General features: G+C 67.8%; 203 protein-coding genes, 7 tRNA genes, 4 rRNA genes and 1 CRISPR repeat array (2 of these 215 cut by a window edge). Of the genes, 139 read left to right on the top strand and 75 right to left on the bottom strand.

The features are described 5' to 3' along the window. From cas3f to cas6f, 5 genes are all read left to right on the top strand, one after another. On the top strand, positions 1–2807 hold the 3' portion of the coding sequence (gene cas3f, locus ACXAFN_RS10550; RefSeq protein ID WP_474988523.1) for a type I-F CRISPR-associated helicase Cas3f. The gene continues 535 nt to the left of window position 1, outside the view; only the last 2807 of its 3342 coding nucleotides appear in the window; its start codon lies off the left edge, out of view; the stop codon is at positions 2805–2807. A 418-nt stretch (positions 2808–3225) separates the two neighbouring features. Continuing rightward, positions 3226–4572 carry a type I-F CRISPR-associated protein Csy1 gene (gene csy1 / locus ACXAFN_RS10545; RefSeq protein ID WP_474988521.1) on the top strand — a complete coding sequence of 449 codons (1347 nt, stop codon included), beginning with the start codon at positions 3226–3228 and terminating at the stop codon, positions 4570–4572. Next, positions 4569–5546, top strand: a complete 978-nt coding sequence (gene csy2, locus ACXAFN_RS10540) for a type I-F CRISPR-associated protein Csy2 (RefSeq protein WP_474988520.1) — start codon at positions 4569–4571, stop codon at positions 5544–5546. Before csy1 ends, csy2 begins: the two co-directional genes overlap by 4 nt. 15 nt (positions 5547–5561) lie before the next feature. Next, on the top strand, positions 5562–6599 hold the full coding sequence (csy3, locus tag ACXAFN_RS10535; RefSeq protein ID WP_474988519.1) for a type I-F CRISPR-associated protein Csy3: 1038 nt from the start codon (positions 5562–5564) through the stop codon (positions 6597–6599). A gap of 3 nt (positions 6600–6602) precedes the next feature. Then, positions 6603–7172 carry a type I-F CRISPR-associated endoribonuclease Cas6/Csy4 gene (gene cas6f, locus ACXAFN_RS10530; RefSeq protein WP_474988517.1) on the top strand — a complete coding sequence of 190 codons (570 nt, stop codon included), beginning with the start codon at positions 6603–6605 and terminating at the stop codon, positions 7170–7172. A gap of 129 nt (positions 7173–7301) precedes the next feature. Then, positions 7302–10090: direct repeats of the CRISPR family, unit length 28 nt; unit sequence GTTGGCTGCCGCCCAGGTAGCTCAGAAA. A gap of 101 nt (positions 10091–10191) precedes the next feature. Here cas6f and ACXAFN_RS10525 read toward each other — a convergent pair. Then, positions 10192–11118, bottom strand: coding sequence for a glycerophosphodiester phosphodiesterase (locus tag ACXAFN_RS10525; protein ID WP_474988516.1), 927 nt, complete (start codon positions 11116–11118; stop codon positions 10192–10194). 148 nt (positions 11119–11266) lie between these two features. On the opposite strand from ACXAFN_RS10525, the gene ACXAFN_RS10520 reads away from it, so the two are divergent. Then, positions 11267–11857, top strand: a complete 591-nt coding sequence (locus tag ACXAFN_RS10520; protein ID WP_474988515.1) for a DUF4202 domain-containing protein — start codon at positions 11267–11269, stop codon at positions 11855–11857. A gap of 57 nt (positions 11858–11914) precedes the next feature. On the opposite strand, the gene ACXAFN_RS10515 is transcribed toward ACXAFN_RS10520, so the two are convergent. Beyond that, on the bottom strand, positions 11915–13456 hold the full coding sequence (locus tag ACXAFN_RS10515; RefSeq protein WP_474988513.1) for an alkaline phosphatase D family protein: 1542 nt from the start codon (positions 13454–13456) through the stop codon (positions 11915–11917). 191 nt (positions 13457–13647) lie between these two features. On the opposite strand from ACXAFN_RS10515, the gene ACXAFN_RS10510 reads away from it, so the two are divergent. Next, the gene (locus tag ACXAFN_RS10510) at positions 13648–13899 is read left to right on the top strand and encodes a hypothetical protein (protein WP_474988512.1); all 252 of its coding nucleotides are present in this window, start codon (positions 13648–13650) and stop codon (positions 13897–13899) included. 288 nt (positions 13900–14187) lie between these two features. Here ACXAFN_RS10510 and ACXAFN_RS10505 read toward each other — a convergent pair whose 3' ends face one another. The 3 genes from ACXAFN_RS10505 to ACXAFN_RS10495 all read right to left on the bottom strand — a co-directional run bounded on the left by ACXAFN_RS10505 (position 14188) and on the right by ACXAFN_RS10495 (position 17429). Continuing rightward, entirely contained in the window at positions 14188–15243 is a 1056-nt protein-coding gene (locus ACXAFN_RS10505; RefSeq protein ID WP_474988510.1) for a C45 family autoproteolytic acyltransferase/hydolase, read from the bottom strand. A 77-nt stretch (positions 15244–15320) separates the two neighbouring features. Beyond that, positions 15321–16577, bottom strand: a complete 1257-nt coding sequence (locus ACXAFN_RS10500; RefSeq protein ID WP_474988508.1) for a dicarboxylate/amino acid:cation symporter — start codon at positions 16575–16577, stop codon at positions 15321–15323. Between the two features lie 111 nt (positions 16578–16688). Continuing rightward, the gene (locus tag ACXAFN_RS10495) at positions 16689–17429 is read right to left on the bottom strand and encodes a dienelactone hydrolase family protein (RefSeq protein WP_474988507.1); all 741 of its coding nucleotides are present in this window, start codon (positions 17427–17429) and stop codon (positions 16689–16691) included. 240 nt (positions 17430–17669) lie between these two features. On the opposite strand from ACXAFN_RS10495, the gene ACXAFN_RS10490 reads away from it, so the two are divergent. Then, on the top strand, positions 17670–18884 hold the full coding sequence (locus ACXAFN_RS10490) for an ABC transporter substrate-binding protein (protein WP_474988505.1): 1215 nt from the start codon (positions 17670–17672) through the stop codon (positions 18882–18884). Positions 18885–19180: 296 nt separating this feature from the next. Here the strand turns inward: ACXAFN_RS10490 and ACXAFN_RS10485 are convergent, their stop codons facing one another. From ACXAFN_RS10485 to typA, 7 genes are all read right to left on the bottom strand, one after another. Next, entirely contained in the window at positions 19181–20482 is a 1302-nt protein-coding gene (locus tag ACXAFN_RS10485) for a branched-chain amino acid ABC transporter permease (RefSeq protein WP_474988503.1), read from the bottom strand. Beyond that, a complete protein-coding gene (locus tag ACXAFN_RS10480; RefSeq protein WP_474988501.1) occupies positions 20482–21486 on the bottom strand; it encodes a branched-chain amino acid ABC transporter permease in 1005 nt (334 codons plus the stop codon). Before ACXAFN_RS10480 ends, ACXAFN_RS10485 begins: the two co-directional genes overlap by 1 nt. 31 nt (positions 21487–21517) lie before the next feature. Beyond that, on the bottom strand, positions 21518–22222 hold the full coding sequence (locus ACXAFN_RS10475; protein ID WP_474988499.1) for an ABC transporter ATP-binding protein: 705 nt from the start codon (positions 22220–22222) through the stop codon (positions 21518–21520). A gap of 90 nt (positions 22223–22312) precedes the next feature. Next, positions 22313–23083, bottom strand: a complete 771-nt coding sequence (locus tag ACXAFN_RS10470) for an ABC transporter ATP-binding protein (RefSeq protein WP_474988498.1) — start codon at positions 23081–23083, stop codon at positions 22313–22315. Positions 23084–23159: 76 nt separating this feature from the next. Continuing rightward, entirely contained in the window at positions 23160–24602 is a 1443-nt protein-coding gene (locus ACXAFN_RS10465) for a sodium-dependent transporter (protein ID WP_474988496.1), read from the bottom strand. A gap of 186 nt (positions 24603–24788) precedes the next feature. Then, on the bottom strand, positions 24789–25118 hold the full coding sequence (locus ACXAFN_RS10460; protein WP_474988494.1) for a hypothetical protein: 330 nt from the start codon (positions 25116–25118) through the stop codon (positions 24789–24791). A gap of 149 nt (positions 25119–25267) precedes the next feature. Beyond that, positions 25268–27094: a translational GTPase TypA gene (gene typA / locus ACXAFN_RS10455; RefSeq protein ID WP_474988493.1), complete on the bottom strand. Its 1827-nt coding sequence runs from the start codon at positions 27092–27094 to the stop codon at positions 25268–25270. A 493-nt stretch (positions 27095–27587) separates the two neighbouring features. On the opposite strand from typA, the gene glnA reads away from it, so the two are divergent. Continuing rightward, positions 27588–28994 carry a glutamate--ammonia ligase gene (gene glnA, locus ACXAFN_RS10450; RefSeq protein WP_474988492.1) on the top strand — a complete coding sequence of 469 codons (1407 nt, stop codon included), beginning with the start codon at positions 27588–27590 and terminating at the stop codon, positions 28992–28994. Positions 28995–29221: 227 nt separating this feature from the next. Here the strand turns inward: glnA and ACXAFN_RS10445 are convergent, their stop codons facing one another. Further along, on the bottom strand, positions 29222–29938 hold the full coding sequence (locus tag ACXAFN_RS10445) for a ZIP family metal transporter (protein WP_474988490.1): 717 nt from the start codon (positions 29936–29938) through the stop codon (positions 29222–29224). Between the two features lie 208 nt (positions 29939–30146). Between ACXAFN_RS10445 and ACXAFN_RS10440 the strand changes: the two genes are divergently transcribed. The 3 genes from ACXAFN_RS10440 to ntrC all read left to right on the top strand — a co-directional run bounded on the left by ACXAFN_RS10440 (position 30147) and on the right by ntrC (position 33631). Further along, complete coding sequence (locus ACXAFN_RS10440; RefSeq protein ID WP_474988488.1) at positions 30147–30713, top strand: DUF4124 domain-containing protein; 567 nt, start codon at positions 30147–30149, stop codon at positions 30711–30713. A gap of 472 nt (positions 30714–31185) precedes the next feature. Then, positions 31186–32232 carry a nitrogen regulation protein NR(II) gene (gene glnL / locus ACXAFN_RS10435; protein ID WP_474988487.1) on the top strand — a complete coding sequence of 349 codons (1047 nt, stop codon included), beginning with the start codon at positions 31186–31188 and terminating at the stop codon, positions 32230–32232. After that, positions 32225–33631 (top strand): nitrogen regulation protein NR(I), encoded by a 1407-nt coding sequence (gene ntrC / locus ACXAFN_RS10430; protein ID WP_474988485.1) that lies wholly within the window; start codon positions 32225–32227, stop codon positions 33629–33631. Before glnL ends, ntrC begins: the two co-directional genes overlap by 8 nt. 295 nt (positions 33632–33926) lie before the next feature. Here the strand turns inward: ntrC and ACXAFN_RS10425 are convergent, their stop codons facing one another. Next, complete coding sequence (locus tag ACXAFN_RS10425) at positions 33927–35744, bottom strand: aminopeptidase P family protein (protein WP_474988483.1); 1818 nt, start codon at positions 35742–35744, stop codon at positions 33927–33929. A 2-nt stretch (positions 35745–35746) separates the two neighbouring features. Further along, entirely contained in the window at positions 35747–37333 is a 1587-nt protein-coding gene (locus ACXAFN_RS10420; RefSeq protein ID WP_474988481.1) for a peptide MFS transporter, read from the bottom strand. A 336-nt stretch (positions 37334–37669) separates the two neighbouring features. Between ACXAFN_RS10420 and ACXAFN_RS10415 the strand changes: the two genes are divergently transcribed. The 6 genes from ACXAFN_RS10415 to ACXAFN_RS10390 all read left to right on the top strand — a co-directional run bounded on the left by ACXAFN_RS10415 (position 37670) and on the right by ACXAFN_RS10390 (position 44254). Then, on the top strand, positions 37670–38629 hold the full coding sequence (locus ACXAFN_RS10415) for a hydroxymethylglutaryl-CoA lyase (protein ID WP_474988480.1): 960 nt from the start codon (positions 37670–37672) through the stop codon (positions 38627–38629). A 2-nt stretch (positions 38630–38631) separates the two neighbouring features. Then, entirely contained in the window at positions 38632–39837 is a 1206-nt protein-coding gene (locus ACXAFN_RS10410) for a CaiB/BaiF CoA transferase family protein (protein WP_474988478.1), read from the top strand. A 43-nt stretch (positions 39838–39880) separates the two neighbouring features. Further along, a complete protein-coding gene (locus tag ACXAFN_RS10405; RefSeq protein ID WP_474988476.1) occupies positions 39881–40879 on the top strand; it encodes a Bug family tripartite tricarboxylate transporter substrate binding protein in 999 nt (332 codons plus the stop codon). Continuing rightward, the gene (locus ACXAFN_RS10400) at positions 40876–41340 is read left to right on the top strand and encodes a tripartite tricarboxylate transporter TctB family protein (RefSeq protein ID WP_474988474.1); all 465 of its coding nucleotides are present in this window, start codon (positions 40876–40878) and stop codon (positions 41338–41340) included. The genes ACXAFN_RS10405 and ACXAFN_RS10400 overlap by 4 nt, the downstream gene beginning before the upstream one ends. A gap of 9 nt (positions 41341–41349) precedes the next feature. Beyond that, a complete protein-coding gene (locus tag ACXAFN_RS10395; RefSeq protein WP_474988473.1) occupies positions 41350–42846 on the top strand; it encodes a tripartite tricarboxylate transporter permease in 1497 nt (498 codons plus the stop codon). Between the two features lie 70 nt (positions 42847–42916). Continuing rightward, positions 42917–44254: a deoxyguanosinetriphosphate triphosphohydrolase gene (locus ACXAFN_RS10390; RefSeq protein ID WP_474988471.1), complete on the top strand. Its 1338-nt coding sequence runs from the start codon at positions 42917–42919 to the stop codon at positions 44252–44254. 26 nt (positions 44255–44280) lie between these two features. Here ACXAFN_RS10390 and ACXAFN_RS10385 read toward each other — a convergent pair whose 3' ends face one another. After that, entirely contained in the window at positions 44281–45090 is an 810-nt protein-coding gene (locus tag ACXAFN_RS10385) for an ATP-grasp domain-containing protein (RefSeq protein WP_474988470.1), read from the bottom strand. Between the two features lie 4 nt (positions 45091–45094). Here ACXAFN_RS10385 and ACXAFN_RS10380 point away from each other — a divergent pair, with 4 nt between their 5' ends. Next, the gene (locus ACXAFN_RS10380; RefSeq protein WP_474988468.1) at positions 45095–45922 is read left to right on the top strand and encodes a T2 family ribonuclease; all 828 of its coding nucleotides are present in this window, start codon (positions 45095–45097) and stop codon (positions 45920–45922) included. Between the two features lie 170 nt (positions 45923–46092). Here ACXAFN_RS10380 and ACXAFN_RS10375 read toward each other — a convergent pair whose 3' ends face one another. After that, entirely contained in the window at positions 46093–46971 is an 879-nt protein-coding gene (locus tag ACXAFN_RS10375; protein ID WP_474988466.1) for a nuclease-related domain-containing protein, read from the bottom strand. Between the two features lie 162 nt (positions 46972–47133). Here ACXAFN_RS10375 and ACXAFN_RS10370 point away from each other — a divergent pair, with 162 nt between their 5' ends. Further along, positions 47134–47985 carry an NAD-dependent protein deacetylase gene (locus tag ACXAFN_RS10370; RefSeq protein ID WP_474988464.1) on the top strand — a complete coding sequence of 284 codons (852 nt, stop codon included), beginning with the start codon at positions 47134–47136 and terminating at the stop codon, positions 47983–47985. Between the two features lie 265 nt (positions 47986–48250). Here the strand turns inward: ACXAFN_RS10370 and ACXAFN_RS10365 are convergent, their stop codons facing one another. Further along, positions 48251–48625: a translation initiation factor Sui1 gene (locus tag ACXAFN_RS10365; protein ID WP_474988463.1), complete on the bottom strand. Its 375-nt coding sequence runs from the start codon at positions 48623–48625 to the stop codon at positions 48251–48253. A 49-nt stretch (positions 48626–48674) separates the two neighbouring features. Further along, positions 48675–49565, bottom strand: a complete 891-nt coding sequence (locus ACXAFN_RS10360) for a helix-turn-helix transcriptional regulator (RefSeq protein WP_474988461.1) — start codon at positions 49563–49565, stop codon at positions 48675–48677. 69 nt (positions 49566–49634) lie between these two features. Between ACXAFN_RS10360 and ACXAFN_RS10355 the strand changes: the two genes are divergently transcribed. Then, positions 49635–51047, top strand: a complete 1413-nt coding sequence (locus tag ACXAFN_RS10355; protein WP_474988459.1) for an aminotransferase — start codon at positions 49635–49637, stop codon at positions 51045–51047. 121 nt (positions 51048–51168) lie between these two features. Further along, complete coding sequence (locus ACXAFN_RS10350) at positions 51169–52572, top strand: APC family permease (RefSeq protein ID WP_474988457.1); 1404 nt, start codon at positions 51169–51171, stop codon at positions 52570–52572. Positions 52573–52648: 76 nt separating this feature from the next. On the opposite strand, the gene ACXAFN_RS10345 is transcribed toward ACXAFN_RS10350, so the two are convergent. From ACXAFN_RS10345 to ACXAFN_RS10320, 6 genes are all read right to left on the bottom strand, one after another. After that, positions 52649–53332 carry an HAD family hydrolase gene (locus tag ACXAFN_RS10345; protein ID WP_474988456.1) on the bottom strand — a complete coding sequence of 228 codons (684 nt, stop codon included), beginning with the start codon at positions 53330–53332 and terminating at the stop codon, positions 52649–52651. A gap of 26 nt (positions 53333–53358) precedes the next feature. Continuing rightward, positions 53359–54339 (bottom strand): 2-hydroxyacid dehydrogenase, encoded by a 981-nt coding sequence (locus ACXAFN_RS10340; protein ID WP_474988454.1) that lies wholly within the window; start codon positions 54337–54339, stop codon positions 53359–53361. Positions 54340–54349: 10 nt separating this feature from the next. Next, complete coding sequence (locus ACXAFN_RS10335) at positions 54350–55333, bottom strand: sugar kinase (RefSeq protein ID WP_474988452.1); 984 nt, start codon at positions 55331–55333, stop codon at positions 54350–54352. 84 nt (positions 55334–55417) lie between these two features. Further along, positions 55418–56437: a LacI family DNA-binding transcriptional regulator gene (locus ACXAFN_RS10330; RefSeq protein ID WP_474988450.1), complete on the bottom strand. Its 1020-nt coding sequence runs from the start codon at positions 56435–56437 to the stop codon at positions 55418–55420. Positions 56438–56564: 127 nt separating this feature from the next. Then, positions 56565–57251, bottom strand: coding sequence for an HAD-IA family hydrolase (locus ACXAFN_RS10325; protein ID WP_474988448.1), 687 nt, complete (start codon positions 57249–57251; stop codon positions 56565–56567). 149 nt (positions 57252–57400) lie between these two features. Next, complete coding sequence (locus ACXAFN_RS10320; RefSeq protein WP_474988447.1) at positions 57401–58432, bottom strand: sodium:calcium antiporter; 1032 nt, start codon at positions 58430–58432, stop codon at positions 57401–57403. Positions 58433–58593: 161 nt separating this feature from the next. Between ACXAFN_RS10320 and ACXAFN_RS10315 the strand changes: the two genes are divergently transcribed. Then, complete coding sequence (locus ACXAFN_RS10315; protein WP_474988446.1) at positions 58594–58872, top strand: DUF4235 domain-containing protein; 279 nt, start codon at positions 58594–58596, stop codon at positions 58870–58872. Positions 58873–58884: 12 nt separating this feature from the next. Here ACXAFN_RS10315 and ACXAFN_RS10310 read toward each other — a convergent pair whose 3' ends face one another. Both ACXAFN_RS10310 and ACXAFN_RS10305 read right to left on the bottom strand, forming a co-directional pair. Beyond that, positions 58885–59901: an asparaginase gene (locus tag ACXAFN_RS10310; protein ID WP_474988444.1), complete on the bottom strand. Its 1017-nt coding sequence runs from the start codon at positions 59899–59901 to the stop codon at positions 58885–58887. Positions 59902–59954: 53 nt separating this feature from the next. After that, positions 59955–61427: an alanine/glycine:cation symporter family protein gene (locus ACXAFN_RS10305; protein ID WP_474988443.1), complete on the bottom strand. Its 1473-nt coding sequence runs from the start codon at positions 61425–61427 to the stop codon at positions 59955–59957. 147 nt (positions 61428–61574) lie between these two features. Between ACXAFN_RS10305 and ACXAFN_RS10300 the strand changes: the two genes are divergently transcribed. Continuing rightward, the gene (locus ACXAFN_RS10300) at positions 61575–62390 is read left to right on the top strand and encodes a helix-turn-helix transcriptional regulator (protein ID WP_474988441.1); all 816 of its coding nucleotides are present in this window, start codon (positions 61575–61577) and stop codon (positions 62388–62390) included. 184 nt (positions 62391–62574) lie between these two features. Here the strand turns inward: ACXAFN_RS10300 and fba are convergent, their stop codons facing one another. From fba to ACXAFN_RS10285, 3 genes are all read right to left on the bottom strand, one after another. Further along, on the bottom strand, positions 62575–63639 hold the full coding sequence (gene fba / locus ACXAFN_RS10295; RefSeq protein ID WP_474988440.1) for a class II fructose-bisphosphate aldolase: 1065 nt from the start codon (positions 63637–63639) through the stop codon (positions 62575–62577). Between the two features lie 74 nt (positions 63640–63713). Then, positions 63714–64877 (bottom strand): phosphoglycerate kinase, encoded by a 1164-nt coding sequence (locus ACXAFN_RS10290; protein WP_474988439.1) that lies wholly within the window; start codon positions 64875–64877, stop codon positions 63714–63716. A gap of 37 nt (positions 64878–64914) precedes the next feature. Then, positions 64915–65949, bottom strand: coding sequence for a type I glyceraldehyde-3-phosphate dehydrogenase (locus ACXAFN_RS10285; RefSeq protein WP_474988437.1), 1035 nt, complete (start codon positions 65947–65949; stop codon positions 64915–64917). Between the two features lie 179 nt (positions 65950–66128). On the opposite strand from ACXAFN_RS10285, the gene ACXAFN_RS10280 reads away from it, so the two are divergent. The 3 genes from ACXAFN_RS10280 to ACXAFN_RS10270 all read left to right on the top strand — a co-directional run bounded on the left by ACXAFN_RS10280 (position 66129) and on the right by ACXAFN_RS10270 (position 68284). Beyond that, a complete protein-coding gene (locus ACXAFN_RS10280; protein WP_474988435.1) occupies positions 66129–66596 on the top strand; it encodes an Hsp20/alpha crystallin family protein in 468 nt (155 codons plus the stop codon). Between the two features lie 35 nt (positions 66597–66631). Further along, positions 66632–67015, top strand: coding sequence for an Hsp20/alpha crystallin family protein (locus ACXAFN_RS10275; protein ID WP_474988433.1), 384 nt, complete (start codon positions 66632–66634; stop codon positions 67013–67015). A gap of 216 nt (positions 67016–67231) precedes the next feature. Next, positions 67232–68284, top strand: a complete 1053-nt coding sequence (locus ACXAFN_RS10270) for a class I fructose-bisphosphate aldolase (protein WP_474988431.1) — start codon at positions 67232–67234, stop codon at positions 68282–68284. Between the two features lie 295 nt (positions 68285–68579). Here the strand turns inward: ACXAFN_RS10270 and tkt are convergent, their stop codons facing one another. Continuing rightward, positions 68580–70586 (bottom strand): transketolase, encoded by a 2007-nt coding sequence (gene tkt / locus ACXAFN_RS10265; RefSeq protein ID WP_474988429.1) that lies wholly within the window; start codon positions 70584–70586, stop codon positions 68580–68582. Positions 70587–70942: 356 nt separating this feature from the next. Here tkt and metK point away from each other — a divergent pair, with 356 nt between their 5' ends. The 5 genes from metK (at position 70943) to ACXAFN_RS10240 (ending at position 77655) form a co-directional block, all read left to right on the top strand. Further along, a complete protein-coding gene (gene metK, locus ACXAFN_RS10260; RefSeq protein ID WP_474988428.1) occupies positions 70943–72163 on the top strand; it encodes a methionine adenosyltransferase in 1221 nt (406 codons plus the stop codon). Between the two features lie 131 nt (positions 72164–72294). Next, a complete protein-coding gene (ligB, locus tag ACXAFN_RS10255; RefSeq protein ID WP_474988426.1) occupies positions 72295–74001 on the top strand; it encodes an NAD-dependent DNA ligase LigB in 1707 nt (568 codons plus the stop codon). Positions 74002–74067: 66 nt separating this feature from the next. Then, a complete protein-coding gene (gene ahcY, locus ACXAFN_RS10250; protein ID WP_474988425.1) occupies positions 74068–75474 on the top strand; it encodes an adenosylhomocysteinase in 1407 nt (468 codons plus the stop codon). Positions 75475–75519: 45 nt separating this feature from the next. Next, a complete protein-coding gene (locus ACXAFN_RS10245) occupies positions 75520–76713 on the top strand; it encodes a GGDEF domain-containing protein (protein ID WP_474988423.1) in 1194 nt (397 codons plus the stop codon). A 105-nt stretch (positions 76714–76818) separates the two neighbouring features. Continuing rightward, positions 76819–77655, top strand: coding sequence for a UDP-2,3-diacylglucosamine diphosphatase (locus ACXAFN_RS10240; RefSeq protein WP_474988422.1), 837 nt, complete (start codon positions 76819–76821; stop codon positions 77653–77655). Between the two features lie 18 nt (positions 77656–77673). On the opposite strand, the gene ACXAFN_RS10235 is transcribed toward ACXAFN_RS10240, so the two are convergent. The 3 genes from ACXAFN_RS10235 to ACXAFN_RS10225 all read right to left on the bottom strand — a co-directional run bounded on the left by ACXAFN_RS10235 (position 77674) and on the right by ACXAFN_RS10225 (position 79158). After that, positions 77674–78138 (bottom strand): hypothetical protein, encoded by a 465-nt coding sequence (locus ACXAFN_RS10235; RefSeq protein WP_474988420.1) that lies wholly within the window; start codon positions 78136–78138, stop codon positions 77674–77676. Positions 78139–78159: 21 nt separating this feature from the next. Next, complete coding sequence (locus tag ACXAFN_RS10230) at positions 78160–78528, bottom strand: DUF6152 family protein (protein ID WP_474988418.1); 369 nt, start codon at positions 78526–78528, stop codon at positions 78160–78162. An 87-nt stretch (positions 78529–78615) separates the two neighbouring features. Continuing rightward, complete coding sequence (locus ACXAFN_RS10225; protein ID WP_474988417.1) at positions 78616–79158, bottom strand: TetR/AcrR family transcriptional regulator; 543 nt, start codon at positions 79156–79158, stop codon at positions 78616–78618. A 148-nt stretch (positions 79159–79306) separates the two neighbouring features. Between ACXAFN_RS10225 and ACXAFN_RS10220 the strand changes: the two genes are divergently transcribed. Beyond that, on the top strand, positions 79307–79966 hold the full coding sequence (locus tag ACXAFN_RS10220) for a glutathione S-transferase family protein (protein WP_474988416.1): 660 nt from the start codon (positions 79307–79309) through the stop codon (positions 79964–79966). On the opposite strand, the gene ACXAFN_RS10215 is transcribed toward ACXAFN_RS10220, so the two are convergent. Beyond that, complete coding sequence (locus ACXAFN_RS10215; protein ID WP_474988414.1) at positions 79963–80895, bottom strand: AEC family transporter; 933 nt, start codon at positions 80893–80895, stop codon at positions 79963–79965. The genes ACXAFN_RS10220 and ACXAFN_RS10215 overlap by 4 nt on opposite strands. A 238-nt stretch (positions 80896–81133) precedes the next feature. On the opposite strand from ACXAFN_RS10215, the gene metF reads away from it, so the two are divergent. After that, a complete protein-coding gene (gene metF, locus ACXAFN_RS10210; protein WP_474988412.1) occupies positions 81134–81976 on the top strand; it encodes a methylenetetrahydrofolate reductase [NAD(P)H] in 843 nt (280 codons plus the stop codon). Positions 81977–82045: 69 nt separating this feature from the next. Here metF and ACXAFN_RS10205 read toward each other — a convergent pair whose 3' ends face one another. From ACXAFN_RS10205 to prlC, 4 genes are all read right to left on the bottom strand, one after another. Then, positions 82046–84226, bottom strand: a complete 2181-nt coding sequence (locus ACXAFN_RS10205) for a TRAP transporter permease (RefSeq protein ID WP_474988410.1) — start codon at positions 84224–84226, stop codon at positions 82046–82048. Positions 84227–84311: 85 nt separating this feature from the next. After that, complete coding sequence (locus ACXAFN_RS10200) at positions 84312–85289, bottom strand: TAXI family TRAP transporter solute-binding subunit (protein WP_474988408.1); 978 nt, start codon at positions 85287–85289, stop codon at positions 84312–84314. 240 nt (positions 85290–85529) lie between these two features. Then, a complete protein-coding gene (locus ACXAFN_RS10195) occupies positions 85530–85772 on the bottom strand; it encodes a YheV family putative zinc ribbon protein (RefSeq protein WP_474988406.1) in 243 nt (80 codons plus the stop codon). A 55-nt stretch (positions 85773–85827) separates the two neighbouring features. Next, positions 85828–87876 (bottom strand): oligopeptidase A, encoded by a 2049-nt coding sequence (gene prlC / locus ACXAFN_RS10190; protein ID WP_474988404.1) that lies wholly within the window; start codon positions 87874–87876, stop codon positions 85828–85830. Positions 87877–87985: 109 nt separating this feature from the next. Here prlC and ACXAFN_RS10185 point away from each other — a divergent pair, with 109 nt between their 5' ends. The 3 genes from ACXAFN_RS10185 to ACXAFN_RS10175 all read left to right on the top strand — a co-directional run bounded on the left by ACXAFN_RS10185 (position 87986) and on the right by ACXAFN_RS10175 (position 90950). Then, positions 87986–89326 (top strand): sodium-dependent transporter, encoded by a 1341-nt coding sequence (locus ACXAFN_RS10185; protein WP_474988403.1) that lies wholly within the window; start codon positions 87986–87988, stop codon positions 89324–89326. 16 nt (positions 89327–89342) lie between these two features. Further along, complete coding sequence (locus ACXAFN_RS10180) at positions 89343–89888, top strand: gamma carbonic anhydrase family protein (RefSeq protein WP_474988401.1); 546 nt, start codon at positions 89343–89345, stop codon at positions 89886–89888. Between the two features lie 390 nt (positions 89889–90278). Then, the gene (locus ACXAFN_RS10175) at positions 90279–90950 is read left to right on the top strand and encodes a metal-dependent hydrolase (RefSeq protein WP_474988400.1); all 672 of its coding nucleotides are present in this window, start codon (positions 90279–90281) and stop codon (positions 90948–90950) included. On the opposite strand, the gene ACXAFN_RS10170 is transcribed toward ACXAFN_RS10175, so the two are convergent. Genes ACXAFN_RS10170 through ACXAFN_RS10160 form a run of 3 tightly spaced genes read right to left on the bottom strand, consistent with a single transcriptional unit; the run spans position 90926 to position 94993 of the window. Then, positions 90926–92308, bottom strand: a complete 1383-nt coding sequence (locus ACXAFN_RS10170) for a sigma-54-dependent transcriptional regulator (protein ID WP_474988398.1) — start codon at positions 92306–92308, stop codon at positions 90926–90928. The two genes, ACXAFN_RS10175 and ACXAFN_RS10170, sit on opposite strands and share 25 nt — an antisense overlap. Then, positions 92301–94214, bottom strand: a complete 1914-nt coding sequence (locus tag ACXAFN_RS10165) for a sensor histidine kinase (RefSeq protein WP_474988396.1) — start codon at positions 94212–94214, stop codon at positions 92301–92303. The genes ACXAFN_RS10170 and ACXAFN_RS10165 overlap by 8 nt, the downstream gene beginning before the upstream one ends. After that, positions 94214–94993: an FCD domain-containing protein gene (locus ACXAFN_RS10160; RefSeq protein ID WP_474988395.1), complete on the bottom strand. Its 780-nt coding sequence runs from the start codon at positions 94991–94993 to the stop codon at positions 94214–94216. Before ACXAFN_RS10160 ends, ACXAFN_RS10165 begins: the two co-directional genes overlap by 1 nt. A gap of 323 nt (positions 94994–95316) precedes the next feature. Between ACXAFN_RS10160 and lldD the strand changes: the two genes are divergently transcribed. The 54 genes from lldD to rplQ all read left to right on the top strand — a co-directional run bounded on the left by lldD (position 95317) and on the right by rplQ (position 137957). Further along, on the top strand, positions 95317–96489 hold the full coding sequence (gene lldD, locus ACXAFN_RS10155) for an FMN-dependent L-lactate dehydrogenase LldD (RefSeq protein ID WP_474988394.1): 1173 nt from the start codon (positions 95317–95319) through the stop codon (positions 96487–96489). 93 nt (positions 96490–96582) lie between these two features. Further along, entirely contained in the window at positions 96583–98313 is a 1731-nt protein-coding gene (locus ACXAFN_RS10150) for a hypothetical protein (RefSeq protein ID WP_474988393.1), read from the top strand. Positions 98314–98872: 559 nt separating this feature from the next. After that, positions 98873–100410: ribosomal RNA gene (locus ACXAFN_RS10145) — 16S ribosomal RNA — on the top strand. A gap of 95 nt (positions 100411–100505) precedes the next feature. After that, positions 100506–100582, top strand: a tRNA-Ile gene (locus ACXAFN_RS10140). A 195-nt stretch (positions 100583–100777) separates the two neighbouring features. Further along, positions 100778–100853, top strand: a tRNA-Ala gene (locus ACXAFN_RS10135). 207 nt (positions 100854–101060) lie between these two features. Continuing rightward, a 23S ribosomal RNA gene (locus ACXAFN_RS10130) occupies positions 101061–103947 on the top strand. Between the two features lie 89 nt (positions 103948–104036). Continuing rightward, positions 104037–104151 (top strand): 5S ribosomal RNA (gene rrf / locus ACXAFN_RS10125). The 16S, 23S and 5S rRNA genes sit together here with 2 tRNA genes alongside, the layout of an rRNA operon. Positions 104152–104568: 417 nt before the next feature. After that, positions 104569–104802, top strand: a complete 234-nt coding sequence (locus tag ACXAFN_RS10120) for a hypothetical protein (protein ID WP_474988391.1) — start codon at positions 104569–104571, stop codon at positions 104800–104802. Between the two features lie 183 nt (positions 104803–104985). Next, positions 104986–105969: a biotin--[acetyl-CoA-carboxylase] ligase gene (locus ACXAFN_RS10115; protein WP_474988390.1), complete on the top strand. Its 984-nt coding sequence runs from the start codon at positions 104986–104988 to the stop codon at positions 105967–105969. After that, entirely contained in the window at positions 105966–106805 is an 840-nt protein-coding gene (locus ACXAFN_RS10110; protein WP_474988388.1) for a type III pantothenate kinase, read from the top strand. The genes ACXAFN_RS10115 and ACXAFN_RS10110 overlap by 4 nt, the downstream gene beginning before the upstream one ends. A gap of 116 nt (positions 106806–106921) precedes the next feature. Further along, positions 106922–107005 (top strand) — tRNA-Tyr (locus ACXAFN_RS10105). Between the two features lie 48 nt (positions 107006–107053). After that, positions 107054–107127: transfer RNA gene (locus tag ACXAFN_RS10100), tRNA-Gly, on the top strand. A 13-nt stretch (positions 107128–107140) separates the two neighbouring features. Then, positions 107141–107215 (top strand) — tRNA-Thr (locus tag ACXAFN_RS10095). 146 nt (positions 107216–107361) lie between these two features. Further along, positions 107362–107437: transfer RNA gene (locus ACXAFN_RS10090), tRNA-Trp, on the top strand. 73 nt (positions 107438–107510) lie between these two features. Then, positions 107511–107879, top strand: coding sequence for a preprotein translocase subunit SecE (gene secE / locus ACXAFN_RS10085; RefSeq protein WP_474988386.1), 369 nt, complete (start codon positions 107511–107513; stop codon positions 107877–107879). 8 nt (positions 107880–107887) lie between these two features. Next, entirely contained in the window at positions 107888–108421 is a 534-nt protein-coding gene (gene nusG / locus ACXAFN_RS10080) for a transcription termination/antitermination protein NusG (protein ID WP_474988385.1), read from the top strand. Positions 108422–108513: 92 nt separating this feature from the next. Next, complete coding sequence (gene rplK, locus ACXAFN_RS10075) at positions 108514–108945, top strand: 50S ribosomal protein L11 (protein WP_019020553.1); 432 nt, start codon at positions 108514–108516, stop codon at positions 108943–108945. A 2-nt stretch (positions 108946–108947) separates the two neighbouring features. Beyond that, positions 108948–109640, top strand: a complete 693-nt coding sequence (rplA, locus tag ACXAFN_RS10070) for a 50S ribosomal protein L1 (protein WP_474988383.1) — start codon at positions 108948–108950, stop codon at positions 109638–109640. A gap of 271 nt (positions 109641–109911) precedes the next feature. Further along, positions 109912–110415: a 50S ribosomal protein L10 gene (gene rplJ, locus ACXAFN_RS10065; RefSeq protein WP_474988382.1), complete on the top strand. Its 504-nt coding sequence runs from the start codon at positions 109912–109914 to the stop codon at positions 110413–110415. 89 nt (positions 110416–110504) lie between these two features. Further along, positions 110505–110876 (top strand): 50S ribosomal protein L7/L12, encoded by a 372-nt coding sequence (rplL, locus tag ACXAFN_RS10060; RefSeq protein ID WP_474988380.1) that lies wholly within the window; start codon positions 110505–110507, stop codon positions 110874–110876. Positions 110877–111109: 233 nt separating this feature from the next. Beyond that, positions 111110–115189, top strand: coding sequence for a DNA-directed RNA polymerase subunit beta (gene rpoB, locus ACXAFN_RS10055; protein ID WP_474988378.1), 4080 nt, complete (start codon positions 111110–111112; stop codon positions 115187–115189). Between the two features lie 86 nt (positions 115190–115275). Beyond that, entirely contained in the window at positions 115276–119493 is a 4218-nt protein-coding gene (gene rpoC / locus ACXAFN_RS10050; RefSeq protein WP_474988377.1) for a DNA-directed RNA polymerase subunit beta', read from the top strand. 177 nt (positions 119494–119670) lie between these two features. Then, positions 119671–120045, top strand: coding sequence for a 30S ribosomal protein S12 (rpsL, locus tag ACXAFN_RS10045; protein WP_016856424.1), 375 nt, complete (start codon positions 119671–119673; stop codon positions 120043–120045). 127 nt (positions 120046–120172) lie between these two features. After that, positions 120173–120643, top strand: a complete 471-nt coding sequence (rpsG, locus tag ACXAFN_RS10040; RefSeq protein WP_474988375.1) for a 30S ribosomal protein S7 — start codon at positions 120173–120175, stop codon at positions 120641–120643. Between the two features lie 30 nt (positions 120644–120673). Further along, positions 120674–122794: an elongation factor G gene (gene fusA, locus ACXAFN_RS10035; protein WP_474988373.1), complete on the top strand. Its 2121-nt coding sequence runs from the start codon at positions 120674–120676 to the stop codon at positions 122792–122794. A gap of 29 nt (positions 122795–122823) precedes the next feature. Beyond that, positions 122824–124017 (top strand): elongation factor Tu, encoded by a 1194-nt coding sequence (gene tuf, locus ACXAFN_RS10030; RefSeq protein ID WP_474988371.1) that lies wholly within the window; start codon positions 122824–122826, stop codon positions 124015–124017. A gap of 163 nt (positions 124018–124180) precedes the next feature. Then, positions 124181–124492: a 30S ribosomal protein S10 gene (gene rpsJ, locus ACXAFN_RS10025; protein ID WP_010626466.1), complete on the top strand. Its 312-nt coding sequence runs from the start codon at positions 124181–124183 to the stop codon at positions 124490–124492. Positions 124493–124643: 151 nt separating this feature from the next. Further along, on the top strand, positions 124644–125282 hold the full coding sequence (rplC, locus tag ACXAFN_RS10020) for a 50S ribosomal protein L3 (protein WP_474988370.1): 639 nt from the start codon (positions 124644–124646) through the stop codon (positions 125280–125282). 14 nt (positions 125283–125296) lie between these two features. Continuing rightward, positions 125297–125902, top strand: a complete 606-nt coding sequence (gene rplD / locus ACXAFN_RS10015; RefSeq protein WP_394594578.1) for a 50S ribosomal protein L4 — start codon at positions 125297–125299, stop codon at positions 125900–125902. Next, positions 125899–126195, top strand: coding sequence for a 50S ribosomal protein L23 (gene rplW, locus ACXAFN_RS10010; protein ID WP_474988369.1), 297 nt, complete (start codon positions 125899–125901; stop codon positions 126193–126195). The genes rplD and rplW overlap by 4 nt, the downstream gene beginning before the upstream one ends. 17 nt (positions 126196–126212) lie before the next feature. Next, positions 126213–127043: a 50S ribosomal protein L2 gene (gene rplB / locus ACXAFN_RS10005; protein ID WP_474988368.1), complete on the top strand. Its 831-nt coding sequence runs from the start codon at positions 126213–126215 to the stop codon at positions 127041–127043. A gap of 33 nt (positions 127044–127076) precedes the next feature. Beyond that, positions 127077–127352, top strand: coding sequence for a 30S ribosomal protein S19 (gene rpsS, locus ACXAFN_RS10000; RefSeq protein WP_072824351.1), 276 nt, complete (start codon positions 127077–127079; stop codon positions 127350–127352). An 18-nt stretch (positions 127353–127370) separates the two neighbouring features. After that, a complete protein-coding gene (gene rplV, locus ACXAFN_RS09995; protein ID WP_290312033.1) occupies positions 127371–127703 on the top strand; it encodes a 50S ribosomal protein L22 in 333 nt (110 codons plus the stop codon). An 11-nt stretch (positions 127704–127714) separates the two neighbouring features. Beyond that, positions 127715–128413, top strand: coding sequence for a 30S ribosomal protein S3 (gene rpsC, locus ACXAFN_RS09990; RefSeq protein ID WP_183389495.1), 699 nt, complete (start codon positions 127715–127717; stop codon positions 128411–128413). Positions 128414–128428: 15 nt separating this feature from the next. Next, positions 128429–128842, top strand: coding sequence for a 50S ribosomal protein L16 (gene rplP / locus ACXAFN_RS09985; protein WP_035596358.1), 414 nt, complete (start codon positions 128429–128431; stop codon positions 128840–128842). After that, a complete protein-coding gene (gene rpmC / locus ACXAFN_RS09980; RefSeq protein ID WP_013331000.1) occupies positions 128842–129033 on the top strand; it encodes a 50S ribosomal protein L29 in 192 nt (63 codons plus the stop codon). The genes rplP and rpmC overlap by 1 nt, the downstream gene beginning before the upstream one ends. A gap of 1 nt (position 129034) precedes the next feature. Next, positions 129035–129295 (top strand): 30S ribosomal protein S17, encoded by a 261-nt coding sequence (gene rpsQ / locus ACXAFN_RS09975; RefSeq protein ID WP_474988366.1) that lies wholly within the window; start codon positions 129035–129037, stop codon positions 129293–129295. 52 nt (positions 129296–129347) lie between these two features. Then, complete coding sequence (gene rplN, locus ACXAFN_RS09970) at positions 129348–129719, top strand: 50S ribosomal protein L14 (RefSeq protein WP_163577741.1); 372 nt, start codon at positions 129348–129350, stop codon at positions 129717–129719. A gap of 14 nt (positions 129720–129733) precedes the next feature. After that, the gene (gene rplX, locus ACXAFN_RS09965; protein ID WP_035596367.1) at positions 129734–130051 is read left to right on the top strand and encodes a 50S ribosomal protein L24; all 318 of its coding nucleotides are present in this window, start codon (positions 129734–129736) and stop codon (positions 130049–130051) included. 18 nt (positions 130052–130069) lie between these two features. Next, positions 130070–130609 (top strand): 50S ribosomal protein L5, encoded by a 540-nt coding sequence (gene rplE / locus ACXAFN_RS09960; protein ID WP_474988364.1) that lies wholly within the window; start codon positions 130070–130072, stop codon positions 130607–130609. Positions 130610–130619: 10 nt separating this feature from the next. Then, on the top strand, positions 130620–130925 hold the full coding sequence (rpsN, locus tag ACXAFN_RS09955) for a 30S ribosomal protein S14 (protein ID WP_183389492.1): 306 nt from the start codon (positions 130620–130622) through the stop codon (positions 130923–130925). Positions 130926–130957: 32 nt separating this feature from the next. Then, positions 130958–131350: a 30S ribosomal protein S8 gene (gene rpsH, locus ACXAFN_RS09950; protein ID WP_474988362.1), complete on the top strand. Its 393-nt coding sequence runs from the start codon at positions 130958–130960 to the stop codon at positions 131348–131350. 9 nt (positions 131351–131359) lie between these two features. Beyond that, the gene (gene rplF / locus ACXAFN_RS09945) at positions 131360–131890 is read left to right on the top strand and encodes a 50S ribosomal protein L6 (RefSeq protein WP_474988360.1); all 531 of its coding nucleotides are present in this window, start codon (positions 131360–131362) and stop codon (positions 131888–131890) included. A gap of 9 nt (positions 131891–131899) precedes the next feature. Further along, the gene (gene rplR / locus ACXAFN_RS09940; protein ID WP_097790609.1) at positions 131900–132250 is read left to right on the top strand and encodes a 50S ribosomal protein L18; all 351 of its coding nucleotides are present in this window, start codon (positions 131900–131902) and stop codon (positions 132248–132250) included. A gap of 11 nt (positions 132251–132261) precedes the next feature. Continuing rightward, positions 132262–132762 (top strand): 30S ribosomal protein S5, encoded by a 501-nt coding sequence (gene rpsE, locus ACXAFN_RS09935; protein ID WP_126485230.1) that lies wholly within the window; start codon positions 132262–132264, stop codon positions 132760–132762. A 5-nt stretch (positions 132763–132767) separates the two neighbouring features. Further along, a complete protein-coding gene (gene rpmD, locus ACXAFN_RS09930; protein ID WP_045990844.1) occupies positions 132768–132950 on the top strand; it encodes a 50S ribosomal protein L30 in 183 nt (60 codons plus the stop codon). Between the two features lie 3 nt (positions 132951–132953). Next, a complete protein-coding gene (gene rplO, locus ACXAFN_RS09925) occupies positions 132954–133388 on the top strand; it encodes a 50S ribosomal protein L15 (protein ID WP_183389488.1) in 435 nt (144 codons plus the stop codon). After that, positions 133389–134720 carry a preprotein translocase subunit SecY gene (secY, locus tag ACXAFN_RS09920; RefSeq protein ID WP_474988358.1) on the top strand — a complete coding sequence of 444 codons (1332 nt, stop codon included), beginning with the start codon at positions 133389–133391 and terminating at the stop codon, positions 134718–134720. A 77-nt stretch (positions 134721–134797) separates the two neighbouring features. After that, entirely contained in the window at positions 134798–134911 is a 114-nt protein-coding gene (rpmJ, locus tag ACXAFN_RS09915) for a 50S ribosomal protein L36 (RefSeq protein WP_009099023.1), read from the top strand. 125 nt (positions 134912–135036) lie between these two features. Next, positions 135037–135393 carry a 30S ribosomal protein S13 gene (gene rpsM, locus ACXAFN_RS09910; protein ID WP_183389486.1) on the top strand — a complete coding sequence of 119 codons (357 nt, stop codon included), beginning with the start codon at positions 135037–135039 and terminating at the stop codon, positions 135391–135393. Positions 135394–135431: 38 nt separating this feature from the next. Continuing rightward, positions 135432–135818, top strand: a complete 387-nt coding sequence (gene rpsK / locus ACXAFN_RS09905) for a 30S ribosomal protein S11 (RefSeq protein WP_013331014.1) — start codon at positions 135432–135434, stop codon at positions 135816–135818. A gap of 12 nt (positions 135819–135830) precedes the next feature. Next, on the top strand, positions 135831–136451 hold the full coding sequence (gene rpsD, locus ACXAFN_RS09900; protein WP_183389485.1) for a 30S ribosomal protein S4: 621 nt from the start codon (positions 135831–135833) through the stop codon (positions 136449–136451). Between the two features lie 84 nt (positions 136452–136535). Continuing rightward, the gene (locus ACXAFN_RS09895) at positions 136536–137534 is read left to right on the top strand and encodes a DNA-directed RNA polymerase subunit alpha (protein ID WP_474988356.1); all 999 of its coding nucleotides are present in this window, start codon (positions 136536–136538) and stop codon (positions 137532–137534) included. 39 nt (positions 137535–137573) lie between these two features. Continuing rightward, the gene (rplQ, locus tag ACXAFN_RS09890) at positions 137574–137957 is read left to right on the top strand and encodes a 50S ribosomal protein L17 (protein ID WP_474988355.1); all 384 of its coding nucleotides are present in this window, start codon (positions 137574–137576) and stop codon (positions 137955–137957) included. A 232-nt stretch (positions 137958–138189) separates the two neighbouring features. Here the strand turns inward: rplQ and uvrA are convergent, their stop codons facing one another. Further along, positions 138190–141063: an excinuclease ABC subunit UvrA gene (uvrA, locus tag ACXAFN_RS09885; RefSeq protein ID WP_474988353.1), complete on the bottom strand. Its 2874-nt coding sequence runs from the start codon at positions 141061–141063 to the stop codon at positions 138190–138192. Between the two features lie 159 nt (positions 141064–141222). Here uvrA and ACXAFN_RS09880 point away from each other — a divergent pair, with 159 nt between their 5' ends. The 4 genes from ACXAFN_RS09880 to ACXAFN_RS09865 all read left to right on the top strand — a co-directional run bounded on the left by ACXAFN_RS09880 (position 141223) and on the right by ACXAFN_RS09865 (position 145234). Next, positions 141223–142596 carry an MFS transporter gene (locus ACXAFN_RS09880; protein WP_474988351.1) on the top strand — a complete coding sequence of 458 codons (1374 nt, stop codon included), beginning with the start codon at positions 141223–141225 and terminating at the stop codon, positions 142594–142596. Between the two features lie 305 nt (positions 142597–142901). After that, positions 142902–143546 carry a single-stranded DNA-binding protein gene (gene ssb, locus ACXAFN_RS09875; protein WP_474988350.1) on the top strand — a complete coding sequence of 215 codons (645 nt, stop codon included), beginning with the start codon at positions 142902–142904 and terminating at the stop codon, positions 143544–143546. 33 nt (positions 143547–143579) lie between these two features. Then, positions 143580–144473, top strand: a complete 894-nt coding sequence (locus ACXAFN_RS09870) for a sugar nucleotide-binding protein (RefSeq protein WP_474988349.1) — start codon at positions 143580–143582, stop codon at positions 144471–144473. Further along, positions 144470–145234 (top strand): lysophospholipid acyltransferase family protein, encoded by a 765-nt coding sequence (locus ACXAFN_RS09865; protein ID WP_474988347.1) that lies wholly within the window; start codon positions 144470–144472, stop codon positions 145232–145234. The genes ACXAFN_RS09870 and ACXAFN_RS09865 overlap by 4 nt, the downstream gene beginning before the upstream one ends. Before the next feature lie 192 nt (positions 145235–145426). On the opposite strand, the gene fabB is transcribed toward ACXAFN_RS09865, so the two are convergent. Together fabB and fabA are read right to left on the bottom strand one after the other, a co-directional pair. Beyond that, positions 145427–146641 (bottom strand): beta-ketoacyl-ACP synthase I, encoded by a 1215-nt coding sequence (gene fabB / locus ACXAFN_RS09860; protein WP_474988345.1) that lies wholly within the window; start codon positions 146639–146641, stop codon positions 145427–145429. A 13-nt stretch (positions 146642–146654) separates the two neighbouring features. After that, positions 146655–147170: a 3-hydroxyacyl-[acyl-carrier-protein] dehydratase FabA gene (gene fabA, locus ACXAFN_RS09855; protein WP_474988343.1), complete on the bottom strand. Its 516-nt coding sequence runs from the start codon at positions 147168–147170 to the stop codon at positions 146655–146657. Between the two features lie 234 nt (positions 147171–147404). Here fabA and ACXAFN_RS09850 point away from each other — a divergent pair, with 234 nt between their 5' ends. Further along, positions 147405–149282, top strand: a complete 1878-nt coding sequence (locus tag ACXAFN_RS09850; RefSeq protein ID WP_474988342.1) for a putative bifunctional diguanylate cyclase/phosphodiesterase — start codon at positions 147405–147407, stop codon at positions 149280–149282. Here the strand turns inward: ACXAFN_RS09850 and ACXAFN_RS09845 are convergent. The 9 genes from ACXAFN_RS09845 to ACXAFN_RS09805 all read right to left on the bottom strand — a co-directional run bounded on the left by ACXAFN_RS09845 (position 149223) and on the right by ACXAFN_RS09805 (position 157299). Then, positions 149223–149738, bottom strand: a complete 516-nt coding sequence (locus ACXAFN_RS09845; protein ID WP_474988341.1) for a DUF2878 domain-containing protein — start codon at positions 149736–149738, stop codon at positions 149223–149225. The two genes, ACXAFN_RS09850 and ACXAFN_RS09845, sit on opposite strands and share 60 nt — an antisense overlap. Next, positions 149735–151003, bottom strand: coding sequence for a class I SAM-dependent methyltransferase (locus ACXAFN_RS09840; RefSeq protein ID WP_474988339.1), 1269 nt, complete (start codon positions 151001–151003; stop codon positions 149735–149737). The genes ACXAFN_RS09845 and ACXAFN_RS09840 overlap by 4 nt, the downstream gene beginning before the upstream one ends. Beyond that, positions 151000–151764, bottom strand: coding sequence for a DUF1365 domain-containing protein (locus ACXAFN_RS09835; RefSeq protein ID WP_474988337.1), 765 nt, complete (start codon positions 151762–151764; stop codon positions 151000–151002). The genes ACXAFN_RS09840 and ACXAFN_RS09835 overlap by 4 nt, the downstream gene beginning before the upstream one ends. Then, positions 151761–153095 (bottom strand): NAD(P)/FAD-dependent oxidoreductase, encoded by a 1335-nt coding sequence (locus ACXAFN_RS09830; protein WP_474988335.1) that lies wholly within the window; start codon positions 153093–153095, stop codon positions 151761–151763. The genes ACXAFN_RS09835 and ACXAFN_RS09830 overlap by 4 nt, the downstream gene beginning before the upstream one ends. After that, positions 153092–153883, bottom strand: a complete 792-nt coding sequence (locus ACXAFN_RS09825) for an SDR family NAD(P)-dependent oxidoreductase (RefSeq protein WP_474988334.1) — start codon at positions 153881–153883, stop codon at positions 153092–153094. The genes ACXAFN_RS09830 and ACXAFN_RS09825 overlap by 4 nt, the downstream gene beginning before the upstream one ends. 53 nt (positions 153884–153936) lie before the next feature. Further along, positions 153937–154431: a nuclear transport factor 2 family protein gene (locus ACXAFN_RS09820; protein ID WP_474988333.1), complete on the bottom strand. Its 495-nt coding sequence runs from the start codon at positions 154429–154431 to the stop codon at positions 153937–153939. 63 nt (positions 154432–154494) lie between these two features. After that, on the bottom strand, positions 154495–155913 hold the full coding sequence (gene phrB / locus ACXAFN_RS09815; RefSeq protein ID WP_474988332.1) for a deoxyribodipyrimidine photo-lyase: 1419 nt from the start codon (positions 155911–155913) through the stop codon (positions 154495–154497). Positions 155914–155925: 12 nt separating this feature from the next. Beyond that, positions 155926–156837, bottom strand: coding sequence for a MerR family transcriptional regulator (locus ACXAFN_RS09810; protein WP_474988331.1), 912 nt, complete (start codon positions 156835–156837; stop codon positions 155926–155928). 87 nt (positions 156838–156924) lie between these two features. Continuing rightward, positions 156925–157299 carry a sirohydrochlorin chelatase gene (locus ACXAFN_RS09805; RefSeq protein WP_474988329.1) on the bottom strand — a complete coding sequence of 125 codons (375 nt, stop codon included), beginning with the start codon at positions 157297–157299 and terminating at the stop codon, positions 156925–156927. A 126-nt stretch (positions 157300–157425) separates the two neighbouring features. On the opposite strand from ACXAFN_RS09805, the gene ACXAFN_RS09800 reads away from it, so the two are divergent. Continuing rightward, on the top strand, positions 157426–158331 hold the full coding sequence (locus ACXAFN_RS09800; RefSeq protein WP_474988328.1) for a TIGR01777 family oxidoreductase: 906 nt from the start codon (positions 157426–157428) through the stop codon (positions 158329–158331). 371 nt (positions 158332–158702) lie between these two features. Here ACXAFN_RS09800 and rapA read toward each other — a convergent pair whose 3' ends face one another. Together rapA and ACXAFN_RS09790 are read right to left on the bottom strand one after the other, a co-directional pair. Beyond that, a complete protein-coding gene (rapA, locus tag ACXAFN_RS09795; protein WP_474988327.1) occupies positions 158703–161642 on the bottom strand; it encodes an RNA polymerase-associated protein RapA in 2940 nt (979 codons plus the stop codon). Between the two features lie 141 nt (positions 161643–161783). Further along, positions 161784–162584 carry a TlpA family protein disulfide reductase gene (locus ACXAFN_RS09790; protein ID WP_474988325.1) on the bottom strand — a complete coding sequence of 267 codons (801 nt, stop codon included), beginning with the start codon at positions 162582–162584 and terminating at the stop codon, positions 161784–161786. A gap of 132 nt (positions 162585–162716) precedes the next feature. Here ACXAFN_RS09790 and ACXAFN_RS09785 point away from each other — a divergent pair, with 132 nt between their 5' ends. The 14 genes from ACXAFN_RS09785 (at position 162717) to phnP (ending at position 173868) form a co-directional block, all read left to right on the top strand. Further along, positions 162717–162950, top strand: coding sequence for a hypothetical protein (locus tag ACXAFN_RS09785; protein WP_474988324.1), 234 nt, complete (start codon positions 162717–162719; stop codon positions 162948–162950). Positions 162951–163204: 254 nt separating this feature from the next. Next, the gene (gene phnC / locus ACXAFN_RS09780; protein ID WP_474988322.1) at positions 163205–164032 is read left to right on the top strand and encodes a phosphonate ABC transporter ATP-binding protein; all 828 of its coding nucleotides are present in this window, start codon (positions 163205–163207) and stop codon (positions 164030–164032) included. A 35-nt stretch (positions 164033–164067) separates the two neighbouring features. Beyond that, positions 164068–165087 carry a phosphonate ABC transporter substrate-binding protein gene (gene phnD, locus ACXAFN_RS09775; protein ID WP_474988321.1) on the top strand — a complete coding sequence of 340 codons (1020 nt, stop codon included), beginning with the start codon at positions 164068–164070 and terminating at the stop codon, positions 165085–165087. Between the two features lie 57 nt (positions 165088–165144). Further along, positions 165145–165936: a phosphonate ABC transporter, permease protein PhnE gene (phnE, locus tag ACXAFN_RS09770; protein WP_474988320.1), complete on the top strand. Its 792-nt coding sequence runs from the start codon at positions 165145–165147 to the stop codon at positions 165934–165936. Between the two features lie 43 nt (positions 165937–165979). Continuing rightward, positions 165980–166741: a phosphonate metabolism transcriptional regulator PhnF gene (gene phnF / locus ACXAFN_RS09765; protein WP_474988319.1), complete on the top strand. Its 762-nt coding sequence runs from the start codon at positions 165980–165982 to the stop codon at positions 166739–166741. Continuing rightward, positions 166738–167205 carry a phosphonate C-P lyase system protein PhnG gene (gene phnG, locus ACXAFN_RS09760; protein ID WP_474988317.1) on the top strand — a complete coding sequence of 156 codons (468 nt, stop codon included), beginning with the start codon at positions 166738–166740 and terminating at the stop codon, positions 167203–167205. The genes phnF and phnG overlap by 4 nt, the downstream gene beginning before the upstream one ends. Positions 167206–167237: 32 nt before the next feature. Then, the gene (gene phnH / locus ACXAFN_RS09755; protein WP_474988316.1) at positions 167238–167864 is read left to right on the top strand and encodes a phosphonate C-P lyase system protein PhnH; all 627 of its coding nucleotides are present in this window, start codon (positions 167238–167240) and stop codon (positions 167862–167864) included. Then, the gene (locus ACXAFN_RS09750; protein ID WP_474988314.1) at positions 167849–168988 is read left to right on the top strand and encodes a carbon-phosphorus lyase complex subunit; all 1140 of its coding nucleotides are present in this window, start codon (positions 167849–167851) and stop codon (positions 168986–168988) included. Before phnH ends, ACXAFN_RS09750 begins: the two co-directional genes overlap by 16 nt. Then, entirely contained in the window at positions 168985–169818 is an 834-nt protein-coding gene (locus tag ACXAFN_RS09745) for an alpha-D-ribose 1-methylphosphonate 5-phosphate C-P-lyase PhnJ (RefSeq protein ID WP_474988313.1), read from the top strand. The genes ACXAFN_RS09750 and ACXAFN_RS09745 overlap by 4 nt, the downstream gene beginning before the upstream one ends. Continuing rightward, positions 169815–170633 (top strand): phosphonate C-P lyase system protein PhnK, encoded by an 819-nt coding sequence (gene phnK / locus ACXAFN_RS09740; protein ID WP_474988311.1) that lies wholly within the window; start codon positions 169815–169817, stop codon positions 170631–170633. The genes ACXAFN_RS09745 and phnK overlap by 4 nt, the downstream gene beginning before the upstream one ends. A gap of 10 nt (positions 170634–170643) precedes the next feature. Continuing rightward, positions 170644–171384: a phosphonate C-P lyase system protein PhnL gene (phnL, locus tag ACXAFN_RS09735; RefSeq protein WP_474988309.1), complete on the top strand. Its 741-nt coding sequence runs from the start codon at positions 170644–170646 to the stop codon at positions 171382–171384. Beyond that, a complete protein-coding gene (locus ACXAFN_RS09730) occupies positions 171384–172532 on the top strand; it encodes an alpha-D-ribose 1-methylphosphonate 5-triphosphate diphosphatase (protein WP_474988307.1) in 1149 nt (382 codons plus the stop codon). The genes phnL and ACXAFN_RS09730 overlap by 1 nt, the downstream gene beginning before the upstream one ends. Next, positions 172532–173074 carry a ribose 1,5-bisphosphokinase gene (gene phnN / locus ACXAFN_RS09725; RefSeq protein ID WP_474988306.1) on the top strand — a complete coding sequence of 181 codons (543 nt, stop codon included), beginning with the start codon at positions 172532–172534 and terminating at the stop codon, positions 173072–173074. Before ACXAFN_RS09730 ends, phnN begins: the two co-directional genes overlap by 1 nt. Then, positions 173071–173868: a phosphonate metabolism protein PhnP gene (gene phnP, locus ACXAFN_RS09720; RefSeq protein WP_474988304.1), complete on the top strand. Its 798-nt coding sequence runs from the start codon at positions 173071–173073 to the stop codon at positions 173866–173868. Before phnN ends, phnP begins: the two co-directional genes overlap by 4 nt. A 50-nt stretch (positions 173869–173918) precedes the next feature. Here phnP and ACXAFN_RS09715 read toward each other — a convergent pair whose 3' ends face one another. The 6 genes from ACXAFN_RS09715 to ACXAFN_RS09690 form a co-directional block, all read right to left on the bottom strand. Beyond that, the gene (locus ACXAFN_RS09715; RefSeq protein WP_474988303.1) at positions 173919–174314 is read right to left on the bottom strand and encodes a RidA family protein; all 396 of its coding nucleotides are present in this window, start codon (positions 174312–174314) and stop codon (positions 173919–173921) included. Between the two features lie 15 nt (positions 174315–174329). Then, complete coding sequence (locus tag ACXAFN_RS09710; RefSeq protein WP_474988301.1) at positions 174330–175097, bottom strand: DUF3726 domain-containing protein; 768 nt, start codon at positions 175095–175097, stop codon at positions 174330–174332. Further along, entirely contained in the window at positions 175094–176845 is a 1752-nt protein-coding gene (locus ACXAFN_RS09705; RefSeq protein WP_474988300.1) for a hypothetical protein, read from the bottom strand. Before ACXAFN_RS09705 ends, ACXAFN_RS09710 begins: the two co-directional genes overlap by 4 nt. Beyond that, positions 176838–178427, bottom strand: coding sequence for a BCCT family transporter (locus ACXAFN_RS09700; RefSeq protein ID WP_474988299.1), 1590 nt, complete (start codon positions 178425–178427; stop codon positions 176838–176840). The genes ACXAFN_RS09705 and ACXAFN_RS09700 overlap by 8 nt, the downstream gene beginning before the upstream one ends. A 64-nt stretch (positions 178428–178491) precedes the next feature. Continuing rightward, positions 178492–179499, bottom strand: coding sequence for a dipeptidase (locus ACXAFN_RS09695; protein WP_474988297.1), 1008 nt, complete (start codon positions 179497–179499; stop codon positions 178492–178494). 16 nt (positions 179500–179515) lie between these two features. Continuing rightward, positions 179516–180955 (bottom strand): aldehyde dehydrogenase family protein, encoded by a 1440-nt coding sequence (locus ACXAFN_RS09690; protein ID WP_474988295.1) that lies wholly within the window; start codon positions 180953–180955, stop codon positions 179516–179518. 114 nt (positions 180956–181069) lie between these two features. Between ACXAFN_RS09690 and ACXAFN_RS09685 the strand changes: the two genes are divergently transcribed. Continuing rightward, positions 181070–181957 (top strand): LysR family transcriptional regulator, encoded by an 888-nt coding sequence (locus ACXAFN_RS09685; protein WP_474988293.1) that lies wholly within the window; start codon positions 181070–181072, stop codon positions 181955–181957. Between the two features lie 11 nt (positions 181958–181968). On the opposite strand, the gene ACXAFN_RS09680 is transcribed toward ACXAFN_RS09685, so the two are convergent. From ACXAFN_RS09680 to speB, 5 genes are all read right to left on the bottom strand, one after another. Next, complete coding sequence (locus ACXAFN_RS09680) at positions 181969–183162, bottom strand: GAK system CofD-like protein (RefSeq protein WP_474988292.1); 1194 nt, start codon at positions 183160–183162, stop codon at positions 181969–181971. A 262-nt stretch (positions 183163–183424) separates the two neighbouring features. Then, positions 183425–184873, bottom strand: a complete 1449-nt coding sequence (locus ACXAFN_RS09675) for an aldehyde dehydrogenase family protein (RefSeq protein ID WP_474988291.1) — start codon at positions 184871–184873, stop codon at positions 183425–183427. Positions 184874–184894: 21 nt separating this feature from the next. Continuing rightward, positions 184895–186514 carry a 5-guanidino-2-oxopentanoate decarboxylase gene (locus ACXAFN_RS09670; protein ID WP_474988289.1) on the bottom strand — a complete coding sequence of 540 codons (1620 nt, stop codon included), beginning with the start codon at positions 186512–186514 and terminating at the stop codon, positions 184895–184897. A 49-nt stretch (positions 186515–186563) separates the two neighbouring features. Next, the gene (locus tag ACXAFN_RS09665; protein WP_474988287.1) at positions 186564–187943 is read right to left on the bottom strand and encodes a YjiH family protein; all 1380 of its coding nucleotides are present in this window, start codon (positions 187941–187943) and stop codon (positions 186564–186566) included. A 63-nt stretch (positions 187944–188006) separates the two neighbouring features. Further along, complete coding sequence (gene speB, locus ACXAFN_RS09660; protein WP_474988285.1) at positions 188007–188957, bottom strand: agmatinase; 951 nt, start codon at positions 188955–188957, stop codon at positions 188007–188009. 175 nt (positions 188958–189132) lie between these two features. Between speB and ACXAFN_RS09655 the strand changes: the two genes are divergently transcribed. After that, positions 189133–190581, top strand: a complete 1449-nt coding sequence (locus tag ACXAFN_RS09655) for a sigma-54 interaction domain-containing protein (RefSeq protein ID WP_474988283.1) — start codon at positions 189133–189135, stop codon at positions 190579–190581. An 8-nt stretch (positions 190582–190589) separates the two neighbouring features. On the opposite strand, the gene ACXAFN_RS09650 is transcribed toward ACXAFN_RS09655, so the two are convergent. The 3 genes from ACXAFN_RS09650 to ispB all read right to left on the bottom strand — a co-directional run bounded on the left by ACXAFN_RS09650 (position 190590) and on the right by ispB (position 192823). Further along, entirely contained in the window at positions 190590–191480 is an 891-nt protein-coding gene (locus ACXAFN_RS09650) for a mechanosensitive ion channel family protein (RefSeq protein ID WP_474988281.1), read from the bottom strand. Between the two features lie 181 nt (positions 191481–191661). Beyond that, a tRNA-Pro gene (locus tag ACXAFN_RS09645) sits at positions 191662–191738 on the bottom strand. Between the two features lie 77 nt (positions 191739–191815). Further along, entirely contained in the window at positions 191816–192823 is a 1008-nt protein-coding gene (gene ispB / locus ACXAFN_RS09640; protein WP_474988279.1) for an octaprenyl diphosphate synthase, read from the bottom strand. A 302-nt stretch (positions 192824–193125) separates the two neighbouring features. Between ispB and rplU the strand changes: the two genes are divergently transcribed. From rplU to ACXAFN_RS09560, 16 genes are all read left to right on the top strand, one after another. After that, positions 193126–193437, top strand: a complete 312-nt coding sequence (gene rplU / locus ACXAFN_RS09635; protein ID WP_474988277.1) for a 50S ribosomal protein L21 — start codon at positions 193126–193128, stop codon at positions 193435–193437. Positions 193438–193471: 34 nt separating this feature from the next. Continuing rightward, entirely contained in the window at positions 193472–193729 is a 258-nt protein-coding gene (rpmA, locus tag ACXAFN_RS09630) for a 50S ribosomal protein L27 (protein WP_309653457.1), read from the top strand. Between the two features lie 85 nt (positions 193730–193814). Next, positions 193815–195002 carry an Obg family GTPase CgtA gene (cgtA, locus tag ACXAFN_RS09625; RefSeq protein ID WP_474988275.1) on the top strand — a complete coding sequence of 396 codons (1188 nt, stop codon included), beginning with the start codon at positions 193815–193817 and terminating at the stop codon, positions 195000–195002. 160 nt (positions 195003–195162) lie between these two features. Further along, positions 195163–196302, top strand: coding sequence for a glutamate 5-kinase (proB, locus tag ACXAFN_RS09620; protein ID WP_474988273.1), 1140 nt, complete (start codon positions 195163–195165; stop codon positions 196300–196302). Between the two features lie 220 nt (positions 196303–196522). After that, a complete protein-coding gene (rpsT, locus tag ACXAFN_RS09615; RefSeq protein WP_035592830.1) occupies positions 196523–196789 on the top strand; it encodes a 30S ribosomal protein S20 in 267 nt (88 codons plus the stop codon). Between the two features lie 119 nt (positions 196790–196908). Continuing rightward, positions 196909–198495, top strand: a complete 1587-nt coding sequence (gene murJ / locus ACXAFN_RS09610) for a murein biosynthesis integral membrane protein MurJ (RefSeq protein WP_474988271.1) — start codon at positions 196909–196911, stop codon at positions 198493–198495. 97 nt (positions 198496–198592) lie between these two features. Beyond that, positions 198593–199615, top strand: coding sequence for a bifunctional riboflavin kinase/FAD synthetase (ribF, locus tag ACXAFN_RS09605; RefSeq protein WP_474988269.1), 1023 nt, complete (start codon positions 198593–198595; stop codon positions 199613–199615). Between the two features lie 10 nt (positions 199616–199625). Further along, complete coding sequence (gene ileS, locus ACXAFN_RS09600; RefSeq protein ID WP_474988267.1) at positions 199626–202460, top strand: isoleucine--tRNA ligase; 2835 nt, start codon at positions 199626–199628, stop codon at positions 202458–202460. A gap of 10 nt (positions 202461–202470) precedes the next feature. Beyond that, entirely contained in the window at positions 202471–202995 is a 525-nt protein-coding gene (gene lspA, locus ACXAFN_RS09595) for a signal peptidase II (RefSeq protein WP_474988266.1), read from the top strand. Positions 202996–203061: 66 nt separating this feature from the next. Beyond that, positions 203062–203517, top strand: coding sequence for an FKBP-type peptidyl-prolyl cis-trans isomerase (gene fkpB, locus ACXAFN_RS09590; RefSeq protein ID WP_474988264.1), 456 nt, complete (start codon positions 203062–203064; stop codon positions 203515–203517). A gap of 106 nt (positions 203518–203623) precedes the next feature. Further along, positions 203624–204577: a 4-hydroxy-3-methylbut-2-enyl diphosphate reductase gene (ispH, locus tag ACXAFN_RS09585; protein WP_474988262.1), complete on the top strand. Its 954-nt coding sequence runs from the start codon at positions 203624–203626 to the stop codon at positions 204575–204577. A 188-nt stretch (positions 204578–204765) separates the two neighbouring features. Beyond that, positions 204766–205179: a type IV pilin protein gene (locus tag ACXAFN_RS09580; RefSeq protein WP_474988260.1), complete on the top strand. Its 414-nt coding sequence runs from the start codon at positions 204766–204768 to the stop codon at positions 205177–205179. A 3-nt stretch (positions 205180–205182) separates the two neighbouring features. Continuing rightward, positions 205183–205629: a GspH/FimT family pseudopilin gene (locus tag ACXAFN_RS09575; protein WP_474988259.1), complete on the top strand. Its 447-nt coding sequence runs from the start codon at positions 205183–205185 to the stop codon at positions 205627–205629. Beyond that, entirely contained in the window at positions 205626–206066 is a 441-nt protein-coding gene (gene pilV / locus ACXAFN_RS09570; RefSeq protein WP_474988257.1) for a type IV pilus modification protein PilV, read from the top strand. The genes ACXAFN_RS09575 and pilV overlap by 4 nt, the downstream gene beginning before the upstream one ends. Continuing rightward, on the top strand, positions 206056–206799 hold the full coding sequence (locus ACXAFN_RS09565) for a PilW family protein (protein ID WP_474988256.1): 744 nt from the start codon (positions 206056–206058) through the stop codon (positions 206797–206799). The genes pilV and ACXAFN_RS09565 overlap by 11 nt, the downstream gene beginning before the upstream one ends. Positions 206800–206807: 8 nt before the next feature. Then, the gene (locus ACXAFN_RS09560) at positions 206808–207902 is read left to right on the top strand and encodes a pilus assembly PilX family protein (protein ID WP_474988254.1); all 1095 of its coding nucleotides are present in this window, start codon (positions 206808–206810) and stop codon (positions 207900–207902) included. A gap of 73 nt (positions 207903–207975) precedes the next feature. Here ACXAFN_RS09560 and ACXAFN_RS09555 read toward each other — a convergent pair whose 3' ends face one another. Next, the gene (locus ACXAFN_RS09555; RefSeq protein ID WP_474988253.1) at positions 207976–208488 is read right to left on the bottom strand and encodes a GspH/FimT family pseudopilin; all 513 of its coding nucleotides are present in this window, start codon (positions 208486–208488) and stop codon (positions 207976–207978) included. Between the two features lie 147 nt (positions 208489–208635). Here ACXAFN_RS09555 and thiO point away from each other — a divergent pair, with 147 nt between their 5' ends. Further along, a complete protein-coding gene (gene thiO, locus ACXAFN_RS09550; protein WP_474988251.1) occupies positions 208636–209736 on the top strand; it encodes a glycine oxidase ThiO in 1101 nt (366 codons plus the stop codon). Between the two features lie 150 nt (positions 209737–209886). Here the strand turns inward: thiO and ACXAFN_RS09545 are convergent, their stop codons facing one another. Beyond that, positions 209887–210144 carry a PP0621 family protein gene (locus ACXAFN_RS09545; protein ID WP_474988250.1) on the bottom strand — a complete coding sequence of 86 codons (258 nt, stop codon included), beginning with the start codon at positions 210142–210144 and terminating at the stop codon, positions 209887–209889. Between the two features lie 99 nt (positions 210145–210243). Between ACXAFN_RS09545 and ACXAFN_RS09540 the strand changes: the two genes are divergently transcribed. After that, positions 210244–211875 (top strand): NAD+ synthase, encoded by a 1632-nt coding sequence (locus tag ACXAFN_RS09540; RefSeq protein ID WP_474988248.1) that lies wholly within the window; start codon positions 210244–210246, stop codon positions 211873–211875. A 116-nt stretch (positions 211876–211991) separates the two neighbouring features. Here the strand turns inward: ACXAFN_RS09540 and ACXAFN_RS09535 are convergent, their stop codons facing one another. Next, positions 211992–212801, bottom strand: coding sequence for an outer membrane protein assembly factor BamD (locus tag ACXAFN_RS09535; RefSeq protein WP_474988246.1), 810 nt, complete (start codon positions 212799–212801; stop codon positions 211992–211994). Positions 212802–212961: 160 nt separating this feature from the next. Between ACXAFN_RS09535 and rluD the strand changes: the two genes are divergently transcribed. The 3 genes from rluD (at position 212962) to clpB (ending at position 217511) form a co-directional block, all read left to right on the top strand. Then, on the top strand, positions 212962–213921 hold the full coding sequence (gene rluD / locus ACXAFN_RS09530) for a 23S rRNA pseudouridine(1911/1915/1917) synthase RluD (RefSeq protein ID WP_474988245.1): 960 nt from the start codon (positions 212962–212964) through the stop codon (positions 213919–213921). 10 nt (positions 213922–213931) lie between these two features. Continuing rightward, complete coding sequence (gene pgeF, locus ACXAFN_RS09525) at positions 213932–214687, top strand: peptidoglycan editing factor PgeF (RefSeq protein ID WP_474988244.1); 756 nt, start codon at positions 213932–213934, stop codon at positions 214685–214687. Between the two features lie 241 nt (positions 214688–214928). After that, the gene (gene clpB, locus ACXAFN_RS09520; RefSeq protein WP_474988242.1) at positions 214929–217511 is read left to right on the top strand and encodes an ATP-dependent chaperone ClpB; all 2583 of its coding nucleotides are present in this window, start codon (positions 214929–214931) and stop codon (positions 217509–217511) included. Between the two features lie 86 nt (positions 217512–217597). Here the strand turns inward: clpB and ACXAFN_RS09515 are convergent, their stop codons facing one another. Then, positions 217598–219031: a sugar porter family MFS transporter gene (locus ACXAFN_RS09515; protein WP_474988240.1), complete on the bottom strand. Its 1434-nt coding sequence runs from the start codon at positions 219029–219031 to the stop codon at positions 217598–217600. A 599-nt stretch (positions 219032–219630) separates the two neighbouring features. On the opposite strand from ACXAFN_RS09515, the gene ACXAFN_RS09510 reads away from it, so the two are divergent. Beyond that, positions 219631–221355 (top strand): acetolactate synthase 3 large subunit, encoded by a 1725-nt coding sequence (locus ACXAFN_RS09510; protein WP_474988238.1) that lies wholly within the window; start codon positions 219631–219633, stop codon positions 221353–221355. After that, the gene (ilvN, locus tag ACXAFN_RS09505) at positions 221355–221846 is read left to right on the top strand and encodes an acetolactate synthase small subunit (protein ID WP_474988236.1); all 492 of its coding nucleotides are present in this window, start codon (positions 221355–221357) and stop codon (positions 221844–221846) included. The genes ACXAFN_RS09510 and ilvN overlap by 1 nt, the downstream gene beginning before the upstream one ends. A gap of 94 nt (positions 221847–221940) precedes the next feature. Here the strand turns inward: ilvN and ilvY are convergent, their stop codons facing one another. After that, complete coding sequence (gene ilvY / locus ACXAFN_RS09500; protein WP_474988234.1) at positions 221941–222831, bottom strand: HTH-type transcriptional activator IlvY; 891 nt, start codon at positions 222829–222831, stop codon at positions 221941–221943. Between the two features lie 189 nt (positions 222832–223020). Between ilvY and ilvC the strand changes: the two genes are divergently transcribed. From ilvC to ACXAFN_RS09485, 3 genes are all read left to right on the top strand, one after another. Further along, entirely contained in the window at positions 223021–224037 is a 1017-nt protein-coding gene (gene ilvC, locus ACXAFN_RS09495) for a ketol-acid reductoisomerase (RefSeq protein WP_474988233.1), read from the top strand. A 130-nt stretch (positions 224038–224167) separates the two neighbouring features. Beyond that, on the top strand, positions 224168–225004 hold the full coding sequence (gene pssA / locus ACXAFN_RS09490) for a CDP-diacylglycerol--serine O-phosphatidyltransferase (RefSeq protein WP_474988231.1): 837 nt from the start codon (positions 224168–224170) through the stop codon (positions 225002–225004). 667 nt (positions 225005–225671) lie between these two features. After that, a 16S ribosomal RNA gene (locus ACXAFN_RS09485) occupies positions 225672–225686 on the top strand (it continues 1523 nt past the right edge of the window).

Here is a 225686-nt window from a genome sequence, read left to right as displayed (position 1 = left end):
ACGATGCACGTTGGTTGGGCTACCTCAAGAGCGATGGAGTGGCTGACGTCGCCGACGGGGAGAAAACACCTTTTATCCAACTGCCGCCGCTTGCCGCTGCGATTGGCTGGCTGGTCCTGAGTCATCATCGTCTGCCGGCATTGCCGGCCTATGACGATAACGGCCGACAAAAATGGGTCGGGGCTCGCGCCAGCATGAACGCCGCTAACCTGCCGGCGCTTCCCGAGTCCATCACGGCGGCCTGGAACGAATGCGTCGAATTGGCCGAGACACAAGACGTCGGACCGTACTGGGAATTCCCGCATGGCTTGCCTGTCACGACGGACACATGGCGGCAGCGCAGTCGGCGGCTGGCGCGGCAACTAAAAGAAATTAGGGTATCGACGCCGCCGCTGGAATCTCCCTACGTCATGCACCTGGCGCGTTTGGCATTGATGCTGGCGGATCACCACTATTCGAGCCTGACCGGCACAGGGCGGCTCCCCGGTGCCTGGTCGACCGTGCTATATGCCAATACCACCGTGCTGAATGGCAAGCGTCAGCTATGCCAGCCCCTGGAAGAGCACCTGCTGGGCGTAACCCGGGCGGCGGGTGAAATCGTCCATCGTTTGCCGGACATGGCTAGCGCCCTGCCGCGTATTGCGCGGCACAAGGGCTTTCGTCAGCGTAGCCGCGACCCTCGCTTTCGCTGGCAGGACAAGGCATTCGATCTGGCGGCAGGCCTGCGTGACAAGGCCCGTGAGCTGGGCTTCTTTGGCATCAACATGGCGTCGACCGGCTGTGGCAAGACCATCGCCAATGGCCGCATCATGTACGCCTTGAGCGATCCCGAAGAAGGTGCTCGCTTCTCGATAGCCCTCGGCCTGAGAACGCTCACGCTGCAAACCGGGCAGGTGTACCGTGAGAGGCTTGGGCTGGGTAGCGACGACTTGGCCATCCGGGTGGGTGGCAGTGCCAGCCGCACACTCTTCGAGCACCAACAGCACGAGAATGGGGGCTCAGAGTCCCGCGCCGCACTGCTGGATGAGCAGAGTCATGTCCATTTCGAAGGGCAAATCGATGAACACCCTCTACTGTCGCGAGCCGCGAATGACCCGCATGCTCGAGCGCTGCTCGGTGCGCCGGTGCTGGTGTGTACCATCGATCACTTGATACCGGCCACGGAGAGCCTGCGCGGTGGTCACCAGATCGCCCCCATGCTGCGACTGATGAGCAGTGATCTCGTGCTTGATGAGCCGGATGACTTCGATATCAATGATCTACCCGGCCTGACGCGCCTGGTATACTGGGCAGGGCTTCTGGGCTCGCGTGTTCTGCTCTCCTCGGCCACGCTGCCGCCTGCCCTGGTGCGTGGGCTGTTCGAAGCCTATTGCTCTGGCCGGGCAGAGTATCAGCGGCATCGTGGCGTTCCAGGCACTCCAGTGAATTCCTGTTGTGCCTGGTTCGATGAGTTTGGCTGCGCCCAGCAGCAGTGCGCCGAGGGTGAGCAGTTCGATGCCGCTCATCGGCAGTTTGCTCAGCAACGCGCCGCTCGGCTCGGTGAGCAGGCGCCGGCCCGCCGTGGCTATCTCGTGCCGTTGTCTGCTCCTAGCGCCCATCCGGACGCCGTACATCAGGCGGTCGCGCAGACGATACTCAATCATGCCTGTTCCCTGCACGAGCAGCACCACGCCGTCGATCCCCATAGTGACAAGCGAGTCAGCTTCGGCCTGGCTCGTATGGCCAATATCGAGCCGCTCGCTGCCGTTGCCCAGGCACTCTACCGGTCGGAAATTCCGGAAGGGTGGCAAATTCACCTTTGCGTCTACCACTCCCAGTTTCCTCTACTGCTGCGCTCACGTCTGGAAGCGCGCCTGGACCGAACGCTCGACCGACGTAGCGAGGATGCCGTTTTCGATCTCGCCGACATTCGCGCCCGGCTCGACAGCGGCTCCGTTCAGGATCACCTCTTCATCGTGCTTGGGTCGCCGGTCACTGAGGTTGGTCGGGACCACGATTATGACTGGGCCGTGGTCGAGCCCTCATCAATACGCTCGATCATTCAGCTTGCCGGTCGCGTGCGCCGTCACCGTCCTGCCCCTGTTCATTCTCCCAACATTGCACTGCTTGGAACCAACGTTCGGCACTTGAAACGGGTCGCGCCGGCCTTTAGCCGGCCAGGTTTCGAGACCGAGCGAGACTGGTCGCTGAGGTCGCATCAGTTGGCGGAGCTTCTGCGAGAGACTGAGATTGAGCATATCGACTCGCGCCCACGTCTGTTGCCAGTGGAGGTTCTAGAGCCGGCGCACAAGCTGGTCGATCTCGAGCATGCGCGACTTTCCTCGCTCATGGTCGAGGAGGCAGGTGCCGCTCCTGGTCGCCAACGACGCAGGCGTCGCGGTGAGCCGGCGCAGATTCATCTCGGTGCCTATCTCTTCTATCGCCCGGCATCGATGACCCTCGGGGCGCTACCGATACAGCACCACCCTTTCCGAGAGGACAACGAACCGGAGTGCGAATTTGTGCTGCTCCCGGATGAAACAGAGGAAGACTACGGCTTCTGGCGGGTGGAGCAGGAGGGCAGGGAGGAGAGGCTGACACCCGTGGAGACCGAGCTGGACCGGATACCGGAGGACATTTTTCGCCAGCCTCGTATCGCGCCCTGGAACGAGCCCGGCTACATGGCCGCACTGGCGGATCAAGCCGAGGCTATGGACATGGAGTTAGAGCGCTGCGCCCGGCGCTTCGGCCGCATCCGCTTGAAAACGAACTACGCCCCGCAGGGGTGGCACTTTCACCCAGCGTTGGGATTCGTGAGGAGAAAATAAGCAGCCGGCCTGGATCGGGCCGGCTGAGGCTGCCTGTGCGGCAGCGGATACCTGTCCAGCACGTGGTGCTATTTCTAAGCGGCCTCTTCGGCTGCCCGGAGAGATTACCATAGCTCTCGTTTTTTGCTTTTCCAGAACGTGTTGCTAGGTTGATTTTTAAGTAGTGGTGGGGTACTTTGATATCAAGCTTGGCACTGCCGGGCTGGGTGCTCGCCCAATGAGTGGCCACTCAATGGGCGAGCAAAGCATCGATAACGTGTGACCTGCTTTGGGAAGAGCAAGGAGGTGTGTGGATGATTGGCTATCGTCCCGTTAGAAGAGACGAGTAGTTTGGCCCAACCATGCCCCAAGCGTTACCACGCTTGGGGCTCATTATGACATGCCTTGGGCATACCACCCAAGCTAAGGCAGGGAACCTATGCCAGAACCCCAACACCATGCGTCCATACGCGACCTGGTCGAATGGTTCATCCATGACCGCTTCGCGACCAAGACGGAAAAGCTCTCAGCGGACGATCCCAAGTATCTTGGTCTACAGCAGCAGTTCGAGCCACAAACCTGGCTGGCCGATGCGGCCCGTCGCGTCGGCCAGCTTCAGGTGGTCACGCACTCCTTGAAGGCGATTCACCCGGATGCCAAGGGCACGAACCTCTACGTCGAGCCCGGCCAGCTGAACCAAAGTGGCCTGGTAGGTAGTTACTGCCTGCCTGCCGATTTTCAGGGCGACGTCGTCGGCAACGCGGCAGCACTGGATGTCTACAAGTTCCTGAAACTGGAGTGGCAAGGGCGTACGCTGCTGGAGCGGGCGCTCGAATTCGACGAAGCTTTGATCGATGCCTTGAGCCAGGATCGCGAGGAAGCCGAAAGCTGGGTACGCGCCTTCGCTAGCATCACCGAGCCCAAGGGGATGCCTAGCTCCCATGTGATGGGTAAACAGCTCTATTGGCTGGTCGGCGATGACCCTACCGATGATAAAAGCTACCACCTGCTGGCGCCGCTCTATGCCACTGCGCTTACCCACCGTTTCTATGCGCAGGTCAGTCCCAACACCTGGTTCTTTGGCGATCACAACAAGGCGGCACGTAAGGCGTTGAAAGACAAGGCGCCATTTGAAGGTGGCTATACTAGCTACCCCAATCTGGCCGTCCAGAAACTCGGCGGCACCAAGCCGCAGAACATCTCGCAGCTCAATAGTGAACGAGGCGGCCAGAATTATCTGCTGGCATCGTTACCGCCAAACTGGGAGTCGCGCGAGGTGTACGCACCGATGCGAGACCCCTTCCGAGCCTTCAAAAGGCGCCCGAACGTTTGGCGCATCGTGGATGAGCTCAAGCGCTTTCTGGAAACGGATCCTGCCAAGAACATGCACACTCGTGACCTGCGCGACGACCTCACCTCCATGCTGGTCGACGAGCTGATGCTGTTCACATTCGATATCCACTCCTTGGCGCCTGGCTGGACGGCGGATGAGAAGTGTCAGTTGGCCCCAGAAGAGCAGTATTGGCTGGATCCAGGGCGAGCCGATGAGGATAGCGAGTTTGCCGAGGCGCGCCGGCAGTCAAACTGGCATGAAGCCATCAGCTCTCGTGCGGCCAGCTGGCTTAACCGTGAACTGAGCGACAAAAGCCCTCTCAGTCTCGGTGATGCGGAACACCATCACTGGAAACGTCAGTTTGAGGGCATCGTGAAAGAGTTCCGCCAACAGCTCGACGATCTGCAAGAAGCTCTACGTGATGAAGACGATGATCGAGGAGGCGCGGCATGATCCAGCATCTTCTTCTGCTTCCCCGGCTGCGTATCCAGAGCGCCAATACCATCTCCAGCCCAATGACCTGGGGCTTTCCTGCCATGAGTGCCTTCATGGGACTGATGCAGGCGCTGGAGCGCAACCTTCCGGATGATATCAAACTGGTCTTCAACGAGATCGGGGTGGTCTGTCATCGCCTCGATCCTCAGGTCACATCGGGTAGCTTCACTCGTGCCTTCCACCTTACTCGTAATCCTGTAGACAAGACGGGCAGCACCGCGGCTATCGTCGAGGAGGGCCGGGCACATCTGGAAGTTTCATTGCTTATCGGCGTTGAGGCAGACGGTAGCGACGACCTGGCAAGCGCAGAACGCCGTCAGGTCATTGCTCAACAGCTTTATCAGCAAGTGCAGGGCATGCGTATTGCAGGTGGCAGTGTGATGCCGCCTCGCCTTGGTGAACGACGCCACCGGCCGGAACTGATCAGTTTCGATGCCGATGAGGAAAAAGGTGCAAAGCAGTGGCGCAGGCTCAAGCGCAAGCTGTTGCCAGGATTTGCGCTGGTACTTCGGGATGACCGGCTCACGGAGCATACCGCCACGCTGAAAGCGAACGACGACAGGACTACACCACTGGATGCCTGGCTCGACCTGTCGCGGCTCAATCATGAATGTCGGATCACCAGGAGTGAAGACGATAACGGCAAGGACAAAGTCAGTTGGGAGGTTCGTCGCCCGTATACCGGCTGGCTAGTGCCTATCCCGGTGGGCTACGGTGCCATTTCCGATCTGTTCGATCCGGGCACGGTGGCTAATGCCCGAGACCCTGAGGTGCCGTTCCAGTTTGTCGAAAGCCTCTACTCCATCGGCGAATGGGTAAGCCCTCACCGAATCAAGCATCCCGAAGCTCTGATGTGGTTCGTGGAGAATGACCGCGAACGTGGTCTCTATCGCTTGAGCAACGATTATATCGACACTTTGACTAACGACTGACGCAGGATACCTCTCATGGCCAAGAACGACGCACTCAAAACTGCTTCCGTCCTCGCCTTCGAGCGCAAGCTCGATCCATCCGACGCACTGTTCAGTGCTGGCAACTGGGATGACCGCAATCAATATGCGAAGTGGAGTGGCATCCCAGTCCGAGAAAAATCAGTTCGTGGCACCATTTCCAACCGGCTGAAGGCCAAGGATCAAGATCCGGCCAAGCTAGATGCCGCCATTGAGAACCCCAATCTGCAGACAGTCGATGTCGCAGCGCTGCCGCATGATGCCGACACTTTGGCTGTGCATTTCACGCTGCGCGTACTGGCCGGAGCGGGTACGCCTTCCGCCTGCAACAATGCCGAATACCAGAAGAAACTGGCGCAGACGGTAACGGGCTACGTCAACGAGCACGGCTTTGGCGAGCTCGCTCACCGCTATGCCTGCAATCTCGCCAATGGCCGTTTCCTGTGGCGTAATCGTGTCGGTGCCGAAGAGGTCGAAGTCATCGTCAGCCGGATTAAGGATGGGAAAGCCGAGAAGCAGTGGACCTTCAGTGCGCTCAATCGCTCCCTGCGAAGCTTCGAGGGCAGCAAAGAGACTCTTGAGCTAGGCGAGCTCATAAACGCAGCGCTGGCTGGCGAAAGCCAACATCTTCTACTGGATGTGGTGGCCTTTGCCCGTGTCGGTGCCGGGCAGGAAGTCTTCCCTTCACAGGAGCTGATTCTGGATCGCAGCCGGGGAGACAAGAGCAAGACACTCTATAGCATTGGTGACGATAAAAATGCCGCCATCCACTCCCAGAAACTGGGCAATGCCCTGCGTACGATCGATACCTGGTATCCGACGCCGGAAGACGGCAGCGACCTTGGCCCCATCGCAGTGGAACCCTATGGCTCTGTGACCACTCAGGGGAGTGCTTACCGTCAGCCGAAGCAGAAAGTTGACTTCTACAACCTGCTCGATAACTGGCTGTTAAAGGATAAGGTACCTCCTACAGAACAGCAGCACTTCGTGATGGCGACCCTTATTCGTGGTGGCGTGTTCGGCGATGCGGGGTAAATCATGGATCATTATCTCGATATTCGCCTACGGCCCGATCCGGATTTCCAGCCTGCGATGCTGATGGGGGCGCTATACAGCAAGTTGCATCGTGCTCTTTTTGATCTGGAGGCCGATGATATCGGCGTCAGCTTCCCCGATCACAAGACCGGCGTGCGTGCTCGCACGCCGGGCGATCGGCTGCGATTGCATGCTGATCAGTCGCGGTTGGAGCAACTGATGGCGATCCCGTGGCTCACTGGTATGCACGACCACGTCACATTGGATCCTGTAAAAGCAGTACCCGCCGAAGCGCAGTACCGGATTGTTCGGCGCCGACAGTTCAACACCGGGGGCCTCAGCCGAGCGAAGCGGTATGCACAACGACACAGCATTGAGGTTGAAGAAGCGCAGCGCTTGATGGAGGCACCTGCCGCGCGGCAGATCGCCCTGCCTTTCGTGCAGGTCAGCAGCCGCTCCAGTGGGCAGCGGTTTGCGCTGTTTATTGAGCATGGCCAACCACAATCGCAGCCTATTGCAGGTTGCTTCAACTATTACGGATTGAGTGGTGAGGCGACTGTGCCCTGGTTCTGACCCTTTTTACAGGCGCCCCTGATCGGCTCGAAAAAACAAGAAGTTAGCAGCGCCTCTCTGAAAAGGGAGGCGTTGTTCTATCAAGCCATTGCTCTTTAACAATCAGTCGCTTACCTTTGAATCGTTCTAGTTGGCTGCCGCCCAGGTAGCTCAGAAAACCAGCACCGTCGAGCCCCGGGCCAACACGTCGTTGGCTGCCGCCCAGGTAGCTCAGAAATGGAACGGCTCGGCCTGGGTGATGCAGGCCACGTTGGCTGCCGCCCAGGTAGCTCAGAAATGCCCAGGCGCACATCGACGCCGCCGTGGAGGGTTGGCTGCCGCCCAGGTAGCTCAGAAACGATATGCCTACCAACGGGCCGCCCGCCGCGTGTTGGCTGCCGCCCAGGTAGCTCAGAAAACCTGCCCATCACGCAGCGCCAGATGCCCACCGTTGGCTGCCGCCCAGGTAGCTCAGAAATCGGGGACGGGGGTCGGGGTGGGTTCCGGCCCGTTGGCTGCCGCCCAGGTAGCTCAGAAACCGCACTAGGCGGGGTTTTGTCTATTTACGTCGTTGGCTGCCGCCCAGGTAGCTCAGAAATGCTGGCTGGAGTTGGTGGTGTTGTAAGTGCGGTTGGCTGCCGCCCAGGTAGCTCAGAAAACCAGTCGGGGTAGCGGCCGGTCAGGTGGTAGGTTGGCTGCCGCCCAGGTAGCTCAGAAAATCTTGATCTGCGTCTCGGGATCGGGTTGCCCGTTGGCTGCCGCCCAGGTAGCTCAGAAAGACCACCTCATCATGCACCGTCCATTGCACGCGTTGGCTGCCGCCCAGGTAGCTCAGAAAAGCAAGCGCCCGCTGCCGGTCTACTACGAGGTGTTGGCTGCCGCCCAGGTAGCTCAGAAAACCGTGCAGGCGACCACCCGCAACGACCCGTCGTTGGCTGCCGCCCAGGTAGCTCAGAAAATGAGAAATGTCAGCGCGCCGCGCTGGGCGCTGTTGGCTGCCGCCCAGGTAGCTCAGAAAACCGGCGCCATGGACTTCGTCAACAACTTCACGTTGGCTGCCGCCCAGGTAGCTCAGAAAATGGCCGGCGACCACCAGCCCGCCGAGCCCGAGTTGGCTGCCGCCCAGGTAGCTCAGAAACTACGACATCGAGGAAAGCGAGCCCGAGGCCGCGTTGGCTGCCGCCCAGGTAGCTCAGAAATGGCCGACCGGATCAACGCCGACAGCCTGGACGTTGGCTGCCGCCCAGGTAGCTCAGAAAGGCAGCGTGGCCCCGGTACCGGCGGCCACCATGTTGGCTGCCGCCCAGGTAGCTCAGAAAAGCTCGTCGTGGCGCTGGGCCAGCTCGCCATAGTTGGCTGCCGCCCAGGTAGCTCAGAAATTGACGGTGGCGATGGCGTCATAGCGCTCTGCGTTGGCTGCCGCCCAGGTAGCTCAGAAACAGCCCAGCAGGCGGATACCGGACGCCGGCAGGTTGGCTGCCGCCCAGGTAGCTCAGAAAACGCGAATGCCGTAGATGCCCAGCCCCTCGCGGTTGGCTGCCGCCCAGGTAGCTCAGAAATGGTCGAGGTGACCGAGGACGCGGGCGTTGACGTTGGCTGCCGCCCAGGTAGCTCAGAAAACGAGATGACCGAGGAGGCCGCCGAGCAGGTCGTTGGCTGCCGCCCAGGTAGCTCAGAAATGTCGTCGCTGCCGCCGGGCATGGTGTAGGCCGTTGGCTGCCGCCCAGGTAGCTCAGAAATCGTCGGCGGTGACCAGGGCGCTGGCGTCGGCGTTGGCTGCCGCCCAGGTAGCTCAGAAATTCCTGCCGCCGGTTGCGGTGAGCGACACCGCGTTGGCTGCCGCCCAGGTAGCTCAGAAATCGTCCCGGGCGATGTCGTCGGTGACGAGCGTGTTGGCTGCCGCCCAGGTAGCTCAGAAAGCTTCCGCCACAGCAACGCCTCACGGCCAGTGGTTGGCTGCCGCCCAGGTAGCTCAGAAACATGACCAAGCAGGACGTTCTCGACCATTTCGGTTGGCTGCCGCCCAGGTAGCTCAGAAAAAGATAACCTGAGTCAAGAGACATCAACGGTCGTTGGCTGCCGCCCAGGTAGCTCAGAAAATGCTGCCAACGCAACAGGCTTATCAGGAGTTGTTGGCTGCCGCCCAGGTAGCTCAGAAACTCACCGAAAAGCCTCGCCCATGAGGCACCGTGTTGGCTGCCGCCCAGGTAGCTCAGAAAGATTTCACCCGGGCAGAGCCGAGGCCCACCAGGTTGGCTGCCGCCCAGGCAGCTCAGAAAAATGTTGCTGCCCGCCTCGCCGGTGATGCTCGGTTGGCTGCCGCCCAGGCAGCTCAGAAAAATGTTGCTGCCCGCCTCGCCGGTGATGCTCGGTTGGCTGCCGCCCAGGCAGCTCAGAAACGGCGGTCCCAGTATTGCCGCGACACGCACACGTTGGCTGCCGCCCAGGCAGCTCAGAAATCGTCGGGGTCGGTGACGCTTTGCGAGGGGACGTTGGCTGCCGCCCAGGCAGCTCAGAAATAAGCGGGGCGGCGGCCGGTGCTATAGAGCACGTTGGCTGCCGCCCAGGCAGCTTAGAAAAGCCGAGCGCGATGGTGGTGGTTGGGCTGGGCGTTGGCTGCCGCCCAGGCAGCTCAGAAACGCGAGGTGATGGTGATCTGGCCCGACTTCACGTTGGCTGCCGCCCAGGCAGCTCAGAAAACGGAGTGGCAGGTGGCGGGGCTGCTGGGCGAGTTGGCTGCCGCCCAGGCAGCTCAGAAATCGAAGACATCCAACCGGCATGACGAGGACACGTTGGCTGCCGCCCAGGCAGCTCAGAAATTGGTGCCGGGCGCGGTGGTGCGGGTGGCGCTGTTGGCTGCCGCCCAGGCAGCTCAGAAAAGCATCCCGAACTGGAGCGATGGGCAAGTCTGGTTGGCTGCCGCCCAGGCAGCTCAGAAAACGCTCCCGGCGCAGCTGCGAGAGCTCCGCCTCTTGGCTGCCGCACAGGCAGTTCAGCTATAACGGGGGTGGCCTGTACGGCAGCGCTGACTGAGGGTGGGTTACTCCACCATCCCCTTCAACCGATCCGGAAAGTTGGTGAACATGCCGTCCACGCCCCAGTCCAGCAGCCGCTGCATCTCCTCGGTGTCGTTGATGGTGTAGGGGTGCACCAGCAGCCCGTTGGCGTGGGCCTGTTCGACGAAGCCGGCGTCGATGACGTCTTCGCCTTCGTAGGTGACGTTGGTGCCGATGCCCACGGCGTAGTCGGCGATGGCCTGGAAGTCGGCGTCGCTGATCTCGGCCGGGGCCGGGGTCACGCCGGTCCACTCGGCCAGGCCGTCGCCGTCCTCTTCGAGGTAGTACCACACCAGCTGTACCAGCGGGATGTCGGCGTTGAGCGAGTGGACCTGCTGCAGGCTGTCCTGGCTGAACGACTGGATGACCACCGAGCCGGATTCGACCAGGCCCTCGGCCTCGAGGGTCTCGACCAGGGCGCGCTGCAGCTCGGGGTAGCGCTCGGGCGACTTGGTCTCGATGTAGTAGCGCACGTCGGTGCCGTAGCGGTCGATCACCTCGTCGAGGGTCAGCAGCTCGGCGCCGGCGTAGGCGTCGTCGGCGTGCTCGGGGTGGGCCTGGTTGAACCAGGAGCCGGCGTCCAGCGCCTTGAGCGCCTCGAGGGTGTGCTCCTTGACCCGGCCTTCGCCGTCGGTGGTGCGCTCCAGGGTCTCGTCGTGGATCACCATCAGCTCGCCGTCGGCGCTCATGTGCAGGTCCAGTTCGAGGTAGTCGGCACCCATCTCGCGGGCCTTCTCGTAGGCCGCCCAGGTGTGCTCCGGGGCGTGGCCGCTGGCCCCGCGGTGGGCGATGACCTGGAAGTCCTGCAGGTCGGCGAGCTGCTGCTCGAGGGCGTCGGCCTGGGCCGCGAGCGGGGCGGCGAGCCCCAGGGCGAGGGCGGTGGCGAGCGGGAGTCGAATGGCGGTGTTCATAAGCGTCCTTTTATTGAATGGCTGTGCAATAACCTAGCGTCCTCGATGCCGACTAGCAAACGTTCGTTCGAGAACGCGCGGCTGTCAGCGTCGCCTCGACATGCTTACATGGCAGGGTGACAGCACCGAGACCAAGAGGAGACACCCCGTGAGCACGACGACCCCCTATGAACAGGCGCTCGCCACCCTGGATGCCCTGCACGCCGAGGATCCGCGCCGGGTGGAGGTGGCCGGGGAGTCCCTGCCCCTGGAACTGTGGCACGCCGGGCGCATGAGCGCCTGGCTGGAGGCCTTGGATTCGGCGCCGGACGAACTGGTGCGCCTGGCGGTGCGCGGCCAGCACCTGCAGCGCTGGCAAGTGCCGCGCGGCGACTATCCGGAGGGCCGGGTGGGCTACCTCACCTGGCGGCGCGACCAGGGCAAGCGCGCTGGCGAGACGACGGCGACGCTGATGCGCGAAGCCGGCTACGCGGATGACGATGCCGAGCGGGTGGCGGCGATGATCCGCAAGCAGGGCCTGGGCCGCGACGCGGGCACCCAGGCGGTGGAGGACTGCGCCTGCCTGGTGTTCCTGGAGAACTACTTCGCCGATTTCTCCAAGCAGGTCGACCACGACCACCTGATCCGCATCGTCCAGAAGACCTGGAAGAAGATGTCGCCCCAGGCCCACGAGCTGGCCCTGGGGCTGCCGATGAGCGACGAGGCGCGGCGTCTGGTGGAGGAAGCGCTGGCGGGCTGAGCGGAGCGCGCGCCGCCGGCCAGGCGCATGAGCGTCGGCCGGCCGGCGGTGCAAGGATCAGGCCCATTGGGGCTCCAGCACCTGGCGATGCAGCGACTGGCCCGCCGCGTCCTTCAGGGTCACGGTCAGCGTCTCGCTCTCGCCGTCCAGGTCGACCTGGCCGAAGAACTGGTAGCCGTCGGAGGGCGGCAGGTTGGCCTGGCCTTCCGGCGGCGCCTTCTGGAACACCACCTCGGGGCCGAAGGTGGCATCCAGCTCGCCGGGGCCGAAGGTGCCGGCGTGCAGCGGGCCGCTGACGAATTCCCAGAACGGCGCGAAGTCCTGGAAGCTCGCACGCTCCGGCGAGTAGTGGTGGGCCGCGGTGTAGTGCACGTCGGCGGTGAGCCACACCACGTTGTGGATATCTTCATCGCGGATCGCCTTGAGCAGCCGGGCGATCTCCCGCTCGCGGCCCAGCGGCTGGCCGCCCTCGTCGTTGGCCACGGCCTCGAAGCGCTCGCCGTCGCGCACCACCAGGCCGATCGGCATGTCGGAGGCGATGACCTTCCAGGTGGCCGTGGAATCACGCAGTGCGCTCAGCAGCCAGCGCAGCTGCTCGGCGCCGAGCAGGTCGGCGCCATCGGCCTGGTGGTTGCGGTCGTTGGCGGCGCGGAAGGTGCGCATGTCGAGCATGAACACTTCCAGGCCGGGCCCGTAGGGGAAGCGGCGATGGATGCGCCCGGGCGCCTCGGGGCGTTGGCGCAGCGGCGTGTGCTCCAGAAAGGCCCGGCGGCCGCGGGCGGCGAGCAGCGAGGCGTTCTTCTCGGTGTAGCGGTCGTCTGCCAGCAGCTCGCCGGGGTACCAGTTGTTGGTGGTCTCGTGGTCGTCCCACTGGGCCAGCATCGGCACCTCGGCGTTGAATCGGCGCACGTTGGCGTCCAGCAGGTTGTAGGCGTGCTGGCCGCGGAATTCCTGCAGGGTCTCGGCCACCTTCAGCTTCTCCGGCGTCATCCGGTTGCGCCACAGCGTGCCGTCGGCCAACTCGACGCTCTCCTGGAGCGGGCCGTCGGCGTAGACGGTGTCGCCGGAGTGGATGAAGAAGTCGGGGCGCTGCTCGCGCATGGTGGCGTAGGTGGTCATGCCGCCGCGCGCTTCGTCGATGCCCCAGCCCTGGCCGGCGGTGTCGCCGGACCACACGAAGCGCACGTCGCGTCGGGTTTGCGGGGGCAGCCGCAGCCGGCCGGTGACCGGCTCGCTGAGCGCGCGGTGATCGCCCAGGGCGGCGAAACGCACGCGGTAGTGCACCTCATCCATGCCGCCGAGGCCGGTGGCATCCAGCTTGGCGGTGAGGCCGCCGGCCGGCAGCGCCTCGGGGCCCTGCAGCCGGCGGGCGCCGCGGAACTCGGGGTTGTCGGCGATCTCGATCATCATCCGCGCCGGTCGGTCGACCCGCGACCACAGCATGGCGCGGTCGGCGAGCATGTCGCCGCTCATCACGTCGCCGTCGACGACCGGGCGCCGGCCCTCGGCCAGCACGATGCCGGGGGCGACCAGGCCGGTGCCGAGGGTGGTGGCGCCGGCCAGGCCGAGCTTGAGTATGCCGCGTCGCGTCATGCGCATGATCGATTCCTTCCTCTGGGCTTGGGGGCGCCGACGATGATGCCGGCGGGGCATGACGACGACTTGGCAGCCGCGTGAATCCGCGGTGACCGTTGCATGACCGGCCGACGCCGATTTGACAAGGCGGGATAAAGCGCCGATATTTGCAATTGATAATCGTTATCATCAATTGTGCCTATCGGGAGGATGACATGGCTTATCACATCCAGGCGGCGTCTCGCGGCGCCACTTCCAGCCTGCAGATCTGCGACGTCAGCGCCTGCTCGGTGCGCCTGGCCTGGGCGCCGTGCGTGGCGTCCGGCGACGAGGATCCGGACCTGGCCGAGCTGCGCCGCGATGAGGCCATCGCCGAGCACCTGCGCAGCTTCCTGCGCACCACCGAGCGCTATCTCAAGGGGGAGTTGGATGAGGCGCCCAAGCTGGGCGCCTGGCGGCGGGTTTGAAAAGTATCTGCGCTCGGCTATACGGCGTTAAAAATCGGCTCGTGCGCGAGCCCGGTCAAAGTCCTCATTTACAGCTCGTAAACTCCGGCTTTTGACTCGTGACATCCTGTCACTCGCTCTTCGAGCAGCGGAGCTGCCCAAATCGGCAATCCCTGCCGATTTGTCGACGATTTTTGCCTTGCGACCCACATGGAAGTGGGAAGTGCGTTGGCCCGTAGGGAACGGGCCTAGCGCTAGCCTTCGCTCGACGACTTTTCAGGCATCGGATGCCCTCTAGATGAGTTCGATTCAGCCGGCGTCGAGCTGCACCTCTAGGGTGTCCTCGCTCTCGCAGGGCTTGCCGTGACGCAGCGTGAGGCGCCGGGCGGTGAGGTCCATGACCACCGCGAACAGCGTCTCCATGCGCTCCTCCGCCGGCTGGTCGGGATTGAAGTGCCGGCAGATCGAGGAGGGCGCGCTGTCGTGGTCGGAGAGGATCGCGAACAGCGTCGCGGCGTCGATGGTCGCGCCCAGCGGCAGCCGCTCGTGCAGCAGCCGGTCGATGCGCGCCAGCCGCAGCCGGGAATCCGGGCGAGGGAAGTCTTCCACCTGGCAGGTGGCGGTCTCGGCGTAGAGGTGGTTGGTGTGAGTGACCGCGCCGCCGCGGGGCTCCAGCACGCCGGGCAGGCCGGGGTGCACCTCGAAGCCGGTGGCGCGGCCGTCGCCGCCGGCGATCAGGAAGTGGGCGGGGGAGCAGACTCGGTCGTGGCTGGCCACCCGGATCGCCTGGTCCAGGTCTTCCGCCTCGAGGATCTTGCGCAGCGCCACGTGGATCGGCAGCCCCTCGCCGCAGGTCTGCGAGCGGATGGCGTTGAGGCACACCCCCACGCCGCGGGCGTTCATGCCGATCTTGGCCACCATGCCGGCCTCGCCGATGCTGACCAGCGCCGGGGCGCCCTCCGGATACAGCTCCAGGGCCACCACGTTGTGCAACTGGTCGCTGCGCCAGTCCCAGTTCTGGGCCAGCCACTGGGTGCCGTCGCGGTTCACCGAGAAGGCGGTGCAGCCACCGCTGGCCTGGGTCAGCGAGATCTCGCTGCGGCAGTTGAGGGTGAGGATGTCCTCGAGGTCGAGGCCGGCGCCGCGGGCGATGCCGGCCATCTCGTCGAGGATCTCGGGGAAGCCGCGCTCGATCATCGGCAGGAAGCGCTCGGCGGTGCGCCGGGCCTCGGCCCAGCCGATGCCGACGAAGTCGTGGAACAGCCGGTCGTAGACCTCGAGGCTGTGGGTGATCAGGGCGGCGTGGGCGTGGCCGTGGGCCTCGCCGAGCTCGCTCCGGGAGCCTGAGAAGACGCTGAGCTGCATGGTGACCTCCGGTGCGGGGCATCCTGAGGTCACTTTAGCATGCGCCGAACGGGCGAGGCTGCCCGCCCGGGACGCCATCAGCTCTTGCGGTGTGCGTTGTAGACCGCTTCGTCCAGCTCGCCTTCACTCTTGCCGACCAGGGTGGTGACCATCAGGTCGCCGGCCACGTTGACGCTGGTGCGGGCCATGTCGAGGATGCGGTCGATGCCGGCGATCACCGCGATGGCTTCCAGCGGCAGGCCGATCTGGGCCATGACGATGGACAGCATCACCAGCCCCGCGCCCGGCACGCCGGCGGTGCCGATCGAGGCCAGGGTGCCGGTGACGATGATCATGCCGTAATCCATCAGGCTCAGGTCGACGCCGACCAGCTGGGCGATGAACACCGCGACCACGCCCTGGTAGATGGCGGTGCCGTCCATGTTGATGGTGGCGCCCACCGGCAGCACGAAGCCGGCCACGCCCTCGGAGACGCCGAGGTTGTTCCTGGCGCAGCGCAGCGAGACAGGCAGGGTGCCGGAGGACGACGCCGAGGAGTAGGCCACCACCAGGGCGTCGAGGATGCCCTGCAGGTAGCGCAGCGGGTTCAGCCGGCCGAGCAGCGCCAAGAGCCCGGAGTAGACCAGCACCACGTGCAGCGCGCTTGCCAGGTAGGCCACGCCGATCACCTTGGCCAGCGGCAGCAATACTTCGAGGCCGTAGCTCCCCGCCACGTGGGCGATCAGCCCGAACACGCCGATCGGCGCGAAGGCCATGACGATGTTGGTCAGCTTGACCATGGCCTCGGCGAAGCTCTCGAAGACCTTCACCACCGGCTCGCCCTTGTCGCCGATCAGGGTCAGCGAGATGCCGAGCCCGATGGCGAACACGATGATCTGCAGGATGTTGCCGCTGGCCAGGGCGTCGATGGGGTTCTGGGGCACCAGGCCGACCAGGATCTCGGTCAGGCTCGGCGCCTCCTTGGCCTCGACGCCGGTCTCGAAGCTCATGTCCAGGCCCACGCCGGGCTGAAAGAGCCAGGAGGCGAGCAGGCCGATGGCGATGGCGAAGGCCGTGGTCAGCAGGTAGAGCGCGATGGTGCGGGCGCCGATGCGGCCCATCTTCTGCGGGTCGCGCATGGCGGTGATGCCCACCACCAGGGTGGAGAACACCAGCGGCACGATCAGCATCTTGATGGCGTTGATGAAGATGTCGCCGAGCGGCTTGAAGAGGCTGGCGTCCTCGCCGAGCAGGGCGCCGGTCAGCACGCCCAGCACCAGGCCGGCGAGGATCTTTTGCCACAGGGGAATGCGCCGCCAGAGGCTCTCGCCGGCGGCCGTCGTGGAATGGGACAAGGGGTGACTCCTTTCTGTCGTTTCGCCATTTGGCAGCAAGAAACAATGCCGGCTGGCGATTCTACAGAAAGGCGTCACGGGGTACTTGCAGAAATGCGTCCTTCCGCTGGGTTACAGCACCTCCTCGAGCAGGTCGTGAAACGCCGCCCATGACTTCTCGTCCGCCCGCGCCTGGTAGCGGTCGCCGTCGAAGACAGTGAAGGCGTGGGGCGCCCCGGAGTAGACCTCGATCTCGTAGGTGACCCCGGCGGCCTCGAGCTCCCGGGACAGCGCCGCCGCGTCCTCCATGGGGATGGCCTCGTCGGCGCCGCCGTGGGCGACCAGGATCGGCGCGGTATCGGGGCCGTAGCCCTGGCCCTCGGGGGTGGCCAGGCCGCCATGGAAGGTGGCGTAGCCGTGCACGTCCTCGGCCGCGCTACTGCGGGCCAGCTCCAGCACCACGGCGCCGCCGAAGCAGTAGCCCATCACCACGGTCGGCGCCGCCGCGCCCTGGGCGCGAGCCTCGGCCAGGCCGGCCAGGGTCAGCTCGCGCATGCGCGCGCGGTCCTCGTAGAGCCGCGCCGTCTCGGCCTTCTTGGCCGCGGTTTCCACCGGGCGGTTGCCGCGGCCGTAGAGGTCGACGGCGAAGGCGTCGTAGCCCTGCTCGGCGAGCATCTCGGCGCGGCGGTGCTCGTAGTCGGTGAGCCCGTCCCAGTCGTGAATGATCAGCACCGTGCCCTTGGGCTCGCCGGCGGCCGGGGCGAAGTAGCCGGTGAAGGGCGTGTCGCCCACCGTATAGTCGATGGCCTGGCCATCGGCCTGGGCGGCGGTGGCCAGGCCGGCGAGGGCGAGGGTCGTCAGCAGTCGCTTCATGGTGACCTCTGTGAGTGACGATGGAGCCCCTCAGTATAGGCCGCCCTGTTCGAGCAGCGTTGAAGCGCCCGTTCGATCGCTGATGCTCGGGAATAGCCGTTTGCCAATCAAGGTGTTGCCGGCCGACAGAGGGCGCCCAGCGTTGGCAGCCGGGGCTTGTGTTTTGGGCGACGGCCTTCCAGATTGGAGGTGTGATTCGCGCAGCGGATGTTCCGAGCAACCAGAGCGAGACCAACAACCATGAAGAAACGCGTTCTAGCGACGGCGGTGGCCGCCACCACCCTGGCCCTCTCCGGCATGGCCCAGGCCGAGGTCAAGGTCGGCTTTCTCGGTGGCTTCACCGGCGGCATCGAGAGCCTGACCCCGCCGATCTTCGACGGCGCCAACCTGGCGGTGCAGCAGATCAACGAGCAGGGCGGGGTGCTGGACGGCCAGGACATCGTCATGCCCACCGGCGATACCACCTGTTCCGATGCCTCGGCGGCCTCCAACGCGGCCGACCGCATGGTCAACACCGAGCAGGTCACGGCCATCGTCGGGGCGCTGTGTACCGGTGCCACCATCGCCGCGGCCAACAACGCCGCCATTCCCGGCGGCGTGACTATGGTGTCGCCGGCCTCCACGGCCCCGGCGGTCACCGAGCTGGACGACAACGACCTGGTCTTCCGCACCGTGCCCTCCGATGCCTTCCAGGGCGAGATGCTGGCCAAGCTGCTGCTCGACAAGGGCATCCAGGAGGTGGCGGTCACCTACGTCAACAACGACTACGGCCAGGGCCTGGCGGACGCCTTTGTGGCGGCCTACGAGAACGGCGGTGGCACGGTGACCGAGAACCTCGCCCACGAGGACAACCGCGCCGACTACCGCTCCGAGCTGGGCACCCTGGCCGCCACCGGCGCCCAGACCCTGGTGGTGCTGGCCTATGCCGATACCTCCGGCCAGACCGTGCTGCGCCAGGCCTACGAGAGCGGCATGTTCGGCCAGTACGTGGGCGGCGACGGCATGGTCGGCGACAGCCTGGTCGAGGCCATCGGCGCCGACGTGCTCAACGGCATGATCGCCACCCGCCCGGGCAGCCCGGAACTGCCGGGGACTGCCATGTTCAACCAGCAGGCCCAGGCCGCCGGCATCGACCCCAGCGCGGTGTTCGCCGCCCAGGCCTACGACGCCGCCTTCCTGCTCGGCCTGGCCATCGAGCAGAACGGCAACGCCGAGCGCGAGGGCCTGAGCGAGGCGCTGCGCAGCGTGGCCACCGCCCCGGGCGAGGTGGTCCTGCCCGGCGAATGGGAGAAGGCCAAGGAGCTGATCGCCGCCGGCACCGAGATCAACTACGAGGGCGCCTCCGGCACCCACGAGTTCGACGACAACGGTGACGTGCCGGGCGTGGTGCAGGAGATGCTGGTCGAGGACGGCACCTTCACCATCCAGGGGTACGTCGACGCCGACGAGGAATAATTCCCTCGCATCCAGGCGTGCCAAAGACCCCGGCGGGTAACCGCCGGGGTCTTTTTGTGTTGGGTGAGGGGGAAGGGGGAAGGAGCCCCGTGCATCTGTTCCCTCGGTGGAGGCCGGCTCTGCCACCGCTGGCGCGGCGGATCGCGCTCTGAAGAGCGTTCCCACTGGGCTCCCGAGGCTCCTCCAAACGCAATGGCCCCGGGATCGCCGGGGCCATTGCGTCGTCGGTCAGCGGGCAGGCGTCAGGCGATGTGCTTTCTCCTCACGCCTGGCTCTTCACCTTTTTTCACCCACCATCAATCCACGTGCTTGGTCTTCTCGGGCAAGAGCCCCTTGGGCGCGAAGCGCAGCACCAGGGTGATCAGCAGGCCGATCACGAACACCCGGGCCTGCAGGGCGCGGCTGTCCATGCTGGCCGGAGCGTCCCAGCCGAAGGTGTTCTCGCCGAAGTGCACCGCCAGCTCCATCAGGAACAGCGCCAGCGGCTCGGACATCAGCCAGATGATGTACACCGCCACGGCGCCGAAGATGGTACCCAGGTTGTTGCCGGGGCCGCCGAGGATGACCATCACCAGCACCAGGAAGGTGTGGTTGAGCGGCAGGTAGCCCTGGGGATCGAACAGGCTGTTGAAGCTCGCCAGCACGGCGCCGCCGATGCCCATCAGGATGCAGCCCAGCACGAAGATCTCCAGCCGGCGCTGGTTGATGCTCTTGCCCATGGCCGCGGACGAGATCTCGTTGTCGCGGATGGCGCGGATCATGCGCCCCCAGGGAGCGTGATAGGCGCGATGCAGCAGGAAGAAGATCGCCGCGATCAGCACCGCCGTCACCGACAGGTAGAGCGCGCGGGCCAGGGTGAAGCCGACCTCGGCGGGGCCGGGCACCGGCCAGGGCAGCGGCGAGACGGTGGCGGTGCCGCGGGTCAGCCAGTCGGAGTTCTTGAGGAACGCCTTGATGATCTCGGCGATGCCGATGGTGGCGATGGCCAGGTAGTCGCTGCGCAGGCCCAGGCAGATATGGCCGATGAAGTAGCCCACGCCGCCGGCCAGCGCGCCGCCGACGATCCAGCCGACCCAGGGGGGCAGGCCCAGGCCGCCGATGAAGCCGGCCTGGGACTCGATCTCGCCGGCCACCTCGCGAAAAGCGCTGATCACCACCAGGTAGAGCACCACGGCCAGCACCACGGTGAAGGCGGTGCGCAGCTTCCTCGGCACCCCGACCCGGTCGAGCCGGGAGGCGCCGAACACCAGGGCGGCGGCGCCGACGATGTAGGCCAGTACCACGCCCAGCTCGCCGGGTAGCTCGCTGCCCCAGAAGGCGTCGTTGACCGGCACGCTGAAGAACATGGCGCAGAAGCCCCCCAGCGCCACGAAGCCCATGACCCCGGCGTTGAACTGGCCGGCGTAGCCCCACTGGATGGTCAGGCCCAGGGCCAGGATGGCGTAGCAGGCGGCCTCGACCAGCATGCGGGTGCTGTAGGCGGCGCCCATGACGGCGTAGACGCCGAGCACGGCGACCAGCAGGGCCACGAAGAGAATGACCTCGCGCAGCGGGAAGCGGCGCGGGGCGGCGACGGTATCGGTGCGTGTCGTGCTCATCAGATCACCTTGCCCTTGAAGATGCCGGTGGGGCGCCACACCAGGATGGCGACCAGGATGAAGAAGGGCACCACGATCTTGTATTCGGTGCCGACGAAGGCCAGGTTGCCGGGCAGGGCGAGCCACTCGGGCAGGCTGTCGCGGAAGGGCCTGAGCAGGATGCCCCAGTTGAACACCGCCAGGGTCTCGGCGAAGCCCACCACGAAGCCGCCGGCGATGGCGCCATAGGGGTGGCCCACGCCGCCGACGATGGCCGCGGCGAAGATCGGCAGCAGCAGGAAGAAGCTCAGGTCGGGCTTGAAGGTCACGTCCAGCGACAGCAGGGTGCCGGCGATGGCGGCCAGGCCCCCGGCGAGCACCCAGGTCACGGCGACGATGGTGTTGGTGTTGATGCCCGAGGCCTGGGCCAGCGCCGGGTTGTCGGACATCGCCCGCATCGCCTTGCCGAGCCGCGAGCGCGACAGGAAGAAGTGCAGCGCCACCACGCTGATCAGGGTCAGCGCGAACAGGTAGAGCTGGGGCTCGGTGATCACCACCGGCACCCGCACGCCCTCGATGGGCAGCGGGAGTCGGAAGATTTCCTTGCGGTCGTCGACGTAGAGGCTCTCGCCGCCGGTGCCGGCGAACAGCCGGATCAGCCCTTGCAGCATCAGGGTCACGCCCAGCGAGGCGATGACCATGACGATCGGCTTGACGCCGTGGGCGCGCAGCGGCTTGTAGAAGGTGCGGTCGATGCCCACCGCCAGCAGCGCGGTCAGCGCCATGGCCAGCGGCAGCATGATCAGCGGCGTGGGCACGCCGATGGCCGCGCCGGCCTGGGGGAACAGCGTCGTGAGCAGCAGCACCATGAAGGCGCCGAAGGTCATCATGTCGCCATGGGCGAAGTGGGCGAAGCGCATGATGCTGAAGATCAGCGTCACGCCCACCGCGCCGATGGCGTAGATCGAACCGGCCACGCTGCCGGCGATCAACACGTTGTTGATGAAGAAAACGAGTTCGTTCACGGGGTCTCTCCGATGTGCCGTCGTGGCGGGCTCAGCCGCCCAGGAAGCTCTTGGCGACTTCCGGGTCGGCCAGCAGGGCCGCGCCGGTGTCGGTGAAGCGGTTCTGGCCGGCGGCCAGCACGAAGCCCTTGTCGGCGATGGCCAGCGCCTGCTTGGCGTTCTGCTCGACCATCAGGATGCCGACGCCGGCGGCGTTGACCTCCTTCACCCGCTCGAAGATCTCGTTCATGTACAGCGGCGATAGCCCGGCGGTGGGTTCGTCGAGGAGCAGCACCTCGGGCTCGGCCATCAGCGCCCGGCCCATGGCGACCATCTGGCGCTGGCCGCCGGAGAGCTCGCCGGCGGGCTGGTGACGCTTGTCGTAGAGTGGCGGGAAGAACTCGTAGATCCGGCTCAGCATGCGCTTGACGTTGCCGGGCTTGAGGTAGGCGCCCATCTGCAGGTTTTCCTTCACCGTCAGGCTGGGGAAGACGTTGTATTCCTGGGGCACGAAGCCCATGCCCCGCTGGACGAGCCGGTTGGGCGGCAGGTTGTGGATAGGGTCGCCGCGCAGCAGGATCTCGCCCTGGCTGACATGGAGCAGGCCGAAGATGGCCTTGAGCATGGTCGACTTGCCGGCGCCGTTGGGGCCGACGATGACGCCGATCTCGTCGGCCTCGATGGCCATGTCCACCCCGTTGAGGATGTTCATGCCGCCGTAGCCGCCATGCACGTCGCGTGCGTCGAGTAGTGGCATAGAGGGTTCTCTGCGTTGTCGTTATCGGGCGGGATCCGGCCGCCCCGTCGTTGTTGTGGTGCCGCGGTGAGTCTCGGCCGCCGGAGAGCCCTAGGCCGCCGGCGAACCAAAGTAGGCCTCGATGACCTCGGGGTTGTTCTGGATCTCCTGGATGCTGCCCTCGACCATCACGCTGCCCTGGGCGAGCACGATCACCGGATCGCAGAGCCGCGCGATCATCTCCATGTCGTGCTCGATGACCAGGAAGGTGTAGCCCATCTCGCGGTTGAGGCGCTCGATGTTGCCGACCAGGTCGCCGAGCAGGGTGCGGTTGACCCCGGCGGCGATCTCGTCGAGCAGCACCACCTTGGCGTCGGTCATCATGGTGCGGCCCAGCTCGAGGAGCTTCTTCTGGCCGCCGGAGAGGTTACCGGCGAGCTCGTTGCGCACGTGGCGCAGGCCGACGAAGTCGATCACCTCCAGTGCCCGGCGCCGCACCTCGGCCTCCTCGCGGCGCACCTCGCCCGGCTTGAGCCAGGCGGCGAAGAGGTTCTCGCCGGCCTGCCCGGGCGGCACCATCATCAGGTTCTCCAGCGCCGTCAGGTTGGAGAACTCGTGGGCGATCTGGAAGGTGCGCAGCAGCCCCTGGTGAAACAGCTGGTCGGCCGGGCGGTTGGTGATGTCCTCGCCGTCGAAGCGAATCTCGCCGCTGTCCAGCGGCAGGGCCCCGGCGATGATGTTGAACAGCGTCGACTTGCCGGCGCCGTTGGGGCCGATCAGGCCGGTGATCGAGCCTTCCTCGACCTGGAGGGAGCAGTCGTTGATGACCTTGAGGCCGCCGAAGGCCTTGTTGACGTGTCGGACGTCGATGATGGCTGACATGTCACACCTGTGATGGGTTGTTCGTTGTTGTTGAGCGCCGTTGGCGCCTCGTCATCGTGGGCTGTGGCGGAGCGGCTCATGAGGCATGGCGCTCCGCCAGGAAGCTGCGGCCGGCGGCGAAGGCGCCGACGATCACCACGGCCCCGATGGTGGGGAGCCAGTAGCCCTGCACCTGGGGGATGGTGCGCAGGAACACGAAGGCCACGGCGGCCGGAGCCACGAAGCGCACCAGCAGGCGCCACACGCGGAACCAGGTCTCGCCGGTGCGCATCTCCTTGGTCACTTCGCCATGGGTCAGGGACCAGCCGGCGAACAGCGCGATCAGCAGCCCGCCCAGCGGCATGAGAATGTTGGTGAGCAGCTCGAGCAGGCCGAAGGGGCTGCGACCGACGAGATCATGGAAGGGCGAGCCCTGGGCCCAGTGATTGAAGCTGAACACCGTGAGCAGGCCCAGCGCCCAGCTGGCCACCACCATGGCGGAGACCGCCTGGGGGCGGCTGAGGTCGAAGCGCTCGACCAGGTAGGCGGCCACCGGCTCGATCAGCGAGATCGACGAGCTCAGCGCCGCGCCCAGCACCAGGATGAAGAAGACGGCGCCGAGCAGGGCGCCGCCGGGCATCTCGGCGAAGGCCAGCGGCAGGGTGACGAACATCAGCCCCGGGCCCTCGGCCGGGTCCAGCCCTGCCCCGAACACCAGCGCGAAGATCGCCAGGCCGGCGATCAGCGCCACCGCGGTGTCGACGATGGCGATGGTGAAGGCGGTGCGGGTCAGCGAGGCCTCGCCGGACATGTAGGCGCCGTAGGCCATGATGGCGCCCATGCCGAGGCTCAGGGTGAAGAACGACTGGCCCATGGCCGCCAGCCAGCCCTCGAGGCTCAGGTCGGCGATATTGAAGGTGAACAGGAAGTCCGCGGCGCCGCGAAGGTCGCCGATCGTCGCCGCATAGGCCAGCACCACCATCAGGATCGCGAACAGCGCCGGCATCAGGATGCGCAGGCCGTTCTCGATGCCGCGGTGGATGCCGAGCCCGACCACCAGCGCGGAGGCGCCGATGAACAGGCTGTGGTAGAGGGTCAGCAGCGCCGGCGAGGCCAGCAGGGCATCGAAGCCGGCGGCCACGGTGGTCGCGTCGGCGCCGGACAGCGAGCCGGTGAGCATGCGCCCGGTGTAGTGGATCGCCCAGCCGGCGATTACCGAGTAGAAGCTCAGGATGAGGAAGGCCGACACGGCGCCCAGCCAGCCGATCGACTCCCAGGCCCGCGAGGTCTGATGGGTGCGGGTCAGAAAGCGCATGCCCATGATCGGGCTGCGACGGCTGTTGCGGCCGAGCATGATCTCGGCGATCAGGATCGGGATGCCGACCGCGAAGATGGTCAGCGCATAGATCAGCAGGAAGGCGCCGCCGCCGTTCTCACCGGCCAGGTAGGGGAAGCGCCACAGGTTGCCGAGCCCCACCGCCGAGCCGACCGCGGCGAGCAGAAAGGTTCCCTTGTGCGTCCAGACGTTGTGCGTGCTCATCGGGTATCCGCATTGCGTGTCGGCCTCGCGCCATGACCTTGTGGGTCATTGAAGAGTGGGCCGCGATGTCCTGCGCTGGGATGTCCAGCTCTGTGGCCATCAACTCTGCGATAGACCCGGGGCCCTTGACTAGTCGACTTGCGTTTAGGGGGCGTTGGCCGCGCGGATGGCAATCCGCGCCCCGGCTCAGTCCTGTTCGTCCTCGTCATCCGCCTCCGCCTCGGGATGAGGCGGCTCCAGGGCACGCTGGGCATCGGGCAGTCGCACGGTATCGCCGATCGACAGCTCGCCGATGCTCTGTTCGCGGCGGCCGTTGTCGTCGGCGATCAGCGCGACGACCTCGCCGATGCTGGTGCCCTCGACATGGGCCTCCACCCGCACGCGTACGGTGAAGTGCTGGAAGTGCGCGCTGATGATGCTGCCCTCGTGGGGCTCCGGATAGTCCTGGGGATGGTCGGCGTAGTAGCGTTCCACGCTGGCGTTGCCGGGGTCGTCCCATTCGACGTGCTTGTGCATCGGACTCGCCTCCATGGAGAAAGATGGAGACTTCAGCATAGCCTCCGGCGGCGGGCGGAGGCCATCAACGCAGCGGGCCCCGGCGCCGACGCAAAGAGCCCGCCGGGCGGCGGGCTCTCTGTGTGTCATGGTCGCCGAGGCGACGGCGCTTACTTCTTCTTGGCGCGCTTGCGCTCGTTCTCGGTGAGCTGCTTCTTGCGCAGGCGGATGTGGTTGGGGGTGATCTCCACCAGCTCGTCGTCGTCGAGGAACTCGATGGCCTGCTCCAGGGTGAAGCGCACCGGCGGCGTGAGCACCAGATTCTCGTCGTTGCCGGAGGCGCGCATGTTGTCGAGCTTCTTGGCCTTGGTGGGATTGACCACCATGTCCTCGGCGCGGCTGTTGATGCCCACCAGCATGCCCTCGTAGACCTCGGTGCCGTGCTCGATGATCAGCTTGCCGCGGTCCTGCAGGGCGAACAGCGCATAGGCCAGGGCCTTGCCGGAGACCATGGAGACCAGCACGCCGTTGCGACGCTCCACCGAGGCGTCCGGCTTGAGCGGGCCATAGTGGTCGAAGCGGCTGGTCAGGATGCCGGTGCCGGAGGTCAGGGTCAGGAACTGGCCGCGGAAGCCGATCAGCCCGCGTGCCGGGATGATGAAGTCGAGGCGCACCCGGCCCTTGCCGTCGGGGTTCATGTTCTTGAGCTCGCCCTTGCGGTAGCCGAGCTCTTCCATGATGGCGCCCTGGTGCTGCTCCTCGCAGTCGATGATGACTTCTTCGTAGGGTTCCTGCTGCTCGCCGTCGATCTCGCGGATGATCACCTCGGGGCGGCCCACGGCCAGCTCGAAGCCTTCGCGGCGCATGCTCTCGATCAGCACCGAGAGGTGCAGCTCGCCGCGGCCGGAGACGATGAACTTCTCCGGGCTCTCGCCCTGTTCGACGCGCAGCGCCACGTTGTGGATCAGCTCCTGGTCGAGGCGATCCTTGATGTTGCGGCTGGTGACGAACTTGCCGTCCTTGCCGGCGAACGGCGAGTCGTTGACCTGGAAGGTCATGGACACGGTGGGCTCGTCGACGGTCAGCGCCGGCAGCGCCTCGACCGCGGCCGGGTCGCACAGCGTATCGGAGATCGCCAGGTCCTCGATGCCGGTGATGCAGATGATGTCGCCGGCGGTGGCCTCCTCGGTCTGCACGCGCTCCAGGCCGAGGTGGGTCATCACCTGGCCGATCTTGCCGCGGCGGGTGTTGCCTTCCTTGGAGACGACGCTGACCTGCTGGTTCGGCTTGACGTTGCCGCGGGTGATGCGGCCAAGGCCGATGACGCCGACGTAGCTGTTGTAGTCCAGCGCCGAGATCTGCATCTGGAAGGGCGCTTCCAGCTCGACCTTGGGCGGCTCGACGATGTCGACGATGGCCTCGAACATCGGCGACATGTCCTCGGCCAGCTGGTCCGGCTCCGGGCCGGCCACGCCGTTGAGCGCCGAGCAGTAGATGATTGGGAAGTCGAGCTGCTCGTCGCTGGCGCCGAGGTTGTCGAACAGGTCGAAGATCTGGTCGATGACCCAGTCCGGCCGCGCGCCCGGGCGATCGATCTTGTTGACCACCACGATCGGCTTCAGGCCCTGGTCGAAGGCCTTCTGGGTGACGAAGCGGGTCTGGGGCATCGGGCCGTCGACGGCGTCGACCATCAGCAGCACCGAGTCGACCATCGACATGACGCGCTCGACCTCGCCGCCGAAGTCGGCGTGTCCAGGGGTGTCGACGATGTTGATGTGGTAGTCGCGGTCGTCGGGGCCCTGCCAGCGGATCGCCGTGTTCTTGGCCAGGATGGTGATGCCGCGCTCCTTCTCCTGGTCGTTGGAGTCCATGATCCGTTCCTGGCCCTCGGCCTTGCGGTCCAGGGTGCCGGACTGCTGGAGGAGCTTGTCGACCAGGGTGGTCTTGCCGTGGTCGACGTGAGCGATGATGGCAATGTTGCGAAGATTCTCGATCACGACGGGATCCTGCTGGGAAAAGTGGGGCCGCATTATAGGGTCAGGACCCTGGCGCTACCAGCCTTGTCGGCGGGAATCCGCGGGTGAGCCGCGTCCGGCCCATGGATTCAAGGACCTGCGGCGTGTGGCGGGGCGGCGTCGGCGGGGCGATGCGTCGTGCACCTTTATGGTGCGACATGAGGGGCGTTGCGCCATTGTGGGGCGTTTTGGGGCGCCTCTCGGCGGGCCATGAGAGGGCATGGGGCGCGGTGCCGATCTTGCACTCTCTTGGCGCGATTTTTTTTCTCCTTGCTTGTCAGCTCATTATGCCGATGTCGGTGGTGGATGGCGCCATTTTGGCACGGCCTCTGCATAATTTGGGGCAGTGCCATGGTCGTGCATGGCGGCGTGGGCATCACGCCTGCGGCATGCTACAACGTCGACTGGACAGCATCGCGACCGGCGACAGAGACAAGCGGAATACCCGATAACCAGCCATTACCTGGAGGACCTCATGTCCGAGAAGACTCTCGCCCTGATCGAAGAACACGACGTGAAGTGGATCGACCTGCGCTTCACCGACACCAAAGGCAAGGAACAGCATGTCACCATTCCGGCCCGTGACGTCGACGAAGAGTTCTTCGAGAACGGTCAGATGTTCGACGGCTCCTCCATCTCCGGCTGGAAGGGCATCAACGAGTCCGACATGATTCTGCGCCCGGAGGATGGCACCGGCTTCCTCGACCCCTTCACCGAAGATGCCACCCTGATCCTGCGCTGCGACATCATCGAGCCGGCCACCATGCAGGGCTACGAGCGCGACCCGCGCTCCATCGCCAAGCGCGCCGAGGCCTACCTGCAGTCCACCGGCCTGGGCGACACCGCCTTCTTCGGCCCGGAGCCCGAGTTCTTCATCTTCGACGAGGTGCACTGGAAGGCCGACATCGAAGGCGCCATGTACAAGATCACCTCCGAGGAAGGCGCCTGGGCCACCGACCGTCAGGTCGAGGGCGGCAACCTGGCGCACCGTCCGCGGGTCAAGGGCGGCTACTTCCCGGTGCCCCCGGTGGACAGCTTCCACGACATCCGCGGCGCCATGTGCAACACCCTGGAGGCCATCGGCCAGTCCGTCGAGGTGCACCACCACGAGGTCGCCAACGCCGGCCAGAACGAGATCGGCGTCAAGTTCAACACCCTGGTGAAGAAGGCCGACGAGCTTCAGGAAATGAAGTACGTGGTGCACAACGTGGCCCACGCCTACGGCAAGACCGCCACCTTCATGCCCAAGCCGCTGGTCGGTGACAACGGCTCCGGCATGCACGTCCACCAGTCCTTCTGGAAGGACGGCCAGAACCAGTTCGCCGGCGACGAGTACGCGGGCCTCTCCGAGATGGCGCTGTACTATATCGGCGGCATCATCAAGCACGCCCGTGCCCTGAACGCCTTCACCAACGCTTCCACCAACTCCTACAAGCGTCTGGTGCCGGGCTTCGAGGCGCCGGTGATGCTGGCCTACAGCGCCCGCAACCGCTCCGCCTCCATCCGCATCCCCTACACCGCGAGCCCCAAGGGCAAGCGCGTCGAGGCCCGCTTCCCCGACCCGACCGCCAACCCCTACCTGTGCTTCGCGGCGATGCTGATGGCCGGCATCGACGGCATCAAGAACAAGATCCACCCCGGCGACGCCATGGACAAGAACCTCTATGACCTGCCGCCGGAAGAAGGCAAGTCCATCCCGACCGTGGCCGAGAGCCTGGACCAGGCCCTGGCGGCACTGGCCGAAGACCGCGCCTTCCTGACCGAGGGTGGCGTCTTCACCGACGAGATGATCGATGCCTACATCGAGCTCAAGGAAGAAGACGTGGAGCGCCTGCGCATGACCACGCACCCGGTCGAGTTCGACATGTACTACAGCTGCTGAGGCCGCGCGGCGCCTGGCGCCGCGCCCCGGCACATGGAAGCACGCCTGCGGGCGTGCTTTTTTTATGTAGGGGTAAGGGGTATGGGGTGAGGAGCGAGGAGGTAAAGGACGAGAGGTAAGGGGTGAGGAGAAAAGAGAGGGCAGATTGGTTCGTCGGGCGATGGGCCATTACCCTTCTACGCGTCGCCCGCCGCGCACCTCACGCCTTCCCCCTCACGCCTCTCACCTCACCCCTCGAGCACCATATGCCCGGCGATGCCCAGCGCGAAGCCCAGCACCGCGCCGAGCGGCGGCCCCCAATGACGTTCCAGCCGGGCCTGGGGCGCCAGGTCCTGGAACACCGAGTAGAGGATGCCGCCGGCGGCAAACAGCATGATGGCGCTCACCGCCGCGGGATAGGCGGCGAGCCACCACAGGCCGCCCAGGCCGGCCAGCGGGCCCAGCCAGGCCATGGCGAAGAACAGCGCCAGCAGGCGGCGGCTCGAGTAGTGGGTGCTCTCGCGCAGCTCGCGATAGGCGTTGAAGCCCTCCGGCAGGTTCTGCAGCGCCATCAGCAGGGCCAGCAGCATGCCGCTGGCGCCGCCGTAGGCGAAGGCCGCCCCCAGGGCGAGGGCCTCGGGGATGAAGTCCGACAACATGGCGGCGAGCTGGCTGGCGGAGGCGCCGCTGCGATTGAGGGCGATGTCGAGGCCCATGAAGGCCAGCCCGCCGGCCAGGAACCAGCCCACGGCCGGGCCTAGAGCCAGGGCATCGAAGCTGCGGGGGACCAGTACCAGGGCCACCGCCGAGAGCAGCGCGCCGCCGCCGAAGGCGATGATGCCGTGGCGCAGCTCGGTCTCGAGCCAGTTCGGGCCGATGCGCTCTTCCTGGGCGACCCAGCCGCCCAGCGGCATCGCCATGCCCGCCATCAGGGTCAGGATCACGACCTGTTGCCATGCGTCCATGCCGAATGTTCCTCGCCTCGGGGTGTCGGAGGTCTATCCTAGCGAGATTCGTCGCGGCCGCGAAGGCGGATTCCGTGACGCCGCTCGTCCGGGCTAGGCTGGACGCATGGCGAGGCCGCGTCGGCCAGCCGCGAACGGGTCTGGCCCTCGCTCGCCGAGCGGCCGAATCCCATGGGGAATGTGCGTCGATAACCGCCGGGAGAGAGCCATGAAGAAGGCACTGTTGATGTTGGCGCTGGGGCTCGTGGTCGGCCTGCCGGCCGCCGCCCAGACCATCTATCGCACCACCGATGCCCAGGGCAACGTGGTCTTCAGCGACGACCCGCAGCGCGGCGGCGAGGCGCTGGAGCTCGAGCCGGTCACCGTGGTGCCGTCGGGAGAGGTGCGCGCTCCCGGGCGACCCGCGGCGGTGCAAGGCGGGGCCGACGCGCCCCCCCAGCCCTTCATGCCCTACGATGCCTTCGCGATCGTCTCCCCCGAGCCGCAGGCGACCCTGCCGACCGGCGCCGCCGGCAATGTCCAGGTGCGGCTGACCATCCGCCCCGAACTGCGCGACGACCATCGGGTGCGCCTGCTGCTGGACGGCCGGCTCAGCCAGTCGGCCATGCATACCGATACCTTCCAGCTCTCCAACCTGAACCGCGGCGAGCACGTGGTGCAGGCCGAGCTGCTCGATGCCAGCGGCGCGGTGCGCCACCGCACCCCCGCGGTGACCCTCTACGTCCAGCGGGCCAGCATCAACCTGCCGCGCAACCCCAACAACCCGGCCGGTTAGCTGCCCCCTCGCCGGGCGCCTCGGCCGCTGTGCCCGGACGGCTCACCCAGGCCCTGCCATCCGCCGCCCGCGGGCGGCGAGCGCGGCTTCGACGCCTTCGACCATGCCGAGCGGGTCGGCGAGGGCCGGGCCTTCCGGCACGCCGAACGCCTGGGCGTCGACCGCCCTCGGGAGGACGTGCGCCCGAAGCGGGGAGACGACCCTCGGCACGGATTCCCGCGGGAGCATGGCAAGCTCCGCTCGCACCCTCGCGAAGCGCCGGCCGACGATTGAGCGCTGCCTGACAGTGCGTGCACCAGGGTGGTGCACTAAAGTGGTGCGTATCCCAAGCCTCGGACCGCCCTGGGGCGCCGTGAGGCGGCCTTCCCCAAAGTGGCGCGCTTATTGCACTGATCTTTGCACCGATCTCCGTGCAAGGGGCTCATCGCCAAGGTCCGGGGTGACCGTTCACTTCGTTGCCGGGAATGTACCCATGTATCAACGCCTCATGGAACACCTCACCACTGCCGTGCTGCTGCTGGACGGCCAGCTGCGGCTGCGCTGGATGAACCCGGCGGCGGAGGCGCTGCTGGCGCTGAGCCGGTCGCGGGTGACCGGCCTGGCGCTGCCGGGGCTGGTCGACGCCGAGCAGGACATCGGTGCGCTGCTGGCCAAGGCCCGCGACGAGTTCCATCCCTTCACCCAGCGCGAGGCACGGCTGACCCTGCCGACCGGCGAGGTCCAGACCGTGGACTACACCGTCACGCCGCTGTCGCCGGACGAGCTGCTGCTGGAGGTGGAGCCCCGCGACCGGCTGCTGCGCATCTCCCGGGAGGAGGCCCTGCAGACCCGCCAGGAGACCATCAAGGTGCTGGCCCGCGGGCTCGCCCATGAGGTCAAGAACCCGCTGGGCGGCATCCGCGGAGCCGCCCAGCTGCTGGAACGCGACCTGGAAGACCCCCAGCTCACCGAGTTCACCCGCATCATCGTCGAGGAGGTCGACCGGCTGCGCGACCTGGTGGACTCCATGCTCGGCCCCAACCGGGTCAACCACCACGAGCCGCTGAACATCCACAAGGTGCTGGAGCGGGTGCGCGCCCTGGTGTCGGTGGAACACCCCGAGGTGACGATCACCCGGGACTACGACCCCAGCCTGCCCGACCTGACCGGCGATGAATCCCAGATGATCCAGGCCATCCTCAACGTGGCGCGCAATGCCGTGGAGGCGATGACCGAGGCCGGCATCGAGGGCCCCACCCTGGTGCTGCGCACCCGGGCGCGTCGCCAGTTCACCCTGGGCGCCGAGCGCCATCGCCTGGTCTGCGAGGTGAGCGTCCTCGACAACGGCCCCGGCATTCCCGAGGGGCTCAAGGAGACGCTGTTCTACCCCATGGTGTCCGGCCGCGCCGAGGGCAGCGGCCTGGGGCTGTCCATCGCCCAGTCGATCCTCCACCAACACCAGGGGCTGATCGAGTGCGATTCCCGACCGGGCCACACCGAATTCCGACTGCTGATACCGCTGGAGACCTCCCATGACTGAAGCCGCACGCGTCATGGTCGTCGATGACGATCGTGCCATTCGCTGGGTGCTGGAGCGCGCCCTGGCACAGCCCGATCTGGCGGTCGAGTGCGTCGACCGGGCCGACCGGGTGCTGGAGCGGCTGCTCGCGAATCCGCCCGACGTGCTGGTCACCGACATCCGCATGCCCGGCCTCGACGGCCTGGACCTGATGGCCCGGGTCCGCGAGGCGCACCCGGAGCTGCCGGTGATCGTGATGACCGCCCACTCCGACCTGGACAGCGCGGTGGCCTCCTACCAGGGCGGCGCCTTCGAATACCTGCCCAAGCCGTTCGATGTCGACGAGGCCCTGGCGCTGGTGCGCCGCGCGGTGGCCCATGCCCGGGAGCGCCGGCGCCCGGTGCACGCCCCGGAGGGCCTGGACGCCGAGATCATCGGCGAGGCGCCGGCCATGCAGGAGGTGTTTCGCGCCATCGGTCGACTGTCGCAGTCGCACATCACGGTGCTGATCAACGGCGAGTCCGGCACCGGCAAGGAGCGGGTCGCCCAGGCTCTGCACCAGCACAGCCCGCGGGCCGGCAAGCCGTTCATCGCCCTGAACATGGCGGCGATCCCCCGCGACCTGATCGAGTCCGAGCTGTTCGGCCACGAGAAGGGCGCCTTCACCGGCGCCACCGCCCAGCGTCAGGGGCGCTTCGAGCAGGCCGACGGCGGCACCCTGTTCCTCGACGAGATCGGCGACATGCCCGCCGAGACCCAGACCCGACTGCTGCGGGTGCTGGCCGACGGCGAGTTCTACCGGGTCGGCGGCCATACCTCGGTGAAGGTGGACGTGCGAATCATCGCCGCCACCCACCAGAACCTGGAGGGTCTGGTCGACGAGGGACGCTTCCGCGAGGATCTGTTCCATCGCCTCAACGTCATCCGTATCCACCTGCCGAAGCTCGCCGACCGGCGCGAGGACATTCCCCGCCTGGCGCGGCATTTCCTGGCCGAGGCCGCCAAGGAGCTCGCCACCGACGTCAAGGTGCTGACCCAGGAGGCCGAGGCGCACCTGACGCGGCTGGCCTGGCCGGGCAACGTCCGCCAGCTGGAGAACACCTGCCGCTGGCTGACCGTGATGGCCTCCGGCCGCGAGGTGCTGGTCGAGGACCTGCCACCTGAGCTGCGCGAGGGCGGCGAGGGCGCCGCTGGCGGCGACTGGCGTCTGGCCTTCCGCGACTGGGCCGACCGGGCGCTCGCCGCGGGCCATACCCACCTGCTGGAAGAGGCCGTGCCGGACTTCGAGAAGATCCTCATCGAGACCGCGCTCAAGCACACCGGCGGACGCAAGGGCGAGGCCGCCGAGCTCTTGGGTTGGGGGCGCAATACGCTGACCCGCAAGCTCAAGACGCTGCTGCCGGAGATGGCGGAGGACTGAACCTGCTGGGCTGGGGGCGCAATACGCGCTCTCTCAAGGGCCGGCAGGCTCAAGACGCTGCTGCCGGAGATGGCGGAGGACTAAGTTTCGAGCTGCTGGGCCGAGGGCGCAATACGCGCTCTCTCAAGGGCCGGCAAGCTCAAGACGCTGCTGCCGGAGATGGCGGAGGATTAGCGGAAAGGTGTGAGGAGCGAGGCGTAGGGGGCGGCGGTCTCTGAGTCAAGCAAGAGGGGCGCTGGTTATGCCGGCGCCCCTCGTTATTTCGGGTGTGGCTCAATGGTAGAGCAGAACCCGCTCAGCCGCGCTCTAGCGGCTGGGTGCGTTTCTCGAGCCAGGCCAGGGCGTCGCCCTCGAGCCTGGGTGCGAGGCGGCTGCGTACCTCGGCGTGGTAGGCGTCGAGCCAGTCCGCCTCGGCGGGGTCGAGCAGAGCGACGTCGATGAGGCGAGCGTCGATGGGGCACAGGGTCAGCGTCTCGAAGCGCAGGAAGTCGCCGAACTCGCTGGCCTCGGCGGGGCGGTTGGCGGCCAGGTTCTCGATGCGGATGCCCCACTGGCCCGGGCGATACACGCCGGGCTCGATGGAGGTGATCATCCCCGGCTGCATGGCGGTGTGCGGCGCCGCCGGCGCGTACCAGGCGATCACCTGGGGGCCCTCGTGGACGTTGAGGAAGTAGCCCACGCCGTGGCCGGTGCCGTGGCCGTAGTCGCGGCCGCTGGCCCACAGCGGGGCGCGGGCGATGGCGTCCAGGTGCGGCGAGGGGATGCCCCGCGGGAACTGGGCCCGGGACAGGGCGATGGTGCCCTTGAGCACCCGGGTGTAGTCCTCGCGGTGGGCGTCGGTGATCTCGCCTACCGGCACCACCCGGGTGATGTCGGTGGTGCCGCCGTGGTACTGGCCGCCGGAATCGATCAGCAGCAGGCCGTCGCCTGCGATGGTGGCGTGGGCCTCCGGGGTGGCGTGGTAGTGGGGCAGGGCGCCGTTGGCGTTGTAGGCGGCGATGGTGCCGAAGCTGCGGCTGACGAAGCCGGGGCGCCGGGCGCGGGCGGCGGTGAGCTCCTCGTCCACGGTCAGCTCGGTGACGGTTTCGCCGCGTTCGAGCGCCGCCTCCAGCCAGGCGAAGAACTCGCACAGGGCGGCGCCGTCCTCCTCCATGGCCACGCGGATGTGTGCCAGGTCGGCGTCGCTCTTGCAGCCCTTGGCCAGGGTGCTGGGCTGGTAGGCCTCGGCCAGCGCCACGCCCTCGGGCAGCGCCTGGCGGGTGCCCAGGGTCAGCTTGGCCGGGTCGAGCAGCACGCGGGCCTCGCCCGGAAGCGCATTGAGGCGGCGATGCCAGTCGGCGTAGTCGGCCACCGCGATGCCGTCGTCGGCCAGCGCCGACGTCAGGGCGTCATCGAGCTTGCCCGGGGCGACGAACAGCGTGGCGGCGTCGCGGCCCACCAGCAGGTGGGCGAGGAACACCGGGTTGAACTCGACGTCGGCACCGCGCAGCTGGGTCAGCCAGGCGATGTCGTCGAGGGTCGAGATCGGGTGCCAGTCGGCGCCGTGCTCGGCCATCGCCGCGCGCACCCGGGCCAGGCGCTGGCCGCGGGTCTCGTCGAGGTAGGCCGCCGGGTGGGCGTAGAGCGGCGCCTCGGGCAGCGCCGGGCGATCGGGCCAGATGGCGTCGAGCAGGTCCAGGTCGCCGCGCAGGCGGATGCCCGCCGGGGTCAGCAGTTCCTCGAGGCGGCGCGCATGGGCCAGCGATACCACGTCGGCGTCGAAGCCGAGGGTGGCGCCCTCATCGAGTCGTTCGGCCAGCCAGCGCATCGGCGCATCGGCCTGGCCGGGTTGCAGCTTCATCAACTCGATGCCGCTGCCGGCCAGCTGTTCCTCGGCCTGGACCCAGTAGCGGCTGTCGACCCACACGCCCGCGGCGTCCCGGGTCACCACCAGGGTGCCCACCGAGCCGTCGAAGCCCGACAGCCAGGCCCGGCCGGCCCAGTGCTCCGGCAGGTATTCGGAGTTGTGCGGGTCCGAGGACGGCAGCCACCAGGCGTCGATGGCGTGTTCGCGCATGGCCTCACGCAGGGCTTGGAGGCGTTGGCGTGCGGTGTCGGCGCTGGATGAGGACATGCTCAGGCTCCTGTCTGGTAGGTGGCATCGGCGCTCGCGCGATGGGCGGCCGACGGGTCGATGAGGCGATGGTGTCCGAGCATGCGCTTGAACACCGGCACGAGCAACAGCAGCACGGCGGCGAAGATCACCAGGGCGATGGCCGAGCGGCCGAACAGCTCCGGCAGCTGCTGGACCTCCTCGGGATTGACGTGGCCGCCGATCAGCCCGGCGACCAGGTTGCCCAGCGCCGAGCCGGTGAACCACAGGCCCATCAACTGGCCCTGGGTGCGCCGCGGCGAGAGCCCGGACATGGTGGACAGCCCCACCGGGCTCAGGCACAGCTCGCCCAGCGTCAGCAGCAGCATGCTGGCGATGATCCACAGCGGCGAGACCAGGCCGGGGCCGTCGAGCACGCGCTGGGCGGCCAGCACCATCAGGCCGAAGCCACAGGCGGCCAGCAGCAGGCCGAGCACGAACTTCATCGGGCTGCCGGGTTCCAGGCGGCGGCGCCCCAGGGCCGGCCACAGCCAGCCGAACAGCGGGCCGAGCAGCACGATGAAGATGGGGTTCAGGGACTGGAACCAGACGGTGGGGATCTCCCAGCCGAACAGGCCGCGGTCGGTGTAGTTCGCCGCGAACAGGTTGTAGGAGGTGGGCTGCTGCTCGAAGGCCGCCCAGAAGAAGGCCGCGGCCACGATCAGCACGAAGCACACCGTGACCCGGGCGCGCTCGTCGCCGTTCAGGCCGCTGAACAGCATCAGGTAGGCGTAGAAGCCCAGCGCTACCACGATCAGCACCGTGGTCATGGTGCCGGCCAGGGCGCGGGCGTCGATATGGACGACGCCGGTGGCGGCCAGCGCCACCAGGCCGGCGAGCAGCGCCAGGAAACCGCTCACCCAAGCGCCGACGTGGCGCCGGCGCTGGGCCGGGGCGTCCCAGCTGGCGTCCCGGCCGCGCTCGCGGTCGGCGCGCCGCATGGCCGGTATCGCCCACAGGCGGAAGATCAGCAGCGCGGCCAGCATGCCCAGTCCGCCGATGCCGAAGCCCCAGTGCCAGCCCCCGGTTTCCAGCAGCAGGCCGCTGAGCAGCGGCGCCAGCAGGGCGCCGATGTTGATGCCCATGTAGAAGATGGCGAAGCCGCCGTCGCGGCGCACGTCGCCGTCGTCATAGAGGCCGCCCACCATCACCGAGATGCAGGTCTTGAACAGCCCCGAGCCGAGCACGATCAGGATCAGGCCGACGAAGAAGGCCGGCGCCCCGAACAGCGCCGACAGCGCGATCGCCAGGTGGCCCAGGGCGATCAGTACCGAGCCGTACCACACCGCGCGGCGCTGGCCGAGCCAGTTGTCGGCCAGCCAGCCGCCGGGCAGGGCGGCGAGATAGATGGCGCCGGCGTAGAGGCCGACGATGGCCGAGGCGGTCTTCTCGTCGAAGCCCAGGCCGCCGTCGAGGAGGCTGGCGGCCATGAACAGCACCAGCAGCGGGCGGATGCCGTAGTAGGAGAAGCGCTCCCACATCTCGGTGAAGAACAGCGGCCCCAGGGGGCGCGGATGGCCGAAGAAGCCGCGGTCCCGTCGGGAGCCGGTGGCGTCGGGGGTGGAAGTCATGAAGCGTCTGCCTTGTCGCTTGCTTGTGGCGTTGTTGGCCGCGCCGGGCGAGATGGTTCGGTGCCATCATGCAGATGACGGTGCTGCCTTGATCGTCTTCTGATGGCCTTTTTGCTGCCAGGCGCGAATATCGCGGACGATTCTATGGATTTTTGTTAGTCGGCGAAACGCCTGGGCGCCGTCGGCTCAAGACGATGGCGCGATCCTGTAAGCCCGGGGTCGAGCGTGCGTGCGGCCCGCTCATCAACAAAAGGCTAATGTGAGCCGTGCGGGCCACTGCCTATAGTGAGTCGACGCCCTGTCGACGAGCCGCATTCCGGAAAGGAGTCCGTTGCCATGCCCGCCCCCGATGGTTTCGCGCGTCAGCCGCGCCGGGTCAGCGTGACCGAGGTGGGCCCCCGCGATGGCCTGCAGAACGAGCCGGTGGTGCTGCCCACCGCCGAGAAACTCGCGCTGGTCCACGCCCTGGTGGCGGCGGGCGTCAGCGCCTTCGAGATCACGTCGTTCGTCAGCCCCCGGGCCGTGCCGGCGCTGGCCGATGCCGGCGAACTGGTGGCCGAGCTGCGCGGCCTCGACGGCGTTCATCTGTCGGCGCTGGTGCCCAACCCGCGCGGCGCCGAGCGGGCGCTGGAGGCCGGGGTCGATGCCGTGGTGATGTTCGTCTCGGCCTCCGAGAGCCACAACGCCAAGAACGTGAATCGCACCGTGGAGGCATCGCTGGCCGGGTTCGAGGAGGTGGCGAGGGCACTGCGGGGCAGCGGCATCGAGCTGCGCGGGGCGATCGCCACCAGCTTCGGCTGCCCCTTCGAGGGCGACGTCGAGGTGGCGGCGGTGGGGCGAATCGCCCGGCACCTCGCCAGGCTGGGCGTCCGCCATGTGTCGCTCGGCGATACCACCGGCATGGCCACGCCGCCGCTGGTCGCCGAGCGCATCCGCCATCTGCGCGAGGTCACCCCCGAGATCGTGCCCACGCTGCATTTCCACAACACCCGCGGCATCGGCCTGGCCAACGTCATGCAGGGGCTCGCCCTCGGCGTGGACCGCTACGAGAGCTCCATCGGCGGGCTCGGCGGCTGCCCCTTCGCGCCCGGCGCCTCGGGCAACATCGCCAGCGAGGACCTGGTCTACCTGCTCGACGAGATGGGCATCGCGACCGGAATCGACCTCGACGGCATGGTCGAGGCCGCCCGCCTCGCCACTCGACTGATGGGCCGCGACCTGCCGGGCCAGGTGTCCAAGGCCGGCCCCCGCCTGGCGCTCGGCGACTGCGCCGCCGTACCCACCGCAAGAGGATGAGCATGCCGGATACCGCGTCCCCCGCCACGGGCTCCCTGCAGGGCATCCGGGTCATCGACCTGACCCGGGTGATCTCGGGGCCCTTCTGTACCCAGATGCTCGGCGACCACGGCGCCGAGGTGATCAAGGTCGAGCCGCCCGGGCGCGGCGACATCGTGCGCTCCCAGGGCAACATGGTGAACGGCTTCAGCTGGTATTTCGCCCAGTTCAATCGCAACAAGCGCTCCCTGACCCTGGACCTGCGCCGGGAGGAGGGCAAGGCGATCCTCAATCGGCTGCTGGAGGATGCCGACGTGCTGGTGGAGAACTTCCGCCCCGGCGTCATGGGCAAGATGGGGCTCGACGATGCCACCCTGCGCGAGCGCTTCCCGCACCTGGTGGTGGGGCGCATCAACGGCTTCGGCTCCACCGGCCCCTACCGCGACCGTCCGGCCTACGACTTCATCGCCCAGGCGATGAGCGGCTTCATGGGCGTCAACGGCCGCGAGGGCGGCGAGCCGATGCGCGCCGCGCCGCCGATCAGCGACATGGTGGCCAGCCAGAACCTGGCCTTCGGCATCAGCGCGGCGCTGGTGCGACGCGAGCGCACCGGCCAGGGCGACATCGTCGAGACGGCGCTGACCAACGGCCTGATCGGCATGATGGGCTACCTGGCGGCGGAATACTTCGCCACCGGCGAGGTGCCCAAGCGCACCGGCAACGACCATCCCATGCTCTACCCCTACGGCCTGTTCCAGGCCCGCGACGGCGAGGTGGCCATCGCGCCGAGCAACGACGTCATGGTCGAGCGCTTCCTCGGCGCCCTGGACATGCTGGCGCTGCTGGACGACGAGCGCTTCGCCGACAACCGGCGGCGCATGGCCAACCGCGAGGCGCTGCGCGAGATCCTGAACCGGGCGATCGAGACCCGCGGCGTGGAGGAGTGGATCGCGCACTTCAATGCCGCCGGCGTGCCCTGCGGTCGCGTGCACGACCTGCGCGAGACCTTCGAGGACCCCCAGGTGGTGGCCCAGCAGATGACGCTGCAGCTCGACCAGGGCGAGCATGGCCGCGTGCCGACCACCGGCTTCCCGGTGAAGATGCAGGAGGCCCCCGCGGCGATCCACCACCCGGTCCCCCGACTGGGCGAGCACACCGAGGACATCCTCGGCGAGCTGGGCCTGGCCGATGCCGAACGCGAGACGCTGCGGGAGCAAGGCATCATCTGAGCCCCTCCGGGGGACGCGAGCGACAACAACAAGGAGCGACGCTATGCCGATCAACGCCACCAAGATCCTCCCGCGCCTGGGCGCCTCCGCCCTGCTGGGCGTGGGCCTGGCGGTCAGCCTGCCCAGTCAGGCGCTGGCCATCGACGAATGCATCGCCCCCGCCGACCCCGGCGGCGGCTGGGACTTCACCTGCCGCTCGGTGGGCAAGCTGCTGCGCGAGCTGGAACTGGTCGACGGCAGCGTCCAGGTGACCAACATGCCCGGCGGCGTCGGGGCCGTGGCGTTCTCCAACGTCGCCGGCAAGCGGGCCGACGACAGCGACCTGATGGTGGCCACCAGCACCGTGGGCATGACCCAGATCGCCCAGGGACGGTACCCGGGCGGCGCCGACACCATGCGCTGGCTGGCCATGCTGGGCACCGACGTGGGCGTCATCCTGGTCGATGACGACAGCCCCTACGAGTCCCTCGACCAGCTGCTCGAGGCCATCGTCGAGGATCCGACCTCGGTGGTCATGGCCGGCTCCAGCGGTGCCGGCGGCTGGGACCATATCCGCGCGCTGCGCCTCGCCAAGGCGGCGGGCCTGCCGGGCGATCGCATCGCCGCCCTGCGCTGGGTGCAGTTCGACGGCGGCGGCCCCGCCGTGACCCAGATGATGGGCGGCCACGTGGACGCGGTGTCCACCGATCTCGGCGAGATCGCCGGGTTCATCGAGTCCGGCGATGTCCGGGCCCTGGCGGTGCTGGCCGAGGAGCCCCTGCCCGAGCCCTTCGCAGCGCTGCCCACCGCGGTGTCCCAGGGCTATGACGTGACCGGCTACAACTGGCGCGGCTTCTACACCGGCGGCGAGGTGTCGGACGACGACTATGCCGCCATGGTCGATACCCTCGAGACCCTCTACGAGAGCGACGAGTGGAAGGAGGTGGCGGCGCAGAACGGCCTGGTACCGCTGTGGCGGGGCGGCGAGGCGTTCAACGACTTCGTGCGCGACTCGATCGATGACGTCGAGGCCATCTCCCGGGAGATCGGGGTCATCCAGTGAGCGAGGCCCCGTCGCTCGACCGGGCCGCCCTCGGTGATCGGATCGCCGGGGCGGTGCTGGCGTTGCTGGCGCTCGGCGCCTGGTGGCACTCCCATACCTTCGTCACCGGCTTCATGCAGCCGGTGGGGCCGGGGGTCTTCCCCCGGCTGGTCAGCGTGCCGCTGGGGCTGCTGGCGCTCTACCTGGTCGCCCGTCCCGGCCTCAACCAGCGCTGGCCGGCGCGGGCGGCGCAGTATCGCCAGCTCGGCCTGCTGCTGTTGCTGGGCGGTTATGCCGCCGCGCTCGAGCCCTGGGGCTTCGTGCCCTCGACCCTGGTGGCGACCGTCGTGTTGATGCGGCTGTTCGGCGCGCGCTGGCGCCAGGCGCTGCCCTATGGCGTGCTGCTGGGGCTGTCGCTCTACGCGCTGTTCGAGTTCGCCCTGGGCATCCCCCTGCCCGACATGCCCGGACTGAATGTGTAGCCCTTCACTATGGACATTCTCGACTTTCTCGCCCACGGCTTCGCGGTGGCGCTCGAGCCCGAACACCTGCTGCTGGCGTTGATCGGCTGCACCATCGGCACCCTGATCGGGGCCCTGCCGGGGCTCGGGCCGGTCAACGGCGTGGCGCTGCTGATTCCGCTGGCCTTCAATTTCGGCCTGGCCCCCACCGCGGCGCTGATCCTGCTGGTCAGCGTCTACTACGGCTGCATGTACGGCGGGCGGATCAGCTCCATCGTGCTCAATATTCCCGGCGACGAGCCGGCGATGATGACCACGCTCGACGGCTATCCGATGGCCCGCGCCGGCCGCGGCGGGGAGGCCCTGGGGCTGTCCGCGGTGGCGTCCTTCGCCGGCGCGACCCTGGCCACCATCGGCCTGACGCTGTTCGCGCCCCTGCTGGTCAAGGTGGCAATCCGCTTCGGCCCCGCCGAGTACTTCGCCCTGTTCGTGCTGGCCTTCGCCACCATCGGCGGGGTGACCAGCGGCAGCTTCACCAAGAGCTTCATCGCCGCCTGCCTGGGGCTGCTGCTGGGCACCGTGGGTATCGACCCGGTGTCCAGCGTGGCCCGCTATACCTTCGGCTGGTACGAGCTGTACGACGGCATCGATTACATCGTCGCCCTGGTGGGGCTGTTCGCGGTCTCCGAGTGCCTGCTGTTCCTCGAGCGGGACAGGCACCAGGCGACCGCCTCGCTGCGCCTCGGCTCGGCCCTCCCCGGCATGCGGCGTTCGCTCGACTGCGCCTCGACCATCGGCCGGGGCTCGGTGATCGGCTTCGTCTCCGGCGTGCTGCCCGGGGCCGGGGCCTCGCTCGGCAGTTTCCTGTCCTATGTGCTGGAGAAGCGCTGGTGGGGCGACCGGGGCGGCTTCGGCGAGGGCAATCCCCGCGGGGTGGCGGCGCCGGAGGCGGGCAACAACGCCGCCGCCGGCGGCGCGCTGATCCCCATGCTCTCGCTGGGCATCCCCGGCAGCGGTACCACCGCGATCCTGCTGGCGCTGCTGCTGTCGATGAACATCACCCCGGGGCCGCTGCTGTTCGAGCAGCAGCCGGACATGGTCTGGGGGCTGGTGGCGGCGCTGTTCATCGGCAACGTCATGCTGCTGGCCCTGAACATTCCCCTGGTGGGGCTGTTCGCCAAGGTACTGCAGGCGCCGTCCTGGTTCCTGATGCCGATGGTGACGCTGGTGGCGTTCGTGGGGATCTATTCGCTCAACAACAGCCCCTTCGATCTCTACATGATGCTGGCCTTCGGGGTGCTCGGCTACGTGCTGCGCAAGCTCGAGATTCCCACGGTGCCGGTGGTGCTCGGCCTGCTGCTGGGCGGCCAGATGGAGTTCAACCTGCGACGCGCCATGGCCATCACCGGCGGGGACTGGAGCATCCTGTGGAGCAGCGGCATCTCCATCGGCATCTACCTGTTCGCCCTGGCCCTGCTGCTCGCCGGCCTGGGCTATGCGCTGCTGGTCAAGCGGCGCCTGGAGTGACGCAAAGCGCCCGGCCGCTTGGGCGAGGCGCCGCCCGGTGCCAGAATGGGAGCCTCAAGGAGGAACGCCCATGACGCAGATGACCTGGGAGCGGCTGCTCGATCCGGCCCGACTCCACGACCGCCGCGGGGTGGCCCGAGACGAGGTCGGCCGCAGCCCCTTCCACAAGGATCACGACCGCATCGTCTTCGCCGGCTCCTTCCGTCGCCTGGGGCGCAAGACCCAGGTACACCCGCTCACCGACAACGATCATATCCACACCCGGTTGACCCACTCGCTGGAAGTGGGCTGCGTGGGCCGCTCGCTGGGGATGAGTGTCGGCGAGGAGCTGCGCCATCGGCTGCCGGACTGGATCACGCCGGCCGACCTGGGGGTGATCGTCCAGGCCGCCTGCCTGGGCCACGACATCGGCAACCCGCCCTTCGGCCATGCCGGCGAGTACGCCATCCGCGACTGGTTCAGCCGCGCCGAGGTCGACGGCAGCGGCCTGCTCGAGGAGCTCTCCGATGCCGAGCGCGCGGACCTGCTGACCTACGAGGGCAACGCTCAGGGCTTTCGCATCGTCACCCAGATCGAATACAACCAGTTTCGCGGCGGCATGCGGCTGACCGCGGCGACGCTGGGGACCCTGCTCAAGTATCCCTGGACCGTCGAGCACGGCGGGGCGGCCGGCAAGTTCGGCTGCTACCAGAGCGAGGCCCACCTGCTGGAGGAGGTGGCCGGGCGGCTGGGGCTGCTGCCCCAGGGCGAGAACCGCTGGTGCCGGCATCCGCTGGCCTGGCTGGTCGAGGCCGCCGACGACATCTGCTACGCGCTGCTCGACCTGGAGGATGGCCTGGAGATGGGCATCCTCGGCTTCGGCGAGGTGGCCGAGGTGCTGACCCAGATCGCCGGCGGCGAGCCGGGGGACTTCCCGGCCATGCAGCGCCAGGGGGTCTCCCAGCGCCGTCGTATCGCCGCGCTGCGCGGTGCGGCCATGGAGCGGGCGGTGACCGAGGTGGCTTCGGTGTTCGTCCAGCACGAGGGCGAGCTGCTCGGCGGCCGGCTGCGCGACGACCTGCTCGAGCTCTGTCATCCGGACCTGGGCTGGGGGGTGAAGGCGGCCAAGCAGCTGGCCCGGGAGCGTATCTTCCGCAACGAGCGCAAGGCCAAGCTGGAGATCGGCGCGCACACGACGCTGGGGATCCTGCTGGAGGCCTTCATCGGCGCCGCCCACGAGCTGCACCACACCGGGCGTTCGACCTTCAAGCACCAGCGGGTGCTGGCGCTGATCGGCGAGAACACCCCGCTGCCCTCCTGGTCGCTGTACGACAGCTACCGGCGCATGCTCGACTTCATCGGCGGCATGACCGACCACTACGCCGTGGACCTGGCCCAGGAGATGGGCGGCCGCCTCAGGGGCGACTGAGCGGCCTGTGCTCCTGCGCCCGAGGGTCAGGCCGTCAGGCGCAGCGGCGGCTCGCCGTCGGGGTCGCGATCGTCGTCGCCCAGGCCCAGCACGCGCTGGATGGCGGCGCCGATGCGCTGGCTGCTGTCGGCGATGCCCTGGTTGCCGAACAGCCGGTTGAACTCGAACACATAGGGGTGGCCGTCGACCATGGCAATATCGAAGCCGGCATGGTCGATGCCGAGCTCGCGGGCCAGGCGGCGGGCCAGGGCGAGCGCGGCCTCGGGAATGGCCGCATGGTCGATGCGCCCGCCCTGGCTGACGTTGGCGCGGTAGCCGTCCAGCGGCGTGACCCGCCAGTAGGCGGTGAGCACCTCGCCGCCGACCACTACGATGCGCAGGTCGCGGTCGACGGGCAGCCGCGCCTGGGCGTAGAGCACCGGCTCCTCGGCGACGTGATCGAGCAGCGCCTGGCGCGACTCGATCAGGCGCACTCCCTCGCCCATGGCGCTCTTGATGCGCTTGGCGATGAAGGGGTAGCCGAAGCGGGCCTCGACGTCGTCCAGCGCGGCGGCGGAGGCGCCGCGGATCTCGGTGGGCGGCACGTGCTCCGGGCACAGCGCCAGGAAGGCGCGGGTCTGCTGGACCTTGTCGTGGCCCAGGTGATAGCTGGAAAGGCTCGGGAAGATCCGCGCGCCGAGGCCGTAGACCAGGGCGTTGACCTGCCAGTATTCGGGGAACAGCAGCCAGTCCGCCTGGCGGATCTCCTCCAGGTGGTCGTACATGCGCTCCGGCTTGATATAGCGGACCCCGGGGATGCCCAGGGTGCGAAAAACGTCGAACGTGATGAGTTTCATGGTGATGACTAGGACATCTCCTTCGAAGGCGAGGGATTATTATCCGCCGGCGCTGGCCTGGCAAGCCCTTTTGCGCGGTGCGGCGACGCTCCTGCTGGGGCTGTCGCTGGCCCTGGTGGCCGCCGCCGCCCGGGCCGAGGCCCCGGCGGTGGCCGGCGTCGAGCGCTACACCCTGGCGCTGACCTGGCATCCCGGCTTCTGCGCGAGTCGCTCGCGACCGCCCCGGGAGTGCCGCGAGCCTCGGCTGCGACGCGGGACGAACGAGCGCTTCGTGCTGCACGGGCTCTGGGCCGCGCTGCCGGACGACTTTCGGGCGCGCGGGGTAACGCGCCGGGAATGGCGGCGCGAGGGCTGCTTCCTGGAGACGCCGCGCCCGGACGGCGGCTTCTGCCGGGCCCATGCGCCGCTGGCGCTGCCCGATGCCCTGGCCAGTCGGCTGGACCGCGCCATGCCGGGGCGGGCGAGCTGCCTGGATCGCTACCAGTTCGCCAAGCACGCGGCCTGCCTGACGCTGCCCGCCGAGGCGCTGTTCGCCACCTCGCTCGAGCTGCTCGAGGCGGTCAACGCCAGCGCCTTCGGCGACTTCGTGGCCCTGCATCGCGGCGGCGAGGTGGGGCGCAACGCCCTGATCGGGGCCTTCGAGGCGGCCTTCGGCGAGGGCACCGGGCGGTCGCTGCGGCTGGTGTGTCGCGGGCGCGGCAATCGCCTGCTGACCGAGGTGCGCATCGGCATCGATGCCGCCGCCCTCGAGCGCTTTCCGGCCGCCGATAGCCTGGTGCGCCTCGAACGGGGCCGTTGCGCGACTCGGGTGAGAATCGCGGATTTCGAGTGACAGGCGGCGGTCGGCACCGGGCTAGATACTGCGGGTCGATGGGCCGGCGATCACCGCGGGACTCGACGATGCGGGTCGGTGGGTCGACGATCAACGAGGGGCGCGGCGATGCGGGGCGGTGAGCCGGCGATCATCGCGGGGCGTGGCGATGCGGGTCGGTGGGTCGACGATCACCGCGGGGCGCGGCGATGAATGGCGGCGATCACCGCGTCGTGGGTGGCGTCGTCGAGGGCGGCCAGGCGCAGCTCGGGCAGCCGGTCGGCCAGGGCGTCGCCGCTGACCACCAGCAGGTCGTCGGCGGCCTCGGCGTCCTCGATGCGCCAGCCCGGCAGGGCCAGCACGCCCTGCACCGGCACCGAGCGGCCCAGTTCCTTCTCCAGCCACACGGTCAGCCAGCGCACCGCGCGTCGGGTGTCGCGCAGCGGGCGGCGTTCGAACCAGCCGGGGAAACGCAGCCGCTCGCGTTCCACGGTGACCCTGTTGTTCTCCTCGCCGGAGGGGCGCACCGCCGGGCTGCGCGCCCAGGTCTCGATGACGAAGACGCCATGGGGCGTGACGGCCACGTGGTCGAGGGTGTCGGCGGCGCCGGGCACGTCGTGGAAGACGAAGTAGGGATGCGACTCGGGGCGGATCAGCCGCTCGAGCTCCTGGCCGACCGCCAGCTCGCAGGCCAGCCCCAGCTTGAGCCGGCGGATGCGCTGGAAGTCGCGGATCAGCCGGAAGCAGAACACCAGCACCAGCAGCGTGGACAGGGCCCCGTAGAGGCTCCATTCCAGCCAGTTCTGCTCGTCGGCGAACAGCATCCGGCCCATGCCGTAGACCAGCGGCACCATGATCACGATGGGCCCCAGGGCGCCGTTGAGGAACAGGCTGGCGAAGGCGCGGTCCAGGCGGTCGCGCAGCGACTGCCCGGGCTCGCGCAGCGGGTGGGCGTCGAAGGGCGAGCTGACGCGGGCGTCGTGAAGGTTGCGCAGGCCCACCACGATCACCGCGGTGGCCGCCAGGGGCAGCAGGAAGAAGAGGGGAAGCAGGTATTCCAACCAGGCCATCGGGAGTCCTTGCCCGTGGGAGACCCTGCCCATTCTAGACAACCTTGTGCGCTCGGGGCCATGCTCGGTTGGTTCTAGGTTCTAGGTTCTAGGTTCTAGGTTCTAGGTTCTAGGTTCTAGGTTCTAGTTTCGAGGTGCGGGTGTGGAGTGTGAGGAGTCGAGATGAGCGATATTGAGGCACTGGTGGATTTCGTGGCCAGCGCGCCGCGCCTCGCCGTGCTCACCGGGGCCGGGGTCAGCACGGCCAGCGGGATCCCCGACTACCGCGACGACAGCGGCGACTGGAAGCGCTCGCCGCCGATGCAGCACCGGGTGTTCATGGACAGCCACGCCGCGCGCCAGCGCTACTGGGCGCGGGCGCTGATCGGCTTTCGCGCCCTGCAGGATGCGTGCCCCAACGCCGCCCACCGGGCCCTGGCCCGGCTCGAGGCCGCGGGGCGGGTGGCCGGCATCATCACCCAGAACGTCGATGGCCTGCACCGCCGGGCCGGCTCGCGGCGGGTGATCGAGCTGCACGGCCGGGCCGACCTGGTGCGCTGCATGGGCTGCGGGGCGACGCGCATGCGCCACGATCTGCACGCCGAGCTGGCCAGCCGCAATCCCGACTGGCTCGATAGCGGCGCCCGAGCGGGGCCGGACGGCGACGCCGACCTGGAGGCCGACTTCGGCGGCTTCCGGGTGCCGGACTGCAGCCGCTGCGGCGACGGCATCTGGAAGCCGGACGTGGTGTTCTTCGGCGACAGCGTGCCGCGGTCGCGGGTGGATGACGCCTTCGCGCTGGTGGCGGAGGCCGATGGCCTGCTGGTGGTGGGCTCGTCGCTGATGGTCTATTCGGGGTTTCGCTTCGCCCGCGAGGCCGCCCGGGCCGGCAAGCCGCTGGCCTGCCTCAACCTGGGGCGCACCCGGGCCGACGACCTCTATACGCTCAAGGTGGCGGCCGGCGCCGAAGCGGGTCTGACTGCCTTGGTCGAAGGACTGGACGACATGGCGCTGCGTCCCGCCGACCAGGCCTGATCCGGACAGTCGACGAGCCCGACACGTTTTCGACTCCTGGGAAGCGCTGGCTTATGTCGCGAGTGCCGAGAACGGGTTGGCCGCGCTGGACGCGAACGGGCTTGCATCGAAAAGTCGACGAGCGAAGGCTAGACAAGGCAAAAATCAGCGAAAAGGCGGACCGGGCTCGCGTGCGAGTTTACAAGCTGTAAATGAGGACTTTGACCGGGCTCGCGCACGAGCCGATTTTTAACGCCGTATAGCCGAGCGCAGACACTTTTCGCACCTAACCGCCGGCCAGCTTGGCCTTGAAGCCCCGCTTCTCCAGCTCGCCCTTGAGTACCTCGCGCTGGTCGCCCTGGATCTCGATCACGCCGTCCTTGAGGGCGCCGCCGGTGCCGCAGCGCTTCTTGAGCTCCTTGGCCAGGGCCTTGAGCTCGTCGGCCTTGAGCGGCACGCCCTCGACCAGGGTCACGCCCTTGCCCTTGCGCCCCTTGGTCTCGCGGCGCAGGCGCACGATGCCGTCCAGGCCCGCCAGGCGTTCCTCCTCGGCGGCCTCGGCGCAGCGGCAGTCGGCGATCGGCTGGCGACAGTCGGGGCAGGTGTCGCCGTGTTCGGTGGAGTAGACCAGGCCGCGTAGCTGGTCCTGAAGGGATGCCATGGAGCCTCCTGGGCCATGTGAGTGAGCCCCGATGATACGAGGCCCGGCGCTAGTGGTCGATCCAGTCGATGAAGATCGCGAACAGCTCGGCCTGGGAGCTCACCGCGAACTTGGCGTAGAGGTTCTTGCGGTGCATGCGCACCGTCTCCGGGGAGATGCCCAGCTCCCGGGCGCTGGACTTGGCCGAGTGGCCGCGCAGCAGCAGCCGGCATACCTGCTGCTCGCGCTCGGTGAGCCGGTCGGCGCCGAAGCGCTGGAAGGCGCCGCGCAGGCGGTCGGTGAGCGGGTTCGGCGAGGCGTCGGCCGGCGGCGTGTCGGCGGTCTGCCAGTGGTGATGCCCGAGGGCGAGCACCATGGGCGCCAGGGCGCGCAGGGTGTCCAGTTCATGTCGTGTGAAGGGCGCGGCGCTCAGGCCGTGGTAGAGGCAGATGGAGATGCGCTGCCCCGGCGCCAGGTCGAGCAGGAAGTAGCAGTCTTCCACCGAGCCCGCCTCCAGGTAATAGACCCGGTAGTATTCGCTGCGGAAGAAGTCGTCCGGGGCGATCTCGGCCAGGTGATGGAAGCCCTCGCCGAGCCCCTGGTCGACGGCCAGGCAGAAGGGGTCGAGCAGGTAGCCGCGCGAGAAGTAGCGGCCGAGGATCCGGTCGCGGCCCTCGGGCGGGATGCCGCGCTGGTACAGCAGCCGCGGCGCCTGGCGGGCGTCCTCGAGGATCACCAGGGCCGATTCGGTGGGCACCAGGCGGTCGATGGCCGCGATCAGGGCCTCGACGAAGCCCGGCTGGCGGCAGCGGGCATGGGCCTCTGCCAGGGCGCGGTGCCAGTCCTCGAGGGCGGCGAGCGAGAGGGCCGGCGAGGGCGTGTCGGACGAGCGGGGCGATGGCGTCGCGATGGTCGGCCTCCGGGGCGGGGCAGGGACGCGGGGCGCCCACGCCCCACCCAATTGGGGTATGGGGGCGGCATCGGGAGGCTGCCTATACTGCCGCCACTCTTTGCCGCCGTCAGGATGCGTATGACCAATATCACCGAATCGAAACGTTTTTCCAATCGCGACAACGCCCGCCTCACCGACGCCGACAAGGCGCACTACATGCATGGCTACCATGTCTTCGACGATCATCGCGAGCAGGGCTCGCTGACCATCGTCGACGGCGACGGCGCTCATATCCAGGACGCCGAAGGTCAGCGCTACCTGGATGCCGTGGGCGGCATGTGGTGCACCAACATCGGGCTGGGCCGCGAGGAGATGGTCGAGGCCATCGCCGACCAGACCCGCCGCCTGGCCTATTCCAACTCCTTCGCCGACATGGCCAACGACCGCGCCATCGAGCTCAGCGAGAAGCTGGCCGAGCTGGCGCCGGGCGACCTGAATCGCGTCTTCCTGACCACCGGTGGCTCCACCGCGGTCGACACCGCCATCCGCCTGGTGCACTTCTACCAGAACTGCCGCGGCAAGCCCGAGAAGAAGCAGGTCATCACCCGCATCAACGCCTACCACGGTTCGACCTACCTGACCATGTCGCTGGGCGGCAAGCAGGCCGACCGCCCGCCGGAGTTCGACTTCCTCGCCGAGGGCATCCACCACCTGAGCTGCCCCTATCCCTATCGCGAGGCCCAGGGCCGCAGCGAGGCCGAGTTCCTCGATGCCCTGGTCGCCGAGTTCGAGGCCAGGATCGCCGAGGTCGGGGCTGAGCGCATCGGCGCCTTCCTGGCCGAGCCGATCATGGGCTCCGGTGGCGTGATCATCCCCCCCGAGGGCTATCATCGCCGCATGTGGGAGGTCTGCCGGCGCCACGACATCCTCTACATCTCCGACGAGGTGGTGACCTCCTTCGGTCGCCTCGGCCACTTCTTCGCCTCCGAGGACGAGTTCGGCGTGGTGCCGGACATCATCACCACCGCCAAGGGTCTGACCTCCGGCTATCAGCCGCTGGGCGCCTGCATCTTCTCCGAGCGGCTGTGGGACGTGATCGCCGAGCCCGGCACCGGGCGCTGCTTCAGCCACGGCTTCACCTACTCCGGCCATCCGGTGGCCTGCGCCGCGGCGCTGAAGAACATCGAGATCATCGAGCGCGAGGCGCTGCTGCCCCGGGCCCGCGAGGTGGGGCGCTACTTCGAGGAGCGCCTGGCCACCCTGGCCGAGCTGCCGATCGTCGGCGAGGTGCGCGCCAAGTGCTTCATGGCCTGCGTGGAATTCGTCGCCGACAAGGCCACCCGCGAGCTGTTCCCCGAGGAACTCAACATCGGCGAATGGGTGCACCTGCGCGCCGAGCGGCGCGGCCTGCTGGTGCGGCCGATCGTGCACCTCAACGTCATGTCCCCCGCCGTGACCCTGACCCACCAGGAGGTCGACGTCATCGTCGACGTGCTGCGCGACAGCATCCTCGAGACCGTCGAGGACCTGCGCGCCGCCGGGCACTGGTGAGGCCCGCTCGCGCGGCATGACCGCCGCGCGAGTCCCCTCGTCCATCCCCGCTTCGCGACTCGGGCGTTCGGCGCCCGAGTCGCGCGTCACGCTGAACTTCCTCCTGGCTGGAGTCTTTCTCATGGAAGTCAACAAGAACAAGGTACTGCGGTGCCGCGACGTCACCCTGTACACCGTCTCGGCGATGCTGTTCATGGATCAGATCGCCCTGGCCGCCTCGCTGGGCTCGACCAGCCTGTTCTGGTGGGCCTACGTGCTGGTGCTGCTGTTCTTGCCCATGGCGATGATGACCTCGGAGCTCGGCACCGCCTACCCGAGCAACGGCGGCGTCTATCACTGGGTGCGCACCGCCTTCGGCTTTCGCTGGGGCGCCCGGGTGTCCTGGATGTACTGGGTCAACAACGCCCTGTGGATGCCCTCGGTCTACATCCTGTTCGCCAGCATGCTCAGCGCCTTCTACTTCCCCGACATGAGCCTGTGGCTGCAGATCTTCATTGGCTGCAGCCTGGCGCTGGTGACCTCGCTGTGCACCAGCGCGAGCCTGCGCATCGGCAAGTGGCTGCCCAACATCGGGGCGGTGCTGAAGCTGATCTCGGTGCTGGTGCTGCTGGTGGGCGGCCTGCGCTACGGCTTCAACGAGGGCTTCGCCAACCCCTTCACCCTGGATGGCATCGTGCCGTCCTCGCCGGCGGCCATCGCCGCCCTGGGGGTGATGGTCTACGGCATCATGGGGACCGAGCTGGCCTGCTGCAGCGCCGCCGAGATGGTCGCGCCGCGCCGTGACATCCCCCGGGCGGTGCTGGCCTCGGGGCTGTTGATCGCCGCCTTCAACGTGCTGGGCACCGTCGGGGTGCTGGCCGCGGTGCCCACCGACCAGACCGACGTCACCACCATCTTTGCCGAGTCGCTGTTCAACATGTACGGCCACGAGGGCTGGGGCGGCCTGCTGGCCAACCTGGTGGGCGGCTTCGTGCTCTTCACCTTCTTCACCAACATGGTGACCTGGAGCATGGGCACCAACCGTGCCGCGGTGGAGGCCGCCCACGCCGGCGAGTTCCCTCGGGTGTTCGGCATCGTGCATCCGCGCCACGACACGCCGGTGGGCTCGGCGCTGCTGGCCTCCACGGTGAGCATCCTGGTGATGCTGGTCTACGGCCTGGTGGCCGATACCGCCGAGGGCCTGTTCTGGACCCTGCTGTCGATCTTCGCGATGATCTTCATGATGCCCTACGTGCTGATGTGCCTGGCCTTCATCAAGCTGCGGCTGAGCAGCGACGCCCCGCGGCCCTTCCGCCTGCCGCTGGGCAATCGCCTGGCCTGCCTGTGGGCCGCGGTGGTCGGGCTGCACGTGGTCGCCGGGATCGTGCTGTTCGTGGTGACCCCCGGCGAGCCGATGGACTGGGACTACGCGGGCAAGATCCTCGCCGGCGTGGCGCTGGCCCTGGCGATCGGCGAGGTCATGATCGGCCTCGGCCGGCGGCAGAAGCGCCGCCGCCTCGCCGCACAGCCGGCGGTGCCGGGCTGAGGCGACTCGAGGCGAGCCTCGCCGCCATGAACGCATGGGCCCATCCCGCCAGGGGTGGGCCCGTGCGTGCATGGGATCAGCCGAGCGTGGCGGGGGCGAGGCGTCGGGCCAGTTCGGCGACCACCGCCGGCAGCTCTTCAGGGTGGCCGATGGCGATGGCGCCCTCGGGAGTGGTCTCTTCCGCGGGGAAGCGGTTGAGGTGCACCACCCGCATGCCGGCGTCGAGCCCGGCGGCCACGCCCACCGCGGCGTCGTCGATCACCACGCAGCGCTCGGGGGCATGGCCCATGGCCTCGGCGGCCTTGAGGTAGAGCGCCGGGTCGGGCTTCCACACGCCCAGGGTGTAGGCGCTGAACAGCCGTTCGCCGAAGTGGGGTGCCAGGCCGGTGCTGTCCATGGCGCAGCGGATCTTGCGCTCGGGGCCGTTGGAGACGACGGCCTTGGGGTAGGCAGCCAGCGCTTCGAGAGTCTCCGGCATGCCGTCGATGGCATGGAGCTCCGCGCGCATGCGCGCCTCCATGCGGTCTCGCATCTCGTCTTCCAGTTCCTGGAGACGGCCGTCGCCGAGGGCGCCGTGGCGAGCCTCCAGGGCCTGGACGATGGCCAGGAAGCGCACGCCGCGGTACTCGTCCATGTACTGGCGAGCGGTGAATGGCAGGCCGTGGCGTGGCAGCGTCTCCGCCATCACGTCGGCCAGCAGGATCTCGCTGTCGACCAGGGTGCCGTCGGAGTCGAAGAGCAGGCAGAGGGGAGCGGTCATGGTGTCCTCGTTCGAGATGAAGGGCCTCAGGCGCCAGCCGTGGCCGGCTCGTTGACCGGGCTGAGCGGCCGCTCGCCCGACAGCGCCAGGCGGATGTTGTCCACCGCGCGCTGGCTCATGGCGCGACGGGTCTCGTGGGTCGCCGAGCCGATGTGGGGCAGGGCCACGACGTTGGCCATGTTCGGCAGCGGTGAGTCCGCCGGCAGCGGCTCCTGCTCGAAGACATCGAGGCCGGCGGCGCGGATCTGCCCGGCCTTCAGGGCCTCGATCAGCGCGGCCTCGTCGACCACCTTGCCGCGGGCGATGTTGACGAAGATCGTCGAGGAACGCATCAGGGCGAACTCGCGCGCGCCGATCAGCCGTTCGGTCTCGGGGCTCAGCGGCACCGTCACGCACACGAAGTCGGCCTCGCCGAGCAGGGCGTCGAGCTCGAGGCGCCGGGCGCCCAGCTCTTCTTCCAGCGCCGGCTTGGGCGAGGCGTTGGAGTAGAGGATGCGCATGCCGAAGCCCAGCGCGCCGCGGCGGGCGATGGCCGCGCCGATGCGCCCCATGCCGATCATCCCCAGGGTCTTGCCGTGGATGTCGCTGCCGAAATGCGTTTCGCCGAGAGAGGCCTGCCAGTCGCCGCGACGAACGAAGTCGGCCAGTTCCACGGCCCGGCGTGCGGTGGCCATGATCAGCAGGAAGCCGGTGTCGGCGGTGGTCTCGGTGAGCACGTCCGGGGTATTGCAAAGCCGGATGCCGCGCCGCGTCAGCTCCTCGACCGGATAGGCATCGACGCCCACCGAGACGCTGGAGATGGCCTCCAGCTGGGGGGCCGCGTCGAGCAGCGCCGGGGTGATGGGCTGCCCGGCGCCGACCAGGCCATGGGCCTCGGCCAAGGCGGCGCGGAAGGCCGGGTCGTCGAGATCCTCCAGGTGGCCGAAGTCGTCGACGTGGAAGTCACGCTTCAACTGGGCCAGCAGGTCCTCGGGGAGACGGCGGTAGACGACGATTCGCTTGGTCATGCAGAGATCCTCATTCCGGGGAGGGGCGACTGGCTTCTAACTCGGCGAGCCGCGCGCGCGACGGCAGGCCCTCCATGTCACCGGGCACCTGCACCGCCAGGGCACCGATCAGGTTGCCGCGCTCGAGCGCTTCGCGCGGCGCACGGCCGTCGAGCAGGGCGCTGACCGCACCGACCGCGAAGCCGTCGCCGGCGCCCACCGTATCGACCACTTCGGACACCGCGACGCCGGGCACGGAGAAGCTCGTGTCTCGGCCCTCGAGGGTACCACGGTAGTAGCTGCCCTCCGGGCCGAGCTTGATGATCACCGCCCTGGCGCCGCGCTCCAGGTAGAAGCCGGCGATGTCGTGAGGCGTCTCCAGGCCGGTCAAGCGGCGTCCCTCGGCGAGGCCGGGCAGTACCCAGTCGGCCTTGGCCGCCATGGCGTTGAGGGTGTCGCGCATCTCGCGCTCGCTGGCCCACAGGCTGGGGCGCAGGTTCGGGTCGAAGGAGATGCTGGCGCCGGCATGCCGGGCCCGGTCGAGCATCTGCCAGGCCAGTTCACGGCAGCTCGCCGAGACCGCCGGGGGAATGCCAGTGGCGTGCAGGTGGCGGGCGGCGGCGAAGTCCACCGGCTCGGCATCGTCCGGCGACAGCCGGCTGGCGGCGCTGCCGCGGCGGAAGTACTCGACGCGGGGATCCGCACCGCCCTCGGCGCGTTCCTTGAACACCAGGCCGGTGGAGGCGGCGGGATCGGTGATCAGGTGGCGGCAGTCCAGTCCCTCGGTCTCCAGGGTGCGGCGGATATAGCGGCCGAAGGCGTCGTCGCCGACTCGGCTCAGCCAGCCGACGCGGAATCCCAGTCGTGCCAGGCCGATGGCGACGTTGGTGTCGGCGCCGGCAATGCGGCGCTGGAAGTGTTCGATCTCGTCGAGGTTGCCGGGAGCATCGGCGACGAACAGCGTCATGGCCTCGCCGAAGGCGAGGATCTCGGGGGTGGGAGAGGGTGTCGTCATGGGCAATACCTGATGTGGTTTGGGAACGTTACCATTCGAGCGCGAGCACGAGTAAGCCGGGCATCCCGGTGGCGCCGGGCGGTGTCAGCGGCGGGTCGAGCCGCGGGGGTTGAGCTCGGGCGTAAAGAGGATCTGCCGGGACGGAGCGGGATGCTCGGGGGCGGCCAGGCGCCGGAGCAGGCTGTCGACCGCGGCTCGGCCGATCGCCTCGGTGGGCTGGGCCAGGGTGGTGATGCCCGGTGCGACCAGCGCGCACCAGTCGAGCTCGTCGATGCCCAGCAGTCCGGTCTCGCCGAGCGTCACGTCCAGTGTCTGCAGCGCCCGGGTCACCGCCAGGGTGACGTTGCCGTTGGCGCACAGCACGGCCTTGGGGGTATGCGATGGGCGGTCGAGGAAGCCGGCGATGGCCCGCTCCAGTGCCGGGGCATCATCCAGTGCCAGGCAGCAGGCCTCGCCCTGCAGCCCGTCGGCATCGAGTCGCTCGCGGAAGCGTTCCAGCCGCTGCTGGCGCGAACTGGCCTGCGCCGTCGGCTCGCTGACATAGAACAGCTCGCCGTAGCCCTGGGCCCGGAGATGGTCGAAGGCGGCGTCGATGGCCTGGTCGTTGTCGAGGCCCACCATGTCGGCTTCCACGTCGCCCAGCGCGCGGTCGAGCAGCACCAGCGGGGTGTCCCGCTCGGCCAGGGTCGCCAGTTCGCGATCGGGGTGGCCGGCGACGTTGAGCACCAGGCCTTCGACGCGGTAAGACGCCAGCAGCGCCAGGTGATCGCGTTCCTTTTCCGGGTCGTTGTCGGTGTTGCAGACCAGCAGCGAGAAGCCGTGTGCCCGGCAGGCCTGCTCCACGCCGTGCATCACCGCCACCGAGAAGGGGTTGCGAATGTCCGCCACCAGCATGCCGATCAGTCGCGAGCGCCCGGCCTTGAGGCCGCGCGCCATCTGGTTGGGGCGATAGCCCAGGTGGCCGGCGCTGGCCGCGATGCGTCGCTGCATGGCCGGCGACAGGCGGTCGCGTTCGTCGCCGAAGTAGCGCGAGACGCTGGTCTTGGAGACGCCGGCATCGCGGGCGACCTCGAGGATGGTGGCGCGGCGGGGAGAGTCTGGCATGGGGGCGATCATGAGCGATGGGAACGTTCCCATCGTAGTCCCGTCGAGGCATCGCGGGCAAGCGGCGGCGCGCTAGACGAAGGTCGGACGGATGGGAGCGACGGGGCGGTCGGCCAGGCACCGGGGCTCAGGCCCGGGAGGCGGTGACGCTGCGTGCCTTCTCCAGGTGGGCGATCACCGTGGGCAGCTGGAACATGCTGGTGATCATGATCGCCCCTTCCGGCGTCTCCTCGGCGTCGGGGAAGCGATTGAGATGGATGACCGTCATGCCGGCGTTCAGCGCGGCCTGGACGCCGACCAGGGCATCGTCGATGGCCACGCAGTCCTCGGGCGCATAGCCCATCAGCGCGGCGGCATGGCGGTACAGGCAGGGGTCGGGCTTCCAGCACTGGGCCTCGTAGGCGCTGAACAGGTAATCGCCGAACAGGGCCTCGAGGTCGGTGGCGATCAGCGAGGTGCGGATCTTGTTGACCGGGCCGTTGGAGACCACGCCCATGGGGTGGCCGGAGAGGGTGGCCAGGGCCTCGGTGGCGCCGCTGATGGGCGTCAGGTCGGTGGCCAGGCGGCGGTTGAGGTTGGCGCGCATGTCGCGCTCCAGTACCTCGAGACGGTCGGCGTCGACCGCACCATGTCGGCGCTCCAGCTCGGCCACGATATGCCGGAAGCGAGCACCGCGGAATTCCCCGATGTAGTCGCTGGCCCGGAAGGGCAGGCCCACGGCGGTGAGGCTGGTTTCCATCTCCGAGGCCAACAGCGGTTCGCTGTCGACCAGGGTGCCGTCGCAATCGAAGAGCAGGCAGAGTGGGCGTGCCATCACCGAGACCTCGCGGGCGTTTCATTCAGCGGTAACGCTATTGTGTCACATCGGCAGCATTCACCTTTAGTTTAAGACTATTTTCGTCGTTTTGTGAACAGTGTTTTTCAATTCAACTTTTGATGCACATTCGCCGCGGCGCCAGGCGGTCAGCGCGAGGTCGCCACCAGCATCGCCACGCCGGCCAGGTAGCAGCCGGCGATGGCCAGGCTCTCGAAGCCGATGCGGCCCGGCCCCAGGCGCTCGCGGTGGATCATGCCGACCATCAGGATGGCGGTCATCAGCAGCGACAGCGCCACCCACAGCGCCACGCCGTCGGGCATGGCGTGATAGATCGAGCCGCCGCGGTAGGCGAGGTCCGAGGCGGCGACGAACAGGGTGTCGAAGGCGTTGCCGCCGATGATGCCGGCCACCGCCAGGGTCAGGGCGCCGCGTCGCACCGCCGCCACCGAGGTGACGAGCTCCGGCAGCGAGGTGACCACCGCGGTCATCAACACGCCCACCACCGACTGGCCGAGGCCGGTGTCCTCGGCGATCGTCGAGGCGGCCCCTTCCAGCAGCCAGCCGCTGGCGCCGAGCACCAGTGCCAGGCCCGCGAAGCTCAGCCACAGGCGTCGTGCCGAGCGTGACTGGGCGCGCGGGTCCGGCACGTCCGGGGTGGTTTCGAGGGTCTGGGCCGGGCGCCACCTGGGGCGGTCCTGGGTGCGGTCGGCGAGTCGCAGCCCGAACAGGTAGGCGATCACCAGCAGCGGGGTGACGGGATGCACCTGCCACAGGGTCCATTCCGGGGCGAAGCGGCCCACCAGTACCAGCGCCAGCAGGCACAGCAGCAGGCCGCCCTGCATCAGGTTGCCGATGGAGGCGGCGGCGTGCTCCAGGTTGGCGCGGCGGTGGGTCAGGTCGGCGACGGTCAGGAACAGCGTCTGCACGGCGATGCCGCCCAGGGCGTTGCTCATCGCCAGGGTGGGGCGGTCGGCCAGCGCCGCCGAGACCGACAGCACCAGCCCCGACAGCGAGGTGGCCATGCCCAGCAGCACGGCGCCGGCGATGGCCTCGCCGAGGCCGGTGCGGTCGGCCAGGTCGTCGACGATATGCGTCAGCTTGGTGCCCGCCACGCCGATCACCAGGCTGGCGCCGAGGAACAGGGCGATGGCGAGGCCGAGAGGCGGGTCGGTCAGCAAGGGGCACCTCTCGTCACTCGACGGAACGGTGGCCGGGCGGGGTGACCCTCTGGCATGTTGACTCCTGTCGTGGGCGTTGGTCTGAAGATGCCGCCGGCCCGGAAGGCCCGGGCAGGGCGACCCACGCTACTCCACCGTTTTTGCCAGGAGGCCGTCAAGCCATGAAGACGCGAATGCTCTGGTCGATGGTCGGCTATACCGCCGTCCTCGGCGCCAGTCTCTTGACCCGGCACACCGCCCGGGAGGCCTATCGCAAGACGTCCGGCGCGGCCCCGCCGGAGAACCCGGGGCGGCGTGATACCCGCTGGCGCGAGGCGCTGGCCTGGGGCGTGGCGAGCGGCGCCCTGGTCGGGATGGCGCGGGTGGTTGGCCAGCGGCTGGGCGACGAGGCGCGCCGCCGCGGCGAGCGCGGCCGGGCCCGCAAGCGGCTGAAGGGCTAACGCGGCAAGGCCTCAGCCCGCCGACATCTCCCCGCGCAGGGGCGTCGCCAGGGCCGCGGCCAGCGCCTCGCCGTCGAGCCCCCGGGCGATCAGCACCTGCAGCTTGGCCAGCGCCGCCTCCGGGGTGAGATCGCCGCCGGGGATGACGCCGGCGGCATTCAGCGCCGCCCCGGTGGCGTAGGCGCCCTGCTCGACGCGCCCCTGATGGCACTGGGTGACGTTGAGCACGGCGAGGCCGCGCCGAGTGGCCCGGGCGAGGCGGGCGATCAGCGCGCCGTCCAGGCCCGGCGGGTTGCCGACCCCGTAGGTGGCGAGCACCAGGCCTTGCAGCCCGGGCAATGCCAGCACCGCGTCCAGCAGCGCCGTCGACAGGCCGGGGTGCACCGGCAGCAGGGCCACCGGGTTCTCGGCGAAGGTCAGCGGACTGAAGTCCGGCGTGCCGGGGGCCAGGGACTCGCGGGCGTCGATCCGCAGGGCGATGCCGGCCTCGCCGAGCCAGGAGGCATTGGGCGAGTCGAAGGCGTCGAAGCCCTGGCTGCGCACCTTGCGGGCCCGGTTGCCGCGCAGCAGGCGATCATGGAAGGCGATGCTCACCTCCCGCGGGGCCGCCTCGTGGGCCGCCGCCAGCAGGGCGGTGGCCAGGTTGGACGGGGCGTCGCTGCGCGGCTCGCCCAGGGGGATCTGGGCGCCGGTGAGCACCACCGGCTTGTCCAGGGCGCCGAGCATGAACGACAGCGCCGAGGCGGTGTGGGCCAGGGTGTCGGTGCCGTGCAGGATCACGAAGCCGTCGTGGTCGTGCCAGTGTTCGGCCAGGGCGGCGACCAGGCGATTCCAGTCCGCGGGGACGAGATCGGCGCTGTCGATCAGCGGTGCCAGTTCGATCACGCGGCATTCGGGCAGGCCCCCGGCGTTGTGGGTGCTCAGGTGGTGGGTCAGGCGGTCGGCGAAACCGGGCGCCGGCGCGTAGCCGTCGGGGCCCGGCCGCATGCCGATGGTGCCGCCGGTATGCAGGATCAGCAGGCGTCGCATGATGGGGCTTCCAGGCAGGAGAGGGTGGCCCCGCTCGCGCGGGGCCGGGGGCGTCAGTCGCGGGCGGAGGCCGGGGCGTTGCCCATCGCCCGATGCGCGCGCGCGAGATCCTCGGGCTCCAGTTCCCAGGCCTGCGGGTCCAGGTCCAGTGCCGGGTGGTCCTTGGCATTGAAGATCGGCTGCTCGATGCCGCTGCGCATCTGGCCGTCGAAGTCCTTGAGGATGCGCAGGCCCGGCTTGAACAGCAGGATCAGCGCGACCAGGTTGGCCACCGCCAGCAGGCCCATGGTCACGTCGGCGAAGCCGAACACGGTGCCCAGGTCGGTGGTGGCGCCCCAGCAGACCAGCAGCACGATGGCCACGCGGAAGGCATTGAACAGGTTCTGGTTGCGGCGGCTGAAGAAGTTGAGGCTGTTCTCGCCCAGGTAGTAGTTGTAGAGGATGGTGCTGAAGGCGAACAGCAGCAGCGCCAGGCTGACGAAGGTGCGGCCCCACTCGCCGACGTGGTCGGCCAGCGCCGCCTGGGTCAGGGCGATGCCCGCCACCTCGTTGCCGGACGCCGGGTCGTAGGCGCCGCTGAGCAGGATCACGAAGGCGGTGGCCGAGCAGATGATCACGGTGTCGATGAACACCGAGAAGGCCTGGACGATGCCCTGGTTGGCCGGGTGCGGCACGTAGGCGACGGCGGCGACGTTGGGGGCGCTGCCGAGACCGGCCTCGTTGGAGAACAGGCCGCGCTTGACGCCCATCAGGATCGCCGCGCCGATGCCACCGCCGATGGCCGGCTCGAGGCCGAAGGCGCTCTTGACGATCAGCGTGATCACCGCGGGAATCTCGGTGACGTTGAGGCCCAGCACCACCAGCGCGATCAGGATATAGCCGCCGGCCATGAAGGGCACCAGGTACTCCGAGATGCGGGCGATGCGCTTGATGCCGCCGAAGATGATCAGGCCGACCAGCATGGCCAGGCCGAGGCCGCTGTAGAGCACCGGCACCCCGAAGGCGTCGCCGAAGGAGGTGGCCACGGCATAGGACTGCAGGGCGGTGAAGGCGAAGCCGAAGGTGGCCAACAGCAGCACCGAGTAGAGGCCGGCCAGCCAGTTCCAGCGTTGGCCGAGGCCGCGGGAAATGTAGTAGGCCGGACCGCCGCGGTAGGTGCCGTCGCCCTCGGCCTGCTTGTAGGTCTGGGCCAGGGTGCACTCGAGGAAGCTGGTAGCCATGCCCATCAGGCCGACCACCCACATCCAGAACACGGCGCCCGGTCCACCCAGGGTGATGGCCACGGCGACGCCGGCGATGTTGCCGCCGCCGACCCGGCCGGCGACCGACAGCACCAGCGCCTGGAAGGAGCTCAGGTGGCCGTGCTTGTCGCGCTTGAAGGCCTGGCTGGCGCCGAGGATGCGGAACATGCGGCCGAAGTAGCGGAACTGCACGAAGCGAGAGGCGAGGGTGAAGCCGACGCCGACGGCGATCAGCAGCACGAGCAGGACCTTGCCCCACAGCAGGTCGTTGAGGAAATCCAACATCCGGTTGTCTCCATCTTGGTGTTATTCGCAGTGCGGGGAGATTTAAGCAGGCCGCAAGGGCGCTGGGATTTGACGCTCTGGTGCGCCCTGGCGCACTATCCGGCGCACCGAGTGCGCCAGACTGCACCAGCCGAGGGAAAACGGGACATGCACGACGACTTTGCGGCCAACCTGCGGCTGCTGTGTAGCTACTACCGCTCCATCGCCGAGGTGTGCCGGCGGCTCGACATCAACCGGGCGCAGTTCAACCGCTACCTCAGCGGCCGCTACAAGCCCGCCGACCACACCATGCGCCGGATCTGCGACTTCTTCGGCGTCGAGGTCCACGAGATCCTGCTGCCCCACGAGGAATTCCAGCCGCTGGTGCGGCTGCGCCCCGCGGAGCGGGCGGCACCGGCGCGGCAGGCGCCAACGCCGGCCATCCCGGCCGGCCTGCTCGACAAGGGGCGCGAGGGCATGGCGCGCTACCTGGGGTGCTACCACGAGTACTACCTGGCGATGTCGCAGCCGGGCCGGGTGTTGCGCACCCTGGTGTGCCTGGAGCGGCACGGCGACGGCGTCATCTACCAGCGTACCGAGCGCATGCCGACCGCGGCCGGCGGCCGGCCCTGCCACAATCGCTACCGCGGCATGGCCCTGCTGCTGAGCGACCGCCTGTTCCTGGTCGATCACGAGTCGCTCAACGGCCACGAGATCACCCAGACCATCCTGTTTCCCAGCTTCAAGAGCCACGTGTCGCGGCTGACCGGCCTCAAGCTGGGCGTGGCGGACAGCAGCGAGCGCATGCCCTGCTGCGTGCGGGTGCTCTACGAGCGCCTCCCCGACACCCTCGGCCCGCGCCAGGCGCTGGCGCGCTGCGGACTCCTGGCGCTGGACGACCCCTCCCTCGACCCCGGCATCGTGGCGGCGATTCGCAATGACGTCGCCCCCGACGAATGGCAGTTCCGGGCGCGCTACCTCTAGGAGATCGTCAATGGCTCGAGGGGGAAGCCAGGGCGCCTGGCGGGGGCCATGCTCGCGCTAGGGTGGCGCGTCGGCGCCGACGATCGGGCCGCAGGCGGCGGGAATGGGGGTATCGGTATCCACGGGATGGACGGCGGGGCCTGCATGATGCCCGCCGGCACGCGGGCCGGCGGGGCGAGGGCACTTACTTGACGCGCGGGTCCAGCTCGCCGCGCTCGTAGCGCTGGAACATGGCCTCGAGGCCGAGCGGCTTGATCTTGCTGGCCTGGCCGGCGGTGCCGAAGGCCTCGTAGCGGGCCTTGGCAACTTCCTTCATGGCCGCGGTGCTGACCTTGAGGAACTTGCGCGGGTCGAACTCGGCCGGGTTCTCGGCCAGGAAGCGACGCACCGCGCCGGTGGCGGCCAGGCGCAGGTCGGTGTCGATGTTGACCTTGCGCACGCCGTGCTTGATGCCCTCGACGATCTCCTCGACCGGCACGCCGTAGGTCTCGGGGATGGCGCCGCCGAACTGGTTGATCACCTCGAGCCATTCCTGGGGCACCGAGGAGGAGCCGTGCATCACCAGGTGGGTCTCGGGGATGCGGGCGTGGATCTCCTTGATGCGCTGGATGGAGAGGGTGTCGCCGGTGGGCGGCTGGGTGAACTTGTAGGCGCCGTGGCTGGTGCCGATGGCGATCGCCAGGGCATCCACGTGAGTGGCCTTGACGAAGTCGGCGGCCTCTTCCGGGTCGGTCAGCAGCTGGTCGTGGTCGAGTTTGCCCTCGGCGCCCACGCCGTCTTCCTCGCCGGCCATGCCGGTCTCAAGGCTGCCCAGGCAGCCCAGCTCGCCCTCGACGGAGACGCCGCAGGCATGCGCCATGTCCACGGTGCGACGGGTCACGTCGACGTTGTAGGCGTAGTCGGTCGGGGTCTTGCCGTCGGTGCCCAGCGAGCCGTCCATCATCACCGAGGAGAAACCGAGCTGGATGGAGCGCTGGCACACCGCGGGGCTGGTGCCGTGGTCCTGGTGCATGACCACCGGGATGTGCGGGAACTCCTCGATGGCGGCCAGGATCAGGTGGCGCAGGAAGGGCGCGCCGGCGTACTTGCGGGCGCCGGCGGAGGCCTGGACGATCACCGGGGAGTCGGTCTCGTCGGCGGCTTCCATGATGGCGCGCATCTGCTCGAGGTTGTTGACGTTGAAGGCCGGGACGCCGTAGCCGTGTTCGGCGGCGTGGTCCAGCAGTTGGCGCATGCTGATCAGTGCCATGAAGTCACCTTGTATCGCGTGAAGGGACGCGGCGGGCCAGCGCCGCGTCCTGTCTCGTTGGGTAGGGGTAAGGGTTAGCGGGCCGCCGCTTCGAGGGCCGCCACGGCCGGCAGGGTCTTGCCTTCGACGTATTCGAGGAAGGCGCCGCCGCCGGTGGAGATGTAGGAGACCTTGTCGGCGATGCCGTACTTGTCGATGGCCGCCAGGGTGTCGCCGCCGCCGGCGATGGAGAAGGCCTCGCTCTCGGCGATGGCCCGCGACAGCGCCTCGGTGCCGTGGCCGAACTGGTCGATCTCGAACACGCCCACCGGGCCGTTCCACAGGATGGTGCCGGCGGCCTTGAGCTGCTCGGCCAGGCGCCCGGCGGTCTCGGGGCCGATGTCGAGGATCATCTCGTCATCGCCCACCTGGTCGACCGGCTTGGTCACGGCCTCGGCGGAATCCGAGAACTCGGTGGCCACCACCACGTCGCTGGGCAGCGGGATCTCGACCTTGGCCATCAGCGCCTTGGCGGCGTCGACCAGGTCGGCCTCGTGCAGCGACTTGCCGACGTTGTAGCCGGCCGCGGCGATGAAGGTGTTGGCGATGCCGCCGCCGACGATGATCCGGTCGCACTTCTCGGACAGCGCGTTGAGCACCTCGAGCTTGGTGGAGACCTTGGAGCCGCCGACGATGGCGGTCATCGGCCGCCGGGGCTGGGCCAGGGCCTTCTCCAGCGCCTCGAGCTCCTGGGCCAGCAGCGGGCCGGCGCAGGCCTCGGGGGCGAAGCGGGCCACGCCGTGGGTGGAGGCCTGGGCGCGATGGGCGGTGCCGAAGGCGTCCATCACGTAGACGTCGCACAGCGCCGCGTACTGCCTGGCCAGGGCCTCGTCGTCCTTCTTCTCGCCTTGGTTGAAGCGCACGTTCTCGAGCAGCGCGACCTCGCCTTCCTCGAGCTCGACCGCGCCGTCCAGGTAGTCCTTGACCAGGCCCACCCGGCGTTCCAGCAGGCCGCCCAGGTGGTCGGCCACTGGCGCCAGGGAGAACTCCTCGGCCGGCTCGCCCTCGGTGGGACGCCCCAGGTGGCTCATCAGCATGACCCGGGCGCCGGCCTCGAGCGCCGCCCGGATGGTCGGCAGGGCCGCCCGCAGGCGGGCATCGCTGGTCACCTTGCCGTGCTTGACGGGCACGTTCAGGTCCTCGCGGATCAGCACGCGCTTACCGCGGAGGTCGAGGTCGGTCATCTTGCGCACGTTCATGGAAGCAGGTTCCTCGTCTGGGAGAGCCGAAGGGAATTCAAGCGTCGGAGGGCGGCACCGGGCCCAGTCGGGCGATGCGGCCGGCGACGTCGAGCATGCGGTTGGCGAAGCCCCACTCGTTGTCGAACCAGCACAGCATCTTGATCAGGCGGCCGCCGGCCACCCGGGTCTGGGTGGCGTCCACGATACCGGAGCGCGGATCGTGGTTGAAGTCGACCGAGGCCATGGGCTCCTCGGTGTAGCCGAGCAGCCCGGCGAGCCGGGTGGTACTGGCCTCGCGCAGCAGGGCGTTGACGGCCTCGGCATCGGTGTCGGTGCGCACGCACAGCGACAGGTCCATGGCCGAGACGTTGATGGTCGGCACGCGCATGTGCAGGCACTCGAAGCGCTCGGCCAGGTGCGGCATCAGGCGATTGATGCCGCGGGCCAGGCCGGTGTCCACCGGCACGATGGAGTGCATCGCCGAGCGGGTCAGGCGCAGGTCGGTCTGGTGATAGGCGTCGATCACCGGCTGGTCGTTCATCGCCGAGTGAATGGTGGTGGTCACGCCGTGCTCGAGGCCCAGGGCCTCGTCGAGCACGGTGAGCACCGGCACCAGGCAGTTGGTGGTGCAGGAGGCCGCGGAGATCACCCGGCAGGCCGGGGTCAGGTCGGCGTCGTTGATGCCGCTGACGATGGTGGCGTCGACGTCGCTCTCGGCGGGCTGGGAGAACAGCAGGCGACCGGCGCCGGCGGCCAGGTGGGCCTCGGCGGTGGCACGGTCCTTGAAGCTGCCGGAGCACTCCAGCACCAGATCGACGCCGAGCGCCGCCCAGGGCAGGGCGGAGGGGTCGCCCTCGGAGAGCACCCGGATCGGTCGGCCATCGATCACCAGGTGCTCGCCGTCGACCTCCACCCGGCCGGGGAAGCGGCCGTGGGTGGTGTCGTAGCGGGTCAGGTAGGCGATGGTGTCGAGCCCGGACAGCTCGTTGATGGCCACCACCTCCAGGTCCGGCATGCCGCGCTCGACCAGCGCGCGCAGCACGCACTGGCCGATGCGACCGTAACCGTTGATGGCGATGCGTAGGGCCATGGCGTTGCCTGAGACTCCTGGCGGTGGACACAAACCGGCGATTCTAGCGCATTTCGGCGCCGGCGTCGCGATCGCCCCGGGGCCTTGAAAAGCGCTCGGGCGCTCCTATCTATCGCTTTAGAGGCCGGGCGCGGTGCCCGGCCAGAAGGGTCATCACGACGATGACGGGAGGTGTTCGAATGTTCGGAGATCTCAGGCGTTTCGATAGCGAGTGGGCGCCCGGCGGCGACTGGTTGCGGCGCGTCCTCGACGAGATGTGGCCCGGTTTCGAGGCCGCGGACATCCGCTCGGTGCCTCGCGGTAGCTTCCCGCGGATCAATGTGGCGCGTACCGACGAGGCGGTGCGGGTGTATGTGTTCGCGCCGGGGCTTTCGGCCGAGGAGCTCGAGATCAGTCTGCAGGACAACGTGCTCACGGTCAGCGGCCGGCGCGAGACCGACGCCGAGGCCGGTGAGGCCGAGGAAGCCTCGCGGCGCACGCTGTTCCGCCGCGAGCGTCCCCGCGGCGAGTTCAGCCGTTCCGTGGCGTTGCCGGACGGGCTGGACCCGGAGCGCGCCGAGGCCAGCTTACGCCACGGCATCTGCGAGGTGGTGCTGCCCAAGCGCGAGGAGCTCAGGCCGCGTCGCATCGCCATCCAGGCGAGGTGATGCGGGCGTTTCCGCTAGTGGAGGAGGTGAGTGACATGAACGACGTCGTCCAGCATGACAGGTCCCGCGAGCCCGTCGAGCGGCGCTCGGATGCCGCCCTGCCGGCCGTGGATATCTTCGAGGAGGACAATGCCCTGCACCTGATCGCCGACATGCCCGGGGTGCAGCGCGAGTCGCTGACCGTCGAGGTCAACGACAACGTGCTCAGCCTCGAGGGCGAGATGGCACTCGAGATGCCCGAGGGGCTGACCTCGATCTATGCCGAAGTGCGCACGCAGCGCTATGCGCGGCGCTTCACCCTGAGCCACGAGATCGATGCGGAGGCCATCCAGGCCAGCATCGACAACGGCGTGGTGCATCTGACCCTGCCCAAGAAGGAGACTCACCGGCCGCGACGCATCGACATCAGGGCGGCCTGACCGCGGGCGCCCCCTCTCACCGAGGGGGCGCCTGCTTGTCGTCGGTCCGTCTCGGCACCCTGCCTGGCGGGAGTCGCCGACAAGTCGGATTCGGTTTGGGCAAAGTGGCGCCGCTTTCGTCGCGCCGACGGGCTGTCGGCAGCCATCGCTTGCTCTAGGCTAGAGGGGGAGTTTCGCATCCCGCCTTTTACCAGCCATCCAAGGAGTAGAGTGGCGATGACCGATATAGCCCAGTTGCTCGGCGACGAGACGGAAAGCCTGCTGACCCACGAGTGCCTAGGCATTCCGGCCGGCTCGATCCACCTGCCGGGCCCCGACTTCATCGACCGGGTGATGACCCACGGCGATCGCCCGCCGAGCGTGCTGCGCAACATGCAGGCGCTGTTCGACCACGGCCGGCTGGGCGGCACCGGCTACCTCAGCATCCTGCCGGTGGACCAGGGCATCGAGCACTCCGCCGGCGCCTCCTTCGCGCCCAACCCGATCTACTTCGACCCGGCCAATATCGTCGAGCTGGCCATCGAGGGCGGCTGCAACGCCGTGGCCTCGACGCTCGGCGGCCTGGCCTCGGTGGCGCGGCGCTATGCCCACAAGATTCCCATGCTGCTCAAGCTCAACCACAACGAGACGCTGACCCATCCGGCGGTGTTCGACCAGACGCCGTTCGCCCAGGTCGAGCAGGCCTTCGAGATGGGCTGTGTGGCGGTGGGGGCCACCATCTACTTCGGTTCGCCGGAGAGCCGCCGGCAGATCACCGAGATCAGCGAGGCCTTTGAGCGGGCCCACCAGCTGGGCATGGTCACGGTGCTGTGGGCCTACCTGCGCAACCCCGGCTTCAAGCACGAGGGGCGCGACTACCACACCGCCGCGGACCTCACCGGCCAGGCCATCCACCTGGCGGCGACCCTCAAGGCCGACATCGTCAAGCAGAAGATGGCCGAGACCAACGCCGGCTACCGCGACATCGGCTTCGGTCATACCCACGGCAAGGTCTACGACGAGCTGACCACCGAGCACCCCATCGACCTGGCCCGCTACCAGGTGGCGAGCTGCTACATGGGCCGCGCCGGACTGATCAACTCCGGCGGCGCCTCGGGCGGCGAGAGCGACCTGGCCCAGGCGGTGCGCACCGCGGTGATCAACAAGCGCGCCGGGGGCATGGGGCTGATCTCGGGCCGCAAGGCCTTCCAGAAGCCCATGGCCGAAGGCGTCGAGCTGCTCAACGCCATCCAGGACGTCTATCGGGACGAGTCCGTCACCATTGCTTGAGGCTGCCACAGCGATGCGCCGTGAAGGCGTGTCGGCGGGCACACCCAATGCTTTCGTACCGTGGTGTGAATACCATTGTGGGAGCGCAGCTTTGCTGCGCGATATCGCCCGAAGGGCGATCTTCTCTGGCACCCAGGGCGCCTGACGGCGCCCATCGTTCAGCGAAGCGGAACTCCCGCCATGCCAACCCACCATTCAGAACCTGGTCTTGCCGTGGCTTCATGCGGGGCTGCGAAACACCAGCAAAAAGGGCACGGCGAATGCCGTGCCCTCTTCGTGTGCCGGGACGCCGCGATCAGTCTTCGGCGGCGTCGTCCAGCAGCTGCTCGGCCTCAGCCACCAGGTTGTCCACGGTGAAGCCGAAGTGCTCGAACAGGTCGCCGGCCGGGGCGGACTCGCCGAAGGTGCTCATGCCGACGATGCGGCCCTCGAGGCCCACATACTTGTACCAGACGTCACGATGGCCGGCCTCGACGGCGATGCGGTTGCCGACTTCCGCCGGCAGCACGGCCTGGCGGTAGGCGGCGTCCTGGGCGTCGAAGGCGTCGGTGGAGGGCATCGACACCACGCGCACCGCGCGGCCCTGCTCGGTGAGGGCGGCGGCGGCGTCCATGGCCAGGCCGACCTCGGAGCCGGTGGCGATCAGGATCAGCTCGGGGGTGCCCTCGCAGTCCTTCAGGACGTAGCCGCCGTGCTGGATATCGGCCAGCTGCTGCTTGTCGCGGGCCTGGTGCGGCAGGCCCTGGCGCGACAGCACCAGGGCGGTGGGGCCGGCCTGGCGCTTGAGCGCGGCGTTCCAGGCGGCGGCGGTCTCGGTGGCGTCGCAGGGGCGCCAGGTGGAGAGGTTGGGGGTCGAGCGCAGGGTGGTCAGCTGTTCCACCGGCTGGTGGGTGGGGCCGTCCTCGCCCAGGCCGATGGAGTCGTGGGTGAACACGTACACCGCCCGCTGGCCCATCAGCGCCGCCATGCGCACGGCGTTGCGCATGTACTCCATGAAGATCAGGAAGGTGGCGCCGTAGGGGATGAAGCCGCCGTGCAGCACGATGCCGTTCATGATCGCGCCCATGCCGAACTCGCGCACGCCGTAGTGCAGGTAGTTGCCGGCGGGGGCCTCGGATGAGATCGCCTCGGCGCCCTTCCAGAAGGTCAGGTTGGAGGGCGCCAGGTCGGCGCTGCCGCCGAGCAGCTCGGGGAGCTGCGGGCCGAGCTCGTTGAGGCAGGCAAGCGACGCCTTGCGGCTGGCGATCGACTCGCCCTTGGCCTGGGCCTGCTCGATCAGCGCCTCGCTGGTCAGCTCGGCGGGCAGCTCGCCCTTCTGGCGGCGCAGGAACTCGCGGGCCAGCGCCGGATGGGCCTCGGCGTAGCGTTCGAAGCGGGCCTGCCAGTCGGCCTGGCGAGTGCGACCGGCCTCGGCGGCGTCCCAGCCCTGGTAGATGTCTTCCGGCACGTGGAAGGGCGCGTGGGGCCAGTCGAGGCGTTGGCGGGCCGCGGCGACCTCGTCCTCGCCGAGCGCGGCGCCGTGGCACTCTTCCTTGCCCTGCTTGTTGGGCGCGCCGAAGCCGATGATGGTGCGGCAGACGATCAGGCTGGGCTTGTCGTCGTGGCTGCGGGCCAGCTCGATGGCGGCCTTGACCGCCGCGGGGTCGTGGCCGTCGACGGCGGGCACCACGTGCCAGCCGTAGGCCTCGAAGCGCTTGGCGGTGTCGTCGGTGAACCAGCCCTCGACCTCGCCGTCGATGGAGATGCCGTTGTCGTCGTAGAAGGCGATCAGCTTGCCGAGCCGCTGGGTGCCGGCCAGCGAGCTGACCTCATGGGAGATGCCTTCCATCAGGCAGCCGTCGCCGACGAAGCAGTAGGTGTAGTGGTCGACGATGGTGTGGCCGGGGCGGTTGAACTGGGCGGCCAGGGTGCGTTCGGCGATGGCCATGCCCACGGCGTTGGCCAGGCCCTGGCCGAGCGGGCCGGTGGTGGTCTCGACGCCGGGGGCGTAGCCGAACTCGGGGTGGCCGGCGGTCTTCGAGTGCAGCTGGCGGAAGTTCTGCAGCTGCTCCAGGTCGAGGTCGTAGCCGGAGAGGTGGAGCAGGGAATAGAGCAGCATGGAGCCGTGGCCGTTGGAGAGCACGAAACGGTCGCGGTCGGGCCAGTGCGGGTCGGCCGGGTTGTGCTGCAGGTAGTCGTTCCACAGCACCTCGGCGATGTCGGCCATGCCCATGGGGGCGCCGGGGTGGCCGGAGTTGGCCTTCTGGACGGCATCCATGGACAGGGCGCGAATGGCATTGGCCAGTTCGAAACGGGACGGCATGGGGGTCAGCTCCTCGCCTGCGGCAGATAGTAGCGATGACGCTGCTCGGCCGGGGCGGCCGGGCATGGATTCTGGCTGGGATGCGCCGCGGGAGGGGCGGCGCGGTCGATTCAGGGCGCTTATTGTCGCCGAATGGGCCGCGGCCTTCAAATCGCCGCGGTGCCGGGCCCGCGGGGCGGCCTCGGCGCCGCGCGGAGCGCTAGGAAGCCCCGCGGCGAGCGTGTAGAATCCGGCCCCAGCCGGTCCGCCCGGGCCATGGCGCGTCATCTCCCGTCTCTCGGGGCCTGCGCCACTCCATATCACTCCGGCTTCGCGCCGAGATGCCGTCATCCCATTGCCAGAGGGTCGAGGACGCCATGAGCGAATACTCCCTGTTCACCTCCGAGTCCGTGTCCGAAGGGCACCCGGACAAGATCGCCGACCAGATCTCCGATGCGGTGCTCGACGCCATCATCGCCCGCGACAAGAACGCCCGGGTGGCCTGCGAGACCATGGTCAAGACCGGCGTGGCGATCGTCGCCGGCGAGATCACCACCGCCGCCTGGGTCGATCTGGAGGACCTGGTGCGCCGGGTGATTCTCGACATCGGCTATACCTCATCCGACGTCGGCTTCGACGGCGAGACCTGCGGGGTGCTGAACCTGATCGGCAAGCAGAGCGTGGACATCGCCCAGGGCGTCGACCGCTCGAAGCCCGAGGACCAGGGCGCCGGCGACCAGGGCCTGATGTTCGGCTACGCCACCGACGAGACCGACTCCTACATGCCGGCGCCGATCCACTACTCGCACCGGCTGGTGGAGCGCCAGGCCGAGCTGCGCCGCCACGGCCTGTTGCCCTGGCTGCGCCCGGACGCCAAGAGCCAGCTGACCTTCCGCTACGACGAGCACGGCAAGCCCTGCGCCGTCGATGCCGTGGTGCTGTCTACCCAGCACGATCCGGACATCGACCAGGAAGAGCTGCGCGAGATGGTCAAGCGCGAGATCATCGAGCAGGTGATCCCCGCCGAGTGGCTGACCGAGACCACCGAGTACCACATCAACCCGACCGGCAAGTTCGTGATCGGCGGCCCGGTGGGCGACTGCGGCCTGACCGGGCGCAAGATCATCGTCGACACCTACGGCGGCATGGCCCGCCACGGCGGCGGTGCCTTCTCCGGCAAGGATCCGTCCAAGGTCGACCGCAGCGCCGCCTACGCCGGCCGCTACGTGGCCAAGAACATCGTCGCCGCCGGCCTGGCCGAGCGCTGCGAGATCCAGGTCTCCTACGCCATCGGCGTGGCCGAGCCGACCTCGGTGTCGGTCAATACCTTCGGCACCGGCAAGATCAGCGACGAGCGCATCGTCGAGCTGGTGCGCGAGCACTTCGACCTGCGCCCCAACGCCATCACCCGCATGCTCGACCTGCTGCACCCCATGTACCGGCTGACCGCGGCCTATGGGCACTTCGGCCGCGAGCCCTTCGAGACCAGCTACACCTGGACCGATACTCAGGGCGAGCAGCACACCGAGACCTTCACCGCCTTCCCCTGGGAGAAGACGGACAAGGCCGACACGCTGCGCGCCGCCGCCGGCCTGTAAGCGCTCGGCGGCCGTCGCAGGCGTTGCCGATCTCGTACGTCGCTGATCTCGTACGAAAGAAGAGGGCCCCGCCCGGCATCGCCGGGCGGGGCCCTTTGCTAGGGTCGAGGCAATCCCCCGAGGGCCTCGCCATGCCTCGCCGCCTCGTGCTGTTGCTCTGGCTGTGTTCCCTGCCATTGGCCGCCGACGACTGTCCGGACTGGTCGGCCCCGCGCGCCGGGCAGGAGCTCGCGGCCCTCGAGGCGCGCCTGGCCGACTGGAACGCCGCCTATCGTCGCGACGGCGGCTCGCCGGTGAGCGATGCCGTCTATGACCAGGCCCGCGAGCGCCTCGATGTCTGGCGTCGCTGTTTTCCCGAGCAGTCCCCTGATGCGCCACCGCCCTCGACGGGCTCGACCGGCTCGGCCGGTGAGCGCGTTCATCCCGTCGCCCAGACCGGGCTCGACAAGCTCGATGGCGAGGACGCGGTGCGCGCCTGGCTGGCGCGTCGCGACGATGTCTGGCTGCAGCCCAAGGTGGACGGCGTGGCGGTGACCCTGGTGTACGAGGGTGGCCGACTGATCCGGGCGATCAGCCGCGGCGACGGCGAAAGCGGCCAGGACTGGACGGCCCGGGTGCGGCGGCTGCCCGCCGTGCCCGAGCGGCTGCCGCCCTCGGCCCCGGCGCGGGTGGTGCTGCAGGGCGAGCTGTATCGACGCCTCGATGGCCACGTTCAGGCGGAGGCCGGCGTTGCCGGGGCGCGCAGCGTCGTGGCCGGCTGGTTGGCCCGGGATCACCTGGCCGCCGGGCCGGCCGCCGAGATCGGTCTGTTCGTCTGGGCCTGGCCCGATGGGCCGGTGGCCATGAGCGACCGCCTGGCGGGGCTCGAGGCCCTGGGCTTCGTCGATACCGCCCTGTGGAGCCGTCCCGTGGCGACCCTGGACGAGGTGCGGCGGCTGCGCGAGGCCTGGTATCGCGGCGCCTTGCCCTTCGCCACCGATGGCGTGGTGCTCAAGCGGGGGCGTCGGCCGGAGGGCGAGCGCTGGCGCGCCGAGCCGCCCGGCTGGGCCGCGGCCTGGAAGTACCCGCCCCGCGAGGCGCTCGCCGAGGTGCGCGGGGTGGAGTTTCGCGTCGGCCGTACCGGACGCATCACGCCGCTGTTGCACCTGGTGCCGGTGACCCTCGATGGGCGGACCCTGAGGCGCGTCTCGGTGGGCTCGCTGGCCCGCTGGGAGACGCTGGACGCGCGCCCCGGCGATCGGGTGGTGGTGGCCCTGGCGGGGCTGACGATCCCTCGCCTCGAGGGCGTGGCCTGGCGGGCCCTCGAGCGTCCCGCGGTCACGCCGCCGTCGCCCGGCGACTATCACGCCCTGTCCTGCTGGCACCCCGAGCCGGGCTGCGAGGGGCAGTTCCTCGAGCGCCTGGACTGGCTGTCCGGCGATGCGGCGCTGGACATGCCCGGGCTGGGCCCGGGCACCTGGCGGGCCCTGGTCGAGGCCGGCCTGGTGCAGGGGCTGCTCGACTGGCGGTCGCTGGCGCCGGCCGACCTCGAGCGCGCGGACGGCATCGGCGAGGTGCGTGCCCGGCGGCTCGCCGAGCGCTTTTCCGACGCACGACGAAAGCCGTTCGCCGCCTGGCTCGAGGCCCTGGGGCCGCCGCCCGGCTGGGAGGCCGGCCGGGCGGCGGACTGGACGACGCTGGCCGGGCGCAGCGAGGCCGAGTGGCGGACCCTGCCCGGCGTGGGGCCGATGCGCGCCGATGAGCTGGCCGCCTTCTTCGACGATCCCGAGGTCAGGGCCCTGGCGGGCAGGCTCGGGGCGGCGGGCATCGCCGGTTTCGCGGCGGTGCCCCTGCGTTGATTGTTCGCGCCTCGGCGGGCTGCCTATAGTGAGGGTCACGCTTTTCGTCGAGAGAAGAGGTGACGCATGAACCAGCCCGCCGTATCCGCTCCCGCCGGGGACCACAAGGTGGCCGATATCGCCCTGGCCGACTGGGGGCGGCGCGAGATCCGCATCGCCGAGACCGAGATGCCGGCGCTGATGGCGATTCGCGAGCAGTATCGAAAGCGTCAGCCCCTGGCCGGGGCGCGCATCGCCGGCTGCATTCACATGACCATCCAGACCGCGGTGCTGATCGAGACCCTCGTCGATCTGGGGGCCACGGTGCGCTGGTCGTCGTGCAACATCTTCTCCACCCAGGACCACGCCGCCGCGGCCATCGCCGCCGCCGGCATCCCGGTGTTCGCCTGGAAGGGCGAGACGGAAGAGGAGTTCTGGTGGTGCATCGAGCAGACGGTGGCGGGCCCCGAGGGGTGGGCGCCCAACCTGGTGCTCGACGACGGCGGCGACCTCACCGCGCTGCTCCACGACAAGCGCCCCGAACTGCTCGACGCCGTCCACGGCATCAGCGAGGAGACCACCACCGGGGTGCATCGGCTGCTGGAGATGGCCAGGGCGGGCACGCTGCGGGTGCCGGCCATCAACGTCAACGACGCCGTGACCAAGTCCAAGAACGACAACAAGTACGGCTGTCGCCACTCGCTCAACGACGCCATCAAGCGCGCCACCGACCATCTGCTTTCCGGCAAGCAGGCGCTGGTGGTCGGCTACGGCGACGTCGGCAAGGGCTCGGCGGCCTCGCTGCGCCAGGAGGGCATGATCGTCAAGGTGGCCGAGATCGACCCGCTGTGCGCCATGCAGGCCTGCATGGACGGCTTCGAGGTGGTCTCGCCCTACCGCGACGGCGTCAACCGCGGCATGGAGAGCATCGACCGTGGGCTGCTCGCGCGCCTCGACCTGGTGGTGACCGCCACCGGCAACATCGACGCCTGCGACGCGCCCATGCTCAAGAGCCTCAAGCAGGGCTGCGTGGTGTGCAACATCGGCCACTTCGACAGCGAGATCGACACCGCCTACATGCGCCGCCAGTGGCACTGGGAGGAGGTCAAGCCCCAGGTGCACAAGGTCTACCGCGACAGCGACCCGGACGACTACGATCCGGAGAGCCGCGACTACCTGATCCTGCTCTCCGAGGGGCGGCTGGTGAACCTCGGCAATGCCACCGGCCACCCGTCGCGGGTCATGGACGGCTCCTTCGCCAACCAGGTGCTGGCGCAGCTCCACCTCTTCGAAGGACGCTTCGCCGAGCTGGACGCGTCCGAGCGGCGTGCGGCGCTCACCGTCTCGGTGTTGCCGCGCCACCTGGACGAGGAGGTCGCCCGCTACATGGTGGAAGGCTTCGGCGGGGTGATCACCCGCATGACCGACGCCCAGGCCGAGTACACCGGGGTGGCGGAGGAGGGGCCCTTCAAGCCCGATGGCTATCGCTATTGACGCCGGCGACAGGGCATCGTGATCGCAGCAGAGCGTGGGAATGTCATGGGGATTCGGGAGGGAGAGGTGGGGCTGGAACCGGCGCTCGAGGAGCGTCGCCAGCAGGCGCGCCTGAACGCTACCCTGCTGTGGTGCGCCGTCATCGCCCTGCCCTGTTACCTGCCCTTCGATTACTGGCTGGTGCCCGATCACTGGCCGGCGCTATGGGTCGGCCGACTTTCCACCGTGGCGGGGGTGATCGCCTGCCTGTGGTGGCAGCACGGGCGCCCGGAGCGCACCGAGCCCGCGCTGCTGGCGGGAGCGCTGATCGTCGAGCTGTTCATGTCCTGGGGGGCCTCGCAGATCGGCGATTCCCACACCTTCTTCTACTGGAACCAGAGCATGGTGCTGGCCATGTTCGTGCTGTTGCCGGTGGCGACGGTCTGGCACTGGACCAACATGCTGGTCCACAACCTCTTCATGGTGGTGGTCTATGGCCTGTGCTTCGTGGTGTGGAGCCCCTTCGGCATCGGCGAGCTGTTCCGGTACGGCGGCGCCTTCCTGCTGCTCGGCTTGCTGATCTCGCCGCTGCTGTCCCAGGTGCGCCATTTCAACTTCACTCGAGCGGCCCGTCTGCGCGGCGAGCTATATCGGCGCAACGCCGAACTGACGGCGGCCAACGAGCTGCTCGCTCGGCAGCACGAGGAACTGTTGCACCTGGCCAACTTCGACGTCATGACGGGCTTGTGCAATCGGCGTCGCGGCATGGCATTCCTCGAGGGCGCGCTGGCCGACTGTCGATGCGCCGGGCACCCGATATCGGTGATGCTGATCGATGTCGATGGCCTCAAGGGCGTCAACGATACCCTGGGGCATGCGGTCGGTGATCGCCTGATTTGCCGTGTCGCCACGATCCTCGAGGAACTGGTGGGCGAGGGCGAGCTCGCTTGCCGCCTGGGGGGCGACGAGTTCCTGGCGGTCATGCCCAGCGTTGCCGAGCCCGAGTCCCGCGAGCGGGCCGCGCACCTGGCCCGGCGGCTGGCCGCGACGCGGTTCGATAACGCCCCCGACACCGCGGTGACAGCCAGCGTCGGTATCGCCACCCATGACCCTTGTCGGGAGGATCCGGTCGGCATGGATGCGCTGATCGCGCGCGCCGACCGCAGGATGTATACCCACAAGCGGCACGTCCGGCGGCGCCGTGAGGGCGGCGAGGCATCGTCCCCCGGCGATGGTCCGGCGTGGGGAGAGATTCCCTGACTCGCAGGCCGATGCCGCGGGGCCGTCATGGGGCCGTCATGGGGGCGTCACGATGGCGTCACCCCGGGCTGAGACGCTGAGCGGGCATTTCGAGGAGGCCGCCCCATGACCCCAGTCCCGATCCCCCGTGCCCGCACCCTCTTCGTGTCCGATGTCCACCTCGGCACCCGGGACTGCCAGGCCGCCCTGCTGGCCAGCCTACTGCGCCGAGTGCGCCCCGAGCGCCTCTATCTGGTCGGCGATATCGTCGACCTGATCGCCATGCAGAAGCGGGCGGTGCTGCCGCCCGCCCAGCAGCGCCTGGCGGCGCGGCTGCTGCGGCTGGCCCGCGGCGGCTGCGAGATCATCTACATCCCCGGCAACCACGACGCCGCCCTGCGTCGGCTGTGCGGCCTGCGGGTCCATCGGGTGCGCATCGAGCGACGCGCCATCCACGTCACCGCCGACGGCCGGCGGCTGCTGGTCAGCCACGGCGACGAGTTCGATACTCACGTGCGCATCACGCCCTGGATGCTGGCCCTGGGCGACGGCATGCACCAGTTCGTGCTGGCCCTCAATCGCTGGTGCAATCGCGCCCGGGGCCTGTTTGGGCTGCCCTACTGGTCGCTGGCCAGCGCGCTGAAACGCCGGGTCGGCGCGGCGCAGCGCTACGTCGCCCAGTTCGAGCAGGCCGCCCTGCATCAGGCGGAACGGGAAGGGCTCGACGGCTACGTCGGCGGCCATATCCACAAGGCCGGCTTTCGCGCGCGCAACGGCGTGCTCTACTGCAACGATGGCGACTGGGTGGAGCACTGCACGGCGCTGCTGGAGACGCCGGACGGCCGCTTGCAGCTGATCGACTGGCGGGGCGAGTTGATCGAACGGGAGCCTGGGATGATCGCCGCCCCCGTCGACGAGGCGTCGCCGCTGGCCGTCGCCGCCGGCGGTGCCCCCACCACCTGAGGCACCGGGTGGCCGGCCTCAGTCGGCGACAAAGGCGAGCAGGCGCCCGCAGACCAGGGCGGCCAGCCACAGTAGCAGCGACGCGCCGCCGGCCAGCCCCAGGTGGCGCCGCGTGGCCCCGGCGAGCCCCGGGCCGAGGTTCAGCCACAGGGCGTTGGCGATGGCCAGGGCGACCAGGCCCAGCTTGAGCAGGAACAGCGGCATCGCCAGGTAGTCGCCGGGGGCGGCGAGCAACAGCAGGACGCCGCTGACCAGCGCCAGGCCGAGCCCGAGCATGGCCGGCGGCTGCAGCAGCCGGACCGCATCTTCCAGGGACACCCCGGGATGGCGGCCCAGCAGGCGCAGGTCCAGGGGCAGGATCGCTCCCACCAGCAGGGCGATGCCCAGCACATGCAGGGTGTTGACGCCGGCATATCCCCAGTGGGACAGCCGCATCCATTCGGCCAGCGCCGTCTCCGAGAGCAGGGCGACCAGGCTATCCATGCCGTGTGGCGGAAGGACGACTCACAGGCGGTCCGGGTAGAGCGGGTAGGCCTCGCCGTCGATCCACAGCTGCACGGCCTTGAGCCGCGTCTCGTCGGGGTCGCGGGAGGGCGCGCCGAGGACCCGGATCTCCACGCCCTCGATCAGGTCGCCGTCCTCGAGACCGGCGCGCCGATTCCGCCAGGGCTGGCCGACTTCCACCGTCCAGGCGGTGCCGTCCACGTCCAGGCTCAACTGCCCGTGGGGATTGCCCAGTCGCGCCGCGGTGATGGTGCCGGTCAGCTCGATCGACTCGTCTTCGGCCCAGGCCCAGCCATGATGGGCCTGGACGGGGAGCGCGAGGACGGCCAGCAGGGCCAGCAGCAGGCCGATACAGGTGCGTCGCATCATGGGGCGGCCTCCGAGTGATGGATGGCGGGGGTACGGGTAACCATAGTCCGCTCCCGACGCGGCCGCCCACCCGGCGCCGCGCCGGGCTCAGTCGGTGTGGTCGTCGTCCAGGGCCAGGCGTTGGCAGGCCGCCAGCACCTCCTCGGCCAGGGCATCGTCGTTGAGGGTGCGGGCGATGGCCATGCCGCCGATCATGCTGACCGCGCGCTGCAGGGCCCGCCGTCGGTCCTCCCCGGGAGGCCAGCAATGACTCACGAAGCCGGCGAACAGGCGGGTATAGGCCTCGCGCACCCGCTCGTCCTGCTGGGCCACGTCGCTGACCAGGCAGGCCAATGGGCAGTTCACGTCGTCGCCGCGACGATGGCCATCGCTCAGATAGGCGGTCACCCGCTCCCGCGGCGCGATGTCCCCGAGGCGCGCCAGGCTGGTGAGGGCGGCGTGGCCCAGCGCCTCGGCATAGAGCTCGCCCTTGGAGGAGAAGTGGGCATAGAAGGCGCCGCGGGTCAGCTCGGCGTGGCGCATCACCTCGTCGATGCTGGTGCCCGCGAAGCCGTGGCGCGTGAACAGGGTCGCGGCGGCATCGAGGATCTGGCGACGCGTGCGGGGCTTGTGCTCGGCGCTCCAGGGCATGGGCATTCCTCCGTTGAAGATGGCCTCCGGGCTCGGTCGGGCTCGCGGCCGGCAGCGCCCAGGGTGGCATCGAAACACTATATGTTCTTGAACATATGGTGTCGCGGGCTAGCCTGCGATCATCCCCCCACGCCAGGAGTGACCCCGAATGACCGCTTCCGTGCATATCGTCGGCCCCCAGTTCAGCAGCTTCGTGCGCAGCGTCCAGCTGTGCTGCGAGGAGAAGGGCATCGCCTATACCCTGGGTGCCGAGGCCGACGGCCGCCCCCTGACCCTGCATTCGCCCGAACACTATGCCCTGCACCCCTTCGGCAAGGTGCCGATCCTGCTGCACGGCGAGCGCCGCCTGATCGAGACGCCGAGCATCTGTCGTTACCTGGACGCGGCCTTCGACGGCCCCGCCCTGCAGCCCGCGGACCCTTGGCAGCGGGCACGGGTCGACCAGTGGACGACCGTCCTGGCCGGCTACGTGGACCAGGCCCTGGTGCGACGCTACCTGCTGGAGTTCGTGTTTCCCAAGGGCGAGGACGGGGCCGTGCGCGAGGAGGCGGTGGCCGCGGCCCAGCCCGGGGTGGCCCGGGCGCTGGGCGTGCTGGAGGGGCAGCTGACCGAGGGCGACTACCTGGTCGGCGACGACTTCTCCATCGCCGATGCCATCGCCGCGCCGATGCTCGACTACCTGGCCGGATTGCCTGCCGCCCGGGCCTTCCTCGCCGAGACCCCGCGCCTGGTGGCCTACGTCGATCGACTGCGGGCCCGGCCCGCCGCGGCGCGGGTGCTGGTGGCGCTGGACGCGGGGCGTGGCTAGCCGCCCACCAGCGGCAGCATCCATCCCAGATACCAGGGGATCAGCAGCGGCGCGGCCAGGGTGGTGAGCAGCACCGCCAGGGCCCCCTTCTCCGGGGCGATGCCCAGCTCCATGGCCACCACCACCACGTTGGCGGCCATGGGCACCACCCCCACCAGCAGCAGTGCCATGGCCAGCGCCGGCGCGAGGCCGACCGTGGCCTGGAGCACGACCACTGCCCCCAGGGCGAGCAGCGGCCAGAGCGCGTAGCGCACCGCCACGCAGGCGCCGATGAAGCGCCAGTCGAACTGCCGCACCGTCACCCGCCCCAGGGTCATGCCGATGATCATCATGCCGAGCAGGGTATAGGTCGGCGGGAAGACCTCCAGGCCCTCCATGAGCGCCGCCGGCATCTCGACCCCGCTCCCCTCGACCAGCAGCGCGGCCAGGAAGGCGTAGATCAGCGGCAGGCGCAGGATCTTGGCCAGGCTGTCGCGCATCGAGAAGCGCCCGCGCGCGCTGAGGTAGAAGCCGAGGGTGAACTCGTAGAGGGTCACGCCCAGCACGCCGAACAGGTAGAGGGTCACGCCCTCCGGCGGCAGCAGCACCAGCGCCACCGGCAGGCCGAAGTAGCCGGTGTTGCCGGTACCCGCGGAGAAGGCCAGCACCGCTCCTTCCTCGCCGGGCAGGGCGCGGCGCGCCAGCCGGCTGACGGTCAGCGCCACCAGGCTGGCGGTGGCGAACAGCGCCGCGGTGACCAGCAGGTAGCCCGGCGTCGGGCCGCCGAGGATCAGGCCGCGGAAGAAGGTCAGCGGAGCGATCAGGTAGATCAGCAGGGTGGCGATGGGGCGGGGATCCACGGCCAGGCGCCGGGCCGCCAGCCAGCCCAGGCCGACGAAGGCCAGCAGCGTCCAGAGCGGGCCCATGAGGGTAGTGGGGTCGAGGGTCATGCGTCGCCTTCCTTGTCGAGCGAGCCGTTCATGATGCCTGGCCGGGGCGAGGCTGTCAGGCGACCCTGGAAGCCCTATATTTCTTATGGTTATTAGCTGTCTGCTTTTTATATGAAAGAAATCGATGCACAATGGCGAAACTTTCATTGGCCGCCACGGCGTCGACTCATCACAATGGCGCCATGCACCTGCCGCCCGCGGCATCACCCGTCACCGCTCCACCAGGAGGACCCGATCGATGAGCGCACAAGAGCATCCGCTGGGGATCAGCTTCGAATTCTTTCCGCCCAACACCGACGCCGGGCGCGAGAAGCTGATGCATGCCCGCGATGCCCTGGCTGCCCGTCGGCCGCGGTTCTTCTCGGTGACCTATGGCGCCGGGGGCTCCACTCAGCACCGCACCCTGAACACCGTGCGGGCGGTGCGCGAGTCCGGTTTCACGACGGCGCCGCACCTGTCCTGCATCGGCAGCGAGAAGGCGGCGCTGCGTGACCTGCTCGCCCAGTATCGCGAGGAGGGCATCGACAGCCTGGTGGCCCTGCGCGGCGACCTGCCGTCCGGCATGGGCGGGGTCGGCGAGCTGCGCTACGCCAACGAACTGGTCGAGTTCATCCGCGAGGAGACCGGTGACCATTTCGAGATCGCCGTGGCCGCCTATCCGGAGTCTCATCCACAGGCCCCCAGCTTCGATCGCGATGTGGAAAACTTCGCCCGCAAGATGCAGGCCGGCGCGGATCTCGCCATCACCCAGTACTTCTTCACCGCCGAGGCCTACTTCCACTTCGTCGAACGGGCCCGCGCCCTGGGCGTCGAGGCGCCGATCGTGCCCGGCATCATGCCGATCACCAACTACACCAAGCTGGCGCGCTTCTCCGATGCCTGCGGTGCCGAGATCCCGCGCTGGATCCGCAAGCAGCTGGAGGCCTACGGCGACGACAGCGAGGCCATCGCCGCCTTCGGCGAAGAGGTGATCTCGCGGCTGTGTCAGCAGCTGCTCGACGGGGGCGCGCCGGGGCTACACTTCTACACCTTGAACCAGTCCGCGCCGACGCTGAAGGTGCTGGACAACGTCTGCGGCTGATTCTTCAGCTTGGCATGAAAAGGGCCCGCCGAAATGGCGGGCCCTTTGCGTTGGCAGACACGGTTGGCGTCAGTTAGACGTCGCCGGGCGTGGTGTGCCGCCGCCGTGGCGGCCGCGCTGCATCAGCAGCAGCGCGGCGCCGATGGCCAGCCCCGCCACGTCGGTGACGATGCCGCCATAGATCATGCACAGCGCACCGACCAGCATCGCCAGGCGCTGCCAGGCCTTCACCGGGCCGAAGAACCAGGCCTGGACGGTGGCCGACAGCAGCACGATGCCCAGGGTCGCGGTCACGCCGACCCGCAGGATCTGCAGCCAGGAGCCCTCCATCAGCATCGCCGGGCTGTAGAAGAACATGAACGGCACGATGAACGCCGCCAGGCCGATCTTGAACGACGCCACCGAGGTGCCCATCGCCCGGTCGCCGGAGATGCCCGCCGCCGCATAGGAGGCCAGGGCCACCGGCGGGGTGATCGCCGAGACCACCGCGAAGTAGAACACGAAGAAGTGCGCCACCAGCGGCTGGATGCCGATCTCGATCAGGCCCGGGGCCACCACCGAGGCGGCCACCGCATAGGCGGCCGTGGTCGGCATGCCCATGCCCAGCAGGATCGAGATACACATGGCGAAGAACAGCGCCAGCAGCTGGCTGACCCCGGCCAGGCCGAGCAGCAGCGAGGAGAAGCGCGCGCCCACGCCGGTCAGGGCGATGACGCCGACGATCAGGCCGGCGCAGGCGCACACGGCGATGATCTGGATCGCCATGCTGCCGGCCAGGTGCAGGGCGCGCAGGATCGCCTGGATACCCATCTTGTTGGGCGAGATCCAGCTCACCACGGCCGCCGAGGCGGTGGCCAGGGTACCGGCGCGGATCACCGAGTAGCCCATGAACAGCGCGGCGATCAGGATGATGATCGGCGCGAACAGGTAGACCTGCTTGACCAGGCGGCGGAACTGCGGGATCTCCTCCTTGCGCATGCCGCGCATGCCCTTGCGGGCCGCCTCGAAGTCGACCATGCAGTAGATCGACAGGAAGTAGAGGATGGCGGGAATCAGCGCCGCCACGGCGATCTCGGTGTAGGGGATGCCGGTGACCTCGGCCATGATGAAGGCCCCAGCGCCCATGATCGGCGGCATGATCTGGCCGCCGGTGGAGGCGGCGGCCTCGATGGCCCCGGCGCTGCGGGCCGGATAGCCGACCTTCTTCATCAGCGGGATGGTCAGCGAGCCGGTGGACACCACGTTGCCGGCGCTGGTGCCGTTGATCATGCCCATCAGTCCGGAGGCGAAGATCGACACCTTGGCGGGCCCCCCGCGGGCCCGGCCGGCGGCGGCGAAGGCGAAGTTGACGAAATAGTCGCCGACCTTCGAGGCCTGCAGGAAGGCGGCGAAGATGATGAACAGGATGATGTAGGTGGACGAGACCGCGGTGGTCGGCCCGAGGATGCCGGCGTCGGTGTAGACCTGGCTGAAGAAACGGCCCACCGAGAGCCCCGGGTAGCCGAGGAAGCCCGGCAGGTAAGGGCCGGCGAAGACGTAACCCAGGAAGATCGCCGAGATGATCACCAGCGCCAGGCCGGCCACGCGGCGGGTCAGCTCGAGGATCAGCAGCGACCCGGCGATCGCCGCGTAGGAGATGCCCATGGGCGCGAAGGAAGTACCGGTGGAGGCGCGCAACGGGCTGTTGAACATCACCAGCAGGTAGCCGGCCACGGCCAGGGCGCAGACCATCAGCACCAGGTCGGGCGGCGACAGGCGGTCGCGCACCTGGCGATAGCTCCAGGACAGCACGATGCCGGCGCAGGTGGCCAGGATCAGCGGATAGCCGAAGTGCCAGGCCTCGATCTCGGGGGCGATGCGCATGGCCCCGTCGTTCATCGCCTGGTACATCATCGCCACCCGGACCAGGGCGTAGAGCGCCGGCACCAGCAGGGCGTAGCCGAGCCCGGCCAGCCAGGCCGGAGAGCGCTGGTGGTCGCTGTCGGCGAAGCGCGTGCCGGCATAGAGGCCGTAGCCGAGGATCAGCGCCCCGCAGATGTGCAGGATGCGGAACGACCAGGTCTCGAGCGGGTAGACGTTGAGCGAGATCAGGTGGAAGAGCGAATAGGCGATGGCCAGGATGCCGAACAGCAGCCAGTGACCGCCGTGGTAGAGGCGCCGGTTGGGCTCGGCGGCGACCTCGTCGACGCCTTCGGCGTTGACGGCCTGGACGTCTTCGACCTCGTCACGGGATTCGGGAGTATGCGACATGAAAACACCCTTGGGTGTGGGACGGAGGAGCAGCGGGCCGCCCCGCCTCGGCGGGGCCGGTGCGGGACGGCGGGAGGGAGACGGCTTACAGCTTCAGGTTGTCGGGAATCTCGTAGCCGTTCTCCTCGAACCAGCGCACCGCACCCGGGTGGAAGGGCAGCACGGTGTTGTACTCGAGGTTTTCCGGCACGCTGAACTCGGCGCTGCGATGGATATCGCGCATCCGGTCGTTGTTCTCCATGCTCAGCTTGGTGACCTCGTAGACCAGGTCTTCGGGCAGGTCGCAGCCGGCGATGGTGAAGTTCCACATGGACACGGCCCGAGCGTCTTCCTCGAGGGTCTGGTAGGTGCTGGCCGGGATCTGGAAGGCGGAGACCGGATACTCCTCCATCACCTTCGCCTGCTCTTCTTCGGTGAACTCGATGATGTTGACGTCGGTCTGCACCTCGAGCTGGCTGACGGCGGGAATCGGGATGCCGGCGGCGAAGGCGATGACGTCGATCAGGCCATCCTGCAGCTGGCCGCCCAGGTCGTTCCAGCCGCCGTTGCGACGCTCGAACTCGACGCCCAGGGTCTCGAGCATGGCCGGGAAGTAGGTGTCGGAGGTGGAGGCCGCCGGGCCGAAGCCGATGCTGGCGCCGTCGGGGATGTCGGAGATCGATTCGATGCCGCTGTCGGCCAGGGTGGTGATGGAGAACGGCGTCTCGTACATCGGGAACAGCGCGCAGACGTTGTCCATCTTCACGCCCGGCGCCAGGGCGCTCTTGCCTGCCACGGCGTCGGCGGCCGGGCCCATGGTGGTCAGGCCGAAGGCGACGTCGCCGCCATGCACCAGGGCCAGGTTCTGGTTGGGGCCGCCGGTGACCTCGCCGCCGCCGGACAGGCCCAGCTCGTCGGCGATCAGGTTGGCCCAGCCGGAACCGTAGACGAAGTAGGTGCCGCCCTGGCTGGCGGTGCCCACGGTGAAGCTCTCCGGCCAGTCGCTGCGATCGGCCTGGGCGCTGCCGGCGACCAGCATGGCGCCGGCCAGGGTGCCGGTGAGGATCCGGGTAGTGGTAGACATGGCGTGTCTCCGTTGCATTGTTGGTGTTGGTCGGCCCGGCGTCGGTCGCGCGGGCCATCTTGCGACACCCTGAGGATAGCAAGTGATATTCCACAACGGAGAAAGGCAAGAAATATCAGAGGGTTGATGATTGATAATTCGACCAAGGTCGAAAGCCGGCGGCGAGAGAAGTGGCGGAAATCCGCACGCCGCGGCGATAGAGGCGTGCGGATTTCCGCACAGCGGCCTGGCGGCCGGCGCTCAGCCCTTGGGGTCGAGGATCTTCACGGTCTGCAGGTCGTCGGTCTGCTGCGACTCGCGCTCGCGGTTGACGCGGGTCTCGAGCTCGGGCATCGCTTCGTTCTCGATGGGCAACTGCTCGAAGAAGTCGCAGCTGACGCACTCCCGGTAGCGAATACCGTGCTGTTCCCAGCTGCGGATACGGTCCATCTCGGCGCAGCGGGGGCAGATGGCGCCGGCGATAAAGCGTTTCTGGACGGCCATAGGGGCTCCTGAACGGGCAGGCCGCCGGCATGCCGGCGGCCCGGGGTGGGCGGTGTCAGGCGGCGCGGATGCCGCTGTGGCGCAGCAGTGGCTCGACGCTGGGCTCGCGGCCGCGGAAGGCGCGGAACAGTTCGGCGGCGTCGCGGGAGCCGCCGCGCTCGAGGATCTCGGTGCGGAAGCGCCGCCCGGTCTCGGGGTCGAAGATGCCGGCCTCCTCGAAGGCGCTCCAGGCGTCGGCGGAGAGCACCTCGGCCCACTTGTAACTGTAGTAGCCGGCCGCGTAGCCGCCGGCGAAGATGTGGCCGAAGCCGTTCTGGAAGCGGTTGAAGGCGGCCCGCGGCACCACCGAGACGCCATCGCGCACCTCGTCGAGCAGCGCCTGGATGTCGGCGGCGGCGGGGGCGGCGGCCTCGCGGTGCAGGCGGAAGTCGAACAGCGAGAACTCGAGCTGGCGCACCATCCCCATCGCCGACTGGAAGTTCTTGGCCGCCAGCAGCTTGGCGAACAGCTCCTCGGGCAGCGGCTCGCCATTGTCGACGTGGCCGGCGATCAGGTCCAGGCCCTCGCGCTCCCAGCAGTAGTTCTCCATGAACTGGCTGGGCAGTTCCACCGCGTCCCAGGCCACGCCGTTGATGCCGGAGATGTCGGCGACGGTCTGGCGGGTCAGCATGTGGTGCAGACCGTGGCCGAACTCGTGGAACAGGGTAGTGACCTCGTCGTGGGTCAGCAGCGCGGGCCGGTCGCCCACCGGGCGGGTGAAGTTGCAGGTCAGGTAGGCCACCGGCAGCTGCAGCGCGTCGCCTTCCAGGCGGCGTACCCGGCATTCGTCCATCCAGGCGCCGCCGCGCTTGCCCTCGCGGGCATAAAGGTCCAGGTAGAAGCCGGCGATCGGCTCGCCCGCCTCGAGAATGCGGAAGTAGCGTACGTCGGGATGATAGCGGGGCGCGTCCTCGTCCTCCTGGAAGGTCACGCCATACAGTCGTCCTACCACCTGGAACAGGCCGTCGACCACCCGCGGCGCGGGGAAGTAGGGGCGCAGCTGTTCCTGGGAGATGTCGAAGCGCGCCTCGCGCAGCTTCTCGCTGGCATAGCCCACGTCCCAGGGCTCGAGGGCGGCGAGGCCCAGCTCGTCGCGAGCGAAGTCGGCGAGCTCGGCGAACTCCTCGCGGGCCTGGGGCACGGCGCGGCTGGCCAGGTCGTCGAGAAAGCCGATCACCTGTGCCGGGGACTCGGCCATCTTGGTGGCCAGCGAGTAGTCGGCGTAGGTGGCGAAGCCCAGCAGCCCGGCGAGCTCGCGGCGCAGCGCCAGGGTCTCCTCCATCACCGGGGCATTGTCGAATTCTCCGGCGTTGGGGCCCTGATCGGAGGCGCGGGTGACGAAGGCGGTGTAGACCTCGCGGCGCAGCTCGCGGTCGTCGGCGTGGGTCATCACCGGCAGGAAGCTGGGGAAGTCCAGGGTGATGCGGTAGCCCGCGCGGCCCTTGGCCTCGGCGTTGGCCGCCAGCGTGGCCAGGGCGCTCTCGGGCAGCCCGGCCAGCCGTGCGTCGTCATCCAGGTCCAGGTGCCAGGCCTGGGTGGCGTCGAGCAGCTGGTTGGAGAAGGTGTTGGCGAGGCTCGACAGCCGCGCCTGGATCTCCCCGTAGCGGCGCTTCTGCTCGGCGGGCAGGTCGACGCCGGCCAGCCGGAAGTCACGCAGGGCGTTGTCCACGGTGCGACGCTGGCCCTCGTCGAGCCCGGCCCAGGCCGGGCCGTCCTTGAGCGCCTGCCAGGCGCGGAACAGCCCCTCGTGCTGGCCGAGCCAGGTGCTGTAGTCGGAGAGCAGGCCGAGGCTGGTCTCGTAGGCCTGGCGCAGCGCCTCGTTGTTCATGGTGCCGTTGAGGTGCGAGACCGGCGACCAGGCCCGCGACAGGCGATCGTTCAGGGCCTCCAGCGGCGCGGCCAGGGTCTCCCAGCCGGGCGACTCGCGCTCGGCCCTGGCCACCAGTGCCTCGATGGCCTCGCGGTTCTCGGCCAGCAGGGTCTCGATGGCCGGCACCACGTGCTCGGGCTGGATCTCGGCGAAGGGCGGTAGCGCGTGGGCGTCGAGCAGCGGGTTCGTGGACATGCACACCTCGGGGTCGAAAAGGGGAATCACCGCTTAGATGCGGGCGACCGGGGCCGGTTTCAATGTGCTAGGCTTGGCGCCCTTTGAACCCTGGGCCGGAGACGAGGCGATGAACGAGACCCTGGAGCGCTGGAGCAGCCGCCGCGCCTTCATCCTGGCGGTGACCGGGGCCGCGGTGGGGCTGGGCAATATCTGGCGCTTTCCCTACATCACCGGCGAGAACGGCGGGGCCGCCTTCCTGTTGCTGTACATGGCCTTCGTGGCGCTGCTGGGGCTGCCGGTGATGATGGCCGAGATCCTGATCGGTCGCGCCGGGCGGCGCAGCCCCATGCAGTCGCTGGGCCATCTGGCCGCCGAGGCCGGGCACAGCCGCCACTGGCGGTGGCTGGGGCTGTTCGGCGCCTTCACGGTGTTCTGCATCCTGTCGTTCTATTCGGTGGTCTCGGGCTGGTCCATCGAGTTCTTGATCTCGGCGGTCAACGGCGACTTCGTCGGCCAGGACGCCGCGCGCATCGGCGCCGGCTTCGATGCCTTCCTCGCCGACCCCTGGCGGATGACCTTCAATCACACCCTGTTCCTGGCGATGACCATGATGGTGGTGGCCGCCGGGGTGACCAAGGGCCTGGAGCGGCTCAACAACCTGCTGATGCCGCTGCTCTACCTGCTGCTGCTGGCGCTGGCCGGCCACGCCGCCACCACCGATGGCTTCGGCCCGGCCCTGGCCTGGCTGTTCACCCCGGACCTGTCGGCGGTTACGCCCACGGTGTTGATCGCCGCCATGGGCCACGCCTTCTTCACCCTGGCGGTGGGCGCCTGTGCGCTGATGGCCTACGGCGCCTACATGCCGGATCACCAGAGCCTGCCGCGGGCGGCGGCGGGGGTCGCGGTGCTCGATATCACCGTGGCGCTGCTGGCCGGTATCGCCATCTTCTCGGTGGTGTTCGCCCAGGGCATGGATCCCGCCGAGGGGCCCGGGCTGATGTTCGTGACCCTGCCGGTGGCCTTCGCCGACCTGCCGCTGGGCGCCTTCTGGCTGTCGCTGTTCTTCCTGTTGCTGCTGCTGGCCACCTGGACCTCGTCGATCAACCTCGCCGAGCCGATGGTCGCCACCCTTCAGGGCTGGGGGCTGGGCCGCGGCCAGGCCGCCGCCGCGGTGGGCGCGACGGTGTGGCTGGTGGGGCTCTTGTCGGTGCTGTCCTTCTCGACGCTCGCCGATCTCGAGGTGCTGTTCGGCATGAACGTCTTCGCGCTGGTGACCACCGTTCCGCCGGAGATCTTCCTGCCCGTGGGCGGGACGATGATCGCCGTGTTCGCCGCCTGGGTGCTGCCCGAGGCGGTATCGCGGCGGGCCCTGGACGCCGGCTCGACCGGGTTCCGCGTGTGGCGGGGCCTGGTGCGCTGGGTGTCGATTCCGCTGACGCTGGTAGTATTGGTATCTGGACTGATCTGACGACGGGAGCTGTGCGATGAGCGAAGCCAAGACCCTGAGGCCCTGGAAGGGCACGAGCCCGCAGCTGGGCGAACGCGTCTACATCGACCCGGCCTGCATGGTGCTGGGCGACGTGGTGCTGGGCGATGACTGTTCGGTCTGGCCGATGACGGTGATCCGCGGCGACATGCACCGCATCCGCATCGGCAACCGGGTCAGCGTCCAGGACGGCAGCGTGCTGCACATCACCCACGCCAGCGACTTCAATCCCGACGGCTTCCCGCTGACCGTCGGCGACGACGTGACCATCGGCCACAAGGCGATCCTGCACGGCTGCACCCTGGGCAACCGCATCCTGGTGGGCATGGGGGCCATCGTGATGGACGGCGTGGTGGTCGAGGACGAGGTGATCATCGCCGCCGGCGCCGTGGTGCCGCCGGGCAAGCGCCTGGAGGGCGGCCACGTCTACGCCGGCAACCCGGCCAAGGCGCTGCGCCCGATCAAGGACAAGGAGCGCGCCTTCTTCCCCTATACCGCCGGCAATTACGTCAAGCTGAAGGATGAGTATCTGGCGCAGGACTGACGCTCTGTGTCGCTTTAAGCGTGTGCGAATACCGAAGTGAGCCGAGGGCGGGCCGAAGAGGACCTCCTGCGCCGGGGGTGAGGAGGACCCCTCCGAACGGGCTGGCCATGGATGGCCAGCCCAGGGCCTGCAAGCGTAGCGGGACGTGATAGCGCCGCAGGGCGCCGGGAGCTACAGGGACGTATTCATGCGTGTCCGGAAGGCCGGCCCCGCTCGCAGGCCCGTCCGCGGCGTTCAGGAACTGTTGAGCCGATTCGATACCTCGTCCCGACCAGGCATCTCCGGGCAAGCCGGATGTGCAATAAAGGCGTAACCCGCCAACCGCTTGTTTTCTTTGGCCATGCCGAGCGCTAAACTGATGTTTTATCCAGTCAGTGAGGCGCCGCGGGCATGGCCGACTTTCGAACCCACCTCGGCGTGGCCGCGACCCTGGGCGCGGTGGTCGCCCAGGGCGGCTGGCAGGCCGGGCTGTGGGGACTGGCCGAGGGCCTGCCGATCCTGGCGCTGGTGACCTTCGGCGGCATCCTCCCCGACATCGATGCCGACCGCTCCAGGGCGATCCGCCTGATCTTCAACCTGCTGGCGATCCCCGCCGTGGTGGCCGGGGCGCTGTGGCTGCAGGGCCGGCTCGAGCCGGGGCCGCTGATGGTGGCCTGCGGCGGCATCTATCTGACGGTGCGCTACCTGGGCGGGGCGCTGTTCTGTCGCTTCACCGTGCATCGCGGCATCTGGCACTCGCTGCTGGCCGCGGCCCTCTGCGGCCTGACCGCCACGGCGCTCGCCCATCGGCTGTTCGCGCTCCCCGACCGCCTGGCCTGGATCTACGGCGCGTCGCTGGCGCTCGGCTTCGTGATCCACCTGATGCTCGACGAGCTGTACAGCGTCGACCTCACCGGGGCCCGTCTCAAGCGCTCCTTCGGCACCGCGCTCAAGCCCTTCGACTGGCGCGAGCCAGGCAACTCCCTGGCCATGTTGGCGGTGACCGCGAGCCTCGTGCCCTGGCTGCCTCCCTGGCGGCCGCTCGCCGAGCTGGTGGCTCAGGGCTCGGCGTTCTGGCGGTAGTCCTCGGCCTTGAGGCCGTGCTTCTTCAGCTTGTCGTAGAGCGTCTTGCGCGGCACCTCCAGCGCCTCGCAGACCTCGCCGACGCGCCCCTGGTGACGGGCCAGGGCCTGGCTGATCAGGCTCTTCTCGAACAGCTCCACCTGGCGGGGCAGAGGCAGTTCGCCGCTCTCGTTATCGACGCCTTCCATCAGCGCCTCCAGCCGGTAGTCGCAGGTCACGCCCAGCAGCACATAGCGCTCGGCGAGGTTGCGCAGCTCGCGCACGTTGCCCGGCCAGTCGTGGGCCAGCAGGGCCGAGGTGCCGGCGGCGTCCAGCGGCGGGGCCTCCAGGCCGCTGCGATTGGCGGCGACCACCGCGAAGTGCTGGAACAGCAGCGGGATGTCCTCGCGACGCTCGCGCAGTGGCGGGATCGGCAGGGTCACCACGTTGAGCCGGTAGTAGAGGTCCTCACGGAAGTCGCCGGCCTCGGCGGCGGCCTTGAGGTCGACCTTGGTGGCGGCGATCACTCGGATGTCGAGTGACACCGCCTGGTTGGAGCCGAGCCGCTCGATGCTGCGCTCCTGGAGCACCCGCAGCAGCTTGACCTGCAGCGACAGCGGCATCGACTCGATCTCGTCGAGGAACACCGTGCCGCCCTGGGCATGCTCGAACTTGCCGATGCGTCGCTCCACGGCGCCGGTGAAGGCGCCCTTCTCGTGGCCGAACAGCTCCGACTCGATGGTGCTCTCGGGCACCGCGCCGCAGTTGATGGCCACGAAGGGTCGGCCGCCGCGGGGGCTGCGCTCGTGGATGGCCCGGGCGACCAGGTCCTTGCCGGCGCCGGTCTCGCCGAACAGCAGCACGTCGGCCTCGACCTGGCTGATGCGCTGGACCATCGAGGCCAGGCGCTGGAGGGCCGGGGTGCGGCCCACCAGGCGGGGCCCCGGCGCCGACTGCTGGGCCTCCAGTTCGGCCTTGAGCACACGGTTCTCGAGGCTCAGGCGGCGCTTGTCGATGCCGCGGCGCACCACCTCGACGAGGCGCTCCCCGGGGAAGGGCTTCTCCAGGAAATCCCAGGCGCCGTCGCGCATGGCGGCCACGGCGGTGGAGATGTCGCCGTGGCCGGTGATCAGCACCACCGGCAGGTCCGGGTCGCGGTCGCGGACCTCTCGCAGTAGCGTCATGCCGTCCATGCCGGGCATGCGGATGTCGCTGATCACCACGCCGGGGAAGTCCGGTTCGAGGGCCGCCAGGGCGTCCTCGGCGCGTTCGAAGGCGCGGGGCTCGTAGCCCGCCAGTTCCAGGGTCTGGCCGGCGGTGATGCGCAGGTGCGCCTCGTCGTCGACGATCATCACCGGGATGGCCGGGGAATCATGCATGGGTGTGCCGCTCCTCGCGGGATGCCGGAGTGTCGCTGCCCGCGTCGCGGGGCAGGGTGATGGTGAAGCGGGCGCCGCCGTCGGCCTCGTTGTCGGCCGCCAGGCGGCCGCCCAGGTCGTCGATGATGCGCGCCGAGATCGACAGGCCCAGGCCCAGGCCGCTGCCCACGGCCTTGGTGGTGTAGAAGGGCTCGAAGATGTGCGGCAGCCGCTCCGGGGCGATGCCCGGGCCGTTGTCGGACACGTCCAGGCGCACTCGGTCGTCCTCGGCGACGATGCTCAGGGTCAGCCGCGGCGCCGGCGTGTCGGCCATGGCCTGCAGGGCGTTGCCGATCAGGTTGACCAGCACCTGCTCGAGGCGCACCGGGTCGGCGCGCACCCAGGCTTCGGCCTCGGGCCAGTGGCGGATCACCTCCACCTGGCCATCGGCGAGTCGGGCATGGAACAGCCGCAGGGCATAGTCGAAGCAGGCGGCGACCGAGACGGCGGTCAGGCTGTCGCCGCTCTTGCGGGAGAACTGGCGCAGCTGGGCGCTGATCTCGGCCATGCGGTCGGTGAGCTCGACGATCTGCTCCAGGTTGGCATCGGCGGCCTCGGCGCGATGGCGGGCGATGAAGGCGCGGGCGTTCTCGGCGTAGGCGCGGATCGCCGCCAGGGGCTGGTTGAGCTCGTGATTGATGCCGGCCGCCAGCTGCCCGAGCACGGCCAGCTTGGCGGCCTGGACCAGTTCGTCGCGGGTCTCGCGCAGGCGCTGCTCGGCGAGCCGGCGCTCCTCGATCTCGGCGGACAGTCGGCGATTGGTGGCCGTGAGATCCCGGGTGCGCGCCTCCACGTGGCCTTCCAGTTCGTCCCGGGCCCGGGCCAGGGTGCGGCGTTCGCGCTCGGCGAAGCGCTCGCGCTCGCGGCGCAGTCGCCGACGCTGCCAGCCGATGCCGCCGCCCAGCGCCACCAGGCCGTAGAGGCCGCCGGCCAGGGCGGCGGCCAGCCACTGGGCGTCGACCACCGGGGTGAGCGGCTTGAGGATGTGCATGTCCCAGCCGAAGGCGGGCATGGCGCGGGTCAGGCTCAGGTAGCGCTGGCCGGCGAGGGGGCCGTCGTCGAAGCCCACCAGCCGGGTGCGTTCTCCGCGCCGCTCGAGTTCGCGCAGGCCGGTGGGCGGCAGCGGCTCGTCGGCGTAGCGTCGCGAAGCGCGCAGGGCGGCCCGCTGCTCGGCGGTGAGCGGCTCGAGGGCCGTCAGGCGCAGCTCCGGGCGGCTGGCCATGAACACGATGTGGTCGCCGTCGGTGACCAGCAGCTCGGCGTCCTGCTCGGCCCAGCTCTCCTCGACGGCGTGCAGCAGTACCTTGAGCACCATGACCCCGTCGGGGCGCGCGTTCGGCGCGGTGTCGTCGAGCCAGACCGGCGCCGAGAAGTAGTAGCCGCGCTCCCGGGACTGCACGCCGAGGCCGAAGAAGCGGCCGTCGTGGCCCTGCATGGCCTCCTGATAGTAGCGGCGAAAGCGATAGTTCTGGCCGATGAAGGTGTTGGGGCGATGCCAGTTGCTGGCCGCCAGGGTGTCGGCATGACGGTCCAGCAGGTAGATATCCGAGACATCGGCGGTGGCGCGGAAGCGGTCGAGCAGGCGGTTGAGCGGCATGGGGTCCTGCAGCGTCGGGGTCGCCAGGAACCGCTTGACCGCCTCCCGCGAGGCCAGCAGCTCGGGCAGGTAGTCGTGACGGGACAGGTGGCCGGTGAGGCCGGCCGCCGACAGGCGCAGCTCGTTCTCGGCGTCGTCATGCAGCGCCTGGAGCGCCTGCTCGCGGGCCACCTGGGCGGTCTGCCACATGCACAGCGCCAGGCCGGTCAGGCCGGCGATCAGGAGCAGGCCGCGCAGGCGACGACGGCGAGGGGGGGCGGGGCTCGACATCAGTGGTCCGGGGGCGCGCTGGGCATGGCCTGGGCGCGGCGCAGCGAGCGCTGGGCGCGGGTCTCGGCTCGAGCCGCCTCCAGCAGCCCCTCCTCGACATAGACCAGGTGATCGTGGGCGCGGGCCCGGGCCTGCTCGGGCTCGCCCTGGAGGATGGCATCGAGCAGCGCGCGGTGCTGGGCCATCAGCCGCTCGCGGGCGTCGGGCTTGCCGAACAGGTGCTCGAGGTTGTCGACGATGCTTTTCTCCAGCAAGTGGAAGATGCCGCGGATGGTATGCAGCAGCATCACGTTGTGGGAGGCCTCGGCGATGGCCAGGTGGAAGGCGGCGTCGGCCTTCGCTTCCTCGGCCGGGTCGCGGGCGGCGAAGCGGGCCTCGAGCTCCTCGAAGCGCTGCAGCAGCACCGCCTTGTCGGTGGGCGTGGCACGCAGGGCGGCATAGTAGGCGGACAGCCCCTCCATGGCGTCGCGAAACTCGAGCAGGTCGAGGTGAAACTCGCCGTGGCGCGAGAGCATCTCCAGCAGGGGATCGCTGTAGCCGCTGTGCAGGTCTTCGGTGATGAAGGTGCCGCCGCCCTGACGGCTGGCCAGCAGGCCCCGGGCGGCGAGCTTCTGGATCGCCTCGCGCAGCGAGGGGCGCGAGACGCCGAAGCGTTCGGCCAGTTCGCGCTCCGGCGGCAGCCGCTGGCCGGGTTTCAGGCTACCCTCGAGGATCAGTGCCTCCAGGCGTTCGGTGATGACGTCGGCGAGGCGGGGCTGGCGAACGGCGTGGTAGGACATGGGGAGGTTCCTGAGCGCGGGATCTGAGGCGCATGGTATCGCCAAATAATTGGTATTACCAATGCGGCGTGTTTGGCGTGCGCGTGAGTTGTCTCGAGTTTTCAATTGGTTGCGAGTGTCTTGCTGGCGCCTTATACCAAGGTATAGGCGCCGACGGTCGCCAGTATTTGACAGCCTGAAAGCCGGGCCATAGGGTGCGATGGCAAGTGTCTGCAAATTGGTTTTACCAATTGTCCGGTTGCCATCCCGCCAGGCCCGACGAGATGTCCCCCGCCTGTCGTGCGCCGGCCATTCATCGTTCATCTCAATGCACAGGGCCCGCCATGATCATTTCCGCCGCCTCGGACTACCGTCAGGCCGCCAAGCGCCGAGTTCCGCCCTTCCTGTTCCACTACGCGGACGGTGGTGCCTATGCCGAGCATACGCTGCGGCGTAACGTCGAGGATCTGGCCGACATCGCCCTGCGCCAGCGGGTGTTGAAGGACATGTCCTCGCTGTCGCTGGAGACCGAGCTGTTCGGCGAGTCCCTGGCCATGCCGGTCGCCCTGGCGCCGGTGGGGCTGGCAGGCATGTACGCCCGGCGAGGCGAGGTGCAGGCGGCCAGGGCCGCCGCCGGCAAGGGCATCCCCTTCACGCTGTCCACCGTGTCGGTGTGCCCCATCGACGAGGTGGCCGCGGCCGTGGAGCGGCCGCTGTGGTTTCAGCTCTATGTGCTGAAGGACAGGGGGTTCATGCGACATGTCCTGGAACGCGCCAAGGCCGCCGGCGTAAGGACGCTGGTCTTCACGGTCGACATGCCGGTGCCCGGGGCGCGCTATCGCGATGCCCACTCGGGCATGAGCGGCAAGCATGGCGGCATACGACGCATGTGGCAGGCCGCGACCCATCCGCGCTGGGCCTGGGACGTGGGCCTTCACGGCCGCCCCCATGACCTGGGTAACGTCTCGGACTACCGCGGCCAGCCGACGGCGCTCGAGGACTATATCGCCTGGCTCGGTGATAACTTCGATCCCGGCATTTCCTGGAAGGACCTGGAGTGGATCCGCGAGTGCTGGGACGGCCCGATGATCATCAAGGGCATCCTCGATCCCGAGGATGCCCGCGATGCCGTGCGCTTCGGGGCGGATGGCATCGTCGTCTCCAATCACGGCGGGCGTCAGCTCGATGGCGTGCCGTCCACCGCGCGGGCCTTGCCGGGCATCGCCGACGCGGTCAAGGGCGAGCTGGCCATCCTGGCCGATTCCGGCGTGCGCAGCGGGCTCGATGTGGTGCGGATGGTGGCCCAGGGGGCCGATACCGTGCTGCTGGGCCGTGCCTTCATCTATGCACTCGCTACCGCCGGGGAGGCGGGCGTGGCGCACCTGCTCGAGCTGTTCGACAAGGAGATGCGGGTGGCGATGACCCTCACCGGGGCGCGTACCATCGCCGACCTGGGACGGGCTTCGTTGGTGTCGGAGAAGCTCGTGGAGGCCGCCGAGGAGGCGTGCGTGTCGTGAGGCGCCGCGATGTCCCCTCGAGGCGATGCGTTTTCCGCTATAGTGCGGCTGTCCCGCCGAGGCGGGGCATCGTCCTCAGTAGGGAGACATCACGTGAATACCCAAGGAATCTGGAAACCGGCGGGGCTGGCGGGCCTTCGTCCTCGACATCTGCTGGTCGGCCTAGCCGGGTTGGCCCTGTTGGCCGGGTGCGGCGACGAGGAGGCGCGCTTCGTCTCGGCGCCGGAGGTGAGTGTCGGCGACAGCGTCGAGGGCGAGCTGACCTCGAACAGCCCGTTCAACCTCAACGACGGCACCCGCTACGCGGCGCACTGGCTGTGCGCCGGCGATGAGGCGCCGCGCTACCGCTATACGCTGGAGGCCCCCTTCGCCGCTTCGCTGGCCGCTTTCGACGATGAGGGGCGCTGGCTAGGCGCGGCCGACAGTGGGCCCGACGGTCGGCCGGCGGTCCTGCTGAGTGCGCCTGAGGCGCAGCGCTGCACCCTGGTGGTGGTCAACGGCCGCGACGGGGCCGCCTTCGGCCCCTATACGCTCGCCGCCGAAGCGGCCGGCGAGTCGCAGGCGCTGGAAACCGGGCGAGCGCTGATCGGTCGGCTGCAGGATGGGGCGGCCGAATACTCGCTGAGCCTGGACGCTTCCGCTCATCTCCGCCTGGCGCTGTCCGGCGACGAGGGGCTCGATATGCACCTCGCCGGGGAGGGTGTGAGTCAGCGCGCCGAGTCCTGCGCGCCCGGTGAGTTGCGTCTCGATGCCTACCTGGAGCCCGGCGACTATCGCGTGGAGCTGGGTGAAGCGGCCAAGCCGAATGTCGCCGCGACCGACTGCGACAGCCACCTGCTGAGCACCGGCGGGGCCTACCAGCTGGTCGCCGAGCAGCGGGATCTCGCCGATGGGCGTCGTGATGGCGGGCCGCTGCGCGACGGCGACCGGATCACCGGCAGTCTCTCGGCTGGTGCGCCGAATGCCTACACCCTGCGTCTGGATGCCCCCTCCGAGGTGAGCCTGGCGCTGCGTTCATCGGCCTTCGACGCCCTGCTGCGCGTGGCCGGGGACGGCACCGAGATTCTCGACGACGACGGCGGTGGCGGCACCGACTCGCGGGTCGAAACGGTGCTCATGCCCGGGGAGTATCGCGTCGAGGTAGACAGCTACGGCGATGGCCAGGGCGAGTATCGCCTCGAGGTCCGGCGCGGGGAGTTCGATGGCGAGTTCCGCAACGACGGGGCGATCGCCGGCGGCGAGGATGTTCGCGGCCAGCTGTCCGGAATCGGAGGCAATCGTTATCGCCTGGCCATCGAGGAGACCGCCGAGGTGAGCCTGGCGCTCGACTCCCGGGACTTCGATCCGATGCTCCAACTGCTGGGGGAGGGGGTCGACGTGAGCGATGACGATAGCGGTGGCGATCGCAATGCCCTGATCAATACCGTGCTGGAGCCCGGCGACTATACCCTCGAGGTGCAAAGCTACAGCGGTAGCGGCGTCTATCGCCTGCGAGTCGACGAGTCCGCCTTCGTCGGGCGCATGAGCGATGACGGCGAGGTGGCGCCGGGCGAGACCGTCTACGGTCAGTTGAGCGCCGGTGGGCGACTGACCTATCAGTTGGTGGTGGAGTCGCCGCGTCAAGTGGTGCTGGAAAGCACGTCGAGCGCCGTGGACACCGTCATGCGGCTGACGGGCAATGGCGTGGAGGCCCAGAATGACGATGCAACCGGCCTGGGGCTCGGCTCGCGCATCTCGCGACAGCTGCAACCCGGCACCTACGATGTCGAGGTGAGTGCCTTCGGCAGCGGGGGTGGCATGGTGCGTCTCGCCATCGGCGAATGAGGCTCGCGGGCGCCGCTTCGGCGGCGCCCATTATCCCCTCGATCCGAATCGGTAAAAAAGTCCTTGCGTGGTGCCGGGAGAATCCGTAAAGTACGCATCCGCTGCCGGCGACGGGCAACGTTGCAGGCGGTGATGAGTGGCAAAAGTGCTTGTTTTGCCGAAGGTTTTTCGAAGTGTTTCGAAATGGCCTGGTTGACAAGCGCAGCGGATTCGGTAGAATGCGCCCCACTCGATCGGAGGTCGGTTCGCAGGGTTGGAGCCACTGTTTCGGTCGCCCGGTTCGCTTCGAACACAGCGAAACGCAGGGTTGACTTGAGGCGCCGATCACGTAGAATACGCCTTCCTCGCAGGGCGCCGGGCCAAGCGGCACGGCAATGCGAGATGCTCCGCTCTCCACGAGAGCCCGGAGCTGCTCTTTAACAATCGATCAGGTAATTCATGTGGGCGCTTGTCGAGAGGTTCGGTGACCAGTCACTGAATATCAAGGCAAGCGACTCGTCAAACGAGACGTTTGAACCTTGAGCCAAGTTTGGTGCACTCAATGCACTATCAAGCTTTTAAACTGAAGAGTTTGATCATGGCTCAGATTGAACGCTGGCGGCAGGCCTAACACATGCAAGTCGAGCGGAAACGATGGAAGCTTGCTTCCAGGCGTCGAGCGGCGGACGGGTGAGTAATGCATAGGAATCTGCCCGGTAGTGGGGGATAACCTGGGGAAACCCAGGCTAATACCGCATACGTCCTACGGGAGAAAGCAGGGGATCTTCGGACCTTGCGCTATCGGATGAGCCTATGTCGGATTAGCTAGTTGGTGAGGTAATGGCTCACCAAGGCCGCGATCCGTAGCTGGTCTGAGAGGATGATCAGCCACATCGGGACTGAGACACGGCCCGAACTCCTACGGGAGGCAGCAGTGGGGAATATTGGACAATGGGCGAAAGCCTGATCCAGCCATGCCGCGTGTGTGAAGAAGGCCCTCGGGTTGTAAAGCACTTTCAGTGAGGAAGAACGCTTGTGGGTTAATACCCTGCAAGAGAGACATCACTCACAGAAGAAGCACCGGCTAACTCCGTGCCAGCAGCCGCGGTAATACGGAGGGTGCGAGCGTTAATCGGAATTACTGGGCGTAAAGCGCGCGTAGGCGGCTTGATAAGCCGGTTGTGAAAGCCCCGGGCTCAACCTGGGAACGGCATCCGGAACTGTCAGGCTAGAGTGCAGGAGAGGAAGGTAGAATTCCCGGTGTAGCGGTGAAATGCGTAGAGATCGGGAGGAATACCAGTGGCGAAGGCGGCCTTCTGGACTGACACTGACGCTGAGGTGCGAAAGCGTGGGTAGCAAACAGGATTAGATACCCTGGTAGTCCACGCCGTAAACGATGTCGACTAGCCGTTGGGGTCCTCGAGACCTTTGTGGCGCAGTTAACGCGATAAGTCGACCGCCTGGGGAGTACGGCCGCAAGGTTAAAACTCAAATGAATTGACGGGGGCCCGCACAAGCGGTGGAGCATGTGGTTTAATTCGATGCAACGCGAAGAACCTTACCTACTCTTGACATCGAGCGAACTTTCCAGAGATGGATTGGTGCCTTCGGGAACGCTCAGACAGGTGCTGCATGGCCGTCGTCAGCTCGTGTTGTGAAATGTTGGGTTAAGTCCCGTAACGAGCGCAACCCTTGTCCCTATTTGCCAGCGATTCGGTCGGGAACTCTAGGGAGACTGCCGGTGACAAACCGGAGGAAGGTGGGGACGACGTCAGGTCATCATGGCCCTTACGAGTAGGGCTACACACGTGCTACAATGGCCGGTACAGAGGGTGGCAATACCGCGAGGTGGAGCTAATCTCATAAAGCCGGTCTCAGTCCGGATCGGAGTCTGCAACTCGACTCCGTGAAGTCGGAATCGCTAGTAATCGTGAATCAGAATGTCACGGTGAATACGTTCCCGGGCCTTGTACACACCGCCCGTCACACCATGGGAGTGGACTGCACCAGAAGTGGTTAGCCTAACTTCGGAGGGCGATCACCACGGTGTGGTTCATGACTGGGGTGAAGTCGTAACAAGGTAGCCGTAGGGGAACCTGCGGCTGGATCACCTCCTTAATCGACGACGTCACCGACCCTCGGCAAGTGTCCACAATGAATTACCTGATCGGCCAGAGCAAAGACTGTTTGGGTATAGACCCAGCGTGACCAATGGGTCTGTAGCTCAGTTGGTTAGAGCGCACCCCTGATAAGGGTGAGGTCGGCAGTTCAAGTCTGCCCAGACCCACCATTCTCTCGCTCAGTTGGTTGGAGCGCACCCCAGGGTGTCAAAAAGAGAAGGGTGAGGTCGCCGGGTTTTTTCAAGTCTGCCCAGACCCACCAAAATTTGTGTAATACGTCGTTGCTTTCCAGCGCGTGTAGCAGGCTACACGTCGGCGAAAGCGCCTCGTCTTGCTCAAATTTCCTGTTTCTACAGGGCGTCAGAGGGGCCTTAGCTCAGCTGGGAGAGCGCCTGCCTTGCACGCAGGAGGTCAGCGGTTCGATCCCGCTAGGCTCCACCATTCTCCCGACAGTCGATGACCGTTTCGTGACCAGTGGCAAGCGTTATCGCTAGCGTTTCTCACTGTTCTCTGAACAGTTGCTCTTTAACAATGTGAATCATGCTGACAAAGTCCCTTTCCTACCCGGGAAAGGGCATGAGATACGTCTCAAGCGTATCCGGCAATTGTCGTTGTTGTCATCGCGGATCAGACCCCTTGGGGTTATATGGTCAAGCGATGAAGCGCATACGGTGGATGCCTTGGCAGCCAGAGGCGATGAAGGACGTGGAAGCCTGCGATAAGGCTCGGCGAGGTGGCAAACAACCTGCGACCCGGGCATTTCCGAATGGGGAAACCCACTCAGGGTAACCTGAGTATCCTGCACTGAATCCATAGGTGCAGGAGGCGAACCGGGGGAACTGAAACATCTAAGTACCCCGAGGAACAGAAATCAACCGAGATTCCCCCAGTAGCGGCGAGCGAACGGGGACCAGCCCTTAAGCGGGTGACAGGTTAGGCGAATGAGTTGGGAAACTCAGCGATACAGGGTGATAGCCCCGTAGTCGAAAGCCTGATCCCGTGAAATCGAGTAGGTCGGGGCACGTGAAACCTTGACTGAAGACGGGGGGACCATCCTCCAAGGCTAAATACTCCTGGCTGACCGATAGTGAACCAGTACCGTGAGGGAAAGGCGAAAAGAACCCCGGAGAGGGGAGTGAAATAGATCCTGAAACCGTATGCGTACAAGCAGTGGGAGCACTCTCGTAGTGTGACCGCGTACCTTTTGTATAATGGGTCAGCGACTTATATTCAGTGGCGAGCTTAACCGTATAGGGGAGGCGTAGGGAAACCGAGTCTTAACTGGGCGACCAGTCGCTGGATATAGACCCGAAACCGGGCGATCTATCCATGAGCAGGTTGAAGGTTGAGTAACATCAACTGGAGGACCGAACCAGGATCTGTTGAAAAAGATTTGGATGACTTGTGGATCGGAGTGAAAGGCTAATCAAGCCCGGAGATAGCTGGTTCTCCTCGAAAGCTATTTAGGTAGCGCCTCACGTATCACCGCCGGGGGTAGAGCACTGTTTCGGCTAGGGGGTCATCCCGACTTACCAACCCGAGGCAAACTCCGAATACCGGTGAGTGCAGCGTGGGAGACACACAGCGGGTGCTAACGTCCGTTGTGAAAAGGGAAACAACCCAGACCGTCAGCTAAGGTCCCGAAATCCTGGTTAAGTGGGAAACGATGTGGGAAGGCTTAGACAGCTAGGAGGTTGGCTTAGAAGCAGCCATCCTTTAAAGAAAGCGTAATAGCTCACTAGTCGAGTCGGCCTGCGCGGAAGATGTAACGGGGCTCAAACCAGGTACCGAAGCTACGGGTGCATCGAATGATGCGCGGTAGAGGAGCGTCGTGTACGCCGACGAAGGTCCATTGAGAAGTGGGCTGGAGGTATCACGAGTGCGAATGCTGACATGAGTAACGATAAGGGGAGTGAAAAACTCCCCCGCCGGAAGACCAAGGGTTTCTGTTCGACGCTAATCGGAGCAGAGTGAGTCGGCCCCTAAGGCGAGGCCGAAAGGCGTAGTCGATGGGAAACGGGTCAATATTCCCGTACCTCACTGTATTGCGATGGGGGGACGAAGAAGGCTAGGTGAGCCAGGCGTTGGTTGTCCTGGTGAAAGTCAGTAGGCTGGGGAATCAGGCAAATCCGGTACCCCAAGGCCGAGAGACGAGACGAACAGACTACGGTCTGGAAGTCATCGATGCCACGCTTCCAGGAAAAGCCTCTAAGCTTCAGATACAGTGGGACCGTACCCCAAACCGACACAGGTGGTCAGGTAGAGAATACCAAGGCGCTTGAGAGAACTCGGGTGAAGGAACTAGGCAAAATGGTGCCGTAACTTCGGGAGAAGGCACGCCGCATTAGGGTGAAGGGACTCGCTCCCAGAGCCCGACGCGGTCGAAGATACCAGGTGGCTGCAACTGTTTATTAAAAACACAGTACTCTGCAAACGCGTAAGCGGACGTATAGGGTATGACGCCTGCCCGGTGCCGGAAGGTTAATTGATGGTGTTAGCTTCGGCGAAGCTCCTGATCGAAGCCCCGGTAAACGGCGGCCGTAACTATAACGGTCCTAAGGTAGCGAAATTCCTTGTCGGGTAAGTTCCGACCTGCACGAATGGCGTAATGATGGCCACGCTGTCTCCACCCGAGACTCAGTGAAATTGAAATCGCAGTGAAGATGCTGTGTACCCGCGGCTAGACGGAAAGACCCCGTGAACCTTTACTACAGCTTCACACTGGACGCTGATGTTGCTTGTGTAGGATAGCTGGGAGGCTTGGAAACCCGGTCGCCAGATCGAGTGGAGCCAACCTTGAAATACCAGCCTGGCATCATTGGCGTTCTAACTCAGGTCCGTGATCCGGATCGAGGACCGTGTGTGGTGGGTAGTTTGACTGGGGCGGTCTCCTCCCAAAGCGTAACGGAGGAGCACGAAGGTACCCTCAGCACGGTTGGAAATCGTGCAATGAGTGCAAGAGCATAAGGGTGCTTAACTGCGAGACAGACACGTCGAGCAGGTACGAAAGTAGGTTCTAGTGATCCGGTGGTTCTGTATGGAAGGGCCATCGCTCAACGGATAAAAGGTACTCCGGGGATAACAGGCTGATACCGCCCAAGAGTTCACATCGACGGCGGTGTTTGGCACCTCGATGTCGGCTCATCACATCCTGGGGCTGAAGTCGGTCCCAAGGGTATGGCTGTTCGCCATTTAAAGTGGTACGCGAGCTGGGTTTAGAACGTCGTGAGACAGTTCGGTCCCTATCTGCCGTGGGCGTTGGAGATTTGAGAAGCGCTGCTCCTAGTACGAGAGGACCGGAGTGGACGTACCTCTGGTGTTCCGGTTGTCACGCCAGTGGCATTGCCGGGTAGCTATGTACGGACGGGATAACCGCTGAAAGCATCTAAGCGGGAAGCCCCCTTCAAGATGAGATCTCCCCGAGGCCTCGAGCCTCCTGAAGGACCCAGCAAGACCAGCTGGTTGATAGGTCGGATGTGGAAGCGCTGCAAGGCGTTGAGCTAACCGATACTAATTGTCCGTGAGGCTTGACCATATAACACCCAAGTGGTCTGTCGATGACAACAGACGACGCCGGATACGCGAGACGCATCTCGTCAGCATGATTTGCATTGCCCTTTTTCGCCTGACGACCATAGCGTGCGGGAACCACCTGATCCCATGCCGAACTCAGCAGTGAAACCGCTCAGCGCCGATGGTAGTGTGGGAGTTCCCATGCGAGAGTAGGTCATCGTCAGGCATCTATTCCGAGAAAACCCCGGGCCCATAGGCCCGGGGTTTTTTCATGCCCGGGCGAAAAGATCCGTCAGCAGACAGGCTGCATGGCGGGCGGCCTGGGGCCGGGGAGCTTCCCCGGAGAGCATCGGGGCGCCGGCCGCCGCAGGGCCGGCCCGATCATCGTCAGGCATCTGCACCGAGAAACCCCGGGCCGAATGGCCCGGGGTTTTTTATGTCTGGGCGATAGGGGATATGGCTGCCAGGGGTGTTCCCCTGGAGAGTCGCGGAGCGCCAGGGCGAGAGGTCGACGCGTGTGTCGCCTTGGGGAGACAGGTGAATGTCGGTCAGGGCACGCTACCCCTGGTCTGTTGCGCTAAGTACGGCTAGCCTGTGGGGACCACGACTTGGAAAGCGAAACATCTCAGGAGGAGACGACGACATGACAGGCATGCAGCGCAAGTTCGCCCTGGCGGCATTCATCGGCATGACGGCCCTGGGCCTGGCCGCCTGTGAAGAGGAAGGGCCGGCGGAAGAGGCCGGGGAAAACGTCGATCAGGCCATGGAAGAGGCCGGGGAGAACGTCGACGAGTCCATGGACGAGGCCGGGGAGGCCGTCGAGGAAATGGGCGAGAACGTCGAGGAGGCCGCCGACGAGGCGGAATCGGAGTACTGAGTCGACGGCTCCCAAGGAAACCATCCCACAGAAGGCCGGGCGCAAGCCCGGCCTTTTTCGTGCACATGCTGCGTGACGCGAGCCAGCAGAGCGGTCGGTCGGGTTAACGTGGCTGAGTGCCCGGATTTCCGGCGCAGAGGGAGTTCCGCTAGAATGTGGCTTTTTCCCGTCAGGGGCGTGTGCATGACCATTGGTGACCTGATCCGCCTGTTGAGCGATGGCGAGTTCCATTCCGGCGAGCAGCTGGGCGAGCGGTTGGGGGTGTCCCGAGCGGCGGTCTGGAAGCAGCTGCGCAAGCTGGAAGCGCTGGGAATTCCCATGGAGGCGGTGAAAGGGCAGGGGTATCGATTGGCCGAGCCCATGGAGCTGCTCGATGGCCCCACCATCGTCGCCGGGCTGTCGCGAGACGCGCGCCAGCACGTGAGCCGCCTGTTCGTCGAGGAAACACTGCCGTCGAGTAACCAGTTCCTGCGCGAGCGGTTCGAACAGGGGGCGGGGCATGGCGAGGTCTGCCTGGTGGAGCAGCAGAGCGCCGGCAAGGGGCGCCGAGGGCGCACCTGGGTGACGCCCTGGGGGCGGACCCTGATGCTCTCGGTGGGCTGGCGGGTCGAGTCGGGCGTGGCGGCCCTGGAGGGGCTCAGCCTGGCCGTCGGCGTGGCCTTGTCGGAGGTCCTGGAGCGCCATGGCGTAAGGCCGGGACTCAAGTGGCCCAATGACGTGCTGCTCGCCACCCCGGCCGGCGAGTGGGGCAAGCTGGCGGGGATCCTGGTCGAATTGAGTGGGGATGCCGCCGGTCCCTGCGAGATCGTGGTGGGGATGGGCATCAACGTCGACCTGCCGCAGGCCTTCCGCGCGGGGATCGAGCAGCCGGTCGCGGCGGTGCGCGACCAGGCCCCGGAATTGTCGCGCAATCGCCTGGCCGTGGAGCTGCTGGAGGCCCTGATGCCGCTGCTGGCCGGGTTCGAACAGCAGGGCTTCGGTGCCTGGCGGGACGCCTGGAATGCGCGACACGCCTTCAGCGGTCGCGAAGTGGAGGTCATTCGCGGGCAGCGTCGGGAGACGGCGATTGCCGAGGGCGTGGATGCGGCGGGTAACCTCTGGGTGACCGGCGACGCCGGTCGCGTGGCGCTCGCCGGAGGGGAAATCAGCGTGCGGGGACGGGCATGATTCTGGACCTCGATATCGGCAACACGCTATCGAAGTGGCGATTGAAGGACGCCGTCAGCAGCGAGATCCGCTCCCGGGGGGCGGTCTGGACCCGGGAGGAGTGGCGCCCGGGGGCCGACATTCCCGATCTGGACGTGGTCGAGGCGGTGAGAATCTCGAGCGTGGCGCGCCGGGCGGTGCTGGCCCGCACCGTCGACCTGCTGCATCGGCAGGTTCGCCATGTCCACGTGGCGCGCTCGGAGCCCGAGGCGCTGGGCGTCAGCAACGGCTATCAGGAGCCCGGCAGGCTGGGGGTGGATCGCTGGCTGGGCGTGCTGGCCGGGTACCAGCTGGCCGGCGGCTGCTGCAGCGTCGACTGTGGCAGCGCCATCACCGTGGACTTCGTGCTGCCGGGCGGGCGGCATCTGGGGGGCTACATCCTGCCGGGACTCCGGCTGATGAAGGAAAGCCTGAAGCTCGGCACGCGCAACGTGGCGATCGACCCCGACAGCGAAGCCGATGAGCTGCTGGCCCCCGGGACCCGGACGGTGGAAGCCGTCAATCATGGGATCTACATGGCGGCGGTGAGTGCCGTGAATCGCATCTACAGCGAGGTGTGCGATCGAGAGAAGGTCGCGCTGCCGATGTTGCTGACCGGTGGCGACGCCCGTGTCGTGTCGCGGGGGATCCATATCCCCCACGCGGTCTGGCCGGACATGGTCTATGGCGGGCTGGAGGCGTGCTTTCCGCTCACGGCCGCCGAGCGCGCCGGTCGCATGTCGGGGGCGCCCAGGGTGCCGAGGCCGGTGTCATTGGAAAAGATTCGTGCGGGACTTGCATTCTCCACCCTGCTTTGACACAATGCGCCGCGTTCCGAAGAGGCAAGGGTGCCGCGGCACGACCTCTGGCCAAGATGATTGAGAAAACAATCACTTGACATCGAGAACGCAGGCGGTAGAATACATCGCCAGTTGGAGGGGTTCCCGAGTGGCCAAAGGGAGCAGACTGTAAATCTGCCGCGAAAGCTTCGAAGGTTCGAATCCTTCCCCCTCCACCAGGTTTCGCCGCGCTCGTCGAGGCGGGTGGTGGCAAGAAGAGTGGGTAGGCGGGCATAGTTCAATGGTAGAACCTCAGCCTTCCAAGCTGATGATGCGGGTTCGATCCCCGCTGCCCGCTCCAGTCTAGCAGTTTTGCTCATGTAGCTCAGGGGTAGAGCACACCCTTGGTAAGGGTGAGGTCGACGGTTCAAGTCCGTCCATGAGCTCCACATCGAAAAGGCGAGCCTCGGCTCGCCTTTTCTCTTTCTTCCCGGTGTTCGTGTGCCGGAGAAGGGGTTGCCAGGCAGAGCGGTATCCGCTATGATGGCGCCCGCTGTCGCTGAGGCCTCCCGCAAAGGGTGGTCGCGGAAGCAACAGGCCAGTAGCTCAATTGGCAGAGCAGCGGTCTCCAAAACCGCAGGTTGGGGGTTCGATTCCCTCCTGGCCTGCCAGTCTTCCCCAGGCTGGTGAGATTTCTTGTGTTTTTCACGTTTCGATTGCCGCGCCTTGAGGAGTCTCGTTTTCATGAAACATAACGCCGAGGTGCAGGAGTCGCGCCACGACGGGCTCAAGTGGGCGGTTGTCGTCATTCTTCTGGTTCTCGCCGTGGTCGGCAACACCTACTTTGCCGACCAGGCGTTGCTCTATCGTGTGCTTGGTGTCGTCGTCCTCGGTGTGGCGGCGGCCCTGGTGGCGCTGACGACCGCCAAGGGGCGCGATCTGCTGGAGCTGGCCCGCAGTGCCAAGAAGGAAATTCAGCGCGTCGTGTGGCCGACTCGCCCCGAGACCATTCAGACGACCGCCATCGTGCTGGCGGCCGTGCTGGTGGTGGGGTTGATGCTGTGGCTCATCGATACGCTTCTTGGCTGGGCGATGTCCGGCGTCATTGGTTAGGAGTCTTCATGTCCAAGCGTTGGTACGTCGTTCACGCCTACTCCGGCTTCGAGAAGCATGTCATGCGCTCCCTCGGGGAGCGCGTGAAGATGTATGGCATGGAGGACCGTTTCGGCGAGATCCTGGTGCCGACCGAAGAAGTCGTCGAGATGCGTGACGGCAAGCGCCGCAAGAGCGAGCGCAAGTTCTATCCCGGCTATGTGCTGGTCGAGATGGAGATGGACGACGCGACCTGGCACCTGGTCAACGAGACCCCGCGCGTCATGGGGTTCATCGGCGGCACCAAGGAGAAGCCGGCCCCGATCACCCAGCGGGAGGCCGATGCCATCCTCAGCCGGGTCAAGGACGGCACCGAGAAGCCGCGCCCCAAGACCCTGTTCGAGCCGGGGCAGTCCGTGCGCGTCATCGACGGGCCTTTCGCCGACTTCAATGGCGTGGTCGAGGAAGTCAACTACGACAAGAGCCGCCTGCAGGTCAGCGTGCTGATCTTCGGGCGCTCGACGCCGGTCGAGCTGGAGTTCGCCCAGGTCGAGAAGGAATAAGCTCCTCGCGAGCGACGAGATTACGTGGCGACCGCCGGGCGGTCGCCTTCACCGGGGAGCCGCAAGGCGCTATCACCCATCTGGAGTAAATCATGGCCAAGAAAGTCCAGGCTTACATCAAGCTGCAGGTCGCAGCCGGTAAAGCCAATCCGAGTCCCCCCGTGGGCCCCGCGCTGGGTCAGCACGGCGTCAATATCATGGAGTTCTGCAAGGCGTTCAACGCCGAGACCCAGGACATCGAGCCGGGTCTGCCGACTCCCGTGGTCATCACCGTCTATTCCGACCGCAGCTTCACCTTCATCACCAAGACCCCGCCCGCGGCGGTCCTGCTGAAGAAGGCGGCTGGCATCAAGTCCGGCTCTGGCGAGCCGAACAAGAACAAGGTCGGTACCGTGACCCGCGAGCAGCTCGAAGAGATCGCCAAGACCAAGGAGCCGGACCTGACGGCTGCCGATCTCGACGCCGCGGTGCGTACCATTGCCGGTAGTGCCCGCAGCATGGGCCTGAACGTGGAGGGCCTCTGATCATGGCTAAGCTCACCAAGCGCGCGCAGCAGATTCGCGAGAAGGTCGACCCGAACAAGGCCTATTCCCTGGAAGAGGCCGTGGCCCTGCTCTCCGAGCTGTCCACCGTCAAGTTCAATGAGTCCGTGGACGTCGCCGTCAATCTCGGCGTCGATCCGCGCAAGTCCGATCAGGTCGTGCGTGGCGCCACCGTCATGCCCAACGGTACCGGCAAGGACGTGCGTGTCGCCGTCTTCACCCAGGGTGCCAACGAAGAAGCCGCCAAGGAAGCCGGTGCCGATATCGTCGGCATGGACGACCTGGCCGAGCAGGTCAAGAAAGGCCAGCTCGACTTCGACGTGGTCATCGCATCGCCGGACGCCATGCGCGTCGTCGGCCAGCTGGGCCAGATCCTCGGTCCGCGCGGCCTGATGCCGAACCCCAAGGTCGGCACCGTGACCCCGGACGTGGCCACCGCCGTTAAGAACGCCAAGGCCGGTCAGGTGCGCTTCCGTACCGACAAGAACGGCATCATCCACGCCACCCTCGGCAAGGTCGACTTCGACGCTACCGCCATCCGCGGTAACCTCGAGGCGCTGATCGCCGACCTGAAGAAGCTCAAGCCGAGCACTTCCAAGGGCGTGTATTTCAAGAAGGTCTCCCTGTCCACCACCATGGGCCCGGGGCTGACCGTCGACCATTCCGCGTTCGTGTAACGCCGACGTCGACACAGTAGCAAGAGACTTTGCGGTCCCCGTGCTTGGTTCGACGAGAGCCGGCGGGGCACCGTCAAAGACCGCAGGCGCCGCTTCGCTACGGGAAGCGGCTTAATCGTCCCTCGGGGCCGCCTGCGCAGATGGTGTGGCCGCCAGATATCTGGTGAGCACCATCACCCAGGACCCTCGTCCAGGCCCCACGGGGCCGGTCGAGGGAGATGGTAACCACCGGAATCCTCTGCGGAGATTCCGGCACGAAGGAGTGATCACCGTGCCACTAGCACTCGAAGGCAAGAAGGCCATTGTTGCCGAGGTCAGTGAAGCGGCCAAGGATGCTCTCTCCGTCGTCGTTGCCGATTCTCGCGGCGTTTCGGTCAGCAAGATGACCGACCTGCGCAAGCAGGCTCGCGAGAATGGCGTGCAGATCCGTGTTGTCCGCAACACCCTGGCACGCCGCGCCCTGGAAGGCACTCAGTGGGAGTGCCTGAACGAGTCTTTCGTGGGTCCGACTCTCCTGGCCTTCTCCACCGAGCATCCGGGCGCCGCCGCCCGCCTGTTCAAGGAGTTCGGCAAGGACGAGGCAGACTTCGAAGTCAAGGCGCTGGCATACGAAGGCGAGTTCATCCCGGCGAGCGATCTCGACCGCCTGGCAAGCCTGCCGACCTATGACGAGGCCATCGCCAAGCTGATGTCCGTCATGAAGGAGGCTTCCGCCGGCAAGCTGGTTCGTACCCTCGCCGCGCTGCGTGACCAGAAGGAAGGCGAGGCCGCCTGAACGGCGAACTCGACCTCCACGCGCGAATCGAACATTGAATCACCGAGCCATCGGCCTGCCGAGGCTCCCGCAAAGTTAGGAACGTGAAAATGGCACTGACCAAAGAAGACATCATCAACGCCGTCGCCGACATGTCCGTGATGGAAGTCGCCGAGCTGATCGAAGCGATGGAAGAGAAGTTCGGCGTGACCGCCGCTGCCGCCGTCGTGGCCGGCCCGGGTGGCGGTGAAGCCGCTGCCGCCGAAGAGCAGACCGAGTTCGACCTGGTGCTGACCGGCGCTGGCGACAAGAAGGTCAACGTCATCAAGGCGGTCCGCGAGATCACCGGCCTGGGCCTGAAGGAAGCCAAGGGCGCCGTCGACGGTGCTCCGGCCACCCTGAAGGAAGGCATGTCCAAGGAAGACGCCGAAGAAGCCAAGACCAAGCTGGAAGAAGCCGGCGCGAGCGTGGAGCTCAAGTAATCCTTGTGCCCACGGCTTCACGCGCTGCGTAAGCTTCCACGGCTGGTGGCGGGACACCCGCTGCCGGCCTTTTTCTGTTGTCGCTAGGCGGTTCGCCCTCCGGGCCCCCGCCAGCCGAATTCCGACGGCGAGCCTCCCTGTGGAGGCTTGCCGTCAGCGCCTGACGGAGCCGCATCCGTCGGGTGGCGCCGACACGCATCGGTCACCCATGGTGAACAAGCTGGGGAATACAGATGGCTTACTCATACACTGAGAAAAAACGCATCCGCAAGGATTTCGGCAAACTGCCCCAAGTGATGGATGTGCCTTACCTGCTGGCCATCCAGCTTGATTCCTATTACGACTTTCTCCAGCAGGATCGCTCACCCGAAGAACGTCTCGACGTCGGCCTGCATGCCGCCTTCCGCTCGGTGTTCCCGATCGAGAGCTTCTCCGGCAATGCCGCCCTGGAATACGTCAGCTACCGTTTCGGCACTCCGGCCTTCGACGTCAAGGAGTGCCAGCTGCGTGGCGTCACCTACTCGGCCCCCCTGCGCGTCAAGGTCCGCCTGATCATCTACGACAAGGATTCGTCGAACAAGGCGATCAAGGACATCAAGGAGCAGGAAGTCTACATGGGGGAGATCCCCCTGATGACCGAGAACGGCACCTTCGTGGTGAACGGTACCGAGCGTGTCATCGTCTCCCAGCTGCACCGCAGCCCGGGCGTGTTCTTCGATCACGACAAGGGCAAGAGCCACTCCTCCGGCAAGCTCCTGTATTCCGCCCGGGTGATTCCCTACCGCGGCTCCTGGCTGGACTTCGAGTTCGACCCGAAGGACAACGTCTTCGTGCGCATCGACCGTCGCCGCAAGCTGCCGGCCTCGGTGCTGCTGCGTGCGCTCGGCATGAGCGCCGAGGAGATCCTCGACGAGTTCTTCGAGACCAGCACCTTCCACATCGAGAAGTCCGGCTTCTCCGTGGAGCTGGTGCCGTCGCGCCTGCGCGGCGAGACCGCGACCTTCGACATCAAGGATGGCGAGGGTAACGTCATCGTCGAGGAGGGCCGCCGGATCACCCAGAAGCACATCCGCCAGCTGGAGAAGACCGGCCTCGAGCGCCTCGAGGTGCCGATGGACTACCTGTTCGGCAAGACCCTGGCCAAGGATCAGGTCGACCCGAACACCGGCGAGCTGATCTGCGCCTGCAACACCGCGATCACCCCGGAGCTGCTGGAGTCCCTGGGCCAGGCCGGCCTGACCCGCCTGGAGACCCTGTACACCAACGACCTCGACTGCGGTCCCTTCATCTCCGACACCCTCCGCCTGGACACCACCGGGTCGCAGCTCGAGGCGCTGGTCGAGATCTACCGCATGATGCGCCCCGGCGAGCCGCCCACCAAGGAAGCCGCCGAGACGCTGTTCAACAACCTGTTCTTCACCGAGGACCGCTACGACCTGTCCGGCGTCGGTCGCATGAAGTTCAACCGTCGGCTGCGTCGCGACAGCGATACCGGGGCCGGCGTGCTCGACCAGCGCGACATCCTCGACGTGCTCGGCGAGCTGATCAACATCCGTAACGGCTTCGGCGATGTCGACGACATCGACCACCTGGGCAACCGCCGCATCCGCTGCGTCGGCGAGATGGCCGAGAACCAGTTCCGCGTGGGCCTGGTGCGCGTCGAGCGCGCGGTCAAGGAACGCCTCTCCATGGCCGAGAGCGAAGGCCTGATGCCCCAGGACCTGATCAACGCCAAGCCGGTGGCCGCGGCGGTGAAGGAGTTCTTCGGCTCCTCCCAGCTGTCGCAGTTCATGGACCAGAACAACCCGCTGTCCGAGGTCACCCACAAGCGCCGCGTCTCCGCCCTCGGCCCGGGCGGCCTGACCCGCGAGCGGGCCGGCTTCGAGGTGCGCGACGTCCACGCCACCCACTACGGCCGCCTGTGCCCGATCGAGACCCCGGAAGGCCCGAACATCGGCCTGATCAACTCGCTGGCCACCTACAGCCACACCAACAGCTACGGTTTCCTCGAGACCCCGTACCGCAAGGTGGTGGGCAGCCAGGTGACCGACGACGTGGTGCATCTCTCCGCGATCGAGGAGGGCGACTTCGTCATCGCCCAGGCCTCGGCCACCGTGGACGAGGGCGGCAAGCTGGTCGACGACCTGGTGCAGGTCCGCCACCGCGGCGAGACCACCTTCATGCGCCCCGAGCAGGTCACCCTGATGGACGTCTCGCCGCGCCAGGTGGTGTCCGTGGCCGCGGCGCTGATCCCGTTCCTCGAGCACGATGACGCCAACCGCGCCCTGATGGGGGCCAACATGCAGCGTCAGGCCGTGCCGACCCTGCGCGCCGAGAAGCCCCTGGTGGGCACCGGCATGGAGCGCTTCGTGGCCCGCGACTCCGGCGTCTGCGCCGTGGCGCGGCGCGGCGGCACCATCGACTCGGTGGATGCCAAGCGCATCGTGGTGCGGGTCAACGAGGACGAGATCATCGGCGGCGAGGCCGGCGTCGATATCTACAACCTGACCAAGTACCTGCGCTCCAACCAGAACACCTGCCAGAACCAGCGTCCGATCGTGCGCCCCGGCGACAACGTGGCGCGCGGCGACATCCTGGCCGATGGCCCGTCCGTCGACATGGGTGACCTGGCGCTGGGCCAGAACATGCGCATCGCCTTCATGCCGTGGAACGGCTACAACTTCGAGGACTCCATCCTGCTCTCCGAGCGGGCCGTCCAGGAAGACCGTTTCACCACCATCCACATCCAGGAACTGACCTGCGTGTCCCGCGACACCAAGTTGGGCGCCGAGGAGATCACCTCGGACATCCCCAACGTCGGCGAGTCGGCGCTGGCCAAGCTGGACGAGGCGGGCGTGGTCTACATCGGCGCCGAGGTCGGCGCGGGCGACATCCTGGTCGGCAAGGTCACGCCCAAGGGCGAGACCCAGCTGACGCCGGAGGAGAAGCTGCTGCGTGCCATCTTCGGCGAGAAGGCCTCCGACGTGAAGGACACCTCCCTGCGTGCCCCGACCGGCATGAAGGGCACCGTCATCGACGTCCAGGTGTTCACTCGCGACGGCGTGGAGAAGGACTCCCGGGCGCTGTCCATCGAGCAGATGCAGCTCGACGAGGTGCGCAAGGATCTCCAGGAGACCTACCGCATCGCCGAGGACGCGACCTTCGAGCGCCTGCAGCGCACCCTGTCCGGCCAGGCCGTCAACGGCGGACCCAAGCTCAAGAAGGGCGACGTGCTCGGCGACGAGTACCTCGAGGAGCTGCCGCGTCAGCAGTGGTTCAAGCTGCGCATGCAGGACGAGGCCCTCAACGAGCTGCTGGCCCAGGCCGACGAGCAGCTGGAGCAGCGCCGCAAGGAGATGGACGAGCGGTTCGAGGACAAGAAGCGCAAGCTCACCCAGGGTGATGACCTGGCGCCGGGCGTGCTCAAGATCGTCAAGGTCTACCTCGCCATCAAGCGCCGCCTGCAGCCGGGCGACAAGATGGCCGGTCGTCACGGTAACAAGGGTGTCATCTCGGCGATCATGCCCATCGAGGACATGCCGTTCGACGACAACGGCGAGCCGATCGACGTGGTGCTCAACCCGCTGGGCGTGCCGTCGCGGATGAACGTCGGTCAGATCCTCGAGACCCACCTGGGCATGGCCGCCCGCGGCCTCGGGGTGAAGATCGAACACATGCTGCGCGACGCCCGTGAGCAGCAGGTCGCCCAGCTCCGCGAGTTCCTGGGCGAGGTCTACAATTCCACCAGTGGCACCCGGGTCGAGGACCTGGACTCCCTCGGCGACGACGAGGTGATCGCCCTGGCCAAGAACCTCAAGGCGGGCGTGCCGATGGCCACGCCGGTGTTCGATGGCGCCCGCGAGGGTGAGATCAAGCACCTGCTCAAGCTCGCCGACCTGCCGGACTCCGGCCAGATGACCCTCTACGACGGGCGTACCGGCGATGCCTTCGATCGCCCGGTGACCGTGGGTTACATGTACATGCTGAAGCTCAATCACCTGGTGGATGACAAGATGCACGCGCGTTCCACCGGCTCCTACTCCCTGGTGACCCAGCAGCCGCTGGGCGGCAAGGCGCAGTTCGGTGGTCAGCGCTTCGGGGAAATGGAGGTCTGGGCCCTGGAAGCTTATGGCGCCGCCTATACCCTCCAGGAGATGCTCACCGTCAAGTCCGACGACGTGGAGGGCCGCACCAAGATGTACAAGAGCATCGTGGATGGCGACCACACCATGCAGGCGGGCATGCCGGAGTCCTTCAACGTGCTGGTGAAGGAAATCCGCTCGCTGGGCATCGATATCGAACTGGAGAGCTGAGGCGGCCGCTAGGCGCTTCGCAGTAATGACGGTCCGCGGGGGCGTGCGCGCCCCCGCCCATGACAACTCCGCAACGGAGCCGACCCATGAAAGATTTGGTGAAAGTCCTCAAATCGCAGTCTCAGTCCGACGAGTTCGACGCGATCAAGATCACCCTGGCGTCGCCGGACATGATTCGCAGCTGGTCCTTCGGCGAGGTCAAGAAGCCCGAGACCATCAACTATCGTACCTTCAAGCCGGAGCGCGACGGGCTGTTCTGCGCCAAGATCTTCGGCCCGGTGAAGGACTACGAGTGCCTGTGCGGCAAGTACAAGCGGATGAAGCATCGCGGCATCATCTGCGAGAAGTGCGGCGTCGAGGTCACCAAGGCCGCCGTGCGCCGCGAGCGCATGGGCCACATCGAGCTGGCGAGCCCGGTCGCCCACATCTGGTTTTTGAAGTCGCTGCCGTCGCGCATCGGCATGTTCCTGGACATGACCCTGCGCGACATCGAGCGCGTGCTCTACTTCGAGAGCTTCATGGTCGTCGATCCGGGCATGACCACCCTCGAGCGCGGCCAGCTGCTCAACGACGAGCAGTACTTCGAGGCCCTCGAGGAGTTCGGTGACGACTTCGACGCCCGCATGGGCGCCGAGGCCGTCCAGGCCATGCTCAAGGACATCGATCTCGAGGAAGAGATCGAGCGCCTGCGCGAGGAGATCCCGCAGACCAACTCCGAGACCAAGATCAAGAAGCTGTCCAAGCGGCTCAAGCTGCTGGAAGCCTTCCAGGGCTCCGGCAACGATCCGGCGTGGATGGTCATGGAAGTGCTGCCGGTGCTGCCGCCGGACCTGCGTCCGCTGGTGCCGCTGGACGGCGGTCGCTTCGCGACCTCCGACCTCAACGACCTGTACCGTCGCGTGATCAACCGCAACAACCGCCTCAAGCGGCTGCTCGATCTCAACGCGCCGGACATCATCGTGCGCAACGAGAAGCGCATGCTGCAGGAAGCGGTCGACGCGCTGCTCGACAACGGTCGCCGAGGCCGGGCCATCACCGGCTCCAACAAGCGTCCGCTGAAGTCGCTGGCCGACATGATCAAGGGCAAGCAGGGGCGCTTCCGTCAGAACCTGCTGGGCAAGCGCGTCGACTACTCCGGCCGCTCGGTCATCACCGTGGGCCCGACCCTGCGCCTGCACCAGTGCGGCCTGCCGAAGAAGATGGCGCTCGAGCTGTTCAAGCCGTTCATCTACTCCAAGCTGCAGTACAACGGCCAGGCGTCCACCATCAAGGCCGCCAAGAAGATGGTCGAGCGCGAGCTGCCCGAGGTCTGGGACATCCTCGCCGAGGTCATCCGCGAGCACCCGGTGCTGCTCAACCGCGCGCCGACCCTGCACCGCCTGGGCATCCAGGCCTTCGAGCCGCTGCTGATCGAGGGCAAGGCGATCCAGCTGCACCCGCTGGTGTGCGCCGCCTACAACGCCGACTTCGACGGCGACCAGATGGCCGTGCACGTGCCGCTGACCCTGGAGGCCCAGCTCGAGGCCCGGGCGCTGATGATGGCCACCAACAACGTGCTGTCACCGGCCAACGGCGAGCCGATCATCGTGCCGTCCCAGGACGTGGTGCTGGGGCTGTACTACATGACTCGCGAGAAGATCAACGCCAAGGGCGAGGGCATGGTGTTCTCCGACCTCAACGAGGTCGAACGCGCCTTCGGCACCCAGAGCGTGGCGCTGCATTCCCGGGTCAAGGTGCGCCTCGACGAGCTGGTGATCGACGAGGAGTCCGGCGAGACGAGCGAGACCCGCAGGATCTACGACACCACCGTGGGTCGCGCGCTGCTGTTCCGCATCCTGCCCGACGGCGTGCCCTTCGAGCTGATCGATCAGCCGATGAAGAAGAAGGCCATCTCCAAGCTGATCAACGAGGTGTATCGTCGTGCCGGCCTCAAGCCCGCGGTGATCTTCGCCGACCAGCTGATGTACACCGGCTTCCGCATGGCCACCTGGTCCGGCGCCTCCATCGGCGTCAACGACTTCGTCATCCCGGATGCCAAGGCCGAGATCGTCGAGGGGGCCGAGGAAGAGGTCAAGGAGATCGAGGACCAGTTCTCCTCCGGTCTCGTGACCGCGGGCGAGAAGTACAACAAGGTCATCGACATCTGGGCGCGCGCCAACGACCAGGTTGCCAAGGCGATGATGACCGGCATCTCCAAGGAGAGCGTGATCGACCGCGAGGGCAACGAGGTCGAGCAGGACTCCTTCAACAGCGTCTTCATCATGGCCGACTCCGGCGCCCGGGGTAGTGCCGCCCAGATCCGCCAGCTGGCGGGCATGCGTGGCCTGATGGCCAAGCCGGACGGCTCGATCATCGAGACCCCGATCGTCGCCAACTTCCGTGAAGGCCTGAACGTCCTGCAGTACTTCATCTCGACCCACGGCGCGCGTAAGGGCCTGGCGGACACGGCACTCAAGACCGCCAACTCCGGTTACCTGACCCGCCGCCTGGTCGACGTGGCCCAGGACATGGTCATCACCGAGGCGGACTGCGGCACCGAGAACGGCCTGACCCTGCACCCGGTCATCGAGGGCGGCGACATCATCGTCTCGCTGGCCCAGCGCGTGCTCGGCCGCGTGGTCGCCCAGGACGTCATCGATCCCAACACCGAGGAAGTGCTGATCCCGCGCGACACCCTGCTCGACGAGGCCTGGTGCGCCGAACTCGACACCATGGGCGTCGACGAGATCGTGGTGCGCTCGACCATCACCTGCGAGACCAGCCACGGCGTCTGCTCGTCCTGCTACGGCCGTGACCTGGCGCGTGGCCACCAGGTCAACGTCGGCGAGTCCGTGGGCGTCATCGCCGCCCAGTCGATCGGCGAGCCGGGCACCCAGCTGACCATGCGGACCTTCCACATCGGCGGCGCGGCCTCCCGGGCCTCCGCGGTGGACAGCGTCCAGGTCAAGCACGGCGGCAAGGTGCGCCTGCACAACATCAAGCACGTCGAACGCGGCGACGGCAAGCTGGTGGTGGTGTCCCGCTCCAGCGCCCTGGCCGTGGCCGACGAGCACGGCCGCGAGCGCGAGTACTACAAGCTGCCCTACGGCGCCGAGCTCTCGGTGAAGGACGGCGAAGCGGTGGATGCCGGCCAGACCGTGGCCAAGTGGGATCCGCACACCCACCCGATCGTCGCCGAGGCCGAGGGTCAGGTGCAGTACGCGGACATGGACGAAGGCGTCACCATGCACCGCAGCGTGGACGAGATGACCGGCCTGTCCTCCATCGAGGTCATCGAGTCGGCGGCGCGTCCCATGGCCGGCCGCGACAAGCGCCCGATGATCCTGCTGGCCGACGAGGCCGGCAAGCCGGTGACCGTGTCCGGTTCCGATACCCCGGTGCAGTACCTGCTGCCCGGCAAGGCCATCGTCACCGTCGATGACGGTGCCAAGATCGGCGTCGGCGAGGTGGTGGCCCGTATCCCGGTGGAAGCCACCGGCAACAAGGACATCACCGGCGGTCTGCCGCGGGTCGCCGATCTGTTCGAGGCCCGCAAGCCCAAGGAGCCGGCGATCCTGGCCGAGATCAGCGGCACCATCAGCTTCGGCAAGGAGACCAAGGGCAAGCGTCGCCTGACGATCACTCCGGAAGACGGCGATCCGTTCGAGATGCTGATCCCGAAATGGCGCCAGATCGCGGTGTTCGAGGGCGAGACCGTCGAGAAGGGCGAGGTCATCTCCGACGGTCCGAGCAACCCGCACGATATCCTGCGCCTGCTGGGCATCGCGGAGCTGGCCAAGTACATCACCACCGAGGTGCAGGACGTCTACCGCCTGCAGGGCGTGGGCATCAACGACAAGCACATCGAAGTGATCGTGCGTCAGATGCTGCGCAAGGTCGAGATCACCGACGCCGGCGATTCCGACTTCATTCCCGGTGACCAGGTCGAGCTGGTGCGGGTGCTGGAGCAGAACGCTGCGCTTTCGGCCACCGACAAATTCCCGGCCAAGTACCAGCGCCTGCTGCTGGGGATCACCAAGGCCAGCCTGGCCACCGAGTCGTTCATCTCCGCGGCCTCCTTCCAGGAGACCACGCGGGTGCTGACCGAGGCGGCGGTCACCGGCAAGCGCGACTACCTGCGCGGCCTCAAGGAAAACGTGGTGGTGGGACGCCTGATCCCGGCCGGTACCGGCCTCACCCACCACGCGGAGCGTCGCCGCAAGCGTGAAGACGCCGAGCGCGTGCTCCAGCCGTCCGCCTACGAGGTCGAGCAGGAGCTGGGCGCCCAGCTCACCGCGCTCGATTCGGACGACGACGAGATCTGACGCCCGCCGTCCGCGCGGCGCCCTGGGGCGCCGCGCTTGACGGTCGGTGGCGTCAGCCATTAGAATGCGCAGCCTTTAACAGTGGGGCGGGTGCGCCCGCGCCACTGGAAAAAGGACCGCAAGACAGGAAGCGAACGGCTACTCGCTTCCGCCAAGGCAACCCATTTGGAGCAATAAATGGCAACGATCAATCAGCTCGTGCGCAAGCCGCGCAAGCGCCAGGCCGCCAAGAGCGACGTGCCGGCGCTGCAGGCCTGCCCGCAGAAGCGCGGCGTCTGCACCCGCGTCTACACCACCACCCCGAAGAAGCCGAACTCGGCCCTGCGTAAGGTCTGCCGTGTGCGCCTGACCAACGGCTTCGAGGTGTCTTCCTACATCGGCGGTGAAGGCCACAACCTCCAGGAGCACTCCGTGGTCCTGATCCGTGGCGGCCGGGTGAAGGACCTTCCGGGTGTCCGTTATCACACCGTTCGCGGTGCCCTGGACACCTCCGGCGTGCAGAACCGTAAGCAGGGCCGTTCCAAGTACGGCACCAAGCGCCCGAAGGCGTAAGCCTCGGGTGTCGCCGGCGACGGCTATCATAGAACATTGACATTGATACGGTCTGATAAGAGTAAGGTCGAGCGCCCGCGCGGTCGTCTCGGGTTTACCTGAAGGACCCTTCGGAAGAGGGCTTATCATGCCTAGAAGAAGAGTTGCGGCCAAGCGCGAGATCCTGCCGGATCCCAAGTTCGGATCCGAGCGCCTGGCGAAGTTCATGAACCACCTGATGATCAGCGGCAAGAAGTCCGTAGCTGAGCGCATCGTCTATGGTGCGCTGGACAGGGTTGCCGATCGCTCCAAGGAAGAGCCGCTGGAGATCTTCGACAAGGCGCTGGAGACCATTCAGCCCATGGTCGAGGTGAAGTCCCGCCGCGTCGGCGGCGCGACCTATCAGGTGCCGGTCGAGGTGCGTCCGTCGCGCCGCCAGGCGCTGGCCATGCGCTGGCTGGCAGACGCCGCGCGTCGTCGCGGTGAGAAGACCATGGTGCAGCGTCTGGCTGGCGAGATGCTGGATGCCGCCGAAGGCAAGGGTTCGGCCGTCAAGAAGCGTGAAGACGTGCATCGCATGGCAGAGGCCAACAAGGCCTTCTCTCACTACCGCTTCTAAATCGCATCGCCAACCAACGGGAGTTACATCGTGGCTCGCAAGACTCCGCTCAAGCGTTACCGCAACATCGGTATCGTGGCCCACGTCGACGCCGGTAAGACGACCACTACCGAGCGTATCCTGTTCTATACCGGTCTTTCCCACAAGGTCGGCGAGGTCCATGAGGGCGCCGCCACCATGGACTGGATGCAGCAGGAGCAGGAGCGTGGCATCACGATCACCTCCGCGGCGACCACCTGCTTCTGGCAGGGCATGAACAAGCAGTTCGATGAGCACCGCATCAACATCATCGACACCCCGGGGCACGTCGACTTCACCATCGAGGTCGAGCGTTCCCTGCGTGTGCTCGACGGTGCCGTCGTGGTGCTGTGCGGTTCCTCCGGTGTGCAGCCGCAGACCGAGACCGTCTGGCGCCAGGCCAACAAGTACGAAGTCCCGCGCATGGTGTTCGTCAACAAGATGGACCGTGCCGGTGCCGACTACTTCATGGTGCTCAACCAGCTGAAGGACAAGCTGGGCGCCAACGTCGTGCCGATCCAGATCAACTGGGGCGCCGAGGACGACTTCAAGGGCGTGATCGACCTCATCCAGATGAAGGCCATCCAGTGGGATGAAGACAACTTCGGGATGAACTACGATCTGGTCGACATTCCCGCCGATCTCCAGGCCAAGGCCGAGGAGTATCGCGAGCACATGATCGAGTCCGCCGCCGAGGCCTCCGAAGAACTGATGGAGAAGTACCTCGAGGAAGGCGACCTGTCCGTCGAGGACATCAAGGCCGGTCTGCGTCGTCGTACCCTCGACAACGAGATCGTGCTGGTCACCTGCGGCTCCGCGTTCAAGAACAAGGGCGTGCAGGCGGTGCTGGACGGTGTCATCGAGTACATGCCGTCTCCGACCGAGGTCAAGGCCATCGAAGGCGAGCTGGACGACAAGGACGGCACCATCGCGACCCGCGAGGCCGACGACAGCGCGCCTTTCGCCGCCCTGGCGTTCAAGATCGCCACCGACCCCTTCGTCGGCACCCTGACCTTCATCCGCGTCTACTCCGGCGTGCTGAAGTCCGGCGACAGCGTCTACAACTCCGTCAAGCAGAAGAAGGAGCGCGTCGGCCGTATCGTGCAGATGCACTCCAACTCCCGCGAGGAGATCAAGGAAGTGCTGGCCGGCGACATCGCCGCCTGCATCGGCCTGAAGGACGTCACCACCGGTGACACCCTGTGCGACCTGACCGACAAGATCGTGCTCGAGCGCATGGAGTTCCCGGATCCGGTGATCTCCGTGGCCGTGGAGCCGAAGTCCAAGGCCGACCAGGAGAAGATGGGCGTGGCCCTCGGCAAGCTGGCCCAGGAGGATCCGTCCTTCCAGGTCAAGACCGACGAGGAAACCGGCCAGACCATCATCTCCGGCATGGGCGAGCTGCACCTGGACATCATCGTCGACCGCATGCGTCGCGAGTTCAAGGTCGAGGCCAACATCGGCAAGCCGCAGGTGGCCTACCGCGAGACCATCCGCAAGAGCGTCGAGCAGGAAGGCAAGTTCGTGCGCCAGTCCGGCGGTCGCGGTCAGTACGGTCATGTGCATCTGCGCATCGAGCCGTTGACGGCCGAGGACAAGGGCGACGACGAAGACATGCACTTCAAGTTCGCTTCTGAGATCGTCGGCGGCGTGGTTCCCAAGGAATACGTGCCGGCCGTCGAGAAGGGGGCCTATGAGCAGCTCCAGAACGGTGTCATCGCGGGCTACCCGATGATTGACGTCAAGGTTACGCTGTTCGACGGTTCCTACCATGACGTGGACTCGAACGAGACCGCGTTCAAGGTCGCCTCTTCCATGGCGATCAAGGAAGGCGCACCCAAGGCCAAGGCCGTGCTGCTCGAGCCGGTGATGAAGGTCGAGGTCGTGACCCCCGAGGAGTTCATGGGCGATGTCATGGGCGACCTGAACCGCCGTCGTGGCCTGGTCCAGGGCATGGATGATTCCTCCTCAGGCAAGGTCATCCGCGCCACCGTTCCGCTGGCTGAGATGTTCGGTTACGCAACCGACCTGCGCTCTCAGACCCAGGGCCGCGCAAGCTACACCATGGAGTTTGCGGATTACGAAGAGGCGCCGTCCAGCGTCGTTGAAGCCGTCATCAACCAGAACGGTTAACCGTTAGCTAACGTAAAGAGGTCATAGCAGTGGCTAAGGAAAAATTCGAACGTTCCAAACCGCACATTAACGTCGGTACCATCGGTCACGTCGACCATGGCAAGACCACGCTGACTGCGGCCCTGACCCGCGTGTCCGCGGAAGTCTTCGGTGGCGACGCCCGTGCATTCGACTCCATCGACAACGCCCCGGAAGAGCGTGAGCGCGGCATCACCATCGCCACCGCCCACGTCGAGTACCAGTCCGAAGTGCGCCACTACGCTCACGTCGACTGCCCGGGCCACGCCGACTACGTCAAGAACATGATCACCGGTGCCGCCCAGATGGATGGTGCCATCCTGGTCTGCTCCGCCGCCGACGGCCCCATGCCGCAGACTCGCGAGCACATCCTGCTGTCTCGCCAGGTCGGCGTGCCGTACATCGTCGTGTTCCTGAACAAGGCCGACATGGTCGACGACGAAGAGCTGCTCGAGCTGGTCGAGATGGAAGTCCGCGAGCTCCTGAGCGAGTACGACTTCCCGGGTGACGACACCCCGATCATCACCGGCTCCGCCCTGATGGCTCTGGAAGGCAAGGACGACAACGGCATGGGTACCACCGCCGTTGCCAACCTGATCAAGGCCCTGGACGAGTACATCCCGGAGCCGGAGCGTGCCATCGATCAGCCGTTCCTGATGCCGATCGAGGACGTGTTCTCCATCTCCGGTCGCGGTACCGTGGTCACCGGTCGTGTCGAGCGCGGTGTCATCAAGGCCGGCGAGGAAGTCGAGATCGTCGGTATCAAGGACACCACCAAGACCACCGTCACCGGTGTCGAGATGTTCCGCAAGCTGCTCGACGAAGGTCGTGCCGGTGAGAACGTCGGCGCCCTGCTGCGCGGCACCAAGCGTGACGACGTCGAGCGTGGCCAGGTCCTGGCCAAGCCGGGCACCATCACCCCGCACACCAAGTTCGAGGCCGAGGTGTACGTGCTGTCCAAGGACGAGGGTGGTCGTCACACTCCGTTCTTCAAGGGCTACCGTCCGCAGTTCTACTTCCGTACCACCGACATCACCGGTACCTGTGAACTGCCGGAAGGCGTCGAGATGGTCATGCCGGGCGACAACGTCAAGATGGTCGTCAACCTGATCGCTCCGGTCGCCATGGACGAAGGCCTGCGCTTCGCCGTTCGTGAAGGCGGTCGTACCGTCGGCGCCGGCGTCGTGGCCAAGATCGTCGAGTAAGCCTCAGGCTTCTCGAAAGATCGAAGGGGGCTCCGTGAGGAGCCCCCTTTCTGCGCAGCGTCGCGAGGGTTTGACTCTCGTCGGCGGCGCGCCTATAATGCGCATCCTTTGAATGCGTGGGTTGACGGCTCGCGCCGTCAAGATCCATTGGAGTTTAGGGCAAATGCAGAACCAGAAGATTCGCATTCGGTTGAAGGCCTTCGACCACCGCCTGATCGACCAGTCCGCCGCGGAGATCGTTGATACCGCCAAGCGTACCGGCGCCCAGGTGCGGGGTCCGATTCCTCTGCCGACCAATCGCGAGCGCTACACCGTGCTGATCTCTCCGCACGTGAACAAGGACGCTCGTGACCAGTACGAGATTCGTACCCACAAGCGTGTGCTCGATATCGTCGAGCCCACCGAGAAGACCGTCGACGCCCTGATGAAGCTCGACCTCGCCGCCGGCGTGGACGTGCAGATCAAGCTCGACTGATACCACACTAGACACTCGCGGCCCAGCGCCTGCCGCGTTTTGCAGGCAGCAGCCGCCGCGCCGGGATGGCGCCACACAACGTGCTAGTGGAATGCTCTGGAAAGGGCAGCCATAGCGGGTGACAGCCCCGTACACTATAGGAGACGTAGTAATGACTATCGGTTTGGTCGGTAAAAAGGCCGGGATGACCCGCGTCTTTACCGAGGACGGCGCCTCCGTGCCCGTGACCGTGATCGAGGTTGAGCCTAACCGCGTGACGCGCGTGAAGTCCGTCGAGTCCGACGGCTACGCCGCGGTGCAGGTGACCTCCGGTTCCCGCAAGGCCAAGCATCTCTCCAAGGCCCAAGCCGGTCAGTTCGCCAAGGCCGGTATCGAGGCCGGTCGTGCGCTGATGGAGTTCCGCCTGGCTGAAGGCGATGAGGCTCCGGAAGTGGGCGGCGAACTCACCGTATCCCTCTTCGAAGCCGGTCAGAAGATCGACGTGACCGGTACCTCCAAGGGTAAGGGTTTCCAGGGCGCCGTGAAGCGCTGGAACTTCCGCACCCAGGACAACAGCCACGGTAACTCCCTGGCCCACCGTGCACCGGGTTCCATCGGCATGTGCCAGACCCCGGGTCGCGTGTTCAAGGGCAAGAAGATGGCCGGTCAGCTCGGCAACGAGCGCTGCACCGTCCAGAGCCTGGAAGTCGTCCGTGTCGACGCCGAGCGTAACCTGCTGCTGATCAAGGGTGCCGTACCCGGTGCCACCGGCAGTGATGTCATCGTGCGCAGCGCCGTCAAAGCAGGCTGAAGGGGAATTTACCGATGAATCTGAATCTTGCAGGTGCTGGCGGCACCGTCGAAGTCGCCGACGCTACCTTTGGCAAAGAATTCAACGAAGCGCTCGTGCACCAGGTCGTCACCGCCTATCTGGCCGGTGGTCGCCAGGGCACTCGCGCCCAGAAGAACCGTTCCGACGTGCGTGGCGGCGGCAAGAAGCCGTGGCGTCAGAAGGGCACCGGTCGTGCCCGCGCCGGTACCATCCGCTCGCCGATCTGGCGTGCCGGCGGCGTGACCTTCGCGGCTCGTCCGCAGGACCACTCCCAGAAGGTCAACCGCAAGATGTACCGTGCGGCCATGCGCTCGATCCTCTCCGAGCTGGTTCGCCAGGAGCGCCTGGTGGCCGTCGATGCGTTCGCCGTCGAGAGCCCCAAGACCAAGCAGCTGGTCGCCAAGCTCAATGAGCTGGGCCTGGAGAAGGTGCTGATCGTCACCGAAGAGGTCGACGAGAACCTGTACCTCGCCGCCCGCAACATCCCCAACGTGGATGTGGTGGATGTCGCTGCCGCCGATCCGGTGAGCCTGGTCGCCTTCGACAAGGTGCTGGCCACCGTCTCCGCCCTGCGCAAATTCGAGGAGAAGCTGGCATGAACCAGGAACGTGTATTCAAGGTGCTGCTGGGTCCGCACGTGACCGAGAAGGCCGCCATGGCCGCCGAGCGCAACCAGTACGTGTTCAAGGTGGCAGGCGACGCGACCAAGCCCGAGATCAAGACCGCCGTGCAGGAGCTGTTCGGCAAGAAGGTCGATCGCGTTCAGGTGCTGAACGTCAAGGGCAAGACCAAGCGCACTGCGCATGGGACCGGTCAGCGCAAGGGTTATCGCAAGGCGTACGTCACCCTGGCCGCCGGCGAGACGCTTGAAGACTTCTCTGGCGCCGAGTAAAGGCAGGAGCACGGATCATGGCAATCGTCAAGACTAAACCTACTTCCGCCGGTCGTCGCCACGTCGTCAAGATCGTCGGCGAGGAACTGTACAAGGGCCGCGCCTACGCGCCGCTGCTCGAGAAACAGTCCAAGTCCGGTGGCCGTAACAACTACGGTCGCATCACCACCCGTCACGTGGGCGGTGGTCACCGTCATCACTACCGGATCATCGACTTCAAGCGCACCAAGGATGGCGTTCCCGCCGTCGTCGAGCGTCTGGAGCATGACCCGAACCGTAGCGCCCACATCGCGCTGCTCAAGTACATGGACGGCGAACGTCGCTACATCATCGCCCCGCGCGGTGTGAAGGCCGGCGACCGTCTCGAGTCCGGCGTGAACGCAGCAATCAAGAAGGGCAACGCCCTGCCGCTGCGCAACATTCCGCTGGGTTCCACCGTGCACTGCATCGAGCTCAAGCCCGGCAAGGGTGCCCAGCTCGCTCGCAGCGCCGGCACCAGCGCCCAGCTGGTGGCTCGCGAAGGCAACTACGCCACCCTGCGTCTGCGCTCCGGCGAGATGCGCAAGGTGCTGGCCGAGTGCCGCGCGACCCTGGGTGAGGTGAGCAACTCCGAGCACAGCCTGCGTCAGCTTGGCAAGGCCGGTGCGAAGCGCTGGAGAGGTGTGCGCCCGACGGTTCGCGGCGTGGCCATGAACCCGGTGGATCACCCGCACGGCGGCGGTGAAGGCCGCACCAGCGGTGGTCGTCACCCGGTGTCTCCGTGGGGCATCCCCACCAAGGGCCACAAGACCCGCAAGAACAAGCGCACCGACAAGCTGATCGTCCGTCGCCGCAAGGCCCGGAAGTAAGATCCAACGCCAAGACATTAAGAGGTAACGGCTGTGCCACGTTCACTGAAGAAAGGTCCCTTTATTGACCTTCATCTGCTGAAGAAGGTTGAGACTGCAGTGGAGAAGAACGACCGCAAACCGATCAAGACCTGGTCGCGTCGTTCCATGATCCTGCCCAACATGGTCGGGCTCACCATTGCAGTCCATAACGGTCGCCAACACGTCCCGGTGCACGTCTCCGAGGAAATGGTTGGCCACAAGCTGGGCGAATTCGCTGCCACCCGCACCTATCGCGGTCATGCGGCGGACAAGAAAGCCAAACGGTAAGCCGAGAGAGGATTAGAGATGGAAGTCACAGCAAAGCTGCGTGGCGCTCGTTTATCCGCCCAGAAGGCCCGTTTGGTGGCTGACCAGGTGCGCGGTAAGCCGGTCGCCGATGCACTCGACCTGCTGACCTTCTCCCCGAAGAAGGCCTCCAAGCTGGTCAAGAAGGTGCTGCAGTCCGCCATCGCGAACGCGGAAGAAAACAACGGCATGGATATCGACGAGCTGCGTGTCTCGACCATCTGCGTCGATGAGGGCATGACGCTCAAGCGCATCCGTCCGCGCGCCAAGGGCCGTGCGGATCGCATTCTGAAGCGCACCTGCCACATCACCGTCAAGGTAGCCGAGAAGTAGGAGTCGACCAGATGGGTCAGAAAGTCAATCCGACAGGCATTCGCCTGGGTATCGTCAAGGACCATACCTCGGTCTGGTATGCCGAGCGCGGCGCCTATGCCGACAAGCTGAACAACGACCTCGAGGTGCGTCGCTTCCTGGAAGAGCGTCTGAAGAACGCCTCCGTGAGCAAGATCACCATCGAGCGTCCGGCCAACAACGCCCGCATCACCATTCACACTGCCCGTCCGGGCATCGTGATCGGCAAGAAGGGCGAGGACGTCGATCGTCTGCGTCGCGACGTCACTCAGATGATGGGCGTGCCGGTGCACGTCAACATCGAGGAAGTCCGCAAGCCGGAGCTGGACGCCCAGCTCGTTGCGCAGAACATTGCCGGCCAGCTCGAGCGTCGTGTCATGTTCCGGCGCGCCATGAAGCGCTCCGTCCAGAACGCCATGCGCCTGGGCGCCGGCGGTATCAAGGTGCAGCTCTCCGGTCGCCTCGGCGGCGCCGAGATCGCCCGCACCGAGTGGTACCGCGAAGGTCGCGTGCCGCTGCACACGCTGCGTGCGGACATCGACTACGCCACCTACGAAGCCAAGACCACCTACGGCATCATCGGTGTCAAGGTCTGGGTCTTCAAGGGCGAAATCCTCGGGGGCATCGAGGAGGTCCGCGCCAAGGCCAAGCAGCCGCAGGGTGCGCCCTCCAAGAAGAAAGGTTCCAGGTAAGGGGAGAGCGAGTCGATGTTACAACCCAAGCGTTTGAAGTTCCGCAAGGTGCAGAAGGGCCGCAACCGTGGCCTGGCGCATCGCGGCAGCAAGGTGAGCTTCGGCGAATATGGCCTCAAGGCCACCGGCCGTGGCCGCGTCACCGCCCGCCAGATCGAAGCCGGCCGTCGTGCCATTACCCGTCACGTCAAGCGTGGCGGCAAGATCTGGATCCGGGTCTTCCCGGACAAGCCGATTTCCAAGAAGCCGCTGGAAGTCCGGATGGGTAAAGGTAAGGGCTCCGTCGAGTACTGGGTCGCCCAGATCCAGCCCGGCCGCGTCCTCTACGAGATCGAAGGCGTTTCCGAGGAGCTGGCTCGCGAGGCATTCGCCCTGGCCGCCCAGAAGTTCCCGGTCTCCACCACCTTTGTGAAACGGACGGTGATGTGATGAAAGCCCAGGAAATTCGCGAAAAGTCAGCCGAGCAGCTCCAGGAGCAGCTCTTCGAACTCCTCCGCGAGCAGTTCAACCTGCGCATGCAGAAGGCCACCGGCCAGCTCAGCCAGACTCATCTGCTCAAGCAGGTTCGTCGGGATATCGCCCGCGTGAAGACTGTGCTCAACGAGAAGGCAGGTGTCTGAGATGGCCGAAGAAAAGAAAGCCCGTACGCTCACCGGCAAGGTGGTGAGCGACAAGATGGACAAGTCCATCGTCGTGATGATCGAGCGTCGTGAGCGCCACCCGATCTACGGCAAGTACGTTAAGCGCTCCACCAAGCTGCACGCCCATGACGAGGCGAACCAGGCCAAGGCCGGCGATACGGTTTCCATCGAGGAATGCCGTCCGCTGTCGAAGAAGAAGGCCTGGACCCTGGTCCAAGTCGTCGAACAGGCCAAGGGTTGATCGGCAAACGCCAGTCGAACCAGTGCAGTCAGTTTAGGTTTGGAGAAAACCGATGATTCAGACTCAGACAATGCTGGATGTCGCCGACAACAGCGGGGCGCGCCGGGTGCAGTGCATCAAGGTGCTGGGCGGTTCACACCGTCGCTACGCCCGCGTCGGCGACATCATCAAGGTCACGGTGAAGGAAGCCATCCCGCGTGGCAAGGTCAAGAAGGGCCAGGTCCTCAAGGCGGTGGTGGTTCGCACCCGCAGTGGCGTCCGTCGTAACGACGGTTCGCTGATCCGCTTCGATGGAAATGCGGCGGTCCTGTTGAACAACACCAACGACCAGCCGATCGGTACCCGGATCTTCGGTCCGGTGACCCGTGAGCTTCGTACCGAGAAGTTCATGAAGATCATTTCCTTGGCGCCTGAAGTGCTGTAAGGAGCGAGGCGGATATGCAAAAGATCAAACGTGACGACGAAGTCGTCGTCATCGCCGGCAAGGACAAGGGCAAGCGTGGCACCGTGAAGCGCGTCCTCAAGGACGATCGCTACATCGTGTCCGGTGTGAACATGATCAAGCGTCACACCAAGCCCAATCCCATGGCGGGTAATCAGGGCGGTATCGTCGAGCGCGAGGCTCCGATTCACGCGTCCAACGTGGCCATCTTCAACCAGGAGACCGGTAAGGCAGATCGCGTCGGCGTCCAGGTTCAGGAAGACGGTACCAAGGTACGTATCTACAAGTCGACGCAAGCGCAGATCGACGCCTAACGCGAGTCGGGTAGCAAAATGGCGAACTTGAAAGAACGTTATCAAAACGAGGTGGTGGCTAAGCTCCAAGAGCAGTTCAGCTACGCCAACGTGATGCAGGTGCCCCGGATCACCAAGGTGACTCTGAACATGGGCATCGGCGAAGCGACCAGCGACAAGAAGCTGATCGACAACGCCATCGGTGATCTGGAGAAGCTCTCCGGTCAGAAGCCGCTGGTGACCAAGGCACGCAAGTCCATCGCGGGCTTCAAGGTGCGTGAAGGCTGGCCGATCGGGATCAAGGTAACCCTGCGTGCCGAGCGCATGTGGGACTTCCTCGATCGCCTGGTGAATATCGCGATCCCCCGCGTTCGTGACTTCCGTGGTCTCAACCCGAAGTCCTTCGACGGTCGTGGCAACTACTCCATGGGGGTGCGTGAGCAGATCATCTTCCCGGAGATCGAGTATGATAAGATCGATCGGATCCGTGGTCTGGATGTCACCATCACCACCACCGCCAACACCGATGAAGAAGGTCGTGCGCTGCTTGGCGCGCTGAACTTCCCGTTCAAGAAATAAGGGTGGGATCATGGCAAAGAAAAGCATGGTAGAGCGTGAAGCGAAGCGCGCCCAGCTGGTGGAGAAGTACGCCGCCAAGCGCGCTGCGCTCAAGGCGATCATCCAGGACGTGAACGCTTCCGACGAAGAGCGCTTCGATGCAACGCTGAAGTTGCAGCAGCTGCCGCGTGACTCCAGCCCGGTGCGCCAGCGCAACCGCTGCCGCGTCACCGGCCGTCCGCACGGCTACTACAACAAGTTCGGCCTCGGCCGCAACAAGCTGCGTGAAGCCGCCATGCGTGGCGACGTGCCCGGGCTCAAGAAGTCCAGCTGGTAACGCCACGTAGAATCATCAGGAGCGCAACGTAAATGAGCATGCAAGACACTCTGGCGGATATGTTCACCCGTATCCGCAATGCGCAGATGGCCACCAAGGAGACGGTTTCCATGCCGTCCTCCAAGCTCAAGGTCGAGGTGGCCCGCGTGCTGAAAGAAGAGGGTTATGTGACCGACTACGGCGTCAGCGAGTCGGCCAAGCCTGAGCTGACCGTGACCCTCAAGTACTTCGAAGGCAAGCCGGTCATCGAGCATCTGCAGCGGGCATCCAAGCCGTCTCTGCGCAACTATGCGGGCAAGGACACCCTGCCCAAGGTTGCCGAGGGCCTGGGTATCGCGATCGTCACCACCTCCAAGGGTGTGATGACCGACCGCGCGGCCCGCCAGGCCGGTGTCGGTGGTGAAGTCATCTGCACCGTATTCTAGGAGTTTGGAATGTCCCGCGTAGCCAAATATCCGGTTAAACTGCCCGCCGGCGTCGAGCTCAAGCTCGACGGCGACCAGCTGTCCGTCAAGGGCGGCCAGGGCACGCTGTCCATGACCGTGCACCCCGACGTGGCGATCGCTCAGGAAGAAGGTCAGGTGACCTTCCAGCCGAGCGAGAGCGCCAAGAGCTGGGCGATGGTCGGCACTACCCGTGCCCTGGTCCAGAACCTGGTCACCGGTGTGTCCGAAGGCTTTACCAAGAGCCTCGAAATCAATGGCGTCGGTTATCGTGCCCAGGCCAAGGGCCAGACGCTGAACCTGACACTGGGCTTCTCCCACCCGGTCGACTACCAACTGCCTGAAGGTGTCACGGCGGAAACGCCGAAGAACACCATCATCGTGCTCAAGAGCGCGGACAAGCAGAAGCTCGGCCAGGTTGCCGCGGAAATCCGCGCCTTCCGTCCGCCCGAGCCCTACAAGGGCAAGGGTATCCGGTACGGCGACGAGCAGGTCCGCCGCAAAGAAGCCAAGAAGAAGTAAGGCAGGGTTATGAACGCGAAGAAAGAATCTCGTCTCCGTCGTGCCCGCCGCGCTCGCGCCAAGATCCGCGAGCTGGGCGTGTATCGCCTGTGCGTCAACCGTACCCCGCGCCACATCTACGCGCAGATCATCTCGCCGGATGGTGGCAAGGTCCTGGCCAGCGCTTCCACGCTGGACAAGGCCCTGCGCGAGGGTGCGACCGGCAACGTCGACGCCGCCTCCAAGGTGGGCGCACTGATTGCCGAACGCGCCAAGCAGGCTGGCATCACCCAGGTGGCCTTCGATCGTGCCGGTTTCAAGTACCACGGTCGTGTCAAGGCCCTGGCCGACGCCGCTCGTGAAGGCGGCCTGGAATTCTAAAGGGTTTTACGATGGCGAAGAACGAACAGCAAAGCGGCGATCTGCAGGAAAAGCTCGTGCAGGTCAACCGTGTCGCCAAGGTGGTCAAGGGTGGCCGGATCTTCGGCTTTACCGCCCTGACCGTCGTCGGTGACGGTAACGGTCGTGTCGGCTTCGGTCGTGGCAAGGCGCGTGAAGTGCCGGTCGCGATCCAGAAGGCCATGGACCAGGCGCGTCGCAACATGGTCAAGGTCAACCTCACCGGTGGCACCCTGCAGTACCCGGTCAAGGCCCGTCACGGCGCCTCCAAGGTGTACATGCAGCCGGCCTCCGAGGGTACCGGCATCATCGCCGGCGGCGCCATGCGCTCCGTGCTGGAGCTGGCCGGCGTCCATGACGTCCTGGCCAAGTGCTACGGCTCCACCAACCCGGTGAACGTGGTGCGGGCGACCGTCAACGGTCTGGCCTCCCTGCAGTCGCCGGAAGACGTGGCCGCCAAGCGCGGTCTGTCAGTCGAAGCGATCACGGGGTGAGCACCATGGCAGCTACGATCAAGGTTACCCAGACCCGCAGCACCATCGGCACGTTGGCCAAGCACAAGGCCACCATGAAGGGCCTCGGCCTGCGCCGCATCGGTCACACGGTCGAACTGGAAGACACCCCTGCCGTTCGCGGCATGATCCACAAGGTCAACTACCTTGTGCGTGTTGAGGGAGAGTAATCCATGAAACTCAATAGCCTGAGCCCGGCACCGGGCTCCAAGCACGCCGAGAAGCGCGTCGGCCGCGGCATCGGCTCCGGTCTGGGCAAGACCGGCGGCCGTGGCCACAAGGGCCTCAAGTCGCGCAGCGGCGGCAGCGTGAAGCCCGGCTTCGAGGGCGGCCAGATGCCGCTGCAGCGTCGTCTGCCGAAGTTCGGTTTCACCTCGGCGAAGTCGCTGGTTTCCGAGGAAGTCCGCCTGGCCGAGCTGGCCCGGGTCGAAGGTGACGAGGTCACCCTGGACACCCTCAAGCAGGCCAACGTGCTGAAGGACGCCACCCAGTATGCCAAGGTGATCCTTTCCGGCGATCTGAACAAGGCGGTCACGGTCCGCGGTCTCAAGGTCACCAAGGGTGCCCGTGCCGCGATCGAAGCCGCCGGCGGCAAGGTAGAGGACTAAATGGCCAAGTCAGGAAACATGCCGGCGATGGGCAGCGGTCTGAGCGAACTCTGGGCGCGTCTGCGCTTCGTGCTCCTCGCCATCGTGGTCTACCGTATCGGTGCCCACATCCCCGTTCCCGGTATCAATCCTGACCAGCTTGCTGCCTTGTTCAGGGAGCAGCAGGGCACCATCCTGGGCATGTTCAACATGTTCTCGGGCGGTGCCCTGGAGCGCATGAGCATCCTCGCCCTGGGCATCATGCCCTACATCTCGGCGTCGATCATCATGCAGCTGCTGACCGCCGTCTCGCCCCAGCTCGAGCAGTTGAAGAAGGAAGGCGAGGCGGGTCGTCGCAAGATCAGCCAGTACACCCGCTACGGCACCGTGCTGCTGGCCTTCGTCCAGGCCACCGGCATGTCGGTGGGCCTGGCCAGCCAGGGCATCGCCTACACGGCCGACTTCAGCTTCTACTTCACCGCCATCGTCACCTTCGTGTGCGGGGCGGTGTTCCTGATGTGGCTGGGCGAGCAGATCACCGAGAAGGGCATCGGCAACGGCATCTCGCTGCTGATCTTCGCGGGGATCGTCGCCGGTCTGCCGGGTGCCGTGGGGCAGGCCTTCGAGCTGGCCCGCAACGAAGGCGCCTGGAACGTACTGCCGCTGCTGGCGTTGTCCGTGCTGGGCATCGCCACCGTGGCCTTCGTGGTGTTCATCGAGCGCGGCCAGCGTCGCATCACGGTGAATTATCCGCGCCGCCAGGTCGGCAACAAGATGTACGCCGGCCAGAGCAGCTACCTGCCGCTCAAGGTCAACATGGCGGGCGTGATTCCGGCGATCTTCGCCTCGAGCATCCTGCTGTTCCCGGCCTCGCTGGGGCAGTGGGTCGGTGCCGGGGACGGCATGGAGTGGCTGCAGCGCGCATCCCAGGCCCTCGGGCCGGGCCAGCCGCTGTACATCTTGCTTTTCGCGGCAGCGGTGGTATTCTTCTGCTTCTTTTACACAGCGCTGGTCTTCAATCCCAAGGATGTCGCCGACAACCTGAAGAAGTCGGGGGCCTTCCTGCCGGGCATTCGTCCTGGTGAGCAGACCGCTCGCTACGTCGACAAGGTCATGACTCGTCTGACCCTGTTCGGTGCCCTCTACATCACCGCGGTTTCCCTGATGCCCCAGTTCCTGATCGTGGCCTGGAACGTGCCGTTCTTCTTCGGCGGTACCTCGCTGCTGATCGTGGTGGTGGTGATCATGGACTTCATGGCTCAGGTGCAGTCGCATCTCATGTCGCACCAGTACGAGTCGGTGATGAAGAAGTCCAACCTGAAAGGCTACGGTAGCGGCGGCATCATGCGCTGAGGCGCGCCGCTGGCGATTTGGCGCGCCGCGAGCTGAACCGTTGGTTCGCCTCGCGAGCCAACAATGGAGATGGAACGATGAAAGTTCGAGCTTCCGTAAAGAAAATGTGCCGTAACTGCAAGATTATTCGTCGCAATGGCGCCGTGCGCGTCATCTGCATCGAGCCGCGGCACAAGCAGCGCCAGGGCTGAACCCCTGACACTGCGATCAACCGGGTGCCGGCATGCCCCTTGCCCTTCACAGGGTAAAGGGGTATGCTGTTGCGCCTTTTGTAGATGACCAATCGAGCAAGCCGCTCAAATTTCGGAGTAAGCTGATGGCCCGTATTGCAGGCGTCAATATCCCGGACAACAAGCATGCGGCGATCTCGCTGACCTATATCTTCGGGATTGGCCGTACTCGCGCTCAGGAAATCTGTGTCGCGGCCGGCATTGCGCCGACCACCAAGATCCAGGAGCTGTCTTCCGACGAAGTCGACACCCTGCGTTCCGAAGTCGGCAAGTACACCGTTGAAGGCGACCTTCGTCGTGATGTGACGCTGAACATCAAGCGTCTCATGGACCTGGGTTGCTATCGTGGTCTGCGTCATCGTCGTGGTCTGCCGCTGAACGGTCAGCGGACCAAGACCAATGCGCGCACCCGCAAGGGTCCGCGTAAGCCGATTCGCAAATAACACGCACGTTCTGCGTAACGACAGGAATTGACATCAACATGGCTAACCCGCGTAGCAACCGTAAGAAGGTTAAAAAGCAGGTAGTGGATGCCGTCGCGCATATCCACGCCTCTTTTAACAACACGATCATTACGATCACAGACCGCCAGGGCAACGCCCTCTCCTGGGCGACTGCCGGTGGTTCGGGTTTTCGTGGTTCTCGCAAGAGCACCCCGTTCGCTGCTCAAGTGGCAAGCGAACGTGCAGCGACCGCTGCAGCCGAGTATGGTGTGAAAAACGTCGACGTGCTGGTCAAAGGCCCCGGTCCGGGCCGTGAATCCGCCGTGCGTGCACTGAATGCCGCCGGCTTCCGCGTGCAGAGCATCACCGACGCGACGCCCATTCCCCACAATGGCTGCCGTCCGCCGAAGAAACGCCGCGTTTAAGGAGACAGATTCATGGCTCGTTATATTGGACCGAAGTGCAAACTGTCTCGTCGTGAAGGCACCGACCTCTTCCTCAAGAGCGGTGTCACTCCCTTCGAGAAGAAATGCAAATCCGAGCAGATCCCGGGTGTGCATGGCCAGCGTCGTCAGCGGATTTCCGACTACGGCTTGCAGCTTCGCGAGAAGCAGAAAGTGCGCCGCATGTACGGCGTACTCGAGAAGCAGTTCCGCAACTACTACAAGGAAGCGGCCCGCCTGAAGGGCGCGACCGGTGAGCTGTTGCTGCAGCTTCTCGAATCCCGACTGGACAACGTCGTCTACCGCATGGGCTACGGCGCCACTCGTTCCGAGGCCCGCCAGCTGGTCAGCCACAAGGCGATCGCCGTCAACGGCAAGACCGTCAACGTGGCCTCCTACCAGGTCAAGCCCGGTGACGTGGTCTCCGTCCGCGAGAAGGCCAAGAACCAGGCGCGCATCCAGAACGCCCTGGGCATCGCCGCCAACCGCGGCGACGTGGCCTGGGTCGAGGTCGATGCCAAGAAGATGGAAGGCACTTTCAAGGCTCTGCCTGAACGCGGTGACCTGTCTGCCGACATCAATGAGCAACTGATCGTCGAGCTGTACTCGAAGTAAGCGGCGATCGCCGCGCCGCCCGCCTCATGGGGTGGGCGGCCTTCAGTACCGAGTATCCGTTTGGCAGCCTGAAAGGTATTCATCATGCAGCGTTCAGTGACAGAGTTTCTCCGTCCTCGCGACATCAAGGTCGAAGAGATCAACGCGCACCACGCGAAGATCGTGCTCGAGCCCTTCGAGCGGGGCTTCGGCCACACTCTGGGCAATGCTCTGCGTCGCATCCTGCTCTCGTCCATGCCCGGCTGCGCCGTGGTGGAGGCCGAGATCGCCGGTGTCGATCACGAGTACAGCGCGATCGAGGGCGTCCAGGAAGATGTCATCGAAATCCTCCTGAACCTCAAGGACGTGGCGATCAAGATGCACAGCCGCGACGAGGCGGTGCTCTCGCTGAACAAGCAGGGCCCGGCCGTCGTGACCGCGGGTGACATCGCTCTCGACCATGACGTCGAGGTCGTCAACCCCGAGCACGTCATCGCGCACGTCAACGAGGGTGCCGAGCTGAAGATGCAGCTCAAGGTGGCCCGCGGCCGCGGCTACGAGCCGGCGGACGTCCGCGGCGACGCCGACGACGAGTCTCGTGCCATCGGCCGCCTGCAGCTGGATGCGACCTTCAGCCCCGTGCGTCGGGTTTCCTACACCGTCGAGGCCGCGCGTGTCGAACAGCGTACCGACCTCGACAAGCTGATTCTCAACCTGGAAACCGACGGCACCCTGGATCCGGAAGAGGCGATCCGTCGCAGCGCGACCATCCTGCAGGAGCAGCTGGCCGCCTTCGTCGACCTGGAAGCCGACAAGGAACAGGAAGTGGAGGAGGAAGAGGATCACATCGATCCGATCCTGCTGCGTCCCGTAGACGATCTCGAGTTGACCGTCCGCAGCGCCAACTGCCTGAAGGCCGAGAACATCTACTACATCGGGGACCTGATCCAGCGCACCGAGGTGGAGCTGTTGAAGACCCCCAACCTCGGCAAGAAGTCCCTGAACGAGATCAAGGACGTGTTGGCCGCCCGTGGCCTGTCCCTCGGCATGCGGCTGGAGAACTGGCCGCCGGCTAGCCTGAAGGACGACAAGGCCTCCGCGTGAGCGTCGACTCGAGTCCCAGTTTGGTAAGGAATCACAACCATGCGTCATCGTAAGAGTGGTCGTCACCTGAATCGTACCAGCTCGCACCGTCAGGCCATGTTCAAGAACATGTGCGTGTCGCTGGTCGAGCACGAGGTGATCAAGACAACCCTGCCCAAGGCCAAGGAGCTGCGTCGTCATATCGAGCCGCTGATCACCCTGGCCAAGCAGGACAGCGTCGCCAACCGTCGTCTGGCCTTCAGCCGCACCCGCTCCAAGGAAGCGGTCGGCAAGCTCTTCAATGAGCTGGGCCCGCGTTACGCCGAGCGCCCGGGCGGTTACGTCCGCGTGCTGAAGTGCGGCTACCGCACCGGCGACAACGCCCCCATGGCCTACGTCGAACTGGTCGACCGTCCGGTCGTCGAGGAAGCCGCCGAGGAGTGATCCTCGCGCGCGACCTCAAGGTCCGACAGCAAACCGGCTCCCCGAGGGGAGCCGGTTTTTTTACGCCCGGCTTCGCTGGGAGCTGGAAGAACGCCTGCTCCGCAGGCTTAAGATTGAAGTTGGAAGAAAAAGCTTGAGCCCAGAGTTAGCGGGATCATGCTGCCTTCCAGCTTCCAGCTTCCAGCTTCCAGCTTCCAGCTTCCAGCTTCCAGCTTCCAGCTTCCAGCCCGGCTCAGGTCTCCTCCGCGCTCGTGGCCTCAGGCTGGGCCTTGCCGGTCTTCGTGCGCTCCAGCAACGGCTTCAGAAACCGCCCGGTGTGCGAGTCCGCCTGGCGGGCGACCTGTTCCGGCGTGCCCTCGGCGATGATGCGGCCGCCGCCGGAGCCGCCCTCGGGGCCCAGGTCGATCAGCCAGTCGGCGGTCTTGATCACGTCGAGGTTGTGCTCGATGACCACGATGGTGTTGCCGTGGTCGCGCAGGCGATGGAGCACCGTCAGCAGCTGGCGGATATCCTCGAAGTGCAGGCCGGTGGTGGGCTCGTCGAGGATATACAGGGTCTTGCCGGTGTCGCGCTTGGCCAGCTCCCGGGCCAGCTTGACCCGTTGGGCCTCGCCGCCGGAGAGCGTGGTGGCGCTCTGGCCCAGGCGGATGTAGGACAGGCCCACGTCCATCAGCGTCTGCAGGCGGCGGGCGATGGCCGGCACCGGGGCGAAGAACTCGAGCGCCTCCTCGACGGTCATTTCCAGCACCTCGTCGATGCCCTTGCCCTTGTACTGCACCTCGAGGGTCTCGCGGTTGTAGCGCTTGCCCTTGCAGACGTCGCAGGGCACGTAGATGTCGGGCAGGAAGTGCATCTCGACCTTGATCATGCCCTCGCCCTGGCAGGCCTCGCAGCGCCCGCCCTTGACGTTGAACGAGAAGCGGCCGGGCTTGTAGCCCCGCGAGCGGGCCTCCTGGGTGCCGGCAAACAGCTCGCGGATGGGCGTGAAGATGCCGGTGTAGGTGGCCGGGTTGGAGCGTGGGGTGCGACCGATCGGGCTCTGGTCGATGTCGATCACCTTGTCCAGGTGCTCGAGGCCCTCGATGCGGTCGTGGGCCGCCGGGCTCAGCGCCGTGGCGCGGTTCAGCTCACGGGCGGCGATCGGCATCAGCGTGGCGTTGATCAGCGTCGACTTGCCGGAACCGGAGACGCCGGTGACGCACACGAACAGCCCCAGCGGCAGGGTCAGGGTCACGTCCTGCAGGTTGTTGCCCCGGGCGCCGCTGAGCACGACCCGCTTCTCGGGGTTGCCGGGGATCCGCCAGGGCGGTACCTCGATGCGTTTCTCGCCGGACAGGTACTGGCCGGTCAGCGACTCGGGGCTGGCCATGATCTGCTCCGGCGTGCCCTCGGCGACCACCCGGCCGCCGTGGACGCCGGCCCCGGGGCCGATGTCGAGCACGTGGTCGGCGGCGCGAATGGCGTCCTCGTCGTGCTCGACCACGATCACGGTATTGCCCAGGTCGCGCAGGTGCTCGAGGGTCTTGAGCAGGCGGTCGTTGTCGCGCTGGTGCAGGCCGATGGAGGGCTCGTCGAGGATGTACATCACCCCCACCAGGCCGGCGCCGATCTGGCTGGCCAGCCGGATGCGCTGGGCCTCGCCGCCGGACAGGGTCTCGGCGCTGCGTTCCAGGTTGAGGTAATCGAGCCCGACGTTGACCAGAAACTCGAGGCGCGCGCGGATCTCGTTGAGGATCTTCTCGGCGATCTCGCCCTTGCGGCCCGGCAGTGCCAGGGCCTGGAAGTAGGCCAACCCCTCGCCGATCGGTAGGTGCACCACCTCCGGCAGCGTGCGATCGTCGATGTAGACGTGGCGCGACTCCTTGCGCAGCCGCGAGCCCTGGCAGGTCGGACACGGCTGCACGGCGATGTGGCGGGCCAGTTCCTCTCGCACCGAGCTCGACTCGGTCTCCCGGTAGCGGCGCTGCATGTTGGGCAGTACGCCCTCGAAGGGATGCTCGCGGGTCACCTTGCGACCGCGGTCGTTCACATAGTGGAAGGCGATGGCGTCGTGGCCGCTGCCGTGCAGGACGATCTCGCGCTCGTGGCGGGCCAGGTCCTGCCAGGGAGTCTCCAGGGTGAAGCGGTAGTGGTCCGCCACCGCCTGGAGCTGGTTGAAGTAGTAGACGCTGCGTCGGTCCCAGCCCTTGATCACGCCCTCGGCCAGGGACAGCTCCGGGTGGCTGATCAGCTTGTCGGGGTCGAAGTACTGCTGCACGCCCAGGCCGTCGCAGCTCGCGCAGGCGCCGGCCGGGTTGTTGAAGGAAAACATCCGCGGCTCGAGCTCGGCGATGGAGTAGCCGCAGACCGGGCAGGCGAAGCGCGACGAGAAGGCGAGGTCGTCGCGCTCGCCGTCCATGAAGTGGATCACCGCGGTGCCGTCGGCCAGGCCGAGGGCGGTCTCGAAGGACTCGGCGAGGCGCTGGGCGAGGCCGTCGCGGACCTTGATGCGGTCGACCACCACGCTGATGTCGTGCTTCTTGTTCTTGTCCAGCGGCGCGATGTCGTCGAGCTCGAGGACCTGGCCGTCGACCCGGGCGCGCACGAAGCCCTGGGCGCGCAGCTCGGCGAGCAGCTGCAGGTGCTCGCCCTTGCGGCCGCTGACCACCGGGGCCAGCAGCATCAGCTTGCTTCCCTCGGGCAGGGCCAGCACCTGGTCGACCATCTGCGAGATGGTCTGGGCCTCGAGGTCCTCGCCGTGTTCCGGGCAGCGCGGCGTGCCGGCGCGGGCATACAGCAGGCGCAGGTAATCGTAGATCTCGGTGATGGTGCCCACGGTGGAGCGCGGGTTGTGGGAGGTCGACTTCTGCTCGATGGAGATCGCCGGGGACAGGCCCTCGATGTGGTCGACGTCGGGCTTTTCCATCATCGACAGGAACTGTCGTGCATAGGTGGACAGCGACTCCACGTAGCGTCGCTGGCCCTCGGCGTAGAGGGTGTCGAAGGCCAGCGACGACTTGCCGGAACCCGACAGCCCGGTGACCACGATCAGCCTGTCCCGGGGCAGCTCGACGTCGATCTGCTTGAGGTTGTGGGTGCGGGCACCCCTGACCAGAATCCTGTCCATTCCCACCTCGCGGGCCGCGGCAAAACGACGATTATACGGGGCCGGCCGCGACCGCGGCAAAGTCGTCCCGGGTGCGGCGTTTCCTGTGCCGTCGCGAAACGCTAGAATATGCGGTCCACCTTCGGGCCCGTGCCCGCCTCCAGGAACACCGGAATCGCTATGTCCAAGGCCAGATTGCTGTTAGCCACCGAGCGGCGGGCCATCGTCGGCTTGGCGGGGCTCTATGCCACCCGCATGCTCGGCCTGTTCATGGTCCTGCCCGTGCTGGCGCTCAAGGCCGACGAACTGATCGGCGCCACGCCGCTGCTGGTCGGCTTCGCCCTCGGTGTCTATGGGCTCACCCAGGCGGTGCTGCAGATTCCCTTCGGCCTGTTGTCCGACCGGATCGGTCGCAAGCCGGTGATCGCCGGCGGGCTGGTGCTGTTTCTGGTCGGCAGCGTGGTGGCCGCCCAGGCCGACGGCATCGCCGGCGTGCTCCTCGGGCGCTGCCTGCAGGGCAGCGGCGCCGTGGCCGCCGCCATCATGGCGCTGCTGGCGGACCAGACCCGCGAGCAGGTGCGCACCGCGGCCATGGCCACCATCGGGCTGTCGATCGGCGTGGCCTTCGCCGTGGCCATGGTGCTGGGGCCGCTGGTCTCGGCGCACTTCGGGCTGTCCGGGGTGTTCTGGTTCACCGCCGGTCTCGCGGCGCTGGGGCTTCTGGTGCTGTGGAAGCTGGTGCCGCCGGCGCCACGGCGGCGTGGCCATCGCGACGTCGGCCTGGATCGCGGCCAGCTGCGCGGCCTCCTCGGGCGCCTCGACCTGTGGCGGCTGGACGCCTCGATCTTCGGCCTGCACCTGATCCTGATGGCGATCTTCGTCGCCGTGCCCTTCCGGCTGGTCGACGCCGGCATCGCCGAGGCGCAGCATGGCCTGGTCTACCTCGCCGTGATGGGGCTGTCCTTCGTGGCCATGGTGCCGCTGGTGATCGTCGCCGAGAAGCGCCGCAAGATGAAGCTGATGTGCCTGGGGGCGATCGCCGCCATCGTGGCGAGCCTGCTCGGGCTTGGCATCGCCGGCGAGGGGCTGATGGCCCTCACTGGCTGGCTGTTGGTGTTCTTCACCGCCTTCAACCTGCTCGAGGCGACGCTGCCCTCGATGATCAGCAAGCTCGCCCCGGCCGGGGCCAAGGGCACCGCCATGGGCCTGTATTCCACCAGCCAGTTCCTGGGCGCCTTCCTCGGCGGCGTGCTGGGCGGGTTGCTGTCCCAGCAGTTTGGCCTGACCGCGGTGTTTCTCGGTGCGGCCGTGCTGGGGCTGGCCTGGCTGGCGCTGATGGTCGGCATGCAGCCGCCGCGCCACCTGTCCAGCGAGGTGGTGGCGCTGGCCGAGGATCAGCAGGACGATGCCCTGGACACCCTGATGGCCCGCTTCGCCGCGGTGGCCGGGGTCGAGGACGTGCTGGTGGTGCCGGAAGAGCGGCTGGCGTATCTCAAGGTCGATCGCGCGCGGCTCGATGCCGAGGCGCTGTCGCGGCTGACCGGGTCGCGTTGAGCGGATCGCGCCGGCCGTTGGGCGGGTCGCCGGCACTCGATGGAGAGATCGCGACGGCGACGTCCCGCGGGGATCTCGCGTATAGTGGCGGGATCGGTTTTTCTCGGCGCCGGGGCGGCCCGGCGCGAGCGTTCAGGAAGTGCCGAATCCAGCGGCGAGCATCGCGTCACGACGCGACTGGCATGCGCAGGCCGTGATGCCGTGCTTCCTTCACAATTCATTCGGGCCTCTCGGGCGCCCAGGCCACACCGCCTGAGCGTGCACCCGACGGCCAGCAGCCTTCTGCCAAGATCAAGGAGTCAACCATGGCCCGTGGCGTCAACAAGGTCATCCTCATCGGCAACCTCGGCCAGGACCCCGAGGTGCGCTTCACTCCCTCCGGCACCGCGGTGGCCAACCTCAACCTCGCGACCACCGACACCTGGACCGACCGCCAGAGCGGCCAGCGCCAGGAACGCACCGAGTGGCACCGGGTGGTGATGTTCAACAAGCTGGCCGAGATCTCCCAGCAGTACCTGCGCAAGGGCTCGCGGGTCTACGTCGAGGGGCGCCTGCAGACCCGCAAGTGGCAGGATCAGAACGGCCAGGACAAGTACTCCACCGAGATCGTCGCCAACGACATGCAGATGCTCGACTCGCGCAGCGGCGGCGACATGGGGGGCGGCTTCGGTGGCCAGCAACAGGGCGGCAACTTTGGTCAAGCCCAGGGCGGCCCGCAGCAGGGTGGCGGCAATTTCGGCGGCCCGCAGCAGGGTGGCGGCAATTTCGGCGGCCCGCAGCAGGGCGGCAACTATGGTCAACCCCAGGGCGGCCAGCAGCAGGGCGGCGGCCAGCCGCGTCCGGCTCCCCAGCCGGCCCCCAACCAGGGCGGCGGCCAGCAGCAGGGGGGCAACTTCGGGGCCCCGGATCCCGGCAGCTTCGACGACTTCGACGACGAGATCCCGTTCTGATTCTCTTTCGCCGACTCGTCACGAGGAACTGCTGTGAAGCTGCTGATCCTGGACGCCGGTCATTGCCTGAGCCTCGCGCTGGCGAGGGAGGCCAATCGCCGCAGCGACATTGAGCTGGTCATCGAGCCCGGGCTGGACCTGTCGGCCGCCCGGCTCGACGAGATCCGTCCCGATGCCCTGGTCATCCCGCCGCTGTCGCGCCCGCTCAGCGCCGACCCGGCCGCCGTCACCGCCCATGCGGAGGCGGTCGAGGCCTGCATGGGGGCCTGCCGCGCGCGCGACGTGCCGCTGGCCTGGTGCGTGTCCGACCAGCTCTACGAGGAGGGCTTCGAGAGCCCCATCGACGAGCATGTCATTCCCGCTCCGCGCGACGAGGGGCTGCGCCGCCTGGTGGCCACCGGCGACCGGATCCGCGCCCGGTTGCCGCGTCACCTGATCGTGCGCCTGGGTCCGCTGTTCGCCCTGGAGGGCAGCCATGCCTGGCTGGGCGAGCTGCTCGACACCCTGGTCAGCGGCGGCGACCTGCGTGCCGAGTCCGACGTGATCTTCTGCCCGACCTCCGCCGACTCGGTGGCCATGGCGCTGATCGGTATCCTCCAGCAGCAGGGCTGCGGCGCCGGGGCCTGGGGCAGCTATCACCTGGCCGGCACCGAGCCGGTCAGCGCCTACACCTTCGTGTCGATGGTGCGCACCCAGCTGGCCACCCGCCTGGAGGGGCGCGGCGAGACGCTCGAGCTGGGCGGCGTGAAGGCGCTCAGCCATCACCACGACCAGCCGCTGCGCCGCGTGCTCAATTGCCGCCGGGTCCTCGACGTCTTCGGGGTCCACCAGAAGCCCTGGCGGCTCGAGGTCGGCCGCATGCTGGACATGTGGTGCCTGGCCCGGGACGACGGCGCCGGGGTAGTCGAGGAGGCCCGCGAGACATGAACCTGATCCGCAGCATCGTCTTCTACCTGGGCTACTTCGCCGCCATGCTGGTGTGCGGCCTGCTGTTCCTGCCGCCGTCCCCCTTCCTGCCGCTGAAGTCCCGCTATCGCCTGCTCAACCTTTATAACCACTTCATCATCGCCTGGTTCCGCCTGGCCTGTGGTGTGCGTTACGAGATCCGCGGGCGCGAGCGACTGCCCGATGGCCCCTGTGTGTTGCTCGCCAACCACCAGTGCGAGTGGGAGACCGTCTACCTGCAGTTGCTCAAGCCGCCGGTGTGCACGGTGCTCAAGAAGGAGCTGCTCAATATTCCGATCTTCGGCTGGGGGCTGCGGCTGCTGCATCCCATCGCCCTGGACCGCTCCAAGCCCGCCCGGGCCATGAAGCAGGTGCTGACTCAGGGCAAGATCCGGCTCGAGGAAGGGCTCTCGGTGCTGATCTTCCCCGAGGGCACTCGCGTCGAGCCCGGCAAGCGCCGGCGCTACAACAAGAGCGGCGCGGTGATCGCCTGTCGCGCCGGCAAGCCGGTGGTGCCGGTGGCGCACAACGCCGGGGAGCGCTGGCCGGGGCGCCACTGGATCAAGCGGCCCGGGCGGTTGACGCTGGTGGTGGGCGAGCCGATCGAGACCGTCGGGCGCAGCCCCGAAGAGGTGCTCGCCGAGACCGAGGCCTGGATCGAGGCGCGGCTGGCCGAGATCTCCGAGGTGCCGCGGCCGCGAGACGAGACGGCCAAGGAGCGCCAGGAGACGGCGGCGAGCTGAGCGGCTCCGCTGTTCCGTCAGCAACCTGGCGGTCCGAGGCATCGCCTCCGGGCGATATCGCGCCGCAACGCTGCGCTCCGGCAATCAAGGAGCCAATAAAAGAGGCGCCCCGCGGGGCGCCTCTTTTGATGTGTACCGCTTATGTGCACCGCCCGCGGTACTGCGTGCAGGGCCGCGGCGGTACATCGCGCGTCAGTCGCGGTACTTCTGCAGCACCAGGCAGGCGTTGGTGCCGCCGAAGCCGAAGCTGTTGGACAGCACCCGCTCGACCTTGGCGTCACGCTTCTCGGTGACGATATCGAAGCCGTCGGCCTGCTCGTCGAGGTGCTCCACGTTGGCGGAGGCGGCGATGAAGTCGTGCTCCATCATCAGCAGCGAGTAGATGGCCTCCTGCACCCCGGTGGCACCCAGCGAGTGGCCGGTCAGCGACTTGGTGGAGCTCATCGCCGGGGTGGAATCGCCGAACACCTCGCGGACCGCCTTGAGCTCGGCGACGTCGCCCACCGGCGTGGAGGTGCCGTGGGTGTTGATGTAGTCGATGTCGCCGTCGACCGTGGCCATGGCCTGGCGCATGCAGCGCACCGCGCCCTCGCCGGACGGTGCGACCATGTCGTGGCCGTCGGAGGTGGCGCCGTAGCCGACCAGCTCGGCGTAGATCTTGGCGCCGCGGGCGCGGGCGTGCTCCAGCTCCTCGAGCACCAGCATGCCGCCGCCGCCGGCGATGACGAAGCCGTCGCGGGCCTGGTCATAGGGGCGCGAGGCCTGCTCGGGGCTCTCGTTGTACTGGGTCGAGAGTGCGCCCATGGCGTCGAACAGGCAGGACAGCGTCCAGTGCTCCTCCTCGCCGCCGCCGGCGAAGACCACGTCCTGCTTGCCGAGCTGGATCTGCTCCATGGCGCTGCCGATGCAGTGGGCCGAGGTGGCGCAGGCCGAGGAGATGGAATAGTTGACGCCCTTGATCTTGAACGGCGTGGCCAGGCAGGCGGAGACGGTGCTGCCCATGGTGCGGGTGACCCGATAGGGGCCCACGCGGCGCAGCCCCTTCTCGCGCATCACGTCGGCGGCCTCCACCTGGTTGGCGCTGGAGGCGCCGCCGGAGCCGGCGATCAGGCCGGTGCGCTCGTTGGATACCTGCTCCGGGGCCAGCCCCGCGTCCTCGATGGCCTGGGCCATGCTGACATAGGCATAGGCGGCGGCGTCGCCCATGAAGCGACGCAGCTTGCGGTCGACCAGCGCCTCCAGGTCGATATCGACGACGCCGGCGACCTGGCTGCGGAAGCCGCGCTCGGCGTAGTCGTCCTTGAAGCGAATGCCTGAGCGCCCGGTCCGCAGGGCATCGAGAACCTGTTGTGCGTCGTTGCCCAGGCAGGACACGATGCCCAGGCCGGTGACTACCACTCGTCGCATGGGAGCCTCCTGATCAGAAATTCGCGGTGGAGGTGAACAGGCCGACCCGCAGGTCGTTGGCCTGATAGATGTCGCGGCCGTCGACGGACACCGTGCCGTCGGCCATGCCCAGGATCAGGCGCCGGGTGATGATGCGCTTGAGGTTGATGCGATAGGTCACCTTCTCGGCATCGGGCAGGATCTGACCGCTGAACTTGACCTCGCCGCAGCCCAGGGCGCGGCCGCGACCGGGGTGCCCCAGCCAGCCGAGGTAGAAGCCGACCAGCTGCCACATGGCGTCGAGGCCCAGGCAGCCGGGCATCACCGGGTCGCCGGGGAAGTGGCAATCGAAGAACCACAGGTCCGGGCGGATATCCAGCTCGGCGATCAGTTCGCCCTTGCCGTGTTCGCCACCCTCCTCGTGGATGTGCGTGATGCGGTCGAGCATCAGCATGTTGGGCGCCGGCAGTTGGGCGTTGCCGGGGCCGAACAGCTCGCCACGGCTGCATGCCAGCAGTGCTTCGCGATCAAAGGAATGTTGCTTGGTCACTGAATCGTTCCGAGTGTCGAGATAGTGGTGTGCCGTGAGCGAACGGCATGCGGCCGCCCAGGCGGCCCCGCCTAGTCTACTGTTCGCGTCCCGCGAATGCACGCCGGGTGCGGCGTCCGACGCTTTCCCGTGCACGTCGGGGTACAGTTATGTGCGAGACGGCCGATATAGGTTCGACGTCGTCCTCCCTCGCCGGGAGGGTACCATTCATGATCACGAGCCGAGGCCGATGCCATGTGGCCCGTCTTTTCGCTCAATCGCCCCCTGATATGGGCCGCCCTGGCCGCCCTGTCGGCCAGCGTCTGGCTGCCCGATGTCGGACTGCGCGCGGCCGCCGTGTTGATCGCGGCGCTCGGCCTGTGGGACGCCTGGCGCCAGGTGCGCCAGGAACACCTGCGGGCGCGCCTGGGGCAGGAGGCGCTGATGCTGACCGAGGAAGGGGTGATCGTCACCGACGCCGCCAATCGCATCCTGGTGGTCAACCCGGCCTTCACCCAGATCACCGGCTACGAGCAGGAGGAGGTGAACGGGCTCAGCGTCGCCTCCCTGGCGGCGCCGCGCCACGACACGGCCTTCTTCGAGCGTTACTGGCAGACCCTGCACAGCACCGGGCGCTGGGAGGGGGAGATCTGGAATCGCCGCAAGCAGGGCGACGAGTATCCCGAGTGGCTCAAGGTGCGGGCGGTCACCGACGACAAGGGTCGGGTCCGCCACTACGTGTGCCTGTTCTCCGACATCTCGCTGCGCAAGGCCCGCGAGCGCGACCTGCGCCGCATCGGCTTCGAGGACCCGCTGACCGGGCTGCCCAACCGGCGTCGCCTCCATGACCTGCTGAGCTCCCGGCTGCGTCACCTGCAGGCCGGCGAGAGCCTGGACATGGCGATGCTCGACATCGACGGCTTCAAGGAGGTCAACGACGGCCTCGGGGTGGAGCTCGGCGACCGCCTGCTGGCGCGGGTCGGCGAGCGCCTGGCGCGCTATGTGGCCGGCGGGGTGGTAGGCCGGCTCGGCGGCGACGAGTTCATGGTCATCCGCACCACCACCTTCGACGATCACGAGCAGTGGGTGGCCGCCCTGCAGGCCCACCTGGGCGAGCCCTTCGAGCTCGAGGGGCACTCCCTGCGCCTGGGGGTGACCGTGGGCAGCTGCCGCGCCCCGGAGGACGGGCGCGACTCCGGCGTGCTCTTCCAGCGCCTGGAATCGGCGCTCTTCGCCGCCAAGCGCCACGGTCGCAACCATTGCCTGCGGTTCCGGCCGGCGCTGGATGTGCAGGACAGCCCGCGCCTGGCGCTGGTCAATGAATTGCGCCATGCCCTGGCCACCGGCGGCCAACTGGAGCTGCATTACCAGCCCCAGTACCGCCTGGCCGACGACGCCCTGGCCGGCCTCGAGGCGCTGCTGCGCTGGCGCCATCCCCGCGACGGCATGATCTCGCCGGGGGAGTTCATTCCCCTGGCCGAGCGTCACGGGCTGATGGCGGCGCTCGGCAACTGGGTGATCGACCAGGCCCTGGCGCAGCTCGCCCACTGGCGTCAGCAGGGGATGCCCGAGGTGCCGGTGTGGATCAACATCTCGGCCATGCAGCTGTTCCAGGGCGACCTGGAGGCGGCGCTCGCCACCGGCCTGGCGCGTCACGACGTGCCCGCCCGGCTGCTGGGCCTGGAGCTCACGGAATCGGTGCTGCTCGACGAGCGTGCCGGCGACGTGGCGCCGCGCCTCGAAGCGCTGCGTGCCCGGGGGCACCCGGTGGCCATCGACGACTTCGGCACCGGCTATTCCTCGCTGGGCTACCTCAAGCATCTGCCGCTGGACAAGCTCAAGCTCGACCGCGCCTTCGTGCGCGCCCTGCCCGACGACCGGGCCGATACCGCCATCGTCGACGCGGTACTGGCCATGGCCCGGGGGCTCGCCCTGGAGGTGGTGGCCGAAGGGGTAGAGACCGCCGCCCAGCGAGACTTCCTGCGCGCGGTGGGGTGTGAGCTGGTGCAGGGCTTCCTCTATGACCGGCCGTTGCGCGTCGAGGACCTGGAGCGGCGCTGGCGCGAGCGGTCCTCAGCCCGGGTGCGCGACGCCGCCGCGGTGGCCGAGCCGGTGGCACAGCCACAGGCATAGGCCCGCCCAGCACAGGGCCTCGGCGGCGAGCAGCCAGGGCGCCAGGGTCACCCCGGAGAGCCGCGCCCCGGCATAGTAGGAGAGCGGTCCACTGGTGGTGCCGCCGGCCACCGCCAGCCACGGATGTCGCCACAGCCAGGCCAGCGAATGGTGCAGCAGGGTGGCGAACAGCGGCCACAGCAGCCACAGCCAGGGCGGCAGCGGCCCGAGGGTGAGCGAGCCCGCCGGAAAGCGGAAGCCGCCGGCCAGGGCCAGGCCGCCGTCGATGACGCCCCCCAGCAGGGCGAACCCCGCCAGCCAGCGCCACTCGCCGGCGCCGGCCTGCCAGCGCAGGTGGGCCAGGATGACCCCGCCCGCCACCAGGGTGCCGGTGAGGTTGCCTCCCAGCACGCAGGCCAGCCAGCCCAGTTGAAAGCCGGCCAGGTTGGCCAGTGCCCGCCAGAGCCCGTGCCTCACACCGCCCCCGTGAGCGGCGCCGGGCGCGCGCCGGGCTTGGCCAGCAGCCACTGGCTGGTGCCGATGGTGCGCTCCAGGAAGCCGCCCTCGCAGTAGCACAGGTAGTAGCGCCACATGCGGATGAAGCGCTCGTCGTAGCCGAGCCGGCGCACGGTCTCCAGGTTGGCCTCGAAGCGGTGGCGCCACTCGCGCAGGGTACGGGCGTAGTGCAGCCCGATCTCGTCCAGGCCCACCAGGTTCAGCGAGGTGCGCCGGCCCAGGCCGTCGAGCAGCGCACGGTGGGAAGGCAGGAAGCCGCCGGGGAAGATGTAGCGCTTGATGAAGTCCATCTCGCGCTTGGCGGCCTCGTAGCGCTGGTCGCGGATGGTGATGGCCTGCAGCATGGCCAGGCCGTCGTCGGTCAGCAGCCGGTCCAGGGTGGCCAGGTAGGTGTCCAGGTACTGGTGGCCCACCGCCTCGATCATCTCCACCGAGATCAGCCGATCGAAGCGGCCCTCGAGTTCCCGGTAGTCGCGCTTGAGCAGGGTGACGCGGTCCTCCAACCCTTCCTCCGCCAGCCGCCGGGCGGTGTGGGCGTACTGCTCGTCGGAGATGGTGGTGGTGGTGACCCGGCAGCCGCGGGTGCGGGCGGCATGGATGGCCAGCCCTCCCCAGCCGGTGCCGATCTCCAGCAGGTGGTGGTGGGGGCGCACGTCGAGGCGCTCGAGCATCAGGTCGAGCTTGTGGGTCGAGGCCTCCTCGAGGCTGGCGTTCGCCCGGGGAAAGACGGCGCTGGAGTACATCCAGTGGTGGCGGTCGAGGAAGGTCGCGAACAGCTCGTTGCCGATGTCGTAATGGGCGGCGATGTTGCGTCGCGAGCCGCCGAGGGTGTTGCGCTGCAGGCCGTAGAGGGCGCCGAGCAGGGCGCGGCCGGCGCGCGCCAGGCCGCCCTCGACCTCGCCGTTGACGCGCTCCAGGTTGGCGGCGAACAGCCGCACCAGCGCTACCGGGTCGTCGGCGTCCCAGTCGCCGTCCATGTAGGCCTCGCCGGCGCCCACGGTGCCGCCCAGCGCCAGTCGCCGCCAGGCGCGGGGGTGGCGCACCACCAGGGTCGCCGACAGCGGGCCGCCGCGGCCCAGGCGGTGACGCTGGTGGCCCTCGATCAGGGTGATCTCGCCGCCTTCCAGCCGATCCAGCTGGGGGAGCAGGCGCGCCTTGAACCAGCGCGACAGGCGGTCGCCCTCGGCCGGCAGGGATCGGGCGTTGACGGTGCGCAGCGTATTCACGGCGAGCTCTCCTGATGACGGGGGTGGTCGTGGACGGGGACGCGCTTGAGCCATAGGCGCAGGGCCTCGAAGTGGATCCCGGCGAGCGTCTTCAGCGCCATGGCCGGCTGGCGGGCCAGGGTGGCGAGCAGCACGCGGCGGGTCGCCGGGCGGGCCTCCAGGCTCAGGGTGGCGTCGAAGTGGCGTTCGTCGCCCCGCCAGGTCTCCATGTTCAGGGTCAACCGCTCGCCGGGCGTGTCGAAGCGCCAGCGATAGCGCATGTCCATGGGATTGAAGGGCGAGACGTGCATGGCCTTGTCGAATTCGGCGCGGTGGCCGTGGCGCCGCGGCTCGACCCGGCAGGCGTAGGTGGTGCGCTCGCCCCAGGGCGTGTTGCTGACCTCGCCGAGCAGGGCGCGCAGCTCGCCGCGGGCGTCATGGGCGTAGTACAGGGTGACCGGGTTGAAGCCCATGCCCAGGGTGCGCAGCTGGGTCAGCACGCAGATGCGGCCGTCCGGGGCGTCGCCCAGCAGGCGCGTCAGCTCGGCGCGCACGGCGTCCTTGAGCGGCCGGTCGTGGGGCGCCAGGTAGTCGTGGCGACGGAAGCGCGCCAGCGCCGGCCGCCGGGCGCTGAATCCCGGCACGCCGTCGAACAGCTCGGGCAGCTCGTCGAGGTCGAGCCAGGCCATCCACAGCCGGTAGCGGAAGGCGTGGCCGCGGGGCAGGAAGCGTCGATGGCGCAGCCAGCCTCGGTAGATGCGCGAGCGCGGGGCGTCGATCATGCCGACACCTCCCGGGCGTCGTGGCTGGCCTCGTCGGCGGGGGCCGTGCAGCCCAGTGCCCGGGCCACCCGCAGGGCGCTCCATACGCCGTCCTCGTGGAAGCCGTTGCGCCAGTAGGCGCCGCAGAAGTGGGTGCGCCGGTCCGGCCCGGAGATCTCGGCGTGGCGGGCCTGGGCGTCCAGGCCGGCGAGGGTGAACTGCGGATGGGCGTAGGTAAAGCGCCCGAGCACCTTGGCCGGGTCGATGCTGTCGCTATCGTTGAGGGTCACGCAGAAGGTATGCGGGGCCTCGAGCCGCTGCAGGATGTTCATGTCGTAGGTGACGGAGACCCGGGCGGCGTCGCCGCGCCCGTCGAGCCGATAGTTCCAGCTCGCCCAGGCGCGCCGGCGGCGCGGCAGCAGGCGGGTGTCGGTGTGCAGCACCACCTCGTTGTCGCGGTACGGCAGGGCGCCGAGGATCTCGCGCTCGGCGTCGTCGGCATCGTCGAGCAGCGCCAGGGCCTGGTCGGCATGGCAGGCCAGTACCACCTGGTCGAAGTGTTCCTCGCCGGCGGCGCTGCGCAGGCGCACGCCATCGGCCTCGCGGCGTATGCCGTGCACCGGGGTGGCCCGCCGGATGCGTTCGGCATAGGGGGCGGTCAGCGCCGGGATGTAGGCCCGCGAGCCGCCGACCAGGGTGTACCACTGGGGGCGATTCTCGATCGACAGCAGGCCATGGTGATGGAAGAAGCGCACGAAGAAGCGCGCCGGGAAGTCGCGCAGCTCGCCGATGCTGGCCGACCAGATCGCCGCGCCCATGGGCAGCAGGTAGCGCCGCTGGAAGACCTCGCCATAGCCGCCGGCGTCCAGGTAGTCGCCCAGCGTCAGATCCGCCGGCAGGCGCTCGTCGACCAGCGCCCGGGTGGCCTCGCGATTGAAGCGCAGGATGTCGCGCAGCAGGCCATGGAAGCTCGGCCGCAGCAGGTTCGACCACTGGGCGAACAGCCGCGGCAGGCTATGGCCGTTGTATTCGAAGTCGCGTGCCGTTTCGTGGACCGAGAAGCTCATCTCGGTGGGCTGGCTCTCCACCCCGAGGGTCGCGAGCAGGCGCCGGAAGTGGGGGTAGGTCCAGTCGTTGAAGACGATGAAACCGGTGTCGATGGCGTAGTGGCGGCCCTCGAGCTCGACGTCCACGGTGGCGGTGTGGCCGCCGAGCCGCTGGTCGGCCTCGAACAGCGTGACCTCGTGATGGGGCGACAGATACCAGCCGGCGGCCATGCCGGCGATGCCGCTGCCGACCACCGCGATGCGCTGGCGAGGCGGGGGCGAGGCGGGGGAGGCGAGCGACGTCATGACGAGGCCTCCGTGTCGGCGCCGCGGGCCAGGCGTCGCCCGAGGCGGAAGCGCAGCCCTGGGGGCAGGATGCCCAGCAACTTCAGCGCCAGGGTGAAGCGGCGCGGGAAGTGGATGTCCAGGCGATGGGCCTCCAGGCCCTCGAGGATCGTCTCGGCGGCCTGGTCGACGCCGACGCGCATCGGCATCGGGAAGTCGTTGCGGTCGGTGAGCGGCGTCTTGACGAAGCCCGGGTGGATGAGGCTGACGTCGATCCCCTCGCCGGCCAGGTCGAGGCGCAGGGACTCCAGGAAGTGGCTGAGCGCCGCCTTGGAGGCGCCATAGGCCTCGGCCCGGGGCAGCGGCAGGTAGGCCGCGGCGCTGGAGGTGGCGGCCAGCAGAGGTCTGGTGCCCTGGGCCCGTGCCCGGCGCAGCAGCGGCAGTGCCACCTCCACGCCATGAAGGGCGCCGAACAGGTTGGTGGCGAAGACGCGCTCGACCAGGGCGATGTCGAAGTGGCCGGCCTCGAGGTATTCGCAGGTGCCGGCGTTGAGGATCGCCAGGTCGAGGTGGCCGAAGCGAGCGGCCAGACGATCGCCGGCGCTCCGCACGGCGTCGCGATCGCCGACGTCCAGCGGCAGCAGCAGGGCGTTGTCGCGGTCGCCGGCCAGTGCCATCAGGGCGTCGTGGCGACGGGCGCTCAGCGCGACCCGGTGCCCCTGATCGAGCAATCGCAGCGCCAGGGCGCGGCCGATGCCCGAGGTGGCACCGGTCAGCCAGATGTGGCGGGTCTTGCTGCGGTCTGTCATCACGCCTCCCTGAGTCCTGTTCTATGGCATACGCAGGGGGCGGGGCTTTGGTTTCAAGGCCCTGCATTCCCCTCCCGACGGCGGTCTTTCCCGGCCGCCGCCTCGCCTCCCCCTGATGCGCGCCGCTTGAGCCAGCGGATCGCCGTACCCAGCAGCGGCAGCCGCTCGTAGAGCAGGGCGCCGGCATCGAAGTAGTCCCGGTGCTCGCGCACGCGTCCGCTGCCGTCGTCGGCGAAGACCAGCCTCGAGGCGCCGTCCACCGTGAACGCCTTGCCCCCCGCCAGGCGGCGGTGAGCCAGGTGCATCGTCCAGGTCACGAAGGCGACGTTGCCGAGGCGTTGCTGCTCGTGAAAGACGAATCGGCATGTCGTCACGTTCTCGTACAAGCCGGCGAAGTCGTCTTCCAGGGCCGGCAGGCCGTCGATGCGGTGCAGCGGGTCGGCGAAGACGATATCTTGAGTATATATCTTGTACAGATTTTTTGTACAGGATTTGTCCAGCTTGTTGTAGAAGGCGCAGAAGGCCTCCAGGTCCGGGTCCGCTGACATGACGTCCTCCTGGGCGGTGAAGAGGTGAGTGAAGGGCAGGGGACGCGTCCGGGCGTGCCCGCTTCAGGAAGCGGGCGGGAGATGCTTGAAGGCGTCCAGGGCCCGGGCGCGGGCGGCCTTGTGCTCGACGATCGGCGCCGGATAGTCGACGCCGCTCAGCAGGTCGCCGCCCGGGGCATGGCGAGCCTTGGGCGGCAGCTCGGCGAGCTCCGGCAGCCACTCGGCGAGGAACCGGCCCTCCGGGTCGAAGCGCTGGGACTGGGTGGTGGGATTGAAGATGCGGAAGTAGGGCGCGGCATCGGTGCCGGTGGAGGCGGCCCACTGCCAGCCGCCGTTGTTGGCGGCGAATTCGCCGTCGACCAGGTGGCGCAGGAAGAAGGCCTCGCCGCGCCGCCAGTCGATCAGCAGGTGCTTGGACAGGAACATGGCGGTGACCATGCGCAGGCGGTTGTGCATCCAGCCGGTGGCGACGAGCTGGCGCATGGCGGCATCGACGATGGGATAGCCGGTGCGGCCCTCGCACCAGGCCCGGAAGCCGGCCTCGTCGTCGCGCCAGGGCAGCGCCTCGGTGTGGCGCTGGAAGGCACGGTGGCGGCACACCCGCGGGAAGCCGGCGGCGATGTGCTGGTAGAACTCCCGCCAGATCAGCTCGCCGACCCAGGCCGTGAGGCCGGCGTCGCCGTCGGCCAGGGCGCCGTCGTTCTCGGCCAGCACCGCCTGCAGGCACTGGCGATGGGAGAGCATGCCCAGCGCCAGGTAGGGCGAGAGCTCGCTGGTGCCGCGGATCGCCGGGAAGTCGCGCTGGTCGTCGTAGTGGCGGCCGCGAAAGCGCAGGAAGCGCTCCAGGCGGTCGGCCGCCGGCCCCTCGCCGGCGGGCCACAGGCGGCCATCGACGGGTGTGTCCTCGAGCTCGGGGGGCTCGGGAAGCGGATCGGCGCCGATGGGCAGCCTGGCCTGGGGCGCCGGGGCGTCGTGCAGCGTCAGGCGGTCGGCGGTGATTGCCTTGTGCCAGGCCTTGGCGAAGGGCGTGAACACGCCGTACATGTCCCCCTTGCCGGTGAGCAGCTCGCCCGGGGCGAAGGCCACGGCGTCGCGATGGCCCTGGGCGGCCAGGCCGGCGTGCTCGAAGGCCTCGATCACCGCGGCGTCGCGGCGTGCCTCGTCGAGGGGATACTCGCGGTTGAAGTGCAGGGCCTCGGCGCCGAGCTCCCGGGCCAGGGCCAGCAGCGTCGCCGGGGCCTGGTCGAAGCGCTCGATATCGCGATGCAGCAAGGGGATGTTGAGTCCGGCGAGGGCCTCGGACAGCGCCGCGACGCCGCGGCGGCAGAAGTCCAGCTTGTTGGCGCCGTGGCCGTGCTCGCGCCACTGGGGCACGCAGCGCAGGAAGACGCCGATCACCGGCCCGCGCCGGGCCGCCGCGGCCAGGGCGGTGTTGTCATGGATGCGCAGGTCGCTCCGGAACCAGACCAGGGTCGGGGACATCGTCGTCTCCGTTCAGGCGGATTGGGTCAGTGACTGCAGGCGCGTCATGGCGTGGGAGAGGTCGTCGCCGAGGACTTCCACCCCGGAGCCGTCGAGGTCGGCCTGGCGGATGCGGGCCACCGGGCCGCACAGGCTCAACGGCACCTCGAGCTGCTCGGCCAGGCGCGGCAGCTGGCGGCGCACCAGGTCGGCGCGCTCGGCGCGGCCGCTGGCCAGCAGCAGGGCCCTGGCGTGGAAACGCTCCACGGCCAGCGGCAGCTCCTGGGTTGGCAGGGGCGCGTCCAGCCACTGCACGCGATAGCCGCGATCGGCGGCGGCCAGGGCGGCGAGCAGCCCCCACAGCGGGCCGTCGTCGGGCAACGGCACGATCAGCAGGACGGGGCCGCCGGCCAGGGCGTTGGTGTGGTAGAGGCGGGTGCCGATGCGGGTGCGCAGGAAGGCCTCGAGGGCGCGGCGCTGCAGGTCGGCGCCCAGGCGGTCGTCCCAGCGCTCCTCGAGCTCGCGCAGCACCGGCTGCCAGAGTTCGTCGAGGCAGGTAGCCACCGGGTAGAGCGCCAGGCCCTGGTTGAACAGCGCCTCCAGCCGCTCGAGGTCGAGGGCCTCGACGGCCTTGATCAACTGATGACGCTGGCTCTCCCAGTCGCCGGCGGCGGGAGGCGGGGCCTCGACGGCCTCGGGCTGCTCGAGGAGCTCGCGCACCTGGCTGACCGGGACGCCGCGATTGAGCCATTGCAGGATGCGCTCGACCCGGGCGATGTCATCCTTGGCATAGAGACGATGGCCCTTGGGCGTGCGCTTGGGCTGGATCAGCCCGTAGCGCCGCTCCCAGGCGCGCAGGGTCACGGCATTGACGCCGGTCAGGCGCGAGACCTCGCGAATCGGATAGAGTGGCGCATCGGCCGGATGGTTCGCCTGATCGCTCATGCGGGCCTCTGCCTCGGTGGAATCGGTGACGTAAGGGGCGTTAGGGAATAATTTTGTACAAAATCCGGCCGGCGTACAACTCGGCGGTCAATCGGGCTCGCCCGCCCGCTCGGCGACGACGGCCGCCAGGGCCTCGATGAAGGCGGGATGTTCCCCCACCGGGGGCAGCAGGGTCAGCCGAAGCTCGGGGTGGGCCTCGCCCAGGGCGTCGACCTGGGCGGGCACGTCGCGGCGCAGGTGGCGGCCGGCGGCGAAGAACAGCGGCAGGATCTCGGCACGGGTGACGCCCTCGGCGGCCAATTCCGCCACGGTGTCTTCCAATGAGGGCGCGCAGATTTCCATGTAGGCCAGGCGCAACGGGGTGGAGAGGCGTGCGGTCAGCTGTTCGGCCAGGCATTCGAAGGGCGCCCGCCAGTTGGGGTCGCTGGAGCCGTGGGCCATCAGGATCAGGGCATCGGTCATCGCGGGGAGTCTCCTCGTGGGGCGCCGCCCGGGGCTGGCCCTGCAGCGGCGCGACTTTACCGCTAGACTAGCAGAGGTGTACAACAGCTGTATAACACCCATGCATCGCGTGACAGGGAGAATGCTATGCGCGTGCTGATCACCGGCGGCAGCGGTTTCGTCGGCCAGGCGCTGTGCCGCCGGCTCGCCGAGGCGGGGCATCGGATCCAGGTGGTGTCCCGGGACCCGGCGCAGGCTCGGATACGGTTGCCCGAGGGCGTCGACGTGCGCCGCTCGGCGCTGGACTTCGTCGATGCGCCGCCGGAGGTGCTGGTCAACCTGGCCGGGGAACCGATCGCCGGCAAGCGCTGGAGCGAGGCGCAGAAGCGGCGGCTGCTCGATTCCCGGCTCGACGCCACCCGCGAGCTGGTGCGGCTCTGCGAGCAGTTGAAGGCCACTCAGGGGCGCGCCCCGAGGGCGATGGTCTCGGCCTCGGCCATGGGCTACTACGGCGATCAGGGCGAGGCGCCGGTGACCGAGGAGACGCCGCCCCACGACGAGTTCGCCCATCGCCTGTGCCGGCAGTGGGAGGAGGCCGCGCAGGGCGTCACCGCCCATGGCACCCGGCTTTCGATCCTGCGCCTGGGGCTGGTGCTGGATGCCGGCGGCGGCGTGTTGCAGCGCATGCTGCCGCCCTTTCGCCTGGGGCTGGGCGGGCGCTTCGGCGACGGGCGCCAGTACATGCCCTGGGTACATCGCCAGGACCTGGTGAGCGTGATCCTGTTCCTGATCGAGCGCGACGACCTGGAGGGGGCCTTCAACGGCAGCGCCCCGCACCCGGTCAGCAACGCCGTCTTCACCCGCCTGCTGGCGCGCCACCTGCATCGCCCGGCGCTGCTGCCGGTGCCGGCCAAGGCGCTGGAACTCGGCTTCGGCGAGATGTCGCGGCTGCTGTTGACCGGCGCCGACATGCGCCCGGCGCGGCTGGAGGAGGCCGGCTTCGAGTTCCGCTTCCCGACCCTGGAGGATGCCCTGACCGATATCCTCGGCTAGTGAAACGCCGATTTATTGCTGCGCTCGACGACCTGCAGGGATGCAGGAAGTGCGTAGGTTCGTCGGGAACGAACCTAGTGATCCTAGGCGCCGGCGGTGCCGGGGCGCCGGTCCGATCGGAATTCTCATGTAGCAGGCTACACTCCGGTTGATTCGGAGCCTTCGGCTCCTCACCCCTTCGGGGCCATCCTTCGGATGTTTTGTCGCTACGCTCGGCTCTGCGCTCCGGCGGCACCCAGGCTAGGCGCCCCCACCTCTCATCGCTCGCGACATAAATCAGCGCATCCCTTTCGCATCTCCATGTCCTGAAACGACGAGCCCCCGCCGGCCAGTGGCCGGCGGGGGCTCTCGTACGAGGCGAGTCGCCTGGCCTAGCGGGAGTCCTCGTCGATGGTGACGATCACGCGCACCGCGTCCAGCCGCAGCCGGGTGCCCTCGATGGCGGCGTCCAGGGCGGCGCGCTCCTCACGCAGCGCCGTCAGCTCGTCCTCGCGCACCGCCGGATTGCGACGCGCCAGGGCCTCCAGGCGGGTCAGCTCGGCGTCCAGGGCCTCGCGCATGCGTGCCTGGGCCGCCTCGACGATGCTCGGCAGCTCCCGCTCGGCCTCGGCCTCGGCGCTGTCGAGCAGCTCGCGGAGCTGGTCGTGGCGGCTCTTGATCAGGTCGCGGGCCACCGCCTTCTTGACCTTCTGCAGGTTCTTGGAGAGCCCGGTGAAGGACACCTTGGCGGTCAGGTTGGCGCCGGACTCGTCGAGCAGCACGCGCACCGCGGTGGGCGGCAGGAAGCGGTTCAAGTGCAGCCGCCTGGGCGCCGGGCAGTGGGTGCGGAACACCAGCTCGGCCATCAGCCGGCCGCCGGGGATCGACGGATGCTTGAGCAGCGCCAGGGCGGTGTTGCCCATGGTGCCGTCGAGGATGCGGCCCATCATCTCGCGGGTCAGTGGGTGCTCCCAGGAGAGATGCTGGACGTCGTCCCGGGCCAGGGCGCGCTCCCGGGAGAAGGTTGCCGAGAAGCCGTCCTCGCCCTTCACCAGCCCCGGCAGGCCGTCGAGCATCTGCGGGCCGGGCACCAGGTGCTGGATGCCGCCGCCCAGATCCCGGGCGTCGACGCCGAAGATGTCCAGCGCCTGATCGATGTAGCGACGCAGGGCTCGGTCCTCGTCGAGCTCGCGGATCGCCGCGATGGTGGCCTCGGCACGCTCCGGCCGGCAGGCGTTGAGCTCGAGCAGGCGGTTGCGGCCGGCATCGCGCTCGGCCAGGCGACGATCGAACAGCTCGCGGGTCTCCCCGATCACCTCGTCCAGGCTCTCCGCGTCGAGCAGGGCATCGGCCAGGGCGTCGCCGAAGGCCTCGTAGAGTTCGCCGCCCAGGCCGTGGGGCGCGCTGAAGGCGTCCATGCCCTCCTGGTACCAGCGCAGCAGCTGCTCGCCGGGGCTGCCGGCGAACACCGGCACGTGCAGCTCGATGACATGGCGCTGGCCGATGCGGTCGAGCCGCCCGATGCGCTGCTCGAGCTGGTCCGGATGCAGCGGCAGGTCGAACATCACCAGGTGACGGCAGAACTGGAAGTTGCGGCCCTCGGAGCCGATCTCCGAGCACACCAGCACCTGGCAGCCGTCCTCGGCATCGGCGAAGGCCGCCGCGGCGCGGTCGCGCTCGACCAGGGTGAGGTCCTCGTGGAACACCGGGGCGTGCACGCCGCCCAGCACCCGCAGGCCGTCGGCCAGGCCCTGGGCGGTCTCGCGGTCGTGGGCGATGACCAGGATCTTGTCGTCGCCGAGCTCGGTGAGGCGCTCCAGCAGCCAGGTCACGCGGGGGTCGAACTGCCACCAGGGCTCGGCGTTGAGCGGGTCGTCGGCCAGTGCCTGGTACATGGTGTCCAGGTAGATCAGCACCTCGGGGTGGTCGAGGCCGGTCTCGATCAGCAGCTCGTCGAGGTAGTCCTCGTCCCGGGCCAGGCGGCGCAGCACCCGGCGGTAGGCGGAGGGCGGCTCGAGGCGCTCGACGTGCAGGCGCCGCTCGGGGAAGCCGCCGACGTGGCGGCGGCTGTTGCGGAACATCACCCGGCCGGTGCCGTGGCGGTCGAGCAGCTGGTCGCGCAGCTGGTCCCGGGCCGAGGCGCGCTGGGCTTCGTCGCTCTCGGTGTCATTCAGGGTATCGAGCAGCGCGGCGCTGTCGGGATCGTCGGCGACGGCGGCCACCGCGTCGTGCGCGGCGGCGTCGCCGGGCAGGCGTGCCAGGGCCTCGATGGCGGTGGCCACCTCGACGTAGTGGCGCTCCTCCTCCTGGAAGGCCGCCAGGCTGTGGTAGCGGTCCGGGTCGAGCAGGCGCAGCCGGGCGAAGTGGCTCTCCTGGCCCATCTGCTCTGGGGTGGCGGTGAGCAGCAGCAGGCCGGTGGCGGCGCCGGCCAGGCGCTCGACGCAGGCATAGCCGGGGCCGACCTCGTCGCCGTTCTCGCGCCACTCCAGGTGGTGGGCCTCGTCGACGATCAGCAGGTCCCAGTCGCCGGCCTCGGCCTGGGCCTGGCGATGGGGGTTGGCGAACAGCCAGTCCTGGCTGGCCAGTACCAGCTGGCCGGCCTCGAAGGGGTTGCCGTCGCCCTGGGCCTGGCTCTGCTGCTCGTCGAGCAGGGTCACCTCCAGCGAGAAGCGACGCAGCAGCTCCACCAGCCACTGGTGGGTGAGGCTCGCCGGCACCAGGATCAGCGCCCGCTCGGCGCGGCCGCTGAGCAGCAGGCGGTGCAGGATCAGGCCGGCCTCGATGGTCTTGCCCAGGCCCACCTCGTCGGCCAGCAGCACCCGCGGGGCCTGGCGACGCGCCACCTCATCGGCGATGTAGAGCTGGTGGGGAATCAGGTCGATGCGCGGCCCGGCCAGGCCCAGCGCCGGGTTCTGCTCGGTGCGATGGTGATGGTGCAGGGTGCGGAAGCGCAGGTCGAACCAGTCGTTGCGGTCGACCTGGCCGGTCAGCAGGCGGTCGCGGGCCTGGTCGAACTGCATGGTGTCGGCCAGCCGGGCCTCGGGCAGCTCGCGGACCTCGCCCTGGTCGTCCTCGCCGATGTAGACGATCAGGCCGCCGGCCTCCTTGCTGTCGTCGACGGTCATCTGCCAGCCCTCGGCGCACTGGATGCGGTCGCCGCTGCCGAAGACCACCCGGGTCAGGGGGGCCTGCCGGCTGCTGTAGGTACGGGTTTCCTGGCTGGCGCCGAAGAGGACGGTGACGCTGCGGGGGTCGCAGTTGAGGATGGTGCCCAGGCCGAGTTCGGCCTCGCCATCGCTGATCCAGCGCTGGCCGGGAGAGAAGTCGCTCATGGTGCCTCGGAGGATGCTGAACACGGTGCGCACGCCGCCGCCGGGGGGAGCGGCGGCGGCGGGGCGAGGGATTCTAACGCAAAGCCTGCCCCGGCTTAAGGGGGACCGGGACGGGGAGAAGCGAAACGGGCGACGCCGGCGTCAGTCTTCCGGGAGCCAGGCCTCGAGCTGGGCCCGGGTCAGCTCGCCCACGTGGCGCTCGAGGGTGCGGCCCTCGCCGTCGAACAGCAGGGTGGTGGGCAACCCCGGGGCGTCGGTCGCCACCATCAGCGACTGGCGCGGGTCGAGCAGGGCGTGCTCGAAGGCCAGCCCCTGGGCGTCGAGGTAGCGCGCCACCGGCAGCAGGTCCTCGCCCTGGTTGACCACCACCACGGTGATGTCGTCCCGGGCATCGGTCTCGGCAAGCAGCGGCAGCTCGCGGCGACAGGGTGGGCACCAGGTGGCCCAGAGGTTGACGATGACCCGCTGGCCCGAGAGCCCGGCCAGGTCGACCGGCTCGCCCTCGAGGTTCTCGAGGGTGAGGTCCGGCAGGGCGCTCGGCGTGATGCCGCTGCCCAGCGGGGCCCAGCTCATCAGGCCCAGCCACACCAGCGAGGCCCCCAGGGTGAGGCCCAGGGCGCGATACATGGCGCCCAGGCGGTCGCGCAGCGTCCAGGCGCTCCAGGCCAGCGCCGCCACGAGGCCGAACACGCCATGATAGCCCGGCAGCCACAGCTTGAGCGCCGCCAGCGGCTCCGCCTGGTAGGCGGGCAGGTTGAGCGCCACGTGGCCCAGCCGGGCGCCGAGGATCCAGGCGATGATCAGGCCGTTGAACCAGCGGGCTCGTCGGCCTCCGGGCAGGCCCAGCCACCAGGCGCCGGCGGCGAGCAGCAGCAGGGCGCAGGCGAGGGCGTAGAGGCGGGGCAGCGGGACCAGCACGGGTCCCAGGGCGATGGCATCCATGGCGTGGCGGGTTCTCTCTCCTCGGGCCCTCTCGGGCAGGCTCGGCGCGTCGCGCCGGACCGGGTACACTAGGCGGATTTTCCTCGCCAAGCCTACTGCCGGTGGGCGGGGCTGTCATCAGCGGGAGCGTTCATGGCACGACAGGCCTTCGATACCCTGCGGGCCCTGGCCATCGCCAGCCAGGCCCTGGGCTTCATCCTCATCATCACCCTGGAAACCGTCCTCGGCGATGCCGCCCGTCCCTGGCAGGGCTGGACCCTGGTCGCCATGGTGGCGGCGGCGCTGTGGATCGCCCTGGTCAAGCTCTACCGCCGCAACAAGGCGCGCAAGGCCCTGGCGCGACGCCTGGCCGACGACGAGGAGTGAGGGCGGGGCCATGTCGCCCCGTGCCGGCCGATCGCCGTGTCCCGATGTCACCCGGCGTGTGACGCTTGCGTGTCGGCCAGCTTGCCGTTTCGTGACGATTCTGCGTAGCTGTCTGATTTTGCATGATTTCCTGTCGACCCTGGCGCGGTGGTGCCGAGTCGGGCGGTGCAAGATGTCACCGTATCGACATTGTCTAGACAAGTGCCCTTCATCTTGAACCTCGACACTGATGCCATTCCAAGAGGAGAGGCGTCATGTCGATTCCCAGCATCGTTGTCGAGCGGCTGAGCAAGACCTTCGGGCAGCATCCCGTGCTGCGCGACATCGACTTCACGATCCATGCCGGCGAGATGGTCGCCCTGATCGGGCCCTCCGGCTCCGGCAAGTCCACCCTGCTGCGCCACCTGATCGGCCTGACCCGCGGCGATCGGGGCGGCGCCGGCCGCGTCCGGCTCCAGGGCCGCGAGGTGCAGGCCGGCGGGCGTCTCGCCCGGGCCTCCCGCCAGCAGCGCTGCCGCACCGGCTACATCTTCCAGCAGTTCAACCTGGTGGGACGCCTGAGCGTGCTCACCAACGTGCTGATCGGCCGCCTGGGCTGCATGCCCCGGGGGCGCGCCCTGCTCGGCCGCTTCACCCCCGAGGAGCGGGACATGGCGCGCCGCGCCCTGGCCCGGGTGGGCCTGGAGGCGCTGGCCGACCAGCGTGCCAATACCCTGTCCGGCGGCCAGATGCAGCGGGTGGCCATCGCCCGGGTGCTGATGCAGGACACCGACGTCATCCTGGCCGACGAACCCATCGCCTCGCTGGACCCGCGCAGCGCCCGGGAGGTGATGCAGATCCTCGAACGCATCAACGCCGAGGACGGCCGCACCGTGGTGATCACCCTGCATCAGGTCGAGGTCGCCCGCCGCTTCTGTCGGCGCGCCATCGCCCTCAAGGCGGGCCGCCTCTACTTCGACGGCCCCATCGGCGAGCTCACCGATGCCCGCCTCACCGCGCTCTACGAAAACGCCGGGCTCGACGAGCTCAGGACCCGCACCCCGTCCGTCGACCTGGCGGCGCCCGTCGGCGCCCTGGGCTGATGCCCGCAAGGCTTCATCACCGAGGAGACCCACCCATGTCGTTCACGTCCTTCCGCCGCCTGACCCTGCCGCTGATCGCCGGCGTCGCCCTGGCGGCCAGCCCCTTCGTCGCCGCCGAGGAGCCGCTGAAGTTCGGCATCATCTCCACCGAGTCGAGCCAGAACCAGGCGCCGCTCTGGGATCCCTTCCTGGACGCGCTGTCCGAGGCCCTGGACCGCGAGGTCGAGCCCTTCTTCGCCACCGACTATGCGGCGGTCATCCAGGCCATGCGCTTCGACCAGATCGACCTGGCCTGGTACGGCAACAAGTCCGCCATGGAGGCCGTGGACCGGGCCGGCGGCGAGATCTTCGCCCAGACCGTGGCCGCCAACGGCGCCCCCGGCTACTGGAGCCTGATGATCACCCAGCAGGACAGCGAGCTGGAGGACGTCGAGGACGTGCTGGCCAACGCCTCCGAGCTGGTGTTCGGCAACGGCGACCCCAACTCCACCTCCGGCTTCCTGGTGCCGGGCTACTACGTCTTCGCCCAGAACGGCGTCGACCCCACCACCGCCTTCAAGCGCACCCTCAACTCCAGCCACGAGACCAATGCGCTGTCGGTGGCCAACGGCCAGGTGGACGTCGCCACCTTCAACACCGAGAGCATGGAGCGCCTGGAGGAGGTGCACCCGGACAAGGCCGAGCGGCTCAAGGTGATCTGGCAGTCGCCGCTGATCCCCTCCGACCCGCTGGTGTGGCGCGAGAACCTGTCCGACGAGCTCAAGGGCGAGCTGCGCGACTTCTTCTACGCCTACGGCGACAGCGAGGCCGAGCAGGCGATCCTCGAGCCGCTGCAGTGGTCCGGCTTCGCGCCGTCCACCGACGACCAGCTGCTGCCGATTCGCCAGCTCGAGCTGTTCAAGCAGCGCGCCCAGGTCGAGGCCGACGACAGCCTGTCCGCCGACGAGCGTGAGGCCGAGCTGGCCGAGCTCGACGCCCGGCTCGACGAGCTGAACGCCCGCCTCGAGGCCGCCGAGGCCGAGAAGGCCGCCGAGACCACCGCCCAGGCCAGCTGAGCCGATCCCACGGGAACCGGGAGGGGCGGCATGCCCCTCCCTCTGGAGCCAAGCACCATGAGTCAGTCTTCCACCCTCGATAGCGCCGCGGCCGGCAAGCGTGGCTGGACCACGCTGCTGGGCTGGGCGGTCGCCCTGGGCGTGCTCTCCTGGGCCTGGCAGGGGGCCGAGATGCGGCCCGGCCTGCTGGTCACCAACGCCGACAACATGGCCGAGCTGGCCGGCGACTTCTTCCCGCTGGCCTTCGGCAGCCTGGGGCACTACGTCGACCAGATGCTGGTCACCGTGCAGATCGCCATCTGGGGCACCCTGCTGGCGGTGCTGGTGGCCATCCCGGCCAGCCTGCTGTCCTCAGAGAACCTCACTCCCTGGTGGATCCACCAACCGGTGCGCCGGCTGATGGATGCCTGCCGGGCCATCAACGAGCTGGTGTTCGCCATGCTGTTCGTGGTCGCCGTGGGCCTGGGGCCCTTCGCCGGCACCCTGGCGCTGTTCGTCCACACCACCGGCGTGCTCGCCAAGCTTTTCTCCGAGGCGGTGGAGGCCAGCGAGGCCGGCCCCATGGAGGGCATCCGGGTCACCGGCGCGGGGCGCATCGAGGAGATCGCCTTCGGGCTGATCCCCCAGGTGCTGCCGCTGTGGATCTCGGTGAGCCTGTATCGCTTCGAGTCCAACATTCGCTCGGCCACCGTGCTCGGCATGGTCGGCGGCGGCGGCATCGGCGTGGCGCTGTGGGAGACCATGCGCGGTTTCCAGTACCAGGAAACGGCCACCATCATGCTGGTGATCATCGTCGCGGTGACCCTGCTCGACATGGCCTCCCAGCGCGTGCGCAAGCGTTTCATCTGAAGGACACGGGCGCTTGTGCGCAAGCGCCTTGCCAGGAGGCGAGATGTCTAGACAACTTTCCGCGACCGGCGCCGCCCAGCCCCGTTACCGCACCCTGGCCGACACCCTGGCCCGGGAGGTGCGCGCGGACTATGGCCCCGGCGACCTGCTGCCCGCCGAGGCCCAGCTGGCCAGGCGCTTCGCCGTCAACCGCCACACCGTGCGCCGGGCCCTGGACGAGCTGGTCGCCGCCGGCATGGTCACCCGCCACCAGGGGCGCGGCACCCAGGTCGTCGACCGCCGCCTGGACTACGCCGTTCATGCCGGCAGCAAGGTGACCCACAACCTGGCCGAGCGCGGCATGGCCACCGAGACCCGCTGCCTCGACCAGGGCCTCGACGCGCCGCCGGAGGCCATCGCCCAGCGCTTCGCGGCGTCCCGCGGCACCCCCTTGCTGAGGGTGGAGACGCTGCGCTGCGTCGACGGCGCCCCGCTGCTGCGGCTGCGCCACTGGTTCGACCCGACGCGAGTGCCGGGCTGGGTCGGCCGCTATCGCGGCGGCTCCACCCGGGCGCTGCTCGACCAGCACTACGGCCTGCGCCTGCGGCGTCGCCGGGTGCGCCTTGAGGCCCTGCAGGCCGACCCCGAGGACAGCCGCCTGCTGCGCTGCCCCCACCGGGCGCCGCTGCTGGCGCTGACCAGCGACAACGTCGACGCGAGCGGCCGCCTGGTGGAGGTCTCGATCAGCCGCGCCCGGGCCGATCGCCTGGCCTACCACATCGATTTCGATCACTCCCTGACGGACCCCGACGAGGTGTTCCCATGAAGCAGACCCCTCTGCCCGAGACCCAGCCCCAGACCCAGGCGCAGCGCCAGCGCCTGCTGGCGCTGACCCCCCGCGAGCGCCTGGAGGAAGGCTGGGCCGAGCTGGCCCTCCCCGTGACGCACCGCTGCGTGCGCGGCCCCGAGACCGGCATGGCCATGGTGCGCGGCCGCATGGGCGGCACCGGCAACGCCTTCAATCTCGGCGAGATGACCCTGAGCCGGGCCAGCGTGACGCTGGACGACGGCGCCACGCTGGGCCACGGCTGGGTGGCCGGCCGCGACCATCGCCACGCCGAGCTGATCGCCCTGGTCGACGCCTGTGCCCATCGCCCCGAGTGGGCCGAGCGCATCGACGCCGAACTGATGGCCCCCCTGGCCCGGGAACTGGACGCGGCCCGCGAGCAGGCATCGCGCACCGCGGCGGCGACCCGAGTGGATTTCTTCACCCTGGTGCGTAGCGAGTGAGTACCGAGCGAATGACGACGAGGCGAATGACGATGCGCTGGCAAGGCTTTTCCGATCCCGTCCAGGACGGGCAACGCCACTTCCGCCGCGTGCTCGCGGCCATGGCCGAGCCGGGCACCCTGCATGACGCCGCGGCGCCGGCGGTGCCCGAGGACGCGGCCATCGGGCCGGCCCTGTGGGCGACCCTGTTGTCGCTGTGCGACCTGGACACCCGGCTATGGATCGCCCCGGGGCTCGAGGCCGGCGGCCTGGCCGATGCGGTGGCCTTCCACACCGGCTGTCGGACGGTCGCCACACCCGGCGAGGCCGACTTCGCCCTGGTGACCCCGGCGACCCTGGTGGATCCGGCCCCGGCCTTCGCCGAGGGCAGCGACGCCTATCCCGACCGCAGCACCACCCTGCTGGTGGTTCTCGACGCCCTGGCCGAGGGCGGCCCCTGGCGGCTGGCCGGCCCCGGCATCCCCGACACCCGCGGCCTGGACGTGGGCGAGGCGACGCCGCTGATGACCCGGCTGGCCGCCAACCGGGCCCGCTTCCCGCAGGGGCTGGACGCCATTCTCGGCTGCGGCGAGCGCCTGGCGGCGATTCCCCGCAGCACCCGGCTCGCAGGCCCCGTTTCCGCTACCCCCGAGGAGGATCGCACATGTACGTCGCAGTGAAAGGCGGCGAGCAGGCCATCGCCAACGCCCACCGCTGGCTGGCGGATCGCCGCCGCGGCGATCGTGAGCGTGACGCGCTCTCGGTGGCCCAGCTCGCCGAGCAGATGAACCTGGCGGTGGACCGGGTGATGGCCGAGGCCTCGCTCTACGACCCCGAGCTCGCCGCCCTGGCCCTCAAGCAGGCCAGCGGCGACCTGGTCGAGGCGGTGTTCCTGCTGCGCGCCTATCGCACCACCCTGCCGCGCCTGGCCGAGACCGTGGCGCTGGATACCGGCGCCATGCGGCTCGAGCGGCGGGTCAGCGCCACCTACAAGGACGTGCCCGGCGGCCAGGTGCTCGGCCCGACCTACGACTACACCCATCGGCTGCTGGACTTCCTGCAGCTGGCCGACGGCGAGGTGCCCGAGCCGGCCCGCGCCGAGCAGGCGCTGGAGGCCTGCCCGCCGATCCTCGAGCAGCTCGACGCCGAGGGGCTGATCGAGCGCGAGACGGACGACGGCGCCGAGCCCTACGACATCACCCGGGACCCGCCGGACTTCCCGGTGGACCGCGCCACCCGCCTGCAGATGCTGGCCCGGGGCGACGAGGGCTACCTGCTGGCGCTGGGCTATTCGACCCAGCGCGGCTACGGCCGCAACCACCCCTTCGCCGGCGAGATTCGCATCGGCACCCTGGAGGTGGAGATCGCCGTGGAGGAATGCGAGGCCCCGGTGTGCATCGGCGAGATCGCGCTCAGCGAGTGCCAGATGATCAACCAGTTCGCCGGCTCGCGGGAGCGGGCGCCCCAGTTCACCCGCGGCTACGGCCTGGCGTTCGGCCGCAACGAGCGCAAGACCATGGCCATGGCGCTGGTCGACCGGGCGCTGCGCGCCGAGGAGCTCGGCGAGCCGGTACAGGGCCCCGCCCAGCAGCCCGAGTTCGTGCTGGCGCATGCCGACAGCGTCGAGGCCTCGGGCTTCGTTTCTCACCTCAAGCTGCCCCACTACGTGGACTTCCAGTCCGAGCTGGAGCTGCTGCGCCGGCTGCGTCGCGCCCATGGCCAGCCCCCATCCGACGAGGCGTCCGAGAAGGGCGAACCAGCGGCCGAGCAGCCCGCCAGCGAAACCGAGCAGGTACCCACATGAACGGTTACAACTTCGCCTATCTGGACGAGCAGACCAAGCGCATGATCCGCCGCGGCCTGCTCAAGGCGGTGGCGATCCCCGGCTACCAGGTGCCCTTCGGCGGCCGCGAGATGCCCATGCCCTACGGCTGGGGCACCGGTGGCATGCAGCTCACCGCCAGCATCCTCGGCGAGCACGACGTGCTCAAGGTGATCGACCAGGGCGCCGACGACACCACCAACGCGGTCAGCATCCGCGCCTTCTTCGAGCGGGTGGCCGGCGTCGAGACCACCACCGCCACCGCCGAGGCGGACGTCATCCAGACCCGCCACCGCATCCCCGAGACGCCGCTGTCGGCCGACCAGATCCTGGTCTTCCAGGTGCCGATCCCCGAGCCGCTGCGCTTCATCGAGCCCAGTGAAGAGGAGACCCGGGTGATGCACGCCCTGGAGGAGTACGGGGTGATGCACGTCAAGCTCTACGAGGACATCGCCCGCCACGGCCACATCGCCACCACCTACGCCTACCCGGTGAAGGTCGACGGCCGCTACGTGACCGATCCCTCGCCGATTCCCAAGTTCGACAATCCCAAGCTGCACATGAGCGAGGCGCTGATGCTGTTCGGCGCCGGTCGCGAGAAGCGCCTCTACGCCATTCCGCCCTACACCCGAGTCGAGAGCCTGGACTTCGAGGACCACCCCTTCGAGATCCAGGCGTGGGACGAGCCCTGCGCGCTGTGCGGCGCCAAGGACAGCTTCCTCGACGAGGTGATCACCGATGACCAGGGCGGACGCCTGTTCGTCTGCTCGGATACCGACTACTGCCAGCGCCGTCAGGAGGAAGTGGCATGAAGCGTCCGCAACTGGAACGCCCCGCGCTGCTGGAGGCCCGGGGCGTCACCCGGCTCTACGGGCCCGGCAAGGGCTGCGAGGACATCGACTTTCGCCTGCACGAGGGCGAGGTGCTGGGCATCGTCGGCGAGTCGGGGTCCGGCAAGTCGACCCTGCTGCGCACCCTGTGCGGCATGGAAGTGCCCGATGCCGGCCGGGTCGTCTATCACTCTGATGTCGAGCGGTGCCTCGACGGGGCGTCCGCCGACGGCGAGCTCGACCTCTACGCCATCGGCGAGGCCCGGCGCCGGGCGCTGCTGCGCATGGAGTGGGGGCTGGTGCACCAGAATCCCCGCGACGGCCTGCGGCTCGGCGTCTCCGCCGGCGCCAACATCGGCGAGCGACTGATGGCCCTGGGCGATCGCCACTACGGCCAGCTGCGCGCCGCCGGCCAGGACTGGATGGGGCGCGTCGAGCTCGACCCGCAGCGCATCGACGACGCTCCCCGGGACTTCTCCGGCGGCATGCAGCAGCGGCTGCAGATCGCCCGCACCCTGGTCACCCGGCCGCGGCTGGTGTTCATGGACGAGCCCACCGGCGGCCTGGACGTCTCGGTGCAGGCGCGGCTGCTCGACATGCTGCGCACCCTGGTGCGCGAGCTGGGCCTGTCCGTGGTGCTGGTGACCCACGACCTGGCCGTGGCCCGGCTGCTCGCCGACCGGCTGATGGTGATGCGCCGCGGTTGGGTGGTGGAGGCCGGCCTGACCGACCAGATCCTCGACGACCCGCAGCATGCCTATACCCAGCTGCTGGTGTCGTCGGTGCTGACGCCCTGAGGAGATCGAGATGACCGCCATGACCCAACCCTTCCTGAGCGTCGCGTCGCTCGACAAGACCTTCGTGCTCCACGGCCAGGGCGGCCTGCGCCTGGAGGTGATGCGCGACCTGTCGCTGACGCTGGCGCCGGGGGAATGCCTGGTGCTGGCCGGCCGCAGCGGCATCGGCAAGAGCACCCTGCTGAAGATGCTCCACGGCAGCTACCGGGTCTCGGGAGGCAGCCTGCGGCTGCACTTCGAGGACGACGAGCTGGAGCTCGCCGATCTGCCGCCCCAGGCCTGGCCCGCGCTGCGTCGCGAGGTGATCGGCTACGTCAGCCAGTTCCTGCGCGTGGTGCCCCGGGTGCCCGCGGTGGAGGTGGTGATGGAGCCGCTGCTGGCCCGCGGCGTCGACGCCGCCGAGGCCCGGCCCCGGGCCGAGGCCCTGCTGGCGCGGCTCAACCTGCCCGAGCGGCTGTGGTCGCTGCCCCCGGGCACCTTCTCCGGCGGCGAGCAGCAGCGGGTCAACATCGCCCGCGGCTTCATCGGCGAGCACCCGCTGCTGCTGCTCGACGAGCCTACCGCCTCGCTGGACGCCGCCAACCGCGACGTCGTCGTCGAGCTGATCCGCGAGGCCAAGGCCCGCGGCACCGCCATGCTCGGCATCTTCCACGACGAGGACGTGCGCGAGCGCGTCGCCGACCGTTTGCTGCCGCTGGATCGCCATATGCTGGCCCGCGCCAGCGCCCCCGACGCCGAGGAGACACCCTGATGACCGCCCCCGAACAGATCCTGACCAACGCCCGCCTGGTGCTCGACGAGGAAGTGGTCGAGGGCAGCCTGGCGATCCGCGACGGCGTCATCGCCGCCGTGGACGCCGCCCCGAGCCGCTCGGCCGCGGCCATCGACTGCGCCGGCGACTATCTGCTGCCGGGGCTCATCGAGCTGCACACCGACAACATGGAGAAGTACTTCCAGCCGCGGCCCAAGGTGGCCTGGCCGGGGCGCCAGGCGGCGCTCGCCCACGACGCCCAGATGGCCGCCAGCGGCATCACCACGGTGTTCGACGCGGTGTCGATCGGCGACGTGGACGAGCAGAGCATGCGCCACGGGTCGCTGCACGAGATGGTCGCCGCCCTAGGCGACATCGTCGACGAGGGCCTGGCCCGGGTCGACCACCGCCTGCACCTGCGCTGCGAGGTCAGCCACCCGGACACCCTGGCGCGCTTCGAGGTCCTGGCCGAGGCCCCGCTGCTGGGGCTGGTCTCGCTGATGGACCATGCCCCCGGGCAGCGCCAGTTCGCCAGCCTCGAGGCCTACCGCACCTACTACCAGGGCAAGTACGGCCTCGACGACCGGGCCCTGGAGGCCTTCATCGCCAAGCAGCTGGCCAACAGCGAGCGCTACAGCGGCGAGCACCGCCGCGCCATCGCCGAGCGCAGCCGCGCGCTGGGCCTGGCGCTGGCCAGCCACGACGACGCCACCGTCGCCCACGTGGCGGAGAGCCGCGAGTACGGCACCCGGGTGGCCGAGTTCCCGACCACCCGCGAGGCCGCCGAGGCCTCCCACCGCCAGGGCATGGCGGTGATGATGGGCGCGCCCAACGTGGTGCGCGGCGGCTCGCATTCCGGCAACATCGCCGCCAGCGAGCTGGTGCGCCTCGGCGTGCTCGACATCCTCTCCTCGGACTACTACCCGGCGGCGCTGCTCGACGCGGTGTTCCGCATCGCCGACATGGAGGGCGGCTATTCGCTGGCCCGCGCCGTGGCCACCGCCACCCGCCAACCGGCCGAGGCCGTGGGCCTGGCCGACCGGGGGCGGCTGGCCGAGGGGCTGCGCGCCGACCTGCTGCGGGTCAGGCCGGTGGACGGCCATCCCCTGGTGCAGCGGGTGTGGAGCGCCGGCAGGCAGGTGCACTGATGGGCCGCCTGGTCTACGTGATGGGGGCTAGCGGCGTCGGCAAGGATTCCCTGCTCGACGCCGCCCGGGCCCGCCATCCCGACTGGCTGGTGGCGCATCGCTACGTGACCCGCGCCGGCGGGGCGTCCGAGAATTCCGTGGCGCTCAGCGCCGCGGAGTTCGCCTCGCGTCGGCGGCTGGGGCTGTTCTGCCTGAGCTGGCGGGCCCACGGCCTGGACTACGGGCTCGGCATCGAGCTCGAGGCCTGGCTGTCCCGGGGCCGGGCGGTGCTGGTCAACGGCAGCCGCCGGGCCCTGCCCGACGCCCGGGCGCGCTTCGGGGATGCCCTGCTGCCGGTGCTGGTCACCGCCCCCGAGGCGGTGATCGCCGCGCGGCTGCGCGGCCGCGGCCGCGAGGACGAGGCCGGCATCGCCGCTCGGCTGGCGCGCCACCGCGAACTGGCCGAGGCCCTGCCCGAGGTGGCACGGGTCGACAACGGCGGCACCCTGGCCGAGACGCTGGCCGGGCTTCGCGCGCTGCTCGAGGAGGAGTGCCGGGCATGAACTTCCGTTTCGTGGGCAGCGGCGACAGCGCCCAGGTGCCGCGCTTCGGCTGCCACTGCCCGGCCTGTGCCCGGGCCCGGGTGCTGACCAGCCATCGTCGCGGCCCCTGCTGCGCCGAGGTGCGCGTCGGCGGTCGGCGCTACCTGCTCGACGCCGGGCGCATGGACCTGGCCGACAGCTGCGAGGCCGAGCGCCCCGCGGCCATCCTGGTGACCCACTACCATGCCGACCACGTCCAGGGACTCTTCCACCTGCGCTGGGGCACCGGCGAGTCGATCCCGGTACACGGCCCCAAGGATGCCCAGGGCTGCGCGGACCTCTACCGCAACGCCGGGATCCTCGACTTCCGGCCCGGCCTCAAGCCCTTCCGCCCGCTCGAGCTCGAGGGGCTGACGGTGACCCCGGTGCCGCTCAATCACAGCAAGCCGACCCTGGGCTATTGCCTGGACGACGGCGTCGGCCGGCTGGCCTATCTCACCGACACCCTCGGCCTGCCCGTCGAGACCGAGCGCTTCCTGCGCGACTGGGCCCCCGACGTGGTGGTGCTGGACGCCACCCACCCCTCGACCCATCCGGGGCCGCGCAATCACAACGATCTGGGCCTGGCGCTGCAGGTCCTCGAACGCCTGGCGCCGCCCCAGGCCTACCTGACCCACATCGGCCACGACCTGGACGCCGAGCTGATGGCGGGCGGCCCGCCGCTGCCGGCCGGGGTCGATATCGCCCGCGACGGCCTGGCGCTGGACGTGCTGCGGGGCGGTGTCATGGCGGGAGAGGTCGCGCTCGCCCGCTGAGCCGGCCGCCCCCGTTCCCCTCGAGGCCCCGACGGTGTCGCCCGGACGGCTCAGCCGTCTCGGGTGCCGTCCGCGGAGATCGCGGCATAGGCCACCATCTCGACGCGCATGGCCTCCCGGGCGAAGCCGGAGACGATGATGGCGGCCCGGTTGGGGTAGGGGGCGTCGATGTAGTCGGCGTAGACCCGGTTGACGGTGGCCAGGTCCTCCCGGGCGGTGACGTAGATCAGGACCTGGGTGAGGGCGTCCAGGCCGGCGCCGGCTCGCTCCAGGGTGTGGGTGAGGTTGTCCAGGGTCTGGCGGGTCTGGGCCTCGATGCCGCCCTCGACCACCCGGCCGTCCGCGCCGATGGGAATCTGGGCGGTGAACAGGATGCCGTTGCCGACCACGGCCCATTCCAGGGGCGCCTGGGAGGCGAAGAGATCGGTGCTGACAGGGTAAATCATCGGTCGTGTCTCGTCTCAGTCGTTGTCGTGAGCGCCGGCGCCGGCGCCTTCGCGGGAGGCCTCGCTGGCCTCCACCAGCATGCGGGCGGCGAGATGCTTGAGGCGTTCCCAGACGGCCTCGTCGACCTCGATGCCCTCCGCCAGGGAGCGGTGGCGGCAGGCCAGCAGGTCCGATTCGTCGTGGCGGGCCAGCAGGTCGTAGCGGAAGTCCGAGCGCATCGCCGGCAGCAGGTCGACGTGGTTGGCCATCACCAGGGTGATGGCGTCGTTGGGCTCGTTCTCTTCTGGCACTTCCTGGACCGCGTAGACCCGGATCTCCGGTACCGGGCTGTTGGCGCGAAAGCCGACGACCTGCTCGGTCAGCGGCTGCTGGGCATTGCGCCAGAAGGCGGTGACGTTCATGCCGCGCCCCGCCAGCCGGGCCAGGTAGCCCATGATCAGCTGGCGATTGTGGCAGCGGCGGATCTTGATCACCGCGAGCCCCCGGGCCCTGGCCTTGGCGAAGCCGAGCTCGAGGGCCAGGGTGGAGCTTCTCAGCACGCTCTGGCCGTGGCCGTCGACCACCGCCAGGTCGCCGTCCTGATAGAGCACGCTGGGCAGCTCGTCGGGGTCGTCCTCGAGCAGGAAGTCCAGGCCGCGATTCAGGGCGGCCAGCCCGCCGAGCTCGAAGCATTGCATCCAGGCGACCATGTCCGCGGCGTCCGCCGCATCGCCCTCCTCGAATCCCATGCCGGTGAAGGCCTTGCGACACAGGCCCTGCAGCTCGTTGTAGGAGGCCTTCATGATGTCTCTCCCGCGCCTTGTCGTTGGGGGTGAGTGACGCCCTGGGGCTCCAGCGGGAAGCTCCAGTCGTCGATCGCGGCCAGGTCCCGGGGCTCGGCATTGAGCTCCTCCACCAGCGGGGCGCCCTGGAACAGGGTGATGCGCACCCAGCGGTCCGACTTGGGGTCGAAGCGACTGGCGCCGAAGAACGACAGCTTGGTACGCAGCAGGTGCATGGGTTTCATGTCCTGGTGCCAGAGATTGGCGCGAATCTCCCCGTAAGGCGTCTCGGCCATGGTCTGGATCCGCCGCACGATATCCTTGTGGCGCGGATGGGCGATCAGGAACTCCACTACCAGGGCGCGGGGGTTGGCCTCCAGGAAGTCGCTGAGCACGCCGTGGGTGTGGTGGACGCGGGGGGCGATGGCCAGCGGTAGCTCCTTCTCCGCCCCCGGTTCGACGCCACGCACGCCCAGCCGCGGTTCCTCCTTCTCCGCCGAGCGATACCAGAACCAGTGGCGCGCCTCGGGCGCCTCGAAGTTCTCGGCCAGGGCCCAGTCGTAGTGGGTCTCGATCAGCTGCTTGAGGCGTACCAGCGGCATGTCCGGCGTCAGCTCCAGGCGCTCCTCGGTGCCCATGCGGTCCTCCAGCGGATCGATCCGCTCGGGGTAGAGCTCGATCAGCAGGGTGTTGATCAGTTCCTGAGCCTCCAGCGGCAGGGTGCGGGCACTCCAGGCCACCAGCTGTCGCCAGAGGTCGTGCTCCAGGGGCATCTCCTCGAGCCAGGCGATCACCTCGGGCAGCGCCGCCACGCTGGCGGCGTTGCGCTCGCCCTGGTCGGTGTCCTCGGTGACGGACTGCGCCAGGTGCTGCATGGCGCGGCGGGTCAGCGCAATCAGTCGTCGGCGGCTTTCCTCGTCCGGCACCTGGCCCAGCGCCATGGCGAGAGCGGCCTCCCGGCAGGTCACCCACTGCTGGATCAACTGGGGGTGGTTGATCAGGAAGGGTGCCATGCCGAGTCCGGTGGAGTTGCCGATGCCCAGGTAGCGGCGCAGCTCGGTGGCCAGGGGCACTGCGGTGTCGGGCGCCTGGTCGCGGGCGATGTGCTCCACCTGCTCGATGGAGAAGTGACGCAGCAGGTAGACCGCCAGCATCTGGGCCGAGAAGGGCCGGTGGAAGTCGGGGTTGTCCTGAAGGCGCACGAAGTCGGCGATGCCGAACTTGCCGTTGCCGTAGACGGCGGTGGTTCGGTACAGGTAGCCGACCCGGGTCAGCCAGGCCGGATCGGGCTGGTCACCCGCGGCCAGGGCCGCCACGAAGTGGGCGAAGTTGCGTAGGCTGCGGTTGGCGCGGGACAGCACCAGCAGCCGCGGATGCTGACGCCCGGCCTCCTGCAGCGGCACGTTGGCGGCCATCTGGGCGAGCAGGGCATCGTCGACGTCGCCCTCGACCACCCCGAAGGTCACGTCCCAGGCCTGGGCGATCACCCGGTCGGAGCGTGCCTCGTCCGCCAGCTGCTGGGAGAAGATCACGCCATGATAGCGGCCGCGCGGCGTCTGCAGCCGGTAGATGGCGATGCCGTGCCCCTGGGCGTCCAGATCGAAGCGGGTCCGGCTGATCTGCCAGCGCTGGCGGGCCATCTGGCGAACCAGGCTGCGCACGAAGCTCAGGCGGCTGGCCGGCAGGCTGCCCAGGCGCGCCAGGTCCATGGCCTCGCCGGCGGGGCGCCATGGCAGCGCGGCGGCCATCGGGTCGCGGTACTCAGCCATGGTCGGACTCCGAGGCACGGCGCGTGGACAGGCCCTGTTTCCGGGCCATGGCACAGGCGGCCTGGGGGCCGGTCCACAGCGAGGGCAGCAGCACCAGCGACACCGGAATGGCGGTGAGCACGATGAACTGCTGCAGCACGCTGATCTGACCGGCGCCCATGTACAGCAGGATCGCCGCCATCAGCGCCATGGCGACTCCCCAGAAGGCGCGCACCAGGGTGCTGGGTTCATCATGCCCCGAGCCCACCACGGCGATGGCATAGCTCATGGAGTCGCCGGTGGTGGCCACGAAGATGGTCGTCAGGAGCAGGATGGCCAGTGCCATCAGCGGTCCGCCGGGCAGCGCCTGGGCCACGGTCAGGGTGGCGACGTCGAACTGGAAGTTCTGCAACGCCTCGGACAGGTCGATGGCGCCGGTCAGCTGGTAGTGGATGCCCGAGCCGCCGAGCAGGGTGAACCACAGGGTGGTGGCGATCGGCGCCATCACCGCCACGGCCAGGATCATCTGGCGGATGTTGCGGCCGCGCGAGATGCGGGCGACGAAGATCGCCATCAGCGGCCCGTAACCGATGAACCAGGCGAAGAAGAACACCGTCCACCACTGCATCCACCAGGCCGGTGCGGTCTCGGCGGTCATGGTGGCCATGGGGAAGAAGGCGCTCAGGTATTCGCCGAAGCCCTGGGTGAAGGCATTGGTCAGGAACAGCGTCGGACCGAACAGGAAGATCACCGCGGCGATGGCCAGCGCCAGGAAGACGTTGAAGCGGCTGAGCATCTGGATGCCGCGATGGATACCGCTCACCGCCGAGGTCACGTAGACCGCGGCGAGCGCCACCAGGATCACCAACTGGGTGCCGTAGCCTTCGGAGACGCCGAACAGCTCGTGGAGGCCGAAGCTCACCTGGGTGGCGAGGAAGCCGATCGGGCCCACGGTGCCGGCGACCACGGCGATCACGCACAGGGCGTCGACCACCCCGCCGAAGCTGCCGGACATTAGGCGCTCGCCGAACACGGGATAGAGCAGGGTGCGGGGCTGCAACGGCTGGCCCTTGTCGTAGTGGGCATGGGCCAGCACCACCGCGGTCAGCGAGCCGAGCACCGCCCAGGCCAGAAATCCCCAGTGCATGAAGGACTGCGCCAGGGCCCCGGCGATCGCCTCGGCGGTGCCGGGCTCGGTATCGAAGGCCGGGGGGGTGACCACGAAGTGGTAGACCGGCTCGCCGGCGGCGAAGAACACGCCGCCCCCGGCCAGCAGGGTGCACATGATGATCGACAGCCACTTGAAGGTGCCGATCTCGGGCGTCGAGAGGTTGCCGATCCGGGCGCTGGCGGCGGGGGAGATGGCCACGCCGAGCGCAATGAAGAAGGTCAGCAACAGCAGCAGCTGGAAGTAGGAGCCGAGCGAGGCGGCGGTCCAGGCGAAGCCGGCGCCGATGGCATCGGCCACCATCTCGAGGTCGTAGAGCGACAGGGCGATAAAGCCCAGGATGAAGCCGATGCTGAGCGTCAGCACCACGGGATCGCCCAGGCGATGCTCCCGTGGTGCCGGCGCGGCGTGGGGCGTGGCGCGATGTTGTGTCATGTGGTTGGCCTCTGGTGGGCCCTGGCGGGCCGTTGTTCTTGTCCGATGGCGGTGTGCTGTGGTGTCAGGCGGTGGCCTCCTCGGCCCGCTGCGGCACGGCGGCCCGTTCCAGCAGCTCGACCCAGTTGCGGCCCATGATGCGGGCGACCGCGTCCTCGTCGAAGCCGCGGCGGCGCAGTCCGGCGACCAGGTTGGGAAAGTCGCGGCTGTCGCGCAGCCAGGCGAGCGGCGCCGGCCATCCGGCGTTGCCGGCGTTGCCCTCGCCGTAGTCCATGTCCTTGGACCAGCGACCGTTGCGCATCCATTCCAGCACCGACGTCGGCTGGGCCTGGCATAGATCGGTGCCGATGCCGATGTGCTCGATGCCCATCAGGTCGGCGGTGCGGGCGATCATGTCGCAGTAGTCCTCGAGGCTGCAGTCGGGCCCGTTCTTGAGATGGAAGGGGTAGGCGGAGAAGCCGAGCAGGCCGTCGGATTCGGCGATCGCCTCGAGCACCCGGTCCGACTTGTTGCGCCTGGCCGGGTGGAAGGAGCTCGGGTTGGCATGGGAGATGATCACCGGTCGGCTGGAGAGTTCCACGGCTTCCAGGGTCGAACGCTCGGCGCTGTGGGACATGTCGATGACCATGCCGACCCGGTTCATCTCGCGGATCACCTGGCGGCCGAAGCGCGTGATGCCGTTGTCCTCGGCCTCGTAGCAGCCACAGGCCAGCAGGCTCTGGTTGTTGTAGGTCAGCTGCATGATCAAGAGCCCCAGGTCGCGCATCACCGCGACCATGTCGATGTCGTCCTCGATGGGCGAGCAGTTCTGGGCGCCGAGGAAGATGCCCACCTTGCCGGCCCGGCGGGCGCGCTCGATATCGCCCGGCGCGCGCACCGGCATGATCAGGTCACCATGGGCCTCGAAGCGGCGGTTCCATTCGCCGAGGCGCGACAGGGTCTCGCGGGTGTTCTCGTGATAGACCAGGGTGGCGTGGACGGCGTCGACGCCGCCCGCGCGCATCTGCTCGAAGATCTCCCGCGACCAGTTGGAGTATTGCAGGCCGTCGACGATCAGCATCTCTTGGGACATCGGCGCGTCTCCTCTCTCAGGCCTTGACGTAGCAGGTCTTGACCACGGTGTAGAACTCGCGGGCATAGCGGCCCTGTTCCCGGGGGCCGAAGCTGGAGTCCTTGCGGCCGCCGAAGGGCACGTGGTAATCGGTGCCGGCGGTGGCCAGGTTGACCATCACGCAGCCTGTCTCGGCGCGGGCCTTGAAGTCGCTGGCAAGCGCGAGGGAGTCGGTGATGATGCCGGCGGTGAGACCGAAGTTGGTGTCGTTGAGGGTGGCGATGGCCTCCTCGTAATCGCGGACCTTGATCACGCAGGCGATCGGTCCGAAGACCTCCTCGCGGTTGATGGCCATGGAGTTGGTGGTGTCGACGAACAGCGTCGGCGCCATGAAGAACCCGTCGGTGTCGCGCTCCAGGCGCTCGCCGCCGAAGGCCAGGGTGGCGCCGTCGGCGCGGGCGCGCTCGACCCAGCCCAGGTTGGACGCCAACTGGCGGGCATCCACGGCGGGACCGATGTGCACGCCGTCCTCCAGGGCGTGGCCGACGCGAATCGTCTTCAGCTTGGCGAGCAGCCTGTCGACGAAGGCATCGTGGACCGCCTCGGTGACGATCAGCCGCGAGGAGGCGGTGCACTTCTGGCCGGTGCCGGAATAGGCGCCGACGAAGGCGGCCTCCACGGCCAGGTCCAGATCGGCGTCGTCGGCGACGATCAGGGCATTCTTGGAGCCCATCTCCAGCTGGCACTTGACCAGGTTGCCGGCGGTGGCGGCGGCCACGCGGCGGCCCACGTCCAGGGAGCCGGTGAAGCTCAGGGCATCGATCTCGGGGCTCGAGACGAGCGCATCGCCGACGCTTGCGCCGGGCCCCATCAGCAGGTTGAAGGTGCCGGCGGGCAGGGCCTGGCGGCTGATGATCTCGGTCAGCGCCCAGGCGCTGGCCGGCACCAGGTTGGCCGGCTTGAAGATCACGGCGTTGCCGAAGGCCAACGCCGGGGCGATCTTCCACACCGCGGTGGCCATGGGGAAGTTCCAGGGGCTGATGATGCCCACCACGCCCACCGGTTCGCGGCGGGTGTCGACCTCCACGCCCGGGCGCACGGAATCGACCCGCTCGTCGATCTGGCGCAGCACCTCGGCGGCGTAATAGTGGAAGAACTGGCCGGAACGATGGACCTCGCCGATGCCCTCGGCCAGGGCCTTGCCCTCTTCCCGGGACAGCAGGCGGCCGAGCTCGTCCTTGCGGGCGATCAGCTCGTCGCCGATGGCCATCAGCACGCCGTAACGCTGCTCCAGGCCGCTCTGGCGCCATTCGGCGAGGCCGCGCCGGGCCGCGGCGATGGCCTGCCCGACCTGGGCGACGCCGGCCTGGGCATACTCGCCGATCACATCACTGGTGTCGGAAGGGTTGCGGTTGGCGATGCCGTCCTGGCCCTCGACCCAGGCGCCGTCGATGTACAGGGAATGAACGTGGGACATGGAAACCTCCTTTGAGACGTTGCCGTCATGCTAGGCGAGGGTCCAAGATAAGGATAATCAATAAAAAAGATTCACTGATCAGGCTTTCTTACCAAGCGGTGCCGAGGAGGTGCCATGCTGCCCGAGCTCAAGATCCAGCCGTTGCGCTGCGTGCTGGCCATCGTCGATGCGGGGGGCTTTCATGCCGCGGCCCGACAGCTGCATCGTACCCAGCCCGCGGTCTCCATGGCGGTGCGGGAACTCGAGCAACGCCTGGGCGAGCCGCTGTTCGAGAAGGGCGGCAAGGCGACGCTCACTCCCTTCGGGGCCTACTGCCTGCCTCGCTTTCGCGAACTGGTCACCCGGCACGATCGCTTGAGCCGTGAGCTGGCGGCTCAGGTCCAGAAACAGGCGGGCCACGTCGACATGGCCGCGGTGCCCTCGGTGGCCAGTCGCCTGATGCCGAGCCTGCTCAACGACTTCATCCTTCGCTATCCGGCACTGCGCGTCAGCCTGCAGGACGGCAACGCCGACTTCGTCCGGCGCCTGGTGGCCGGCGGAGAGGTCGAGCTGGGGCTCACCAGCCTGTGGCAACGGGACGATGATCTGGTCTTCACGCCGCTGATGCGCGATGCCGTGGGGGTGGTGTGCCGGGACGACCATCCGCTGGCCGGCCAGGAGGCGCTTGGCTGGGAGGCGCTGCAGGGCCAGGTGCTGATTCGCAACGGCACCTCGCGGTTGCTGGAAGGCACCGCGGCCGAACCCTTGCTGGCCGAGAGCAGCTTCGATATCTCCAACATGATCTCGCTGACCGCCATGCTGGTGGCGGGTATCGGCATCACCACCCTGCCGCGGCTGGCCTTCCCCGAGGAATACGAGCGGCTGCGCTTCATTCCCCTCGAGGACCCTTCCGTCGAACGGGAGCTGGGGTTGCTGCGCCCGGGGCGTCGCAGCCTGTCGCCGGCGGCCCAGGCCATGGGGGCCTTCATCGTCGAGGCCCTCGGCGAGGCCCGGACGCGCTGAGCCGGCTCGCCCTACACCAGCGACAGCAGGGCGGTGACCAGCAGGTCGGGGTCGTAGTGGGGGGCGCCGTCGTCGCCGATCAGCCGGGTGTCGATCAGGGTGAGGCCCCGTTCGGCCAGGAAGCCGGGCGACAGCCGGCCGGGGTAGTCGCCGCGCGCGCTGTCGATGAGCACGAAGTCCAGCAGCTCATGGGCGGGGCGAGTCTCGCCGACGTCGCGGCGCAGGGTGTCGAGCAGGGTGTCGACCTGGCGCTCGAGGTCCATGCCGGTCAGCTCCGGGTCGGGACTGGAGTTGGGGATGAAGACCTTGGGGCAGCGGTTGGCGTGGATCGCCCGGCCGACGCCCGCCGGCAGCAGGTTGGCCAGCAGGCTGGAGTAGAAGCTGCCCGGGGGGTAGCAGATCAGTTCGGCGGTGGCGATCAGGCGGCGGTTCTGCTCGTGCAGCGTCGCCGTGACCGGCACGTCGGCGTCGCGGCGTGCCGAGAGCGCCAGCTCGGCGATGGGCGTGGTCAGCGGCGCGACCTCCTTGCCGGTGATGCGGTGCTGTCCCAGCACCCGGCGGCCGTCCGAGAGAGTGGCCGCCAGGTGATAGTCCTGGTCGACCACCGCGCGCACCGTGCCGCGCACGTGGACCAGCTTGGAGAACAGGAAGATGATCGGGTCGAGCTGCTGGTGGTTGTTCAGGTAGCCGCCGGCCAGGATCAGGTTGCCGATGCTGGCGCCGCCCAGGTCGAAGTCGCGGGGCATCGCCTCGCGGAAGAAGCCGAGCTGGTTGCAGATCAGCCGGCGCATGGGGTTGGAGATGGCCTCGGTCAGCGGATGGCGCCCGTCCGCCAGGGCGTCGAGGGTGGCCCGCAGGGCCTTTGGCTCGGCGTCCTGAGGCAGCCGGTGAGTGAACAGCCGGTAGACCTCGGGGTGACCGAGGATGGAGTCGTCCGCCAGCGCCATCAGCCGGCTGCGCAGGTCGCCGATGGCCGGCATGTCGAAGGCCTCGCGCAGCTTGGCGGAGCTGCCTCCGGAGTCGAAGGGCGTCACCAGGTGGATGGAGTTGTGGGTGTAGTGCTGGAGGCGCCGCGAGATGCCGTTGAGGGCCGAGCCGCCGCTGAAGAACAGCAGCCTCGGGCCCAGCTCCGGCGCCTTCTGGTAGCGTCGGACGCGCATCGGGTCGGGTACCTGGGCGGTACGGGTCACGCGAACATCGACCATGTCGGCCTTCCTTGCTCCTGGGATGCTGGCCCCGCAGAGTGCCTGCTTTGGGCGGCCTTGTCGCCTGTCGCCGGTCGGGGACGGTGCCGGGTGTCACGGACGCTGCATGCCGACGATGGCAGGCCTGGGACAGTGTAGACGCCGGCCCCCACGGGGTCCGCCCCGGCCGCTGCCACGCGGCCAGGAGCCGGCGTGAAGCGCCCGTCAACGACGATGCCCCGGCCGCTGGCCGGGGCATCGTGTCCCGCACGGTCGGCGGTGGTCAGTCCGCCGGGCCGATCAGGTGCTTGACCTCCAGGTAGCCGGCCAGGCCCCAGGGACCGAGCTCGCGGCCGATGCCGCTGATCCCGAAGCCGCCCCAGCTGGCCTCAGGCATCACCAGCTGCTCGCTGTTGTACCAGATGCTGCCGGCGCGCAGCGCCCGGCCGACGCGTCGGGCGCGGTCGGGATCGCCCGCGATCACGGTGGCGGCCAGGCCGAAGGCGCTGTCGTTGGCCAGCGCGATGGCCTCCTCGTCGCTGTCGACGCTGCGGGCGCACAGCACCGGGCCGAAGACTTCCTCCTTCCATAGCCGGCTGTCGACGGGCACGTCCCGGTACAGGGTCGGGGCGACGAACTCGCCCCGGGCGGGCAGCTCGCGATGGCGGGCGTCGCGCACCGCGGCTAGCCCCTCCTCGGCGGCGATGGCCAGGTAGCCTTCCACGGCGGCGCGCTGGCGGGCGCTGGTCATGGGCCCCATGTCGGTGTCGTCGGCGAGCGGGTCGCCCAGGCGGATGGCGTCGATGCGCGTGGCCAGCGCCGCGTACAAGGGCTCGGCCAGCGAGGCGTGGACGATCAGCCGCGAGGTGGCCGAGCAGATCTGCCCGCTGTTGAAGTAGATGCCGGCCATCACCCAGTCGGCGGCGGCCTCGACCTCGGCGTCGTCGAGCACCAGGACCGGCGACTTGCCGCCGAGCTCCAGCGACAGGCCGCGGGTGCCCTCGGCGGCGGCGCGCATCACCTTCTCGCCCACGGCGTTACTGCCGGTGAAGGACAGCTTGTCGACGCCCGGATGGGCGGTGAGCGGGGCGCCGATGCCCTCGCCGTCGCCGTGCACCAGGTTGAGCACCCCGGCCGGCAAGCCGATGGCCTCGGCGATCTCGGCCAGCGCCTGCTCGGGCAGCGGGGTGACCTCGGAGGGCTTGAAGACCACCGTGCAGCCGGCGGCCAGTGCCGGGGCGATCTTCCAGGCGCTGGTCACCAGCGGGAAGTTCCAGGGGGTGATCAGCCCGACCACCCCGGCCGGGTCCTCGTAGGTGCGCGCCTCGACGCCGTCCATGGCGTGTTCGACCAGGCGGCCCTGGCGAGCCTCCAGGGCCCGGGCCTGGCCGGCGTAGTAGCGGTAGCAGGCGATGGCATCGTCCAGATCGATGGCGGTCTCGGCCAGGGCCTTGCCGTTGTTGGTCGCCGACAGGCGCATCAGCGCCTCGCGGCGCGCGACGAGGGCCTCGGCGAAAGCCGCGAGGTAGTCGGCGCGGCGTTCGCCGCCCAGCGCCTGCCAGGCGGGCAGGGCGCGCCGGGCGGCGGCCACCGCGGCGTCGACGTCGGCCGCATCGCCGGCGGTGACCTCGGCGATCGTCTCCTGGCGATAGGGATCGGTCACCGGCAGGAAGCGATTCCCTCGGGAAGCGACCCACTGGCCGTCGATGTACTGCTTGGTCAATCGTTGCACGATAAGGCTCCGAATCCGGGATCAGGCGGGGGCGACGGCGGCGGCCCAGGCCGCGGCGTCGACCTCGATCAGCAGGGGGCCGTCGCTGGGCCGGGTGGCCAGGGCGTGGGCCAGCTCGGCGGGGGTGGCGACGCGGGTGGCCAGGCAGCCGAAGCCGTGGGCCACGGTCAGGAAGTCCGGCGCCTGGATGTCGACCCCGAGGCGGGTGACCCCGGCGTCGTCCATGAAGCGGCGGATCTCCTCATAGCCCTGGTTGTGCCACAGCAGCACTACCACCGGCAGGCGTTCCTCCACCGCGCAGGCCAGCTCCGGCAGGGTGAACATCACGCCGCCATCGCCGACCAGCGCCACCACCGGCAGGTCGGGCCGGGCCAGGCTGGCGCCCAGCGCCGCCGGCAGGCCGTAGCCGAGGGTGCCATAGCCGGTGGAGGCGTTGAAGAAGCGCCGCGGCGCCGGCTGGGCGACCAGGTGGTTGGCGGCGTAGGTGGTGGCGCAGGAGTCGCCGACCAGGATCGCCTCGGGCAGGGCCTCGCGCAGGGTGTCGAACAGCGGCACATAGGTCGCGAAGGCAGGGTCCCGGGCGAGCGCCAGGGCCTCCCGGGTCGCCTGGGCGCGCGCGGCGCCGCCGCGGGCCAGGCGCGTGCCGGTGAAGTGTGCCGCCAGGGCCGCGAGGGCCTGGCCGGCGTCGGCCACCAGGGCCAGGTCGGCATCCTGGTTGCGGGCCAGCTGCTGGGCGTCCACGTCGATGCGGATCAGGCGGCCGCCCAGGGTGAAGCCGTCGTCGAACACCACGTCGTAGTCGGTCTCGCCGAGCTCGGTGCCGATGGCCAGCACCACGTCGGCGTGCCGGGCCAGCTCGCGTACCGCGGGCAGGGAGGCGTTGGCCCCCAGGTCCAGCGGATGGTCGCGGCCCAGCAGGCCCTTGGCGTTGATGGTGGTGACCACCGGGGCGTCGAGCGCCTCGACCAGCGTCCGGGCGGCCTCGGGGGCGGCCACGGTACCGCCGCCGAGCAGTACCAGCGGGCGTTCGGCGCCCGCCAGCCAGGCGCCGGCCTCGGCGATGGCCGCGGGGTCCGGGGCGGCCTTGGCCAGGGCGGGTCGGGCGAAGCGACGCGGCGGCGTGACCGGGGCGTCGAACAGGTCGATGGGAATCTCGATGTGCACCGGCCCGGGACGCGCGCCCTCGAACACCGCGAAGGCTCGAGCCAGGGCCTCGGGCAGGCCCTCGGGGTCGAGCAGGGTATGGCTGAAACGTGCCACGCCGGCCAGCAGCTGCTGCTGGCTCGGCAACTCGTGGAGCCGGCCCTGGCCGCGGCCCAGGGTGTCGCGGCGGTTGACGCTGGAGATCACCAGCATCGGCACCGAGTCGGCCAGCGCCTGGCCCATGGCGGTGGCGATGTTGGTCATGCCGGGCCCGGTGATGATGAAGCACACCCCGGGCTTGCCGGTGGCGCGGGCGTAGCCGTCGGCCATGAAGCCGGCGCCCTGCTCATGGCGCGGCGTGACGTGGCGGATGCCGCTGCCACCACCGCCTTCCAGGCCGCGGTAGAGCTCGACGGTGTGCACGCCGGGGATCCCGAACACGGTCTCTACCCCGTAGGTGTCGCGCAGCAGACGGATCAGCAGTTCGGCGCAGGTCATGGGCGTTTCTCTCTCAGGGTTCAGGCTCTCGCGGTTCATGGGGATCGTCTCAGCCCACCAGCCAGTGGCCCATGACCACGATGATCGGCAGGGTGATGGCGGTGCGCAGCAGGAAGATGACCACCAGCTCCCACAGCTTGAGCGGGATCTTCGATTTCAGCAGCAGGGCGCCGATCTCGGACATGTAGATCAGCTGGGTCAGCGACAGGCAGGCGATCACGAAGCGGGTCAGCTCGCTCTCGATGTCGCTGGCCAGCACCGCCGGCAGGAACATGTCGGCGAAGCCCACCAGGGTGGCGGGGGCGGCGGCCTCGGCCTCGGGAATCCGCATCCACTCCAGCACCGGCACCATGGGGGCGGAGAGCCAGGTGAACAGCGGCGTGAACTCGGCGAGCACCAGCGCCACGGTGCCGATGGCGATCACCAGCGGCAGCAGGCCGAGGAAGATGTCGGCGACGTTGAACAGCGCGATGCGTGCCAGCTTGAGCGGGCCGGGGGCGGTCTCGGCACGGGCCACGGCCATGCCCAGGCTGTAGCGCAGCAGGTTCTGGTCGCCGGTGTTCTCCTCGGCGATTCGGCAGCCCACCGGCTCGTGGTAGGCGTTCGACTTGCGCGACAGCGGCGGCAGGCGCGGTACGATCACCGCGGCTACCAGGCCGGCCAATACCACGGTCAGGTAGAAGGGCACGAACAGGTGGTTGATGCCGATGAAGCTGGTCACCAGCAGGGCGAAGGCGATGGAGACGATGGAGAAGTTGGTGGCGATGGCCGAGGCCTCGCGGCCGTTGTAGTAGCCCTGTTCGTACTGCTGGGTGGTGATCAGCACGCCCACGGTGCCGGAGCCCATCCAGGAGGCGGTGGCGTCGATGGCGCTGCGCCCGGGCAGGCCGAAGATCTTGCGGAAGGGCGTGCGCACCAGGCTGCCGATGAACTCCATGAAGCCGAAGTCGACCAGGAAAGGCAGCAGGATGGCGGCGAAGAAGAAGAAGGTCAGCAGCACCGGAGCCAGGTCGTTGAGCATCACCCCACCGGTGAAGGAGGCGGTGACCATCTCGGGGCCGACCTGGAAGTAGGTCATCAGGGCGAAGGCCGCGCCGAGGACGCGCATGACCACCCACAGCGGCGCCACGTCGAATAGCTCGTGCATGGCGCCCTCGCGGGCCCAGGCCGGGCGAACGAGCTTGACCGTCAGCGTCAGTACGATGGACAGGCACAGCACCACCGTGGCGATGGTCGGCAGGGCGTCGCCGAGCAGTGCCTTGAGGCCGTCGGCCATCAGCCCCATGCCGATGTTGATGGTGTCGCCGGTGGAGAACGGCACCAGGAACAGGCCGATGCCGAGCAGCGAGGGAATCAGGAACTTCAGCAGGCCGCTGAGGCTCAGCGATTCGGCGCGGGTGGCGAGGGTCGTGTCGAAGGAGTCAGCCATGGGATTTCCCTGTTGGTCTTGTAATGGGTGTGGCCCGGCGCTGCCGGGCCGGGTGGGCGGCGGTCAGTCGCGACGCTTGACGCCGGGCAGCACGCAGAGCATCTCGTAGAGCAGGGTGGCGCCCATCAGTGCGGTATTGCCGCTGGTGTCGTAGGGCGGGGAGACCTCGACCAGGTCGCCGCCGACTACATTGAGGCCGGCCGCGCCGCGCACGATCTCCAGGCCCTGCTGGGCGGTGAGGCCGCCCATCTCGACGGTGCCGGTGCCGGGGGCGACCGAGGGGTCGAGGCCGTCGATATCGAAGGAGATGTACACCGGGCCGTCGCCCATCTGCTCGCGCACCTCGGCCATCAGCGGTTCGAGCGACTTGTACCAGCACTCCTCGGCGGTGACCACGCGGAAGCCCTGCTCGCGGCACCAGTCGAAGTCGTCGGCGGCATAGCCGGTGCCGCGCAGGCCGATCTGCACCACGCGCTTGCTGTCCAGCAGCCCCTCTTCCTGGGCGCGGCGGAAGGGGCAGCCGTGGGCGACCTCCTCGCCGAACATGTGCTCGTTGACGTCGGCGTGGGCGTCGATGTGGATCACGCCCACCGGGCCGTGCTTCTTGGCGATGGCGCGCAGCAGCGGCCAGGTCAGGGTGTGGTCGCCGCCCAGCGTCAGCGGCACGCAGTCATGAGACAGCACCTCGTCGTAGAAGTCGGTGATGATGTCGAGGTTCTTGGGCAGGTTGAAGGTGTTGATCGGCACGTCGCCGATGTCGGCCACCTGCAGGCTGTCGAAGGGCGCGGCGCGAGTGGCCATGTTGTAGGGGCGCAGCATGCGCGACTCGTCGCGGATCTGGCGCGGGCCCAGGCGGGTGCCGGGGCGGTTGGAGGTGCCGATGTCCATGGGCACGCCGATGAAGGCGGCGTCGAGGCCGGCGGCGCTGTCCTGGGTGGGCAGGCGCATCATGGTGGCCGGGCCACCGAAACGCGGCATCTCGTTGCCGCCCAGGGGCTGGTTGTAGTCGCTCATGTCGGGCTCCGTCTATTGAGTAATGTCCTGGTCTCTCTTAGCAGGAAACGTGCCATCTTTAATGGATTGATATGCCATGGCTTTTTGCCTCGCTGATTCATTTGTGCATCGTCTGGCCGGCGGAGGTGATACACTGGTGGATCAGTGATTCATTCCTGCATCAATGCGAGACCCCATGAGCGAACTCGACGGCCGTATCCTGCAGACCATCATCGAGACCGCCCACGATCACTTCTTCGTGGTCGACGCGGACGGCCGGGTGCGCGACGTCAGCCCCGCGGCGGCGGCGGTCTATGGCATGTCCCGGGAGGACCTGTGTCGCACCACGGTGCAGGCCCTGGAGGCCCAGGGCGTATTGAAGCCGTCGATCAGCCTGGAGGTCATTCGCACCGGTCGGCCGGCCCAGCTGATGCAGGTGACCGGCACCGGGCGGCGGGTAATCGCCCAGGCGCATCCGGTGTTCCAGGGCGGCCGGCTGGTCGCCGTGGTCAGCCGTTCCATGGACCTCACCGACCTGCAGCTGCTGCAGGAGGAATACGCGTTGCTGCAGCGGCGCTTCAGCGATCACCTCAGGCGCGGCGGCGGGGCCGACGAGGCCGGGTTGGAGGCCGAGCTGGGCGAGCTGGAGGTGCGCAGCGAGGTCATGCACGAGGTGGCGCTGCTGCTCAAGCGGGTGGCCCCGACCGATGCCACGGTGCTGATGCTCGGCGAGTCCGGGGTCGGCAAGACCGCCTTCGCCCACCAGCTGCACCGCTGGAGCGCTCGTCGCGAGGGCCCCTTCGTCGACGTCAACTGCGGCGCCATTCCCGAAAGCCTGTTCGAGTCGGAGATGTTCGGCTATCGGCACGGCGCCTTCAGCGGCGCGGCGCCGGGCGGCAAGGCCGGGCTGCTGGAGCAGGCCGAGGGCGGCACCCTGTTTCTCGACGAGATCGGCGAGCTGCCGCTGGCGATGCAGACCAAGCTGCTCAAGGTCATCCAGGACGGCAGCGTGACCCGGCTGGGCGACACTCGGCCGCGTCGTGTCGACTTCCGGCTGGTGGTGGCCACCAACCAGGACCTGGCGCGCCGGGTCGAGGAGGGCCGTTTCCGGCTCGATCTCTACTATCGGCTCAACGTCATTCCCGTGACCCTGCCGCCGCTGCGCGAGCGCCGCGAGGACATCCCCGGCCTGGTCGAGCGGCAACTCAAGCGCCTCAATGCCCGCTACGGCCGCGACAAGCTGATGGGCCGCGATGTCTGGCAGGAGCTGATGGGACGCGACTGGCCGGGCAACGTGCGCGAGCTGGAGAACTGGCTGGAGCGGGCCTGGCTCTCTGCCGGTGATGATGTGGTGGGCCTCGCCGGGACGGACGCCGGGCGACCGGCGGAGGCGGCCGCCCCGCCGGCGCGCGGGAGCGAGGCGGCGGGCGGGGCGACCTCGACGCGGCTGGGCGAGGGCGAATCGCTCAAGGCGGCGCTGGCGCGCACCGAGCGGGCCATCCTGGCCGAGCTGTGCGGCGAGCTGCCCTCCACCTACGCGATCGCCGAGCGGCTCGGCATCAGCCAGCCCAGCGTGGTGCGCAAGCTCAGGCGGCATGGGTTGCACATCGGCTCGGGCGATGGTCGCCGAGGTGGCGTGCGCTAGGTGTCGGTTCAGCCATTCTCGCCGGGACGGGACAGCGTGATCGGGGCGTCGTCCCTGAAGACCAGGGTGCGGTAGGGGAAGGGGATCTCGATGGCGTGGTCGTCGAGGGCGCGCTTGATGGCCGACACCACCTGGTCGCGGGAGGAGCGGATATCGACCGGCTTCGAGCCGGTCCACCAGGTGACCTCGAAGTCGATGCTGCTCTCGCCGAAGGCCTTGGCGAAGACCTGGATGTCGCGAACGTCGTCGCGGACCGAATCGACGCGGCGCACCGCTACCTCGATGACTTCCCGGGCGGCGTCGACGTCCTCGCCGTAGGCGATGCCGACCATGATCGAGGTTCGCCGCACGTCGCGGTCGGTGCGCACGATGACCGGATTCTGGAACATCAGGGCGTTGGGCACCACGATCAGCTGGCCGTCGGTACGGCGAATATGGCTGTCGCGGACGGTGATCTCCTCCACCAGGCCCTCGACGTCATGCTCCTCGACGGCGATGTGATCGCCGATCTTGAAGGGCTCCCGCCACAGGATCAGCAGCCCCGCCAGGAAGTTCTCGAACACGTCCTTGAAGGCGAAGCCCACGGCGATGGAGCCGAGCCCCAGGGTGGTCATCGCCCTGCCCGGCGTGACGGTGGGGAATACCAGGGTGATGGCGACCAGCAGGCCCACCAGCCACACGGCGAGGCCGGTCAGCATCGCCAGTACATCGCTGAGGTTGCGACGCAGGCGGGCGTGGTGGGCCAGCCGAATGACCAGGAAGCGCAGCAGCTTGCTTGCCCCCCAGGTGCCCGCGATGAGCAGCACCGCGCCGGCCAGTCGCGGTGCGGCGGCGACCAGGCCGCGCAGGTACTGTTCGACCTCTTCCAGCAGCAGCGGGATGAAATGGATCTCGTCCACGGTGGGCATTCCTCCGTCATCCAACGGTCCGCTCCGTTGGCATGGCCTTGCACCCAAGGATAGTCGAGATGCCGCCTCGCCAGGGTGCCGGGCGGTGGCAGGGGAGGCCGTTGCCGAGCGGCAGACGACGAAAAACGGCCACCGCTCTAATGAGCTAAGTGGCCGTTTTTGCATAATTCTGTGGTCGGAGTAGCAGGATTCGAACCTACGACCTCTGCCTCCCGAAGGCAGCGCTCTACCAAGCTGAGCTATACTCCGTTGTTCGCCGTCAGCGCTGGCGACGGATGGGCATTATACGTAAACGAACGCCGGGTGCAAGCCCTTCCGCGGGGAAATCAATTGCGGCGCTCCACCGCCAGGCGAGCCAGCGCGGCCATGCTGTCGCGGTACTCGGATTCGGGCAGGGCGTCCAGCCGGGCCAGGGCCTTGGCGGACATCTCCTCGGCCTTGGCTCGGGTGTACGCCAGGGCGCCGGTCTCGTCGACGATGGCCAGCACCTCATCGAGACGCGCCAGGCCGCCCTGGCGGATGGCCTGGCGAATCACCTTGGCCTGGTCGGGCGTGCCGGCGGCCATGGCCTGGATCAGCGGCAGGGTCGGCTTGCCCTCGGCCAGGTCGTCGCCGACGTTCTTGCCCATGGCCTCGGCGTCGCCCTGGTAGTCGAGCAGATCGTCGATCAGCTGGAAGGCCAGGCCCAGATAGCGGCCGTAGTCGCGCAGGGCGGCCTCCTGTTCCGGGGTCGCGTCGGCGAGGATGGCGCCGCTGTGGGAGGCCGCCTCGAACAGCATGGCGGTCTTGCCCTGGATGGTCTCGAAGTAGGCGGCCTCGTCCACGTCGGGGTTGCCGACGTTGGTGAGCTGCTGGACCTCGCCCTCGGCGATGGTGCAGGTGGCGGCGGACAGCACTGCCATGATCCGCATCGAACCTACGTCGACCATCATCTGGAAGGAGCGTGAATAGAGGAAGTCGCCGACCAGTACCGAGGGCGCGTTGCCCCAGGCGTCGTTGGCGGTGGCCTTGCCGCGGCGCATGTGGGACTCGTCCACCACGTCGTCGTGCAGCAGGGTCGAGGTGTGCATGAACTCGATCAGCGTGGCCAGGGTGACGTGGCGGTCGCCCTCGTAGCCCAGCGAGCGGGCGGCCAGCAGCACCAGCAACGGGCGCAGGCGCTTGCCGCCGCTCTCGATGATGTATTGCCCGATGGTCTCCACCAGCGGCACCCGCGAGGCCAGCTGCGCCAGGATGGTGCGATTGACGGCGGAGAAGTCCTCGGCGACGACGGCGTGGATGGGCGAGGCGGGGATGGCGTTATCGAGCTGTGGCGACGAAGGGTTGGCTGGCATGAAGGCGGCATCGACGAAGTGGTGGGGGCGGCCGGCGGCATCGTGGAGGATGCCCGATGGCTAGCCTGGGATTGTCGGCCATGCTATGGGGCCCCCCTTGGGGCGTCAAGGCGCGCGGGGCCGCGGCGTGGTGCTCGTTCGCCGCCTGGCAATGAAGTCGTGGCGCGGGTTGTGGTCGCCCGCGCGTGCGGTTATAATCCGCGGCCCACTCATCTCGCTCCCTGTCAGATGGTTGCCGGAAGGGGCGCCACTCGAAGCAGGTCGATGAAGAGCCAACCCCGATGAGTACCGGAGAGACAAGCATGTACGCAGTGATCAAGAGCGGTGGCAAGCAGTACCGCGTTCAGGAAGGCCAGACTCTCAAGCTCGAGAAGCTGGAAGTGCCGACCGGCGACACCATCGAGTTCGATGAAGTCCTGCTGGTGGGCAGCGACGACGACGTCAAGGTCGGCGCCCCGACCGTCGACGGTGCCAAGGTGGCGGCCGAGGTCGTGGCCCATGGCCGTGGCGAGAAGGTTCGCATCATCAAGTTCCGTCGCCGCAAGCACAGCATGAAGCGTCAGGGCCACCGCCAGTGGTTCACCGAAGTCAAGATCACCGGGATCTCCGCGTAAGCGGTTGCTCCCCTGAACGAGCGAGGTATTTGCAATGGCTCATAAGAAGGCAGCGGGCTCTACCCGTAACGGTCGCGATTCCGAATCCAAGCGCCTTGGCGTGAAGCTGTTCGGCGGCCAGGCCGTGACCCCGGGCAACATCATCGTCCGTCAGCGCGGCACCAAGTTCCACGCCGGCGCCGGCGTGGGCATCGGCAAGGACCACACCCTGTTCGCCCTGGACGAAGGCGTGGTCAAGTTCGAGACCAAGGGTCCGAAGAATCGCAAGTTCGTGAGCGTCGTCTCCGCCTGAGACCGCCCGAACCTGTAGCGAGAAGGCCCCGCCATGGCGGGGCCTTCTTGTATCATGGCGGTATGCACCGCCGGGAGAATGACAGATGCAGTTCGTCGACGAAGCCTCGATCATCGTGGAGGCCGGCAAGGGCGGCAACGGTTGCCTGAGCTTCCGCCGCGAGAAGTACGTGCCCAAGGGCGGCCCCGATGGGGGTGATGGGGGGCATGGCGGCAGCGTCCACCTGATCGGTGACGATGCCCTCAACACCCTCATCGACTTCAAGTACCAGCGCTTCTACAAGGCCCAGAACGGTCAGCCGGGCCAGGGCCGGCAGATGAGCGGTCGCGCCGGCGAGGACCTGCACGTCAAGGTCCCGGTGGGCACCACGGTGATCGACGAGGACACCCTGGAGGTGATCGCCGACGTCACCGAGATCGGCCAGGTGGTGACGGTGGCCCAGGGCGGTCGCCGGGGCCTCGGCAACATCCACTTCAAGTCCTCCACCAATCGCGCGCCCCGGCGCACCACACCGGGTACCGAGGGCGAGCGGCGCAACCTGCGCCTGGAGATGAAGGTGATGGCCGATGTCGGCCTGCTGGGGCTGCCCAACGCCGGCAAGTCGACGCTGATCCGCTCGGTGTCGGCGGCCAAGCCCAAGGTCGCCAACTACCCCTTCACCACCCTGGTGCCGAACCTCGGCGTGGTGAAGCTCGGCCAGCACGAGCACTTCGTGATGGCCGACATCCCCGGGCTGATCGAGGGCGCCTCGGACGGCGCGGGCCTGGGGCTGCGCTTCCTCAAGCACCTGACCCGTACCCGGCTGCTGTTCCATGTGGTCGATGTGGCGCCCTTCGACGAGTCCGATCCGGTGGCGTCCGCCGAGGCCATCGCCCACGAACTGGGCGAGTTCTCGCCGACCCTGGCCGAGCTGCCGCGCTGGCTGGTGCTCAACAAGCTGGACCTGCTGCCGGTTGATGAGCGCGAGACGGTGGCCGACGAGATCGTGCGCCGCCTGGGCTGGGAGGGGCCGGTGTTCCGCGTCTCGGCGATCAGCGGCGATGGCACCGATGCCCTGGTGCAGGCCGCCCACCGCTGGCTCACCGAGCAGCGCCGGCTGGAGCACGAGGACGAGGAAGTCGCCGAGCGCGAGCGCGAGATGCGTCGGCGCATGGAGGACGAGACCGTGGCCCGCACCGAGGCCCGGTTGGGGCGCAAGCGCAAGCGTGACGACGAAGACGACGATGACTTCGACGACGATGACTATGACGTCGAGGTCGAATACGCTCCCTGACGGGAGAGGAGCTGGCTGCGCTCGGCCATACGGCGTCAAGAATTGGCTCAGGATGCTCGTTTGTCATGGCAAGCGGCGTTCTCTCGCCGATTGTTGCCGGGTCTGGCCATCGCTCGCTCAGTGCTCCCGTTCGAGGGGGACAGGTTGAGCCGAGGAACGGATGGAGAATAACGAGCAGGTGCCCGGCCGCGAGGCCTTGAAAGGCATGCATCGGGTGGTGGTGAAGATCGGCAGCGCCCTGCTGACCAATGACGGTCGAGGGCTCGACGAGGCCGCCATCGGCGGCTGGGTCGACCAGATCGCCGCCCTGCATCGGCGCGGCATCGAGGTGGTGCTGGTGTCGTCCGGGGCGGTGGCCGCCGGCATGGTGCGCCTGGGCTGGCAGGCCAGGCCCTCGGCCGTGCATGCCCTGCAGGCCGCCGCCGCGGTAGGGCAGAACGGCCTCACCGAGTGCTACGAGGGGCACTTCGCGCGTCACCGCCTGACCACCGCCCAGGTGCTGCTGACCCACGACGACCTGTCCAACCGCAAGCGCTACCTCAATGCCCGCTCGGCGCTGCGGACCCTGGTCGACCTGCGGGTGGTGCCGGTGGTCAACGAGAACGACACCGTGGTCACCGACGAGATCCGCTTCGGTGACAACGATACCCTGGGCGCCCTGGTGGCCAACCTGCTCGAGGCCGATGCCCTGATCATCCTCACCGATCAGGAGGGGTTGTTCGATGCCGACCCGCGCCACGATCCGAACGCCCGGTTGATCGCCGAAGGTCGTGCCGACGATGCGCGGCTGGCCGCGGTGGCCGGCGACGGTGGTGCGCTGGGGCGTGGCGGCATGACCACCAAGGTGCGTGCCGCCCGCCTGGCGGCCCGTTCCGGGGCGGTGACGGTGATCGCCAGCGGGCGCCAGCCCGAGGTGCTGACCCGGCTGGCCGACGGCGAGCGCCTGGGCACCCTGCTGACCCCCGAGCGCGCGCCGATGGCGGCGCGCAAGCGCTGGCTGGCCGGTCAGCTCCAGGTGCGTGGCACCCTGACCCTGGACGACGGGGCGGTGAAGGTGCTGCGTGGCAGCGGCTCCAGCCTGTTGCCGGTGGGCGTCAAGGCGCTGTCCGGGGATTTCGTGCGCGGCGACATGGTGCTGTGCGTCGATGCGACCGGCCAGCGGGTGGCCAAGGGGCTGGTCAACTACGGCGCCGACGAGGCGCGGCAACTGCTCGGTCAGCCCAGTCACTGCATCGAGGCGATCCTCGGCTACATGGAAGGGCCGGAACTCATCCATCGCGACAACCTGGTGGTGCTCTGATCCAGGCGTGGCGGGGTGTTCACCCTTGACAAGGCTGGCACGCGGTGTCGCCCTGTGATAGGATGCGCCATCCTCTCAGACACGGCCCGTAGCGACTGCGCCACGATGCGCGGTCGGCCAGATGGCCAAGCCGACGGGGATTTTTATTTTCCCTGTTGGGTCAAAACGTTATCGAAACCGTCCACGCAGGCGGTGACAACTTTCTCCAAGGAGACAGTCAGTGGCTAACAGCAAGCAAGCCCGCAAGCGCGCCCGTCAGGCAGAAGGCCGTCGTGTTCTGAAGGCGAGCCAGCGCAGCATGGTCCGCACCTACGTCAAGAACGTCATCAAGGCCATCAATGGCGGCGACCACGCCCAGGCCATGGACGCCTTCAAGGCGGCCCAGCCGGTCATCGACCGCATCGCCGACAAGGACGTGCTGTCCAAGAAGAAGGCCGCTCGCCTCAAGAGCCGCCTGAACAAGCGTATCAAGGCCCTGGCCGCGTAAGCACGCCGGACGCCTCTGGGTGCCCGCCCCGGGTGGGCACGCCATCGAAAAACCGGCTCCGGCCGGTTTTTTTGTGCCCGACCGCCCCCGGTTGACCCGCCCCGGCAAGGGAGTGCCCCGTGACCGACACCGATCCTCAGCCTGCCACCGATTCCCCTCCGGCGCCCAAGGGCGGCGGGCTGCTGCGCTCGGGGCTGGTGGTCAGCGCCATGACCATGCTCTCCCGAGTGCTGGGCCTGGCCCGCGACGTGGTCATCGCCGCGTTGCTCGGGGCGGGGCAGGGCGCGGATGCCTTCTTCGTCGCCTTCAAGGTGCCCAACTTTCTGCGCCGGCTGTTCGCCGAGGGCGCCTTCAACCAGGCCTTCGTGCCGGTGCTCTCCGAGTACGCGACCCAGCGCACCCGCGAGGAGGTGCGCGAGCTGCTCGATGCGGTGGCCGGCAGCCTGGCCGCCGTGCTGCTGCTGCTCACGGCGCTGGCCATGCTGGCCGCGCCCTGGCTGGTGTGGCTGTTCGCCCCCGGCTTCGGCCGCGACCCGGCCAAGCTGGCGCTCACCGCCGACATGCTGCGCCTCACCTTCCCCTATTTGCTGTTGATCTCGCTGACCGCCTTCGCCGGCAGCGTGCTCAACACCTGGAACCGCTTCGCCGTGCCGGCCTTCACCCCGGTGCTGCTCAACCTGGCGCTGATCGGCGCGGCGCTGGGCCTGACCCCGCTGGTCAGCGAGCCGGCCCTGGCGCTGGCCTGGGGCGTGCTGATCGCCGGCGCCGCCCAGCTGCTCTTCCAGGTGCCCTTCCTGGCGCGTCTGGGGCTGATGCCCAGGCCCTGGCCACGCTTCGCCCATGATGGCGTGCGGCGCATCCTCAAGCTGATGGCCCCGGCGCTGTTCGGGGTCTCGGTGTCCCAGGTCAACCTGCTGCTGGACACCGTGCTGGCCTCGCTGCTGGCCGCCGGCAGCGTGTCCTGGCTGTACTATTCGGATCGCCTGGTGGAACTGCCGCTGGGGGTGTTCGGCATCGCCATCGGCACGGTGATCCTACCGGCGCTCTCCCGGCGCCATGCCGAGCAGTCCGGCGAGCACTTCGCACGGATGCTCGACTGGGCGATCCGTGCCGTGCTGCTGCTGGGCCTGCCGGCGGCGCTGGCGCTGGCGGTGCTCGCCGAGCCGCTGCTGATCACCCTGTTCCACTACGGCGCCATGACCGACCATGACATCGCCATGGCGGCGATGAGCCTGCGCGCCTACGCCGTCGGGCTGGTGGCCTTCATGCTGATCAAGGTGCTGGCGCCGGGGTTCTTCGCCCGCCAGGACACCAAGACGCCGGTCAAGGTGGGGATCGTGGCGATGGTCGCCAACATGGTGTTCAACCTGATCCTGATCTGGCCGCTGGCCCATGCCGGCCTGGCGCTGGCCACGGCGCTGTCGGCCTTCCTCAATGCCGGCCTGCTGGGTCACCTGCTGCACAAGCAGGGCGTGCTGCACTTCCAGCCGGGCTGGGGGCGCTACGCGGTGCAGCTGCTCGGCGGCTGCACGCTGATGGGACTGGGCCTGGCCTGGCTGACCCCGGAGTGGCAGGCCTGGCTCGACTGGTCGCTGTGGACGCGTGTCGGCTGGCTGGCGGGGCTGGTGGTGGCCGGGGCGGGGGCCTACTTCGCCTGGCTGGCGGCCCTCGGGGTCCGGCCGCGCGACTTCCGGATGAGCCGCTGATGGTCGTGCCGCAGGCCAATGACCAAGCCGCGCCGGCTGTCAAGGGGCCGCCGGTCCGTTATAATCGTTGCCTTTCACCCTCAGCGCGATGACGCCCATGCAAGTGATTCGAGGACTGCACAACCTGCGCGACGAGCACCGGGGCTGCGTGGCCACCATCGGCAATTTCGATGGCGTGCACCGCGGCCATCAGGCGATCCTCGATCAGCTGCGCGAGCGGGCCCGGGCGCTGGGCCTGCCGGTCACGGTGGTGGTCTTCGAGCCCCAGCCACGGGAGTTCTTCGCCGGCGACCAGGCGCCGCCGCGCCTGACCCGGCTGCGCGACAAGGTCGAGCTGCTGGCCGCCCACGGCGCCGATCGGGTGCTGTGCCTGCCCTTCAACGACGCGCTGCGCGGCCTGACCGCCCAGGCGTTCATCGAACGGGTGCTGGTCGAGGGCCTCGGCGTGCGCCACCTGGTGGTGGGCGACGACTTCCGCTTCGGCTGCGACCGGCGCGGCGACTTCGCGCTGCTGGAGGCGGTCGGCGGCGAGCGGGGTTTCGGCGTGGAGCACACCCGCACCTTCCTGCTCGACGGCGAACGGGTCTCCAGCTCCCGGGTGCGCACCCTGCTGGCCTGCGGCAACTTCGCCCAGGCCGCGCGCCTGCTGGGGCGGCCCTATCGGCTCGGCGGCCGGGTGGTGCCCGACCGCCGCCTCGGGCGGACCATCGGCGTGCCCACCGCCAACCTGCCCCAGCCGGCCCGGGGGCTGGCCCTGCAGGGCGTCTATGCGGTGGTGGCCGAGTTGCCCGACGGCCGGCGCCTCGAGGGGGTGGCCAACGTCGGCTGGCGCCCCACCGTGGGCAGCCATCGGCCGGTGCTCGAGGTGCACCTGTTCGACTTCGACGGCGACCTCTACGGCCAGACGCTGAACGTGCTGCCCTGCGCCAAGCTGCGCGGCGAGGTGAAATTCGACGGCCTCGATGCCCTCAAGGCGCAGATCGGCCTCGACCAGACGCGTGCCCGGCGCTTCTTCGCCGCGGCGGACGACCCTCTTCCTCTGGCATCGGCGCCGTTGGCGCGCGAGGCCGTGACTTTCGATTCCTCGGCGGGACTGCCCGCCGACCCCGACGACGGCTGACCCCCAGGATATGAGCGACTACAAGCACACTCTGAACCTGCCAGAAACCGACTTCCCGATGCGCGGCATGCTGCCCAAGCGCGAGCCCGCCCGGGTGGCCCAGTGGCAGGAGCTGGACCTCTATCATCGCCTGCGTACGGAGCGCCAGGGCAGGGAACTCTTCGTGCTCCACGACGGCCCTCCCTACGCCAACGGCAGCATTCACCTGGGGCATGCGCTCAACAAGATCCTCAAGGACATCATCGTCAAGTCGAAGAACCTGGCCGGCTTCGACGCCCCCTACGTGCCCGGCTGGGACTGTCACGGCCTGCCCATCGAGCACAAGGTGGAGACCACCCACGGCAAGCACCTCGAGCCCGAACAGGCCCGTGCGCTGTGCCGCGAGTATGCCGCCGAGCAGATCGAAGATCAGCGTCAGGGCTTCATCCGCCTGGGCGTGATCGGCGACTGGGGCAATCCCTACCGCTCCATGGACTACGCCAACGAGGCCGGCGAGATCCGCGCCCTGGCCGAGATGGTCGAGGGCGGCTACGTCTTCAAGGGCCTCAAGCCGGTGAACTGGTGCTTCGACTGCGGCTCGGCGCTGGCCGAGGCCGAGGTGGAGTACGCCGACAAGCAGTCCGAGGCCATCGACGTGGCCTTCCCCTGCGCCCAGGACGACCGGCTGGCCGCGGCCTTCGGCCTCGCCTCCCTGCCCAAGCCGGCCGCGGTGGTGATCTGGACCACCACGCCGTGGACGATTCCCGCCAACCAGGCGCTCAACGTCCATCCCGAGTTCACCTATGCCCTGGTCGACGTCGGCGAGCGCCTGCTGCTGCTGGCCGAGGAACTGGTGGAATCCTGCCTCGAGCGCTTCGAGCTGGAGGGCGATATCATCGCCACCGCCACCGGCGAGCGCCTGGAACTGATCGAGTTTGCTCATCCCTTCTACGAGCGCCGCGCGCCGATGTATCTCGCCGACTACGTCGGCATCGACGAGGGCAGCACCGGCATCGTGCATTCGGCCCCGGTGCACGGCGTGGACGACTTCGAGTCCTGCCGCCGCTACGGCATGGACTTCAGCGACTTCATCAGCGTGGTCAAGGGCGACGGCGTCTACGTCGACGACCTGCCGTTCTTCGGCGGCCAGCTGATCTGGAAGGCCAACCCGCATATCGTCGCCAAGCTCAGCGATGTCGGCGCGCTGATGGCCCACAAGACCATCAAGCACAGCTACATGCACTGCTGGCGCCACAAGACGCCGGTGATCTATCGGGCTACCGCCCAGTGGTTCGTGGGCATGGATGTGGTCGGCAAGGACGGCCGCAGCCTGCGCGAGCGGGCGCTGGAGGGCATCGAGTCCACGGCCTTCACCCCGGCCTGGGGCAAGGCGCGCCTGCACGCCATGATCGCCAACCGCCCGGACTGGTGCATCTCGCGCCAGCGCAACTGGGGCGTGCCGATCCCGTTCTTCCTGCACAAGCAGAGCGGTGAGCTGCACCCGCGCACCGTCGAACTGATGGAAGAGGTCGCCGGCCGCGTCGAGGCCGAGGGCATCGACGCCTGGTTCCGGCTGGAGGCCGCCGAGCTGCTGGGCGAGGAGTCGGCCGACTACGACAAGGTCACCGATACCCTGGACGTGTGGTTCGACTCCGGCACCACGCATCGCCACGTGCTGCGCGGCTCGCACCCCCACGGCCACGAGCAGGGCCCGCGCGCCGACCTCTACCTGGAAGGCTCGGACCAGCACCGTGGCTGGTTCCACTCCTCGCTGCTGACCGGTGCCGCCATCGACGGCCACGCGCCCTACAGGCAGCTGCTGACCCACGGCTTCACCGTGGACGAGAAGGGTCGCAAGCAGTCCAAGTCGCTGGGCAATGTGGTGGCGCCCCAGGCGGTGATGGACAAGCTCGGCGCCGACATCCTGCGCCTGTGGGTCGCCTCCACCGACTACTCCGGCGAGATGGCGGTCTCCGACGAGATCTTGAAGCGCACCGCCGACGTCTATCGGCGGATCCGCAACACCTCGCGCTTCCTGCTGGCCAACCTCAACGGCTTCGACCCGGCGAAGGATGCCCTGGCGTTCGGTGACATGCTGGCCCTGGACCAGTGGGTGGTGGATCGTGCCGCCCAGCTGCAGGCGCGCATCGAGACGGCCTACGAGGAGTACCGCTTCCTCGATGTCTACCAGCAGGTGCACGGCTTCTGCGCCCGCGAGCTCGGCGGCTTCTACCTGGACGTGATCAAGGATCGCCAGTACACCACCCAGACGGATTCGGTGGCCCGGCGCAGCGCCCAGACCGCGCTCTATCACGTCATCCAGGCGCTGGTGCGCTGGGTGGCGCCGATCCTGTCCTTCACCGCCGAGGAAATCTTCGAGCACATCCCCGGCAAGCGGGGCGACAGCGTGCTGCTCGAGGAGTACTACACCGGGCTCGGCACCCTGGCCGACGACGCCGAGATGGGCCGCGAGTTCTGGGAGCGGGTGCTGGAGATCAAGCAGGCCGTCAACAAGTGCCTGGAAGATGCCCGAAATGCCAAGACCATCAAGGGCAGCCTGGCCGCCGAGGTCACCCTCTACGTCGATGACGCCCTGCGCGCGACCCTCGACAAGCTCGGCGACGAGCGGCGCTTCGTGATGCTGACCAGCGAGGTCCACCTGGCGCCGCTGGCTCAGGGCGAAGACGCCGAGGCCACCGAGCTCGAGGGGCTCAAGGTCGTGGTAGCGGCCAGCGAGCACAGGAAGTGCGAGCGCTGCTGGCACCATCGCGAGGACGTGGGCACCCACGAGGGCCATGAGGACCTCTGCGGTCGCTGCGTGAGCAACCTGCCGGATGGCCCCGGCGAGACCCGTCACTATGCGTGAGGTGGGCAGCATGCCCCAGACTCCCCAGGGCGCCGAAGCGGCGCCCATGCACAAGCCGCTGCGCTGGCTGTGGCTCGCCGTGGCCTGGGTCGTCCTGGACCTCGGCACCAAGGCCCTGGCCGCCGGGATGCTCGACTACGCCCGGCCGGTCGAGGTGCTGCCGTTCTTCAACCTGACGCTGCTGCACAACACCGGCGCGGCCTTCAGCTTCCTGGCCGACCACCCGGGCTGGCAGCGCTGGCTGTTCGCCGCCATCGCGGTGGCGGCGAGCATCGGCCTGACGGTGTGGATGAAGCGCCTGCGGGCCGGCGAGACGCTGCTGGCGGTGTCGCTGGCGCTGATCATCGGCGGGGCCCTGGGCAACCTCTACGACCGCCTGGTACACGGCTATGTGGTGGATTTCCTGTCCTTCCACGCCGCCGGCTGGTACTACCCGGCCTTCAACGTCGCGGACATCGGCATCACCCTGGGCGCCATCGGGCTGATCTGGGAGTCGACCGTGGGCGAGCGCCGCCGGGCCCGGCGGCGGTCCTGAGGAACCCGATGCGTGTTCCGCCCTCCAAGGCGGCATGCGACCTTCACGACAGCTTCGAGAGAACCCATGAGCGAATCACAAGGCCTGCGCATCGACGAGGGCATGGAAGTCACCCTCCACTTCACCCTCAAGCTGGAGGACGGCACCCAGGTGGACTCCACCCGCGACAAGGCGCCGGCGACCTTCCAGGTCGGCGACGGCAACCTGCCGCCGGGCTTCGAGCAGCCGCTCAAGGGCATGAGCTCCGGGGACTCCGGCAGCTTCGAGATCGCCCCCGAGCACGGCTTCGGCCAGCACAACCCTCAGAACATCCAGGTGCTCAAGCGCGAGGACTTCGACAGTGACGAGCCCGAGGTGGGCATGGTGATGTCCTTCGCCGACCCGGCCGGCGGCGAGCTGCCCGGCGTGATCAAGAGCGTCGACGATGAACGGGTGGAAGTGGACTTCAATCATCCCCTGGCGGGGCGTACCCTGACCTTCGAGGTCGAGGTATTGGAGATCAAGCCGGCCACTACCCACTGAGCTGGCGTGGCTGCTGGGGTGTCGTGGGAGCGCAGCGTGCTGCGCGATAGCGGCATTCCTCGACCCATCCATTGCAACGATGCCCAGCATCAAGGCAAGGCAAATCATGCAAATCAAGCTGGCCAATCCCCGTGGCTTCTGCGCCGGCGTCGACCGGGCCATCGAGATCGTCAACAGTGCCCTGGACGTCTTCGAGCCGCCGATCTACGTGCGACATGAAGTCGTCCATAATCGCTTCGTGGTCGATAGCCTGCGTGAGCGGGGCGCGGTGTTCGTCGAGGAGCTCGACGAGGTGCCCGACGACGTCATCGTCATCTTCTCGGCTCACGGCGTGTCCCGCGCGGTGCAGGAAGAGGCCGAGCGACGCGGGCTCAAGGTCTTCGATGCCACCTGTCCGCTGGTCACCAAGGTGCACATGGAGGTGCTGCGCTATGCGCGGCGCGGCCAGGAGTGCATCCTGATCGGTCACGAGGGGCACCCCGAGGTGGAGGGCACCATGGGCCGCTACGACACCTCCCACGGTGGGTGCATCTACCTGGTCGAGGACGAGGACGACGTGGCGAACCTCGAGGTCGAGGATCCGAGCCGGCTGGCCTTCGTCACCCAGACCACGCTGTCGATGGATGACACGGCCCGCGTGATCGACGCCCTGCGCGACAAGTTCCCCGAGATCCAGGGGCCGCGCAAGGACGACATCTGCTACGCGACCCAGAATCGCCAGGACGCCGTGCGCGAGCTCGCCGCGGGCTGCGACCTGCTGCTGGTGGTGGGCAGCACCAACAGTTCCAACTCCAATCGCCTGCGCGAACTCTCCGAGCGGGTCGGCACCAGGGCCTATCTGATCGACAACGCCGAGCAGGTCGATCCGGCCTGGCTCGAGGGCGTGAGCGCCGTCGGCGTCACGGCCGGTGCCAGCGCCCCCGAGGTGCTGGTGCAGGGCGTGATCGAACGGCTGAAGGCGCTGGGCGCCAGTGCCCCGGAGGAGCTGGCCGGCCGCGAGGAGACCATCACCTTCTCGATGCCCCGCGAGCTGCGCGAGCGGGTGATCGCCAGCGATTGAGTCGCAGGTGTCGCCGGCCCCCGGACGCCGCCATCCTCGCGATGGCGGCGTCTTCGTATGAGCCTGTCTCGGCAGACAGTCCCATTGGGGCAGCCTTTCGGCTGAGTGCCCCTCGTTCCTGACCTATCGGAACCACCGGGCTTGAGACATACTGAAACAGCATGTCACCCAGTGGGAGGACCGATAGCGTGAACCGAACGCGCGACCCAGCCCCCTTCCATACCCGCCGGGCCCGATGTCGGCCTGCGGCGGCCGGCTTCACGCTGATCGAGCTGATGATCGTGCTCGCGATCATCGCCATCCTGGCGGCGATCGCCTATCCCAGTTACACGAGCTACGTGGAGCGCTCGCTGCGGGCGGATGCCCACGCCGGGTTGCATATCGCCGCCGGCGAGCTCGAGCGCTGTTACACCGTGAATTATAGCTATGCCGACTGTTCCACTACCGCCACCTCGCCCGATGGGGCCTACTCGATCGGCTATGCGCAAGACGCGGACGCGGGCTATGTGATCACGGCGACCACCGATCGAGACGATGGCTGCTCCGCAGCCATCACGCTCGATGGGCAAGGCGAGCGGGGACCCGACGATGCGTGCTGGTGAGACATGAGAGAGCGCGGGTTTACCCTGATCGAGGCGCTGGTGACGGCCGCCGTGATGACCCTTCTGGCGGCCGTGGCGATGCCGGGCTTCCAATCCATGATGGCCGACAATCGTATGAGATCGGGCTACAACGAGTTGCTGATTGGTTTGAAGTTCGCCCGAAGTGAGGCGATCAAGCGGCGCAAGGACGTGACATTCGCAGTCACGAGCTCAACTCCCTGGGGATATCAGGTGAAGGTGGAAGGGGGGGAGCATCCGATTCGTACCCGTCGCGCGGATGACGGCCTGGTGTCGGTGACTGACGAGGCGTTCGAGGTGACCTTCGATGCCCTGGGCAAGGCCGCCGATTGTGCTTCCGGCTGCCGTATGACCCTGACGCACGCGGACACGGCCGACCGGGTGATCGGCGTGAATGCGATGGGGCGGGTCGGACGAGGGGCGTCATCATGAGCCTCGATCCTCGGCGGTCGCGAGGCTTCACCCTGGTCGAGGCGCTGATCGCGCTGCTGATCCTCTCCCTCGGCCTGCTGGGCATCGCCGCCATGCAGCTCAAGTCGTTGCAGGGGGCCCATGTCGCGTATCAGCGCTCCATCGCCAGCCTCGCGGCCCAGGATGCACAGGAACGACTATGGGCCGGGGTGGCAGCGCATCGGAAAGCCCATGGGGAGCGCCAATGTTCCGCCCAGGACCTGGTCAATGGAGCGGAGGGGGCCTGGGTCTCGCAGTGGTCGAGCTTTCTCCCGGGGCTGGCCCATGATCCCGTCCGTCAGTCGAACACCTGTGAGTACGATATTGCGGTGTCGTGGCAGGACAGCCGACTTGCCGGGGAAGGAGGCGACACCTTTACCTATACCTTCATGCTGCCGGGAGACAGCGATGAAGAGTGAGAAGGGGTTCTCGCTTGTCGAGCTGATGGTGGCCATGGCGGTGGGGTTGATCATCGTCCTCGGCGCCGGCCAGCTGTTGCTCTCGGTGTTCGGCACCCATCGTCAGGTGGAAACCCTCGGCGAGAAACAGGCAGCGGTGAACTTCGCCGTCGATACGCTGATGCGGGATATCAGGAAAGCCTGCTGGGAGGCGACGTCACCGGCCGAGGGCGAGGGGCCGTCCGATACGCTCGTGCTGAGCCTCCCAGGGGATGATGGCTGTGCGTCGGGCATGGTGGAGACCACCTACCGCCTCGGCGAGCAGGCCGGGGGAGAGGAAGGTCGATATTCCCTTGAGGTCGATCAAGGTGATGGCGCCGGCGCCCAGGAGGTGGTGAGCGGCCTGACCGACAATGGCTTCCGGGTCGTCCCCGAGAGTGACTATGGGCTGACCGTCATGCTGGAGCTCGTTCCCACCCGGCCAGGCGGGGTGCCCGATTCGCTGACCTTCCTCGCGATCAACCGCACGGAAGCGGTCAGTGATGCATCGGCGCAGGAGGGCGCGTCTAATGCCGGAGACAGCGGAGACAGCGGAGACAGCGGAGACAGCGGAGACAGCGGAGACAGCGGAGGTAGTCCATCGAATGTGCCCGATATCGGTAATCCGGGCTTCTATCAGGATGGCACGCGTATGTATGACGACTCCTGCTACAACGGCGCGAACAAGTATAAGCCGCAGCAGTGCGATGGGTAGGACGTGATATGAACCGACAGAGTGGGGCCGCCCTCATCGTGGTGCTTTCCGTGCTGGTGATCTCCATGATGCTGGCGCTCTCCGGCATGCAGTCATCGCTGGTGGATGAACGGCTGGCGGGTAACTACAAGGCCTTGGCCGAGGCGCAGATGGGTGCCGAAAGGGCCGCCTCTCAAGGTTTTGACGATGTTGATTCCGAATCCGAATTCTCCGCGGTGGACGATGTCGACGATATTAGCTCCATGGAGTGGAGCGATTTCCTGAGCGGCGGCGATGTCTTCGAGGAATCATTGGGCGGCGCCGATAATGTCTGCTCGGGGAGCGTGGAGTGTTTCTATCGCTTCGTTGAAGATGCCAGTGGTGACTATGTGGTTGCTTATGGTGGTGTCGTGGATGATGGCGGGGGGCTGCTGAGTGTTCGAAGTGCCGTGATTCAGGTCGATTTTGGTGGTGGCCTGGTCTTTGCTCTCTACGGGTTGTTGGCCGGCGAGGATATCAGGATAAAGGGCGCCTCGGTATTCGATGGCAGTGCACATGCCAACGGAGAGCTCGTTGTTAATGGAGCATATGTACAATGGAATGAAGATGCGTCGATGACCGACGGATCAGATGGCATCGAGGTGGATATTCCTGAAGTTGATTTTTCTCCCTATCTGGGAGGGGATTACGACGTCGTCAACCTGGAGGTCCAGCAAGGCAAGGGCGGCAAGGCGGATTCTTGTGATTTCGACCACACGGGAGACCTGGGGGGGCAGGTGTTTTATTGTGATGGCGACATGACCATGTCCTCGATGGGTTTCCATAACGCGATCTTGTTGGCGGAAGGCGAGGTCAGGCAGAACGGTGCCATCACGACCGGAGCGAACGGCGTCAGCACGGGCGTCTTGGCCAAGGGAGATATCGTCTTCAATGGCGCCAGCGTGGTCAATGGGTGGTTCCTGGCCGGGGGGGACGTCCGGCAGAACGGAAGCTCGGTGCTGAACGGCTCCATCGTTGCGCATGGCACCATCAGAAGAAACGGCGGGATGATGTTCCATCACCTGGATGGCGACGTGAACATCTCCAGCGAGGGTGGCGGCAAGAGCATCCTGTCCTGGCGGTGAAACATGACATGTTAAGCCGTCGCCGGAATGTCGTCGTCACGCCTCACCATTTGCCATCTCTGGCGGGATCGCTTCAGCACTCCGGTCGACCGGGGTCGACACGCACTCTTCCCACGTTATTGACGATGACCCTGGCCCCCTCGTCATGCCGCCCGCAGAGACGAAAGGTTCCGTTATAGCCCGATGAACGCCCCAAGGCGGCGTAGCGTACCGGCCTGTCGTCGTCTCGATAGGTGATCGACGGCAGGCGGCTCTCGCCGAACGTGCGTATCAAGGTATCCCCGGGTTCTCCCCGACCATCGAAGATGGCCAGGGTCTCAAGCCAGGCCAGGCCGCCGGCATTGTTGTCGATCAGGCATTGGGTCATGTCGACGCTGGGGCACAGGGTGACGGTGTGGCGGCGGGTGATGGCGGCACTGCGCGTCAGCGCCAGGGCCGTCTTCAGGCGCATCACCTCGGCGGCGACTTCGTTGCGGGCGATGAATCGCTGATAGCCGGGAATGGCCACGGTGACGAGGATGACCAGCACCGCCAGGGTGACCAGCAGTTCGATCAGGCTGAAGCCCCCGGCGCCTGGCTTTGCCAATGGGAGCGGCTTGCCGGTAAGGTATCTGGCTGCGACGGCGCCGGGCTGCATGCCGACCTCCCGGGGACGATCCCGCTTTCCACTGGGGTTAGCCCTACTATCAGCCGGGTGCCGAACTCCCACCGTCAGTCAACTCGGACACCCTTCGTGAGCGATTTTCTCGTCGTGGGCGGCGGCGTCATCGGCATGATGACGACCCTGCAACTGGCCGACGCCGGCCATTCGGTGACTCTCCTCGAGCGCGGCCTCTGTGGGCGCGAGGCCTCCTGGGCGGGGGGCGGCATCGTCTCGCCGCTCTACCCCTGGCGCTACTCGGCGCCCATTTCGCGGCTCTCTACCTGGTCGGAGGGCTTCTATCCGGAGCTGGCCCTGCGGCTGTACGAGGAGACCGGCGTGGACCCGGAATACCGCCAGAAGGGGTTGCTCTACCTGCGCGTGGAAGACGAGGCGCGTGCCATGGCCTGGGCCCGCGAGGTCGGCAAGCCGCTGGAGCGCGTCTCCGCCGAGTTCCTCTATGCCAAGGAGCCCGAGGCGGTGCCGGGCTGCGACGAGGCGCTGTGGATGCCGACCCTGGGCAGCATACGCAACCCGCGGCTGGCCCGGGGGCTGCGCCATCGCCTGGATGCCATGCCCCGCGTCACCCTGCGCGAGGGCTGTGAGGTCACCGGCTTGCGGCAGTCGGCCGGCCGGGTGACGGGCGCCGAGACCCTGGATGGCGTCGTCGAGGGCGATCGGGTGGTCGTCTGCGGTGGCGCCTGGGCGGCGGGGCTGCTCGCGGGGGCCGGCGTCGCCTTGCCGGTGCGCCCGGTGAAGGGGCAGATGATCCTGTTCAAGGCGCCCCCCGGGCTGGTGAACCGGGTCGTGCTGATGGACGGCCGCTACGTCATCCCGCGCGCCGATGGCCGCGTGTTGGCCGGCTCGACCCTCGAGGAATGCGGCTTCGACAAGCGCACGGATGGCGAGGCGAGGGACTCGCTGCGGGCCTCGGCGACCGGGATCGTGCCGGCGCTGGCCGAGTGCGAGGTCGAGCATCACTGGGCGGGGCTGCGCCCGGGATCACCGGATGGGGTGCCCTTCATCGGCGCGGTGCCCGGGGTCGAGCACCTGTACGTGAATGCCGGCCATTATCGCAACGGCCTGGTGCTGGCACCGGCCTCGACGCATCTGCTGGTCGACGAGCTGCTGGGCCGCGAGCCGATCCTCGATCCGGCCCCGTATCGTCTGGACAGGCGGGTAACTCTGACTTGAGGGAAGGCATTGTGCGTGTTGTATCAACACGCGTTGGGGGTATCGGGCGCCTGGCGGCGCCATTCGCGCAACTAGCTGCGCTCCCAGGCCCCCTCCCGCTCGGCCGCCCGAGAGGTGCCGCTGCCACCATGCCGACGAGCCGCTTGCCGCTCAGTCCTCGTGCTGGCGCTCCTCCAGAAACTTGTCGCGGTGGTCCGTGGTGCAGAACCACTGGCCCTTGTCGCGCAGGGCGTCGTCCTCGGGAAGGTGCACCTGACACCAGGCGCAGCGGACCATCTGCCCACCCTGGTCGCTCGTGCGTGTCGCGTCGTCGCGGTCGAGTCTCCACTCGCGATACATGCGATAGAGCTTGAGGCCGGCGAAGAACAGCACGGCGAAGATGATCAGGCGGATCAGCAAGAGGTTCATCCTTAATGGCTCCCTGGTGCGGGCCGGTCGCCTTTGCCACTCGACCGCCCTTGCGGGACAATGCGGGTATCACAGGATTCTCGAGAGATTTCTACGCCCATGCAAGACCTGACGCTGGTGATGGCTCAGCTGGATCCCCTGGTGGGGGACATTCCCGGCAATACCGACCGGGCCATCGAGACGGTACGCGAGGCGCGCATCGAGCATGGTGCCGATATCGTGGTGCTGCCCGAACTGTTCCTGACCGGTTACCCGCCCGAGGACCTGCTGCTGCGCCCTTCCATGGAGACGCGCCTGCGCGAGGCCCGGGCGCGGATGGCCGCGAAGATGGCCCGCGACGTGATGGTGATCGTCGGCTATCCGGGGCGCCGCGAGGGGCAGAACTGGAACCTGGCGGGGGTGCTCTACAACGGCGAATGGCTCGACGAGTACGCCAAGCAGGCGCTGCCCAACTATGAGGTGTTCGACGAACAGCGCTACTTCGCGGTGGGGCGCGAGCCGCTGGTCATCGAGCACAAGGGCGCCAGGCTCGGCATCCTGATCTGCGAGGACGTCTGGGCCGAGGCCCCGGTCCGGCAGGCCCGGGAGGCCGGTGCCGAGATCCTGGTGACCCTCAACGCCTCGCCCTTCCACCAGGACAAGCCCGCCGAGCGCCTGGCGCTGCTCGAGCAGCGCGCCCGAGAGGTGTCGCTGCCGATCGTCTACGTCAACCAGATCGGCGGCCAGGACGAGCTGGTGTTCGACGGCGGTTCGGCCTGTGTCGACGCCGGGGGCCAGTTGCGGGTCCAGGCGCCGCACTGGGCGGTGGGGCTGATGCCGGTGCAGTTCGTGCGCGAGCAGGGCCACTGGGTGCCCCAGGCCGGCGAGGTCGACGAATCGGTCGCCCCCGAGGAGGACCTCTACTGCGCGCTGGTCACCGGGCTGCGGGACTACGTCAACAAGAGCGGCTTCGAGGGGGTGGTGCTGGGGCTGTCCGGCGGCATCGACTCGGCGCTGTCGCTGGCCATCGCGGTGGATGCCCTGGGGCCGCAGCGGGTCCACGCGGTGATGATGCCCTACCACTACACCGCCGATATCTCCAAGCAGGACGCCGCCGAGCAGGCCCAGCTGCTGGGCGTCGACTACGAGGTGATGCCCATCGAGCCGATGGTCGAGGCCTTCATGTCGACCCTGGCCGAGAGCTTCGCCGGCACCGAGCGTGATACCACCGAGGAGAACCTGCAGTCGCGCTGCCGCGGCGTGCTGCTGATGGCGATCTCCAACAAGAAGGGCCTGATGGTGCTCACCACCGGCAACAAGAGCGAGATGGCGGTCGGCTACGCCACCCTCTACGGCGACATGGTGGGTGGCTACAACGCCATCAAGGACGTCTACAAGACCTGGGTCTATCGCCTGGCCCGCTGGCGCAATACCCAGTCGCCGGCGGTTCCCGAGCGGGTCATCGAGCGCCCGCCGTCCGCCGAGCTGGCGCCGGACCAGCAGGACAGCGACTCGCTGCCGGACTACGACACCCTGGATGCCATCCTGGTGCGTTACATCGAGGGCGACATGAGCGCCGAGGCGATCATCGACGCGGGGTTCGACCGCGAGGACGTCTATCAGGTGGTGCGACTGGTCGATCGCTGCGAGTACAAGCGCCGCCAGGCGCCGGTGGGGGTGCGGGTCACCCGCCGCGGCTTCGGCCGCGATCGGCGTTATCCCATCGTCAACGGCTGGCAGCCTGGGGAATAGCCACGAGCCACGGGCTTCGAGCAGTTGATAGCGAGCGGGCAGCAGCGGAGTTTGTTGCCCGCAGCCCGCAGCCCGCAGCCCGCAGCCCGCAGCCCGCAGCCCGCAGCCCGCAGCCGCTAGGCCGAGATCGCCGGGGCGTCCACGTAGCGCGGATCGAAGGTGCGGCCGTCGAGGCGCTCGTGGTTCGGGGCGTTGTCGATCAGCACCCGCAGCGTCTCCCGGGCGCGCTCGGTCATGTCGAGGCCCAGGTAACCCTCGACCATGACCGCCAGGGCGTCCCGGGTGCCCTGGGCCTCGGGGTAGCGCTCGATGACCCAGCGGCCCCGTTCCACGGCGGCGAGGTAGGCGCCCTTGCGCAGGTAGAAGTCGGCGACCTGCAGCTCGTGACGGGCCAGCACGTTGCGCAGGTAGACGATGCGCTGCTGGGCGTCCGGCGCGTACTGGCTGCTGGGGAAGCGCTGGACCAGCTCGCGGAAGTCGGAGTAGGCATCGCGGGTGGCGCCCAGGTCGCGCTTGGAGATGTCGATCAGCTTCAGGCCCTCGAGGCTGAAGCGGCCGGCCTGCCAGGCCGAGAGCCCGCGCAGGTAGTAGGCGTAGTCGACCTGGGGGTGATCCGGGTGCAGGCGGATGAAGCGGCTGGCCGCGGCCCGGGCCTTTTCCCAGTCGCTGGTCTGGTAGTAGGTGTAGATCAGCTCCAGCTGGGCCTGCTCGGCGGTGTCGCCGAACGGGAAGCGGGTGTCGATGGCCTCGAGGCGGTTGATGGCGGTGGTGTAGCGACCGCCCTCCAGGGCCGCGCGGCCTTCCTCGTAGAGCTGGCGTTCCTGAAGGTCGGGGGCCTCTTCCTCGGCGGTGCTGGCACAGCCGGCCAGCAGGGCGCTCGCCAGCAGCATGGCGGCCAGGCGGGGTCCGGTCGTGATAACGCGCATCGTGATCCTCGTGTCAAACAACCCTGGGTGGCCGTGCTAGAATCGGCCCGAATCCGCCCACTATAAAGCACCTCGTGGCAAAACGCAGTCATCGCTCCCGGCGCGATGCCGCGCGTCGCCGGGGATCGCCCCATCGCCCAGACGGACCATCACCGAGCCCATGTCCCAGACCCTCGAAGCCCAGCATCGCGTTCCCGAGCACATGGCGGGCCTGCGCCTCGACCAGGCCGCCGCCGAACTCTTCTCCGACTTTTCCCGGGAGCGCCTCAAGGCCTGGATCAAGGACGGCGCCCTGACCCTCGATGGCCGCCCCGCCAAGCCCAAGGACAAGGTCTACGGCGGCGAGGCGCTGGCCCTCGAGGCGGTGGTCGAGGACGACGCCCGCTTCGAGCCCGAGGACATCCCGCTGGAGGTGGTCTTCGAAGACGACGAGGTGCTGGTGATCGACAAGCCGCCGGGGCTGGTGGTGCACCCGGCCGCCGGCAACCCCGACGGTACCCTGCTCAACGGCCTGCTCCATCACTGCCCCGCGCTGGCGGCGGTACCGCGTGCCGGCATCGTCCATCGCCTGGACAAGGACACCAGCGGGCTGATGGTGGTGGCCAAGACCCTGTCCGCCCAGACCGCGCTGGTCGAACAGCTCCAGGCGCGCACCGTCTCCCGCGAGTACGATGCCGTGGCGGTCGGCGTGATGACCGCCGGCGGCACCGTGGACGCGCCCATCGGCCGGCACCCCAAGGACCGCAAGCGCCAGGCGGTCAATGCCTCCGGCAAGCCGGCGGTCACCCGCTACCGGGTGGTGGAGCGCTTCCGGGCGCATACCCATGTGCGCTGCAAGCTGGAGACCGGCCGCACCCACCAGATTCGCGTGCACCTGGCCCACCTGCGTTACCCGCTGATCGGCGACCCGGTCTACGGCGGGCGCCTCAAGCTGCCGGCCGGGGCCGGGGAATCCCTCAAGGAGGTGCTGCGCGAGTTTCCCCGCCAGGCGCTGCATGCCCGCAAGCTGGCCTTCGTGCATCCGGCCAGCGGCGAGACCCTGAGCTTCCGGGCCCCGCTGCCCGACGATCTGCTGATGCTGCTGGACCTGCTGCGCGACGACCGCGAGACCCGACACTAAGGAACCCGCGATGAGTGATGCCCTGGATCTGCGCCCGACACTGATCCGCCCCGATTGGCCGGCGCCGCCCTCGGTGGGGGCCTGCGTCACCACCCGGGAGACCGGCCCCAGCCAGGGCGAGTTCGCCGCCTTCAACCCGGCGCTGCATGTGGGCGACAACGACGCCCATGTGGCGCTGTGCCGGCGTCAGTTGCAGAAGGAGGTCGGCGACGACCGTCCGCTGCTGTGGCTCGACCAGGTACACGGCGCGAGGGTCCAGTCCGAGCTCGCCGAGGACCGGCCCGAGGCCGATGCCTCGGTGGCCTTCGACCAGGGGTATGCCTGTGTGGTGCTGACCGCCGACTGCCTGCCGGTGTTCTTCTGCGACCGGGAGGGGCGGCGGGTCGGCGTGGCCCATGCCGGCTGGCGCGGCCTGGCGGGCGGCGTGCTGGAGGCCACGGTGGCGGCCATGGGCGTGCCGCCCGAGTCGCTGATGGCCTGGCTGGGGCCGGCGATCTCCAATGCCCAGTTCGAGGTGGGCGGCGAGGTGCGACAGGCCTTCGTCGCCGTGCAGCCCGAGGCCATCGAGGCCTTCGACCCCAGCCCCTACCGGCTCGGTCACTACATGGGCGACCTCTACAAGCTGGCGCGCCTGCGCCTGGAACGGCTGGGGCTCGCCCACGTCAGCGGCGGCCACTTCTGCACTGCCTGCGAACCGCGCTTCTACTCGCACCGCCGCGACGACGGCGTCACCGGGCGCATGGCCAGCATGATCTGGCTCAGGTAGCAACGCGGGCCCCGGGCTTCGAGCTTCGAGCAGTTGATAGCTAGCTGGCGGCACTGAAGCTTGTTTCCCGCAGCCCGCAGCCCGCAGCCCGCAGCCTTGACCCACGTCAACCCTTCCCTCGCTTCCTCCGCCGTCCGACTTGAAAGCCGCCCGTCCTGGCGCCATCTAGATTGTCAAGATCCATGATACCGGGACAGGCGGCGCGTCCGATTCGCGCCGTCCCCCCGACGGAGGAAAGCGAATGCGATTCGACAAGTTCACCGCCAAGCTGCAGAACGCCGTGGCCGATGCCCAGTCCCTGGCGGTGGGGCACGGCCACAACCAGCTAGAGCCCGGACACCTGCTGCTGGCGCTGCTGGATGCCGCCGACACCGGCGCCAAGGCATTGGTGCAGAAGGCCGGCGGCGATGCCGGCAAGCTGCGCGATGGCCTGGTGGGGCACCTGGACGACCTGCCGAAGGTCGGCGACTTCGACGGCGAGGTGCAGCCGTCCCGCGACCTGGTCAAGCTGTTCAACCTCACCGACCGCGAGGCCCAGAAGCGCGGCGACCAGTACATCGCCAGCGAACTGGTGCTGCTGGCGGCGCTGGAGATGCGCCACGCGGTGAGCAAGCTGCTCACTCAGGCCGGGCTGACCCGCCAGGCGCTTGCGACCGCCATCGACGGCGTGCGCGGCGGCGAGAAGGTCAGCGACCCCAACGCCGAGGAGAGCCGCGAGGCGCTGGAGAAGTACACCCTGGACCTGACCGAGCGGGCATCGAGCGGCAAGCTCGATCCGGTGATCGGCCGCGACGACGAGATCCGTCGCGCCATCCAGGTGCTGCAGCGGCGCACCAAGAACAACCCGGTGCTGATCGGCGAGCCCGGCGTCGGCAAGACCGCCATCGTCGAGGGCCTGGCCCAGCGCATCGTCGACGGGGAGGTACCGGAGGGGCTCAAGGACAAGCGCGTGCTGTCGCTGGACATGGGCGCGCTGCTGGCCGGCGCCAAGTTCCGCGGCGAGTTCGAGGAGCGCCTCAAGTCGGTGCTCAAGGAACTGGCCCAGGAGGAGGGCCGGGTCATCCTGTTCATCGACGAGCTGCACACCATGGTCGGGGCCGGCAAGGCCGAGGGCGCCATGGACGCCGGCAACATGCTCAAGCCGGCGCTGGCCCGCGGCGAGCTGCACTGCGTGGGGGCCACGACGCTCGACGAGTATCGCCAGCACATCGAGAAGGATGCCGCCCTCGAGCGCCGCTTCCAGAAGGTGCTGGTCGACGAGCCCTCCGAGGAGGACACCGTGGCCATCCTGCGCGGGCTCAAGGAGCGCTACGAGGTGCACCACGGCGTCGACATCACCGATGGCGCGATCATCGCCGCCGCCAAGCTGTCGACCCGCTACATCACCGATCGTCAGCTGCCCGACAAGGCGATCGACCTGATCGACGAGGCCTGCTCGCGGATCCGCATGGAGCTCGACTCCAAGCCCGAGGAGATGGACCGCCTCGACCGTCGGCTGATCCAGCTCAAGATGGAGCGCGAGCACCTCAAGAAGGAGACCGACGAGGCCTCCAGGAAGCGCCTCGAGAGCCTCGAGGAGCAGATCGAGGAGCTCGAGCGCGACTATGCCGATCTCGACGAGATCTGGAAGGCCGAGAAGGCCAGCATCCAGGGCGCGGCCCAGTTCAAGGACGAGCTCGACCGCGCCCGCATCGACCTCGAGCAGGCCCGCCGTCAGGGGGACCTGGGACGGATGTCCGAGCTGCAGTACGGGGTGATCCCCGGGCTCGAGAAGAAGATCGCCGAGTCCAGCGTCGCCGAGGCCGATACCTCACGGCACCAGCTGCTGCGCTCCAACGTCACCGAGGAAGAGATCGCCGAGGTGGTATCGCGCTGGACCGGCATCCCGGTGGCCAAGATGCTCGAGGGCGAGCGCGACAAGCTGCTGCGCATGGAGGAGGCCCTTCACGAGCGCGTGATCGGCCAGGACGAGGCGGTCACCGCGGTGTCCAACGCCGTGCGTCGCTCCCGGGCCGGGCTCGCCGACCCGCATCGCCCCAACGGCTCCTTCCTGTTCCTCGGCCCGACCGGGGTGGGCAAGACCGAACTGTGCAAGGCGCTGGCCGGCTTCCTGTTCGACACCGAGGAGGCCATGGTGCGCATCGACATGTCCGAGTTCATGGAGAAACACTCCGTGGCGCGGCTGATCGGCGCGCCTCCGGGCTACGTCGGCTACGAGGAGGGCGGTTACCTGACCGAGGCGGTGCGTCGCAAGCCCTACTCGGTGCTGCTGCTCGACGAGGTGGAGAAGGCCCACGCCGACGTCTTCAACATCCTGCTGCAGGTGCTCGAGGACGGTCGCCTCACCGATGGCCAGGGTCGCACGGTGGACTTCCGCAATACCGTGATCGTGATGACCTCCAACCTGGGGTCCGAGATCATTCAGGGCATGGGCGGCGACGACCGCGACTATGCCCAGATGAAGTCCGCGGTGATGGACGTGGTGGGCACCCATTTCCGCCCCGAGCTGATCAACCGCATCGACGAGGTGGTGGTGTTCCACGCCCTGGGGCAGGAGCAGATCCAGGCCATCGCCGGCATCCAGCTCGAGCGGCTGCGCGGTCGGTTGGCCGAGCACGAGCTGGGGCTCGCGGTCTCCGACGAGGCCATGGCCCAGCTGGCGGTGGTGGGCTTCGACCCGGTGTTCGGCGCGCGCCCGCTCAAGCGGGCGATCCAGAACCGGCTCGAGAACCCCCTGGCCCAGGACCTGCTGGCCGGGCACTTCTCGCCGGGCGACGTGATTCGCGTCGAGGTCGACGACGGGCGGCTGGTCTTCCATCACTGACACGCGACCGCCCGCGCCGGTGGCGCGGGCGGTCGTCGATTCCGACGGCCCGCCGACCCTCGCGTCGGCGGGCCTTTTCGTGGCCCTCAGGAGCGCTGCGCAGCGCCGGCTACGGTGGCGCGCTCGCCGCGCGGCTCGCGGACCAGCCGCTTTTGCAGTTCCTCGAGGGAGACGCCCTTGGTCTCGGGCATCAGGAACATCACGAACAGCAGCTGCAGCACCATCATCACGGCGAAGAAGGCGAACACCGGGCCGCCGCTGAAGGTGCCGAGCACCCAGGGCATCACCAGGGTGATCAAGGCCGCACAGATCCAGTGGATCGAGCTGCCGAAGGACTGGCCGCGGGCGCGCACATGGTTGGGGAACACCTCGGCGATGAATACCCAGATGATGGCGCCCTGGCTGATGGCATGGGCGGCGATGAACAGGCCGAGCAGCAGCGGCACGTCCAGGCCGCCCAGCTCGCCCTGGAAGAAGGCCCGCGAGATCAGCACCAGCGAGGCCAGGTAGCCGGCCGAGCCGATGTACAGCAGGGTGCGGCGGCCCAGGCGGTCGATCAGCGCCATGCCGAGCATGGTGAACACCAGGTTGACCAGGCCGATGCCGGCGGTGGAGAGCAGGGCGGTGCTGGCGCCCAGTTCGGCGGCCTCGAGCACCCGCGGCGCATAGTAGATGATGAAGTTGATGCCCGAGAGCTGGTTGAAGAAGGCGATCAGGAAGGCCAGCAGGATCGGCAGGCGATAGCGACCCGAGAAGAAGCCGGCGTGGGCGCCGCGCTCCTCGTCTTCGGCGGCGCGAATGCTGGCGATCTCGGCCTCGATGTCGGCATCCGGGTGGATCAGGCGCAGCACCCGACGGGCCTCCTCGACGTCGTTGCGCTTGAGGATCAGCCAGCGCGGGCTGCGTGGCACCCGACTGATCAGCAGGGTGTAGAGCAGCGCGGGCACGGCCTCGATACCCAGCATCCAGCGCCAGGCATGCTCGTCGAACAGCGCGCCCAGCGCGTAGTTGGAGACGAAGGCCATCAGGATGCCGAACACGATATTGAACTGGTACAGGCCGACCAGCAGGCCGCGATACCGGGGCGGGGCGATCTCGGAGATGTAGGTGGGAGCAGCCACCGAAGAGATGCCGACGCCGATGCCGCCCAGCAGGCGGAACAGCGAGAACCAGTAGGGATCGGTGGCCAGCGCCGAGCCGACGGCGGACACCAGGTAGAGGATGCCGATCAGCAGCAGGGTGGCGCGTCGGCCCAGGCGGTCGGTCGGCCAGTTGCCGGTGACGGCGCCGAGCACAGTGCCCCACAGGGCCATGGACATGATCAGCAGGCCATGCTGGAAGTCGCTGAGCCCCCACAGCGTCTGGATGGGCTGGTCGGCGCCCGAGATGACCGCGGTGTCGAAGCCGAACAGGAAGCCGGCCAGCGCCACGGTGATGGACCATTGCACGATGCGTGTCATGGTGCGTCTCCTCAGGTGAGGCAGTGTCTGGATGTTGTTGGTGTAGATGAATCGATTCACCTTGCGAACAAGGCGCCGTATCGGCCAGGACAGAGGGCAGGGACGGGGAAGCACTCGAAAGGTGAATCGTGTCACCTGGTCGCTATTAAAGCAGCAACGTCCGCGGGTCGCGAGTCGATCGGTATAGACTTTCGTCGCAGCAAGCGTCCCAGGCGGGGGGCGATGTCGAGCAAATGCGCCGATCGGCGCCCCGAGACCCGGCTGGCGGTTGACACTTTTCGGGCGCTATTGGAATCTTGACCCTTCCTGATAATCGGGCGCGGACTCCAGCGGGCGATCCCCCATTACCGCGCGAAGGGTAGGCCAAGGGGCCTTTACCCGCCGAAGGACTTCCGGGTCCGGGCCAACCGCCCGACCTGGCCAACGCCCCGACGCGGCGATCCGCCGTGATAGGGAGCCGACCACGGCGGCGCGCGACGCGAGTTCGCGCCCGGCCGGGCATCGGCGTTCCCGACGAGAGTGCTGGCCCTAACCGGGCCTCAATAAGCCAGGGTTTGGCATCAGGTGCCGGCGAGACCGGCAGCGGCATACCGCCGCACTCGACCCCGTGCCCGACGCGGGCGCGGATCGCACTCGAGACCTCCAGGGGAGAAACATCTGTGGAACTGCTTTCCGGCGCGGACATGATCGCCCGCTTCCTCCAGGATGAGGGCGTCGAATACATCTATGGCTATCCGGGCGGTGCGGCGCTGCACATCTACGACGCCCTCTTTCGCCAGGACAAGGTCAAGCACATCCTGGTGCGCCACGAGCAGGCGGCCACCCATGCCGCCGACGGCTACGCCCGGGCTTCCGGCAAGCCGGGCACGGTGCTGGTCACCTCCGGCCCCGGCGCCACCAACGCCGTCACCGGCATCGCCACCGCCTACATGGACTCGATTCCCATGGTGGTGCTGTGCGGTCAGGTGATGAGCCACCTGATCGGCGACGATGCCTTCCAGGAAACCGACATCGTCGGCGTGACCCGGCCGATCGTGAAGCACAGCTTCTCGATCAAGCACCCGACCGAGATTCCGGAAGTCCTCAAGAAGGCCTACTACCTGGCGTCTACCGGCCGTCCCGGCCCGGTGGTGGTGGACATTCCCAAGGACATGACCGCGCCCACCGAACGCTACGAGTACGTCTATCCGAAGAAGGTCAAGCTGCGCTCCTACAATCCGGTGATGCGCGGCCATACCGGCCAGATCAAGAAGGCCGTCGACCTGATGCTCAAGGCCCGTCGGCCGATCTTCTATACCGGCGGCGGCGTGGTGACCGGCGATGCCAGCGAGGGGCTGACCGACCTGGTCAAGCGCCTGGGCTTCCCGATCACCACCACCCTGATGGGCATCGGCGCCTTCCCGCAGAGCGACGAACAGTGCCTCGGCTGGCTGGGCATGCACGGCTCCTACGAGTCCAACATGGCCATGCACCATGCCGATCTGATCGTCGCCATCGGGGCGCGCTTCGACGATCGGGTCACCAACAACACCTCCAAGTTCTGCCCCACCGCCAAGATCGTCCACGTGGACATCGACCCCAGCTCGATCTCCAAGACGGTGCGCGCCGACGTGCCGATCGTGGGGCCGGCGGGCAGCGTGATCAACGAGATGATCAGCCTGCTGCAGGGGCGCGAGATCGCCCATCCCGAGGCGCTCGGCGAATGGTGGCAGACCATCGACGGCTGGCGCGAGGAGCGTCGCGGTAAGCTCTACGAGCCGTCGAAGGACGGCGAGGTGCTCAAGCCCCAGGAGGTGATCGAGGGGATCTGCCGGGCGACCCGCGGCCAGGCCTACGTGACCACCGACGTGGGCCAGCACCAGATGTTCGCGGCCCAGTACTACAAGTTCGACAAGCCCAACCGCTTCGTCACCTCCGGGGGGCTCGGCACCATGGGCTTCGGCTTCCCGGCGGCCATGGGCATCAAGCAGAACTTCCCCGACGAGCAGGTGGTCTGCGTGACCGGCGAGGGCAGCTTCCAGATGATGATGCAGGAGCTGTCGACCTGTAAGCAGTTCGGCGGGGGCGTCAAGATCGTCAACCTCAACAATGCCTCGCTCGGCATGGTGCGCCAGTGGCAGGACCTCAACTACAAGTCCCGCCACGCGCATTCCTACATGGAGTCGCTGCCCGATTTTCAGAAGCTGATCGAGTCGTATGGCTTCACCGCCCTGAAGGTGCAGACGAAAGAGGAACTCGAGTCGGCCCTGGAAAGGACCTTCGCCGACAACGACGAGCTGGTGTTCCTCGACGTCGCCGTGGACCCCCACGAGCACGTCTATCCGATGCAGGTGCCCCTGGGCTCCATGCGTGACATGCTGCTTTCCAAGACGGAGCGGACCTGATGCGCCATATCATCTCGATTCTGATGGAAAACGAACCGGGCGCCCTGTCTCGCGTGGTGGGGCTGTTCTCCCAGCGCAACTTCAACATCGAAACCCTCAACGTGGCCCCCACCGACGACGAGACCCTGTCGCGGCTGACCGTCACCACCGTCGGCGACGATCGGGTCATCGAGCAGATCACCAAGCACCTCAACAAGCTGATCGACGTGGTCAAGCTGGTGGACCTGACCGAGGGAAGCCACATCGAGCGCGAGCTGATGCTGGTCAAGGTCAAGGCGCTTGGCGCGGCCAGGGACGAGGTCAAGCGCACGGTGGATATCTTCCGTGCGCAGATCGTCGACGTGACGCCGAGCCAGTACACCGTGCAGATCACCGGCGATGCCGGGAAGCTGGATGCCTTCCTCGAGGCGATGTCCCCGGTGGGGCTGCTCGAGGTGGCGCGCACGGGGGTGTCGGGGATCGCCCGCGGCGACAAGGTGCTGTCGCTGTAATTGCCGACTTCGCTCGTGACGTGAATCCGCATCCGCGCGATTCATTGCAAGCCGCCCCTCGGGGCGGCTTTTTCGTGCGAAATGACGCCTCGGGTCAGCCGCGCTCCTCGACCTCGGCCCACAGGGCATCGATCAGCGGACTCTTCAGGCGGCGGTTGAGCACGCACAGGCCGACGTCGTAGTGGGGCAGCTCCGGCTTGACCGGCAGCACCCGGACCCGCTCGGCCAAGGGGCTCGCCTCGAGCACGATGCGCGGGACCACGCCGACGCCGAAGCCCAGGCTCACCATGCTGACGATGGCCTCGTGGCCGGCCACCTGGGCGTAGATGCGCGGCTTGACGCCCAGCGCCTTGAACCAGGTGTCGCTGACCTCCCGCGACAGGCCGGATTCCGACAGGACCATGGGCACGTCCCGCCACTGGGCGGCGCTGGGGGATTCCGGCGAGCTCGGCAGCCAGGGGCGGGGCTCCATCGGGGCGATGAATACCAGCGGCGAGCGGGTCAGCGACTTGAAGGCCAGCGCCTCGGGCAACCGGCGGGGGCGCGAGGTGATCGCCATGTCCTCGTTGCCGGCGAGCACCCGGGACATCGACTGGGCGGGATCGCCGGTGTGTAGCTTGAGCTCGATGCCCGGGTGGCGAGTGCGGAACTCGCTGAGCAGGTCGTAGAGGAAGCTGTAACTGGCGGTCACCGAGCAGTAGATGCTGATCTCCCCGGTCAGGGCCATGGCCTCGCTCATCAGCGACTGGCGCAGGCGCTCCCACTCCTCCAGGGTGTCTCGTGCGTAGTCCTGGAATTGGTGGCCATGCCGGGTCAGGGTCACGTGTCGGTTGTCGCGCTCGAATAGCCTGACCCCCAGGCTCTCCTCCAGCTGGCGGATCGAGCGGGAGAGGGTGGAGGGGCTGACGTGGCAGGCCTCGCTGGCGCGACCGAAGTGCAGGCTGTCGGCCAGGGCCAGGAAGTGCCTCAGGGGGCGCATGTCCATGCTGTGTATTTCATCTTTCGGGATGTGGTATTGCAAATATAGCGTTTTACGCAATGAGATGCCTGGCGTAGAGTTTTTCCATCGACCGGGCGATGCGCCCGGGGCCCGACTCCCAGCGCCGCGACAAGACGGCGCGGGTGGCCATCAACGCTGACATCAACTTCCACTCTCGTTTCCAGGAGCATCCCCATGCGCGTTTACTACGACAAGGACTGCGATCTTTCGCTCATCCAGGGCAAGCAGGTGGCCATCGTGGGCTACGGCTCCCAGGGCCACGCCCACGCCAACAACCTCAAGGAATCCGGCGTCGACGTGACCGTCGCGCTGCGCCCGGGCTCCTCCTCCGCGGCCAAGGCCGAGGCCGCCGGCCTCAAGGTCGCCTCCGTGGAAGAGGCCGCCAAGATCGCCGACGTGGTGATGGTGCTGGCGCCGGACGAGAACCAGAAGGCCATCTATGAAGCGCAGATCGAGCCGAACCTGAAGCAGGGCGCCACCCTGGCCTTCGCTCACGGCTTCAACATCCACTACAACCAGATCGAGCCGCGTGCCGACCTGGACGTGCTGATGATCGCCCCCAAGGCGCCGGGCCACACCGTGCGCTCCGAGTTCACTCGGGGTGGCGGCATCCCCGACCTGATCGCCATCCATCAGGATGCCTCCGGCACCGCCAAGGAGCTGGCCCTGTCCTACGCCGCGGCGATCGGCGGCGGGCGCAGCGGCATCATCGAGACCACCTTCAAGGACGAGACCGAGACCGACCTGTTCGGCGAGCAGGCGGTGCTGTGCGGCGGCGCGGTCGAGCTGGTCAAGGCCGGTTTCGAGACCCTCACCGAGGCGGGTTACGCCCCGGAGATGGCCTACTTCGAGTGTCTGCACGAGCTCAAGCTGATCGTCGACCTGATGTACGAGGGCGGCATCGCCAACATGAACTACTCCATCTCCAACAACGCGGAGTACGGCGAGTACGTCACCGGCGGCGAGGTCATCAACGACCAGTCCCGCGAGGCCATGCGCAACGCCCTGAAGCGTATCCAGACCGGCGAATACGCCAAGATGTTCATCAACGAGGGCAACACCAACTACCCGTCGATGACCGCGCGTCGCCGCCTCAACGCCGAGCATCCCATCGAGCAGGTCGGCGAGAAGCTGCGGGCCATGATGCCGTGGATCGCCGCCAACCAGCTGGTCGACAAGTCCAAGAACTGATCGGATCCAGCCGGCGGCAGCCGATACGGGGGTGCGGGAGACTGCGCCCCCGTTGCGTTGGCAGGCGATGAGTCATCGGCGGCTCTATGTGTAGAATGGGGAACACTTCAAGCCGCAACGGATGACACCGATGAGCCAGGACCCCAGCAACCGCGAGCAAGAGCCGTCCCCGTCGCGCGATGACGAAGACCTGGCCCAGACCTTCCTTCGCGAGTCGGAAGTCGTCGAGGAGGCGCTGGAAGACGGCAAGAAGGTTCGTCGCAAGGGGATCTACCTGTTGCCGAACCTGTTCACCACCTCGGCGCTGTTCTCGGGGTTCTTCGCGGTGGTGGCCGCCATCAACGGCGATTTCACCGCGGCGGCGATCGCCATCTTCATCGCCATGGTGCTCGATGGGCTGGACGGCCGGGTGGCGCGCCTGACCAATACCCAGAGCGCCTTCGGCGCCGAATTCGACTCGCTCTCCGACATGCTCTCCTTCGGCGTTGCCCCGGGGCTGGTCGCCTTCACCTGGATCCTTCAGGACGTGGGCAAGACCGGCTGGGTGGTGGCCTTCCTCTACGTGGCCTGCGCCGCGCTGCGTCTGGCCCGCTTCAACGTGCAGATCGGCAGCGTCGACAAGAAGTGGTTCATCGGCCTGCCGAGTCCCTCCGCCGCCGCGGTGGTTGCCGCCAGCGTCTGGACCTTCCACAGCTTCGATGCCGACGCCTTCGGCTTCAAGCTGCTGATGCTGTTCCTGGTCGGCGCCGCCGGCGTGCTGATGGTCAGCAATATCCGCTATTACAGCTTCAAGGACGTCGACCTCAAGGGGCCGGTGCCCTTCGTCGTGCTGCTGGCCATCGTGCTGGGGTTCGTGGTCATTTCCATCGAGCCGTCGGTGATGCTGCTGCTGCTGTTCGGCAGCTACGTTGCTTCCGGACCGGTCCTCGCCCTGCTGCGCAAGATGAAGAGCGGCGCCGGCGGCTGAAACACGCTACCCTGGCCGCCTCTGACGCCCGCCTCGCGCGGGCGTTCGCGTCTCCAGAGCATCCTTTTGGTTATCCACAGCCGGTCCGGCGGCCGAGGCTCTGTGGATAGTTGCGGCGGGGCGATGTCGCACCCTCGTCATCCCCGCGACACGAATCGGTAAAAAAGTCCTTGCGTGGTGCCGGGAGAATCCGTAAAGTACGCATCCGCTGCCGGCGACGGGCAACGTTGCAGGCGGTGATGAGTGGCAAAAGTGCTTGTTTTGTCGAGGGTTTTTTCGAAGCGTTTCGAAACAGCCTGATTGACAAGTGCAGCAGATTCGGTAGAATGCGCCCCACTCGATCGGAGGTCGGCTCGCAGGGTTGGGGTCGCTGTTTCGGTCGCCCGATTCGCTTCGAACACAGCGAAACGCAGGGTTGACTTGAGGCGCCGATCACGTAGAATACGCCTTCCTCGCAGGGCGCTGGGCCAAGCGGCACGGCAATGCGAGATGCTCCACCCTCCACGAGGGCCCGGAGCTGCTCTTTAACAATCGATCAGGTAATTCATGTGGGCGCTTGTCGAGAGGTTCGGTGACCAGTCACTGAATATCAAGGCAAGCGACTCGTCAAACGAGACGTTTGAACCTTGAGCCAAGTTTGGTGCACTCAATGCACTATCAAGCTTTTAAACTGAAGAGTTTG

This window comes from Halomonas sp. ABH4_019, assembly GCF_056159885.1.
The sequence above is the reverse complement of the archived record's forward strand: the minus strand, read 5'-3'. Positions and strand labels throughout refer to the sequence as shown.

Bases quoted from the DNA above. Each gene is read 5' to 3' on its own strand.
- phnD (WP_474988321.1), top strand. From the start codon at position 164,068: ATGTCGTTCACGTCCTTCCGCCGCCTGACCCTGCCGCTGATCGCCGGC.
- rluD (WP_474988245.1), top strand. From the start codon at position 212,962: ATGTCCCAGACCCTCGAAGCCCAGCATCGCGTTCCCGAGCACATGGCG.
- ACXAFN_RS10230 (WP_474988418.1), bottom strand. From the start codon at position 78,528: ATGATGCGACGCACCTGTATCGGCCTGCTGCTGGCCCTGCTGGCCGTC.
- ACXAFN_RS10495 (WP_474988507.1), bottom strand. From the start codon at position 17,429: ATGAAGCGACTGCTGACGACCCTCGCCCTCGCCGGCCTGGCCACCGCC.
- ACXAFN_RS10355 (WP_474988459.1), top strand. From the start codon at position 49,635: ATGACCAATATCACCGAATCGAAACGTTTTTCCAATCGCGACAACGCC.
- ACXAFN_RS09685 (WP_474988293.1), top strand. From the start codon at position 181,070: ATGCTGCCCGAGCTCAAGATCCAGCCGTTGCGCTGCGTGCTGGCCATC.
- rpsM (WP_183389486.1), top strand. From the start codon at position 135,037: ATGGCCCGTATTGCAGGCGTCAATATCCCGGACAACAAGCATGCGGCG.
- rpsK (WP_013331014.1), top strand. From the start codon at position 135,432: ATGGCTAACCCGCGTAGCAACCGTAAGAAGGTTAAAAAGCAGGTAGTG.
- ACXAFN_RS09540 (WP_474988248.1), top strand. From the start codon at position 210,244: ATGCAAGACCTGACGCTGGTGATGGCTCAGCTGGATCCCCTGGTGGGG.
- phrB (WP_474988332.1), bottom strand. From the start codon at position 155,913: ATGTCCCCGACCCTGGTCTGGTTCCGGAGCGACCTGCGCATCCATGAC.
- ACXAFN_RS10390 (WP_474988471.1), top strand. From the start codon at position 42,917: ATGACGCAGATGACCTGGGAGCGGCTGCTCGATCCGGCCCGACTCCAC.
- ACXAFN_RS10460 (WP_474988494.1), bottom strand. From the start codon at position 25,118: ATGCACAAGCACGTCGAATGGGACGACCCCGGCAACGCCAGCGTGGAA.
- ACXAFN_RS09560 (WP_474988254.1), top strand. From the start codon at position 206,808: ATGAACCGACAGAGTGGGGCCGCCCTCATCGTGGTGCTTTCCGTGCTG.
- rplK (WP_019020553.1), top strand. From the start codon at position 108,514: ATGGCCAAGAAAGTCCAGGCTTACATCAAGCTGCAGGTCGCAGCCGGT.
- rplV (WP_290312033.1), top strand. From the start codon at position 127,371: ATGGAAGTCACAGCAAAGCTGCGTGGCGCTCGTTTATCCGCCCAGAAG.
- rplX (WP_035596367.1), top strand. From the start codon at position 129,734: ATGCAAAAGATCAAACGTGACGACGAAGTCGTCGTCATCGCCGGCAAG.
- rpmJ (WP_009099023.1), top strand. From the start codon at position 134,798: ATGAAAGTTCGAGCTTCCGTAAAGAAAATGTGCCGTAACTGCAAGATT.
- ACXAFN_RS09800 (WP_474988328.1), top strand. From the start codon at position 157,426: ATGCGCGTGCTGATCACCGGCGGCAGCGGTTTCGTCGGCCAGGCGCTG.
- phnE (WP_474988320.1), top strand. From the start codon at position 165,145: ATGAGTCAGTCTTCCACCCTCGATAGCGCCGCGGCCGGCAAGCGTGGC.
- tkt (WP_474988429.1), bottom strand. From the start codon at position 70,586: ATGCCGTCCCGTTTCGAACTGGCCAATGCCATTCGCGCCCTGTCCATG.
- rpsC (WP_183389495.1), top strand. From the start codon at position 127,715: ATGGGTCAGAAAGTCAATCCGACAGGCATTCGCCTGGGTATCGTCAAG.
- rplD (WP_394594578.1), top strand. From the start codon at position 125,297: ATGAATCTGAATCTTGCAGGTGCTGGCGGCACCGTCGAAGTCGCCGAC.
- phnG (WP_474988317.1), top strand. From the start codon at position 166,738: ATGAAGCAGACCCCTCTGCCCGAGACCCAGCCCCAGACCCAGGCGCAG.
- rplL (WP_474988380.1), top strand. From the start codon at position 110,505: ATGGCACTGACCAAAGAAGACATCATCAACGCCGTCGCCGACATGTCC.
- rplO (WP_183389488.1), top strand. From the start codon at position 132,954: ATGAAACTCAATAGCCTGAGCCCGGCACCGGGCTCCAAGCACGCCGAG.
- ACXAFN_RS09575 (WP_474988259.1), top strand. From the start codon at position 205,183: ATGAGAGAGCGCGGGTTTACCCTGATCGAGGCGCTGGTGACGGCCGCC.
- lspA (WP_474988266.1), top strand. From the start codon at position 202,471: ATGCCCCAGACTCCCCAGGGCGCCGAAGCGGCGCCCATGCACAAGCCG.
- rplW (WP_474988369.1), top strand. From the start codon at position 125,899: ATGAACCAGGAACGTGTATTCAAGGTGCTGCTGGGTCCGCACGTGACC.
- cgtA (WP_474988275.1), top strand. From the start codon at position 193,815: ATGCAGTTCGTCGACGAAGCCTCGATCATCGTGGAGGCCGGCAAGGGC.
- ACXAFN_RS09565 (WP_474988256.1), top strand. From the start codon at position 206,056: ATGAAGAGTGAGAAGGGGTTCTCGCTTGTCGAGCTGATGGTGGCCATG.
- phnH (WP_474988316.1), top strand. From the start codon at position 167,238: ATGCGCTGGCAAGGCTTTTCCGATCCCGTCCAGGACGGGCAACGCCAC.
- rpsN (WP_183389492.1), top strand. From the start codon at position 130,620: ATGGCAAAGAAAAGCATGGTAGAGCGTGAAGCGAAGCGCGCCCAGCTG.
- ACXAFN_RS10170 (WP_474988398.1), bottom strand. From the start codon at position 92,308: ATGCATGATTCCCCGGCCATCCCGGTGATGATCGTCGACGACGAGGCG.
- phnK (WP_474988311.1), top strand. From the start codon at position 169,815: ATGAAGCGTCCGCAACTGGAACGCCCCGCGCTGCTGGAGGCCCGGGGC.
- rpmC (WP_013331000.1), top strand. From the start codon at position 128,842: ATGAAAGCCCAGGAAATTCGCGAAAAGTCAGCCGAGCAGCTCCAGGAG.
- ispB (WP_474988279.1), bottom strand. From the start codon at position 192,823: ATGCCAGCCAACCCTTCGTCGCCACAGCTCGATAACGCCATCCCCGCC.
- ACXAFN_RS09835 (WP_474988337.1), bottom strand. From the start codon at position 151,764: ATGATCGACGCCCCGCGCTCGCGCATCTACCGAGGCTGGCTGCGCCAT.
- clpB (WP_474988242.1), top strand. From the start codon at position 214,929: ATGCGATTCGACAAGTTCACCGCCAAGCTGCAGAACGCCGTGGCCGAT.
- ACXAFN_RS10160 (WP_474988395.1), bottom strand. From the start codon at position 94,993: ATGTCCTACCACGCCGTTCGCCAGCCCCGCCTCGCCGACGTCATCACC.
- rplC (WP_474988370.1), top strand. From the start codon at position 124,644: ATGACTATCGGTTTGGTCGGTAAAAAGGCCGGGATGACCCGCGTCTTT.
- rpmA (WP_309653457.1), top strand. From the start codon at position 193,472: ATGGCTCATAAGAAGGCAGCGGGCTCTACCCGTAACGGTCGCGATTCC.
- ACXAFN_RS10420 (WP_474988481.1), bottom strand. From the start codon at position 37,333: ATGACTTCCACCCCCGACGCCACCGGCTCCCGACGGGACCGCGGCTTC.
- ACXAFN_RS09790 (WP_474988325.1), bottom strand. From the start codon at position 162,584: ATGGATGCCATCGCCCTGGGACCCGTGCTGGTCCCGCTGCCCCGCCTC.
- ntrC (WP_474988485.1), top strand. From the start codon at position 32,225: ATGACTGAAGCCGCACGCGTCATGGTCGTCGATGACGATCGTGCCATT.
- ilvC (WP_474988233.1), top strand. From the start codon at position 223,021: ATGCGCGTTTACTACGACAAGGACTGCGATCTTTCGCTCATCCAGGGC.
- ACXAFN_RS09830 (WP_474988335.1), bottom strand. From the start codon at position 153,095: ATGACGTCGCTCGCCTCCCCCGCCTCGCCCCCGCCTCGCCAGCGCATC.
- ACXAFN_RS09895 (WP_474988356.1), top strand. From the start codon at position 136,536: ATGCAGCGTTCAGTGACAGAGTTTCTCCGTCCTCGCGACATCAAGGTC.
- rplR (WP_097790609.1), top strand. From the start codon at position 131,900: ATGAACGCGAAGAAAGAATCTCGTCTCCGTCGTGCCCGCCGCGCTCGC.
- ACXAFN_RS09655 (WP_474988283.1), top strand. From the start codon at position 189,133: ATGAGCGAACTCGACGGCCGTATCCTGCAGACCATCATCGAGACCGCC.
- csy3 (WP_474988519.1), top strand. From the start codon at position 5,562: ATGGCCAAGAACGACGCACTCAAAACTGCTTCCGTCCTCGCCTTCGAG.
- ACXAFN_RS10395 (WP_474988473.1), top strand. From the start codon at position 41,350: ATGGACATTCTCGACTTTCTCGCCCACGGCTTCGCGGTGGCGCTCGAG.
- ACXAFN_RS10345 (WP_474988456.1), bottom strand. From the start codon at position 53,332: ATGACCGCTCCCCTCTGCCTGCTCTTCGACTCCGACGGCACCCTGGTC.
- ACXAFN_RS10175 (WP_474988400.1), top strand. From the start codon at position 90,279: ATGGCCGACTTTCGAACCCACCTCGGCGTGGCCGCGACCCTGGGCGCG.
- ACXAFN_RS09545 (WP_474988250.1), bottom strand. From the start codon at position 210,144: ATGAACCTCTTGCTGATCCGCCTGATCATCTTCGCCGTGCTGTTCTTC.
- ACXAFN_RS10285 (WP_474988437.1), bottom strand. From the start codon at position 65,949: ATGGCCCTACGCATCGCCATCAACGGTTACGGTCGCATCGGCCAGTGC.
- phnN (WP_474988306.1), top strand. From the start codon at position 172,532: ATGGGCCGCCTGGTCTACGTGATGGGGGCTAGCGGCGTCGGCAAGGAT.
- ACXAFN_RS10510 (WP_474988512.1), top strand. From the start codon at position 13,648: ATGGCTTATCACATCCAGGCGGCGTCTCGCGGCGCCACTTCCAGCCTG.
- ACXAFN_RS09695 (WP_474988297.1), bottom strand. From the start codon at position 179,499: ATGTCCCAAGAGATGCTGATCGTCGACGGCCTGCAATACTCCAACTGG.
- ACXAFN_RS10115 (WP_474988390.1), top strand. From the start codon at position 104,986: ATGACCATTGGTGACCTGATCCGCCTGTTGAGCGATGGCGAGTTCCAT.
- glnL (WP_474988487.1), top strand. From the start codon at position 31,186: ATGTATCAACGCCTCATGGAACACCTCACCACTGCCGTGCTGCTGCTG.
- ilvN (WP_474988236.1), top strand. From the start codon at position 221,355: ATGCGCCATATCATCTCGATTCTGATGGAAAACGAACCGGGCGCCCTG.
- phnC (WP_474988322.1), top strand. From the start codon at position 163,205: ATGTCGATTCCCAGCATCGTTGTCGAGCGGCTGAGCAAGACCTTCGGG.
- rpsD (WP_183389485.1), top strand. From the start codon at position 135,831: ATGGCTCGTTATATTGGACCGAAGTGCAAACTGTCTCGTCGTGAAGGC.
- fabB (WP_474988345.1), bottom strand. From the start codon at position 146,641: ATGCGACGAGTGGTAGTCACCGGCCTGGGCATCGTGTCCTGCCTGGGC.
- rplF (WP_474988360.1), top strand. From the start codon at position 131,360: ATGTCCCGCGTAGCCAAATATCCGGTTAAACTGCCCGCCGGCGTCGAG.
- ACXAFN_RS10290 (WP_474988439.1), bottom strand. From the start codon at position 64,877: ATGAACGTGCGCAAGATGACCGACCTCGACCTCCGCGGTAAGCGCGTG.
- ACXAFN_RS10365 (WP_474988463.1), bottom strand. From the start codon at position 48,625: ATGGCATCCCTTCAGGACCAGCTACGCGGCCTGGTCTACTCCACCGAA.
- rplQ (WP_474988355.1), top strand. From the start codon at position 137,574: ATGCGTCATCGTAAGAGTGGTCGTCACCTGAATCGTACCAGCTCGCAC.
- ACXAFN_RS10465 (WP_474988496.1), bottom strand. From the start codon at position 24,602: ATGAGCACGCACAACGTCTGGACGCACAAGGGAACCTTTCTGCTCGCC.
- ACXAFN_RS09715 (WP_474988303.1), bottom strand. From the start codon at position 174,314: ATGATTTACCCTGTCAGCACCGATCTCTTCGCCTCCCAGGCGCCCCTG.
- phnF (WP_474988319.1), top strand. From the start codon at position 165,980: ATGTCTAGACAACTTTCCGCGACCGGCGCCGCCCAGCCCCGTTACCGC.
- ACXAFN_RS10410 (WP_474988478.1), top strand. From the start codon at position 38,632: ATGCCGGATACCGCGTCCCCCGCCACGGGCTCCCTGCAGGGCATCCGG.
- ACXAFN_RS09705 (WP_474988300.1), bottom strand. From the start codon at position 176,845: ATGGCTGAGTACCGCGACCCGATGGCCGCCGCGCTGCCATGGCGCCCC.
- nusG (WP_474988385.1), top strand. From the start codon at position 107,888: ATGTCCAAGCGTTGGTACGTCGTTCACGCCTACTCCGGCTTCGAGAAG.
- ACXAFN_RS09710 (WP_474988301.1), bottom strand. From the start codon at position 175,097: ATGAAGGCCTCCTACAACGAGCTGCAGGGCCTGTGTCGCAAGGCCTTC.
- rpsL (WP_016856424.1), top strand. From the start codon at position 119,671: ATGGCAACGATCAATCAGCTCGTGCGCAAGCCGCGCAAGCGCCAGGCC.
- ACXAFN_RS10475 (WP_474988499.1), bottom strand. From the start codon at position 22,222: ATGCCACTACTCGACGCACGCGACGTGCATGGCGGCTACGGCGGCATG.
- rpsQ (WP_474988366.1), top strand. From the start codon at position 129,035: ATGGCCGAAGAAAAGAAAGCCCGTACGCTCACCGGCAAGGTGGTGAGC.
- phnL (WP_474988309.1), top strand. From the start codon at position 170,644: ATGACCGCCATGACCCAACCCTTCCTGAGCGTCGCGTCGCTCGACAAG.
- ACXAFN_RS10215 (WP_474988414.1), bottom strand. From the start codon at position 80,895: ATGACCCTCGACCCCACTACCCTCATGGGCCCGCTCTGGACGCTGCTG.
- ACXAFN_RS09805 (WP_474988329.1), bottom strand. From the start codon at position 157,299: ATGACCGATGCCCTGATCCTGATGGCCCACGGCTCCAGCGACCCCAAC.
- pssA (WP_474988231.1), top strand. From the start codon at position 224,168: ATGAGCCAGGACCCCAGCAACCGCGAGCAAGAGCCGTCCCCGTCGCGC.
- ACXAFN_RS10205 (WP_474988410.1), bottom strand. From the start codon at position 84,226: ATGTCGCATACTCCCGAATCCCGTGACGAGGTCGAAGACGTCCAGGCC.
- rplU (WP_474988277.1), top strand. From the start codon at position 193,126: ATGTACGCAGTGATCAAGAGCGGTGGCAAGCAGTACCGCGTTCAGGAA.
- ACXAFN_RS09880 (WP_474988351.1), top strand. From the start codon at position 141,223: ATGTCCAAGGCCAGATTGCTGTTAGCCACCGAGCGGCGGGCCATCGTC.
- ACXAFN_RS09535 (WP_474988246.1), bottom strand. From the start codon at position 212,801: ATGCGCGTTATCACGACCGGACCCCGCCTGGCCGCCATGCTGCTGGCG.
- metK (WP_474988428.1), top strand. From the start codon at position 70,943: ATGAGCGAATACTCCCTGTTCACCTCCGAGTCCGTGTCCGAAGGGCAC.
- ispH (WP_474988262.1), top strand. From the start codon at position 203,624: ATGCAAATCAAGCTGGCCAATCCCCGTGGCTTCTGCGCCGGCGTCGAC.
- pilV (WP_474988257.1), top strand. From the start codon at position 205,626: ATGAGCCTCGATCCTCGGCGGTCGCGAGGCTTCACCCTGGTCGAGGCG.
- secE (WP_474988386.1), top strand. From the start codon at position 107,511: ATGAAACATAACGCCGAGGTGCAGGAGTCGCGCCACGACGGGCTCAAG.
- ACXAFN_RS10490 (WP_474988505.1), top strand. From the start codon at position 17,670: ATGAAGAAACGCGTTCTAGCGACGGCGGTGGCCGCCACCACCCTGGCC.
- ribF (WP_474988269.1), top strand. From the start codon at position 198,593: ATGCAAGTGATTCGAGGACTGCACAACCTGCGCGACGAGCACCGGGGC.
- ACXAFN_RS10280 (WP_474988435.1), top strand. From the start codon at position 66,129: ATGTTCGGAGATCTCAGGCGTTTCGATAGCGAGTGGGCGCCCGGCGGC.
- ACXAFN_RS10385 (WP_474988470.1), bottom strand. From the start codon at position 45,090: ATGAAACTCATCACGTTCGACGTTTTTCGCACCCTGGGCATCCCCGGG.
- ACXAFN_RS09745 (WP_474988313.1), top strand. From the start codon at position 168,985: ATGAACGGTTACAACTTCGCCTATCTGGACGAGCAGACCAAGCGCATG.
- ACXAFN_RS10300 (WP_474988441.1), top strand. From the start codon at position 61,575: ATGCACGACGACTTTGCGGCCAACCTGCGGCTGCTGTGTAGCTACTAC.
- ACXAFN_RS10240 (WP_474988422.1), top strand. From the start codon at position 76,819: ATGACCCCAGTCCCGATCCCCCGTGCCCGCACCCTCTTCGTGTCCGAT.
- ACXAFN_RS10525 (WP_474988516.1), bottom strand. From the start codon at position 11,118: ATGAACACCGCCATTCGACTCCCGCTCGCCACCGCCCTCGCCCTGGGG.
- ACXAFN_RS10120 (WP_474988391.1), top strand. From the start codon at position 104,569: ATGACAGGCATGCAGCGCAAGTTCGCCCTGGCGGCATTCATCGGCATG.
- ACXAFN_RS10370 (WP_474988464.1), top strand. From the start codon at position 47,134: ATGAGCGATATTGAGGCACTGGTGGATTTCGTGGCCAGCGCGCCGCGC.
- ACXAFN_RS10485 (WP_474988503.1), bottom strand. From the start codon at position 20,482: ATGAGCACGACACGCACCGATACCGTCGCCGCCCCGCGCCGCTTCCCG.
- csy1 (WP_474988521.1), top strand. From the start codon at position 3,226: ATGCCAGAACCCCAACACCATGCGTCCATACGCGACCTGGTCGAATGG.
- ACXAFN_RS09825 (WP_474988334.1), bottom strand. From the start codon at position 153,883: ATGACAGACCGCAGCAAGACCCGCCACATCTGGCTGACCGGTGCCACC.
- pgeF (WP_474988244.1), top strand. From the start codon at position 213,932: ATGAGTGATGCCCTGGATCTGCGCCCGACACTGATCCGCCCCGATTGG.
- secY (WP_474988358.1), top strand. From the start codon at position 133,389: ATGGCCAAGTCAGGAAACATGCCGGCGATGGGCAGCGGTCTGAGCGAA.
- ACXAFN_RS10325 (WP_474988448.1), bottom strand. From the start codon at position 57,251: ATGGCACGCCCACTCTGCCTGCTCTTCGATTGCGACGGCACCCTGGTC.
- phnP (WP_474988304.1), top strand. From the start codon at position 173,071: ATGAACTTCCGTTTCGTGGGCAGCGGCGACAGCGCCCAGGTGCCGCGC.
- ACXAFN_RS09670 (WP_474988289.1), bottom strand. From the start codon at position 186,514: ATGACCTGCGCCGAACTGCTGATCCGTCTGCTGCGCGACACCTACGGG.
- ileS (WP_474988267.1), top strand. From the start codon at position 199,626: ATGAGCGACTACAAGCACACTCTGAACCTGCCAGAAACCGACTTCCCG.
- ACXAFN_RS10200 (WP_474988408.1), bottom strand. From the start codon at position 85,289: ATGTCTACCACTACCCGGATCCTCACCGGCACCCTGGCCGGCGCCATG.
- fkpB (WP_474988264.1), top strand. From the start codon at position 203,062: ATGAGCGAATCACAAGGCCTGCGCATCGACGAGGGCATGGAAGTCACC.
- rpoB (WP_474988378.1), top strand. From the start codon at position 111,110: ATGGCTTACTCATACACTGAGAAAAAACGCATCCGCAAGGATTTCGGC.
- ACXAFN_RS10195 (WP_474988406.1), bottom strand. From the start codon at position 85,772: ATGGCCGTCCAGAAACGCTTTATCGCCGGCGCCATCTGCCCCCGCTGC.
- ACXAFN_RS09700 (WP_474988299.1), bottom strand. From the start codon at position 178,427: ATGACACAACATCGCGCCACGCCCCACGCCGCGCCGGCACCACGGGAG.
- ACXAFN_RS10225 (WP_474988417.1), bottom strand. From the start codon at position 79,158: ATGCCCTGGAGCGCCGAGCACAAGCCCCGCACGCGTCGCCAGATCCTC.
- ligB (WP_474988426.1), top strand. From the start codon at position 72,295: ATGCCTCGCCGCCTCGTGCTGTTGCTCTGGCTGTGTTCCCTGCCATTG.
- glnA (WP_474988492.1), top strand. From the start codon at position 27,588: ATGTCCGAGAAGACTCTCGCCCTGATCGAAGAACACGACGTGAAGTGG.
- ACXAFN_RS09730 (WP_474988307.1), top strand. From the start codon at position 171,384: ATGACCGCCCCCGAACAGATCCTGACCAACGCCCGCCTGGTGCTCGAC.
- lldD (WP_474988394.1), top strand. From the start codon at position 95,317: ATGATCATTTCCGCCGCCTCGGACTACCGTCAGGCCGCCAAGCGCCGA.
- ACXAFN_RS10425 (WP_474988483.1), bottom strand. From the start codon at position 35,744: ATGTCCTCATCCAGCGCCGACACCGCACGCCAACGCCTCCAAGCCCTG.
- uvrA (WP_474988353.1), bottom strand. From the start codon at position 141,063: ATGGACAGGATTCTGGTCAGGGGTGCCCGCACCCACAACCTCAAGCAG.
- rplE (WP_474988364.1), top strand. From the start codon at position 130,070: ATGGCGAACTTGAAAGAACGTTATCAAAACGAGGTGGTGGCTAAGCTC.
- ACXAFN_RS10335 (WP_474988452.1), bottom strand. From the start codon at position 55,333: ATGACGACACCCTCTCCCACCCCCGAGATCCTCGCCTTCGGCGAGGCC.
- ACXAFN_RS09810 (WP_474988331.1), bottom strand. From the start codon at position 156,837: ATGAGCGATCAGGCGAACCATCCGGCCGATGCGCCACTCTATCCGATT.
- ACXAFN_RS09750 (WP_474988314.1), top strand. From the start codon at position 167,849: ATGTACGTCGCAGTGAAAGGCGGCGAGCAGGCCATCGCCAACGCCCAC.
- ACXAFN_RS10275 (WP_474988433.1), top strand. From the start codon at position 66,632: ATGAACGACGTCGTCCAGCATGACAGGTCCCGCGAGCCCGTCGAGCGG.
- ACXAFN_RS10330 (WP_474988450.1), bottom strand. From the start codon at position 56,437: ATGCCAGACTCTCCCCGCCGCGCCACCATCCTCGAGGTCGCCCGCGAT.
- fba (WP_474988440.1), bottom strand. From the start codon at position 63,639: ATGGCACTGATCAGCATGCGCCAACTGCTGGACCACGCCGCCGAACAC.
- ACXAFN_RS10185 (WP_474988403.1), top strand. From the start codon at position 87,986: ATGAACGAGACCCTGGAGCGCTGGAGCAGCCGCCGCGCCTTCATCCTG.
- prlC (WP_474988404.1), bottom strand. From the start codon at position 87,876: ATGTCCACGAACCCGCTGCTCGACGCCCACGCGCTACCGCCCTTCGCC.
- ACXAFN_RS10310 (WP_474988444.1), bottom strand. From the start codon at position 59,901: ATGCGACGCCTGCTGATCCTGCATACCGGCGGCACCATCGGCATGCGG.
- metF (WP_474988412.1), top strand. From the start codon at position 81,134: ATGAGCGCACAAGAGCATCCGCTGGGGATCAGCTTCGAATTCTTTCCG.
- ACXAFN_RS10375 (WP_474988466.1), bottom strand. From the start codon at position 46,971: ATGGCCTGGTTGGAATACCTGCTTCCCCTCTTCTTCCTGCTGCCCCTG.
- ACXAFN_RS10445 (WP_474988490.1), bottom strand. From the start codon at position 29,938: ATGGACGCATGGCAACAGGTCGTGATCCTGACCCTGATGGCGGGCATG.
- cas6f (WP_474988517.1), top strand. From the start codon at position 6,603: ATGGATCATTATCTCGATATTCGCCTACGGCCCGATCCGGATTTCCAG.
- ACXAFN_RS10505 (WP_474988510.1), bottom strand. From the start codon at position 15,243: ATGCAGCTCAGCGTCTTCTCAGGCTCCCGGAGCGAGCTCGGCGAGGCC.
- rplB (WP_474988368.1), top strand. From the start codon at position 126,213: ATGGCAATCGTCAAGACTAAACCTACTTCCGCCGGTCGTCGCCACGTC.
- ACXAFN_RS09690 (WP_474988295.1), bottom strand. From the start codon at position 180,955: ATGTCCCACGTTCATTCCCTGTACATCGACGGCGCCTGGGTCGAGGGC.
- rplP (WP_035596358.1), top strand. From the start codon at position 128,429: ATGTTACAACCCAAGCGTTTGAAGTTCCGCAAGGTGCAGAAGGGCCGC.
- ACXAFN_RS10165 (WP_474988396.1), bottom strand. From the start codon at position 94,214: ATGTCGAGCCCCGCCCCCCCTCGCCGTCGTCGCCTGCGCGGCCTGCTC.
- ACXAFN_RS10270 (WP_474988431.1), top strand. From the start codon at position 67,232: ATGACCGATATAGCCCAGTTGCTCGGCGACGAGACGGAAAGCCTGCTG.
- ACXAFN_RS10350 (WP_474988457.1), top strand. From the start codon at position 51,169: ATGGAAGTCAACAAGAACAAGGTACTGCGGTGCCGCGACGTCACCCTG.
- ilvY (WP_474988234.1), bottom strand. From the start codon at position 222,831: ATGGACATGCGCCCCCTGAGGCACTTCCTGGCCCTGGCCGACAGCCTG.
- ACXAFN_RS10415 (WP_474988480.1), top strand. From the start codon at position 37,670: ATGCCCGCCCCCGATGGTTTCGCGCGTCAGCCGCGCCGGGTCAGCGTG.
- ACXAFN_RS09865 (WP_474988347.1), top strand. From the start codon at position 144,470: ATGAACCTGATCCGCAGCATCGTCTTCTACCTGGGCTACTTCGCCGCC.
- ACXAFN_RS10515 (WP_474988513.1), bottom strand. From the start codon at position 13,456: ATGCGCATGACGCGACGCGGCATACTCAAGCTCGGCCTGGCCGGCGCC.
- rplA (WP_474988383.1), top strand. From the start codon at position 108,948: ATGGCTAAGCTCACCAAGCGCGCGCAGCAGATTCGCGAGAAGGTCGAC.
- ACXAFN_RS10405 (WP_474988476.1), top strand. From the start codon at position 39,881: ATGCCGATCAACGCCACCAAGATCCTCCCGCGCCTGGGCGCCTCCGCC.
- ACXAFN_RS09850 (WP_474988342.1), top strand. From the start codon at position 147,405: ATGTGGCCCGTCTTTTCGCTCAATCGCCCCCTGATATGGGCCGCCCTG.
- ACXAFN_RS09785 (WP_474988324.1), top strand. From the start codon at position 162,717: ATGGCACGACAGGCCTTCGATACCCTGCGGGCCCTGGCCATCGCCAGC.
- rpmD (WP_045990844.1), top strand. From the start codon at position 132,768: ATGGCAGCTACGATCAAGGTTACCCAGACCCGCAGCACCATCGGCACG.
- ACXAFN_RS09680 (WP_474988292.1), bottom strand. From the start codon at position 183,162: ATGGTCGATGTTCGCGTGACCCGTACCGCCCAGGTACCCGACCCGATG.
- ACXAFN_RS10180 (WP_474988401.1), top strand. From the start codon at position 89,343: ATGAGCGAAGCCAAGACCCTGAGGCCCTGGAAGGGCACGAGCCCGCAG.
- rpsG (WP_474988375.1), top strand. From the start codon at position 120,173: ATGCCTAGAAGAAGAGTTGCGGCCAAGCGCGAGATCCTGCCGGATCCC.
- ACXAFN_RS10220 (WP_474988416.1), top strand. From the start codon at position 79,307: ATGACCGCTTCCGTGCATATCGTCGGCCCCCAGTTCAGCAGCTTCGTG.
- ACXAFN_RS10235 (WP_474988420.1), bottom strand. From the start codon at position 78,138: ATGGATAGCCTGGTCGCCCTGCTCTCGGAGACGGCGCTGGCCGAATGG.
- ACXAFN_RS09820 (WP_474988333.1), bottom strand. From the start codon at position 154,431: ATGTCAGCGGACCCGGACCTGGAGGCCTTCTGCGCCTTCTACAACAAG.
- ACXAFN_RS09665 (WP_474988287.1), bottom strand. From the start codon at position 187,943: ATGGCTGACTCCTTCGACACGACCCTCGCCACCCGCGCCGAATCGCTG.
- speB (WP_474988285.1), bottom strand. From the start codon at position 188,957: ATGAGCGACTACAACCAGCCCCTGGGCGGCAACGAGATGCCGCGTTTC.
- ACXAFN_RS10315 (WP_474988446.1), top strand. From the start codon at position 58,594: ATGAAGACGCGAATGCTCTGGTCGATGGTCGGCTATACCGCCGTCCTC.
- ACXAFN_RS10110 (WP_474988388.1), top strand. From the start codon at position 105,966: ATGATTCTGGACCTCGATATCGGCAACACGCTATCGAAGTGGCGATTG.
- ACXAFN_RS10470 (WP_474988498.1), bottom strand. From the start codon at position 23,083: ATGTCAGCCATCATCGACGTCCGACACGTCAACAAGGCCTTCGGCGGC.
- rpsH (WP_474988362.1), top strand. From the start codon at position 130,958: ATGAGCATGCAAGACACTCTGGCGGATATGTTCACCCGTATCCGCAAT.
- rplN (WP_163577741.1), top strand. From the start codon at position 129,348: ATGATTCAGACTCAGACAATGCTGGATGTCGCCGACAACAGCGGGGCG.
- rpsE (WP_126485230.1), top strand. From the start codon at position 132,262: ATGGCGAAGAACGAACAGCAAAGCGGCGATCTGCAGGAAAAGCTCGTG.
- csy2 (WP_474988520.1), top strand. From the start codon at position 4,569: ATGATCCAGCATCTTCTTCTGCTTCCCCGGCTGCGTATCCAGAGCGCC.
- rpsJ (WP_010626466.1), top strand. From the start codon at position 124,181: ATGCAGAACCAGAAGATTCGCATTCGGTTGAAGGCCTTCGACCACCGC.
- ACXAFN_RS10440 (WP_474988488.1), top strand. From the start codon at position 30,147: ATGAAGAAGGCACTGTTGATGTTGGCGCTGGGGCTCGTGGTCGGCCTG.
- proB (WP_474988273.1), top strand. From the start codon at position 195,163: ATGGAGAATAACGAGCAGGTGCCCGGCCGCGAGGCCTTGAAAGGCATG.
- ACXAFN_RS10380 (WP_474988468.1), top strand. From the start codon at position 45,095: ATGACTAGGACATCTCCTTCGAAGGCGAGGGATTATTATCCGCCGGCG.
- rapA (WP_474988327.1), bottom strand. From the start codon at position 161,642: ATGAGCGACTTCTCTCCCGGCCAGCGCTGGATCAGCGATGGCGAGGCC.
- ACXAFN_RS10305 (WP_474988443.1), bottom strand. From the start codon at position 61,427: ATGTTGGATTTCCTCAACGACCTGCTGTGGGGCAAGGTCCTGCTCGTG.
- ssb (WP_474988350.1), top strand. From the start codon at position 142,902: ATGGCCCGTGGCGTCAACAAGGTCATCCTCATCGGCAACCTCGGCCAG.
- ahcY (WP_474988425.1), top strand. From the start codon at position 74,068: ATGAACCAGCCCGCCGTATCCGCTCCCGCCGGGGACCACAAGGTGGCC.
- ACXAFN_RS10245 (WP_474988423.1), top strand. From the start codon at position 75,520: ATGGGGATTCGGGAGGGAGAGGTGGGGCTGGAACCGGCGCTCGAGGAG.
- rpoC (WP_474988377.1), top strand. From the start codon at position 115,276: ATGAAAGATTTGGTGAAAGTCCTCAAATCGCAGTCTCAGTCCGACGAG.
- ACXAFN_RS10340 (WP_474988454.1), bottom strand. From the start codon at position 54,339: ATGACCAAGCGAATCGTCGTCTACCGCCGTCTCCCCGAGGACCTGCTG.